Origin of the sequence: Dyadobacter sp. OTU695 (genome assembly GCF_038440355.1) — a bacterium.
Classification (GTDB): Bacteria; Bacteroidota; Bacteroidia; order Cytophagales; family Spirosomataceae; genus Dyadobacter.
Genome location: NZ_JASATN010000005.1, coordinates 115,343 through 346,028, shown reverse-complemented (window position 1 = coordinate 346,028; position 230,686 = coordinate 115,343). Strand labels below are relative to the sequence as shown.

General features: G+C 51.5%; 165 protein-coding genes and 1 pseudogene (2 of these 166 cut by a window edge). 91 read left to right on the top strand and 75 right to left on the bottom strand.

Features of this window, described 5'->3' with window-relative positions; genetic code table 11:
• From AAHB90_RS12935 to AAHB90_RS12910, 6 genes are all read left to right on the top strand, one after another.
• Window positions 1–54, top strand: the end of a protein-coding gene (locus AAHB90_RS12935; RefSeq protein WP_342085577.1) for an RNA polymerase sigma factor. It extends 522 nt beyond the left edge of the window; only the last 54 of its 576 coding nucleotides appear in the window; its start codon lies beyond the left edge, outside the window; its stop codon occupies window positions 52–54.
• Window positions 55–168: 114 nt separating this feature from the next.
• Entirely contained in the window at window positions 169–1,179 is a 1,011-nt protein-coding gene (locus tag AAHB90_RS12930) for a FecR domain-containing protein (RefSeq protein ID WP_342085576.1), read from the top strand.
• Between the two features lie 237 nt (window positions 1,180–1,416).
• On the top strand, window positions 1,417–4,815 hold the full coding sequence (locus AAHB90_RS12925) for a TonB-dependent receptor (protein WP_342085574.1): 3,399 nt from the start codon (window positions 1,417–1,419) through the stop codon (window positions 4,813–4,815).
• Between the two features lie 11 nt (window positions 4,816–4,826).
• On the top strand, window positions 4,827–6,293 hold the full coding sequence (locus tag AAHB90_RS12920) for a RagB/SusD family nutrient uptake outer membrane protein (protein ID WP_342085572.1): 1,467 nt from the start codon (window positions 4,827–4,829) through the stop codon (window positions 6,291–6,293).
• 12 nt (window positions 6,294–6,305) lie between these two features.
• On the top strand, window positions 6,306–8,192 hold the full coding sequence (locus AAHB90_RS12915) for a glycoside hydrolase family 97 protein (protein ID WP_342085570.1): 1,887 nt from the start codon (window positions 6,306–6,308) through the stop codon (window positions 8,190–8,192).
• Complete coding sequence (locus tag AAHB90_RS12910) at window positions 8,185–10,500, top strand: glycosyl hydrolase family 95 catalytic domain-containing protein (RefSeq protein ID WP_342085568.1); 2,316 nt, start codon at window positions 8,185–8,187, stop codon at window positions 10,498–10,500. Before AAHB90_RS12915 ends, AAHB90_RS12910 begins: the two co-directional genes overlap by 8 nt.
• Before the next feature lie 128 nt (window positions 10,501–10,628).
• Here the strand turns inward: AAHB90_RS12910 and AAHB90_RS12905 are convergent, their stop codons facing one another.
• From AAHB90_RS12905 to AAHB90_RS12890, 4 genes are all read right to left on the bottom strand, one after another.
• A complete protein-coding gene (locus tag AAHB90_RS12905) occupies window positions 10,629–13,076 on the bottom strand; it encodes a TonB-dependent receptor (RefSeq protein WP_342085567.1) in 2,448 nt (815 codons plus the stop codon).
• Window positions 13,077–13,173: 97 nt separating this feature from the next.
• The gene (locus AAHB90_RS12900; protein ID WP_342085566.1) at window positions 13,174–14,859 is read right to left on the bottom strand and encodes a M56 family metallopeptidase; all 1,686 of its coding nucleotides are present in this window, start codon (window positions 14,857–14,859) and stop codon (window positions 13,174–13,176) included.
• A 12-nt stretch (window positions 14,860–14,871) separates the two neighbouring features.
• Window positions 14,872–15,258, bottom strand: coding sequence for a BlaI/MecI/CopY family transcriptional regulator (locus AAHB90_RS12895; RefSeq protein WP_342085564.1), 387 nt, complete (start codon window positions 15,256–15,258; stop codon window positions 14,872–14,874).
• An 80-nt stretch (window positions 15,259–15,338) separates the two neighbouring features.
• Window positions 15,339–16,334 carry a GlxA family transcriptional regulator gene (locus tag AAHB90_RS12890; RefSeq protein ID WP_342085563.1) on the bottom strand — a complete coding sequence of 332 codons (996 nt, stop codon included), beginning with the start codon at window positions 16,332–16,334 and terminating at the stop codon, window positions 15,339–15,341.
• A 133-nt stretch (window positions 16,335–16,467) separates the two neighbouring features.
• Here AAHB90_RS12890 and AAHB90_RS12885 point away from each other — a divergent pair, with 133 nt between their 5' ends.
• Both AAHB90_RS12885 and AAHB90_RS12880 read left to right on the top strand, forming a co-directional pair.
• Window positions 16,468–16,953 (top strand): DUF1569 domain-containing protein, encoded by a 486-nt coding sequence (locus AAHB90_RS12885; RefSeq protein WP_342085562.1) that lies wholly within the window; start codon window positions 16,468–16,470, stop codon window positions 16,951–16,953.
• A gap of 69 nt (window positions 16,954–17,022) precedes the next feature.
• Window positions 17,023–17,562, top strand: coding sequence for a hypothetical protein (locus tag AAHB90_RS12880; RefSeq protein ID WP_342085561.1), 540 nt, complete (start codon window positions 17,023–17,025; stop codon window positions 17,560–17,562).
• A 3-nt stretch (window positions 17,563–17,565) separates the two neighbouring features.
• Here the strand turns inward: AAHB90_RS12880 and AAHB90_RS12875 are convergent, their stop codons facing one another.
• The 4 genes from AAHB90_RS12875 to AAHB90_RS12860 form a co-directional block, all read right to left on the bottom strand.
• Window positions 17,566–18,156, bottom strand: coding sequence for a TetR/AcrR family transcriptional regulator (locus AAHB90_RS12875; RefSeq protein ID WP_342085560.1), 591 nt, complete (start codon window positions 18,154–18,156; stop codon window positions 17,566–17,568).
• A gap of 113 nt (window positions 18,157–18,269) precedes the next feature.
• On the bottom strand, window positions 18,270–19,262 hold the full coding sequence (locus AAHB90_RS12870; RefSeq protein ID WP_342085558.1) for a hypothetical protein: 993 nt from the start codon (window positions 19,260–19,262) through the stop codon (window positions 18,270–18,272).
• Window positions 19,249–19,608: a DUF3817 domain-containing protein gene (locus AAHB90_RS12865; protein ID WP_342085557.1), complete on the bottom strand. Its 360-nt coding sequence runs from the start codon at window positions 19,606–19,608 to the stop codon at window positions 19,249–19,251. The genes AAHB90_RS12870 and AAHB90_RS12865 overlap by 14 nt, the downstream gene beginning before the upstream one ends.
• 11 nt (window positions 19,609–19,619) lie before the next feature.
• Window positions 19,620–20,084 (bottom strand): hypothetical protein, encoded by a 465-nt coding sequence (locus tag AAHB90_RS12860; RefSeq protein ID WP_342085556.1) that lies wholly within the window; start codon window positions 20,082–20,084, stop codon window positions 19,620–19,622.
• Between the two features lie 225 nt (window positions 20,085–20,309).
• On the opposite strand from AAHB90_RS12860, the gene AAHB90_RS12855 reads away from it, so the two are divergent.
• From AAHB90_RS12855 to AAHB90_RS12785, 15 genes are all read left to right on the top strand, one after another.
• On the top strand, window positions 20,310–20,720 hold the full coding sequence (locus AAHB90_RS12855; protein ID WP_342085555.1) for a hypothetical protein: 411 nt from the start codon (window positions 20,310–20,312) through the stop codon (window positions 20,718–20,720).
• Window positions 20,721–20,977: 257 nt separating this feature from the next.
• Complete coding sequence (locus AAHB90_RS12850; RefSeq protein WP_342085553.1) at window positions 20,978–22,381, top strand: sugar porter family MFS transporter; 1,404 nt, start codon at window positions 20,978–20,980, stop codon at window positions 22,379–22,381.
• 109 nt (window positions 22,382–22,490) lie between these two features.
• A complete protein-coding gene (locus AAHB90_RS12845) occupies window positions 22,491–23,732 on the top strand; it encodes a DUF4185 domain-containing protein (protein WP_342085552.1) in 1,242 nt (413 codons plus the stop codon).
• A gap of 12 nt (window positions 23,733–23,744) precedes the next feature.
• On the top strand, window positions 23,745–24,683 hold the full coding sequence (locus AAHB90_RS12840; RefSeq protein WP_342085550.1) for an ROK family protein: 939 nt from the start codon (window positions 23,745–23,747) through the stop codon (window positions 24,681–24,683).
• Between the two features lie 2 nt (window positions 24,684–24,685).
• Window positions 24,686–26,437, top strand: coding sequence for a class I mannose-6-phosphate isomerase (locus tag AAHB90_RS12835; RefSeq protein ID WP_342085549.1), 1,752 nt, complete (start codon window positions 24,686–24,688; stop codon window positions 26,435–26,437).
• Between the two features lie 61 nt (window positions 26,438–26,498).
• Entirely contained in the window at window positions 26,499–29,129 is a 2,631-nt protein-coding gene (locus AAHB90_RS12830) for a hypothetical protein (protein ID WP_342085548.1), read from the top strand.
• Window positions 29,130–29,229: 100 nt separating this feature from the next.
• Window positions 29,230–29,961, top strand: a complete 732-nt coding sequence (locus tag AAHB90_RS12825) for a GntR family transcriptional regulator (RefSeq protein ID WP_342085547.1) — start codon at window positions 29,230–29,232, stop codon at window positions 29,959–29,961.
• 678 nt (window positions 29,962–30,639) lie between these two features.
• Complete coding sequence (locus AAHB90_RS12820) at window positions 30,640–33,798, top strand: SusC/RagA family TonB-linked outer membrane protein (protein ID WP_342085546.1); 3,159 nt, start codon at window positions 30,640–30,642, stop codon at window positions 33,796–33,798.
• Window positions 33,799–33,809: 11 nt separating this feature from the next.
• Window positions 33,810–35,678, top strand: a complete 1,869-nt coding sequence (locus AAHB90_RS12815) for a RagB/SusD family nutrient uptake outer membrane protein (RefSeq protein WP_342085544.1) — start codon at window positions 33,810–33,812, stop codon at window positions 35,676–35,678.
• A gap of 108 nt (window positions 35,679–35,786) precedes the next feature.
• Window positions 35,787–39,362, top strand: a complete 3,576-nt coding sequence (locus tag AAHB90_RS12810) for a VCBS repeat-containing protein (RefSeq protein WP_342085542.1) — start codon at window positions 35,787–35,789, stop codon at window positions 39,360–39,362.
• A gap of 46 nt (window positions 39,363–39,408) precedes the next feature.
• Entirely contained in the window at window positions 39,409–40,710 is a 1,302-nt protein-coding gene (locus tag AAHB90_RS12805) for a vanadium-dependent haloperoxidase (RefSeq protein ID WP_342085541.1), read from the top strand.
• Window positions 40,711–41,337: 627 nt separating this feature from the next.
• Window positions 41,338–43,659, top strand: a complete 2,322-nt coding sequence (locus AAHB90_RS12800) for a PSD1 and planctomycete cytochrome C domain-containing protein (RefSeq protein WP_446717898.1) — start codon at window positions 41,338–41,340, stop codon at window positions 43,657–43,659.
• A gap of 180 nt (window positions 43,660–43,839) precedes the next feature.
• On the top strand, window positions 43,840–45,300 hold the full coding sequence (locus AAHB90_RS12795; protein ID WP_342085540.1) for a DUF1501 domain-containing protein: 1,461 nt from the start codon (window positions 43,840–43,842) through the stop codon (window positions 45,298–45,300).
• 21 nt (window positions 45,301–45,321) lie between these two features.
• Window positions 45,322–47,484, top strand: a complete 2,163-nt coding sequence (locus tag AAHB90_RS12790; RefSeq protein ID WP_342085539.1) for an FN3 associated domain-containing protein — start codon at window positions 45,322–45,324, stop codon at window positions 47,482–47,484.
• Between the two features lie 130 nt (window positions 47,485–47,614).
• Window positions 47,615–48,676: a TlpA disulfide reductase family protein gene (locus tag AAHB90_RS12785; RefSeq protein ID WP_342085537.1), complete on the top strand. Its 1,062-nt coding sequence runs from the start codon at window positions 47,615–47,617 to the stop codon at window positions 48,674–48,676.
• Between the two features lie 41 nt (window positions 48,677–48,717).
• Here AAHB90_RS12785 and AAHB90_RS12780 read toward each other — a convergent pair whose 3' ends face one another.
• On the bottom strand, window positions 48,718–49,881 hold the full coding sequence (locus AAHB90_RS12780) for an NAD(P)/FAD-dependent oxidoreductase (RefSeq protein WP_342085536.1): 1,164 nt from the start codon (window positions 49,879–49,881) through the stop codon (window positions 48,718–48,720).
• Complete coding sequence (locus AAHB90_RS12775; RefSeq protein WP_342085534.1) at window positions 49,811–51,730, bottom strand: LodA/GoxA family CTQ-dependent oxidase; 1,920 nt, start codon at window positions 51,728–51,730, stop codon at window positions 49,811–49,813. The genes AAHB90_RS12780 and AAHB90_RS12775 overlap by 71 nt, the downstream gene beginning before the upstream one ends.
• Before the next feature lie 268 nt (window positions 51,731–51,998).
• Between AAHB90_RS12775 and AAHB90_RS12770 the strand changes: the two genes are divergently transcribed.
• Window positions 51,999–56,378: a metallophosphoesterase gene (locus tag AAHB90_RS12770; protein WP_342085533.1), complete on the top strand. Its 4,380-nt coding sequence runs from the start codon at window positions 51,999–52,001 to the stop codon at window positions 56,376–56,378.
• Here the strand turns inward: AAHB90_RS12770 and bioA are convergent.
• From bioA to AAHB90_RS12750, 4 genes are read right to left on the bottom strand one after another with little or no spacing between them, the layout of a single operon-like run.
• Window positions 56,368–57,681 carry an adenosylmethionine--8-amino-7-oxononanoate transaminase gene (gene bioA, locus AAHB90_RS12765; protein WP_342085532.1) on the bottom strand — a complete coding sequence of 438 codons (1,314 nt, stop codon included), beginning with the start codon at window positions 57,679–57,681 and terminating at the stop codon, window positions 56,368–56,370. The genes AAHB90_RS12770 and bioA overlap by 11 nt on opposite strands.
• Before the next feature lie 2 nt (window positions 57,682–57,683).
• The gene (gene bioD, locus AAHB90_RS12760) at window positions 57,684–58,301 is read right to left on the bottom strand and encodes a dethiobiotin synthase (protein WP_342085530.1); all 618 of its coding nucleotides are present in this window, start codon (window positions 58,299–58,301) and stop codon (window positions 57,684–57,686) included.
• Window positions 58,285–59,397, bottom strand: coding sequence for an aminotransferase class I/II-fold pyridoxal phosphate-dependent enzyme (locus AAHB90_RS12755; protein WP_342085529.1), 1,113 nt, complete (start codon window positions 59,395–59,397; stop codon window positions 58,285–58,287). The genes bioD and AAHB90_RS12755 overlap by 17 nt, the downstream gene beginning before the upstream one ends.
• Window positions 59,369–60,001, bottom strand: coding sequence for a hypothetical protein (locus AAHB90_RS12750; RefSeq protein WP_342085528.1), 633 nt, complete (start codon window positions 59,999–60,001; stop codon window positions 59,369–59,371). The genes AAHB90_RS12755 and AAHB90_RS12750 overlap by 29 nt, the downstream gene beginning before the upstream one ends.
• 167 nt (window positions 60,002–60,168) lie before the next feature.
• On the opposite strand from AAHB90_RS12750, the gene AAHB90_RS12745 reads away from it, so the two are divergent.
• The 9 genes from AAHB90_RS12745 to qhpG all read left to right on the top strand — a co-directional run bounded on the left by AAHB90_RS12745 (window position 60,169) and on the right by qhpG (window position 74,022).
• Window positions 60,169–62,460 (top strand): TonB-dependent receptor, encoded by a 2,292-nt coding sequence (locus AAHB90_RS12745; protein ID WP_342085527.1) that lies wholly within the window; start codon window positions 60,169–60,171, stop codon window positions 62,458–62,460.
• Between the two features lie 305 nt (window positions 62,461–62,765).
• Window positions 62,766–64,841, top strand: a complete 2,076-nt coding sequence (locus AAHB90_RS12740) for an ATP-binding protein (protein ID WP_342085526.1) — start codon at window positions 62,766–62,768, stop codon at window positions 64,839–64,841.
• Between the two features lie 95 nt (window positions 64,842–64,936).
• Window positions 64,937–65,530: an FMN-dependent NADH-azoreductase gene (locus tag AAHB90_RS12735; RefSeq protein ID WP_342085525.1), complete on the top strand. Its 594-nt coding sequence runs from the start codon at window positions 64,937–64,939 to the stop codon at window positions 65,528–65,530.
• 9 nt (window positions 65,531–65,539) lie between these two features.
• On the top strand, window positions 65,540–65,887 hold the full coding sequence (locus AAHB90_RS12730; RefSeq protein ID WP_342085524.1) for a YciI family protein: 348 nt from the start codon (window positions 65,540–65,542) through the stop codon (window positions 65,885–65,887).
• Window positions 65,884–67,128, top strand: a complete 1,245-nt coding sequence (locus AAHB90_RS12725) for an RNA polymerase sigma factor (RefSeq protein ID WP_342085523.1) — start codon at window positions 65,884–65,886, stop codon at window positions 67,126–67,128. The genes AAHB90_RS12730 and AAHB90_RS12725 overlap by 4 nt, the downstream gene beginning before the upstream one ends.
• A gap of 288 nt (window positions 67,129–67,416) precedes the next feature.
• Window positions 67,417–68,904, top strand: coding sequence for a ferritin-like domain-containing protein (locus AAHB90_RS12720; protein WP_342085522.1), 1,488 nt, complete (start codon window positions 67,417–67,419; stop codon window positions 68,902–68,904).
• Between the two features lie 38 nt (window positions 68,905–68,942).
• Window positions 68,943–71,183 carry a hypothetical protein gene (locus AAHB90_RS12715; RefSeq protein ID WP_342085521.1) on the top strand — a complete coding sequence of 747 codons (2,241 nt, stop codon included), beginning with the start codon at window positions 68,943–68,945 and terminating at the stop codon, window positions 71,181–71,183.
• Window positions 71,167–72,537: a radical SAM/SPASM domain-containing protein gene (locus tag AAHB90_RS12710; RefSeq protein ID WP_342085520.1), complete on the top strand. Its 1,371-nt coding sequence runs from the start codon at window positions 71,167–71,169 to the stop codon at window positions 72,535–72,537. The genes AAHB90_RS12715 and AAHB90_RS12710 overlap by 17 nt, the downstream gene beginning before the upstream one ends.
• Window positions 72,538–72,543: 6 nt before the next feature.
• Entirely contained in the window at window positions 72,544–74,022 is a 1,479-nt protein-coding gene (qhpG, locus tag AAHB90_RS12705; protein WP_342085519.1) for a flavin-dependent monooxygenase QhpG, read from the top strand.
• Window positions 74,023–74,035: 13 nt separating this feature from the next.
• Here the strand turns inward: qhpG and AAHB90_RS12700 are convergent, their stop codons facing one another.
• A complete protein-coding gene (locus AAHB90_RS12700) occupies window positions 74,036–74,461 on the bottom strand; it encodes a hypothetical protein (RefSeq protein WP_342085518.1) in 426 nt (141 codons plus the stop codon).
• Between the two features lie 333 nt (window positions 74,462–74,794).
• Between AAHB90_RS12700 and AAHB90_RS12695 the strand changes: the two genes are divergently transcribed.
• The 8 genes from AAHB90_RS12695 to AAHB90_RS12660 all read left to right on the top strand — a co-directional run bounded on the left by AAHB90_RS12695 (window position 74,795) and on the right by AAHB90_RS12660 (window position 88,493).
• On the top strand, window positions 74,795–76,957 hold the full coding sequence (locus AAHB90_RS12695; protein ID WP_342085517.1) for an alpha-galactosidase: 2,163 nt from the start codon (window positions 74,795–74,797) through the stop codon (window positions 76,955–76,957).
• A 350-nt stretch (window positions 76,958–77,307) separates the two neighbouring features.
• The gene (locus AAHB90_RS12690; protein ID WP_342085516.1) at window positions 77,308–80,364 is read left to right on the top strand and encodes a SusC/RagA family TonB-linked outer membrane protein; all 3,057 of its coding nucleotides are present in this window, start codon (window positions 77,308–77,310) and stop codon (window positions 80,362–80,364) included.
• 17 nt (window positions 80,365–80,381) lie between these two features.
• Window positions 80,382–82,094: a RagB/SusD family nutrient uptake outer membrane protein gene (locus AAHB90_RS12685; RefSeq protein WP_342085515.1), complete on the top strand. Its 1,713-nt coding sequence runs from the start codon at window positions 80,382–80,384 to the stop codon at window positions 82,092–82,094.
• 144 nt (window positions 82,095–82,238) lie between these two features.
• Window positions 82,239–83,687, top strand: a complete 1,449-nt coding sequence (locus AAHB90_RS12680) for a trehalase family glycosidase (RefSeq protein WP_342085513.1) — start codon at window positions 82,239–82,241, stop codon at window positions 83,685–83,687.
• 80 nt (window positions 83,688–83,767) lie between these two features.
• A complete protein-coding gene (locus AAHB90_RS12675; protein WP_342085512.1) occupies window positions 83,768–84,778 on the top strand; it encodes a GntR family transcriptional regulator in 1,011 nt (336 codons plus the stop codon).
• 7 nt (window positions 84,779–84,785) lie between these two features.
• Window positions 84,786–86,369: an SLC5 family protein gene (locus AAHB90_RS12670; RefSeq protein WP_342085510.1), complete on the top strand. Its 1,584-nt coding sequence runs from the start codon at window positions 84,786–84,788 to the stop codon at window positions 86,367–86,369.
• Window positions 86,370–86,380: 11 nt separating this feature from the next.
• A complete protein-coding gene (locus AAHB90_RS12665) occupies window positions 86,381–86,770 on the top strand; it encodes a hypothetical protein (RefSeq protein ID WP_342085508.1) in 390 nt (129 codons plus the stop codon).
• 25 nt (window positions 86,771–86,795) lie between these two features.
• Window positions 86,796–88,493 (top strand): GH39 family glycosyl hydrolase, encoded by a 1,698-nt coding sequence (locus AAHB90_RS12660; RefSeq protein ID WP_342085507.1) that lies wholly within the window; start codon window positions 86,796–86,798, stop codon window positions 88,491–88,493.
• Here the strand turns inward: AAHB90_RS12660 and AAHB90_RS12655 are convergent.
• Window positions 88,483–88,614, bottom strand: a complete 132-nt coding sequence (locus AAHB90_RS12655; protein WP_342085506.1) for a hypothetical protein — start codon at window positions 88,612–88,614, stop codon at window positions 88,483–88,485. The genes AAHB90_RS12660 and AAHB90_RS12655 overlap by 11 nt on opposite strands.
• A 147-nt stretch (window positions 88,615–88,761) precedes the next feature.
• Here AAHB90_RS12655 and AAHB90_RS12650 point away from each other — a divergent pair, with 147 nt between their 5' ends.
• Complete coding sequence (locus AAHB90_RS12650) at window positions 88,762–89,313, top strand: hypothetical protein (protein ID WP_342085504.1); 552 nt, start codon at window positions 88,762–88,764, stop codon at window positions 89,311–89,313.
• 14 nt (window positions 89,314–89,327) lie between these two features.
• Here AAHB90_RS12650 and AAHB90_RS12645 read toward each other — a convergent pair whose 3' ends face one another.
• From AAHB90_RS12645 to AAHB90_RS12635, 3 genes are read right to left on the bottom strand one after another with little or no spacing between them, the layout of a single operon-like run.
• Entirely contained in the window at window positions 89,328–91,442 is a 2,115-nt protein-coding gene (locus AAHB90_RS12645; RefSeq protein WP_342085503.1) for an alpha-glucuronidase family glycosyl hydrolase, read from the bottom strand.
• A 29-nt stretch (window positions 91,443–91,471) separates the two neighbouring features.
• Window positions 91,472–93,460 (bottom strand): sialate O-acetylesterase, encoded by a 1,989-nt coding sequence (locus AAHB90_RS12640; protein ID WP_342085501.1) that lies wholly within the window; start codon window positions 93,458–93,460, stop codon window positions 91,472–91,474.
• A complete protein-coding gene (locus AAHB90_RS12635; protein WP_342085499.1) occupies window positions 93,457–97,686 on the bottom strand; it encodes a hybrid sensor histidine kinase/response regulator transcription factor in 4,230 nt (1,409 codons plus the stop codon). Before AAHB90_RS12635 ends, AAHB90_RS12640 begins: the two co-directional genes overlap by 4 nt.
• Window positions 97,687–97,865: 179 nt before the next feature.
• Here AAHB90_RS12635 and AAHB90_RS12630 point away from each other — a divergent pair, with 179 nt between their 5' ends.
• The 7 genes and pseudogenes from AAHB90_RS12630 to AAHB90_RS32790 form a co-directional block, all read left to right on the top strand.
• On the top strand, window positions 97,866–101,114 hold the full coding sequence (locus tag AAHB90_RS12630; RefSeq protein ID WP_342085497.1) for a SusC/RagA family TonB-linked outer membrane protein: 3,249 nt from the start codon (window positions 97,866–97,868) through the stop codon (window positions 101,112–101,114).
• A gap of 7 nt (window positions 101,115–101,121) precedes the next feature.
• Window positions 101,122–102,936 (top strand): RagB/SusD family nutrient uptake outer membrane protein, encoded by a 1,815-nt coding sequence (locus AAHB90_RS12625; protein WP_342085496.1) that lies wholly within the window; start codon window positions 101,122–101,124, stop codon window positions 102,934–102,936.
• Window positions 102,937–102,998: 62 nt separating this feature from the next.
• Entirely contained in the window at window positions 102,999–104,009 is a 1,011-nt protein-coding gene (locus AAHB90_RS12620; RefSeq protein WP_342085625.1) for a glycoside hydrolase family 43 protein, read from the top strand.
• 113 nt (window positions 104,010–104,122) lie between these two features.
• Window positions 104,123–105,211 carry a Gfo/Idh/MocA family protein gene (locus AAHB90_RS12615; protein ID WP_342085495.1) on the top strand — a complete coding sequence of 363 codons (1,089 nt, stop codon included), beginning with the start codon at window positions 104,123–104,125 and terminating at the stop codon, window positions 105,209–105,211.
• 17 nt (window positions 105,212–105,228) lie between these two features.
• The gene (locus AAHB90_RS12610; protein WP_342085494.1) at window positions 105,229–107,154 is read left to right on the top strand and encodes an alpha/beta hydrolase-fold protein; all 1,926 of its coding nucleotides are present in this window, start codon (window positions 105,229–105,231) and stop codon (window positions 107,152–107,154) included.
• Window positions 107,155–107,179: 25 nt separating this feature from the next.
• Window positions 107,180–108,265, top strand: a complete 1,086-nt coding sequence (locus AAHB90_RS12605; protein WP_342085493.1) for an endo-1,4-beta-xylanase — start codon at window positions 107,180–107,182, stop codon at window positions 108,263–108,265.
• A gap of 565 nt (window positions 108,266–108,830) precedes the next feature.
• Window positions 108,831–109,169, top strand: a pseudogene (locus AAHB90_RS32790) (HNH endonuclease); the annotation flags it as partial.
• An 11-nt stretch (window positions 109,170–109,180) separates the two neighbouring features.
• Here AAHB90_RS32790 and AAHB90_RS12600 read toward each other — a convergent pair.
• Window positions 109,181–109,882 (bottom strand): hypothetical protein, encoded by a 702-nt coding sequence (locus tag AAHB90_RS12600; protein WP_342085492.1) that lies wholly within the window; start codon window positions 109,880–109,882, stop codon window positions 109,181–109,183.
• A 278-nt stretch (window positions 109,883–110,160) separates the two neighbouring features.
• Between AAHB90_RS12600 and AAHB90_RS12595 the strand changes: the two genes are divergently transcribed.
• Window positions 110,161–110,505, top strand: coding sequence for a helix-turn-helix domain-containing protein (locus AAHB90_RS12595; protein WP_342085491.1), 345 nt, complete (start codon window positions 110,161–110,163; stop codon window positions 110,503–110,505).
• A 259-nt stretch (window positions 110,506–110,764) separates the two neighbouring features.
• Here the strand turns inward: AAHB90_RS12595 and AAHB90_RS12590 are convergent, their stop codons facing one another.
• From AAHB90_RS12590 to AAHB90_RS12580, 3 genes are all read right to left on the bottom strand, one after another.
• Window positions 110,765–111,310 carry a hypothetical protein gene (locus AAHB90_RS12590; protein WP_342085489.1) on the bottom strand — a complete coding sequence of 182 codons (546 nt, stop codon included), beginning with the start codon at window positions 111,308–111,310 and terminating at the stop codon, window positions 110,765–110,767.
• A gap of 144 nt (window positions 111,311–111,454) precedes the next feature.
• Complete coding sequence (locus tag AAHB90_RS12585) at window positions 111,455–112,267, bottom strand: hypothetical protein (protein ID WP_342085487.1); 813 nt, start codon at window positions 112,265–112,267, stop codon at window positions 111,455–111,457.
• A 547-nt stretch (window positions 112,268–112,814) separates the two neighbouring features.
• The gene (locus tag AAHB90_RS12580) at window positions 112,815–113,156 is read right to left on the bottom strand and encodes a hypothetical protein (protein WP_342085485.1); all 342 of its coding nucleotides are present in this window, start codon (window positions 113,154–113,156) and stop codon (window positions 112,815–112,817) included.
• A gap of 137 nt (window positions 113,157–113,293) precedes the next feature.
• On the opposite strand from AAHB90_RS12580, the gene AAHB90_RS12575 reads away from it, so the two are divergent.
• A complete protein-coding gene (locus AAHB90_RS12575; RefSeq protein WP_342085483.1) occupies window positions 113,294–113,701 on the top strand; it encodes a Dabb family protein in 408 nt (135 codons plus the stop codon).
• 54 nt (window positions 113,702–113,755) lie between these two features.
• Here AAHB90_RS12575 and AAHB90_RS12570 read toward each other — a convergent pair whose 3' ends face one another.
• Window positions 113,756–115,489, bottom strand: coding sequence for a hypothetical protein (locus AAHB90_RS12570; RefSeq protein WP_342085482.1), 1,734 nt, complete (start codon window positions 115,487–115,489; stop codon window positions 113,756–113,758).
• A 275-nt stretch (window positions 115,490–115,764) separates the two neighbouring features.
• Here AAHB90_RS12570 and AAHB90_RS12565 point away from each other — a divergent pair, with 275 nt between their 5' ends.
• The 3 genes from AAHB90_RS12565 (at window position 115,765) to AAHB90_RS12555 (ending at window position 118,304) form a co-directional block, all read left to right on the top strand.
• Window positions 115,765–116,736, top strand: a complete 972-nt coding sequence (locus AAHB90_RS12565) for an aldo/keto reductase (protein WP_342085481.1) — start codon at window positions 115,765–115,767, stop codon at window positions 116,734–116,736.
• Between the two features lie 41 nt (window positions 116,737–116,777).
• The gene (locus tag AAHB90_RS12560) at window positions 116,778–117,590 is read left to right on the top strand and encodes a helix-turn-helix domain-containing protein (RefSeq protein WP_342085480.1); all 813 of its coding nucleotides are present in this window, start codon (window positions 116,778–116,780) and stop codon (window positions 117,588–117,590) included.
• Window positions 117,591–117,704: 114 nt separating this feature from the next.
• Window positions 117,705–118,304, top strand: coding sequence for a dihydrofolate reductase family protein (locus AAHB90_RS12555; protein ID WP_342085479.1), 600 nt, complete (start codon window positions 117,705–117,707; stop codon window positions 118,302–118,304).
• A gap of 47 nt (window positions 118,305–118,351) precedes the next feature.
• Here AAHB90_RS12555 and AAHB90_RS12550 read toward each other — a convergent pair whose 3' ends face one another.
• Window positions 118,352–118,930 (bottom strand): collagen-like triple helix repeat-containing protein, encoded by a 579-nt coding sequence (locus tag AAHB90_RS12550; protein ID WP_342085478.1) that lies wholly within the window; start codon window positions 118,928–118,930, stop codon window positions 118,352–118,354.
• A 265-nt stretch (window positions 118,931–119,195) separates the two neighbouring features.
• On the opposite strand from AAHB90_RS12550, the gene AAHB90_RS12545 reads away from it, so the two are divergent.
• Window positions 119,196–122,378 carry a metallophosphoesterase gene (locus tag AAHB90_RS12545; protein WP_342085477.1) on the top strand — a complete coding sequence of 1,061 codons (3,183 nt, stop codon included), beginning with the start codon at window positions 119,196–119,198 and terminating at the stop codon, window positions 122,376–122,378.
• Between the two features lie 10 nt (window positions 122,379–122,388).
• Here the strand turns inward: AAHB90_RS12545 and AAHB90_RS12540 are convergent, their stop codons facing one another.
• Both AAHB90_RS12540 and AAHB90_RS12535 read right to left on the bottom strand, forming a co-directional pair.
• Entirely contained in the window at window positions 122,389–123,333 is a 945-nt protein-coding gene (locus AAHB90_RS12540; protein WP_342085476.1) for a hypothetical protein, read from the bottom strand.
• Complete coding sequence (locus AAHB90_RS12535; protein WP_342085475.1) at window positions 123,330–123,947, bottom strand: CGNR zinc finger domain-containing protein; 618 nt, start codon at window positions 123,945–123,947, stop codon at window positions 123,330–123,332. The genes AAHB90_RS12540 and AAHB90_RS12535 overlap by 4 nt, the downstream gene beginning before the upstream one ends.
• A 157-nt stretch (window positions 123,948–124,104) precedes the next feature.
• Here AAHB90_RS12535 and AAHB90_RS12530 point away from each other — a divergent pair, with 157 nt between their 5' ends.
• The gene (locus AAHB90_RS12530; protein WP_342085474.1) at window positions 124,105–125,010 is read left to right on the top strand and encodes a helix-turn-helix domain-containing protein; all 906 of its coding nucleotides are present in this window, start codon (window positions 124,105–124,107) and stop codon (window positions 125,008–125,010) included.
• Window positions 125,011–125,188: 178 nt separating this feature from the next.
• Window positions 125,189–126,307, top strand: a complete 1,119-nt coding sequence (locus AAHB90_RS12525) for an epoxide hydrolase family protein (RefSeq protein ID WP_342085472.1) — start codon at window positions 125,189–125,191, stop codon at window positions 126,305–126,307.
• Window positions 126,308–126,362: 55 nt separating this feature from the next.
• On the opposite strand, the gene AAHB90_RS12520 is transcribed toward AAHB90_RS12525, so the two are convergent.
• The 3 genes from AAHB90_RS12520 to AAHB90_RS12510 all read right to left on the bottom strand — a co-directional run bounded on the left by AAHB90_RS12520 (window position 126,363) and on the right by AAHB90_RS12510 (window position 133,046).
• Window positions 126,363–128,150, bottom strand: a complete 1,788-nt coding sequence (locus AAHB90_RS12520) for an Ig-like domain-containing protein (protein ID WP_342085471.1) — start codon at window positions 128,148–128,150, stop codon at window positions 126,363–126,365.
• A gap of 228 nt (window positions 128,151–128,378) precedes the next feature.
• Window positions 128,379–129,887, bottom strand: coding sequence for a RagB/SusD family nutrient uptake outer membrane protein (locus AAHB90_RS12515; RefSeq protein ID WP_342085470.1), 1,509 nt, complete (start codon window positions 129,885–129,887; stop codon window positions 128,379–128,381).
• 18 nt (window positions 129,888–129,905) lie between these two features.
• Window positions 129,906–133,046 (bottom strand): SusC/RagA family TonB-linked outer membrane protein, encoded by a 3,141-nt coding sequence (locus tag AAHB90_RS12510; protein ID WP_342085469.1) that lies wholly within the window; start codon window positions 133,044–133,046, stop codon window positions 129,906–129,908.
• Between the two features lie 339 nt (window positions 133,047–133,385).
• Between AAHB90_RS12510 and AAHB90_RS12505 the strand changes: the two genes are divergently transcribed.
• Together AAHB90_RS12505 and AAHB90_RS12500 are read left to right on the top strand one after the other, a co-directional pair.
• Window positions 133,386–133,967, top strand: a complete 582-nt coding sequence (locus AAHB90_RS12505) for a Crp/Fnr family transcriptional regulator (RefSeq protein ID WP_342085468.1) — start codon at window positions 133,386–133,388, stop codon at window positions 133,965–133,967.
• A 75-nt stretch (window positions 133,968–134,042) separates the two neighbouring features.
• Window positions 134,043–134,492, top strand: a complete 450-nt coding sequence (locus AAHB90_RS12500; protein WP_342085467.1) for a DoxX family protein — start codon at window positions 134,043–134,045, stop codon at window positions 134,490–134,492.
• A gap of 19 nt (window positions 134,493–134,511) precedes the next feature.
• Here AAHB90_RS12500 and AAHB90_RS12495 read toward each other — a convergent pair whose 3' ends face one another.
• Entirely contained in the window at window positions 134,512–135,861 is a 1,350-nt protein-coding gene (locus AAHB90_RS12495) for a Gfo/Idh/MocA family protein (RefSeq protein ID WP_342085466.1), read from the bottom strand.
• A 190-nt stretch (window positions 135,862–136,051) separates the two neighbouring features.
• Window positions 136,052–137,137, bottom strand: a complete 1,086-nt coding sequence (locus AAHB90_RS12490) for a T9SS type A sorting domain-containing protein (RefSeq protein ID WP_342085465.1) — start codon at window positions 137,135–137,137, stop codon at window positions 136,052–136,054.
• A 686-nt stretch (window positions 137,138–137,823) separates the two neighbouring features.
• Between AAHB90_RS12490 and AAHB90_RS12485 the strand changes: the two genes are divergently transcribed.
• Entirely contained in the window at window positions 137,824–138,789 is a 966-nt protein-coding gene (locus AAHB90_RS12485) for a methylenetetrahydrofolate reductase (RefSeq protein WP_342085464.1), read from the top strand.
• On the opposite strand, the gene AAHB90_RS12480 is transcribed toward AAHB90_RS12485, so the two are convergent.
• Together AAHB90_RS12480 and AAHB90_RS12475 are read right to left on the bottom strand one after the other, a co-directional pair.
• Window positions 138,779–140,242, bottom strand: coding sequence for a lipopolysaccharide biosynthesis protein (locus tag AAHB90_RS12480; RefSeq protein WP_342085463.1), 1,464 nt, complete (start codon window positions 140,240–140,242; stop codon window positions 138,779–138,781). The two genes, AAHB90_RS12485 and AAHB90_RS12480, sit on opposite strands and share 11 nt — an antisense overlap.
• Before the next feature lie 49 nt (window positions 140,243–140,291).
• Window positions 140,292–141,008, bottom strand: a complete 717-nt coding sequence (locus AAHB90_RS12475) for a class I SAM-dependent methyltransferase (RefSeq protein ID WP_342085461.1) — start codon at window positions 141,006–141,008, stop codon at window positions 140,292–140,294.
• A gap of 297 nt (window positions 141,009–141,305) precedes the next feature.
• Between AAHB90_RS12475 and AAHB90_RS12470 the strand changes: the two genes are divergently transcribed.
• Window positions 141,306–142,442: a glycosyltransferase gene (locus tag AAHB90_RS12470; protein WP_342085460.1), complete on the top strand. Its 1,137-nt coding sequence runs from the start codon at window positions 141,306–141,308 to the stop codon at window positions 142,440–142,442.
• Between the two features lie 43 nt (window positions 142,443–142,485).
• Here the strand turns inward: AAHB90_RS12470 and AAHB90_RS12465 are convergent, their stop codons facing one another.
• The 10 genes from AAHB90_RS12465 to AAHB90_RS12420 form a co-directional block, all read right to left on the bottom strand.
• The gene (locus tag AAHB90_RS12465) at window positions 142,486–143,232 is read right to left on the bottom strand and encodes a TylF/MycF/NovP-related O-methyltransferase (RefSeq protein WP_342085459.1); all 747 of its coding nucleotides are present in this window, start codon (window positions 143,230–143,232) and stop codon (window positions 142,486–142,488) included.
• 50 nt (window positions 143,233–143,282) lie between these two features.
• The gene (locus AAHB90_RS12460) at window positions 143,283–143,480 is read right to left on the bottom strand and encodes a hypothetical protein (protein ID WP_342085457.1); all 198 of its coding nucleotides are present in this window, start codon (window positions 143,478–143,480) and stop codon (window positions 143,283–143,285) included.
• Window positions 143,481–143,679: 199 nt separating this feature from the next.
• Entirely contained in the window at window positions 143,680–144,969 is a 1,290-nt protein-coding gene (locus tag AAHB90_RS12455; RefSeq protein ID WP_342085456.1) for a sensor histidine kinase, read from the bottom strand.
• A gap of 1 nt (window position 144,970) precedes the next feature.
• A complete protein-coding gene (locus tag AAHB90_RS12450; RefSeq protein ID WP_342085455.1) occupies window positions 144,971–145,297 on the bottom strand; it encodes a circadian clock KaiB family protein in 327 nt (108 codons plus the stop codon).
• A 5-nt stretch (window positions 145,298–145,302) separates the two neighbouring features.
• On the bottom strand, window positions 145,303–145,596 hold the full coding sequence (locus AAHB90_RS12445) for a circadian clock KaiB family protein (protein WP_342085454.1): 294 nt from the start codon (window positions 145,594–145,596) through the stop codon (window positions 145,303–145,305).
• 9 nt (window positions 145,597–145,605) lie between these two features.
• Window positions 145,606–147,285 (bottom strand): circadian clock protein KaiC, encoded by a 1,680-nt coding sequence (kaiC, locus tag AAHB90_RS12440; RefSeq protein WP_342085453.1) that lies wholly within the window; start codon window positions 147,283–147,285, stop codon window positions 145,606–145,608.
• Window positions 147,286–147,447: 162 nt separating this feature from the next.
• Entirely contained in the window at window positions 147,448–148,125 is a 678-nt protein-coding gene (locus AAHB90_RS12435) for a phosphatase PAP2 family protein (protein ID WP_342085451.1), read from the bottom strand.
• 10 nt (window positions 148,126–148,135) lie between these two features.
• Window positions 148,136–150,574: an outer membrane beta-barrel family protein gene (locus AAHB90_RS12430; RefSeq protein ID WP_342085450.1), complete on the bottom strand. Its 2,439-nt coding sequence runs from the start codon at window positions 150,572–150,574 to the stop codon at window positions 148,136–148,138.
• A 63-nt stretch (window positions 150,575–150,637) separates the two neighbouring features.
• The gene (locus tag AAHB90_RS12425; protein ID WP_342085448.1) at window positions 150,638–151,909 is read right to left on the bottom strand and encodes a sensor histidine kinase; all 1,272 of its coding nucleotides are present in this window, start codon (window positions 151,907–151,909) and stop codon (window positions 150,638–150,640) included.
• Window positions 151,906–152,580: a response regulator transcription factor gene (locus tag AAHB90_RS12420; RefSeq protein ID WP_342085446.1), complete on the bottom strand. Its 675-nt coding sequence runs from the start codon at window positions 152,578–152,580 to the stop codon at window positions 151,906–151,908. The genes AAHB90_RS12425 and AAHB90_RS12420 overlap by 4 nt, the downstream gene beginning before the upstream one ends.
• A 22-nt stretch (window positions 152,581–152,602) precedes the next feature.
• On the opposite strand from AAHB90_RS12420, the gene AAHB90_RS12415 reads away from it, so the two are divergent.
• The 6 genes from AAHB90_RS12415 to AAHB90_RS12390 all read left to right on the top strand — a co-directional run bounded on the left by AAHB90_RS12415 (window position 152,603) and on the right by AAHB90_RS12390 (window position 167,695).
• Complete coding sequence (locus AAHB90_RS12415) at window positions 152,603–156,775, top strand: hybrid sensor histidine kinase/response regulator transcription factor (RefSeq protein WP_342085445.1); 4,173 nt, start codon at window positions 152,603–152,605, stop codon at window positions 156,773–156,775.
• Window positions 156,776–157,171: 396 nt separating this feature from the next.
• A complete protein-coding gene (locus AAHB90_RS12410) occupies window positions 157,172–160,297 on the top strand; it encodes a SusC/RagA family TonB-linked outer membrane protein (RefSeq protein ID WP_342085444.1) in 3,126 nt (1,041 codons plus the stop codon).
• A gap of 37 nt (window positions 160,298–160,334) precedes the next feature.
• Window positions 160,335–161,960: a RagB/SusD family nutrient uptake outer membrane protein gene (locus AAHB90_RS12405; protein WP_342085442.1), complete on the top strand. Its 1,626-nt coding sequence runs from the start codon at window positions 160,335–160,337 to the stop codon at window positions 161,958–161,960.
• Window positions 161,961–161,978: 18 nt separating this feature from the next.
• Entirely contained in the window at window positions 161,979–163,145 is a 1,167-nt protein-coding gene (locus AAHB90_RS12400) for a glycan-binding surface protein (RefSeq protein ID WP_342085440.1), read from the top strand.
• A 136-nt stretch (window positions 163,146–163,281) separates the two neighbouring features.
• Complete coding sequence (locus tag AAHB90_RS12395; RefSeq protein WP_342085439.1) at window positions 163,282–165,156, top strand: glycoside hydrolase family 44 protein; 1,875 nt, start codon at window positions 163,282–163,284, stop codon at window positions 165,154–165,156.
• A gap of 28 nt (window positions 165,157–165,184) precedes the next feature.
• Window positions 165,185–167,695: a glycoside hydrolase family 31 protein gene (locus AAHB90_RS12390; RefSeq protein WP_342085437.1), complete on the top strand. Its 2,511-nt coding sequence runs from the start codon at window positions 165,185–165,187 to the stop codon at window positions 167,693–167,695.
• 13 nt (window positions 167,696–167,708) lie between these two features.
• Here AAHB90_RS12390 and AAHB90_RS12385 read toward each other — a convergent pair whose 3' ends face one another.
• From AAHB90_RS12385 to AAHB90_RS12360, 6 genes are all read right to left on the bottom strand, one after another.
• Window positions 167,709–168,185: a hypothetical protein gene (locus tag AAHB90_RS12385; RefSeq protein ID WP_342085435.1), complete on the bottom strand. Its 477-nt coding sequence runs from the start codon at window positions 168,183–168,185 to the stop codon at window positions 167,709–167,711.
• A gap of 231 nt (window positions 168,186–168,416) precedes the next feature.
• On the bottom strand, window positions 168,417–169,652 hold the full coding sequence (locus AAHB90_RS12380; protein ID WP_342085434.1) for a PQQ-dependent sugar dehydrogenase: 1,236 nt from the start codon (window positions 169,650–169,652) through the stop codon (window positions 168,417–168,419).
• A 136-nt stretch (window positions 169,653–169,788) separates the two neighbouring features.
• A complete protein-coding gene (locus AAHB90_RS12375) occupies window positions 169,789–171,552 on the bottom strand; it encodes a RagB/SusD family nutrient uptake outer membrane protein (protein WP_342085432.1) in 1,764 nt (587 codons plus the stop codon).
• A 12-nt stretch (window positions 171,553–171,564) separates the two neighbouring features.
• Window positions 171,565–175,161: a TonB-dependent receptor gene (locus tag AAHB90_RS12370; RefSeq protein WP_342085431.1), complete on the bottom strand. Its 3,597-nt coding sequence runs from the start codon at window positions 175,159–175,161 to the stop codon at window positions 171,565–171,567.
• Window positions 175,162–175,350: 189 nt separating this feature from the next.
• Window positions 175,351–176,547, bottom strand: coding sequence for a FecR family protein (locus AAHB90_RS12365; RefSeq protein ID WP_342085429.1), 1,197 nt, complete (start codon window positions 176,545–176,547; stop codon window positions 175,351–175,353).
• A 131-nt stretch (window positions 176,548–176,678) separates the two neighbouring features.
• Window positions 176,679–177,263, bottom strand: a complete 585-nt coding sequence (locus tag AAHB90_RS12360) for an RNA polymerase sigma factor (RefSeq protein ID WP_342085427.1) — start codon at window positions 177,261–177,263, stop codon at window positions 176,679–176,681.
• 144 nt (window positions 177,264–177,407) lie between these two features.
• Between AAHB90_RS12360 and AAHB90_RS12355 the strand changes: the two genes are divergently transcribed.
• Entirely contained in the window at window positions 177,408–177,980 is a 573-nt protein-coding gene (locus AAHB90_RS12355) for a Crp/Fnr family transcriptional regulator (protein WP_342085425.1), read from the top strand.
• Window positions 177,981–178,047: 67 nt separating this feature from the next.
• Window positions 178,048–178,497, top strand: coding sequence for a carboxymuconolactone decarboxylase family protein (locus tag AAHB90_RS12350; protein ID WP_342085424.1), 450 nt, complete (start codon window positions 178,048–178,050; stop codon window positions 178,495–178,497).
• Window positions 178,498–178,553: 56 nt separating this feature from the next.
• Here the strand turns inward: AAHB90_RS12350 and AAHB90_RS32785 are convergent, their stop codons facing one another.
• Window positions 178,554–178,814, bottom strand: a complete 261-nt coding sequence (locus AAHB90_RS32785; protein ID WP_446717897.1) for an energy transducer TonB — start codon at window positions 178,812–178,814, stop codon at window positions 178,554–178,556.
• A 25-nt stretch (window positions 178,815–178,839) separates the two neighbouring features.
• Here AAHB90_RS32785 and AAHB90_RS12345 point away from each other — a divergent pair, with 25 nt between their 5' ends.
• The 4 genes from AAHB90_RS12345 to AAHB90_RS12330 all read left to right on the top strand — a co-directional run bounded on the left by AAHB90_RS12345 (window position 178,840) and on the right by AAHB90_RS12330 (window position 182,340).
• Window positions 178,840–179,211, top strand: a complete 372-nt coding sequence (locus tag AAHB90_RS12345; protein WP_342085423.1) for a VOC family protein — start codon at window positions 178,840–178,842, stop codon at window positions 179,209–179,211.
• A 32-nt stretch (window positions 179,212–179,243) separates the two neighbouring features.
• Window positions 179,244–179,639, top strand: a complete 396-nt coding sequence (locus AAHB90_RS12340) for a DUF1801 domain-containing protein (RefSeq protein ID WP_342085422.1) — start codon at window positions 179,244–179,246, stop codon at window positions 179,637–179,639.
• 284 nt (window positions 179,640–179,923) lie between these two features.
• Window positions 179,924–181,129 (top strand): hypothetical protein, encoded by a 1,206-nt coding sequence (locus AAHB90_RS12335; protein ID WP_342085421.1) that lies wholly within the window; start codon window positions 179,924–179,926, stop codon window positions 181,127–181,129.
• Between the two features lie 83 nt (window positions 181,130–181,212).
• Window positions 181,213–182,340 carry a hypothetical protein gene (locus AAHB90_RS12330; protein WP_342085420.1) on the top strand — a complete coding sequence of 376 codons (1,128 nt, stop codon included), beginning with the start codon at window positions 181,213–181,215 and terminating at the stop codon, window positions 182,338–182,340.
• On the opposite strand, the gene AAHB90_RS12325 is transcribed toward AAHB90_RS12330, so the two are convergent.
• The 4 genes from AAHB90_RS12325 to AAHB90_RS12310 all read right to left on the bottom strand — a co-directional run bounded on the left by AAHB90_RS12325 (window position 182,300) and on the right by AAHB90_RS12310 (window position 185,618).
• Window positions 182,300–183,403 (bottom strand): fatty acid desaturase, encoded by a 1,104-nt coding sequence (locus AAHB90_RS12325; RefSeq protein ID WP_342085419.1) that lies wholly within the window; start codon window positions 183,401–183,403, stop codon window positions 182,300–182,302. The genes AAHB90_RS12330 and AAHB90_RS12325 overlap by 41 nt on opposite strands.
• Before the next feature lie 87 nt (window positions 183,404–183,490).
• The gene (locus AAHB90_RS12320; protein ID WP_342085418.1) at window positions 183,491–183,682 is read right to left on the bottom strand and encodes a cold-shock protein; all 192 of its coding nucleotides are present in this window, start codon (window positions 183,680–183,682) and stop codon (window positions 183,491–183,493) included.
• 83 nt (window positions 183,683–183,765) lie between these two features.
• Entirely contained in the window at window positions 183,766–185,181 is a 1,416-nt protein-coding gene (locus AAHB90_RS12315; RefSeq protein WP_342085417.1) for an AraC family transcriptional regulator, read from the bottom strand.
• A gap of 80 nt (window positions 185,182–185,261) precedes the next feature.
• Window positions 185,262–185,618 (bottom strand): winged helix-turn-helix transcriptional regulator, encoded by a 357-nt coding sequence (locus tag AAHB90_RS12310; protein ID WP_342085416.1) that lies wholly within the window; start codon window positions 185,616–185,618, stop codon window positions 185,262–185,264.
• 121 nt (window positions 185,619–185,739) lie between these two features.
• Between AAHB90_RS12310 and AAHB90_RS12305 the strand changes: the two genes are divergently transcribed.
• The gene (locus AAHB90_RS12305; RefSeq protein ID WP_342085415.1) at window positions 185,740–186,648 is read left to right on the top strand and encodes a ClpXP adapter SpxH family protein; all 909 of its coding nucleotides are present in this window, start codon (window positions 185,740–185,742) and stop codon (window positions 186,646–186,648) included.
• Here AAHB90_RS12305 and AAHB90_RS12300 read toward each other — a convergent pair whose 3' ends face one another.
• The 5 genes from AAHB90_RS12300 to AAHB90_RS12280 all read right to left on the bottom strand — a co-directional run bounded on the left by AAHB90_RS12300 (window position 186,649) and on the right by AAHB90_RS12280 (window position 190,651).
• Window positions 186,649–187,575: a DUF3078 domain-containing protein gene (locus tag AAHB90_RS12300; RefSeq protein ID WP_342085414.1), complete on the bottom strand. Its 927-nt coding sequence runs from the start codon at window positions 187,573–187,575 to the stop codon at window positions 186,649–186,651.
• A 164-nt stretch (window positions 187,576–187,739) separates the two neighbouring features.
• The gene (locus AAHB90_RS12295) at window positions 187,740–188,003 is read right to left on the bottom strand and encodes a GlsB/YeaQ/YmgE family stress response membrane protein (RefSeq protein WP_342085412.1); all 264 of its coding nucleotides are present in this window, start codon (window positions 188,001–188,003) and stop codon (window positions 187,740–187,742) included.
• A gap of 46 nt (window positions 188,004–188,049) precedes the next feature.
• The gene (lysM, locus tag AAHB90_RS12290; protein WP_342085411.1) at window positions 188,050–188,514 is read right to left on the bottom strand and encodes a peptidoglycan-binding protein LysM; all 465 of its coding nucleotides are present in this window, start codon (window positions 188,512–188,514) and stop codon (window positions 188,050–188,052) included.
• A 270-nt stretch (window positions 188,515–188,784) separates the two neighbouring features.
• On the bottom strand, window positions 188,785–189,354 hold the full coding sequence (locus tag AAHB90_RS12285) for a dihydrofolate reductase family protein (RefSeq protein ID WP_342085410.1): 570 nt from the start codon (window positions 189,352–189,354) through the stop codon (window positions 188,785–188,787).
• Window positions 189,355–189,487: 133 nt separating this feature from the next.
• Window positions 189,488–190,651, bottom strand: coding sequence for a hypothetical protein (locus AAHB90_RS12280; RefSeq protein WP_342085409.1), 1,164 nt, complete (start codon window positions 190,649–190,651; stop codon window positions 189,488–189,490).
• A 148-nt stretch (window positions 190,652–190,799) separates the two neighbouring features.
• On the opposite strand from AAHB90_RS12280, the gene AAHB90_RS12275 reads away from it, so the two are divergent.
• The gene (locus tag AAHB90_RS12275; RefSeq protein ID WP_342085408.1) at window positions 190,800–191,996 is read left to right on the top strand and encodes an MFS transporter; all 1,197 of its coding nucleotides are present in this window, start codon (window positions 190,800–190,802) and stop codon (window positions 191,994–191,996) included.
• 27 nt (window positions 191,997–192,023) lie between these two features.
• Here the strand turns inward: AAHB90_RS12275 and AAHB90_RS12270 are convergent, their stop codons facing one another.
• From AAHB90_RS12270 to AAHB90_RS12245, 6 genes are all read right to left on the bottom strand, one after another.
• Window positions 192,024–192,590 carry an ExbD/TolR family protein gene (locus tag AAHB90_RS12270; RefSeq protein WP_342085407.1) on the bottom strand — a complete coding sequence of 189 codons (567 nt, stop codon included), beginning with the start codon at window positions 192,588–192,590 and terminating at the stop codon, window positions 192,024–192,026.
• Between the two features lie 113 nt (window positions 192,591–192,703).
• Complete coding sequence (locus tag AAHB90_RS12265; protein ID WP_342085406.1) at window positions 192,704–193,411, bottom strand: DoxX family protein; 708 nt, start codon at window positions 193,409–193,411, stop codon at window positions 192,704–192,706.
• Window positions 193,412–193,508: 97 nt separating this feature from the next.
• Window positions 193,509–196,151: an ABC transporter permease gene (locus tag AAHB90_RS12260; protein WP_342085405.1), complete on the bottom strand. Its 2,643-nt coding sequence runs from the start codon at window positions 196,149–196,151 to the stop codon at window positions 193,509–193,511.
• The gene (locus tag AAHB90_RS12255) at window positions 196,148–196,483 is read right to left on the bottom strand and encodes a PadR family transcriptional regulator (protein WP_342085404.1); all 336 of its coding nucleotides are present in this window, start codon (window positions 196,481–196,483) and stop codon (window positions 196,148–196,150) included. The genes AAHB90_RS12260 and AAHB90_RS12255 overlap by 4 nt, the downstream gene beginning before the upstream one ends.
• A gap of 208 nt (window positions 196,484–196,691) precedes the next feature.
• The gene (locus AAHB90_RS12250; RefSeq protein WP_342085403.1) at window positions 196,692–198,464 is read right to left on the bottom strand and encodes a RagB/SusD family nutrient uptake outer membrane protein; all 1,773 of its coding nucleotides are present in this window, start codon (window positions 198,462–198,464) and stop codon (window positions 196,692–196,694) included.
• Window positions 198,465–198,468: 4 nt separating this feature from the next.
• Entirely contained in the window at window positions 198,469–201,783 is a 3,315-nt protein-coding gene (locus tag AAHB90_RS12245) for a SusC/RagA family TonB-linked outer membrane protein (protein WP_342085402.1), read from the bottom strand.
• 355 nt (window positions 201,784–202,138) lie between these two features.
• On the opposite strand from AAHB90_RS12245, the gene AAHB90_RS12240 reads away from it, so the two are divergent.
• The gene (locus AAHB90_RS12240; protein WP_342085401.1) at window positions 202,139–202,585 is read left to right on the top strand and encodes a VOC family protein; all 447 of its coding nucleotides are present in this window, start codon (window positions 202,139–202,141) and stop codon (window positions 202,583–202,585) included.
• On the top strand, window positions 202,582–203,250 hold the full coding sequence (locus AAHB90_RS12235) for a DNA alkylation repair protein (RefSeq protein ID WP_342085399.1): 669 nt from the start codon (window positions 202,582–202,584) through the stop codon (window positions 203,248–203,250). The genes AAHB90_RS12240 and AAHB90_RS12235 overlap by 4 nt, the downstream gene beginning before the upstream one ends.
• A gap of 8 nt (window positions 203,251–203,258) precedes the next feature.
• Here AAHB90_RS12235 and AAHB90_RS12230 read toward each other — a convergent pair whose 3' ends face one another.
• Window positions 203,259–204,041, bottom strand: a complete 783-nt coding sequence (locus AAHB90_RS12230; RefSeq protein WP_342085398.1) for a methyltransferase, TIGR04325 family — start codon at window positions 204,039–204,041, stop codon at window positions 203,259–203,261.
• Between the two features lie 267 nt (window positions 204,042–204,308).
• Between AAHB90_RS12230 and AAHB90_RS12225 the strand changes: the two genes are divergently transcribed.
• The 3 genes from AAHB90_RS12225 to AAHB90_RS12215 are packed head-to-tail and all read left to right on the top strand — an operon-like array spanning window position 204,309 to window position 206,580.
• Window positions 204,309–205,298, top strand: a complete 990-nt coding sequence (locus AAHB90_RS12225; RefSeq protein WP_342085397.1) for a glycosyl transferase — start codon at window positions 204,309–204,311, stop codon at window positions 205,296–205,298.
• A gap of 19 nt (window positions 205,299–205,317) precedes the next feature.
• The gene (locus AAHB90_RS12220) at window positions 205,318–205,692 is read left to right on the top strand and encodes a sugar 3,4-ketoisomerase (RefSeq protein WP_342085396.1); all 375 of its coding nucleotides are present in this window, start codon (window positions 205,318–205,320) and stop codon (window positions 205,690–205,692) included.
• Between the two features lie 30 nt (window positions 205,693–205,722).
• A complete protein-coding gene (locus AAHB90_RS12215; RefSeq protein WP_342085395.1) occupies window positions 205,723–206,580 on the top strand; it encodes a glycosyltransferase family 2 protein in 858 nt (285 codons plus the stop codon).
• Here the strand turns inward: AAHB90_RS12215 and AAHB90_RS12210 are convergent.
• From AAHB90_RS12210 to AAHB90_RS12200, 3 genes are read right to left on the bottom strand one after another with little or no spacing between them, the layout of a single operon-like run.
• The gene (locus AAHB90_RS12210; protein ID WP_342085394.1) at window positions 206,561–207,283 is read right to left on the bottom strand and encodes a glycosyltransferase; all 723 of its coding nucleotides are present in this window, start codon (window positions 207,281–207,283) and stop codon (window positions 206,561–206,563) included. The two genes, AAHB90_RS12215 and AAHB90_RS12210, sit on opposite strands and share 20 nt — an antisense overlap.
• A 3-nt stretch (window positions 207,284–207,286) precedes the next feature.
• Window positions 207,287–208,135: a glycosyltransferase family 2 protein gene (locus AAHB90_RS12205; protein WP_342085393.1), complete on the bottom strand. Its 849-nt coding sequence runs from the start codon at window positions 208,133–208,135 to the stop codon at window positions 207,287–207,289.
• Window positions 208,119–208,916: a glycosyltransferase family 2 protein gene (locus AAHB90_RS12200; protein ID WP_342085392.1), complete on the bottom strand. Its 798-nt coding sequence runs from the start codon at window positions 208,914–208,916 to the stop codon at window positions 208,119–208,121. The genes AAHB90_RS12205 and AAHB90_RS12200 overlap by 17 nt, the downstream gene beginning before the upstream one ends.
• Window positions 208,917–209,935: 1,019 nt before the next feature.
• Here AAHB90_RS12200 and AAHB90_RS12195 point away from each other — a divergent pair.
• The 7 genes from AAHB90_RS12195 (at window position 209,936) to AAHB90_RS12165 (ending at window position 220,110) form a co-directional block, all read left to right on the top strand.
• A complete protein-coding gene (locus tag AAHB90_RS12195; protein WP_342085390.1) occupies window positions 209,936–210,793 on the top strand; it encodes an alpha/beta fold hydrolase in 858 nt (285 codons plus the stop codon).
• 396 nt (window positions 210,794–211,189) lie between these two features.
• Complete coding sequence (locus AAHB90_RS12190) at window positions 211,190–213,604, top strand: ABC transporter permease (RefSeq protein WP_342085389.1); 2,415 nt, start codon at window positions 211,190–211,192, stop codon at window positions 213,602–213,604.
• A gap of 166 nt (window positions 213,605–213,770) precedes the next feature.
• A complete protein-coding gene (locus tag AAHB90_RS12185) occupies window positions 213,771–214,907 on the top strand; it encodes a cytochrome-c peroxidase (RefSeq protein ID WP_342085388.1) in 1,137 nt (378 codons plus the stop codon).
• A gap of 56 nt (window positions 214,908–214,963) precedes the next feature.
• The gene (locus AAHB90_RS12180; protein ID WP_342085387.1) at window positions 214,964–215,944 is read left to right on the top strand and encodes a ThuA domain-containing protein; all 981 of its coding nucleotides are present in this window, start codon (window positions 214,964–214,966) and stop codon (window positions 215,942–215,944) included.
• A 324-nt stretch (window positions 215,945–216,268) separates the two neighbouring features.
• Entirely contained in the window at window positions 216,269–217,417 is a 1,149-nt protein-coding gene (locus tag AAHB90_RS12175; protein ID WP_342085386.1) for a tail fiber domain-containing protein, read from the top strand.
• 37 nt (window positions 217,418–217,454) lie between these two features.
• Window positions 217,455–218,891 carry a T9SS type A sorting domain-containing protein gene (locus AAHB90_RS12170; RefSeq protein WP_342085385.1) on the top strand — a complete coding sequence of 479 codons (1,437 nt, stop codon included), beginning with the start codon at window positions 217,455–217,457 and terminating at the stop codon, window positions 218,889–218,891.
• 31 nt (window positions 218,892–218,922) lie between these two features.
• Window positions 218,923–220,110 (top strand): tail fiber domain-containing protein, encoded by a 1,188-nt coding sequence (locus AAHB90_RS12165; RefSeq protein WP_342085383.1) that lies wholly within the window; start codon window positions 218,923–218,925, stop codon window positions 220,108–220,110.
• Window positions 220,111–220,120: 10 nt separating this feature from the next.
• Here the strand turns inward: AAHB90_RS12165 and AAHB90_RS12160 are convergent, their stop codons facing one another.
• The gene (locus AAHB90_RS12160; RefSeq protein ID WP_342085382.1) at window positions 220,121–221,407 is read right to left on the bottom strand and encodes a glycosyltransferase; all 1,287 of its coding nucleotides are present in this window, start codon (window positions 221,405–221,407) and stop codon (window positions 220,121–220,123) included.
• Between the two features lie 241 nt (window positions 221,408–221,648).
• Here AAHB90_RS12160 and AAHB90_RS12155 point away from each other — a divergent pair, with 241 nt between their 5' ends.
• Window positions 221,649–222,083: a hypothetical protein gene (locus AAHB90_RS12155; RefSeq protein WP_342085381.1), complete on the top strand. Its 435-nt coding sequence runs from the start codon at window positions 221,649–221,651 to the stop codon at window positions 222,081–222,083.
• A gap of 16 nt (window positions 222,084–222,099) precedes the next feature.
• Here AAHB90_RS12155 and AAHB90_RS12150 read toward each other — a convergent pair whose 3' ends face one another.
• A complete protein-coding gene (locus tag AAHB90_RS12150; protein WP_342085380.1) occupies window positions 222,100–223,482 on the bottom strand; it encodes a serine hydrolase domain-containing protein in 1,383 nt (460 codons plus the stop codon).
• A gap of 279 nt (window positions 223,483–223,761) precedes the next feature.
• On the opposite strand from AAHB90_RS12150, the gene AAHB90_RS12145 reads away from it, so the two are divergent.
• Together AAHB90_RS12145 and AAHB90_RS12140 are read left to right on the top strand one after the other, a co-directional pair.
• Window positions 223,762–226,164 carry an ABC transporter permease gene (locus AAHB90_RS12145; RefSeq protein WP_342085379.1) on the top strand — a complete coding sequence of 801 codons (2,403 nt, stop codon included), beginning with the start codon at window positions 223,762–223,764 and terminating at the stop codon, window positions 226,162–226,164.
• 235 nt (window positions 226,165–226,399) lie between these two features.
• Entirely contained in the window at window positions 226,400–226,888 is a 489-nt protein-coding gene (locus AAHB90_RS12140; protein ID WP_342085377.1) for a response regulator, read from the top strand.
• 34 nt (window positions 226,889–226,922) lie between these two features.
• Here AAHB90_RS12140 and AAHB90_RS12135 read toward each other — a convergent pair whose 3' ends face one another.
• From AAHB90_RS12135 to AAHB90_RS12125, 3 genes are all read right to left on the bottom strand, one after another.
• Window positions 226,923–227,789: a phosphoenolpyruvate hydrolase family protein gene (locus AAHB90_RS12135; protein ID WP_342085376.1), complete on the bottom strand. Its 867-nt coding sequence runs from the start codon at window positions 227,787–227,789 to the stop codon at window positions 226,923–226,925.
• A gap of 49 nt (window positions 227,790–227,838) precedes the next feature.
• Entirely contained in the window at window positions 227,839–229,065 is a 1,227-nt protein-coding gene (locus tag AAHB90_RS12130; RefSeq protein ID WP_342085375.1) for a Tm-1-like ATP-binding domain-containing protein, read from the bottom strand.
• 82 nt (window positions 229,066–229,147) lie between these two features.
• The gene (locus AAHB90_RS12125) at window positions 229,148–230,407 is read right to left on the bottom strand and encodes an Hsp70 family protein (RefSeq protein WP_342085374.1); all 1,260 of its coding nucleotides are present in this window, start codon (window positions 230,405–230,407) and stop codon (window positions 229,148–229,150) included.
• Between the two features lie 179 nt (window positions 230,408–230,586).
• Between AAHB90_RS12125 and AAHB90_RS12120 the strand changes: the two genes are divergently transcribed.
• Window positions 230,587–230,686 carry the 5' portion of a tautomerase family protein gene (locus AAHB90_RS12120; RefSeq protein ID WP_342085373.1) on the top strand. The gene runs 122 nt beyond the window's last position, so only the first 100 of its 222 coding nucleotides appear in the window; its start codon is at window positions 230,587–230,589; its stop codon lies off the right edge, out of view.

Genomic DNA, 230,686 nt, shown 5'->3' with positions numbered 1-230,686 from the left:
CGCGAGAGCATTGGAAAGCTTCTCGCTGTAGTCATTCTGTTGCTTCGCCCGTAGTGCTTCCGGTAGGCCGATTGTGGCTGCAATGAAATTTTTTTGGAAAAAAAATGAAGTTCGCTTGGGACTTTTCAGCGAGTTTCTGCACTGGTAGATAAACAGCGTTTTATAAACATGTCAAGCGGAAATAGGAATAAGTTCAGGTCGATCGTGGCAAAGTACCTCCAGGGGCATGCTGACGAGGAGGAAAAGGACATGGTTGAAAAATACTATGAGCTTTTTGCGGGGAAATCCGACGAGCTGTCCAGGCTGTCGGAAGAAGAGCAGGCCGATGTGCATGAAAGAATGAAAGCAAATATAGCCAGGCGTATTGCTGCAAGGCCGGCCAGGTCACGGCCACTCCTGGGAGGGGTTTTCTGGCGTGTGGCGGCAGCTGTTTTGCTGCTGATAGGTGCTGGCTGGATTTTCTTTGTTTTAAGGCAACCGCAGGATACGAAAGCCCAGCTGACAACCGCTGGCACCGTAACGCACCGGTCGGTGAAAGGGCAGACGAAATTCGTGGTACTTCCCGATGGCAGCCGGATCGTTTTGCATGGCGACACGCAGATTGAGTACGACCGGGATTTCAACAACAAAACCAGGGAAGTGTCGCTTACCGGAGAGGCCTATTTTGATGTCGTGCATTTAAATACGGGCGGCCAAAAGCCGGTCCCTTTCGTGATCAGGACTGGGAAAATCAGTACCACGGTTCTGGGAACTGCATTCAGCATTAAATCGCTTCCTTCTGAAAGCGAGGTGGTTGTGACTGTTACCAGAGGTAAAGTGCGGGTGGATGATGGCGGAAAGCATACGAGTTTGCTGACGGCGAACGAGCAGATGACATATAATACACATACGACGGTTGCCGATGAAAAGGTGGTGAAATCGCAGGAGCTTACCGCCTGGGTACGGGCCGATATGGTGTTCCAGGAAATGCCTTTCGGAGAACTGGCGGACATGCTTGCGGAACGCTATGGAGTGAAAATATCTTTTCAAAACCCGCAATTACAAAACTGCCTGATTACCGGCCGGTTTTCAGGGACAGAAACCGTGGAAGAAGTCTTTAAGGTATTGACGCTGACCAGCAATACGAAATACGCTCTGGCAGGCGGCGAACTGGTGTTAAGTGGTGAAGGCTGCCGCTGAATTGACTGATAACTAAATTCTTATGAAACAAATCGCCAACCATCCCGGACGGGCTCCGTAGCTGCCCGGTGACCATATAAAAAGCTCCCCGGCCTTGGACAGCAATAGGGAGCTTTGAATAGAAAATTCGCAATACAAATTTCTAGACAATACAAATATATGAAAAAACCTATATCTGTAGGCGGAAGAACTATGCCCGTGCGGCAAGGTATCTTGTGCCGGTATCTTTGCAATTTAATGAAGATCAGCGTTTATGGTGTCGGCCTTATCATCATGGCAACCCAGCTGCTGCTGGCGGGGGTGAGCGGCGCGCAAGATATAAGGGAAGCCAATGTTACCATTGGTTTGGAAAAGTCTTCTTTGAGGGAAGCGCTTCAAAAGCTTCAACGGGAATCGGGATATAATATCTTCTATCTTTCAAAGGCCGTTTCGCCTTTTGACAATATAACACTTCGGAGAGAGTCGAGGACTGTTCAGAAAACGCTGGAACTGATCCTGGACCGAACGAACCTGGCCTTCCGGCAGGAGGGCAAAAATATTATCCTGACAGAACGCGAGGTACTTGTCCCGGAATCGAAGACGCGAACGCCGGTCAGAGGTAAAGTAACCGACAAAGACGGACAAGGGTTGCCGGGAGTAAGCGTCATTATCAAGGGAACCAGTCACGGCACCATTACCGACCAGAACGGGATTTATAATCTGGATTTTGAGGAAGACAACCCCGTGCTCATATTCAGTTTTGTGGGCTATGTGGCCCAGGAAGTGGAGGTCGGAAAACGGGAAGTGCTCGACGTTGTGCTGGCGACGGACGAAAAAGCGCTGGAAGAGGTCGTGGTGGTAGGTTATGGCACCCAGAAAAAGGTAAACCTGACCGGTGCCGTAAGCAATGTGACAGGTTCCGAGCTGATTACGCGGCAGGCGCCCAATACGACTTCGCTGTTGCAGGGCAGAATGCCCGGTGTGCAGGTGACGCAGAACTCCGGGCAGCCGGGCGCTGAAAATGCCAGTATTCAGATCCGCGGACAGGGCACTTTTAGTGGGGCGGGGAATGATCCGCTCATATTGATCGATGGTGTGGAAGGTAACCTGAACAACGTGAACCCTAACCAGATCGAAAGCATTTCGGTATTAAAGGACGCGGCTTCGGCGGCAATTTACGGCTCGCGGGCGGCGAACGGGGTTATTCTGGTGACGACCAAAACCGGTACCGCCGGAAGATTGAATGTCGATTACAGCTACAACTTCGGCAGCCAGAGAGCCACCTCGGTATACGACAGGATCACGAACTCGGTGCAGTTCATGGAGCTGCTCAACAAGGCTATCGCCCATACGGGGACGAATGCAAATCAGCTTTATACGCCCGCGCAAATCGAGGAATATCGTCAGGGAAGCATCACCAATCCCGCCCAGTATCCGAGCTATGACTGGATGGACGCGATTTTCCGTACTTCTCCGATGCAGCAGCATTACCTGAGTGTCAACGGAGGCAAGGAAAACACGACTTACAATTTCGGGGCCGGTTATCTCAACCAGAACGGGATCCTGATCGCGACAGGCTACAAGCGGTACGATGCCCAGTTCAATTTCAAAACGAGCCTTAACAAAAGAATTACATTCGGTACTAACCTGGCCTTTTCGAAAGGGGACCGGAACGAGACGGCATTGAATACCGTTTTCGACGGGAATTCAACCGAAGACCAGATTCTGAGCGCATTGGCGGCGCATCCGACATTTACGCCGAAGTTGCCCGATGGAAGCGGCCGGTACGCCGCCAAAGCCTACATACAGGAAGGCGGTAACAAAAACCCCGTCGCGCTCGCTGAAAACGGTGGCCGGTATATCAGGAATTACTATGCGCTGGCATCGGCATTTTTGGACGTGAATATTTTCCCGGGGTTAAAAGGGCAGATCAAGGGCGCAGTGAAGTTTAACGACAGGCAAACCAAAGTGCATGTCGTGGGAATTCCCGCATATATGTTTTTGCCGGACGGCAGCGGCCAATACCTGTACAATACACAATGGAACGGGACCGTCGGTGAAAACAACCTGACGGTACGGAAAGAAAATGATGTGCAGTACACCGTGTTCGGGACTTTGAACTACACGAAGAAAATCGGTGAAAATCACGACCTGAATGCATTGCTGGGCGTAAGTCAGGAAACATTCCGGTATGATCGCTTGCAGGGATTTAAACGGAATGCGCCATCGAATGACCTCCTCGAACTGGGCGCCTACTCCCCGGGCGGGCAGCTCGCCGACGGGCTGGCTTATCAGTGGGCCCTGCAATCGGTATTCGGGAGAGTGAGTTACAATTACAAAGAGAAATACCTGCTGGAAGGAAATTTCCGGTACGACGGCTCATCGCGCTTCCCGAAAGGCAACAAATGGGGCTTTTTCCCCTCGGCGTCGGCAGGATGGAGGATTTCGGAAGAACCGTTTTTGAAACAGGTTAGCTGGCTGGAAAGCCTGAAAGCGCGGGCGTCATGGGGACAGGTCGGAAACCAGAATGTGAACCGTAGCCTGGGTGGCGAATCCATGCCATATCCGTATCAACAGGTGCTGAACCCCGTTGTGTACAATATAGGAGGCTCATTGCAACAAGGCGTGACGCAGACAGACCTCATTAACCGCAATATTACCTGGGAGACCACGACAGTAACCGATATCGGTGTCGATTTCGGCCTGTTCAGGGCATCGGTGTTCGGGAGTATCGACTGGTATTCCAAAAAAACCACGAATATCCTGAGGCCTTTGCAGGTACCCGATTTTATCGGCGTGGCCGGGCCGACGGTCAATCTGGGAGAAATGAGCAATATGGGTGTCGAAATTTCGCTGGGTTACCAAAACAGGGTCAAGGATTTCCGCTATAAGGTCCAGGGGAATTTTGAAACCTATAAAAACAAAGTCATAAAGTTTGGTGCCCGTGAGGTCAACAACGGCAACGGTACGGTAACCCAGGAGGGCTTGCCCTACAACTCCTATTTTATGTACGTTTTTGATGGTATTTACCAAAATCAGGGCGAAATCGATAACGGGCCGACGCCGTTGGTAAAACCCAAACCCGGCGATATGAAGTACCGCGACATCAGCGGGCCTAACGGTGTACCGGACGGGAAAATCACGACCGATGACCGCATGGTCGTGAGCGGGGCCTTCCCCAAGTTTAACTATGGGATGACGTTCAGCGCCGATTACAAGAATTTTGACGTCAGTTTTTTCCTCCAGGGCGTAGAAGGACGTAAGATTTACATTAAGGAATGGGGGATTGCCCCTTTCAGGCAGGCAGGTCCGCCTCCGACATTCTGGGAAAAAGCCTGGGATGGAGAAGGGACTTCCAATACCATCCCGCACATTTTTAACGAGAACTACGCACCCAATACCCAGGTGTCCGACTGGTGGCTTCAGGATGCATCCTATTTGAGGTTGAAGAACTTTCAGCTGGGCTACACTTTCCCGGCAAAACTGGTCAACCGCGTGAAGATCCAGATGCTCAGGCTGTACGTGTCCGGAGACAACCTGGTGACATTCACCAAGTTTTTCAAAGGGATAGATCCCGAACGGGCGGCGGCAAGCGGCAGAGCGGCCATTTATCCTCAGGCCAGGATTTATTCATTTGGTGTAAAAGTCACATTTTAACAGGTAATGCTATGACAACCAGATATGCAAAGAACATATTTCTGTTGATATTAACTACGGTGGTGTTCGCCTGTAAGGACACGCTGGATACCAATCCGCTCGGCAGCCCCAACTCTGAAAACTTCTGGAAAACAGAGACAGAGGCGAACAAGGCTTTGATCGCCTGCTATGCGAAGTTGAAAGAGCCCATTATATCAAACGGCCCGGCCCAGAGCGGAAACTCCCTCTTTTGGGAGGCGCTATCCGACAATGCTTCCAACACTTCCAATTACGAATCGTTCGATGTCGTGATGAGAGGGGAACACAATTCGGCTACTACCGGGATCGTCAGCAAATCGTTTACCATCGGTTTCCAGGGCGTTGCCGCGTGCAACTACTTTCTGGCTAATATCGATCGCGTGACCGCCACTACCGATGCGGTACGCAACCGCATGAAAGGCGAAGCATTGTTCCTCAGGGCGTTTTACTACAATGATCTTACCCAGCTGTATGGTGACCTGCCGCTCATTCTGAAACCGGCTGAACTGGACGATGACCTCCGGGCGACGCCGAGAACGCCGAAAACGGAAGTGGTAGCACAGATACTCAAAGATCTGGACCTTGCCATTTCATACCTGCCAGCGATCGCGTATACCGACGGGCGTGCGGTGAAGGGGGCGGCAATTGCCTTGAAAACGAGAGTGTTGCTGAATAACGAACGGTACAGCGAGGCCGCCGATGCGGCATGGAGCTTAATCGGGGATGCTGCCAATCCATTCAGGCTTTCGGACAACTACGCGGGCATATTCTTTGGAAATCAGATAGGCAACCGCGAGATCATGTTTTCTGTTCAGTTCAAAGCCCCGGACGACTACCATTCGCTCGATCAGGTTATTGGGGCCAGGATGTCTGTATTCCCCACACTTGAACTCCGGGATGCCTATGAACCCAACGACCCGCGTCGGAAAATGACCATTTTCGAAGCAGGAGATCCGTGGGCTTATAATCCGGCCGGCTTTAAGCAAACCGGAAGCCTTGCGGAAGGACAAATCCCGTATACTGGCATGGCTTTTAGAAAATGGGTCAACACGGCGATCAACAATGGATCTGGCTCTACGCTGAGCGAGCAGCATATGGTGAAGATCCGTTACGCGGACCTGTTGCTCATGTATGCCGAGGCCATGTTTGAAAGCGGAAAGGGAAGCGACGCACGTGCGCTCAAAGCGCTGAACGACGTCCGGGCGAGGCCGGGAGTGGAAATGCCCGCCAAACCGGCCCTTACGCGTGATGTAATCAGGAACGAGCGGAGGATCGAACTTGCCTTCGAAGGTTTGCGCTATAATGATCTGGTGCGGTGGAAGATAGCCGGGACAGTCATTCCGCAGGTCGCGTACGACGCCAAAGGAACCAAAAGAAAATTCAAAGCCTACCTTTTACCAATCCCGCTGGCTCAAATGGATATTATGAAAGGGGTCTGGACACAAAACGAAAATTATTAAGGACCGGTAATCATGTTTGGAATACAAAGAATAATGGTGCTGATACTTTTAGCATCCAGCCGGCTATTGGCCGCAGAACAACTGACCGTTGCGGGCCCCGACAACAAAATTTCGTTCCATGTTTTTATGAAGAACGATTCCCTGTTCTATCGCATTTCCTACGAAAGCCGGGACGTCGTCGAAGCTTCGCCGATCCGGATGTCGTTGGACGCGAAAGCGATTACCGATAAGGTGAAGATCGGTAAGGCAGAAAACTATCAGCTGAACGAGGCATATCCCTGGTACGGCGCTCACGCTGTTGCCAGGAACCGCTGTAATGGCTCAAAAATCAGCATAAGCCGCGGTGCATTGCATTACACGCTGGATGTGCGGGTGTTTGCCGATGGCGCGGCATTCCGGCTGATCGTTCCTGGCAAACCGGAGGCAAAACGCATTGCGGATGAATCCACAGTTTTCCGGCTACCTGCGGGGACCACCGCCTGGTACCACGATCTGTACATGCATTATGAGGGCGAGTATGCCCGGAAAAACATGGATACCGTGAAGGCAGGACAATGGGCCGCGCCTTCGGTTACATTCAGGTTGCCAGAAAGCGAGGTTTACCTGTCGGTGACGGAGGCGGATCTTAAAAATTATGGCGGAATGGCCCTGCAAACGGATGGTCATCGGGGGATGGTGCTAAGATTACCCCAAAGCCAGCCTACTTCTTACCCGTTCAAGTTGCGATACAGCGCCGAGGATGTGTTCAGGCTTTCTCAGCCTGCCGCCATCGCCGGTACCATCGCCACACCTTGGAGGGTAGTGATGGTCGCCAACGGGCTGAATGCCCTGGTTAACAATGACATCGTGCACAACCTTTGCCCGCCGCCGGACCCGAAACTATTTCCTCAAGGCATCAAAACCGGCTGGATCCGGCCGGGGGCCGCGGTATGGAAGTATCTTGATGGTGGCGGCGAGGGTACACTGGAAACGATGAAGGAATACTCCCGGCAGGCATCCGAACTTGGTTTTAAGCACAATATCCTGGAAGGTTTCTGGAAAAAATGGTCTGATAACGAGTTGAAATCCCTCGTCGATTATTCCCGCGAAAAGGGCGTTCACATCTGGTTGTGGGAGCATTCGAAAAACCTCCGGGACGCGAAAACCCGCCAGGCATTTTTCAGGCATTGCCATGAGCTGGGCATCAGCGGTTTGAAGATCGATTTCTTCGACCATGAGGCGAAGGAAGAAATTGATTTGTACCAATCGATCCTGCGCGAAACGGCGGAACTGAAAATGATGGTCGATTTTCACGGAGCCAACAAACCGACGGGCCAGGAGCGTACCTGGCCTAACGAGCTCACCAGAGAAGCGGTAAAAGGAATGGAAGCCAGTAAATTGAAGGACAGGGCCGGACACAACGTAACATTGCCGTTTACCCGTTTTGCGGCGGGGCACGCCGAGTACACGCCTGTCCATTTCGGTGAACGGAGGAAAAACACGACCTGGGCGCACCAGATCGCCAGTGCCGCTATTTTTTCGGCACCCTTACTTACCTACTCGGCCAGTCCGGAACATTTGCTGGCCAATCCCGCCGTCGAGATGATCAAAAGCATTCCGTCCGTTTGGGATGAGACGGTCGTGCTACCGGGTTCAGCGATCGGCGAGGCAGCCGTGTACGCGCGTCGACGCGGGACCAGCTGGTTTCTGGCTGTGATGAATGGCGCAACGCCGAAAAGTTTTGATATCGCCCTTTCCTTTCTGGGCTCAGGTACTTTCAGCGCTTTGGAAGTAAGGGATCAGGAGGGAAATCCCGCGGCTGTGGTGCTTGGAAAAGGAAGCTACGATAAAAATGGTACCATACGGTTGACCCTCGCCGAAGGCGGAGGGTTTATCGCAAAATTCGATGTCTATGAATGAGGATGTTCGGACAATAACTGTTCAAAGGATTTATCTTCTGATCGGGTTTCTGCTTTGTCTCCCGCAAGAGGGGAATGCGCAGGGAATATATGCGGGCCGCTACAAAGCCGTCTTCACAAGCCCGCCAGGCAAAGTACCGACAGCCAAAACGCCGGATGGGCCACTGGCGGGAAACGGGGATATCGGTCTGACGCTCGGCGGTAAACCCGATCAACTGCTGTTTTATCTCGGGAAAAACGATTTCTGGCGTGCCTATCCTGTTTATCCCGGTGGCGGTATTGCCCTGCCAGGATGGTTGGAAATGCGTATTCCGGCACTTTCGGGTGCCGACTATTATGCGGAGCAATTACAGGACAAAGCTGAGATTACCGGACGGTTCACGAAAGATAGTCTCACGGTTTGGCTTAAAACCTGGGTTTCGGCAACTGCCAATACAGTGGTTGTCGAGCTTGGGGCGAACAAGGCTTGCTCGATGGATTTTGCATTGAAAGCAGCGGAAGGGAATACCTCTGTCAATGCAAAGGGAGTGGACGCGGGCACGCATTGGGTTACACGTTCCTTTGAAAATACGCCTTTGCTTGCATGGCCGTCGCATGTTGCAATGGCTGTAAAAGTGCTGGGAGCCAAGCCGGGAGCCGACGGCAGCATTTCTCTAAAGCCCAATGCCAAGGTGACTTTGGTCATAACCATGTATACCAATTACGATTCGAAAGATTGGAAACAAAGGGCTATCTCCGTGGCGAAGGGGACAACGGAAGCGACTATCCATCAGCTGCAAAAGGATCATTACGCCTGGTGGGAACGGTTTTGGGCGCAATCGGAAGTGCAAATGGGGGACCCGTTTCTTGAAAAATACTACTATGCGTCACAGTATCTTTTCGGGGCGACCTCGCGCGGGGATAAATTCGCTCCCGGCATTTGGGGGCCATTCATCACGAAGGATTCCGCGGCATGGGGTGGCGACTACCATTTGAATTACAACTACCAGGCACCGTATTGGGCGGCCTATTCTTCGAACCACATCGACGAGACCGACAATTTCGACAAGCCCCTGCTCGATTACATGGAAAACGGGAAGCGGCATGCGAGGGAGCTTCTGGGTATCCGTGGTATTTACTATCCTGTCGGAATCGGTCCTATGGGACTCGTTACAACGCGCTGGCCGCTGACGCCCGATGAAATGGAGAAGCGGTATGCTTCCAGGGAGAATACCATCGACGGAGGGTACAAGTTTCTGGGGCAAAAAATCAACGCGGTGTTCAGCGTGGGAAATATGCTCATGCGGTTTTACAGCACATATGATGCTGCCTACGCACGGAAAGTATACCCTTACATGCTGGAATGCGCCAATTTCTGGGAAGATTATCTGAAGTTCGAAAACGGCCGCTACGTCATTCACATGGATCATTATAACGAAGTGATGCCCAACCTGAAAAACAAAGGGCAATGGCGCCAACTTCTAGGTGATTTCAATTCGACATTATCCGTAGGATTGGTGAAAATGCTTTTCAAAGGCATTGTCGACGTCAGCCGGTTTCTGAAAGTCGATGCGGGACGGGTTCAAAAGTGGCAACATATTGTAGAGCATATGAGCCAATTCACCGTCGGGGAAGTAGACGGCAGACTGAGCCTGAAAGGTGTAGAATCGAGCCCGTCTCCCGTTCACAGCCGCATTGAAGGACTGGCCAGGGTATCAATACACGGACTGCTGCTGCCGGCAGGTGTATGCGGGCCTAAAACCGACTCTGCATTCAACCAAATCCTGCTGGGAGATGTCAGCCGCTGGAAAGACAAAATGAAAGCTCCCGGAGATTGGGCAAATACGCTGGGCAATGGAATCGAAACTTGCTTTCCTGCCGCAGTCAGGGTTGGATATGACGCCGATGAAATCATGCGGCAGCTCACAGACCGTATCAAACGCCAGTCGTTACCCAACCTTTGGATTATCGCGGAAGGCGGGGGGATAGAGACGCTGTCGGCAGTTCCGCTGACGATCAACGAAATGATGATGCAGAGTTACGAGGGGGTAGTGAGGATATTCCCGAATTGGAACAAAACCAAAAATGCCAGTTTCAACCAACTCCGGGCATATGGCGCCTTTTTGGTAAGCAGCCGGTTGGAGCAGGGAGAGATCAGGTATGTCAGGCTCGTAAGTGAAGCCGGCAGGCCCTGCTTCCTCGAAAACCCGTGGCCGGGGCATGCGGCGCAGTTGTTGCGGAATGGAAAGAAAGCAGAACAACTGACGGGCAGCACATTCTCTTTTCCTACCGGGCGTGGGGAGCGGTTGGAGATTGTCGGTCAAAATTGAAAACAAGGATCATCCGGTTGATACAGCCAAACTGGCGGCAGAAGTAGATTTGAGCAAGTTGTTGGTGTCAGAACTTACAGAGAAAGCCCACGAACCTCGTTTGTGGGCTTTTTTGCGGGCCATCGTACCTAGTTCTTAACCCGCTGTTCTTCGCTCCCTGAGCCGCCCACATCGCGCTTTCGTTTTCCGGAAGTGCCTTTGGCGAAGTTGTAGGTGAACGATGCCACGAGCACCCGCGTGTCGGCGTCGTTGAAATAGGTCGCCCGGGCATTGGGAATATTGAGAATACGGCCATTCGGTTCCAGTGAGCTGAAAATGTCGCGTAGCGATAGCTTGATAACGACCTTATCTTTCATAACCTTTTTCTGAACGGCCGTATTGACGAGAAACAAGGCATTCTTATCAAATTGTGCGCTCTGGCTTCTCGTGATGTAGAATCCGCTCAGTTCGGCACTCCACCCGTTTTTGAATAGAAATTGGTTGTTCGGACTGATGTAGCCGTAGGTCGAGCCGGTCGTGCGGTCGGGATCGCCGGGCATGCCACGGAAGTTGTTGCGGATCAGTTCGGCGTAAAAGTTGCAGGTCCACCAGTTGCCGGCCCGGAACTTCGCCGACAATGTGATACCGCCCCAGATCAATCTGCTGATGTTGCCCGTCCGGCTGATGAAAATGTTTCCCGCCTGCTCGATTACCTCGCCTTGCATATTCCGCGTGTAATTGTAGAGCAACGACAGGTTGAACCGGCCTTTGTAGTTAAATGAAAGCTGGAACCGATTGCCCAATTCGGGTTTCAGGTAAGGATTGCCGGCGAAATAGGAAAATTTATCCAACAGAAATACGAATGGGTTCAGGTCCTGATAATAGGGCCGGCCGATCCTGCGGCCGTAGGAGAAATTGAGGTGCGTTTGGGTGGTGTCGAGCTTGTAGCTCAGGAAAAGGGTCGGAAAAAGACTGGTGTAATGCAGTGAGAACGACGAATCGGGCTTGACCGCATTGCCCAGCTGGCGTCCATAACCGTTCGTGTTTTCTGCCCGGAGGCCGGTTTGCAACGAGAGCCTTTTGAACCCACGGTTGAAATTCACGTAAGCCGCATTGATATTTTCTGAATATCGAAAGCGGTTGGTCTTGTCAAAATCCACGGACACGTTTTCGCCCTGATGAAGAAAGTAGTTGGCCGCATTGTCGGTTCGGACGAGGCTTGTTTTAAATCCGCTTCCCAGTTTCCCTTTCCGGAGCGGATGTTCATAATCGGTTTTGGCCGAATAAATGGCAATCGACGAAGGGAGGTCGGTGGTGATTTTTTCCTGTTTTTTGAAGTTCTGATCACCATCGAAAAAATCGTTGACGAATGTCTGCCTGGCGCGGATGCGGTAATTGATGTAATCGAGGTCGACCGTCAGCAACCTTCCGGTGCTGTCGTATTGATGGCTGAAATTGAGGTTGATGCCATGCTGCCGGAAGCGGTTTTTTTCGCTGTTGTCGGCCCGTATAAGCGAATCGACAGCACCGATGGTATTCCTGACTGCGCTGCTCACTGGCCGCTGCTCACGTGAGCGCGTGAACGCGCCGGTGTACACGATACCCCAGGTAGTCTTTTCACTGGCATAAAAGTCGACGCCGGTTTTAAGGTTAGCAGTCCTGCTTTTGGGATAGAAAAAGGTAGTTTGGTCAAACGACGAACGTAATGCATCGTTTTCGCCGTAATACCTTCGCTGGATGTCGAGCCGACGCCACTGGTCGGTGCTGTTGAAACTGGCGTTTGTAAAGAAATTAAGGCGGTTACACCGGTAATTGAGGTTGATGTTTTCATTATGCCGCCAGTACCGTGATCTTGCCGGGCTGAGCGTAATGCTGCCATTCAGGCCCTGGACCTTGTTTTTACGCATTTTAATGTGAACGATCCCTGCGCTCCCGGCCGCATCGTAGCGTGCGGGCGGGTTTGTAATCAGCTCGATCTTTTCAACCGAATTGGCAGGTAGCGACCGCAGGTAGGCCGCCAACGCGGACGGAGAGAGGTATGTCGGGCGGTTATCGATCATCACCAACACGCCCGACTGGCCCTGAAGGCTGATACTGCCGCTCTGATCGACCATCACGCCGGGGGCTTTTTCAAGTACTTCCAGCACATTGGCGCCTGCATTCGAAATCAGCGCATCGACGTTGAGTACCGTCCGGTCGATCTGGTATTCCACGAAGTTCTTCTGTCCGGTAACTTTTACCTCGTCCAGCCGGATATCGGCGGAGGTTAATACGATGGTTCCCAGGTTAATATCTGGCTTTCCATCGGTGAATTCAAACTTGCTCCCGGCGAAATTTTTAAAACCCAGCATAACCACAGACGTGAAATAGCTGCCATTTTTCAGGCCGGAGACAGAAAATGTCCCGTCCCGCGCGGTAAGCACTGTTTTTACCAGACTCGAATCGGTGGCGTGGAGCATTGAAACGACCGCACCTTCCAGTGGCTTGTTGTCTTGCGTTATCACTTTCCCGATTATTTGGGCATAGGCATTCCCGAATGCCGCCAGCAAGGCAACGACAATCCCTAGGGTGGTTTTCACCCGGTCAATGGTTCTCATGATGTAATGTTAAGGTTATCTTTTTTCGTGACTAACAGGGCATAGTCAGCCTGCCTTACCGGAAGTAAGTTACTGGTTATGAATGTACCTTTTAAGGTTAGCGGTGGCTTCCGTATGTAAAGTCGATGACATCATCCGGACTCGTAAGCACCGCGTCGAGCACGTGTTTGAGGACTGCTTCGGGCTGCCTGATACCGTTAACGATCAGTTCTTTATTGGTAATCCTGAAATCGATCTCGCTCCCGGAAATCGCGATGCCCTGCTGTTCTAATGCGTCCATGATCTTCTCATTGATCGCCTGACGCTTGATGCGAACCGGATTGGGCTGATATTCGTGCTTATAGGTTTGCAGCGGCTGCATTTTATACTTCTGCTGATAAGGCTGCCACTGGACTGGCGCCAATCGTACGCCGGCGGAAGAATCGGCATAAACCGGAGCCATAGGCTGATAGAGAGGCGCCATGGGTTTTTGTATCGGTTGGAGCGTATCCGCCAACGTTAGATTCCGGTGCGTAGTCTTCTGTGCGGGGTTTCCTACTGATTGATTATTCTCTGAATTTGCATTATTAATGCTTTGGTTCTGAATGCTGTTAAGCTTGCTGGGGCGTGCATCGGGATGGTTTTTGGGAGAACTGATGTTGGCTTTCGTGTTTCCCGAATGCTCTGCCTGACTTGCATGGCTCTTTTGCGGTTGTATCTGGGTATTTCCCAACTGTCGGCCACCGGATTGCCGGCCACCGGACTGTCGGCCACCGGACTGCGCAAAAAGGATTGAAAAAGTGAAGAATGCGAACATGACTACGAACAATATCGTCTTTTCCGCAGTCCCCAGCGTCGAATTCGTGCGCGAGGCAATACGTTTGGCACGCTGCACGAGGCCACCTTTTCCAGAGAACGCTAGCTGGTATACGTTTTCGTTCAACTGATATTCCCGGAATGCCAGAAGGGCGCGGATATAGGCCGTCTGGTTCCCCGAATGCCTCAGGGCTATGTCGTCGCAGCAATTTTCACGCTCTTCGCGAATAAGCCTGGAAATCCAAAGAATGCCCGGGTTAAAGAAAAACAGCAACTCGGTAAGCCGTTGCAGGAAATTGACGAAAAAGTCGAGACGGCGGATATGGGCGAGCTCATGCAGCAACACCATTTCGATCTGATCTGCCGGAATGGACGTGATGACACCGAGCGGGATGAGTATCACCGGTTTGAAATGGCCCAGCACGATTGGAACTTTCACCAGACCGGACTGAAATATCCTCACAGGCTGCGCTATGCCCATGTTTTCGGCAAATTCACTCAGGCGCCGCTCCCATTGGCCGCCTATGCGGTAAATCTGCTGCGTTTTAAGCTGGTGCAAGCGATAAAGGTCGAGGGCGAGGCCGGTGATTTTGGCAATTACAATGGCAAGCCATACCAACGTGATCGCGTAGCTATTTTCGGTTAAAAAATCCGTGGCGATGATAACAATATTCTGTCTGTGCGAGGGTGATGGTCCTGACACCATCGGCTCATTGGCAATGCCGGCTGCCGGGAAGTCACGGGCTGGCGCGCCACCCGTCACTGCGGAGCCCGATTGAACAAATGCAATACCGGTCGCAAAAATAAACAACAAAAACAGTATTGTCAGCAGGTTATAGCGGATCTCCGGCCGGCGGCGGCGGGTGAAGAGCACCACAACTGCCGCCAGAAGTGCGGCAACAGCGCCAATCCACAGCGAATGGGCAAGCGCCACCCCAATCTGCCGGATCAGGGCGTAGATAGGTTCGGAAGTGAGAAGATTTTTCATGGCTGGTTTGATTTAGGAATTTCCTTTTTCCAATTGGTCCAAAACTGCCCGGATTTCATCCAATTCGGCTTTGGAGGCTTTTTTGTTATCCAACAACTGCATGACCAGGTTACTGGCCGATCCGCCGTACAAATGGTCCACGAAGCGGTCGAGTAGGAGGCTTTTCGTTTTTTGTTCCTCTTCGACGGCTTCATAAATGTGCTTCATGCTGCGTTCGTCACGCGAGAGCATACCTTTTTCGGCCATCAGCTGCATTTGTTTGAGGGTTGTCGTGTAGTTCACTTCCTTGAAGGTATTCAGCTGGTCGTGGACAGCACGGACGGTGGACGGACCGTGTTTCCAAAGAATTGTCAGGATATCGAGCTCGGCTCTCGTCGGCTCGGGCTTTTCGGAATTCATCGCTATGAAATTTAAGTACATAGCAAAGGTACGATTTAAATCGTACGATGCAAATGGTAGGTGAAATTAATTTGAACCGGCTACCGCAGCAAGGTTTCTGTGTTGTACCGGTTCCTGTATTCGATGGGAGTCAAGCCTGTAATGCGCTTGAATATCGTCCGGAACGTTTTCAAATCGTTGTAACCAACGTCGTAAGTAACATAGGCGATGTTTGATTCGCCTGCTTCCAGCGATTTCTTGGCGGCTTCGATCTTTATTCGCTGGATGTATTCGATCGGGTTCAGGGAAGTTGCGCTTTTAAAACGGCGTATAAAGTTCCGCTTGCTCATATTGACCCGTCCGGCAATCTGATCAACTGAAATGTCTGCCTTGAACTCGTCTTCAATATAGGTTTGGGCGCGGTGAATATCGTCGTCGTTGTGGCCTCGGTGGCCGGAAAAAATCGTGAAGATGCTCTGGGAAGTCCGTCCGTAATCGAGGGCGTAGTACTTGCTGAGCGTAATGGCCGTTTCTTTCCCGCAGGTTTTTTCGATAAAATACAACACCGCATTCAGCGCGGAAAACCCTCCACCGCCCGTAATGATCGCTTCCGACTGGGTGATGACCTTTTCCGGCCTGAAATTGACGAGCGGGTACCTTTTGCGCATGTCGTCGATAGCACCCCAGTGAGACGTAGCCGGCATACCATTCAGCAAACCGCATTCCGCCACAAAATATGCGCCCGTGCAAAGGCTAATGATTTGCGCTTTCCGGTGGTATTTTTCAGCGAGCCAATGGATCAGCCGACGGTTTTTCGACAGCATTTCATCAATGTCGACGTCTTCGGTGCTCATGGGCGGTATAACGATCACATCCGTGTCAAAATCGTCCGATAACGTTTTCCCGCAATGAAATTGAACAGGCAGTCGTAACTGCACATCACGAAGATCGATGCCGACCAACTCGATCTCGAACGGAGCCGTTTTACCGCTTCGCACCACGGCTTCCTTTGCGCCGGTCAGCAACGCCACCGTACTCGAAAGCGCTGTCAGAAGTACTTCCTCATACACGATTACCGAAATGTGCCTCGTACGCATAGATCAAGTGGTTTGTTTAAAGCAAGCTAATATAAAGATGGCACAAAATGCACCCTTGATTGTTATTTTTACACGCGGGACAAGGCTGCGGGCCCGGGTAATTTTACATCATCAACCAAAACAAAAACAAACTATGAAAACGATCTTTGATGAGGCCACCCGGGAAGAATTGATCAGAAGGATTCAGTCGCTCGAAAAAAGCCATGTAGCGCAATGGGGCAAAATGAATGTGTATCAAATGGCAAAGCACTGCACTATTTGGGACGAATGGGTTTTGGGTGTCCACAAGCCGAAGTATAAACAGGAATTTCTCGGACTGATTTTTGGTAAAATGGCCCTGAAAACTTTCGTCAAAGACGACCGGCCGATCAAGAAGAATGTTCCAACCAGCCGGGAATTTATCATAAAAGAGCAGGATGGAGACCTGGAACTGCAAAAGAAAATCTGGATCGGTTGCATTGCAGCGTACAGGAACTTTTCTAATCCGGGTTTCATCCACGACTTTTTTGGGAAGATGACACGCGATGAAATCGGGATATTTGCCTACAAGCATTCCGACCACCATTTGCGGCAATTCGGTGCGATCGACCGGGTTGAAGAGCCTGCGCTCCCCCGGTGAAGCAGTTAAATGTAACTTTAAGTATAATTAAGAATACGCGTCAACCGTTAAAAGGCAAACCCTTACTACGTGTTGCCGAGATATTTGCTTATCCTGTTCTTTTGTTGCCAGTACGCCGTCGCGCAACCTTATTATACGCGGCTGCGAGGCGCATTTGGCGGCGATTTGTACGGGATCACACCGAAAGGAGGTGTTACGGCGGAAGCGGCATTTGGCTACCTTAAAAGATCATTCTGGAATGTGCAGGCGGGACTTGGCGCTGTGAACAGGGCGGAGTTTCGCAGTCCTACGCTCTCGGCTGCATTGACGCATTGTTTTATTTTAAATCCCTACAAACGAAATTCCTGTGTCCCGCAGCCCGGGAATTACCTGATCGAGAGTTACTTTGAAGCGGGATTAGGCGGTTTTTTAGTGGACCGTTACGATAGCGGCATATATTCCCATACGGACAAACAACGATTACTGACCCCATCCGGCCTGGCCGGTTTTCGTTTCAACGTGGTGACCAGAAAATGGATTTATATCCTGAAAATACGCTATACCCCACCACTATTGGCCAATTACCTCGCTTCGCACGCGGGCGTCGGCGTAGGGGTGGGCTGGCGTTGAGCGTTACCGCAGAGAATCCAGGTAATTCCGGAGTTCCTTCAAAAACGGGAAATATACGTTCTTGCTGTTTTCGAGCTTTCCAAAATTGCGTATTCCCCAGTAGCCCGACAGGACAAACATTGTCGCCTGCAACGGATCTACACTGGCGCGCACATACCCGTTTTTCTTCCCGTTTTCGAGCGAATCAGCCATTGTTTTGATCCATTGGTTGGTCAGGTCGTTTAATGCGCGGTGGAAATCGGCATTCCATGGGGTCATTTCGTGGGTGAGATTGGAGGCGGGGCATCCATATTCTACTTTGAGAAATTTATTCTCTATCAACAGGCTATGGATGAGGTCGTAGATCGCGTTCAAGGGGTCGCTATCGCTCATCAGGGGTTCGATAAAGCTGCTCGTCATCGAAGGTTTTAATAGCTCATTGATAATCGACACGCCCATTTCGTCTTTGTTTTTGAAATGATAGTAAAAGGCGCCTTTGGTCACTTGGGTAGTGGCTATGATATCGTCAATGCTGGTCGTCTGATAACCCTTGACGTAGATCAGTTCAAATGCTTTCTCCAGAATGTTCAGTCGCGTTGCTTCCGCCTTTTTCATGGGTCAATATCGGTGAGGTCGATGAGCTCGGAATTCGAAAGAACGAAAATAGGATCCCGGCCTTCGGAATCAAAACATCTTCCATGTTGTCAGCCAGATTGTGGGAGCGCCGGTTACCGGTTGGGGCTGTCGAGCGAGTTGATGTACTCTTTTACCAGCCGGATCCCTTCATCGTCATTAATGGTGGTCCCGATCTTGGGCATATGGTATTCACCCATGGTGCTCATCCTGATCATGATGTTCTGCTTATTAAAACCGATTCCCGTCTCTTTATAAGGAACCGGGTAGCTAAGGTTCAGCGAGGTACCGGCCGCGATCCCGCCCGGCTGATGGCAGTGGGCGCAGTTCATTTCAAGATACGCCCGGGCCCGAAGCGGTACAGGTATCGAGGTATCCTGATAATCGGGGAAGAAGCTGATGGTGCCGGTTGCCGACTTCGCCAATAGCCCCCGGTCCATCAGGTAGGTCAGCTGGTTGCGGCTTTTTCCCCCGGCGTGCACGGTAATGTTCAGATTCCGGGCCTTCGGGCCGATCGGCATCAGCTCGTCTCCCGACCGGTGACACGAGCTGCAATCGTTCTGCGCCGGGATTTTGTATTCGATAGGACGGATACTCCCTGCTCGGTCCACAAGATAAACAGGTACAACGGCCCCGTCTTTCAACAAATAGGCCTCCGTTTGCTCCGCATTCCACCGGTAAGTGGCTGCACTCCACTTTTTGCGTTCCAGGATCAGCAGACGCGTTTCGATGATTTGCCGTTTCCCGGCTTTGGTATTCGAATAATAGAAGGTTTTCGCAATGATTGCTCCGTCGGGAAACGTGGGTAACCCATTGCCGTTTAAGCTCATCTGTGTACCCTCAGGCAATTTCAAAAGCCGCTGTTTTTCGGCGTAGTCGGTAAACAACGGCGATGCGATCTCGATTGCCTGAACGCCCGTTTGCGGTACCAGGCTTGTCCCCATGGATTTGAAAAGTCTGTATTCCGATAATCTGGCTTTGAATGTGGCCGTATTTTCGATCGGCTTCTGGCTTGGATTGCAGGCAGTTAGAAACAGTCCTGCCGCCACGGGCAACATACTTCGCGAAAGCCGCTTAATGAGCTTCATCGCGGGTACCGGATCGGTCTTCGGAGCTGGCATTATCGAGAGCTTCCTGCGGTTTCAGGATTGTTTTATCAATGTAAAATGTGCCAAAAGGAATGATACAGGCCAGCAGCACTTTCCAGGAGGTTTCCGAAAATTTCCAGCGATAAGTAACACCAGCGCTTAATGTCATCAAGACGAACAGGGTGAAAAGCAGCCCGTGAACAGGCCCGATTAATTTGACGAGCATGGGTTGTCCGCCCAGGTATTTGAACGGCACGGCGATCAATACGAGCAGGATCAGAGAAATACCCTCTAAAAATCCGATGATCCTTAGACGGCCAATAGGCGTTTTGAACAAATTTAGCATGGTGACCAAGTTTAAAATGATCTGAAAAAAGGCCTTTGGACAAGCGGAGAGAAGGGCCAGGGAATGGCAACCAAAATGATCAGCAGGGCGATGGAAAACCACCAAAGCATAGTCCTGTATTTCAATTGATCCGTGTCCATGCGCCTGGCGCTGGCCGATCCGATGGTGATGACAACCACAGCGATGACCATCAGGCTGATGTGCACCAGGCGGAAAAACAAATGCTCACCGATCATGCCGGTAGACGACGCCTCCGCGACATTGAATTTCACAATAGGACTTATCATGTATAGATAGAGTCCAAGCAATAGCTGAATGTGGGCTATCGTCGCTGTAAGGTGCCTTACGGCATTATCCGAGCCTGAAAATACCCGGTTTGTCCGGTATCCGTTCCAGCTGATGATGATCGAGTAAACCAGGCTGGCCAGCACAAGCCATCGGTTGATCGAATGTAAAGTAAGAAGTGTCTGATGCATTGTCGATGATGTTACGGGGCAAAGTAAATCAAAAACATACTAACTAGTATGTTTTTTTAAGAAAATAACTGAGTATGCACCGGCAAGCAGGATGATACCGGGCTGGCCCCGATTGGCGGCGATAGACTATTGCGCCGTATACTAAGAATCGCGGGCCGTTAATTTGTTTATTTAAAGATTAATATGTAATATTTACCGAATACTTACCCTAAACTATGAATTGCTATGGCCGGACGTCTATCTGTTTTCGGGATTGTCTTTTTATCCCTTTTCCTTTTTAGTTACTCCTGCCAGGACCATCAGCTTCCGGGAGTACCACCTTCGCTGGTCACACTTCAGGTGTCACCCGGTGCGGTAAGATGCGAGGTTGCATTTAATTTCAATCTGGTCGATACCGGTAACATCCCCATTACAGAGTTTGGTGTCGTAGTAGCCGGCTTCGGTTTCTCGGGACAGGCTTCCGATACACCCACAGTTGGGACCCACACGAAGGTGATCTTTGATCCGCCTTTTACGACGGGTGTAAAGAACAAGAACTCCAAAGTATGTACCAATAACATATCCTTCCGGGCGTATGCTATTCTCAACAACGGAACGATCGTTTACGGCGATAGGCTGATTTACCAGGACGTCTGAGAACCACCGTTTTGTTTGTCGGAAGCTGATCACGCCATTTCACGTATTATTTACTGAATTGCGTTAAAATATTTTTGCTTTTCCATTATATGTATATACATTTGGACATATTAAATAAAATCTGTCCGAACGTAAGGATATCGCTGTAACCGGTGCTCCGCGAGGCGCCTCGTTTATGGGTTGGCGTTCAGGACATCCGGCCCGGTTTCATTAGACTTGGGGTGGGAATAGTCTTTGTCGTTAAAACAGCTCACGCCTTGCAAACAAAACAGGTAAAACATTTTATCTCCCTCATTACGCTTATCGCTGCACTGGGGGGCTTTTTATTTGGGTTCGATATGGCTGTCGTAAGCGGTATTATCGAGCCGGTGAGGGCACAATATGGCTTATCGGCCGCTGAGGAAGGCTTATTTGTTTCATTCGCATTGCTGGGCTGCATCGTAGGAGTTGCATTCTCCGGCTTCCTGGCCGATAAGATCGGAAGGAAAAAGGTCCTTTTCGTGGCTGCTTCCCTTTTCCTGGTCAGCGCTATCGGGTTTTCTTTGTCGGCCACCTATGCGATTTTGATTGTGTTCAGAATACTCGCCGGAGTGGGGGTGGGAGTGGCTTCCAATGTGTCGCCTCTCTACATATCCGAAATAGCACCGGCGGAAAAGCGGGGTGGGCTGGTGACTTTTTATCAGCTGGCCATCACCATCGGCGTACTGGCCGCATACACGAGTAACATGCTTTTGCAGCGGTATGCAGCAACGCACATTGAGCCCGGCGACGGTTTGTTCCATTGGCTCTTTCAGGAACAGGTCTGGCGCGGGATGTTCTTTGTCAGTGTGATACCCGCATTGCTGTTTTGTGTTTTGCTAACGATCGTACCAGAAAGTCCGCGCTGGCTCGCGGCCAACGGCAGGAGCCCGGAGGCTTTGGATATTCTCCAAAAGATCAGCGGCGAAGAGGAGGGAAGTGCCGAGCTTGAAGCGATAACGCAGGTCGCGGGGCAGAAATCCGGTGGTTTGAAAGAGCTGGCGCATTTCCCTTTCAGAGGTTTGCTCATTATGACAATGGTATTGACCGCATTATCGCAGTTCAGCGGGATCAACGGGGTCATCTTTTACGGCCCCACCATTCTGAAATCCGCGGGCATTGTTACCAGCGACGCATTGCTGTACCAGGTGATCCTGGGAACGGCAAGTATGCTGTTCACGTTGGTCGCGATTTGGAAGGTCGATACCTGGGGCCGCCGGTCGCTTTACCTGGTCGGGTCATTCTGGGCTGCCGTGGCGTTGGCATTGACCGGGCTCTGCTTTATGTACGGGATCAATGGCTGGGGAATGTTGCTGTGCATCATATTGTTCCTGCTTTTCTTTGCATTCTCGCTCGGTCCTTTAAAGTTCGTTATCGCAACGGAGGTCTTTCCCATGCACATAAGGGGAAGGGCCCTGTCGATTTGCATTATGACGATGTGGGTGTCCGACTGGATCGTTAACCTGCTTTTCCCGATCATGCGCGACGACCTGGGGATTGCCAACACATTCTTTGTATTCTCGTTCTTCTGCATCTGCTCTTACCTGTACGCGAGGAAGAATTTGTTTGAAACCAAAGGAAAGAGGTTGGAGGAAATAGAGCAGCTTTTAACGGGCAAAACGCATCAAAATATCGAAAGCTAGCGGTTTAAAGGGGATACGTAACCCGCCCGGTTTTTTTCAAAGAATATCTGTTATAATGTTTATACATATATACATATTGAATATATTTATAAAATAATCGTAAACCCGAATGAAATACTACGCTCTGTTGGTTTTACTCGCCAGTTTGTCATGCGGCACACCATCGTCCGACCACAAGGAAGCGGCGACTGGAACGGATGTGAATGAGCATGAATTTACAGCAGCGCCGGCCCCGGAATGGTCGGATTTGTTCGTGAGAAAATCGGGCTGGTTTGGTGGCGACGGGATTTTTACGATCCCGTTTTCGGGCAACGATTCCGAGGAGCAGGATAGCGTACTTTTTTTGTTCAGCGACACGGTGATTGGCGAAATTGAGGGAAACAAGCTGAAACCGGGCCTCTCGATGGTCAATAACTCGGTGGCGGTACTGAAAGGCAAAAGACCCGATTCAACCAGCCTCACATTCGGGGTTGCGGGAAAGCCGGGCGCTTTCCGGGCTATATTTACTCCTAAGACAGATAAGCCGGACAAGGATACCTACTTCTGGCTCGGCGACGGTTTTGTGAATCCGGATGCGGGCAAAGACCTGTTCATTTTCAGCTATAAGATTACCAATACGCATGGTAACTCAGCGCTTCCGTTCAAAGAAACGGGCAATTCGCTGATACGCATTCCGGCGGGAAGCCATTTTCCTTATCCAGGCCAGCAGCAGTTTGACCTGCCCTTCAATCACTATAAAAACGGAGAAGAAACGATCTCATTCGGCTCCGCCGTGTTCAACAACAGCAGTTCGGTGGTGAAGACAGGCGCCGACGGGTTTGTATATGTGTACGGGACGAAAGGTGCCAGCAAAAAATTGGTGTCGGCCCGGGTAAAGCCGGCCAGCGTGACGTCGTTTGACCAATGGGAGTTCTGGAACGGGACAGGATGGTCAAAAGAAGTGAAATCGGTGGCGGCCCTGGCAGATTCGGTATCCAATGAGTTGAGCGTAAGTTTGCTCTCTGCCGGAAAATACGCATTGGTTTACCAGTTGGGAGGATTGTTTCCGGATATCTGTATGCAGGTCGGCCCTACGCCCGTGGGACCTTTCGGCCCGCGGATCGTTCTTTACAAAACGTCGGCTGACATCAAGGACCCAGATTTGTTTACTTACAATGCCAAAGCGCATCCGGCGTTGTCGGGACCGGGAGAATTGCTGATTTCCTATAATGTAAATACTTTCAAGTTTTTTGAAGTACTGGAAAAGCAACCTAATATGTACCGTCCGCGGTTTGTCCGTGTGAAATTCGAATCGCATTCAGGCAGTTCCCCGGAGATATCGGCGCAACGGACGGGAGCTGACAAGCATTAAAAACATTTTGCAATGAAAGAAGTCTTCGTAGGTATAGATTTTGGCGGCACCAGGATTAAGATCGGACTTGTCGGTGAGAGCAAAATCCTGGAAGATCTCAATTTGGAGGCGTCCGCCGAGCAGCATTTTGAACACAGGCTGAATGAGGTGGCAACGGAGATTCGTCGCTTGCTGGCCCGTGGCGATTACCGGATTACAGGCATGGGCTTTGCGTTTCCGGGCATCGTCAATTTTTATGAGGGCAAGATCCTGTCCCGGTATGTGAAATATCCTGGTGCCGAAAACACCGACCTGCGGGCGTGGGCAAACGAACATTTCGGGGTGCCGGCCGTCGTGGAGAATGATGCTCGGGCGGCCCTGGTCGGGGAGTGGAAGCATGGCGCGGGTGTCGGTAGTACCGACCTCGTGCTGGTAACGCTCGGCACGGGTGTAGGCACAGGTGCGCTCGTGAACGGTGCGCTGCTGCGCGGGAAGAACTTCCTGGGCGGTAACCTGGGAGGGCACATGACGATCAACGTTGATGGGGAAGTCTGCAATTGCGGGAACATCGGCTGTGTAGAAAGCGAAGGCTCGACGTGGGCACTGAAACGGATGGCCGAATTATCACCCGATTTTTCGTCAAGTAAACTGGCCGGACTGGATCTGATTGATTTTAAGGCCCTTTTTGAACTGGCGGAAGCAGGAGATCCGCTTGCAGTAAAGCTGAGAGACCGCTGCCTGAAAGTATGGTCGCTATGTGTGATCAATTTGATTCATGCTTATGACCCCGGCAAGGTCATTGTGGGCGGCGGCATCATGAAAAGCAGCCATATTATTTTACCGTATATCAGGCAAATGATCGGCAGGCATTCCTGGATCACCCCGGCGGACGTGAAACTCGTCGCCGCGGCCCGCCCTGAGCATGCGGGAATATTGGGGGTATATGAATTGTTAAAACAAACTGAAAGCTGATAATGCGTTCCAATTACGACAAGTTTCCATTTGTTGAGGTCAGCAAATCGTCAGAGCTCTGCGTGGCAGGCTGGGAAAATATCTTCGCGGAGGTGAAGCGTCTTGTCGCGTCGAAAAACAAACATAAAACGGTGATTTGCGTGGAAGTGTATCATGGAGTCGATACGGCGGAAATACGTGATGCGATCAGGGCGAACCTTGAAACCGTAACCTTTTTAGATACCGGCGACTTCCTGAAAAATGCCGGAGAAATCAGGGAAATGGTGTACCCGTTCGTGACGGACGATCCTGTTTTCGGGAAAATGAACACGCTGGAAATAAAGGATTTCTTTGAAATGGAATGGGTAAGCCAGGCACAGGCCGAGCTCCGGGCTATCGGGTCAGGGACGGTGGTTGTTTGCGGAGAAGGCGCTGCTCTTTTTGCCGATGCCGACATTCTGATTTACGCAGACCTGGCGCGTTGGGAAATCCAGAAACGTATGAAGCGGAAAGAGGTGGGTAATTTTGGTATGAATAACCTCGATGAAGCTTTCGCGCTGAAATACAAACAAGGCTATTTTGTCGACTGGCGCGTGCTGGACAGGCACAAGGAAAGACTTTTCCGTATGGTGGACTATTTCCTGGATACCCACATTGCGGCCAGCCCCAAAATGGTAGGTTCGGAGGTGTACAAAAAAGGCCTTGACAAGGCCGTAAGCCAGCCTTTTCGGGTAGTACCCTTTTTTGATCCCGGCCCGTGGGGCGGACAATGGCTTAAAGAAGTAGCGGACCTCGACCGCGACGAGGTGAACTATGCCTGGGGTTTTGACTGCGTTCCGGAAGAGAATAGCCTGCTTTTCAAGTTGGGAGAACATATTTTCGAACTTCCCTCGATCAACCTCGTGCTAACACGGCCGAAGCAACTGCTCGGCGACTCGGTTTATCGGCAGTTCGGTGCGGAGTTCCCCATCCGGTTTGATTTTCTGGATACAATGGAGGGTGGGAACCTGAGTTTGCAGGTGCATCCGACCAGGGCTTATATCCGGGAGCAGTTTGGCATGGATTACACCCAGGACGAGAGCTACTACTTCCTGGAAGCAGGAGAGGATGCCTGCGTATACCTTGGTACGTGCAAGGGCGTGAATGCGGCCCAGATGATCACGGACCTGGAAAAGGCGCAGAACGGCTCGGCAGATTTCGAGGCAGAAAAATACGTCAACAAGCTACCGGTCAAAAAGCATGACCATATCCTGATACCGGCCGGAACGGTCCATTGTTCGGGAAAGAATGCGGTGGTACTCGAAATTTCGGCCACACCCTACATTTTTACATTCAAATTGTGGGATTGGGGCAGGCTGGGATTGGACGGGAAGCCGAGGCCAATTAATATCGAGCACGGCAAAAAGGTGATCGACTGGAATCGTGACGAGGATTGGGTAAAAGAAAATCTGTTTAACAATATTACCGAAATCTCGGTCAACGGGCATTCAAGAGAGGAGTCGACCGGCTTGTACAGTACGCAGTTTATTGAAACCAGAAGGCACTGGTTCGACGCCCGGGTGACGCATTACACGCATGGTAACCTGAACGTGGTCAACCTTGTGGAGGGTGGTGAAGCCATTGTGGAGAGTCCCGACGGACTTTTTGATCCCTATGTGATCCACTATGCGGAAACATTCATCGTGCCAGCCAATGTGCCATCCTACACGATCTCGCCATTCGGGAAATCTGCCGGGAAAAAATGTGCCACCCTGAAAGCATATATCAGGAAATAGAAAATCAGTTACTCATTATCGGGAACGCATGAGCATTTTGAGATTGTCTTTATCAGTGTTAATGGCCCTAACCCTCGCGGTGCACGGACAAGCGCAGCCGGAACCCTCTAAAGTTACCGATGTGTGGCTTGTTTTTAAGACGCACTTCGATCTCGGATTTACCGATCTGCCAGCCAATGTATTTACCAGATACCGGGAGGAGATGATGGATAATGCATTGAAAATAATAGACGAGAATGCCAGACTCCCAAAGGAAAGGCGTTTTTCCTGGACCGTTCCCGGGTGGCCGCTCAGTGCGCAGATCCTCGGACCACTGCAAACGCCCGAACGCAGGTTGCGCGTGGAAAAGGCAGTCCGGGAAGGCGCCATTGTTGCCCATGCATTCCCATTCAGTACCCATACCGAGTCGCTGGACTATGAAGATCTTGTAAGAGGGCTGGGGTTCTCTTCGAAAGTTGCCCGCGCCTATGGGCTACCGCTGCCGATCAGCGCTAAAATGACCGACGTCCCGAGCCATTCATGGGTGCTTCCGGTGCTGCTTCATCACGCCGGGGTGAAGTTCCTTCAACTGGGTTGTAACCCCGCCAGCCAGTATCCCCGCGTTCCGCCGTTGTTTTGGTGGGAGGGGGCCGACGGTTCCAGAATACTATGCCAATACACTGCGCTGTACGGATCGGAGATAAAGCCGCCGGCAGACTGGCCATGCCGTAATTACCTGGGAATGATTATGACCAACGACAACGAGGGCCCGCCGACCCAAAAGCAGTTGGACGAAATTTTGGCGAGAACAACCAGGGACCTGCCGGGCGTACGTATACATTTGGGGACATTGGACGATTTCGCCCGGGCGGTGCTGGCCGAGGATCCGAAACTGCCCGTCGTTAAGGGTGATACGCCCGATACCTGGATACAGGGACTGCTGTCGAATCCGGAAGAGGCTAAAATCGGCAGGAGTATCCGGCCGCTGGAGTCGGCATTGGACGGGTTGCATACCGGGATGAAACTATGGAATATCCCTGTGGAACCCATCTCGGGAAAATTGGCGAAAGCCTATGAGCAGAGCCTTTTGTACGCAGAGCATACCTGGGGGATGAATGCGGAATATGGCCCGCGGTACAGCTACGGCGATGATTGGAAGAAATGGATGAGAGAGGCGGACGCTGAGCCCGTTCCGGCCAACGGCGACTATTCAAAATTACCGAATAGCTACGCCGGCAATACGGCGAAAGGAAGCAAAAGAAAATGGCTGAATTCGTATGACGAAAAACGTCGGTACATCCACAATGCCGGTGATATCGTGCAAGAGGAGTTGACAAGCCACCTCAACCTGCTTGCCCGGTCGGTTGGTATAGGAGGTAAACGCCTCGTGGTGTATAATGCCCTGCCGTGGCCGCGTTCGGGACTGGTGGAAATCCCGTGGGAGAAGGGTAGGTATTTCTATGCGAAAGACGTTCCGGCATCCGGATTTGTAGCTTTTGCGGAAAGTCAGGTAAAGGATTATACTCCGACCACCGATACCCAAAGTTCGTTTGATACACCTCATTTCAAGATCGTTTTTGACCTAAATAAAGGAGGTATTTCGTCGCTTATCGAGAAATCGACAGGCCGTGAGTTGGCTGATCAGTCGTCGGAATATGTGCTGGGGCAGTTCCTACATGAGCGTTTCAGCAGTAACGAAGTCGACGCATGGTTCAATAAATACAGCCGGATCAAAGAGGGATGGGGACTCAACGATCTGGGCAAACCCGGAATGCCGAAGGCCGACAAGGTGCCTTACAAGGCCATCACCCCGGGAAACTGGCATATTGAAGTGTCGCATTCGCCCGTTGCCGATATCGCCACGCTCATTTCGGACAATACCGAAGGGCTCGCAAAAAAATATACGATGGTTTTTACATTTCCCCGGCAGGCGGCCTATGTCGACGTGGAATGGTTTGTGGACGCTAAAACTCCCGAAAAACACCCGGAAGGGGGCTGGCTTTGTTTTCCTTTTGCCGTGAAGCACCCCTCATTTACCGTCGGCCGTTTGGGTGGGCCTGTTGACCCTGCGAAAGACATTATCACCGGCACGGGCAGATATCTGATGGCCGTCAATTTGGGGGTGGCCTTAACGCAGGCCGATCAGTCGGGTGTGGCGTTAACGCCTGTGGATTCTCCGCTGATGAGCCTGGGAGAGCCTGGTCTGTGGAAATTTTCGATGGACCATGTCCCGAGCAAACCTGCGGTGTTTGTGAATATTTATAACAACATGTGGAATACCAATTTCCCGTTATGGCAGTCGGGTTCATGGAGCGAAAAAGTACGTATATGGGGCCTCGGCAAGCATTCGAATACCATGCAGAATCTCGCCGACGGGGGCTGGGATGCGCGGCTACCCTTGTTGACCGGATTTGCCGAAGGGCAGGGCGGAACACTTCCATTGCAAAAGTCCGGGCTGTCGACTTCCCGGCGGGGTGCGCTGGTGACGGCATTCGGAGAAAACCCGGATGGGCAAGGTGTAATTTTCAGATTGTGGGAGCAAGCGGGGCAATCGGGTGCCATTACAGTGTCACTTCCGGCAAAATCAGGATTCACATCGGCGACGCCGGTAAACCTTCGCGGCAAGGCCACCGGACCTAAAATTGCCGTTTCGCGCGACAAGTTCAGTTTCTCTTTGGGTGCATATGCGCCTGCAAGCTTCGTTCTGGAATAGCCTGCAGGGCCGGAAGCCTGTTCAGGTCCAATGACCAGACATGGTATTTCGCAAGTACGCTATTTAGCTATTTTTGTAATTGCTTACTTTAACATCGATTATGAAATTTAGCATTGACCATAAAAGCCCGGTTCCGTTACATATCCAGGCCGAAAACCTGCTCCGCACCATAATTAATGATCCCGAGCACCTGAACGGGAAATTCCTGCCCAATGAAGTAGAACTGGCCAGGCAGCTCGCGATATCCCGGTCGACTTTGCGGCAGGCGCTGAACAAGTTGGTCTATGAGGGACTGCTCATCCGGAAAAAAGGAATCGGAACGAAGGTTGCTGAGTCGATAATAAGTTCAAAATCAAAGAACTGGCTAAGTTTTACGCAGGAGATGAATGCGCGGGGGATTGTCGTCAAAAACTTCGAACTGCATGTAACCTGGGTTACGCCCGAGGAGAAAGTGGCCAATTTTTTCGACATTACGCGTGACAAAAAAGTCCTCAAACTGGAACGGCTCAGAGGAAAGACGGAGGGCCCCTTTGTCTATTTCATTTCCTATTTTCATCCGCGGGTAGGGCTTACGGGCGAGGAAGATTTCAAGCGTCCGCTTTATGATATCCTCGAAAAGGACCATCTTGTGATCGCGACCCTATCCAAGGAGGAGGTAGGAGCAATTGCTGCCGATAAATTCATAGCCGCCAAGCTTGAAGTCGAGCCGGGTAGCCCCATTCTTTTCCGGAAGCGTTTTGTGTTCGATCAGGGAGAACGGCCTATCGAGTATAATTTAGGCTATTACCGGGCCGATAGCTTCGTGTATACCGTGGAAAGCGTGAGAGAATAATCGCCGGTGTTACAGCTTGTATTGCACTCCCAGGTGTTTGTGCAAACATAGTATTGGAATATGTTAATACAAAATCAAAATATTGTATTAATACGCGATATATTTGTATTATAATTTAATAAATAGCCTCGGAAGCCATAACTGCTGTTTCTATATAAAGCATCCCGTAGAGGAGGTAAAATGCGGTTACTTACAATATTCATATCCTTTCATTAAATTATTATTTTTTATAAATACTTGTTTGTTCGGTTTTATGTCTATATGTTTGTACATATAAATGATTTTTTAGAATTGATTTTAAATACGCGATTACCCGGGTCTGATAAGGCCGTCAAGCTCAGGACATGCTGAGCGGGGTTTCCGGCTTGTTTAAAATCAAACCAGGGAAAAATTGACTTGCCGGGTTAAAAGGCAATGATAACAAACAGTGGCTTTTTAAACGGCATTTTTGAACACGTCGCTGTTTTATAACAGTGTTCCGGTTGTAACGTATATGTATAACCGGTTGCCTGTGCGCGGGTAACGCGTATCCGGTAGCGGACGGCATTTGCACTTTTGAATATGTTGGTTTCCGGCTTTCGTATTTGCTTTTTGTAAAATATTAGTTGTAAAGGATTTAAGTTCTTAGTTGGGCTGAACGATAGCGCCATTGCCGATTTTACTAACCAATAATTTTTTATGAAACCTAAACTACTTACAGACAATGCGCACAAGTCGTTGGGCGCTTTCTGGGGGATTGCCCTGGTGAGTCTCCTGGCGCCGACGCCGAGGGCCAGCAGCAGCCCGTTAAGCCGCGGAATGAGCGCGGTTGCCCTCCATGAATCCGGAACCCGTACCAAAGCCGAGCAAGCCGTTTCAGGAAAGGTCACCGATGAAAACAATGCAGGCATACCCGGCGTCAATGTCTTGGAGAAAGGTACCAACAACGGTGTGGTTTCAGACCAGGACGGGAATTATACCATTAAGGTGAAGGACGGAAACAGTGTTCTCGTGTTTTCCTATATAGGCTATGTGAGCAAGGAAGTGAAGGTCGGCTCCCAATCCGGCATCAGTGTAAAAATGGACGTGTCCGCCCAGGAGCTGAGTGATGTGGTAGTGGTAGGTTACGGCACGCAGAAACGGTCGGAACTGACCAATGCCGTTGTGCAGACGACCGGTGCCGAGATCAAGAAATCCAGCGCGGCATCCCTGTCCAACTCGCTCGCGGGGCGCATGGCAGGGGTATACGTGACGCAAAGAAGCGCCGCGCCGGGGTTTGACGATGCGCAAATCCTCGTACGGGGCGCAAATACTTACCGCAATACATCAGCCCTGATCGTAATCGATGGGGTGGCCAATGCCGACCCGGATGGCTTGAACCGATTGGATCCCAATGATATAGAGTCTATTTCGGTTTTGAAAGACGCTTCCGCAGCTATTTACGGCGCGCAATCCGCGGGTGGGGTTATTTTGGTTACGACCAAAAGGGGTACAACCGGCAAACCCGCCTTTGATTTCTCCACCACGCAGTCGTGGCAGTCTCCGACTATGAAAGTGAAGTCAGCCGATGCGTTCCAGTACATGAAAGTGCTCAACGACAGAAGGGCGCTCGAAGGTACGCCGCCGGACTTTCCGGATGCATTGGTAGATGCTTTCAGAACGGGAAAAAGAAGACCGGAAAACTGGTGGAATGCGCTGATTGGCCCACCGGTGCACCAAACACGCTACTCGCTCACGATGCGCGGCGGGACCGAGCGGGTAAGATATTTTGTGTCTCTCGGTACTGCCTCACAAGGCGGGATCCTTCGCGGCGACAATAAATCGAAGCTGAGACAATACAACGTGAGAAGCAACATCGATGTAACTGTGACGAAGGATTTTGAGGTAGGTCTCGACCTTTCGATCCGTGAGAAATATACGCAAACTCCCCAGGGTGGTGCCGGCGGCGAGGTAGGTTCGCTGGCGAGCACCAGCCCCCTGCAGGAAGCTTATATCGGTGGCGACTATCGCTATCCGGGAGAAGGATGGTCGCACCTTAATCCTGCTGCCCGCCTTCTTAGTCCGGGTTACCGCAGATACCGGGCTGACGTTGCCAGCGGAACCCTGCGTGCGAAATACAACATTCCTTCTGTGAGCGGATTAGCACTGGACGGCTTCCTGTCGATTGTCAAGACGGTGGATTACAACAAGCAGTTTAACTATGTATGGCCATATTATGAGCGGGCCCCGGACGGAACGATTGTCAAGAAACAGTCAAGATCTGTGGAGGATATTGGTTTGAGAGAAGATTTTAAGCAAAGTTTTCGGACCACAGGGAACGTGAAACTGTCTTACAGTAAGACGTTTGCCACAAATCATAAAGTGAACGCTTTCGTAGCTTATGAGCAGATGTCCTATAATGACAACAACTTCTGGGCCCAAAGGCTGGGTTACGATTCGCCGCTGATCGATCAACTTTTTGCGGGAAATACCAACCGCTTGAACTGGAATAACGATGGAACCGCTACGGAATCGGGCCGCCAGAATTTCTTCGGACGTGTCAGCTATGATTTCAAGGAAAAATACCTCTTCGGTTTCAGTGCCAGATACGACGGCTCGCCGATCTTCCCGAAAGAAACCCGTTTTGGATTTTTCCCGCAAGTTTCGGCTGGCTGGGTCATCAGCAACGAAGCGTTCATTCCGAAAAATGTGATCAGCAATTTGAAGTTGAGGGCTTCGTGGGGACGCCTGGGTAATGACAGGGTCAACCCGTTCCAATACATCGCCGCCTACGGATACGACGCCGGCTGGGTAGTGAACGGGGTAGATGCACGAGGTATCGCAGTGAAGTCGACGCCCAACCCCAATATTACCTGGGAGGTGAGCGAAAAGACCGATCTGGGCTTGGAGGCGGCGTTTTTGGATAATCGGTTGACTTTCGAACTGGACCTTTTCAAAAACAAAACTTCGAATATCCTCGGCAGGAGACAGGCGTCAATTCCAAGCTATACCGGATTGATCCTTCCGGATGAAAACATCGGTAAGATGAATAGCCAGGGTATCGAATTTCAGGCAGGTTATCGTCACAATTTTTCAAATCTGACACTACGGGTTAACGGAAACGTTTCTTATAACAAAAATGAGATTGTCTATTTCGACGAAACGCCTCAGGCCGAGCAATACCAGAAGCTGGAAGGGCAACCGTTCGGATCGAGACTGGTGTACAAGGCAATCGGCATTTACCGTACCCAGCAGGATCTCGACAATAGTGTGAAATATCCGGGAGCGATGCTGGGAGGATTGATCTTCGCGGATTTGAACAACGATGGTAAGATCGACAGCAACGACCGCTATATGTTCAATACCACCAACAATACCGATGCAAGTGGTGTCACGACGATTTTCCCCAGCACCCAGTACGGTTTGAGCGTAGGATTGAACTATAAGGATTTCGATCTGACGATGTTACTGCAAGGACAAAGCGGCGCGAAGTTCCGGTTGAGCACAGGATTCAACTCCGGAGCAGGTGGTAACGGTCTGGAATATGTAGCGCTGAACGCCTACTCCAAGGAGAATGTAAATTCGGAGCTCCCGATGATCGCCCCAACAGGTGTAGCTGCTTCGGATGCCGATTTCTATTACCACACTGCAACCTGGATGCGCATGAAAAACATGCAATTGGGGTATACGCTTCCCAAAAGCCTGGTTTCGAAAGCGAGAATCAGTGCTTTGCGTATCTACGTGTCGGGCGACAATGCATTCATGATATTCAATACCCTTAAAAAATACGGTAATGGTGACCCTGAATTCCTGAGCGGAAACGGCGGTGCGTATCCTAACATGAAGACGCTGAGCTTCGGACTCAATCTTACCTTCTAATCAGAGAACCTATGAAATATACAGTTATAAAAAATCACGTGTTGAAGCGGGCGTTCACGATGTCGGTAGTCGGCATCATTGCCACGGCCACTTCATGTAACGTGCTCGACAAGAAGCCGCTGGATGCGATCTCGGATGATGCGGTGTTTAATGACGCGGTTTTTCTTCAAAACTATGTCTATAATGTCTACAATGGCATCAAGCCCCCCTGGGCGCCAGGAACCGGCGGTTACGATGCATTGACCGACATCGCAGTGAACCAGCCTGAGACCCATGAGCGGTCGGCGGGTATCCGCAACTATCTCGAAGGGAACCTAACCGCCGACAACGTTTCGGATCTGGTTTCGATCGTCAACGGCCTGCCGGCAGCCACGCCGCTTTGGGATTATGAGTACGGCTTTATCAGAAAAGCCAATGTATTTTTCGAGAACGTCGAGAAATCGAGCATCCCGGTCGAGAAACTGAACCCCATGAAAGGTGAAGTGCACTTTTTGCGGGCGTGGATGTATTTCGAGCTGATGCGCACATTTGGTGGTGTTCCCATTATTACCAACAGTTTTCAGCTGAATTCCGAGAGTTTCGACGTGCCCCGGAATACTTTCGACGAATGTGCACAGTTTGTGCTTGGCGAGGCAGACAAGTCGATTGGTTTCCTGGACGGCGTGCCCGTCAATACAGGTAAGATCAGCAAAGCTGCTGCAATGGCATTCAAGGCCAGAGTGTTGCTCTACCTTGCGAGCCCGCTCAACAATCCGTCTAACGACATGGCTAAATGGAAAGCGGCCGAAGCGGCGACCAAGGCGGTGCTCGACCTCGGATTTACGTTGCACCCCAAATACGGCGATCTGTTTAAAAAGCCATTGAAAACCGACGAGACTATTTTCGGCAAGTCGTTCACACCAGCCACCAGGATTCCCGGATGGGGCTATAATTACGACTACTGGCCCAGCGGCTTCGATGCCCAGCAGCGTATTGTACCGACGCAAAACTTCGTCAATATGTTCCAGCTGACCAACGGTGAATATCCTTATCTGGCAGATGGGGTGACTGTGAATGCGGCATCGGGCTACGATCCCCAGAAGCCGGAGAAAAACAGGGACCCAAGATTCTATGATTCGGTGATTTATCCCGGAGCGGGCCCATTGAACATCATCGATGGTTCAAAAAGTACCGAGCGCCTCTATGAATACTGGGAGGATGCGAACCCTAATCCGGACAATGCTCCGCCTTATATCAATCCTAACAAGGTTGACCCTAAGAATGGCCAGAACTTGTTCGATTTCGGCCGCGATTCGAAGACCTACTGGGTAAAAGGGCTTACGCCTTTCCACTGGCGGGTACAAACGGGCTACACTTTCAAGAAGACCGATGACTTCGCCGGCCCGCGCGCAAGCTTTGACAACGACTATAACCAGGTGGTCGTATTCATGAGATTGACCGAGTTTTACCTGAATTATGCCGAAATCCAGATGGCATTGGGCAACGAAGCATTGGCCAGGGAGTATATCAACAAGGTGAGAAAGCGGCCATCGGTGAATATGCCTGATATTAAAAGCACCGGCGCGGCGCTTGTCAGGGATTACCGGAACGAACGCGCAATCGAGCTGCATTTGGAAGATTCCCGCTTCTTCGACCTGATGCGGTGGAAAGCAGCACCGGGAAATGTGGATATTGCGATCAGGGGACTGACGAAAGTGACCATGGACTGGACTGGTGCCAAGCCGGGCGATGCTTTGGGTAAACTAACCTATACCTATGGCGTAATTCCTGAGGCGGAAGTGAGAAAACCGTGGAAGGGAGATCACTATTACCTCTTCCCGATCCCGAATACTGAGATCAGAAAGAGCAACGGTGTTTTGAAGCAGAACCCCGGCTATTGAGATACAATTTTTCAGAATAGGTTAATAATTAGCAGTATTGTAAACCCGTGGCGGGATTCCCCGTCACTGGTTTTTTTTAATAGGTGTTCCATCGTTAAGTAGCCAAATATGAAGTCTGTTTATACTTCTCTTCTAACAGCGGCGGTCGTTTTAATGTCCTTTTCCTGCAAACGGAATACGAAACTGTTTCAACTGGTATCCCCCGGGCATTCGGGTATCGATTTTAATAACAAGATCGTGGAGAATGATTCGGTTAACCCTATCAATCTCATCAATATCTACAACGGAGGGGGAGTCGGGATAGGCGATTTTGACAACGACGGCTTGCAGGATATCTATTTTACCGGCAACATGGTTTCCAATAAATTGTATCTGAATAAAGGTGAAATGCAGTTTGAGGATGTGACCGACCGCGCCGGCGTCGGAGGGGGCGGCAAATGGTGCAGAGGGGTGGCGGTCGTGGATATCAACAACGATGGCTGGCTGGACATGTACGTGTGCGCATCCATTCACACAGATCCGGAGAAGAGGAAGAACCTGCTTTACATAAACCAGGGCAGGGACGGCTCGGGCGGAGTGACCTTCCGCGAGTCGGCAGCCGCGTATGGCCTGGATGATGCCTCGCATACGACCATGGCGAGCTTCTTTGACTATGATAATGATGGCGACCTGGATGTTTACCTCGTGGTGAACGAAATACTTCCCAGGGTAGACCCTTCTACTTTCAAGCCCAAAGTTACCGACGGCTCTTTTCCCAGCACAGGCAGGCTGTATCGCAACGACCCTGATCCGGCATTAAAACACCCGGTATTTACGAATGTAACGAGGGAAGCAGGTGTGACGATCGAAGGTTATGGTCATGGCGTAAATGTGACGGACATTAACCGGGATGGCTGGAAGGATATATTTGTCACGAACGATTTTATCGCAAATGATCTGTTGTATATCAATAACCGGGACGGGACTTTTACCGACAAGGCAGCTTCCTACTTCAAACATACTTCTGCCAACGGAATGGGGCAGGACGTGATAGACATTAACAACGACGGACTGTCGGATATCGTCGAGCTGGATATGAACCCGGAAGATAATTACCGAAAGAAAATGATGATGGGGCCGGGCAGCTATCAGACATTCCAGCTGAACGATTTCTACAAATACCAGTACCAATACGTAAGGAACACCATTCAGCTTAACCAGGGGCCGAGGGTGAATGCCAACGACTCGATCGGCGACCCGGTTTTCAGTGACGTCGGCTACATTGCCGGGGTTTCGGCAACCGATTGGAGCTGGGCTCCGCTCGTGGCTGATTTTGACAATGACGGTTGGAGGGACTTGGTGGTTACGAACGGATTTCCAAAGGACGTGACCGACCGTGATTTTATGACCTATCGCCTCGAAGCATCGCCGGTAACGCCGCAATCCGAAACCTTGCGGCAAATTCCGGAGGTGAAGCTGCATAACTATGCCTATAAAAATAACGGCGACTGTGCTTTCACCGACGTCTCCGCAGACTGGGGCCTGACCGACATATCGTTTTCGAATGGCGCCGCCTATGCCGATCTCGACAATGACGGCGATCTGGATATGGTTGTCAATAATATCAATGATGCCGTTTCCTTATACGAAAACACCAAGGCCGGCTCTTCCGGAGAGCATTACCTGTCTGTGCAATTGCAGGGAGACGCCCTGAACCGCAACGGGCTGGGCGCATGGATCGAGGTTTATCATGCGGGCGCGCACCAGACGTACGAGCAGACACCTTATCGCGGGTATCTCTCTTCGGTACAACTTAATCCGTATTTCGGCCTGGGAGCAGCTTCGGTCGTAGATTCCCTCGTTATCCAATGGCCGGACGGACAACGGCAGCTTCTGTTGAATGTGAAGGCCGATCAGATTGTAAAGGTCAGCAAGGCCGATTCCAGGGGCAAACACCAGCAACCGCTTCCTGTGTTTGCTCAAAACGCGCTGTTTCGGGACGTTACCGGCATCCTCGGCGTGCATTATGTACACACACAGATGGACCAGATTGATTTTAGTATTCAAAAACTGCTCCCTCACAAGCTTTCCGAGTATGGCCCTTCCCTTGCTGCTGGTGATGTAAATGGCGACGGTCTGGACGACGTAGTAGTAGGTGGCAGCGCAACGTCCGGGACGGCGTTGCTGGTCCAGCAAAAGAATGGCTCGTTTGCTCAAAAGACGATCGTGCCGCCATCCGCGATTCCCGACGCGCATTATCAGGATATGGGGATCTTGCTCTTCGATGCCGACGGCGACGCTGACCCGGATCTTTACATTGCCCGGGGTGGTTACACGGCAAAATCTAATTCCGGTGTTTATCAGGACCAGTTTTACTTGAATGACGGTAACGGCAACTTTGCGCCCGACAGCACCGTATTTCCTTACAATTTTACCAGTAAATCGTGTATCAGGGCGGTGGATTACGACCGCGACGGCGACCTTGACCTGTTTGTTGGGGGCAGGGTAGATCCATGGGCCTACCCCAGGCCGGTATCGAGCTTTATTTACAGGAACGATTCGAAAGGCGGGAAAGCCCGGTTTACGGACGTTACCTCACGGGTAGCCGGGGGACTAGCCGGCATCGGGCTCGTCTGCGATGCCGTTTTCAGCGATTTTGACAACGACGGCTGGCCCGACCTGATACTGGCTGGTGAATGGATGCCGGTAACCTTTTTCAAAAATGATAAAGGGACTTTTAAAAACGTGACGGGCGGTACAGGCATTTCAGGCGGGAAAGGGTGGTGGAACAGCATTGTGCCCGGTGATTTTGATAACGACGGCGATATGGACTATGTCGTCGGAAACCTGGGGCGGAACTCGTTTTTTCAGGCTAGCGAGCAATATCCTGTCTCGGTTTACGCCAAAGATTTCGATAACAATGGCAGTTACGATGCCTTCACGTCGTTGTACCTGCCTACAAGCCAGGCCGACCCTACCCGGAAAGAATATCCTGCGCACATGCGGGATGATGCCGTGAAACAGATGATCGGGATGCGTGCGAAATTTCAAAACTATAAATCCTACGCCAATGCCGGCATGGACCAGCTATTGACGAGCGAGCAATTGGAAGGTGCATTGATATTGAAGGCGGGGAACCTCAGTTCGAGCTACTGCCGGAACGACGGCGGAGGCAAATTTACGTTGACATCCCTTCCATTTATGGCTCAATTGTCTGCGCTGAATGGCATGATAGCCGACGACTTCGATGGTGACGGCAATCTCGATCTGGCTATGAACACCAACGACTACGGAACCGATGTGACCGTAGGCCGCTACGACGCGCTGAACGGCCTGGTGTTGAGAGGGAATGGTAAAGGGGATTTTGTGCCGATGTCGATCCTTCAAAGCGGTATTTTTATTCCCGGCAATGGAAAGTCCATGGTAAAGCTGCGCGGGGAAAATGGGAAATACCTCGTAGCCGCAGGCCAGAACAGGGGGCCATTGAAAATATTCGAACTCAAACAGACTGTCAATAATATTCCACTGAAGCAGGGAGACATCAGTGCCGGAATCACATTTGCCGACGGCAGAAAACAGAAGACGGAAATGTATTACGGATCGTCGTTTCTTTCGCAATCCGCGTGTTTTCTCAGTGCCGGAAAAGGTGTGAAATCGGTATCTGTTACTGAAATAACAGGCAAGACAAGAAGACTCGATTTTTGATACACGGCTGTTCCTAAACCCGCCCATCAAACACATGAAAATAACAATGAAAACGATCTGTGCATCGGTCGCCATTTTAGGCCTGATCGCTGGCTGCACAGGGAAAAAGGAGCGCCTCGATGATGCGGAGATACTGCACCAAAATCAGGATATCCTCACGCAAGTCATTATTTACGACGTATTCTCGCCGCCTGTTGCAAGCCGCATTTATGCATATTCTTCCCTGGCAGCCTATGAGGCCGTGCGGTTTGCGAAAGAGGGAAGCCCGTCCATTACGGAGAAATTGAACGGTTTCGGGGAAATGCCGCAGCCGGAAAGGGGCAAGGAATACAACTACACACTGGCCTCGACCAAGGCATTCTTTACGGTGGCACGGATGGTAAAGGTGTTTTCGGTGGATTCGTTGAATGTGTATGAAAATTCCGTTTACAATAATTTCAAAGAGGCGCTGGACGATCCGACCTATCAGCGGTCGGTGGCTTTTGGTGATACCATTGCGAAAACGATTCTGGCAAGAGCAAAAGCGGACGGCTACGCGAAATCAAGAGGCAAGTCTAAATACCTGGGCACCGGCGAGCCGGGAAAATGGAGGCCCACGCCACCGGACTACCTGGATGGCGTCGAATGGTGCTGGAATACGATGATGCCCATGGCGCTGGACTCCGCGGCGCAGTTTATGCCACCCAGGCCACCCCAATACAGCAAAGATTCCCTTAGCGCTTTCTACAAAGGTGCCAGGGAGGTTTTTGAAACGGGTATCCATTTAACCGATGAGCAAAAAGAGATCGCGCGTTTCTGGGACGACAATCCTTTTACGATCGAACATTCGGGGCACCTGGTGATGGGTAAAAAGAAAATTACGCCGGGCGGTCACTGGATGGGCATTGCCGCGATCGCCGCGAAGCAAACCCATGCCGATCCGGTGAAAACAGCGCGGGGGTATGCGCTCACCGCCGTTGCATTGTATGATGCGTTTATCGCCTGCTGGGATGAAAAGTACCGCAGCAGCGTGGTGAGGCCGGTAACGGTTATTAATGAGCTGATCGACCGGGGCTTTATCCCCTTTTTACAAACTCCCCCTTTCCCGGAATATCCCAGCGGGCACAGCAGCATCACGGCCTCGGCGTCGACTGTCCTGACCCATTTGTATGGGGATAATTTTGCATTTCAGGACACGAGCGATCTTCGGTATATCGGAATGCAGCGCCATTTTAACTCATTTGCCGAGGCTGCGGCGGAGGCGTCGGTGAGCCGTTTGTATGGCGGCATCCATTACCGGCTGAGTGTCGACGAAGGCGCCAGGCAAGGGAAGAAAGTAGGGGCGCACATCATCCAAAGGCTTCGTTAGTCACTAGCGCTCAGTCGCAGATCCCACAGCAGTCGGAACTTATCGGTGCCGAAAGGTCTATTCATGGTTTGAATTAATATGTATATACATTATGTACATTTCGATAATTTGACAAAAAGGGAGAACATAGCATGCTGTGGCTGTCCAGGATCTGCAAAATTATCAATTTGCTATATAAATAATTAATAATCAAAGCATTAAAGTATTTTCGACTAGCTGGTGAATGGATTTTTAGCATTCTTTTTTGTCGGTTATCAATATGTTGGTATATTTGAACATGTATAGACATGACGGAACATAGGCAGTCGTGATGTTCTCAGCGGCCGACCAGAATAGCAGCGGGTAGGATGAGTAGTTCGGACCTTAGCAAGAAAAAAAGCAAATGCAAATATGGTATCGGAAGCTGTTAATATGAAACTGACTTTTTGGACTAAATTGCTATATTTTTGCAATTGTCGATGTGTGTTGAAGGGGTGATAACGTTATTTTGCTTTTGCCCAGAGGAGAAATGACAGAGGCGGGCGGTGTATATCACTGATAGTATATTAACATGTGCCTGGAATGCGACGTACGCACCATTTTCAGCGGATAATCAGATGAGTTTTTTCCAGTTTTAGTGATCGATAAATGAAGAAGCAGTCTTTATTTTTAGTGTTGTCAATTGGCGCATTTGCCTTGATGGTGGTTTCCTGCTTTCAAAAGAATGGGACCCTTCAAAAGAAATCGGGTAACGGGTCTGTCAGTTATAATTTTGATATCCGGCCAATCCTCTCTGACAAATGTTTTGCCTGCCACGGTCCCGATGCCAAGAAACGGGAAGCGGGCCTGCGGCTTGATGTAGCCGAAAGCGCTTATGCCAAACTAAAAGATGGTAAGGGTTTCGCGATTTTTCCCGGTAAACCCGAGCAATCCGAGGTGTACAAGCGGATTACATCTGTGGATCCGTCTTATCAAATGCCGACACCGGAGTCGCACCTGGGTTTGCTGAACGAATCGGAAATAGGCCTCGTGCGCGAGTGGATCAAACAGGGCGCCAAATATGAAAAGCACTGGGCGTTCGCCGCACCGGTGTTGCCTGCTGTGCCCGAAGTGTCGGATGAAGCATGGCCGAAAAATGAAATCGATCATTTTGTCCTTCAAAAAATGGAGGGCGCCGGGCTTACCCCTAACGAGGAGGCCGGAAAAAGTCATTTGCTGAAAAGGGTTGCGCTGGATCTGACGGGCTTGCCGCCTGCTTTGGATATGCAGCAAAAATTTGCCGCCGATAAAAGCGACAAGGCCTACGAGAAGATCGTCGATGAGCTGCTTGCCCAAAAGACGTTCGGGGAGAAAATGGCAGTGTACTGGCTCGATGTGGCCCGCTATGCCGACTCCTATGGCTACCAGGACGACGAGTACCGGACACAGTGGCCCTGGCGCGATTGGGTGATCAATGCATTCAACAAGAACATGCCCTATGACCAGTTCCTCTCCTGGCAGATCGCCGGTGATATGCTGCCCAATGCAAATAAGGAGCAGATCCTGGCCACCGCTTTTTTCCGGAACCATAAATACACCGAAGAAGGCGGGGTGATCCCGGAGGAATACCGGATCGAATACAATATCGATAAAACCAAGACTTTCAGTACGGGGGTATTGGGTCTTACCGTGGAATGTGCGCAGTGCCACGATCACAAGTACGATCCTATTTCTCAGGAAGATTACTACCGGCTCTTTGCGTTTTTCAATAATTCGAAGGAGGCAGGTTTTGAAGGCGATATTTCGCGGACCAGACCGGCTAAAAATCCAATTATGACGATTAATGACGAGGAGGCCAGGACGCTGCTGTCGTTCATCAACAGACCGGACACCAGCAAGCTGATGGTTTCGGTACTGGGTGACCTGGACACGCTCCGGCCCACACATATTCTCAACCGTGGCGTGTACGACGCCCCCGGGCGCGTGGTTACCGCCGTCGCATTGCCGGCCGTCATGAAATTTGATACCACCAGAATGCCTCAAAACAGGCTGGGGCTCGCGAAATGGACGACTAGTAAAAGCAATCCGCTCACAGCCAGGGTATTTGTAAACCAGGTCTGGCAGGAATTCTTCGGACGGGGAATTGTGAAAAGTACCGGCGACTTCGGAATGCAGGGCGATTTGCCGACGAACCCGGCGTTGCTGGATTGGCTTGCCGTTGATTTTATGAACCACGGCTGGAATATTAAAAGACTCGTGAAACAGATCGTCACTTCGGCAACTTACCGTCAGTCCGCCAAAATCACCGAGGAAAAATTGAAAGCCGACCCCGACAACATCTACCTGTCCCACGGCCCGCGTTACAGGCTGCCGGCAGAACTGGTGAGGGACATGGTGTTATCGACAAGCGGACTTCTTAACCCGAAAATAGGAGGGCCAAGTGTGAAGCCCTACCAGCCGAAAGGACTTTGGGAGGCGGCTACTTCGGGCCGTGGTACGCTGCGGACTTATCAGCAGGACAAGGGCGATGCCTTATACCGGAGAGGGATGTATACCTTCATCAAGCTGACTGTACCGCCGCCATCGATGATCATTTTCGATGCCAGTAACCGCGACCATTGCGAAGTCAAACGCTCTAAAACGAACACGCCATTGCAGGCGCTGGTGATGCTCAACGATCCCACGGTCCTGGAAGCATCACGGGTACTCGCCGAACGGACAGTGGTGAAGTCGACAGACGTAGATAAAAATATCAGGACGCTGTTTCAGCGGATCGTCTGCCGCCAGCCGACAGACAAGGAAGTGAAGCTGTTGACAGACTATTACAACGGCGAAGCTTCGATGTTTTCGAAAGACAAGAAGCATGCTTTCAAAGTGCTCAATGTGGGTGAATATCCGCACGAACCCAAAGCCGACGAAGTACGGGCCGCCGCACTCATGCGGGTGATCAACGCGCTGTACAATATGGAAGAGACGATTACGAAGAGCTAGGAGCTGTAAGCTATATGCTGTAGGCTATAAGCTGTATGATGTAAGCTCGTTTGGATTGTGGGGGTGGAGACGGATTGGCGTCGGATGACAGAATAGATTGGAAAGAAAACATAAAATTAAAGCAATACCCTAAGGCTTAAAGCTTACAGCCTATCGCCTAAAGCCTAAATCATTAAAACTATGGAAAAGCCAGTATTTGATTTCGGGATGAATACTACCCGCAGGCACTTTTTATCTAAACTGAGTCTGGGAATTGGCAGCGCGGCCCTGGGCTCGCTCCTCATTCCGGATCTCTTCAAAGGAGGCGGCGGCGAAGGCGATGTAGAGGGAATTATGGCCGGCCTGCCCCACTTCGCGCCCAAAGCGAAACGGGTGATTTACCTTTTTCAGAATGGTGCCCCGTCGCAGCTCGATTTATTCGATTACAAGCCCATGCTGAACAAAATGCATGGACAGGACCTGCCCGAGTCGATCCGCGGTACTCAGCGGCTCACCGGCATGACGGCCAATCAGGCAAAATTCCCGCTGGCCGGCTCGGTATTTAACTTTAAACAGCATGGCAAAAGCGGCGCGTGGATGAGCGAACTGCTGCCGCATATGGCAAGTATTGCCGACGATCTTTGTATTATTAAAACCCTGAACACCGAGGCGATCAATCATGATCCCGCCCTGACTTTTTTCCAGACGGGCGCCCAGGTAGGCAACCGGCCCAGTTTCGGGTCTTGGCTGAGCTATGGTTTGGGAAGTGAAAACCAGAATCTTCCCGGCTTTTGTGTGCTGTTGTCGCGCGGGAAAGGAAACGGGCAGGGTGTTTATTCCAAACTATGGACCAATGGCTTCCTGGATTCGGTACACCAGGGCGTACAGTTCAGTAGCGGAGAGAACCCGGTTTTATACCTCAACGACCCCGAGGGAATGGATAGGGCACAGCGCCGTAAAATGCTTGATAACCTGACTGAGCTGAACCAGGGAACGTATAATGAGTTTGGCGACCCGGAGATTACCGCCAAGGTGCAACAATACGAAATGGCTTTTCGTATGCAGACCGCCGTTCCGGAAATCACCGACATGACCAAAGAACCGGAATCTATTGTGAAAATGTATGGGCCGGAGTGCCTTGTACCCGGTACCTACGCGGCGAACTGCCTTCTGGCGCGAAAACTCTCCGAACAGGGCGTCCGGTTCGTTCAGTTGTACCATCAGGGCTGGGACAGCCACGGCGGGCTCCCTAGCGAGATCAAAGGACAGTGTATGGATGTCGACCAGGCATCGGCTGCATTGATCACGGACCTCAAACAGCGCGGATTGCTGGATGAAACACTGGTGATTTGGGGCGGCGAATTCGGTCGTACCAACTACTGCCAGGGAACGCTTACCAAAGACAATTACGGCCGCGATCATCACCCGAGAGCATTCACCGTGTGGATGGCAGGCGGTGGCGTGAAGCCCGGCATTGTTTACGGAGAGACGGACGAGTTTGGATACAACATCGTGAAGGATCCCGTACACGTGCATGATTTTCATGCGACCATACTCAATCAGTTGGGCCTGGATCACGAAAAACTGGTTTTCAAGCACCAGGGGCGCCGTTACCGGCTCACCGACGTAGCCGGCAAGCTGGTGAAAGGGATTATTGCTTAATCAAACACAAACCTCGAAACAGTGCGCAAATATTTGTCGGATTGGAAAGGGCTGGTCTATAACCTGGCCTTCTTCCTGAATGGTTTACTCGTATTCCTTTTGCTTTTCGAAGGTCGCTTTGTCGTTCCGTTCTGGATGCAGGCGATCGGAAGGATGCACCCCTTGGTCTTACACTTTCCCCTGGTGGTGCTGATATTGTATAGTTTGTGGGTAATTATGGTCGAAAAGGCCGGGTCTACCCGGTGGAATGCCGGGTTGGCAGATAGCTTGCTCATTATCGGGACCCTGACGGCCGCCGTGGCTGCATTTTCAGGCTTTGTGCTCTCGAAAGAAGAAGGATACGAATCCGGGACATTGTTGTGGCACAAGTGGTTGGGCATCGCGATTTCGCTGGCGAGCATTACCTGGTATGGGTTTCGCAAGCCCCTGGTTCCCTGGAAATGGCCTTCTAAACTGGTGGCGGCTTCGTTTCTGGTGCTGCTTTTTGTAGGCGGGCACCTGGGTGGAAATCTCACCCACGGCGAGGATTTCCTCATCTCTCCCCTCGGGCCATCGGAAGAAGAGCGTCCCAAAGTAGCCTTTGAAGAGGCCAAAGTTTATGACGACCTTGTAAAACCGGTGCTGGAACAGAAATGTCTATCGTGCCATAATGCGGAGAAATCGAAGGGCGATTTGCAGATGCAGACGCAGGCGTTGCTGACAAAGGGAGGGAAGAACGGCATTTTGTGGGATACTACCAAGGCGGACCTGGGCCTGCTCATCGGCCGGCTGCATTTGCCGCTCGACGACAAGAAACACATGCCTCCTCGCGGCAAGGTACAGCTCACAGACGACGAAATAATGCTGCTGGCCGCGTGGGTGAAGGGCGGCTCCCGGTTCGATCAGCTGGTGAGTTCCTTGGCGCCGCAGAACCCGGTTTATGCCTACGGGCAGAATGTACTAGGCGGGGGCCGGACAGAGGAATCGTATGATTTTAGCGCGGCGGACCCGGACGAAGTGAAGAAGCTCAATACCAGCTACCGGTTGATCAAACCCCTTTCTGCGGAATCCCCGGCATTGTTCGTTAATTTTTACAGTCGTGCCAATTTCAAAGCAACGGAGATCGAAGAATTGCAGCCGTTGAAGGGGCAGATCGTCTCGATGGATTTGAGTAAGATGCCTTTGAGCGATCAGGATCTTAAAGTATTAGCAGGTTTTCCCGAATTGCGCAAGTTGATCCTGAATTTCACGGACATTACGGGGGCTACACTCGGAGAACTGAAAAAACTCGGAAAGCTTCGTGAACTCTCGCTGAGCGGTACTGCGGTTAAAATGGAGCAGGTGAAAACACTGGCAGCCATGCCATCCCTGAAAAAGGTCTATTTGTGGAGTACCGGATTGAAGAAAGACGAGCTGGCTAGTCTGAAAAAAGGTTCTAAAATCGCATTCGAGACGGGTTTCAGTGGCGACACCGTCGTTCTTGCGCTCAACCCGCCGATTATTGTTACTGAAAATCAACTGGTAGGTGCGGACGGTACCTTATCGTTGAAACATCAGATAGCCGGCACGGTCATCCGGTATACCCTCGACGGCACGGAACCAGATAGTATCAAATCGCTGATTTACGAAAAACCCATTTCCATTTCCAAAAACTCAACCCTGAAAGCCCGGGCATTCCGCAATGGATGGTACGGTAGCAAGCAGGTAGCGAAGGTGTTTTTCAAAGCCGGATACCTCGTCGACAGTGCGCAGCTGCTCACGCCTGCCGACCAGGGGTACAAAGGAAAAGGAGCATCGTCGCTGTACGACGGAAAGGTAGGGGATACGGAACGGGTCAGCGGGACCTGGCTGGGTTATAATCAGACTGATTTTCAAGGGTATTTGTATTTTAAAAAACCTGTAAAAGCAGCTAATGTGACCATCAGTATGCTCAGGAACCTCGGAAGCTATATTTTCCCACCCACCCGGATCGAAGTGTGGGGCGGAGCAAACGATAAAACCCTCAAACTGCTGAAAGTGATCACGCCGGAGGTACCTGCGAAAGATATCCCGGGAGCAGACAACCTGGTGTACGAAGCAGGGTTTGAGCCGCAGGAGCTCAGTTGTGTTAAAGTCGTCGCGAAACCACTGGCAAAATTACCGGCCTGGCATGCGGGAAAGGGTGGCAAGGCCTGGATATTTCTTGACGAGATCATTGTGAATTAGAATAGAATGCCCATTAGATAGGTTAATCGGTGGTACTAAAGAGACTGGCTTTTTAAGTCAGTCTTTCTTTATAAGCAGTGAAAATTCGGTTACATTGTGATGTCCAATCACGTCCATGATATTAACCAGCATGAAACCGAACATTATTCTACAGTCTGTTTTTCTATTATTGACGATGGGAGTTTTTACTTCCTATGCGCAAAAACCGACGGTTAGCGGCTCAATCGCGGGAATCGGAAAGACGCCGATCCAATTCAGGTATGTAAAAGACGGTGAGCGCCGGATAGATACGGTTTTTGCGGTAAATGATCATTTTAAATATAGTCCCAAAGGCTCCGACGATAGCACATTGACGATCCTCTTTAATCCCTCCGGATATTTCCCGCTATGGCTCGAACCGGGCGAAGTAACTGTATCGGGCGCTGTTGATCGGCCATTCAGACTCCGCATAAAGGGGGGTAAAGAGAATTCGCTTTCGGATCAATACAATACAGAAATTGACTGGAAATACGACGACCTCGCCAATGACAAGCCCGATTCGGTCAAGGCTCAATTGGAAAAAGAAAAGGAAGCAAAAACATGGGCATTTATTAAATCACACCCATCCAGTCGCATGGCCGCTAAACTTCTCTATTGGTCATCGATGACCCACGAGGCCGACCTTGCCACACATGAGTCTCTATGGCAAGCAATGACGCCGGGCGTCCGTGGATCCAAACAAGGTATTGCGCTTTCGGAAAGGCTGAATGCAGTACGAAATCAGCCCGCTCCCGGCAAGCCGGCCCCCGGCTTCACCATTCCCGATATGGCGGGCAATCCTGTTTCATTAAAAGACTTCAAAGGGAAATATGTGCTTCTCGACTTCTGGGGGCACTGGTGTGGCCCGTGCGTCCGAGCATTTCCCGCATTGAAAGCGCTTAATGATCGCCTTGCAAACAAATTGGCCATCGTCGGAATTGCGGCGGAGTCTAAGAACGACCGGGATGAATGGCTGCATATGGTTAAGGAAAAGAGCCTCAATTGGGTTCAACTTTCCGAGCTCGAAGCGGACAACGGAAAAGTGAACCAGACTTATAATATCGTCGCTTTCCCAACCTATTTTCTGGTCGACAAAACGGGGATGGTGATCCATAAATCCAATGCAATCAAGGATATTGAATCGGCTATTGAATCCATTCCGGAGCTAAAATGAAGTGATTGAGGAGTGGAGGCTTAACAGTTTACTCCAAATCCTCAACGGATTCTCCTGCGCCCCCAAAAAGGCATTGCTTCCCACCGCCGCTCGGCTGCGTACTGCTCGCTGTGCATTTTGAGATAGATAGCGAATGCCTGGCTGATGATCACGTCGTAGGCTGTCAGGGCTTCCGTCGATCCCGCGAGCGTATCCGCGATCGCGTGGCCTGCGTAATAACCACCCTCCAATGCCGACATGATTCCATATGATGAGATGGGGTCGAAGGCGTAGGCAGCGTCGCCGACAGCAAGCCAACGGTCGCCGGTCTGCTCGTCGAGTGCGGTAGTGGAAGCTGGCCTAAGCGTTGTTTCTTCGGCATTAGCGGAGAGATTTCTCTTTATTATATCAGAAATGAGCGAAGTTTCCCTGGCGCACCGCAGGAAATGGCTGGTACTCGTTAATTCTTTGTCAATAAGGTCGTTGTCGGTCATATAAACGACCGATAGCCGTTTGTTGGCCAGCGGAGCGGCATACCACCAGCCATTGGCAACGGCTTCTATGTAGGTGTAATGAGGCACCGCGGTGCCATCGGTTGTCAATTGAGTGGAGATACCTATCAATGCGTCGAGCCGCCTTCGTTTTCGGCCGAGCATCCGGGCAATCCGGGCTTGCCGCCCGGTGGCATCCACGAGGAAACTGCAAGAGACCTTGCCGGCAATATTTCCTCCTCCGTCCAGTGAAATGTGCCAGCCGTCCAGGTGTTGGTCGATGTGCGTGATGCGATGGCCGGGCAGCCATTCGATGCCGCGGGAAACGCAGTGGGTACGCAACTGTTTTTCGAAAAAAGGCCTGTCGAGATGCCACCCGTGCGGATTGATTTGCGAAAAAAAGCTTTTTTCGTAGGGTTTACTGCTGCCCCATACAAATTGGTTGCCATAACAAGGCAGGTGTGCGGGATCGATCAGCAGATGATCGATCCCGCACCTTGCCAACAGGGAAGTAGCGCTGGGGGGAATAGTTTCGCCGATCCTGGCATTCAATGTAATTTCAGGCTCGATAATCAGGCAGGCGATCCCGCGATTGATGAGACTTAATGCAACAGCCATGCCGGCAATCCCTCCTCCTGCGATTACGACGGGTATGTGCGCCATTTTAACGTTCGTCGCGCCGGAATGCACGTCGCTCGCGCCGTGGCCGTGCAGAGCTTTCCTCGCCTCCCGCAATGGTTTGCAAAAGTACAGTTGCCTCCCTAACGATCTGTGTCGTCGCGTGTTCCGCTTCCAATACCTGCTTGTAGGTTGGGTCTTCCGCGGTAAACCTGGTACGGTCCGACTCTACCCAGAGCTGTTCCGGGAGCCATTTGGTTTCGCCGGTCTTCGGCAGCGGATGTTGTACAATAATGCCCAATTCATGCCAGCGGGCCACCATGTTGTTAATTTTAGATTGATATTGTGTGCCAAGATCGCGCAGCCAGTCCTGGCGGTAATCCAGATGCTTCAATCGTTGGGCGTCATTCATGCCGCTATCGGATAATCTTGTAAAACTGTCGCTGGAAAGCACCTGATTGGGAACGCGCGCTGCCCAAAAAGAAGGAAGCGCCAGGTATAGCGAAGCCACATATCCGGAAAGGCAGCTGGCCTCGTCGGTTTGCCAGGGCACGCCGAGCCAGCGCGTGAGCGACCCGGGTCCGCTGCCATCGAGCGGCCCGCCCGGTTGAAGGGCGGTCGCCGGGGACAGCAAGGGGCCGTAATCGTCTTTGGGCGAAACTCCTTCCGGAAGTATTTTAATGCGGAATGGCATTTGTTCCTGCCAGAAAATCAGGTTACGGAAAGGCCAGGTAATTTCAATGCCAGGGTGAAATGGGCCGCCGAGGCATTCTTCCAGAGGTGCCTTGGTGAGGGCTGTAACCTGGTCTTTCAGGTCCATATTTTCAAAAGCCGGTGGTATTTGTAAAGAACCCGTGGAAAAGTGTCCATTTGCCCAACGCTCCATGCATTCGTACTGGGTTGCCGTGAGCGGCAAGTCCACACTCGGCAGGTCTTGGTAATCGCCGAAAGTGTCCCCATAAAAAGGCGGGATTTTTTCGGGCTCATACAACTCGCCATTTGGCTTGCGGTACCAGTTGAACACCTGTTCCCTGTCTTTCCGGCTGCTTTCGGACGGGTCGGAGAGTTTTGCCAGAATGTCTTTTTCTGTAAAATCGCTGGGCGAGTTCTGACCAAACAGCATGTAAAAACCGTGGTTTACCCACTGGGTGTCTACTGTGCGTTTCAGTATCGGGTAGATGTGCTCATAGAAATCGATCTTTCCGGGTTTTTCCAGCCAGCCATTGCGCACATACAGATCGTAGACGACATCGTACATCGTTACCACTGCAAACAACCCTTGTCCGAAGTTGGGCGGTGTTACGGCTACCATAGCCGGTACGGCCTCAAAAGTCTTTCCATCCAGCACGACCGTCGCGCGGACCGTGCCGTCGGAAACGTCGTCGTGCCAGCCGTCGTTGTTGGCAAAAGTGATGGCCGGAGCATTGGTATGCGAAGCTGATTTTCCTTCACCACCCAGCACGATCAGCCGTCCCTCATCATCGGTCCGGACTTCTCCAAGCGGCACCTCGGTATCATAAAACTTGCCGCCGTCGAACCGGTAAGCCGGGCCGCTCACATTCCGGCCGCTGATCGCCCTTGGTCCGGGGTCGATGATCAGTTGGGAACGGTCGTCCTCCTTGACACCCGCGTTGCGAAAAGCTGCCGGTATTCCATCCCCGGGAATATCCAGCGCATTCATAAATTGGTACCAGCCCGCTTTTCGGTTAGCAACATGCACCCGCCAGCTAATGCTCACATTGTCGCCGGCCGTTAGCTCCTTAATCACCTCGCCGTTTTCGCCTATTCCGTATATCCGAAAGCGAACGGCCTGTTTCTTCACGCGACCCAGGGCATCCTTATACCCGTTTTCAGGCACAGGGGGCTGACCGGGTATCTCCGAGGCCAGGAAAAATTCATCTGAGTTCCCGACGCGGGCAATGCCGAGCGGTGGATAAATCGCAACTGATTGGATGGTAGAGGGCATCTGTTTTCAGTTTAAGTGGTTGATGTATATGAATGGATGGACAAGGGGATGCCAAGTTCATTTTACTTTGAATTGCCTGTTTTTCTCACGAAATATTGAGTTATCGGTAGAATTAGTTTGCAATGGCCGGATTAACCTGAGATGAAATCCACGTTTCGGAGCCCATGGCGCAGCTAGTCCGCTGTGAATTTTGCTTCTTATTTTATTTATAGTTTTTCTACAAATAAATCTGTAAATTAAAGCGAAGATCACCCTCAATATCAGTGTTATGGAAACGAAACCCGCTTATCAGGGAACCCCGGGCCATGCTGGCGTCGGCATGCTCCTGGTTTGCCTATTACTGTTCGGCACCACCCGGACCATGGCACAGACTATCGTGCCCTATCAATCGAATTGGAAATACCTGCAAGACGGAGTTGTGCAATCGGGAAATACCTGGGCCACTGCTGGTTTTAACGACGCTGGCTGGCTAAGCGGAAACGCGCCCTTCGGGTTCGGAAGCAATTCAGGCTATTCCTATAATACCACACTTCAGCGCGGACCCAACAACACGACGCCGAACCATCCGGTATTTTATTTTCGAAAGAGCTTTCAGGTCAGTAGTACATCGACGTATGCCGGTTTACGGTTACGCGCTACGCTCGACGACGGCATTGTGATTTATATCGGCGGTGTGGAGGTGGCCCGCAAGAACATGACGCCTTCCCAGGGTGGCTATGCCGGTACGCCCGTAGGTACTCCGTTGCTTGAGATCGATACCGTGTTTTCGGTAAACCGGATTCAGAACGGTACCAATGTCATAGCCGTCGAACTGCACCAAACGGGGCAAACCAGCTCCGATATTTATTTCGATTTGCAGCTGGAAGGCCAGCCGGTAGCGCCGCCGGTATCGTTGTTCCGCTATCCCTACCTGCAACTCGCTTCGCACAACCAAATGACGGTTTTCTGGTATACCAATGTAAAGAGTAATGCGGCTGTCCGGTACAGCACCAATCCCGATCTGGAAATATACCAGGAGGTCAGGTCGTCGGTGAACGACACATTGCACAGTATTACGCTTAAAAACCTCGCTCCGGATACCCAATACTATTATAGTGTAGGCTATTACAGCGTTAATGACTATCAGCAACTGCAATACAATCCATCCGTAAATTATTTCCGTACCCTGCACGACCCGGCCGATACGACCAAATCGCTGCGATTCTGGCTGCTGGGCGATTCCGGGGCGGGGCTGAGCATCAATCCGCGGCCCTACAAAGTGCGTGACGCCTACCTGGCCTATCTTGCCTCCAAAAACAATCCGAAGGTCGACGGCATACTCTTCCTGGGCGATAATTCCAACACATTCCCTTACGAGGGACTTCAGAAGGCATTGGATACGACGCTGTTCAAATTTTACAATAGGCCGGCCGACAAGCAGCTGCTCTCGCGCATACCCTCCTGGACAGTCCTCGGCAACCATGATTACGATCCGGATTTGGCCTACAAGAACAAAAACGGAAAGACGATCAAGCTGAAAAAAGGGTATCAAAACCAGACAGCCGGGAGCTTTTCGGCTTTCGCGTACCCGGATAGTGCGCAGATCGGCGGGGAGCCGACGTATAATAAAAAGGGGTATTATTCTTTTAATCAGGGGAATGTCCATTTTGTCGTTTTAAACCCGCCATTGGTTGAATCCCAAAATGTGAGCGAAAACTGGGAGCGGGAATCTACCACCTCGGGTTATTATGACCTGTTCAGTAAAAACTCCATCGCCATGGACGATTCCACCAATTCGCCCATTGATTCCCTGCCGCAGGTTAAATGGCTGGTCAAAGATCTTACAAAGAATAAGCAAAAGTGGACCGTGGTAAGCTTTCACCTGCCTCCATTTACTACGATAGGCCATTTCCTGACTGAAAATGATTTGAAGCGGGTGCAGGAGAAACTGCTGCCGATTTTGGAAAAGCCGGAATACCACGTCGATGCGCTGGTGGTGTCGCACTCGCACGCCTACGAGCGGGCAGGCATGATCCGCAAGAAAGGCACGGAGGCGCGGACCGTGGATTATACGCAAACGGGCGGACAGGCGGGGAACGGCAACCTGGGGAGGTATCCCGCGACGCGTCCTTATGCCAAGGTCAACAGTGAAACAGCTTATACTTATATTCTTTCCGGTTCGGCGGGGCGCGGCTGGTATAATGTCAACAACGTTGCCGAATTTGATGGAGGGTATCCTCCTCCAAACAGTACAAAGGTACTGCACCCGAGTACGTCGGTTCCTCCGCTTGATAACCTGATGGGCGATAATACCACCGACTTTTACCATAAGGAAGGCGGATCGGTGGAGCTGCTGTTTCAGGAGAACCGGCTTGATGTGAAATTTATCAAGGAGTCGGATTTATCGTCAAAGTTTGCAGTGGCGGATTCTTTCGTGGTGATGAAGGATGTAAGCAAGAAAAAGACCTTCACGATTCAGAATGGCGGCGACGCGGTCAAGTTGACTGCTTCCTGGATCGGGAAATACAACTGGTACACCGCTCAGCAACCTGGTGTGCTGCTGGCATCCGGTGTCCGCGACCTTAGCATTGGCCCGGGCAGTTCGAGCACATTCTACGTTAGGGACGATAACGGTTACCTGGCCGATACCTTCATTGTGAACGTAACGAACCCCAAACCGATCAGCACCGGAGATACGCTGATCAAGTACCGCTCACAATGGCTCCTCCCGCTCATGGCCGGGATTATGAGTAAGGATATTAAACTTGAAAAGCAGTGCACTGCACCATGGACTTTCACGGGTCCTCCTTTCGAGCAGCCTGTCGAGGGCATCATCGGGCTGGGGCATACCGACGAAAAATACAAGCTCCCTAACAGTTTGATTGAAAGGGTGATAGTTCCTGCGGAAAGACTATGGTTCCGGAGAAGTTTTGTGCTGAACGGATCGTCGCAAACCTATGCCGGTTTCAAACTCACGCTGCTGCGAGACAAGAACCTTACGACCCGGAAATCCTATTCTACCAACCTGCATCTCCTGCTCGTTAACGGACAGGCAGCCGAGGTAACCGCCAGCACCACGGCGGATGCCGGTAATGGTCGGGAGACGGTTACCTACACATTGAGCAACCGCGGTTTTGTCTACGGGATCAACTACATACTGGTAAGCTATTACCTCACACCGCTTCAAGGGATGGTATATCCCATCGTTGCGGCAAACGACCCATTTACGTTCGACGCGCAGCTGATCAGCATGCCGCAGGCGCTGGCGCCGCCGCCGTCTACCACACAATTCAAACTGGGAGGAGTGGCTTTGAGCGGGCAGGTTTGTGCAGGCGATACTGTCAGCGTGGCGTTCGAAGCGTTTGGCAATGAATCGGGGTTTCCCGTTGTTTACGAAGCCAGGCTGGTGACTGCCACCGGCGACGTTCCTTTCGGAGAAGGGACGCAATCACCCATTCTGGCAAGGCTGCCCAGGGGACTGGCGGAGGGGAAATACAGGGTGAAAATTGCTACCAAAAATGCATTTATGGACGATCTGGAAGGTCCGGAAACGCTTGTCAAGGCATTGCCGACGGCTAGCATCCAGCCTGCCCCGGCAGTCACGGTCTGGAAAGGTGAGTTAGTCGCATTACCCGTCCGGTTTGCCGGTCCCGGGCCCTGGCATTATGTGGCGCCCGATGGGACTGAGGGTACGTCTGCAACGGCCGACACGTCCATTCAGGTGAAGGCGGGCATTGCCGGGCCTTACACACTCCGCTCGGTCAGCAACGGTTGTGGGGCAGGGGACGTGACCGGCGCTGTCGAGGTGGCGGTTAAAGAGCCTTTCCTGACCGTAGCAGATGTTTCACAATTGACATTTGCCCCATTGAAAACGGCACTGTGCGATGGCGATTCTCTTGCGGTAAGTTTTACCGTGATCGGCCCCGACCGCGCCAGGACCTACACAGGACAGCTTTCCGATGCCAATGGCAGCTTCGGCACCCCGGTAATGCTAGGCAACGGTGCGACCAGCCCGCTGCGCCTGCGCTTACCCGCCACGCTCGCCGAGGGAGACCATTACCGGATCCGGGTCGTGGCGGTGAATCCGGATGTCGATTTTACCTCCGGCCAATCCGATGCGCAGCCGGTCCGCAGCCGTGCGGAAGGGAACTTTACGCTGAGTAAGGTCGCCATTTTTGAAGGAGACGAGGTGCAGGTGAACCTGCTTTTGAAGGGTACTTTGCCCGCCTATTACTACCTGCGTTACGGGACCGATGCGTTGTTTGGAACGACGAGTCAACCCACCGTCGGCAAAGCGCTGAATTTGGGGCAAACCACGGTCTTTTCACTCGATTCGGTGCGGAATGTGTGCGGTTATGGCCTGGTCTCCGGGAATCGTACCGTCACGGTGAGCTTGCTCGTCGGCATTGATCCGCTCTCGGGCAATGGAATCTCGGCATATCCCAATCCGACAGCGGATCGGCTCATACTTCGTGGGAAGTCCTATTGGCGGGATCCTTTTCAGTGGCAAATTTATGGTGTAGATGGAAAGCTCTTTCAAAAAGGTATTGGCATCCCGTCGCCCGGTGCTTCCTATGAAATCGATACCCGGATGTTGCCGTCGGGACTTTACATTTTGAAACTGAATCGCGGCAAACAGGAGAACACGTGGAAAATCATCAAGAAATAGCTGTTTGACTTTGTTTTTTAATCCAGGTCTCCTCCATCACAGCAAGTGCATCAAAAACACGGGCATACAGGTAGTTTAAATCCTCTTCCGAGATACAATAGGGTGGTACGAAATAAAGGACATTCCCCAGGGGCCGCACCAATATGTGATGGTCGAGGAAAAAACGATGAAGGAATGTCTGAATGGAATTAAAATAGGAGGTAGCCTCTGCTGTTTTCCATTCGATAGCGAGTATAGTGCCGCATTGTCTTACTGTTAAACGGTTGGCATGGACTTCTGTTTGCCGGACAAATGCTTCGTGCTGCCTGCAAATTCGTTGAATGTTGCTTTGAGTGGAGTCGCTGAGCAGCAGGTCGAGACTAGCGAGTGCGGCACTGCACGCTACCGGATTGGCAGTAAACGAATGGCCGTGAAACAGGGCTTTCGATTTGTCGTCGGAATAAAAGGCATCATATATTTCCTGGGAGCAGGTCGTTAAACCGAGTGGCATGGTGCCACCGGTCAGCCCTTTGGAGAAACACATTACGTCGGCGGCGACGGTCAGATGGTTAGCTGCGAAAAGCTTGCCCGTGCGTCCAAAGCCTACAAAAATCTCATCCTGTACCAGTAAAACTTCCTTTGCCCGGCAGTATTCAAGCAATTCCGACAGTTCTTCTGCGCCGTGCATCAGCATGCCTGCCGCACCTTGTACCAGCGGCTCGTATACAAAGCAGGCTAATTCGTCCGCATGCCGGTCGATAATCTGTTTTAGTTCAAAAAGATTGTCGTTTGTCGGTACATCAACAAATATTACTTCGAACATGAAGTCCATAAAAGGCGCCGTCCATGCGCTCCTGCCGCTAACCGACATTGCCCCGAAAGTATCGCCGTGGTATCCGTTATGAAACGCGAGAATTTTGGTTTTTTGAATGCCCAGGTTTTGATGGTATTGAATACACATTTTCAGGGCAACCTCTACGGCCGTCGAGCCATTATCGGTATAAAAAACCTTCTGCTGGTTCCCGGGTAGCAGTGCCAATAGCCTCTCGGACAGATCGATAGCAGGCGGGTGGGTAAATCCTGCGAAGATTACCTGTTCCAGCGTCAATAGTTGCTCAGCTACTTTCTGCGCAATGTGCGGGTGCGCGTGACCGTGCAATGTAACCCACCAGGAAGAGGTAGCATCGATATACCGCGTGCCGTCGGCATCGAACAGGTAGGTTCCTTCACCTCTCACGATCGGTAGCATTGTCCCCGACTTCATCTGCGTGTAGGGATGCCAGTTAACCTGCCGGTCGCGCCTGATCAAATCTTGTTGGCTCATATTCAGAATGTTAATGCAGTGACTGCTTTGAAAATTTCACTTCTGTTTAAATGCTCAAATTCAGGTAATTCGACGACCGTCGCCCCAGCCGGGCAGTGTCTCAGGATAATATCCCTGGTAGCCGGGTTGAATGTGCCATTGAACACCAGATAGGCCAGGGAAATGTGGGCCGCCTTTAATGCTTGTATTGATAGCAAAGTGTGATTGATACAACCCAGGTAGTCACGCACGACCAAAACTGCCGGGAGTTGCAGCCGCTGTATCAGTTCGATTACAAAATTCTCGTCATTGATCGGCACGAACAGGCCACCAGCTCCTTCCACAATAAGCGGCCCTCCGGTTTTGGGTAATTCGAAATCAGACAGTTCCATACGCAAATTTTCCGCCTCCGCCGCCTGGTGCGGCGAGACGGCAAGCTGCAAACGATAACGTTCCGGATAAATCTTCAGGTGGCTGTCGATCAGCCCGGCAACTTCGATACTGTCGGATTGCGCAAGGCTTCCCGACTGAACGGGTTTCCAGTAACCGGCCTGAAAATGTTGCGCGAATACGGCCGAAACCACTGTTTTTCCAACACCGGTTCCGATGCCCGTTATAAAAAACCTATTTCCTGTATGCATAGTTTTCGATGATGCCACACAACGTATCTATTTCGTCAGGTGAGTTGAAAGCGTGAATGCTCACCCGCAGACGTTCGTCCCTGACTGTGGGCGGAAAGAGCGCATATGCGCGGATGCCGGCATTCGCCAGTGCCTGTGTCACTGCCCGCAACCCGCCCTCCTGCTGAAATTGAACCGATTGGATGGGGCTCGAATCCTGAGAGCGGCTGGATAGTCGATATTTCCTGAAATGGCGGATCCGTTCCTGTAATGTAACCGCCAACTGCTGATGGCGTTCCAGGTAGTCGTATGCCGCCGTAATGCTCACAAGCTGCACGCCAGGCATTCCGGTGGAGTAAATGAATGGGGCCGCAAAGTTGACCAGATATTTTTTCAGCAAATGGGTTCCGAGAACGGCGGCTCCCTGCACACCCATCGCCTTTCCGTAAGTCACCACCGTTGCGAGAATGTCCTGTTGCAACCCGGCGCGGTGTACCAAACCCTTGCCGAAGACACCGATTGCGTGGGCCTCGTCGACTATAACGCCCGCCTGGTACTTTTGGCCAAGCTCTGCAATGGCCGCCAGAGGGGCAAAATCACCGTCCATCGAATAGAGGCTTTCCACTGAGATAATGGCATTACCCCTGACTTTTTTCAGCAGGTCTTCGAGGTGGTTCAGGTCGTTGTGCCGGAACTTCCATTTCTGCGCCGTCGACATTTTGCAGCCATCGTGGATCGAACGATGAATGAGTTCGTCTACAATAATGGTGTCGTGCCTGCCGGCAATGCACGAGAACAGCGCAAGATTCGCCTTGTACCCCGATGGGAACAGCAACGCGTCCTCAACCTGATGTGCGCTGGCGATCAATTTCTCGGCCTCGGTTGCCACATCGGAATTGCCGCTGATCAGCCGCGAACCGGTCGAGCCGGTTAACAGCCTGGTATCACGCCCGATCGCTTCATAAATCGTTTGCTGAAACCCGATATCCCCAGCCAGGCCCAGGTAATCGTTGGAATAAAAGTCCAAACCCTCATTCGATAGCCTCAACTGCCGTAAATGTCCGGTTTCCCTCCGGATGGAAAGGGCATTATGCCAGCTCAGCTCTAAGCGGTTCACTTCTCTGAACGTTTTCCGTTATTTGTTTAAACCAATTGTTAAATAGCGCTTCTTCCGTTGCTTGCAAGCGGGAGGCGTGCGTCTGCCAGTCCGGATGAAGTATTTCCAGCATGGATATCATCTCTTTCAGGTGGCCTTCCTCTTCCAGTATGATGGATTTCACGGTTACTTTCGATTGCTGCTCGGTCAGTACGTCCTGGTAGGCCGGGTATAGCTCATCCGCACGCACTTCGATCAGGTAAGTGACATACAGATAGGCCGCGTACTTTAACTTGCGCCCCTCTAAACCGAACTGTTCTTTGAGATAGCGGGCGCATTGAATGTCCAGTTTGTGGAGGTACTGCCGGGTATGGACCGGCGCCAGTAGTTCGGAAAGGCTGTAATGCAATGGGGCATGCCCGTCGAGCTTCTGGATCTGCTTTTTAAGGTAGTAGGCGTGACGATGCTCTTCGGCGGCGTGTTTAAGTTGTGTAATATCAACCAGTTCCGGCTCCTCGCAGGCTGAGATTTTTCGGGCGCCCGCATTCTCTAAAAAAGAAAGCGTGTTAAGCCATTTTTTATGCAGCTCGTTTTGTTGAACTATCCTGGTCAGTATGTCTTTCATGATCTTTTCTAAATTCAGATCAAAGAAACGGCGTTCTGATCCGTGGAAAGGTACCAGCTTGTAAGATCGGGTGTAGTCCGGCCTATTTTTATCCCATTTCCAAAACGAACCGGATGTTTCTCTATATTTGCTATTATTTATAATGAGTCCAATTAAAATATAAACAAATGTTAAGATTTCTATTGCTATTAGTCCTTGTTTCCATCCGGGCGCTTGCCCAAACGGGGACGATCCGGGGCACGGTGACCACTTCGGACGGTAAGCCTGCCGAATTTGTAAATATTGTTCTGGAAAAAACGGCCAGGGCCGCCGTTGTGAACGAGGCTGGTCAGTACACGATCCACAAAGTTGCTCCCGGAACTTACACGGTCATAGCGAGTTTTACAGGGCTGATCGCACAGAAGAGCACGGTAACGGTAGCGGCCGGGGAGACCAGTTCAGTTGATTTTACGCTTGTTGAAGACAACCGGCAGTTGCAGGAGGTCGTGGTACGGGATGATAGCCGGTTGACGAACAAGGAAACCGAATATGTGGCGCGGATGCCCTTGAAAAACCTGGAAAACCCGCAGGTTTACAACGTGGTAGGCAAGGACCTGATAAAGGAGCAACAGATGACCGACATTAAGGATGTGTTCCGGGCCGCGGCAGGAGTTGCCCCAACGGAATACGTGACGGGCAGTTTTGCCGTCGTGTTCCGGGGGTTCACAAACTTCGATTATGCCAGGAACGGAATGGCGACCTCGGTTTACAGGACGGGTACCGAAATCGCGAATCTGGAACGGGTGGAGTTGATCAAAGGTCCGTCCGGCACGCTTTTCGGTTCGCAGGTATCCACTTTCGGCGGAGCTATGAATTTGGTCACCAAGAAACCATATGCCGGGTTTGGCGGCGAGGTATCTTACAGTATGGGCAGTTTTAACCTGAGCAGAGCGACGGTCGACATTAATACGCCGCTAAACAAGGATAGGACGGTGCTGTTGCGGTTCAACGCCGTGAATCATCAGCAAAACAGCTCCAACGAATACGGTAAAAACAGAAGGTATGTCATTACTCCGAGCCTTTTTTACCAGGCGAGCGAACGGCTTTCGTTCCTTTTTGATTTTGAATATTTTAAAAGCAATGCCACCAGGCTGGCCTACACGCTTCTTTTCGCCGATGTGGTACCATTCAAATCCGCCAAAGATATCCGGCTGGGTTTTAAAAAGTCGTTTTTCGAAAACGATTTGCTCAGCGATGCGGAAGCGACAAAGTATTTTGGACAGGCCAAATATCAGATCAGCAAAACCTGGACTTCCACCACAGGCGTATCCTACGTGAATGAATTTTTGAATAACAGCTACCAGCCTTACGTGCAGTGGATCAGCGCGGATACTGCTATGACCAGCATCAGGCTTTTCGGGCCAAGGGAAAGAACTTACGCCAACATTCAACAGAATTTCAACGGGAGTTTCAACACAGGACGGTTTCATCATAACCTGTTGATCGGGGCGAGCTACGAATACAATGACGAAACGCTGACTTACCGTGCATTGGCCCTCGATAAAATCAATGTCAACACGCCTTTTAAGAAAGTGAGCCTGAGCAGGGTGAACAGCATTCTGGCAAATCCTTCAACGACCGCTTCGCATGATGCGTACGGCGGAAATGCTTTCGGGGTATATGTTTCCGACGTCATCAACTGGACCGATCGTTTATCGACCATGCTGAGCCTGCGTTATGACCGTTTCGAGCAGACTTACGAGGGCGGTTTTGTTCAACCGTCGCTTTCTCCAAAGCTGGGCGTGGTTTATCAGGTCGTAAAAGACCAGGTGTCGTTGTTCGGGAATTTTATGAATGGTTTCCGGAATCAGGGGCCGGTTGAGCAGCCGAACGGGAGTCTGTTCAAACCCAAGCCGGTATTTGCCAATCAATTGGAAGGAGGAGTAAAGGCTGAACTCCCGGGGAATAAACTGGGCGGCAGCGTGAGCTATTATTACATTGGTATTGACAATGCGTTGCGTACCGATGACGCCCAATATAGTTTTCAGGACGGACAGCAGGTAAGCAAAGGCGTAGAAGTCGAGCTGACAGCGAACCCGGTGCCCGGCCTGAATATCGTAGCCGGGTATGGCTTCAATGAAAACAAATTCATTAAGGCGGACGCATATGAAGGCAAGTTCCAAACACAGGCCCCGCAGCATATCGCCAATTACTGGATGAGCTATCGCTTGCCTTTTCCGACGCTCAGGGGAGTTGGATTGGGTTTCGGAGGAAATTATGTAAGTGAGTCGTATTTGAATTCCAGCAATACTTACACCATCCCGGCTTATCATACGATGAATGCTACCGCTTTCTATCAAAAGGAAAAATGGAAGCTAGGCCTGAAACTTAATAATATAACTGACGTGGAATATTGGGACTCGGTGGGAAACCCACAATTTACCAGAAACTTTGTGGCTAGTTTTTCTTTCAAATTCTAAATCTGTTTAAATCTATAGTCCTGGTTATAATTAAAAGCCGGCAGTTTCCCTGGCAGCGGGAATCACTGCCGGCTTTTAATTGTGGTTTTCGGCCCGCACACCGTTTATGTAACCTTTCGGCTCGCTACGGCCGCTTTGGCTAATGAATTCTTTCTACAATTTTTCCCTACGAATTGTGTAGATTTTTGCTGACTTTCGGTTGTGATATATCCATGAGGCATTGGATCATTTGGATGAATTGTACAAAACGCATGATGCTTTTGTATTCCCCGGTATCATTGTCAAGATAAATCGATCTTAAAGCGATGAACAACCCATCCCACCAGCTTTTCCCCTCTTTTTCATGTAGGATTATTCTGATTTACCTGGTGCTCACAGGGGGCTTGACGGGATGCCGGAAATCGGAAAAAAGCGAGCGTCATGTGCAATTGAAAGTATGGATCGATAGCCTCGACCGGCATTCGCGCGAAATGGGTATCCCCAGGGCCATCGCCAGGCTCGACTCGTTCATGGCTGTGCAGGACGAAAAAAACGTCCATGACAGCATCCTCTACTACAAGTTCATGAAGGTGCTAAGCCATCGCGATTCCACCCTGGAACACAATGCGCTTATGTATACCGATAGCCTGCTCGGGCTATTCGAGCCCGCACATGTCCGCCTGGAAAACCCAATTGATTATTCGAAGGCATTGCTTTTAAAAGGAGATGATTTACTTAAACAAAAAGAATATTATCTGGCTTATCGCAACTATTATAAGGGCAAATCTTTTTTGACATCGATTGGTGAAATTTGTGAATGCGCACGATACAGCAGCCGGATCGCTACTATTTCTTTTAAGGAAGAAAACTATTACCAGGCTATTGAATATTGGAAGCAGGAATTGAAAGAACTGGCGGAATGTCGTGACCCGGAGAACTTTCAACTGGAATTTATTGAGAAACAGGGAAGTTTTCGGAATATTGGCATTGCCTACCTGCATTTGAACGAACCGGAAAAGGCACTTGATTATTTTAATCAGGCGAGCCGGTTCATCCGGCAGAATGCGCTCCGGTTTCCACGCGAGCAAAATTTTATCCGTTTTGCACGGATTGTTATTTTAAGAAATCAGGCGGAAGCTTATGCCTTGAAAGGAGACAACTTGACCGCCGAAAAACTGATCAAGAAATGCCTTGAACACGATCCTAATATCGATTGGTCTGTGGATGTGGAGCGGGAATCCCGTCAGATATTGACGCAGATTTATATCGATACCCACCGGTACGACCAGGCCCAGGCCGAGCTGGACACCCTGAGGCGATTGCCCGGTACGGCAAACACCGCGGCGGCCAAATACAATTCCTTTCAGCGAATGCAGGCTTCTATTCTCTACGGACAGGGGAAATATCAGGAGGCCGGGAAATTGCTGCTGGCCGAACTTGAAACGGAGCGCATGGCGAAACTGCAAAGGAATATCGCGACCAATAGTAATGTCGGGCGGCTTTTGCAACAGGTGCAGCGGGAGCATGAAATAGAATTGGCCGCAGGGAAGGACGCACAGCAAGACCTGATCCTCCGATTTTCGATACTGATTTCTCTGGCTATGGTCGTGATTGTTTACCTGATCTGGCGAAACGCCCGGAAAAAAGCGCTGAACCTGCGTGCCGTAACAAAATTGAATGGGGAGATCACGCAGCGCAATATTGCTCTTCAGGATACCGTCAATGCCTTGGAGCAATCCGAAATCGAGAAGGAAAAGATGTTGCGAATCGTGGCGCATGATTTGCGGAACCCGATCGCCGCGATGATCTCCGGCTCCGATGTCCTCTTCTGGGACCAGCCCCCGTCCGAAGAGCAGGCCATGATCATCGAGGCTATTCAGCAATCGGGACAGCTCGCATTCGGACTGATCGGCCAGATATTACAGTCGGATACCGATCGGAAAAAGATCAGCAAGAACGAGGAGGACCTGGCCGAAATCGTGCAGTCGTGCATTGATATGCTAAGTTACAAGGGCAAGGAAAAGAGGCAGACGATTTACTACGATTACGAGAAAGCGATGGTGGCCGTCGACCGGGAAAAGATCTGGCGTGTTTTTTGCAATTTGCTGAGCAATGCCGTGAAATTTTCCCCACAGGAAAGTGCGATCAACGTGAATCTGAAAAAACGCTCGAACCAGACCCTGCTGAGCGTCCAGGACCATGGAATTGGTATTCCCGAAGATCTCAAAGGGCAGATTTTTCATCCTACCAACGATGCAAGGAGAACAGGGACCGCCGGGGAACAATCCTACGGGATCGGACTTTCCATTTGCAAACAAATTGTTGAAGCGCACGGAGGCAAGATCTGGTTTGAGTCCGCGAGCGGCGCCGGAACGACGTTTTTTGTGGAATTGCCTGACTGATTGAAAAATCTTCACCGCCAACCGAAATTTTTTCGGCCTGGCTGTCCCCATTGACGAATGCCGGTCGTCATCTGCCCAAAATCATAATCAACCATATGAAAAGGGCATTGCATATTACTTCAAGCGCGCGGGGAGGCCAGTCGTACAGCCGGGGCCTCAGCACGGCCATTGTTAACAAGCTGGTCACCCGGAATGAGGTCGGCGTCGTGGTGGAACGGGACCTGACAAAATCGCCGCCGCCGTTTCTGGACAAAACACTGATCGGGGAATTCTACAAACATGCCGGGACAAACGACGAGAAGGGCAGTCAGCTGCTGGCCTATTCCAACGCCGTTTTCAATGAGATGAACGAGGCAGATATCATCGTCATCAGCACACCGATGTACAACCTGGGCATGTCCGCCCTGTTGAAAGGCTGGCTCGATCAGCTGGTGCGCGTGGGGCTCACCTATAAATTCAACGAAGACGGTTCCAGATCGGGGTGCCTTACGGGGAAGAAAGTATATTTGGCCATCGCATCAGGCGGGAAACTGGCATTCTGGCCGGAAGGTTACGAGTTTATCGAATCCCATATAAAGGCGGTTTTCAGTACTTATGCAGGCATTACCGATATTTCGACATACAGGGTTGAAGGGACGGCCATGCCGGGAGTTAATGTTAATTACGAAGAAATTATACAAAGCCTTTAATGACAGAATATGAAAGAGTTCATGCTGATTTTCAGGATAAAGGATATCGAAGACTTTAAGCCGACGCCCGAGCAAATACAGGAACGCCTGAACTGGCTTGCCGGCATTGCCGCGCAAAACAAGCTGGTCGACCAGGGTAACTCGCTCTCGCCATTTACCGGAAGCGCGAAAACCGTCCGGTCCGGCAACGACGTAACTGACGGGCCATATACGGAGATCAAGGAGTTCATTGTCGGTTATATCATTGTAAGGGCCGAAACCATCGATGAAGCTGTGGAAATGGCTAAGGAAAACACGATTTTCAAGCTTGGCGGAAATGTGGAGGTCAGGGAAGTTATAAAGCATAAACTGCATTGAACGGACAACAATTCAGGAATAACAGCCTGCTGGCTGAGCTTTTCAGGCAGGAATACCCGAAGATGACGGCCGTACTGTGCCGTCGGTTCGGGTTAGAGCATATGGAAATCGCGGAAGACATGATAAGCGACGCGTTTCTCAAGGCATCCGAACATTGGGCCGTCAACGGCGTGCCGGAGAACCCGGCCGCCTGGCTCTATACCGTTGCCAAAAACAAGGCCAGGGACCATCTCAAACACGTTTCGCTTTTTGAAACCCGGGTCGCCGGCAATATCAAACCCGAGGAAGGGGAGAACGAGCCGGATTTTGGATTCGGGAGCGGCTACATGGAGGACAGTCAACTGGCGATGATCTTTGCTGTGTGCGATCCCGATAATTCGGCCGAGGGCCAGATTTGCCTTGCACTCCAGATTCTTTGCGGTTTCAGCGTCGAAGAGATTGCCAATGCATTTCTGACAGGCCTGGAAACGATCAGAAAGCGCTTGTACCGCGCCAAAACCCGGCTTCGCGACAGTGGTTTTCAGATCAGGACATTAAGTGCGGCCAGCATGCAGGCACGGCTGGATACCGTGTTGAAAACAATTTATCTGCTGTTCAATGAAGGGTATTTTTCCAAAACCAATGACCAGCTGATCCGGAATGAGCTTTGTGCCGAAGCGATGAAACTCGCCGTGATCCTGACAGACAACCCCTTGACGGATACCGCGCAAACCAAAGCCCTGTTGGCCCTGATGTGCTATCAGGCTTCGCGCCTCGACGCACGCACCGCAGGCACAGGCGAAATGATCCTTTTTGAGGAGCAGGACCAAAATCTTTGGAACCAGGAGCTTATCGAAAAGGGTAATTACTACCTTGTAAATGCCTGCCAGGATAAGCAGGTATCCAGGTATCACCTCGAAGCGGCGATTGCCTACTGGCACGCGCACCCGGCCGCCCCTGATCGATGGCAGCATATATTGAAACTATATAATCAGCTCATTCTCATTGAATACTCGCCCATAGCGGCCTTGAACAGGGCTTTCGCTTTGGCGAAAGTATACGGTCATGAGAAAGCGATACTGGAAACCGAAAAGCTGAAACTGGTCGATAATGATCAGTATCACAAGCTATTAGGGTATCTCTATGAATATGTCGATGCGGGCAAAGCGATTGATCATTATCGCCGTGCCTTACAACTCACCGGGGCCAGCCCGGCAAGGCTGGTTCTGGAAAGAAAAATAGAGCGGCTAACTGGCATTTAACAAATATCAACCGGCGCCCCGGGCGGTTTAAGCAAGCCAGCCGGGACAGATGGTCGTCCGCCCAAGATCGGATGCATTACCGTTTAATAATGCTTTCCTCCCTTCTTAAAAAAATAATATTCCTTCAAGGGTAGGTTATGAAGCTATTTGCTTTTCATATAGAATTACTTCGAAGTAGCTTTTTTTAAGCACCCCACTAAATTCCTTCCGGATTGCTTTTTCAGTTAACCCATGCATTTGCATTGGCTTGGAAATGTATTGCCTACCTGTTTCACAAAAATTATCATCATGGACGAAAAACAGTTAAGAAAATCTTTCATTGATCCTGTTCTGGAATGGGCCAGGGCGAATCAGAAGCACAAAGAGGTCCGCTTGAAAGGGCTCGTCAACGCAGTGACGGACGGCGGCCCGGCGGCCGGCGCTCCGGCGGAAATGCCGTTTGTGGTTCCCATGCAGTTTACCGGCAAGGACTACATTACCATGCTGCTGCACGTGGACGCCGAAATAGAACACGGGTTAATGCTGCAATACCTGTATGCGGCATACAGCATTGGCGGGCCTCGTATTCAGGAAAAGTATAAGGAACGGGTGCATAACTGGAAAAATATCATCCTCGGGATTGCCAAGGAGGAAATGGGTCACTTTATTTCCGTGCAGAATGTGTTGAAGATCATCGGTGCGCCGCTCAATTTCGGGCGTGAAAGCTATCCCTGGGACGTACCGTTTTACCCGTTTCCTTTTACACTGGAGAAGTTTACCCTCCGGTCGCTGGCAAAGTACGTATATGCCGAAGCGCCAGCGGAGTGGCTCAGCAGCGACAATCCTACCGCCATAGAAATCAATAAAACCGTGCACGCACAGGCATCGGACCCGCATACGGTGGGCGCCTTGTTCAAGGTGCTGCTGCAACTGATCCAGGATCCGGATGTGATCTCAGACGACGCATTTCAGCCGGGAACTTATCCTTACCAGGCCAAATTCGATGAATGGGGACGCGGCTATACCGGTGGAGACAGGGGAAGCGCCAGTGGCGGCAAGTTTACCAAAAGCCCCGATGTGCTGGTTGCCCCGCTGCTGTCCCGCGATGATGCCTACAATGCCCTTGAACAGATCTCAGAGCAGGGTGAAGGCGACACGCTCGATTCGGATACCCCATCGCATTTCGAGCATTTTCTGTTTATATATGAGGAGTTTAAGGCGATATTGGAAGAATCGGGCGGCGATTTTGATCCCTCCTACAATGTCGCTACCAATCCCTATGCGGGCGATCCCGATGATGCTGGTACGGCATCCAACGAGCCGGCAGATGAAATGGAACAAAACGAGATTACCAGCGAAGAAGGTATTTTGTGGGCCGACCTCTTCGATACCCGTTACAGATTGCTGCTCAACTTCCTCAATCACAGTTTTCTGCTGGACAATGGGAACAATAACGTCGGCTCATTCACGCCGCGCGGCTTGATCATCAACTCTACTTTCGGCGAGATGTATAATCTCAGGAGCCTGGCTACCATTCTTGTGCAAACACCGCTCGGAAAGGGAAGCACGCTGATGGCCGGTCCGCCATTCACATCGCCTTACAGCTTCGATCTTCCTTTCGGCGAGCACAACCGCTGGCGCCTGCACCGCGACCTGCTCGATGCCTCGGGTAAACTGATAGTCAGCCTGAAAGCACTGAAATCGCAACCGCACAGCCAGTACCTGAATGCTTTGCAGGAAATAGACCGCAAGCTACTGGATGCCATTGCCCAGCTTATGCAGGCCGAGCTGGCCTGATTCCTTCAATACATCAAAGCCAAAAACCATTGCCGGATATGAAAATTCTAGCATTAAGAATACTTCCGCCCATCGCGATCGGGCGCCTGGGCGAGTCGGACAAGCCGATGGCCGCGTACGGTCTCGAATTATCCAAAGAAAAGCCCCTTGATTTCCGGAAAATCGTACCGGAGCAAAGTTTTGAAGTGCATCCGTCGACGGGAGAAATTACGGCCTATCGTCCGGAACGAATAGCGTTCAAAGACGCCGAAAACCTGGAAGACAAAGCCGGAAAGGCGCATCCCGTCGCACCGTTTCTCGAAGTGTTCGCCATTACCGACGAGACGCCCGACAAGCTGGTCCCGCTTACGGTCGACCTGCTCAAAAAGGCTGGCCACGACCTGGAAGATATCAGTTGGGACGTGCGGTTGGGTAATATCAAGATATTCAGAAGGACCAATGACGAAGGGGACAAGATGTACGCCAACCTGGACGACATCCGATCCCACGAGCTGAAACCGCTGCTTGGGGAATGCCGTAATTTCATCGACGGTAAAACACTCCCGCTTGGCTACGTTCAGTTCATCAGGCCGACTCCCGAATTTCCCGAGATACGGTTCAGGTTCACGCCGGCCGCCGGGAAGGTATACGGTTCCAGCCTTACGAGATTCAATAACGGGAAGGAGGAAATAGATCCGGTATTTGCCAGCAGGCGCGAGGACCCTATTTTATATGATGTGAAGAAAGGGAAATGGCATGGCTATTCCGAAACGAGTACGCCCAACCCGCTTTATACCAATCCGGCGCAGATATTTGCCGGGTACGCGGATAAAAATGGTAATCAGGTAAGCTGGGGCTACCTCGATGATGAATGCGACGGGTTCGTGACGGTGAAGCTCTCCGGGCCGGTGGGTACGATATTGTCGGCCAATGCGCATATCAGCGCAGGCCCGCCCGCTTACGCGCCCGACACCCTGCCCATCCGCGTCGTATCCGACGAACTGGAACAAATTCTGCTCGGTACCGACATTGAAGGCGAAGTTACGATTGACGAAGCCGAGGAAATCATTCGCCGGGCGTTCGAAACGATCCGTCTGATGAATACCGCCATTATGAACGGAAATGCTTACGAAGGCAAACTGAACGTAGCCAGCACGATGGTCAGGCAGAACACGAACGACTTCGGGCGCCTCTATGAGCCGATCATGGCGACGTCCCTGGTGGACAATATGGCCTTGCAGGTATTGCACGAACGCGTTTTTACAGGCCTTAGTACCGGAGCCTCGCCCTGGTTCGGAGATCTGCTCCGTAAGCCCGAGGAGATCGGCGACCTTTCGGCCAAGGCCCTTCGGAAAATGCCTGCATTGATGCGCGGGGCAGATGGCCGGTCGCTTACATTCACCTCCCGGCAGATCAATATGGTGATCAAAGCCGCGGCCAGATCGCTGATGCCCGGGGTGGACCCGGCCCATGTTTCGGAGGATGCGCCACTGGCTCCTTCCAACCTCACCGCACAGCTGCATTATCGTGGAAAGGGGAACCCGGTGAGCGTTTTGCCGCGTACAGCAATATCCAACTGTTTTCCCGGCCTTGAATTCGATTTCAGGAATCTGTGGCGGAGGGCGTTCCAGGGGATTGTACTGATCGAGAACAACAATTACGTGATAGATGCAGAGGATGCCTTTAAGCATTTGATCCATCACCGCCTGGTGGCTATCGATGGCAAACCTACGATGGTAGCAACGTCCGGGCCGGTGTTTCCCGATGGCGACAGCGTACCCCTGCGCACGGAAGCAAATCCGAATGGCGTGTCGTTTATGGAGTGGTCCAATTCGATGGTGAATGTCCTGCAAAAGCAGGGACAGCAGGTCGCATGCTATTTTACGGCCGAACCCAGCAAGCTGGAAGTGGTCGTCGATCTGAAAAAACTCGATGATCCTGCGCTATATACCAAAGTAATGCTGACGGTCAATAAAGTTTTCGAAGGCGACAGCGCCGCACTTTCGGACGAGATCATTAAACCGGGCGAACTCACGCAGGGACTTTGCGCTCCCTGGCAGAACGACTACCGCGAATGCGCCTGCTACTACTGGGCAGCCAGCCGGCCCGACTACGTCAATGTGGTTGCGGACGAAAAGGGCCTGAGCACCGGCGATAGCTGGATGGCCAAAAAACGGAGCGGCAAATATATTCCCGACGACCGGGTGAATACCAGGCTGCTATCCTATGACGATCTGTTCATCAACTGGCAGGGCGAGCTCAACTTTATCGTAGAAGGGAAAGATGCACTTAACAGCTGAAATGGAGCCGGCTGTGATGGTTTCACGGCTGGCCGGAACGATCGCCGGGCAATCTCGTCCGCATTCGCCGTCTGCCCACCTGGTCAGAGGGGGCGGGCAGACGCAGCTGTTCATTCCAAACGGAAGCCGCCTTTACGCGGTGACAGGGGAGGTCGAACAACGCATAGCGAAGGCAATGGAAGACGGTGATGAAGCCGGATTGCAAAATTTGCTCGTAAAATACGGCCTTTCGGCCCCCGACTACGTGGATGCCGCGCCGCTGGAAAGCCCCAGGTTGTATGCGCTCTCGTTGGCTATCGCTCAAAAATGCAATATGGGCTGCACCTATTGCTATGCCGATCAGGGAAGTTTTGGAGGGCAGGCCAAAAGCATGTCGCTGGAAACAGCGTTGAAGGCCATAGATTTACTGATGGATGAATGCCCGGAGGGAGAAAAAGTACAGCTGACGTTTCTGGGCGGGGAACCGCTCGCAAACCGGAAAGCGCTTACGGAGGCAACGGCATATGCCGTTTCGAAAGCTGGAAAAAAGAAAATCAATGTCGGCTTTTCGATCACCACCAACGGCACGATGGTTACCGCGGCCGATGCCCGGTTTTTTGAGGAATATGGCTTCGCTGTGACAATTAGTCTCGATGGTATCGGAAAAAGCCACGACCTGCAACGCCCTATGAAAGGAGGGAAGGGAAGTTTTGATTTAATTATGAAAAACCTGGGGCCGCTGCTGGCTATGCAGGAAAAAATGCAGGTTTCGGCCCGTGTTACCGTCACCCCGCGTAATCTCGATTTGCCCGTTATGCTCGATGAATTCATTGAAATGGGCTTTCACAGCGTGGGATTTTCGCCTCTACTGAGGTCGATGAACGGCCGGGATGAAATGGGAAAGGAAGAGCTTTCTGTTTTGTTGGAAAATATGATTGCCTGCGGGCTGAATTTTGAAAAGAACGTCCTGGCTGGCAAGCGATACCCCTTTCTGAATATGGTAAATGCCCTGAAGGAGATTTCCAAAGGCACGCACAGGCCGTATCCCTGCGGGGCCGGCGCGGGCTACATGGGCGTTTCAGCCGACGAGGAGCTATTTGCCTGCCATCGGTTCGTGAATGAGGAAGAGGGGAAAATGGGCGATCTGACCAACGGCGTCGATGCGACTTTGCAGGATAACTGGCTGTCGTCGCGCCATGTGGCCAATCAAAACCCGTGCACGCAATGCTGGGCCCGTTACCTCTGCGGAGGCGGGTGCCATCACGAGGTGATCGCCAAAGGAAGACTCGCGTGCGACTACATTCGCTCGTGGCTGCATTACACGATACAGGCCCATGAAAGGCTGGCACGTCTGAAACCCGGTTGGCATTCCTAAATTTTTATGGTTCAGAATTTTGAGATCGTCATCATGGGTGCCGGCCCCGCCGGGCTGACAGCCGCCATTCGTCTTTTGGAAATGGGACATGCTGTGGCGCTTATCGAGCAGGAACAGTTTCCGCGCCCGCAGATCGGAGAATCACTTTCCCCGGGAGTACGGCACATTTTTGATTATCTGGGAGCGGGTGAGCTATTGCAAGACGCCCGCTACCTGCATGATATACCGGCACGGATCGCGTGGAGCGAGGGGGAGCCTGTGCTGCTGGAAGCCGGGCAACGAGGCGCCGGGTGGATGGTCGACAGGGCGCATCTGGATGCGCAAATGCTGGCGCTGGCAGTCAGGATGGGGCTGCATACTTTCCAGCCCGCCAGAATGGTAGCCTCGTCGTTCCACGATGATCGATATGAATTGAAAATACAGTCGGCTGCCGGTAATCTGATAATTACCAGCAATGTGGTTTTGGACGGCCGGGGACGAAATGGCGCGCATTCCCGCGAGCGTGTTGAACTGGCCCCGGCGTCGGTCGGGATCTGGACGCACGTAGCTTCCCATACAATGCCGCCCGCGGCCCGACCCCACGAAGCCCGTATCGAAACGGTGCAGGAGGGGTGGATCTGGGGCGCTCCTGTCCCGGGGAACCGGTATCGGGTCATGGCCTTCACGGACGCGGATTTGATCAAAGAAAAAGGACCGGCAAAATCCCTGCAACTGATGCTCTCCCAGGCGCGGCTGTTCGGCGCTCCGCAGACCGGCCGGGAGTCGGACATAAAAAGTTGCGTGGTCAACGCTTATGTGCATACGACCCCGTGGCATCAGCAGTTCATAAAGATCGGTGAGGCCGCGTTTACACTCGATCCGCTATCCTCAACGGGAGTGGAAGCCGCGATGCGCTTTTCTTTGCAAACTGCTATTGCCGTCCATACGATGCTTTCTGATGGGGACCCGGCTGTGGCCAGGGCATTCTATGAAAGTAAGCTTGCCGACGCGGTAGCCACCCATTGCCGCTGGACTTCCGATTATTATGAACGATCAGCCCAATCGGAGGCACAATCCTCATTTTGGAAAAAAAGAAAAAACTTTGGAATGGATGAAATAGCCGTTCCAAATGCATTTATCGGGATGGTGAAGCAACGGGCAAGCCGGGAGGCTCCCGTGCATCGGGCAGCAGAAGCTCCCGCCGTGCCCATCGAGCCGCTTATCGGGTTTCTTTGGAATAAACCTGTTCGCCTGTCGTCCCGGCTTACGTACAGTACCGAGTTCGCCGTCACCGGCGATCGCGTTGAAATAAGGCAAGCCCTCGTACACCCGAACCTTGCCAGGCCGACGGTTTATGTGAACCATATCGAGCTTCCGCCGCTCCTCAATACATTACCTGAAGGCGTAACCTATGGCGCCGCCATTGAAAACTGGTGCCGTCATTTCGCATACGCCGATATTAAAAAGATATTCGGTTTTCTGTGGGCCGCGGAAGTGTTTGAATAGTGCCTCAAATCTCTCATTTGTTCTGGAAACCGTGCACGGCAAGCTTCTGCTTTGCAGAACCGTGGCGAATGAACAGGGTACCCTTGTACTCCGTCATTCCCTCGTCGACCCGTCTGGCTTCTTTCACAGCGAGCGTGACGTTATAATCCGTCGCGGAAAAATACATATCGAATCCTTTGGTGCTTCTGACGGTCATCGTGTGGCTCAGGAAGATACTTTTATCCCCGTCTACCAAAACAGCTTTCTTCAGAGGGTCTGCCGAAAAAATGTAATGCTTTTCCGAAAGCGGTACCTGCCTCAGCGAAAAGAAATAACCGGCATCTCCATGATTGGGGCGATTAGCGACGGACGAGACCAGACGGCCCCCGTTGGTTTGCCAGACGTCGGTGGCCGGCGTCAGGAAGCTCGCAATGGCAAGCCAGAATGGTAGTGTGCCCATAAGTAGCTGATGGAAAAGTGTTTAAACTAAAAGTGGAGAATTGGTAAGACTATTTTTGTTACAAAAATCGTACCGCGGGACAGAAGTGGGGTCGTTTCCGCAATTCGAGAGATTTTTTTGTATTTAATGATTTTTATCTTTCACTTTACCGCCGAGAAATATCCAGGATGGGTGGCGAATCCCCACAAGGTGGGCTGGGTTGAGTCTCGGCAGAAGATATGCAAGACTTTTCAGGTATCCCGGGCAGGTAATGCATCCGGGATACTTTATTTTTTAGAAACTTTGCTCAGAATTACCTTTTAAAAACAGCCCTTAATCAATTAAATACCTTTTATGAAATACCTCTTTTTAGCAGTTAGCCTTCTCAGTTTCACCACCCAGGCACAAACAAACCCCGATCCCGTAGCCGGCAGCGACTGGCTTATCAAAGCCGAACCCGCAAAAGCACGCATCGAACAATCACCCGACGGTAGCGATATCGTCATTTCTAACGGCCTGGTTAAAAGGGCTTTCCGGCTCAAACCCGATCTGGCTTGCATTGAATACAAGAACCTGACCAACGGGCAGCAGTTGCTCCGTGCTGTGAAACCCGAGGCGAGAATAATACTGAACGGCGTCGGCTACAATGTGGGAGGTTTGTACGGGCAGAAAGAGAATGCGTACCTGTTGCCACAATGGATAGACCAACTGAAAGTGTCCGACAGCGCCTTTCATTATATTGATCACAAAATCTCGAAAATTGAACCTTACCTGCAATGGAAGACCACCATGTGGGCAGGAAGCAGGAAAAACGCGACCGGAAGTGAAGTAACGTTCCGTTTCGCCTCTTCGCTTCCCGCGCTCAAGGGCGTGGATGTATATGTGCATTACGCGATCTTTGACGGCATCCCGTTGGTATCCAAATGGGTAACCGTTGAAAATAAAAGCGGGAATGACGTTACGATCGATCAGGTCGTGAACGAGATACTGGCCGTGACCGAGGAGGAGAGCGCGGTAGTGGGCAAGCCGGAGGAAATGGCAAAGCCTAATGGTTTGTATATTGAAAATAACTTCGCTTTCAACAATGCGATGCGTTATCCGCTCAGCGATCAGGCGACGCACTGGAAGGTGGATAAAAGCTACACTTCCCAGGTAAACTATGATTACCAAACGCCCTGCCTGCTCGAAGTACACCCGAAAGTAGCCATGGGGACCCGTCTCAAAGCGGGCGAAAAACTGGAATCGATCCGTACCTATGAGCTGCTGATGGACAGCTACGACCGCGAACGAAAAGGGATGGCGGTCCGTAAAATGTACCGGACTATCGCCCCCTGGACGACGGTCAACCCGATTTTTATGCACCTGGTCAGCAAAAACGACGAACAGGTACGGACCGCCATCGATCAATGCGCGGCGACAGGTTATGAGGCATTGATCCTCAGCTTCGGAAGCCATTGCAACATGGAGGATGTTTCGCCCGAAAACCTCAAAAAATGGAAAGACCTGGCCGACTATGCCCACAGCAAAAAGGTGCTGATCGGCAGCTATTCGCTTTTCAGCTCGCGGAAGATCAGCGAGGAGGACGATGTCATTAACCCTAAAACAGGTAAAACCGGCGGTGCATTCTTTGGCAATGCGCCCTGCCTGGGCAGTAAATGGGGACTGGCCTACGTGGAAAAGCTTAAAAAATTCATGAGCTACACGGGGTTCAACATTTTTGAAAATGACGGGCCTTATCCGGGCGATGTCTGCGCCTCTACCTCGCACCCGGGGCATGACGGGCTGGCCGACTCGCAATGGAAGCAAATGGCGATGCAAAAAAGCCTTTATCACTGGTGCAGCGAAAACGGCATTTATGTCAATGCCCCCGACTGGTATTTCCTCGACGGGACCAATAAAGTAGCGCTCGGTTACCGGGAGGTGAATTTCTCCCTCTCGCGCGATCAGCAGAAGATACTGAACCGGCAAAATATCTACGATGCGAGCTGGAACGAAACGCCGTCGATGGTATGGGGCTTTGTGCCGCTTACCAAATACCAGGGCGGGGGGCCAGAGGCGGTACTCGAACCGCTGTCGGAGCACCTGGATGCCTACGAGCAGCTCATGATGCAATATTATGGCGCCGGGGTACAGGCATGCTACCGCGGCCCGCGCCTGTACGATACCGACGAGACGAAAAAAACGGTGAGTAACGTGATCAGCTGGTATAAAAAGTATCGCGACATTCTCAATTCGGACATTGTCCACCTCCGCCGTGCCGACGGCCGCGATTGGGACGGTATTATGCACGTCAACCCCGAATTGCCAGTGAAAGGATTGGTGATGCTGTACAATCCGACAGGGCAGAAAATGGTCAGGAATATCAAGCTGCCATTGTATTACACGGGTAAAGACCAGTCGGTAAAGATCCGGGTAAAAGAAGGGACGGCGCAATCCTACAAAATCGGCCGGAACTACGAGGTCGACTACAAAGTGGAAATACCTGCGGATAGTTACACCTGGCTGGTAGTGGAGTAGGAGTCGCCAGCCGCTGGCAGCAACAAAACAAAAGAGACAGGTCCGCCGGTGTGTGGACTTGTCTCTTTTGTTTTTTAAAAGTATAGTATAGTACAGGTATGCCATTCTTTAAAGAGTACTTCCCTAAAAGTGTCTAAATGATACTTATTAATAACCAATTGGTCTAAATACACCTCGCCGCTCCGGTCTGGTCTGCCCGAAAAAATATTTTTATTCAAAATAGTATAGAATAGTATAGGTTAGTGAAAAATTGTGTTCTTTTGATAAAAAATTAGACGTTAGGTTGTGTCGGGCGGCATCCGGAGGCTGGCCTGAGCAGCTTGCGTTTCACTTTCTAACTCTCTTTAAACATGATTTTTTCTACCCGCTTTTCTCCACTGCTTCTGGCCGTGCTGCTGCTGCTGACCGGTCCCGTGGCGGTCAGGGCCCAGGTTCCCGTTTCGGGCCGGGTAACGGACGCATCCGGCCCGCTTGTCGGCGTAAGTGTGATCATCAAGGGCGCCAATGGCGGCACATCCACCAATACCGACGGAAATTTTACGATCAACGTCCCCTCTGCCGATGCAATCCTCGTGTTTTCCTACATAGGTTATATTCCCCGCGAAATTCAGGTTGGCAAACAAACCAAGCTGGACGTGCTGCTCGAAGCGGACACCAAAGCCCTGGATGAGGTAGTGGTAGTAGGCTACGGGACCAAAACCCGCGCCGACCTTACCGGCTCTGTTTCGACGATCAAAGGCGCCGACCTGGAAAAATCGCCCGCGAGCAACCTTACCAACTCCATAGCCGGCCGCGTGCCCGGGCTGATCGCCAATACAAGGAGTGGTGAGCCGGGTAACGACAATGCGGAAATTTTCGTCCGCGGGAAGGCGACGCTGGGTAGTACCGGCGCGCTGGTCGTGATCGACGGCATTCCCGATCGCTCGGGAGGCTTTGCGCGGCTCAATCCTGCCGATATCGAGTCGTTTACCGTCATTAAAGATGCTACTGCGGCAATTTACGGGGCGAGGTCGGCCAATGGCGTGATCCTGATTACCACCAAGCGTGGCCAGGCAGGCAAACCGGTGCTGTCCATCGGTACCAACTGGTCGCTCACGCAGGCGACGCGCGTCCCTCAAATGCTGAATTCCTACGAGTATGCGCTGGCAACCAATGAATACGATCAGATGATCGGCCAGAAGCCCACCTGGCCCGATGCCACATTACAGAAGTTCCGCGACGGATCGGACCCGCTCTCGTTCCCCAGCACCGACTGGTGGGATGCGACGATGAAAAAGCAGGCGTTGCAGCACAATCAGGTAATTTCCCTGCGTGGCGGCACCGATAAGGTAACCTATTTCCTTTCCGGCCAGTACCAGAAGCAGGACGGCATTTACAAACGTGACGCAGCCTATTACAAGCAAGCGCAGGCACGCGCCAACGTGGATATCGCCGTTACCGACAACCTGAAAATCGGGGTGGACGTGCTGTACCGCAATGAATTCCGTAATTCGGCTGTGGGGAATTACAATGCCGGGGCGATATTCCGGGAGCTGTGGCTTGCCTATCCGTACCTCGTTCCGATTTACCCGAATGGCCTCGTCGGACCGGGCATCGGCGGTGGGCCTAACAACAGCATGGTGTACATCACCGGCGGGGAAGCGGGCTACAACCGTGCTACCAACGACTTTTTACAGACCAAAACCTATTTCAAATGGGACTTGTCCAAATTGGCCGACGGCGTGTTTGTGGATGGTTACTATGCCTATGACGTCACTTTTTCGAAAACAAAGGCATTTACGAAAACCCCGCCACCCGCTTTCCGTTATGACGGCGCAACCGGTAAGTATGTGCAGATCAATTCGGCGATCAAACCCAGCTTGTCGGAGCTGCGTGGTACGCTGAAACAAAACCTGATGAACATCCGGCTGGGCTATAACAACCGCTTCGGCGACCATTCTGTCGAGGGATTTGCGGCGTATGAGCGTTTTGAGGGCAATGCCGACGAGATCAGCGCATTCAGATCGAACTTTCTCAGCAACTCGCTCGACCAGCTTTCGGCAGGGAGCCTGATCGGCCAGCAGAATAATGCAACAGCCGCCCAGACGGGACGCAACAACTTCATCGCCCGCGCTTCGTATGGTTTCAAGAACAAATACCTTTTTGACTACAACATGCGCTACGACGGCTCACAGAACTTCCCCGAGGGCAAGCGTTATGGCTTTTTTCCAGCCGTTTCGGCCGCATGGCGCATTTCGCAGGAGGATTTTTTCAATTCAAAAAGCATCACCGAGCTGAAATTACGCGGCTCGTGGGGTAAAACGGGTAATGACGCCGTTTCGGCATTCAACTACATCCAGACCTACCTCCTGGGAACAGGTTTCGGCTATTCGCTCGGCCCGAATGCCTCGCAGGTAAGCTCACTGGTGCCCGGCCCGACCCCGAACAGGGACATTACCTGGGAGGTAGCTACGACGACCGACATAGCGCTCGACGCACAGTTCCTCAAAGGCAAACTGGGCCTTACGATCGACTATTTCCGCTCCATGCGTTCGGGCATCCTCATTACACGCAGCGAGTCCGTACCCGCATACACGGGACTAACCTTGCCGAACCAGAACCTTGGAAAAGTGCTCAACAGGGGTATCGAAGTAGAAGCCTACTATAATGGAACAATCGGGACGAGCTTCGGGTACAACATCAGGGGCAACCTGACCTTCGCCCGCAACAAGGTTATTTTCATGGACGAGGCTGCGAGCGTGCCATCCTATCAGCGAAAAACCGACATTCCCATCGATTCGTGGCTCGTGTACGAATCCGATGGCATTTACCAGAACCAGGCGGACATCGACGGCAGTCCGCATCCGGCCAACACGGCCCCCGGCGATATCCGCTATAAGGACATCAACGGAGACGGGGCTATCAGCGGCCTGGATCAGGTAAGAAAATCATCCGTCCGGACGCCGGAACTGATCTATGGTACCTCGCTGGGTTTATCATGGCGTAACCTGGACCTCTCTTTGTTCGTACAGGGGCAGGCGCGGGCGCAATCGTACCTGGCCCCCGCCGGGTTGAATATGGCGAGGGAGTTTTTCGACGGCCGCTGGCAAAAAGAAGGCGACAATCAGTTTCCGCGTAATTTCAATGGTCCTACCGGCGCGTCGAGAGGGGTTAATACCCTTACTTCGGACTTCTGGCTTCGCAATGCGGCATTCGTGCGATTGAAAAATGTGGAGCTGGGCTTTACAGTGCCTTCGGGATTGCTGAAAAAGGCGAAAATGCACAGTGCTCGCATCTATATTAATGGGAGCAACCTGTTCTCTATCGATCAATTCGGACCGTCTTTTGATCCCGAAATCCCTAACAGCTCGGGCTACTACTATCCGCAGCAGCGCGTCGTGAACCTGGGCGCAAACATCAGCTTCTAATCCTTACTATTCAACCGATGAAACCACAAACTAACCATAAAACCCCATCCAGTATCCAGGCTGCTAAAAACGCGGCTAGCTGGTCCGGGAAGGTGCTCGCCGGTATTTCCATTGTGACCGGAATACTGGTAATGGGCTCCTGCAAGGACGTGCTCGACTTGAAACCGCGCAATGCCTATTCTGAGTCCGACGTATGGACAGATCCGAACCTGGTCCGGGTATATGTAAACGGCATTTACGACCAGACGGTGATGGCCTACAAAGACGGCGGCTTTGGATGGGGCGCGCAGACCGACGAGTTGTACGGCAACTTCAACTGGACGAACGAAAACAGTTATGTCCAGGGCGAAGCCACCGCCGACAACCAGACTTCCTCTTCGCTGAACCGCTGGGGCGACCTTTACGGTTCGGTACGGAAATGCAATGTATTCCTGAATAATGCAGGTCAGCTTGACACCGTCGCCAACGGGCAGGCTGTGCGCATCATGCGCGGGGAGGTTCATTTTCTAAGAGCATTGGCCTATTTCGAACTGCTGAAACGATTTGGCGGCGTGCCGCTGATTACGAAAGTGTACGACGTCAACGACAAGGTTTTTAACGAAAAGCGCGCGACCTGGACGGAAACACAGAACTTCATTCTGGCTGATATTGCGGAGGCTGTCCGGCTGTTGCCCGCCGCTTATCCTGCCGATCTTGACAAAGGCCGGGCTACAATAGGAGCCGCGCTGGCGCTGAAATCACGGTTGCTGCTGTATGCGGCAAGTCCTTATTTCAATACTTCTGGGGACAAAAAACTTTGGCAGCAGGCTAAGGAGGCTGCCAAAGCGGTGATTGATTTCAAAGGCGCGCCATATGCCTTGTACGGTAATGCGGGTAATGGAACCTACAACAAGACCTACCTCGATTTTTTCAACCCGGAAGTGATTTTTGCGAGGGTTTACAGTGGCCTGGCAAGGGCCGACCGGTACAATACCGTAAGTCGCGACCTTAGTCCAAACGGCTATGAAGGGTATAGCGCCTACAATGTGATCCAGCAAATGGTCGACGCATTCGAAATGGCAGACGGAACGCCATTCAGCTGGGCGAACCCGGTTCATGCGAAAAATCCTTATGCCAACCGGGATCCCAGGTTTTATGCGACGATCCTGGCTAATAATCAGCTCTTCAAGGGCCGGACGACCCAGTTTTTCGAAGGCGGGGACGATTCGCCTCAAAGCCCGTATTCGCCATGGAATGCATCGAAGACACGCTATGTGATCCGCAAAATGGTGGATGAATCGGTGGATTGGCAAAAGCAGGACTACGCGGCTTCGCAATGGGTCGGTTTCAGATTATCAGAAATTTACCTGAACTATATCGAAGCCTGCGCTGCATTGGGCGAAGACGGCGAAGCGCTCGCTTACCTGAACAAATTGCGGTCGCAGAAAGCGGGAATGCCTCCCGTGAATGCATCCGGAGCGGCATTGATGGACAAGATCAGGCAGGAACGCCGCATTGAACTTTGCTTTGAAGGCCACCGGTACTTCGACATCCGTCGTTGGGGCATCGCCGAAATTGGATCGAAAGACGCCCTGGGGGTAATCATCACCAAACAGCCCGATGGTACCTTTACTTATCAATCGGCGACGGTTCAGAAACGGGTATGGATTCCAGCCCTTTACTTTTACCCGATACCACGGACAGAGATACAGAGAAACCCGGCCCTGATTCAGAATCCGAATTATAATTAATGTCCGGCATGGAATGTCCCGCATGGAATGTCCGGCATGGAATGTTCCGCATGGAATGTCGCGCATCGAATGTCCGGCGTGGAATGCGGGACATTTTAAAGGAGAAATTATCAGAATATTGTATTTTAATTCAAAAACAAAGGGATGATCAGATTCATCGCAGCCGCTTTTATCGGCCTTGCTTTTCAGTCGTGCTTCCAGCAGGAGTGTTTGGCGCAAAATGAAGTGTTAAAATTCCGGTCGACGGACGCCGTACTGCAAACGGCATTCGATCGGGCCCGGGACATGGCCCTGAGCCATCGGGGCAACCCTGCCGACCCGGTGGGGGACTGGTACGAAGCCGCATTGCCTTCGCGCTTTGCATTCTGTATGCGCGACGTCGCGCACCAGAGTATGGCGGCCGAAATGCTTGGCCTCGGCAAAGCTAACAGCAATATGTTTTCCCAGTTTGCCAAAAACATTTCCGATAGCAAGGATTGGTGCTCGTATTGGGAAATTAACAAGGAAGGAAAGCCCGCGCCGGAAGACTACCGGAACGACGACGAATTCTGGTACAATCTCAATGCGAATTTCGATGTGCTGAACGCCGCCTGGAAGCTCTATTTGTGGACGGGCGACAAGCGGTACATTAATGGTCCGGAATTTGCCGATTTTTACCGGAAGTCCGTCGGAGAATATGTGGAGCGCTGGGTATTGCAGCCCGATTCGCTGCTGTCCAGGCCGCTTCACCCGAATGCACACGCAGCCTATAATGACCGTGATTCCTTTCACCGCTGCCGCGGGCTTGCGTCGTATTCCGAGGGTGTACACGACCTGAAAATGGGCGTTGACCTCGTGGCAGCCCTGTCGCGAGGTATGCAAACCTATGCGGATATGCTTCGGGCGGACGGGAAAACCGCAGAGGCTGCCGGTTTCGACAAAAAAGCGGAGCAATACCGCCAGCATATCGAAACCAAGTGGTGGAGCAACAAGGAAGACAAGTATTTTACATACTATTCTTCCAAAGGCACATTTGGCTATACGGAGGGCGAGACGTTCCTGCTCTGGTTTGATGTGTTGAAGGACACAACCCGGGCCCGCAAGACGATCGACCAGATCCTCGCGCGTGACTGGAACGTGGAAAACCAGTCGTATTTCCCTTATGTACTGGGTCAATACGGCTATCCCGAACAGATCCGTAGCCAGATACTCCACCTGACCGACCCGGCAACGAAGCGCCGTGAATATCCCGAGGTGTCTTATGGAGCGGTACAGGGTGTGATTCAAGGCATTATGGGGATCGAAGCGGATGCGCGCGTGAACAGGATCACGACGCTGTTCAACGGGCGGACGGATGATACCCATACCATCGAAAACCTGCCTGTGTTGCAAGGGAGCATATCTGTAACCGAAACTGCCAGGACCGCGTCGCTGCGCGTTACCGGTCGCGGCCCGGTGCAATGGCGGGCGATGTTTGCAGGAAAGCATCCGTTCATCGTCGTGAACGGGGCCAGACGAAAAGCAAGCCATACGATCATGAAAGGATCGCGGACAGTTTCGTTCGTCGATGTTCCCGTGGCGGCTGATCAGCAGATCACGGCTCGTGTCGATTAATCTTTACAGCCCCAACCCCTGCGACGGCGCGTTGCAGGGGCGGGTTTAAGTTTTTAGCTTTACGAAGTAATTATCACCGAATGGAGAGCATATTTGATAAAATAAGGGAATTGCGGGAAGTGACATCGTATTCCAAACACGACCAGATCGTCGTAGGGATCATTAATGCAATCGACCAGAAGATTGTTTCACCAAACGACCTGCTGCCGTCGGTGAACCAGATGATCCAGGAACTGAGTTTCTCCCGCGAGACCATACGCAAGGGGTACGGAGAACTGGTCGACAGGGGAGTGGTTGAATCTAAAAACAGGATCGGCTATTACGTTACCAATGCGCAGACGAGCCAGTTTATGAAAGTGGCGCTGATCATGTATAATCTCGATACATTCGAAGAACTTTTTTACCGGAATTTCAGGAAAGAACTCGGCAGTAAAGTGCATTTGGACGTGTTCTTCCACCACGGCAGCGTCGATGTGCTCGAAAGCACATTGTTTCAGATCAAGGGAAAATACGGCATGTATGTCATCGCCCCGATCCCGCACCGCAGAACGAAGGAAATCCTCGAAACCGTTCCCAGGAGCAACCTGCTGATATTCGACCGGTTCGAACAGCTGGACGGTGAAGTGAGCTATATTGCGCAGGAATTCGAGCGCTCGACCTATGCGGTGCTGGAAGCCCTGGCGAACAAGATCCGGGAGTTCGATGAGATCATTTTCTATCATTCCCCCAAGTCCCTCGATCCGAAAGAGATTGTATTCTCATTTAAACGTTTTTTGCAAGATTTCTCTATTAAAGGACAGATCATCAGTGAGTTCGTTCCTGGCTCGGTCGAGAAGGGAAAGGCATATTTCACCCTCGATAACTACACCATGTGGGCGATCCTGAAAGAATGCAAGGGTAAAAAGCTCACAATGGGGGTCGATGTAGGTCTTCTGTCGGTCAACGACGAGCCTGCGAAAGAATTTGTCGATATCACCACATACTCTACCGATTTTGCCCTGATGGGTAAGCTCGCGGGGCAGGCGATCATGCAAAAGCAGAAGATCCAGGTGATCCTGCCCAATGTACTGATCCGGCGGAAAACATTGTGATGGTGCGATGCGGGAAAAAGTGGCTCTTAGCGGTGTCGATGCCGGCATTATCGTGCTTTACCTGGTCGTTCTGGCGGGGGTAGGGCTGTACTTTTCCCGAAAACGCCGGATCAAAACGGCCAGCGACCTTTTCCTGGGCGGCAAGTCGTTGAAATGGTATAATGTAGGCCTGTCCATTTTCAGCAGTAATGTAAGTCCCGTGATGCTCGTGGGTTACGGCGGAATGGCGTACACCACTGGTATGGTTGCCGCCAACTTCGACTGGCTGGCCTGGTGGTTCCTGCTGCTGTTGGCAATGGTGTTTATCCCCCATTACTTTGCGACGAAAATCAGCACAATGCCCGAATTCCTGCTTCGGCGCTATGGGCAGCGATCGTTTACTTTCCTGACCTATTATTCTATGATTTCGACGCTCATCGTATCGGTGAGCTTTGTGCTGCTCACGGGCGGGCTCGTGATCGCGCAAATCCTCGACGTGCCCTTCTGGGTAGCGGCAGTAGGAGCTACCGTGCTCGCGACGAGCTTTACCGCTACGGGCGGCCTGGGGGCGATCGCCAAAACCGGTGTGCTGCAATCCGTCGTCGTTACGCTCGCGGCATGCATCGTAGGCGTGATCGCCATTGACCACATCGGCGGCATCGGGGAGGTGATCCGCCGGTCGCCGAAAGAATTCTGGACGATCTTCCGCCCGTCCGACGACCCCGTTTACCCCTGGCATGCTGTGTTGCTTGGCTATCCGGTCGTTGGGATATGGTACTGGTGCACCGACCAGACGATCGTGCAGCAAACCCTCGCTGCCAAAAACATTCAGCACGGCCAGTACGGAACCATGCTCATGGCTACCCTCAAAGCCCTGGTGCCTTTCATTTTCCTGTTACCCGGCATTTATTGCTTCATTCTGTTTCCAAACCTCAGTAATCCCGACCACGCCTACATGGTCATGACGGCCAATCTGCTTCCCGTCGGGCTGGTAGGCATTACGCTAGGCGCGCTCATCGCGGCGCTTATCTATGATGTTGCCGTCGGCATCAATGCATTCAGCATGGTCTTTTCTTTAAATGTTTATTCCAAAATCATCGATCCCAATGCTTCGCAAAGGAAACTTCGGGCCGTCGGACGGATTGTGATCATCGGCTCGTCGTTTATCGCCATGATGATGTCGATCCTGCTATCGACGGTCGACAAAGGGCTGTTCGACCTCTCGCAGGCCGTAGGTACTTACCTGGCCCCTCCGCTTACGACCGTATTTATCATGGGGGTGATCTGGAAAAAAGCCACGAGCCGCGCCGCCAACCTCACATTATACCTCGGTTCGCCCCTCTGCCTGGCGGTAGGCATCATGCAGCTGAACGACTTTCCGCACAAAGCATTCTGGCCGCATTTTATGCTGCTCACATTCCTGCTGACCGCCTTCCTGATGATGCTCATGGCCGCCATTTCCCTATTATTTCCCGAACAGCGTTCCAGCTCAGCGCTGCCCACTTTGGCCGAGACTTACGCTTCACAGCCGCCATACGACCGTGGGAAAATATGGTTGGGCTGGGCCTGCATCGGGGTTGTTATGGGGTGTCTCTACTTTTTATTCAGGTAAAGAATCACGATTTGAATCAAGCTTGGCTACCTGTTCGGCCCGCCCGCGCAAACGATCAATGGGTGAATGTCCAGTTCCACGCCCTCAAAGATCTGGTCATTTTCCAGGCGCGGAAATCATTCTTTTCCGAAACTCCGGACACTTATCGGAAATGGCCGTCGGTGCGCCAAAAGATGCCTTACTATTGTAAAAACGACATTAATGAACTCGTCAGGGCCACTGTCACCATGTACGCGCCATTTTTGACCAAGTTTCATTGGATAGATTTCGCGACCGGCTACCTTAAAGAAGGCGTAAACTATCCGCTGATCCGCTATGCCGACAAGCATAACCTTTTCCCGATACCGACCCGGCAGATCAGCCGGAACAGTCAGATCAAACAGAATAATTCCGGATACTAATTTTATATCTCTTAACATCTGTCCCATGTTTTTTAGAAAGACCAAGCTTGCCCTGCTCCATGCAGCCACCCTGGGTGCGGCATTGTCCACTCCTGTTTTCAGCCAGCAGCAGCCGGTTACCATCGACGTCAATCTGGCCAAGGCGAAAGCCCCTATGCAGCCGATCTGGGCTTTTTTTGGCTACGACGAGCCTAACTATACCTATATGAAGGATGGTAAAAAGCTGCTGACGGAGATCTCGCAACTGAGCAAAGTACCTGTGTACGTACGGGCGCACAGCCTGCTCGTAACGGGCGACGGCGAAGCAGCGCTCAAATGGGGTTCCACCAATGCCTATACCGAGGATGCACAGGGCAAACCGGTGTACGACTGGAAGATCGTCGACAAAATATTCGATACCTACATCGAGAGAGGCATGAAACCCATTGCCCAGATCGGGTTTATGCCGCAGGCGCTTTCCTCGAAACCTGAGCCTTACCGCCATCACTGGAAGCCGGGCGACAACTATAACGACATTTACCTCGGCTGGGCCTATCCTCCCAACGACTACAACAAATGGGCTGAGCTTGTGTACCAATGGGTGAAGCATTCGGTGGCCCGTTACGGCAAGAAAGAGGTGGAAAGCTGGTACTGGGAGCTTTGGAATGAACCGAATATCAGCTATTGGAAAGGTACGGTCGACGAATACATCAAACTATACGATTACACGGCCGACGCTGTGAAACGCGCATTGCCCACCGCCAAAATCGGCGGACCGGAAGTGACCGGCCCGGCCTGGGACAAGTCCGAAGTATTCATGCGGAAATTCCTCGACCATGTAACCAGTGGCAAAAATTACGTCACGGGTAAAACAGGCACACCAATCGATTTTGTCACTTACCATGCCAAGGGCGCGCCCAAGATCGTGGACGGGCATGTACAGATGAACATGGGCACGCAGCTGCGCGACCTGGACAAAGGTTTCGAGATTGTGGCTTCGTACCCTGCGCTCAAAAAGCTGCCGATCATCATCGGCGAATCCGATCCGGAGGGGTGCGCTGCATGTTCGGAAGATGTGAGCCCGCAGAATGCCTACCGCAATGGTACCATGTATTCGAGCTACACGGCGGCGTCGTTTGCGCGGAAATACGATCTGGCCGAGGCGCGGGGCGTGAATTTGCTGGGAGCGGTGAGCTGGTCGTTCGAGTTTGAAGATCAGGCCTGGTTCCGCGGGTTCCGCGATCTGGCTACAAATGGCGTCGACAAGCCGGTGCTGAACGTGTTCAGGATGTTTGGATTGATGGAAGGAAACAGGGTAGAGGTGAAACAAAACCTGTCCTACGATTTCAAAAGGGTTAGGGACGAAAGTGTTCGCAAAGAGGCGGATATCAATGGTATTGCCTCCAAAAGTGCCAATTCGGCGGCGGTAATGGTGTGGAACTACCACGACGACAATGTGCCCTCACAGGATGCCACCGTGAAAGTTCTGGTGCAAGGGCTGCCGTCGCAGAAAGTGATGCTGTACCACTACCGAATCGATAAGGAAAACAGCAACTCGTACGAAGCCTGGAAGGCCATGGGCTCGCCCAAGCAGCCGACCGCGGAGCAGATCAGGCTGCTCGAAAAGGCCGGACAACTGGCATTGCTTACTTCGCCTCAATGGATCGAACCTAAGAATGGCCAGACAACCGTGGAAATGCAACTGCCGCGCCAAGCCGTGTCACTGCTGCATTTCAAGTGGTAGGGATGGCGACCACTTCGGATTGGAAAATGATTCCCCGGGCCCGGAAAGTGGCGGTGACGATAGCGAGCCTCATCATGATATTGCCATTGCTGGCCGGGCTGCTGATTATGCTTTTCCTCATGGGGCCGTTGGTACCTGACCAAAGCCTGTTGCGGCATGGAGAAAGGAGCTGAATGTTATTTTTGTTTAAATAACATACTGGAAATGAGTAGCGGGATTGAGAGTTGATACTTTTGTCACTGATATTAACATTCAAATCTACATCCGTATGAAGTTGGCAATCGTCCTCATTTTGACCCTGTTCGTCAGCCATTTGCCGCTGTTTGGCCAAACTACTGACAACGCGGAGATTTCGCGCATGTACGAGGCTGACCAGTCGGCCAGGAAAGTCGCCAATATCGATTGGAACCAGCTCAATAAGGACGACGCGCTCCGGCGGAAAAGGGTGGACGAGCTCCTGGATTCCGGGAAAGTGGCAACCGGCAAGGACTATTACCACAGCGCGATGATCTTCCAACACGGTATGGATACCGTTGCGTCCGCCAAGGCCATTAAATTGATGAAAAAGGCCATCGAATTCGACCCCGCTACCAATAAATGGCTACTCGCCGCTGCCATAGACCGGCACCTTATGCGGAAGGGCGAGCCACAGATTTACGGAACGCAATATGTCAGAATGGGCTCCAACGCTAAGTTTGAGCGTTACCGGATCGACAGCACGAAGGTCACGGACGCCGAACGCAAGGCCTACAACGTGGAAACACTTGCCGAGCAGCGGATTAAAGAACGGCAAATGAACGAGCCTCGCGCAGGAAACTGAATATCCCGCAGTTACTACCGCATCAGGTAAATGTTAACAGTATTCTTCACCTCCTCCAATGTCCTTTCCGGCTTTGGATAAATGGCGGGGATCGGCTGTTTGGAGAATGTCTGCAGATAAAGTAGCCACGCGTCCCGCCACCATATTGCCTCTTTGTGCTGCTTTATAAGCCGGCCGGTAATGTCCGCATGTATATCGGGATCGATCGAAGTTTTCACTGCCGCCCATTGCTTTTGCATCCATAGCACCGAGTCGGCGCCGGTGTAGAACCGGTGGCAAAGTTCATCCCAGAGGTTTCTGCCGGAGCTGAGTTTTTTAGACCAGGGAATGTGATGAAACCAGAACAGGTAGGGCAGTGGGCAGGTTTCTGCGTTGTCCCAGGTGCGGCGCACTTCCGGCCGGTATTGCGCCAGGGCATTGCTGCCATCAGCCGTGCGGTCGAAGCCCAGGCCGAGGCTGTCGGCCCGGTGATAATAAATAGCCGTCCAGTCGGGACGGGAGCTGCGGTTTTGCCAGGGTTCGGGGGCGTAGTGGCTGCCTGTCCACGGGCGCGATAAGCCCAGCGGCGTATTGTAATCGACATAAATATCCCTTGAACGCAGCATCATGTTGCTGATTGTGGCAACCGATTTTGTCTCGGTGGTTAATGAAAGCTGAGTCCATTCCTGCGCGATGGCTTCCGCGGTCAGTGTGTGGTCCCAGGCGAACCGGCCGAAGGCATACCAGTTGGCCTGGGCCATCGGGTTCCCGGTCCAGTTGCGGTCGGAACCGGTATTGGCTACGCCGGCCATGCAGGTCAATGGATAATCGTGGAGAGAGCCGTCGACAATGCGGGCTACGGTGGAGCCTTTGCCCTTCACGTAAGTATCGGCATCAAGGCATTCTTTGAAAATGGGGGCTTCATAAACCCAGTGCGTAGCAAAACCAAGGTATTCCTGTGTGAGCTGAAATTCTATGCCGAGCGGCGTTTGGGGCATATTACCGAATAGCGGAGAAAATGGCTCACGCGGTTGGAAATCAATGGGACCGTTCTTAACCTGCACGATCACGTTTTTCGCAAACTTTCCATCCAACGGCACGAACTCCTCGTACGCTGCCTTGAAGCGGTCGGCCTTAGGATCGGCCTTGTAAACAAACGCCCGCCAGATCACTACGCCTTTGAACGGAGCAAGGGCTTCGGCGAGCATATTGGCGCCGTCGGCGTGGGTACGGCCATAATCCTGCGGGCCTGGTTCGCCCTCTGAATTGGCTTTAACGAGAAATCCTCCGAAATCGGGGATAATACTGTAAATCTCCTTCGTTTTTTCGGTCCACCATTTTCTCACTTCCGGATCGAGCGGATCGGAAGTCTTCAACCCGCCCAGCGTTTTAGGGGCGGCAAAATGAATGGACAAGTAGGTTTTAATACCATATTTCCTGAAAACACCGGCCAGTGCAGCCACTTTGTGCAGGTACTCCGCCGTCAGAAAACGTGCGCTGGCATTCACATTGTTTACGACCGTACCATTGATCCCTATTGACGCATTGGCTCTCGCATAGTCGGTATAGCGCGGATCGACGGTTTCCGGCAGCTCGTACCATTTCCACAGCGAGCCTCCCGCGTACCCACGTTCGATGGTCCCTTCCGGATTATCCCAGTGGTTGAGCATCCGCAGCTGGATCTTCGGGCTGCTTTGTCCTGCGGCTTTTTCGACAGGCAGGTGCTGCTGTAAGTGCCGGAGCAGGGCAAAACTGCCGTATAGCACCCCGGCATCTTTGGCGGCGGAAATGACGGTATTTGCACCCTGCATTTGGATGGAATAGCCATCGCCGGACGCGTCATCTCCTGCCGAAATAGTGAGAATAATGCCGTTCTGGTTCTTTACCGGGGCCTTAACGACCGGGATTTCCTTACCCGTCATGGCGGTCAGGCCGGTTTGCAGTTCTTTGGCCGCGTTGTTCAGGATATCGCTGCTGCCCGAGATGGCTATGTAGCGAAAAGAATTGCTGTAAGCCGTTCGGGTCGCCTCATTCCGGATCCTGTCATATTTAAGCCAAAGCCGGTAACCGTCGTCGGCGGAGGCATTGAGGTGAGCAATCGTTGCAGCTATAAGGAGAAGCAGGTTACGAAGCCAGGTAAAAAATTTCATGATTCGGTTTAGAAATGGGTTAAAAACGTTCAGTGATTTTGAGCATGGTTCACGTCTTGACCATCCGTGCGGAATGGCGAAGCGGGAAGCCCCGCCGAATTGTAAAAATTGACACCCTCGGGGTTGTCCTGCCAGGCATAGCGGACATATTTGGGAGATTTGACCTGCTCGCTTTGCAAAGCAATCCGGTCTTTGCCGAGTATTTCGACCGTCGCCCAGAAGAATTTCCGGTCATCGCCTGCGATGGCAAACCAGCGCAACGCCTCACCGTCGGATGAAACAATACCCTCCCCGACGTGGTCAAAGGTCAGTATGAGTTTCCCGTTTTCGACGCTGTGCGATTTCAGCACCGGGCCGGAGTAAACGATGTCCTTTTCGTCATATGCCAGGTTCCGGGCGGCGAGCGCCAGGCGTTTGCCGATGTCCTTCTTATTGAGCGGGTGAATATCATTCCACTCGCCCAGGTCGATCGTGACGGCCACTGCGGTATTGGGCAATGCGAGCGCCTTATTCTGCGCCTCCCGCAGCAGAGCGATGTTGCTTTCTGCCGGAGTGTAGTCGATATCCTGAAAATTGGGCAGTTGCGCCACGAGAAATGGCAAGTGATTGTCGTTCCAACGCGCCCGCCAGTCCCTGATCAGCGCCGGGAGCAACGCGTTGTAAGGTTCCGGGTTGCCCGTGTTGGATTCGCCTTGGTACCATAGGCATCCCTTGATTTTCAAAGGTAAAACCGGCGCGATCATTGCATTATATAAAGCCGTGGGCTGATTCTGGTGCACCAGCCGCGCGGTAGGCGGGGCCTGACCGGGGGGAAATACGGCACCGACTTTGTATTGCCAGGTGCCTTTCAGGTCGATGGTATCCTTGCCGGTCGTCATGAAATAGGGTTTATCGGGCACGAAGCCGCCTTTGCCGGACGAATTGGTTACCCTTACCACAAAGGTATTCGGGCCGGCTTTGAGCAGGTCGCCGGGGATTTCGTACCGCCGGGGTGGGTATTGGTAAGTGATATTGCCTATTTTTTTGCCATTGACATACATTTCATCCGCATCCACAATGCGCCCCATGTACAGCTTGACGGCCTTCCCGGTCCAGTGCTGCGGGACCACTATCGTTCTCCGGAACCACACCACGCCATCGAGCGACTTCAATCCCTGATCTTCCCAGTAACCGGGGATATTGAAATTCCGCCATCCCCTCGGCTGATAGGCATTGCTTTCCCAATGCTCCATGGTGCCCGCATCCGCCACGCGATCCTGTGGATTGGCATTCGGTTGACGTGCGAACGCATTCACATAGCTCGTGTCCTTATTTTGCGTGATGGTTTTCTGAGTATTTCCAAAATCCTTGAAACCAGGTTCGCTGATCCACGCCTCGATCGGTGTTCCTCCGACAGAACTGTTGATAATGCCGATCGGTACTTTGTGCTTTTCATAGATTTCGCGGGCAAAGAAGTAGGCGACGGCCCCGAAGCTAAGGATGTTTTCAGGGATGGCGGTTTTCCATTCGCCTTTCGGGAAATCGTCCACCGGGCCGTTCAGATTGGTGAGTGTCGGCACGAAAAAATTGCGGATTTCAGGGTAATTGGCCGACGCAATATCGTTCGGAAACCGTTCCTTCACACGCTCCATGTTGATCACCATATTGCTCTGCCCGCTGCATAGCCACACATCCCCGAAAGCAATATCCGTAATCCGGACTTCATTCTTCCCCTTCAAAACCATTGAATAGCCCGTTCCCGCGGAATGTGCAGGAAGCCCGATTTCCCACTTTCCAGCAGCGGTTGCCGCAGTTTTATAGGTTTTGTCGTCGAATTGAAGGGTAATCTTCTCCTTTGGCGACGCCCAGCCCCAGACTTTGAGCGGCTGGTCGCGCTGTAAAACCATATGGTCGGAAATCAGTTTGGGCAGACGGATCTGGGCGTACAGCGGCATGGCCGCGAAGAGAAGCAACAGGGTCAGGGGTTTTGAAATGTTCATCCGGATCGATCCGATGGTGTTTAAAATAATGTAATTCAATGTGATACGTCTAAAAATGGCTTCCGTTTCATCGCCTTGTATTCCGATGGCAGCATGTTGAACTTGGCCTTGAATGACTTTGTGAAATAGTTGGGTGTGGCAAAACCGGCCGTGTAGGAGATTTGCGAAACGTTCATATCGCTTTTTTCGAGCAATAGCGCGGCTTTTTCCAGCTTGATCGACCGGATGAACTCAATTGGGGTTTGCCCGCTGATTTCCAGTACTTTGGTGTAAAGTGTTCCCCGGCTCATGCCTACGTGCCTGGCCAGGTTCTCCACGCTGAGTTGTGTAGAATTCAGGTTGTCTTCGATATAGGAAAGCATATCCCTGAGTAGTTTAACATCGCCGGATTCGATCGCCACATCACGGCCCGACATTTGTATCTGCCTCGAATACACGTCTTTAAGTAGCCTGTTGAGCAGCAGTAGGTTATTGATTTTTACATTCAGTATTTCAAAATTGAAAGGCTTCGTCAGGTAATCGTTTGCCCCCGAGCTGAGCCCTTTCAACTGCTGTTCTTCTCCACTTGACGCCGTGAGGAGTATGATCGGAATATGACTGGTGCGCTTGTCGGACTTGATCTTCCCGCTCAGGGCAAGGCCGTCCATTTCAGGCATTGCGATATCGCTTACGATCAGTTCGGGGTGGCAGCTGAGCGCTTTTTGCCAGCCTTCCTTACCATCGGCCGCTTCCAGCACACGGTAATGCGTTTCCAGGTTTTCTTTGAGATAATGCCTGAACTCCGCATTATCCTCCACGATCAGTATGCGGGGCAAAGCGTTGCCCGGCATTGCGTCGAACTCGCCTTGCGAGATTTTGCCTGCGGGATCGGAGCTTTTTTCCTGAATAGGAGCATCCCCGAAAGGAACGGCGGGCGCAATTTCGACGGGATTGAACACCCACGTTTCACAAGGAAGGCCGACGGTGAAAACACTGCCCTTTTCCCCATTGCTTCCAACGGTAATGAAACCGCCATGCATTTGTACAAATTCCCTGACGATCGACAGGCCGATTCCGCTGCCCTGGTTGAGCACCGAGGCGTTGGCATCGTCCTGAAAGAACCGGTCGAAGATTTTTTCGCGATGTTCTGGTGAAATGCCGATTCCGGTATCGGATACCTTGATATACAGCCAGTTTTGTTGTGCATCGTCGGTGCCGCAGGTCAGCTGCAACCGCACCTCGCCGCCCTCGGGCGTAAATTTGAATGCATTCGAAAGGAGGTTGAACAGAATGCGCTCCATTTTGTCGGCATCGAAATCGATCAGCAAATGCGACACTGCGCTGTCGAATGTGAAACGGATCCGTTTCCGCTGCGAAAGGTCGCTGAACGAGTCGCAGGCGTCGCGTATAAATGGTACAATGTCGTTGCGGCGCAGGTCGGCCTTTAATTCCTGTTCCTGCAAGTTTTTAAAATCCAGCAGCTGATCCACGAGGTTGAGCAGCCGTTTTGCATTACGCCGGATGGCCGCGATCTGCGGCTGGTGCGGTTGCTCCGGGCCAAGCAGGTTTTCGACTGGCGCAAGAATGAGCGATATAGGTGTGCGGAACTCGTGGCTGAGATTGGTCAGGAACTTGATTTTCAGCTGGTCGAGCTCTTGCTTCCGCTCTGTTTCGCGACGGGCCTGCTCCTCCCTGAATTTGCGGTGCAACCTGCGGATACCGCGCCGCCGCATCAGGTATACTGCCGCAATGGGTGCCAGCACATAGAAAATGTAGGCGTAAATGGTGAGATAGAACGGCGGCTTCACGGTTACGGCTACCGCTGCGGGTGGGGAAGTCCAGTCGCTGCCGTCGCTGCTGGCCTGCACTTCGAACCGGTAATCGCCGGGGCTGAGGTTGGTATAGCTGGCTGTGGTGGCCTGGCCTGCCTGCTGCCATTCATTTTGCAACCCCACGAGGCGGTATCGGTAGGTGGTCTGTTCGGGATTCGTGTAGTTGAGCGCGCCGTAACCGATAGAGAAATTCTGCTTGTAGTCCAGGCGTATTGATTGAGCGACGGAAATATCGGCGTCGATCATACCCGCATCGGCGGAGGTGATGGCGCGGTTTCCTATTTTCAGATCTCTCAGCATTACGGGGGTTTGTCCCTGGTTCCTTTTCAGGCTGCGGGTATCGATGTAATTGAAGCCCGCAATGCCGCCGAAAAAGAGCACATTATCGGAGGTACGCAAGCCCGCACCCATTGCGAATGTGTTGTTTTGCAGCCCATTGTGCGTGGTATAGTTGGTGAATTTCTTTTTATGCAGGTCAAAAAAACTGATACCCTCATTGGTGCTCACCCAGATACGCCCCTGCGCGTCTTCCAGGACCTTGTTGATCATGCCGCTCGAAAGCCCCTCATTGACGCCGAATGTCGTGAATTTGCGCGTTTTCGGGTCAAACAATGCGAGGCCTTCGCCACTGGTACCGGCCCAAATGCTTCCCCGGCTATCTTCCAGGAGAGAGAGTACATTGTTGCTCGGAAGCGCGGCAGTTTCTCTGTCGAGCAGTACGGAAACACGCTTTTCAGGATCGAAAACGGCAATGCCGGTGCCATGGGACGCGATCCACATTTTCCCGTGCCGGTCCTCCACAATGTCGCGGATATAGGCGTTTAGCGGAATGGCGCGGTTGAGGAGGGAAACGTTGGGGTGAAAAAGCCTTTCGAACCGGCCCGTTTCAGGGTGGAACACATTGACGCCCCCGCCATTTGTCCCAATCCACAGCTTCCCGTTTTTGTCCAGGGTAAGGGCAAAAATGTTGTTGTTACCCAGCGAGCCCGCTTCCGGGCCCTGGGTAAATTGTTCATATCTGCCGGTCACGGGGTTCAGCCGGAAAAGCCCGTCCTGAAATGTGCCGATCCAGAGTGCGTCCGGCGCGGCAAGTCTCAGCGACAGCACGGCAAGCCCGGACGATGCCGCCTTGTTCTTCGGATGAATAGCGTACCTGCGGATCAGGTTGGTTTTGCGGTCGTAGAGGTTGACGCCGCCATCGTCGGTACCGACGAAAATACGGCCGTCGGGATACTCGGCAAAGGAAGTTACGAACGGCGCGCTGAGGCCGTACGGGTCATATGGGTCACAGCGTTTCAGTCCGAACAAGGTAAGGTTACGGTCGTATTTGTTGACGCCTCCCTTGTAAGTACCCATCCAGATAATGCCCGCCGGGTCGTTGAGTAGGCTGCGTATAGACTTGTTCGTTATGCTGAACGGCATGCGCGGGTCGGGCGCGTGACGCGTAATGCGTCCTGAGCGCGTGTCGATGATATTCAGCCCGCCGTCGGTACCGACCCATACCTCATCCCGGCTTTGTGCGGCGATCGCGAAGATCATATTGTTGCTGATCGAATGACTGTTTCCCGGTTGGTATCTGAAATGTCGGATCTGCTTGCCCGCCGCGGAAAGGACGAACAAACCATGCTGTGTCCCGATCCACATGCTGCCGGAACTATCTTCTGTAATGGCCGTCACAAATTCCGAACCTTCCGGATAGCTTTCGGAACCGCGGTAATCTATGGGGACAAAGCGGTTCTGTTTATCCTGAAACCTGAACAAACCGTCGCTGGTGCCGACCCACATTTGCTGGTGACGGTCGCGGAACACCCTGTGTACATGCTTGCCCGCGACCTGCGCCGGCGTGCCGGGAATGGAAGTGAATGTCTTTATAGCAAGGGTAAGCGGGTCGATGATCATGAGGCCCTGGGTGGTACCGGACCATATTTTGCCCTGGCTGTCCTCGCAAATCGAGTTGATACTGTGAAAGGTTTTGACCCTTACGAACGAATCTTTCCGGCGGTCGTACAAATGCAGCCCGCCGATAATGGTACCGACCCATATCCGGCCGGCACGGTCTTCGAAAATCGCTGAAACGTCATTGGATTTAAGAGAGCTCGAATCCTTTTTCTCATGTCTGTAAACGGTGAAACCCGTCCCATCGAATTTGTTGAGGCCATCGTCGGTAGCGAACCAGAGCAGCCCGTGGCGGTCTTTCAGGATGGCGGTTACGGTGTTGGAAGAGAGCCCGTCCATCGAAGTAACAGCGGTAAAACGGGGTGGCTCGGTTTGGGCCACGACGATCCTTCCTGCGCCGGCGAAAAGCAGCAGCAGGTAAATCAGTAAGCGTAGTAACGGCCGGGATTGTTTCAATTTGAATGCTTTAAATAATGGTTTGTTGTAAAGACGACAGAAAAGGCTGCCGTTCCGCCGCTGTGCATCGGTTAAATGCAACTTTCTCTCTAAATCTGCCATTTTTGGCCCGGTTTTAAACATTTGTTCCCATAGTTTGAACAAATGTGCTCACGGGCGGTCTTAGGCCTATGCTACTTTTGTCCATTGTAAGGTTACCATAAATTATTGGAATCATTATGTTCTAAAAATATATTGTCAAAATGACAAATAAAAATTTTCAACAAAAACCCTGCAAGCGTATGCGCTACTTTCTACGGAAAAGAGAAAACCGCCTCGGTGCGTCTCCGGCTATCGGATGGCCGCTCATGGTGATGATGGCCCTGGGCCAGGCCGACTTTGCCCTCGCGTCGGACAATGATTTGAACAGGCTATCGGCAAAGCATGCCGGACACGTGGTCGCCGATTTTGAAGTAACCGGGAAGGTCACCGGAGAGACGGGCGACGCACTGCCCGGTGCGAGTATCCTCATTAAAGGTACGACACGCGGCACGAGTGCCGACGAAAACGGGAATTTCAGGATTTCAATTCCTGATAACGGGAACACGGTGCTCGTGTTTTCGCTGGTGGGATATGCCTCCAAAGAAGTGACGGTAGGAAATCAGAAGATCGTCAACGTATCGCTGGCGCCCGATCATAAAGTGCTGGAAGAGGTGGTTGTGGTAGGTTACGGAACGCAACGCAAGCGCGATGTGACGGGCTCGGTGGTTTCGGTGAGCGAGTCGACGCTCAAAGAGGTGCCGGCACCGAACCTGATCAACCAGCTCAAAGGCCGCGCGGCGGGAGTCTCCATCATCAGTAACGGCAGCACGCCCGGTTCTCAGGGCCAGATCAGGATCCGGGGCAACCGGACGCTCACGACCAGTTCCGGATCAAGCGATGGCCTTGACGGTCCATTGGTGGTGGTCGACGGAATACCTTTCGGCGGATTGAACGACATCAACCCGGACGATATCCTAAACCTGGAAGTATTGAAAGATGCCTCCGCAACGGCTATTTACGGCTCTCGCGGCGCTGGCGGGGTGATTCTGGTGACCACTAAAAGGGGGAAAGTAGGTAAGCCCGTATTCAGTTACGACGGTTACCACGGGGAGACGCGCATTATGGGTAAATTCAATGTCATGAACGGTCCGGAATATGCTCAGTTCAAGACGGATGCAGCCAAATACAACCGTACCAGCCCCGGTACGTCGGGTTATCTGCTCACACCGAAGGAGCAGGAAGCCCTGGCTAACGGCGTGTCTACCGATTGGCAGGACCTGATTTACAAGCCCGGGTTCATGTCTAATCATCAGTTGGGCATGCAGGGCGGTGTAGAAAACACGCAATACTCGCTTGGTTTGGGTTATTTCAATGAGACGGGCATTATCCCGAACCAGAATTTCCAGCGCTTCAACCTCCGCGCGACGATCGATCAGCGGATCGGGAAGAATATCCGCGTCGGGCTGAACACTTTAAATACCCTCACCTATCAGAACACGCCCGGCGGCGGAGGTGTACCGGGCGGATTGGTCCGCCTGACGCCGCTCGCGTCACCCTACAATGCCGATGGCAGTGTGAATATGTTTCCATCCGAAGGCTCTATCGATGCGGCCGGTGTAAGCCCGCTCACGATCCTGACGAAAAAGGACTCGTACCTTGGGCGCACGCGCTCGGTCCGGACGTTCAACAGCCTTTACGCGGAGGTAACCATTCTGCCGGGTTTGAAATACCGGTTCAATGCAGGTCTGAATTTCAGCCAGTCGAATTACAATGGTTACAACGGCCCGCTGACGTATTTCAATTCTGCGACGGTACAATCCTCGTCCACAGCCGAGATCAGCAATACCGAGTACTGGGACGTGAACCTGCAACATTTGCTTTATTACGACAAAACATTTGCAGACAAGCATAAGCTGGGCTTCACCGCACTTTATGAATACACTAAAAACCACTCACTAGGCAGCCGCTTCACGGTGACCGGCGTTCCGGCGGATTACATTAAAACGTCGAACTTCTCGCTGGCATCCGGCCAGCCCGTAGCCAACTCCGATTTCGGCAACTCCTTTTCGGAAACCGGCCTGCTGTCTTACATGGGAAGGCTCAATTATAGTTACGCAGACCGCTATTTGCTGACGCTGACGCTGCGCAGGGACGGTTCATCCACCTTGTCGCCCGGTAACCAGTATTTCAATTATCCGGCTGTGGGCGTTGGCTGGAATGTGATCGACGAGGATTTTATGAAAAGCATCGCCTTCGTTTCCAATCTGAAACTGCGGGGCGGCTGGGGTATATCTGGTAACCGGAATGTGGGTGCATATGCGACGCTGGGAGCATTATCGGCCGGGTATTACAATTTTGGTACGGGCACGGCAGGACAGCAACTGGCCTACACGGTCACAAGTCTTCCCGCAAGTAACCTGAGCTGGCAATCGACATCGCAAGTAGACATCGGTATCGATTTCGGCTTTCTGAACAACCGCATTACCGGCTCGGTAGACTGGTACCATCAGAAAACCAAGGACATTCTCCTTTCGGTGCCGCTTCCGCCAAGCAATGGGGCTGGTTCGACATTGAAAAACCTTGGCAGGACCGAAGGAAAAGGCCTGGAAGTGGCCGTCACTTTTGAAATTGCCCGCAAACCGAAAGGCTTTAACTGGAGCGTGGATGCGACCTATTTCTTCAACCGCGAGAAAATCACGCAGCTGACCACTCCACAGGAAAAAGCGAACCTTGGCGCGGGATGGTTCGTAGGACAGCCACTTTCGGTCATTTATGATTACAAAAAAATAGGCATCTGGCAACTCAGCGACGCGGAGAACGGGACTTTGGCCAAACAGGTTTCACCCGTGCAATATCCGGGACAAATCAGGGTCGAGGATTTGAATGCCGACGGGAAAATCGACGCAAGCGACCGCCAGATCCTGGGTAATTTCCAACCGAAATGGGAGGGAGGCCTTACCAATCGTTTCAGCTTCAAAAACTTTGACGCGTCGATCGTTACCTATGCGCGGATGGGCATGAAAGTGCTTGTGCCTTATCTTACCGGCAACTCTACGGGTTCCGGCGGGTTTGCATTCTTCAACCAGAGCCGTGTCAACCAGGTGAAAGTCGATTACTGGACCGATACTAACCCAACTAACGCATTTCCCGCGCCTGACGCCAGCAGCGCAGTCGCTAACTTTGGTTCGACGCTCGGCTATTATGATGGCTCGTTCATCAAATGCCGGAGCATTAACTTCGGCTACACGTTCGCGAGCGACATTGTCAAAAAGATCGGCGCTACCTCGGCCCGCATTTACGTGAACCTGACAAATCCGTTCATTATCTATTCGCCGCTCGTGAAAGACAACCTGGCCGTTGACCCGGAAGGGAACAGCTATGCCAGCGGACAGTCGACACTCAACCCACAGGGAGCGAGCGAACGTGGCGCACCGGAGCGACAGATCGCCGTAAACCTCAACAACCCGCCGGTAAGGCAATTCACCGTAGGCGTAAACCTTAAATTCTGATCTAACCATGAAATCCATCAAAATATACATGACTGCCGGGCTGGTCGCTTTGCTGAGTTCCGGTTGTGAAAAAGTACTTGAAGAACATCCGCAATCCCAGATCGTCCCTTCGTATTTCAATAGCCAGTCGGGCGTACTCGGAGGGATAGCCGGGGTGTACAACGACATCCGCAGCCAGTGGGGAACGGAAGGTTTCACCGTGGAAATGCAGGCTGGTACCGACGAGTTTATCCAGGGGCTCAGTGCAGGTACACCTATTCCATATACCTACAATGGGTTGAATGGCAGTAACTTCGGTTCGGCCTGGGGCGTTGCGTTCCAGGATATCAACACCCTGAACGGCGTATTGCAATACGGGCAGACGATCGACCTCCCCGATGCGACCCGGAAGCAGTACCTGGCGCAAGCCAAGTTCCTGAGGGCATTCTGGTATTTCTATCTCGTTCAAACCTGGGGTGATGTGCCCTTGCATACCGAGTTCATTACCGTGCCCTCGCAGGCAGCGTCGCGGCAGCCGGCAGCCCAGGTTTATGAGCTGATCATCAAAGATCTCACCGAAGCTGCGGCCGATCTTCCCAATCAGCCGTCGGCGCCTTTCCTCGGCAAGGCGGCTACCAAGCCTGTTGCACAGTTCCTGCTTGCGAAAGCCTATCTTACACGCGGCTGGCTGAACAACACGGCAGCAGATTTTACCAAAGCGGCGGCATTGTGTGATGAGATCATCGCGAACAAATCGGCTTACGGGCTGGACCTTTGGCAGGATTATGGCGATGCATTCGTGCCCGCCAATGATTATGGTAAGGAAACCATGTTTGTCAGCGACCACGTACTCGACCCCAAATACGGCTATTACAGCGTGGGGGGTGCAGCCGGCGGCGGCGCGGCGCAAAATTTGACACCCTGGTTTACCAACTGGAACTATCCGAACAACAGCGGGATCAACTCATTCAAAAATGCATCGGGAGGGTTTGTCAACAGCGGCACTTCTGGCATGATCCGAGACGCATATTACGGTCGCCCATACGTCCGCATGCGCCCAAACTCCGACAAATTGTCCACGGGCCCGCATGCAGGCAAAAACTATTTCCTCGACCAGGCCTTTACGAAACGCGACGTGGATTCCCGGTTCGCCAACTCGTTTTACACGGTCTACATTTCAAACACCTCCGTTACCAATGCAGCCAATGCAACCAACAATAACCGCGGGATCGGTTACACGACCGTCGTCGGGTCGGATACTGCCGTGTGGTTGCCCGATTACGAGGTGCCCGGTGCCCCGCAGTTTGTTGGTAACAGGCCATTCAAGGGAATTGTGGTACCGCCGAGCCTTTGGAATAACGGCATTTTCCCTGCATTGAAAAAATTCATGGATCCCAGCCGCGGCGCCAATTTCAACGACCCGTCGACCCGTCCCTGCTTTCTGTACCGCTTTTCGGATGTATATATGACTGGTGCGGAGGCACATTTCAAAGCCGGTGACGCCGCGAAAGCTGCCGGTCTGATCAATGTGGTGCGCCAGCGCGCGGCATTCAGGAAGAGCAATACCACGGCACAGAATGCAGCTGCGGCGGCGGCCATGACCATTACGGCGGCCGACGTAACCCTGGATTTCATCCTCGACGAGCGCAGCCGCGAGTTCTTCGGCGAATGGCAGCGCTGGCACGACCTCGTACGCACCCGCTCGCTTGTGCGCCGCGTGCAGGAGTGGAACCAGGAAGCAGCACCTTATGTGAAGGATTTTAATATGCTGCGGCCAATTCCGCAGTCGCAGATCGATAGAGTGGTGGATGGTCCTGCTTTTCCACAAAATTCCGGATATTGAACCGAACTAACCAGCACAATTATATGACCCGCAGCTTTTTATCAGCAGGATTAATGGCCCTAATGCTTACCGGCCCCGGCCTGGGAACGGGCTTTGGCCAGCAAACCAAAGTGAAGCCGTTGATCAGCGACCTGTTCACCGCCGATCCGTCCGCGCATGTCTTCAATGGCAAAATTTACATTTATCCTTCTCACGACATCGAGGCCAATGTGCCGCAGGATGATGAGGGCGGGCATTTCAACATGCGGGATTATCACGTGTATTCGATGAACGACATCGGAGGCAAGGTGACCGACCATGGCGTGGCGCTGGATTTGAAAGACATTCCCTGGGCCGGGCGGCAGCTGTGGGCACCGGATGCGGCATTCAAAAACGGTACGTATTATTTGTATTTTCCTGTAAAAGACAAGGAAGACGTGTTCCGGATCGGGGTAGCCACTTCCAAATCGCCTGCCGGGCCGTTCAAGGCGGGTCCTGCGCCGATTCAGGGCAGTTACAGCATCGATCCGGCCGTTTTTACCGACACTGACGGGCAGACTTATATGTATTTTGGCGGGATATGGGGCGGACAATTGCAACGCTGGCATTCCGGGAAGTATGACAAATCGCTTTCCACCGACCTGGGCAAGGGGCATGATCAGGAGCCCGCATTGAGTGCCAAAGTGGTAAAAATGAGCGGCGATATGTTATCCTTTGCCGAAACGCCCCGCGATGTGCAGATCCTGGATGAACATGGCAAGCCATTGCTTGGCGGTGATCATGACCGCCGGTTTTTCGAGGGAGCCTGGATGCACAAGTACAATGGGAAATACTACTTTTCGTACTCGACCGGTGACACGCATTTCCTCTGTTATGCCGAGAGCAGTACGCCTTACGGGCCGTTCACCTACAAAGGCGTGATCATGAAGCCGGTTGAAGGCTGGACGACACACCATTCCATTGTGGAGTTTAAAGGGAAATGGTACATTTTTTACCACGATACGGAAATTTCAGGCAAAACACACCTGCGTAACGTGAAGGTACGGGAGCTCGTACGTGGCAAGGATGGCGCGATCGAGACGATCGAGCCCTGAAAACGGAAATAATACAAGTTATTTTGGTAAAACGGGTGCCGGTACCTGCTTTTAAAGCTGTACCGGCGCATTCATGCCGGTGATCTCATCCAAAGCATTCAATCAGACAAGCTATGCAAATCGAAAGACGCGATTTTTTATCGACATTAACTTTGGCCGGAGCCGCTACATTGTTCTCCGGTAACCCGCTGCTCGCTGCAACTTCGCCCAAAAAGGACAAGCTCGGCATTGCACTCGTCGGCCTCGGCTATTACAGCACCGACCTGCTGGCACCCGCCCTGCAACTTACCGAAAAGTGCTACCTGGCGGGGATCGTGACGGGCACGCCCGCGAAGGCCGAAGCATGGAAAACCAAATACAACATTCCTGAAAAGAATATTTACAACTATCAGAACTTCGACGAGATTGCTAAAAACCCGGATATCGACATCGTTTATGTGGTTCTACCGCCATCGATGCACCGTGAATATGTGGTAAGGGCCGCGAAAGCAGGCAAGCATGTGTTTTGTGAGAAACCGATGGCTCCGTCCGTGGCCGACTGCGAAGCGATGATCGCAGCCTGCAAAAGCAATAAGGTGAAATTGGCGATCGGTTACCGCTGCCAGCATGACCCGAACATCCAGGCCTATATGAAGGTGGCGAAGGAGCAGAAGTTCGGGAAGGTGAAAATGGTCAACAGCGCCGCGGGGTATTTTGACGCCCGTACCGATCACTGGAAGCAGAAAAAGGCGCTCGGAGGCGGCTGCATGGGCGATATGGGTGTGTACGCATTGCAGGGCGCACGCCTGGCGACAGGCGAGGAGCCCATCAGCGTGATCGCGCAGGCATCGACCACACGGCCCGACATTTACAAAGAAGTGGAAGAAACGATGATGTTCATGCTCGACTTTCCGAGCGGGGCAAAAGCGGCCTGTCAGACGAGTTTTGGAATTAATATGAACTACCTGCAGGTAAACTACGAAAAAGGCTGGTTGAAAATGGAACCGCAGTCGGGTTACAATGGGAACAAGGGCAGCATGTCGGACGGAACGATCATCAATTTCCCGATTAAAAGCCAGCAGGCGAAGCAAATGGATGAAGACTGCCTGGCGATCATGAGCAACACCGACCTGATCGCCCCGGGCGAGGAAGGGCTGCGTGATATTCGTGTGGTGGAAGCCATTTACAAGTCGGTGGCCTCGGGTAAGAGTGTCAGGATTTAAATTTTACATCAATAGCTATGCTCAAAATACTTCTTCTCTTACTCCCGTTGCTGGCGGGCCAGGGGGCTTTTGCCCAAAAAGAAATCGCAAAGGAAATGCCGAAAGGCTTTGACACGCCCCGGCAGAGCATTGTGGCCGGAAAGATCGATACGGTCAGCTACCCATCGAAGACGGTCGGAACCGTGCGGAAAGCGCTGGTTTACACACCGCCCGGCTATTCCAAAAAGGTCAAATACCCCGTCTTGTACCTTTTGCACGGTATTGGCGGAGATGAAAAGGAATGGCTGAAAGGCGGTAACCCGCAGCTGATCCTGGACAACCTTTATGCCGACGGGAAAATCGAGCCGATGATCGTCGTCATGCCGAATGGCCGGGCGATGAAAGACGACCGGGCTACGGGCAATATCATGGCTCCCGACAAAGTGGCCGCATTTGCCACTTTCGAGCAGGATTTGCTCAATGACCTGATCCCGTTCGTGGAAAAGAAATACGCTGTCCTTGGCGACCGTGAACACCGCGCCATTGCCGGGTTGTCTATGGGTGGCGGGCAGTCGCTGAACTTCGGGCTAGGTAATCTGGACAAATTTGCCTGGGTAGGAGGCTTTTCCTCTGCGCCCAACACGAAAAAGCCCGAAGAACTCATTCCCGATCCGGCGGCAGCGAGGCAGAAACTCAAATTGCTATGGCTATCCTGTGGGGACGACGACCGGCTGATCACGTTCAGCAAGCGCACGCACGACTATCTGTTTGTGAACGACGTTCCGCATGTGTATTATGTAGAACCCGGCGTGCACGATTTCAAGGTTTGGAAAAACGGGCTGTTTATGTTCTCACAGTTTCTTTTCAAACCTGTGGATGTAAAAAGTTTGAACCAGTACACGCTTCTAGGATCGCCGGCGGAAACCAATATCCGCTCGGCGAAGTATCCGCAAATCCTGCCCGATAACAGAGTCGTTTTCCGTACCAAGGCACCGGGCGCGCAGAAGGTGCAGGTGGATTTGGGCAAAAAATACGATATGCAGAAGGATACCGCCGGTTTCTGGTCCGTCACGACGGATTCCATCGGTGAGGGCTTCCATTATTATTCGCTGCTGATCGACGGCGTGGCATTGGCTGACCCGGCCAGTGAGACATTCTACGGAATGGGCCGTATGGCGAGCGGGATTGAAATACCTTTTAAAAAAGGCGGATATTATGCGCTGCGTGATGTGCCGCATGGGGATATCCGGGTGAAGAAGTATTTATCGAAAGCCTCCAACTCCTGGCGCGAGATGTGCGTATATACGCCGCCGGGTTATGAGCAGATGACCGAAAATTTGCCCGTGCTGTACCTCCTACACGGTGGGGGTGAAGATCAGCGAGGATGGGCAACCCAGGGCAAAACGGGCCTCATTCTGGATAACCTCATTGCCGAAGGAAAGGCGGAACCGATGCTGGTGGTGATGATGGACGGTAACATGGGTGGCAGCGGTGGTATTGCCGGTTTCACGGAGAATACATTGAAAATGTTTGAAAATGAACTCAAACAGGGCGCTATGCCATTTGTTGAGGGGAATTTCAAGGTGCGAACGGATGCGCAGGGAAGGGCGCTGGCGGGCCTGTCGATGGGTGGTTTGCAGACGCTGTACGCGGGTATCAAAAACACCGACCAATTTGCCTATCTGGGAGTATTCAGCTCGGGATGGTTTGGCAATAATGCGGAGCTTTCCAAATCCCATTATGCGTTGATTGACAGCAATGCGACTGCGATCAATACCAGCCTGAAACATTTCCGCATTTCCATGGGCGGTCAGGAGGACATTGCCTATCAGAACTGCAAGATTATGCTGGCGAAGTACGACAAGGCGGGTATCCGTTACCAGTACAGCGAATATCCCGGCGGGCACACCTGGCCCGTATGGCGGCACGATCTGTTCGAATTTGCACAGGTGCTCTTCAAGTGATTTTGGTCAAAAGTAAACCGTGGTTATGAAAAAATATAGTTTACGCGCGGGGCTGTCTGCCATTTTGTGCTGCGGGTTTTCAGTTCTGGTCACAGAACTGGCATCTGCCCAAAAAACTTTGAAGGATGCCTACAAGGACTATTTTCCGGTCGGCGTGGCGGTAGCTCCCAGGAATTTGTCAGGCCCGGAAGCGGAGCTGATCGTGAGGCAGTTCAGCAGCATTACCCCTGAGAACGCAATGAAAATGGGCCCGATCCATCCCGAGCCGGACTGTTACGAGTGGGAAACAGCCGACGCGATCGTCGCATTTGCACAGAAGAACGGCATGAAAGTGAGGGGGCACACACTCTGCTGGCATAACCAGACGCCCAAATGGTTTTTCACCGACGCCGCGGGCAAGCAGGTAACGCGGGAAGTACTCCTCGAACGCCTCAAACAGCATATAACCGACGTCGTGGGCCGGTATAAAGGCCGTATCTACGCCTGGGATGTGGTGAACGAAGCGGTGCCGGATACGGGGACCGCCATTTACCGGCAATCGAAGTTTTATGAGATAATAGGGGAGGATTATATTGAAAAAGCATTCGAGTATGCCCATGCGGCCGACCCGTCCGCGAAGCTCTTTTACAATGATTACAATACCGAGAGCAGCAGCAAACGGGCGAAGATCTTTGAGCTGCTTAAAAAGCTGAAAGAGAAAAATGTGCCTGTGCATGGCGTGGGGTTACAGGGGCATTGGTCGGTGTACGAACCTTCCGAGGCCGAACTGCAAGAGTCGATCAGCCGGTTCGCGAGCCTGGGCCTGGCGGTTCAGATTACGGAACTGGACGTGTCTATTCATGCAAAAGAACATGGCCGCCGCGAAATGACCCCGGCCGATAAGACCGTGCTCACGCCTGAACTGCTTTCAAAGCAGGCAGCACAATACGAAATGCTTTTCAAAACATTCCGGAAAAACCGTGGTGTACTGACCGGCATTACATTCTGGAATATATCGGACAAATCTACCTGGCTCGACAATTTCCCCGTGCGGGGCAGGAAAGACTATCCGCTCCTATTCGACGAAAATCTTCAACCAAAGGCATACTTCAATAAAATTGTGGACTTCTGACTTCGTCAACAGGCGGGGAAACCTGAACCTGGGAGGACACTTGTGTTGGAAGCACGGCGTTCGACGCCGACACCGGCCAGGTGCTCCGTAGATGTGATAGTGAACCTTGGCCGAAGGCATTGCGCTTTCGGCTAATTTGATTTTTTGGGGGAGGCTGTCTATTAATCGTTGTCGGACGGTGTGAGTGAGAGATTTCGCTTGAAACACCTTAAATTGTATCCATTAAAGCAATTTTCCGTTTTTCATTACATTCGAGCCTGTTCAATGAACAACACTCGTCGTAAATTTATCTATTGTTGAAAAATGTGCGTTTATGGCGAATAGACGCACATTTTTAAAGTTCTGGGCAGGTGTTCACAATCAGATTCATAATAATAATGCGAGTTATAAAAATCTACAACAAAAAGGCCCTACACCGGGCCGGGCTTCTGGGAGCATATCGTTTCTGTGCCAGGGAAAGGCGAAGGAATGGAGCTTTACAGGGTATTGATGAAAAAAAAACAGAATCTAAAGTATAAAAGGATGCTATTTTGCTTATCAATGAAGCACCAGATAACTTTGGGTTATGATCGATCACCACACGAGGTACCAGAAAAGGTTATGTCTGCACGATTTATTCCCTGCCAAGGAAGGGGTGTGCGCCTGCGGATGCGGATTAGCAATCGGCGGCCGAAAGAGAAAATGGTTTTCTGAGGCGTGTAGAACTCAGGCGTACATTCACTTTGCAATAGTCAAAGGAGATTCCCAGGTAATAAGATGGCAATTGTACAACATTGATTTTGGCGCTTGTAGATCATGCGGAGCTATCACGGAAGAATGGGAGGCAGATCACATTCTTCCGGTATCTCAAGGAGGGGGGGGGTGTGATCTTTCCAATTTTCAAACTTTATGCAAAGAGTGCCATTCTAACAAAACCTATACCCGTCCCCACCACAGCGCGATTTCTTCGCATGCATATTCGATCGCTCGCATTCGCTGGGCATCAGACGCAGGGGCTTCTGTGAAGGATTTTTTGAAAGCGTCGAGAGAAAAGCACATCTTGCCGTTGACTACCTCGTCTTTACCCGCGTTGGCCTGTAAATAGCGCTTTGTCATCAATGCGACAATTTTTTGTTGGTCCGACGATAAACCCGATTTCGTCAAACTGAGCTTTATTGCCCCAATATTTTTGATGCCTTTCATGGTTTGGGAGAGATAAAGATCAGGATTAACGCTTATCTCAACTCCTTTTATTTCCAGAATTGCATCCTTACCTGGGGCAATTTTAATTTCCATTCCGTTAAATCGTGATACGTCTGTATTAAGCAAGGAATTGAGTAATGCAATTGAATTTTTAATGTCGTTTTTTTGAAAATCTGTCGTCCCTTCCTTTTTCTCCAAGACCTCTATCGCTGCGTTTAGAATGTCGGGACTGTTTTGCTCGAAATACGATTTTACCGCAGTGCGGGCCTCACTATACCTAGTGACAATAAACGCGACGGGAGTCTTACAGTCGGATACGATTTTGTTTCTCCTAGGCGGTCCTGCGGATATGTATTCTGCAAGCTTGTTGACTGAAATCCTAGGTTTTTTAGGACGCTCCTTTGCCGGATTTTTGGTGTCTGTAAAATTTAACATAGACAAATAAGTTTAAGTTGGTATAGAGGTTAATACGTGTTTCTTGCGAACCTTATCGCTGCAGACCTTAAATTCACATAGAATTTTTCCACTGGAGTTCTGCTCTACCCGAGCAGCTTTTTTTCTGTATCTGAATTCTTCGTCTGTTAAAAATCCCTCTTCTTTTAGGTCAGCCAGTTTTCGAATTTCGTCGGCGAGGGAGTAGGCGGGTACGGCCTCCGTTTTGGGTCCTGCATAGTGAAGAGTTGGATTTAAGTTATTTTTAAATGTATGAAATTATGGCAGAATCTTTTCAGTTAATTGAGCGAGAGGCATGGGATGCCTTGGTCAGAGAACTCCATGCCATGCATTTGAAGCTCGATCAGGTATTTGCCGGGTGGCTGCCGGCAACTGAGAATTCAGAAGTAGAGCATTATTGGACAAAAAAGGTGCTTACCGTGAAAGAGGTGGCATTGTACACTGGTCTTTCGGCCGGCCATATCAGAAACCTTGCGAGCAAAGGGAAGATACCTTATTCGAAGCCGATGGGAAAGATTTTGTACTTCGAACGGGAAAAGCTTGAAAAGTGGCTTTTAGGTAATCCGGTAACAAACGACTGCCGAGATCGAGCAGCAGGCCTATAACCATCTTAATTCAAATTCTAAACGCAAGCGAAAATGAGTCTGATCGTAATCGAAGAATCAAAGTGGGATGAACTCACCGCGTTGGTTGGGTCATTGGTAAAGGAAGTCCGCGCCATGGTAGCCAGCAATGCTCGTGAAGATATGCTTTCTTATAAAGAAGCCGCTGCACTGGCGAGACATTGGCTGGATATGGGGCCGACTGGTCTGCGGCCTCAAAAGATGGCATGCACTTCCAGTGCGAGGGCTTTTAACCCTCCACTCATAAAGATGACACCCGATCTAGAACCTGCTGATAATACTGGATCGTTATTCGACCTATTTCAAATGCGTCATTTGCTATTCTATTTCCACGATGATAACCAGGAACAGTGAAGGTAACGTTTCTATTAGTAAATGGTAAAAGTTCGACAATAGTCCAGTATCCAGGTTCCTCTCCAACAACCTTGGAATTTCCGTTCGCATCGGTCATCAGTAATTTTCCCATTCCAGCAAAATCGCCTTTACCCTTTTTCGCGAGGGGCTGTATTGTGTGCTGATTAGCATGTCGTGCATTGGTCATATATTTTAGCAAGGGGTCAGTTTTTCGCAAATTTTCCACCTCGCTTTTCACCTTTTGAAAACCCTTCGCTTCTTTCGCTGCCTGAACGGTTTTATTCCAAGACTTCTCGATATGATCTAGCAGATTCGCCCAGTGAACTTCCAAAATATCCAATTCAAAAATGTTGCGCATTAAATCAAATTCCTTTTTTGCTTGATCCAATTCAATCCGTGCCGCAGTAAGATCGATATTTTGTTCTTTTTCCATTGCAAAATTATTTCAAGTTCGATTATATTATTGTGGTAAATCAGCACCCGACGCATGAGGGGTTCGAACTCTATTCTTCCCTAGCATGGCTGGTGTGCTGAGGTCATCTCACTGTACCATCACGTAATGCAATTAGTCAATTGTTTAGTTACAATTCCATTTTATATTGGAAAATCCATAGAATCGGCTTTTTGCATTTCCGTGCTCATCATACTCCAGGTCGATTTTCCGTTCGTATGGGCCGCTGCCAGCATGGGCAGCGTACGACCTGATCCAGTTATTCGCTGAAAATAGAGCGATAACTGAGTCATCGTCTTGATAATAATAACTGAAACGTAGTAGGTTTAAAAATTCGCCTGTCGCCGGTTTGTCATCATAATAAACGTCGGAGGTGCCTTTCGATCCTGTGGCTCCGCCGCCGACATAAATCTCATATCCAAACTGGCTTACATTTCCGCGATCGTTATAGACATAATTAAAGGTAGTTATTGGGAGCAATTTTCTACTGTGTCTTTCGTCGTAGGAAAATACGGTGGAAGAGGTAGGTTTATCTAGTGACGAATACGCAAATTCGAACCTACGCATTTCTACCGTGTCGGTTTTTGACGTTTTTGGATCCTTCACGCCGCCAAACCAATGTACTGAAACAAGCCGATTAAGATCGTAGGTGAATTTGACTTTCTGGTTAACCCTGTTGTCATCTAAACGTATTGTCTCGATTAGTTGATCTTTCTGGTACCTAAATATATAAGTGGTGTTCAGGTACTGGTGCTGTATAGCAACCCTCCCAGGGTAGCCTTCTTTATTGTAGTCGACGACATAGTTTAAGCCATGTAGTGCAAAGCTCTGTATCCTGCAATCATCCCAATACCACATCCGCTCCGGCTCGGGATGGGTTTTATCTTTTTTACAGGCAATTAATAAGGTGAAAAGTATCAGATGCGCAATGATTTTCATGAATTGTTAAAATAGAAGTAAGCAAATATTCAATAATAGCACAAATTGTTATTTTAAGAAAATAGGTCCCACTGCGCCTCCGCGACATATCGGATAGTCAGGTAGGAGAACCCCCAGCAAGTGAAGTAGTTGGGGATACGGCCCGCATGAATCTGGCTTTCTTGTTTCTGGAGATTATGCGTACGCGTTGCATACGGGGCATTCAATGTCAATGTTAAGGAGATGAACCTGGTTAGGTTACCGATGGAGGTTAGTCCGGTCGACAAATATTTGGAAGGAATTACAGAATTCCTTACTTCGTACTTTCAATAGAAAATCGCTCGATGAAACCAATTGCTCTGAAAATTGTCAGATTTTTCCTAAAATTCATGATTATCATGTGCGGATTACATGCAATTGTTGGGTTGATATTCGTGATTTTTATCTCAGAAGTACCGGTATCGAAACAATGGCCCTTTTTCCTCGGCTCAATTGCCATTTATGGCGTTTGTTTCGGTTTTCTCCGATTTATGCTTTACATTTTCAGCGAATCGAAATAATTCATTATCTACAGGGTACTTTTCGTATTTTTTAGAAAATCCTTGGTTATGAGGCCAAACGGCACCTTAGGTTGGGTTTTGTTAGTTATTCCTACCTCAGTCACGAATTGTTCAAGACTATTCGCTGCTGATCTGTAAATCGCTGCTTTCGTGAAGTTTTCGTCGTTAATTAGAGATGCTAATTCGTTCCGCAAGGCGACTATCAGATCATTAATGAATGCGATTTCGACCGGTTGTTTAGAAAATAACATCGCTAGAAACTCAATCTTGGAAATGACCTTCTGGGCTTTCAGTAGCCAGCTTTCCTTCCTATCTTCGCTCGCATCGTCAATATGTTCACGGCCATACATCCTGTTCCACAGATTTCGAAGGTCTTCGTCGCGAACCTTGCCAGCATTACAACTAATGTTAGGTTTTATGTATGGAAAGTCTTCAAAATGAATAAAGTACGATAGTTTTTATTCTTCATTATATCTCAACATCCATTATGACAAACACCCGTCGTAAATTTATCGCAAGCTCAGTGACTTTGGCGGCAGGAGCTGCTGCATCGGTGGCTGCGCCGGTCGCACCGGTGAAAAGCAAAACCCCGCTCGTTCACCATGTGTTTTTCTGGCTTAAAAATCCGGGCTCTACCGCCGATCGTGACAAGATCATTGAAGGTCTGAAAACGCTGCGGAAGATCGAGGCTATTAAGGAACTCCGCATTGGTGTGGTGGCCAGCACAAAAAAACGGGATGTCGTCGACAATAGTTGGGCGGTGTCCGAACTGATGTTCTTCGAAGACCTTGCGGGACAAGCCAGTTATCAGGACCATCCGATTCACCAGAAGTTCATCAAGGACTGCAGCCACTTGTGGGACAAAGTGATCGTATACGACGCGATGGATGTTTAGGTAAACGAAACAACAAAGATGCCGCCTCCGATATGGGGCGGCATCTTTGCCTTACTAATCCACAATGCTGGACGATGCTGCGATTTTGATGTCGGCATGTTGCCAGGCCTTGTCAAAAGCCAATTTTACGGTTTGTGCTTCGGCCGTGTTTTTCTGCTGCGCCAGGGAATTGTAGAGACCCATCAGCGCCCAGCCGTTTTTCTTCCAGGTCAGTAAGTCCTGGCGGTAGACGCGCTCGGCTTCCGCGTTTTTTCCGGCTTTGAGCAGTACCGCCCCGACGTGGTGCCGGACTGAGAAAAACCAGTCGGGCGGCTCGTTGTAGTTGAGATTATCCTCGATAGCAATGGCCTCGCCAAGCAATCCGGCCGCCTTTTCGAGCTGCTTTTGTTGTGTGGCTATGCCGGCCGCTAAAACTTTCCCGGCAATTTGTACCAGATCTAGGGAAGTGTTGATATTCCAGACGGTGAGGTCTTTAAGGGTGGTATCCGCTGCAAGCGAGCTGAGCGATTTCATTTCTTCCTGCGCATGAGGCAGGTCATGTTTTCCTAAAAAGGCCATTCCCCGTGCGTAATGCCAGATTGCTCGGGGGTAAATCAGATCTTTGGACGGGCTTGGGTCTGCAAGAATGGTATCCCACATCGAAAACTTGACGGCAATGTAATAGGGTATTGTATAATAATGTTGAAGCGTTCCCCACCCAGGCTGGCGCATCACCTCGCGCGCCGTGTATTGCTGTACTTTTTGCGCGGCCTGCCAGGCCAGCTCCGAGTTTCCTTCCAGTGTAGCTGTGGCTGCAAGAAAATGGTAATTGTGAGGGAAATAGGCAAGGGGATAGGCACCCTGCGCGTGGCAGGTGGTAATGTACGCGCTGTCGGCCTCCACTGCTCGGATGTTGGAGAGCGAGCCAAGGTGGTAGTCTCCCGTGTTGATGTAAATGTGCGACGGCATATGAAGCAGGTGACCTGCCCCGGGAACCAGCGAATCGAGCAAGGCGGCCGATTCGAGGGCTTTTTCGGGTGTTGCGGAGGCCTCCTGCGCGTGTATGTAGAGGTGATGCGCGCCCGGATGCCGCGGGTTCTTTTTCAGCAGGCCTTCCAGGGCAGCTACCAGCGCGGGGGTCCAGGGTTTCGGGGTCTTCGTTTTTTTATCGTAGAGGTCCCAGGGGTGTACATCCATTTGCGCCTCGGCGTACAGCGCACCAATATCAGGATCCGACGGGAATAGCATGTACACTTTTTTCATGGCCGTGGCAAAAGCGACATCGAGCGGTGCCCTGTTGGCGGGAGGAACTTTGGCATATCGGGTCGCTAATGCTTCGATGAGGGCCTTCTCTTTGGGCGTGCAATTGGCGGCCAGCTGCCGGGCTTTTTCGCTCGCTGCCCAGGCGCGTTGGAAGTTGTCTTCCTCCATACCTGCATTATAGTTGGGCCCCAATACGTAAGCGTAACCCCAGTAAGCCATGGCGCAAGTCGAATCCAGCCGGGTTGCTTCATAAAACGACCGGGCGGCTTCCGCGTGGTTGAAACCGTACGCCAGCATCAAACCCTGGTTGAAATAGGCCTGTGCTTCCGGCTTGGTAGTCGAAATTTTAAAATCGACACCTTGTAACCCGTTGAGCAAGGGCGCCTTTTTGCCTGAACTATACCATTCGGCGTCGGTGGTTTTAGGATTGTAACAAACCGTGATCCGCGCAGTGCTATCGGATACGGGCTTTTCCTTTTCCTCCTTCTTTTTGAAGCAGGCGGAAAGGATGACAATCAATGCGAGGTAACAATGGCCGTGCTTCATAAGCGTAGAGGTTTGAGTCACAGATCATGTATGGAAAGAAGTCCGCGAGCGCGGTGTACACAAATATGGTAAATATCTTACTGGAAATGAGGGTATTCTCCATAAAGGTTTCTACCCACAATGCTGCCGTCTGGCCCGATCAGGAACATGCACGGATAACCCTGGCTGTTATACGCTTCGACCAATGCACCGTACAAGCAAGTAATTTGAGCCGTAGACGAAATCGGCCGGGGAAGGAAACAGGTCATCTTTGTATTGTTAATCAACAAATAAAGATGACTGCGATAACAAAAATAAACCTTGGCCAGAACGGGCCGCTCGTTTCCAAGCTCGGATTGGGCTGTATGCGCATGTCGCCTGTTTGGGGCGGCCCTGGCAATGATGAATCCGAAAGTATTGCGACCATTCACGCCGCGCTGGACAACGGCATTAATTTCCTGAATACCGGGGATTTTTATGGCGCAGGCCATAACGAGCTACTGGTTGGCAAGGCCATCAAAGGCCGCCGCGACGATGCCTTTATCAGCGTTAAGTTCGGGGCGATTTTTTACAATAATCAATGGCTCGGACTGGATCTTCGTCCGGTGGCGATCAAAAATTTTATCAATTATTCGCTCGTTCGTTTGGGAATAGATACCATCGACCTCTATCAGCCCTGCCGGCTGGACGGCAGTGTTCCGGTGGAAGACGTGATCGGTACCGTCGCCGACCTGATCAAAGAAGGGAAAGTCCGTTACCTGGGCGTTTCCGAAATCACCGCCGACCAGCTCCGCGAAGCGCATAGCGTATACCCGGTAACGGCCCTGGAAATAGGATATTCGCTGGCCGACCGGCAAATCGAAAGCGATCTGCTTCCGACCGCGAAAGAGCTTGGCATCGGTGTTGTGGCATTTGCCAATACTGCGGAAGGGTTGCTGACCGGCGAAATGAAAGCTCCGCTTGCGGCTGACAGCTATCAGCACCACTTCCCGCGTTTTCAGGGCGAGAACCTGATCAAAAACCTTACTACCGTGGAGGTACTGAAACAAATGGCAAGTGAAAAAGGGTACACACCCACGCAGCTGGCGATCGCCTGGGTGAATGCGCAGGGCGACCACATCATGCCGCTGGTGAGTATGAGCCGGCGGGTACGGCTGCCCGAAAACATGGAGGCGATGCAAATCAGGTTTACCCCTGAGGAAATAGATACGCTTAATGCCCATTTCGCGCCCGGTGCGATCGTAGGTGGGACGTACCTTCAACGATAGCGGGGCTTCTTTCAAGCCCTGCTTTTTAATATCTTTACTGCGTGACGAATCCAACTGAAATAATTCCGGGTGTTATCTTTTACTCCTATTTATCAAGGGAGAGAAAGGATAAAGTTGCATTTCTTGAACACAATACGTTGATATTGCAGGTTTCCGGCCGTTTTTCGCTGGAAACCGCCACGCAAAAGGTATCGATGGGCGCTGGCGAGATGCTGTTGATACAAAAGAATCAGCTAGGCGAAATTACCAAGACGCCTCTCGATGGTGAAGACTATCAAACCATCGTGATATGTTTGCAGGAGGATTTGCTGCGGACGATCGCGCTTGAAGAGCAGGTCGAAACTGGGCGCAAATATTCCGGGCCGCAAAACGTGCTCGTTCCGCCTAACGACTTCTTGCGCGCTTTCTTCCAATCGGTGGTCCCGTATGTGCGTAACCCGCACGGAGCCATTACGGAACGCCTTGGTATGCTTAAAGTAAAAGAGGCGGTGCATTTGTTGATGCACACCATGCCGGAGCTGGAAGAGATGCTGTTCGACTTTTCGGAACCTTATAAAATGGACCTGGAAAAGTTCATGCTCAGCAATTTTCACTACAATGTTCCCGTCGAAAAATTCGCAAGGCTTACCGGGAGAAGCCTGGCGGGTTTCAAGCGCGATTTCCAGCGGATATTCGGCATGGCCCCGCGGCATTGGCTTCAAGAAAGAAGGCTAACGGAAGCCAGACATCTTATCGAAACGAAGAACAAAAAGCCGTCGTCGATCTATCTCGACCTTGGCTTCGAAAGCCTCTCTCATTTTTCCCATTCGTTCAAGAAAAAATACGGAAAGGCGCCCACAGAATGGACGGTTTGAGGTTGGCCGCGATTGCCCCCTTCTTTTGGCAGGTTTGCACCCGCGCCGATAGTGAATAGCCATGTACTTTTGTTGTGTCACAATTCAACTGAAAACACAAACGAAAGAGAAATTATGGGAAAGATCATTGCCATTACCCAACTTTCAGTCGACGGCGTTATGCAGGCGCCCGGCGGGCCCGAGGAAGATCCTAGCAGCGGCTTCAAGCACGGCGGCTGGTTTATGCATTACGGGGACGACATTTTGCATAAAGAAATCAATGAAATCATCTCCGGCGAATTCGAGATGCTTTTAGGGCGCCGGACCTATGACATTTTTGCCTCATACTGGCCCCTGCACGACGATGATCCGATCGGAAAAGCATTCAACAAAGCAAAGAAATACATTGCTACACGCACGCTCGACCATCTCGATTGGAACAACGCCCAGGTCGTAAGCGATGTCGTCAAGGAAGTAGGCCAGTTGCGGGCAGCGGACGGGCCGGAAATCCATATCTGGGGCAGCAGCGACCTGTTGCAAACGCTCATCTCCGCCGGGCTTGTCGACGAACACCGCCTGTGGATCGCTCCGGTGGTATTGGGTGGAGGGAAGCGACTGTTCGAAAACGGCGTACCCGCCGGTGGCCTCACGCTGACTGACACGAAAACCACTTCGACCGGTATGATCATCAACAGATATAGTCCGGCCGGGCCGCTTCCCGGTGAAGGAAAGTAACTGATTTGAGTTACGTATAGTGACATCCGCACGGCAATACGGCCTGGCTAATCAGTCAGGCCGTATTGCTGTTTAATAAGGGCATAATCTTTAAAATCAGCTACGTTGACGCGTCCCCGGCGGTCCGGAGGAACAATTATCCATCGGAATTCGAGATCGAAGTCGATAGGAGCAGCCCTGGGAGCATAATAGGTTAGGTCGAAATTCATGGTCCCGGTCTGGTTTTGAACCTGCATGAAATAACCCAGCGTCAATTCTTCGTTGGTGGAAGGCAAGGAAAATACCACATTCGTCCTGCCTTCATTGCGGTAGTAGGCCATTACCAGGGCGCTGTCGAGGATAGCCTGGGTGATCGTGTTATCCGTATGTGTCACCAGGAAATAGGTAGAATCCTGGTTGCGCTGCCAGGCTGTATTAGGTACTTTGAGCCAGGGCGATACAATCAGGTTTGCGGCTCCTTTGGGTCCGGCCGGGCCTGCCGCGCCGTTTTGGCCTGCCGGTCCCTGAGGGCCCTGCGGACCAGCGGGCCCGGTGTCGCCATCCGGTCCTTTACAGGCGATGACAGTGCATATTAAAAGCAGTATCCAAAGGCCGTTTTTGCCGGGGACGGGTATTGTTTTCATCATGATTCCGAGGTAGGGGAGAAAGGGCAAACTTTACGAAACGCGTGGGTAAACACCGAAGTTTACCCTCTCGCATTTCCGCGGCAAACGGAAGCACGAGCATCGATAGAGGCAATTCAGCTGACAGTTGTGACTGTGCGACAATAGGGTCTACTAGTAGTAAATATATTGATTTAAATTTTGATATATAAAGAATAAATAGCAATTTTTGTATATAATTTATTGCGCATTATACTCCCTCTTCTTTTCATCTTAATCCTGCTTGCTTATGAGACCGATTCTATCAGTGCTCTCATTTTGCCTCCTGTTGTTTACGGAGTCTGTCGCTCAGCCTCCCCAAATAACACGTGGCCCTTATCTACAAATGGCGTATTCGCAAAAAGTAAATGAGTTTGCTACAAATGCTTCTGTGACGATCCGCTGGCAGACCAACGTCGCGACCATAGGACGGGTGGTGTACTCCGGCGAGCCGGAATATGAATTGCTCGGTCAGGGGTCGCCCTTAATAGAAGAAACCGCGCCGACCACAGAGCATAAGATCACGCTGACAGGCCTCAAACCCGACCAACAGTACCGGTACTACATCGGGGCGATAGTAGTGACGCAACCTGCATCACTTCCGACAATCCTGGAACAATCGCCCGACCACTTTTTCAGGACACCGCCGCTCCCTGGTACAAAAAAGAAGACAAAAGTTTGGATACTTGGTGATTTTGGCTATACCAAGGCATTACCCGAGGCAGCCAGTCGCCAGGACAGCGTCATCGACGCATGGAAGGATTTTATGGCGGTTAACAAAACAGGCCCGATGGACCTTTGGCTTTGGCTGGGCGACAATGCTTACGAGAAGGGTACGGCGGCGGAATACCAGGACCACATTTTCGACAGGACCAGGAAACGGTACGACTTCATGTTCCGGCAAACCCCATTCTACGCCACGCCGGGTAATCACGATTATTTCGATGGAACTGTCGATAGTGCATCGCTTTACCAGGTAAGGGCCAATAAGAATATCCATTATTACAGTGTCGTCGACAACTTTACGAATGGGGAAGGAGGAGGAGAGCCGTCGATGACCGAAGCATATTACTCTTTTGACTATGGCAATATCCATTTTATCAGTCTCGATACCTATGGATTTGAAAAGCTTGGTGATGATCACACGAAGATCCTCGCACCGAACGGGGTTCAGGTCCAATGGCTGAAAAAGGATCTTGCCAAAGCCAATGCCAATCCCGACATCAACTGGGTGATCGTTTTTACGCATATTCCGCCATTCAGCGGCGGTTCACATAATTCGGACACCGAGCGAGACCTCATGCAGATCCGTAACAACCTGGTACCCATTCTGGACGGTTATAAAGTGGACCTGGTAGTGGCTGGGCACAGCCACGGCTACGAGCGCTCACGCCTCATGCGCGACCATTTTACAACTTCCACCAATTTCGTGCTGGCTACCCACAATCCGGCGCTGGGCAGTAACGCACAGAGTAGCGCCCGCTATGACGGAACAGCCAACTCGTGCTTTTATTACAAAAACAGCGCCGCCGCTAAAAATGAAGGTATCGTGTATGTGGTGAATGGGGCGGGAGGACGAAAGGGGGAACCGGAATTGAGCAGTAATATGAAAAACGATGGTCTTGTTAAACGGTTAATGGCCTCCTCTTACTTTACCGGCGGTGGTTCAATGTATCTTGAGGTTGAGAACAAGCGGTTGACTGCCAAGTTCATCAGTGCTAAAAAGCAGGTGCTCGACCAGTTTACGATTTTCAAAGACCTCGATGGATTCGCCGTCCCGGAAACCGACGATTCCACCCGGACGGCCGTCTGCGAATGTACGGATGCCCAGCCAGGAAGCAACAATTTTACGCATTATGTCGACAGTAAAGGTAAACTGCTGCTCTCTATCAATAAGCACGATCTGAACATCGGCAAGGTTGGTGTAGCTCCTTTTGAAGTAAAGCTCGGCGGAAAGCCGGGAAGGACGGAAGTGGGCGCGCTTGGCCCTGGCACGAATTACGTGCGGTCGGACAGGGTCCGGTCTTTCAGTTCCAACTGGCGGGTCATGAACCGGTATTGGTCGGTTAAGCCCAACCCGGAACTGACGCGGAAACAGCAGGTAACGGTGCGCCACTATTATACCGATTCAGACCTGATTTATCTGCGTTACAATGAAGGTGCCTACGAGCATATAGGGCATTATAGCTTGCGGTTCTTTAAAATCAACAGCTTATCGACTGCATACGATCTAAATCCAGTGAATGGCGTTCACAATAAGATCAAGGCAGCTTCTGATGTCAATAAGGATGGGATCTGGCTCTATGACGTTTACCAGGGCAGAATTCCTGATCAGCAGGCGACCTTAACGGAATACAAATGGAGGTATGGGTTCAATCAGCCGGACATTTTCTTTTATCCGACTAAATCGTACCCCTTCTATTCGGGCGAGTTCGTCGTGGGACGCTTGAATGGCGGTGGCGGCATTGGCGGCCAGGTCTATAACCAAAATCCCCGGGGAACCGTTGTGGCAATGAATGCAGGCAGCACCTGGCGCTACTACGCCAGAGGGGCGGCTCCTCCCGACAATGGAAAGTATAACTGGAAAGGCGCACAGGATACCGATGAAATCACCGGACCAGATGAAGACAGCTATGATAACGAGGCGCGTTGGCCGTCCGGTTCGGCCCCGTTTGGGTATTCTCCCAACCGTGAGGACGGAGAAAGAACACTTATCCCGGCCTGCCAGGCGGAACTGGATTGCTACGAATCCCGCGGAAGCGCATCGTACCTGCGTGAAGGCTGTCTCACCGCGCCGTGTGCGACCCGCTGGACTACTTCGTATTACCGGAGCTCTGTTTTTATGAGTCAGCAGTATATGGCCTACCATAAGTCGATCATTATCAATTATAAGAGAGATGATGGTGTAGTGATTTATATCAATGGGAAAGAACTAACGCCGCGGGATTCTAATGTAGCCGCGGGCACGGTTACCTTTCCGATCCTGGCTAGTAACGCAAGTCCGGAGTACACCTGGAACACGGTAGTGGTTCCGAATGACGGAAGCTTTTTCAGATTGGGCAGGAACACCGTTGCCGTCGAGTTGCACCAGACGAGTCTGACAAGCTCGGATGTCTATTTTGATATGGATATTACATTTAGTCCTGATATAACGACTGTACCGACGCGTGTCGCAGTGATGGCGGAAGCCCGGAATGCAGTCCCGGAACTGGTGATTTATCCTAATCCCGTCGATCAGGACAAGATCACATTCGACAAGCCGCTTGAATATGAAACGATGCGGATCACGGACTCGAAAGGGGTGGTCAGGCGTTACCTCTCCACGCCGGGGACCTTAAAGGAGCTGGATATTTCGGGGCTACCGGCGGGTATTTTTATCCTTTCGAGCCAGCTTAACGGCAATGTGCGTCATTACAAGGTGATTAAGAAATAATACGCAGGCTTCATCGGCCCCACGGGAGGTATTTTGTACGGATCCATTTCACATCATAATCGGAACTGTAGAAAAGGTATCGTCCGTCCGGGGTAAGGTAGGAGCAGTATTCATAACTGTCGGTATTGAATCGGGCACCCATGTTCCTGGCGGGTGCCCAAGTGCCGTCCGCATTACGGAGGGCATAATAGAGATCGCCATTGCCGTACGAATCTTTCCGGTCTACCGAGGTGAAGATCAAATACCGCTCATCGGGCGCGATCATCGGATCATGTTCCATATTGCCGGAGTTGATGGCCGGACCGAGGTTTTCAGGCTTTGTGTAATGGCCGTTGACATACCGGCTCACATAGATGTCGTGCGATCCCAACGTGCCTTGCCGGTTGGAGGCAAAGTACAGGTTGCCATTGGCCGCCAGCGACACGTAGTATTCGGTACTGTCGGAGTTGATGGCCTCCACATTTTCGGGTTTAGTCCACGTGCGACCTGGCGAGGGGCCACCCGGCGAGGGGCCACCCGGCGAGGGGCCGTCGGGTCTGGGGCGGATTCGCCATATGTCGTAGTCGGGAATCGTATCTCCGGTCGCTTTCGGCCGGTTCGAAATGTAGTATAATGTACCATCGCCGGTGATGAATGGATCTGCCTGCGAATAGCGGGGCTCGTTAAAAGGAGCCAGCCGGGGTTTGCTCCATGAACCCGCCTGCAATTCGGTCACATAGATCATCCATTTGCCTTGGTAGGATCTTGAAAAATAGAACGATTTTCCATCCTGGGAAAAGGCCGAGTTGAAATCCAGCGAATCGCCGCAGACAATGCCGGGCAGGAAAGGCATTGCGATGGAGTCGGGCCCTGGCGTGGGGTAGTCGATCGCCGTTTGTTGCCGACCGTCGCGGGTACATTGCACGGCCGCCAGTGCGATTAGGAGGAGCTGACAGATGAGTTTGCCTGGGATCATGCGTTGTGACGGCTTTTTGTTTTCCTGTAATAATATTCAAGCGATTTTTTCCGGCTTCCGCACACATTCATGTCGCACCATTTGCGCTTCCCGTTTTTGGAAGAGTCCAGAAAAAGCCATCCGCAGCGCGGGCATTCCTTTATTTTTTCAAAATCCCCGCCGGTGAGGATATCAAATGCGGATTTCAGGACGGGATACATCGGCTCGTTCCAAGCAACTTCTTCATTGCAGAAAAGCACCTCGGTACCGCCAGGGCCAAACTTTACATAAATCTTTTGAAAGGCATCCGAAAGCCGTCTATTGAATTCACCGGTCACGGCAGCACCTGGCGAGTCGCCTGCGGCAATGGCCGAAAAAAGCGCATAAAGCATTTCGCGGGCTTTTGTTACATCCCGAAGCGCTGCGGACGCTACTTCGGGTTGCTGCTCCGCATATTTCCTGAGTGCTTGCAGCCGCACAACGTCGAGCGATCCCGCCTTTTCCGACCACGCTATGAGGTTCTCGAATGTTTCCAGGTATTCGAATTCGGGCTCCGGCTTTCGGGTGTTGACGGTGTTAATGAAGTCGAATGCCAGGCATCCTCCAACCATTTGCAGGTTTTCCAATGTCCTCATAAAGTCTGACCGACTGGTTATTGATTTTAATCTCAACCAAAAATATGTATTTTACCATTAAAACGATTTTTACTGGTAAAATAAAATTTTCACTATTTTGGCGGCCGGGTGGCATTGCCCCGACGGCAACAAACAGAAACATTGAAACCAGCGCGTTATGCAGAAAAAATTCAATCTGACGTCCTTCAATCTGTACGAGTTTCTTAAACACCAGAATTCCCACGGTTTCAACGTTCCGTTCTTCCTCGCCGACAGGCATACCTATCGAAGCGCTCACGTAAACTTCCCATTCCGGACATTCACTTTTGGCCTAGGCATTACGTATTCAGGCGAGGGCGATGTGTTCAAGATCGGCAGTACCGATTATCTGGTGACGGCCGGGTGCCTTACGACAGTCGGCCCGGGCATGGTTTGCCAATGGATGGGTAACTATACGGCCGAACACGATACGGTTTATTTCACCGAGGAACTATTGGAGGGCTTGCAAAACAATTCTTTCCTGCATTCGCTTCCTTTCTTTTTCCACGGGGGCAGGCATGTCATTAAGCTGACGGATGACCAGACTAAGAAGATGGCTTCGTTATTTGGTTTGCTGAAAGAATTAAAAGATGACAAAAGCGCTGTTCCGGGTATCGTGCATTCGCTCCTGATGCTAGCCGAATCATTTCATATCGGTCTGAGTGGTCAAACTCAAAACGCCGACAGCCCTAACGGTACTTCCAACCGGGTTTCCAACAATATTTCCAACAAAGAAAAAATAGCGCAGGCATTCCGAAAGCTGGTCGCGGAGCATTTTCCGGAACATAAGGAGGTCGCTTTTTATGCGACGGCATTGCACATTACACCCAAGTACCTGAGCGAAGTTTTGCAGGCGGAATTAGGGAAACCCGCCAAGGCATTTATCGACGAATATGTGGTGATGGAAGCTAAAAGTCTCCTGAAACAGACCTCCCTTTCGATCCAGGAAATTTGCTACTGGCTGGGGTTCGAGGATGCGTCGCATTTCAACAAATCGTTTAAAAAGCAGACGAATACGACTCCTACCGAATACCGGAAAAGCTGATTTGCCCAGCGGAGTTTTTTACTATCTTTCCCGAAATCCTTCCTAACCGCGCCCGGCCCGATAGCGATACCTTTGTTTAAGTCAAATAACAGGGCGCCACAAAAAAACTTCGCTTTTTATTGACGAGGCTCATCATGAGCCAGATGATCACTTTTTCGCAAACCAAAAAATCTCAACTATGAAAAACATGGAGGTATTTAAAGTATCAGTTCCGCAGCAGGTAATAGATGATTTAAAAAGTCGTTTGCAGAATACCCGCTGGCCGGGAGAAGCGGAAGGCTCGGACTGGCACTTCGGTACCAGCGAGGTTTATTTGAAGGAACTGGTGCATTACTGGCTTACAGGCTACGACTGGCGCAAGCAGGAGGCCGAGCTCAACAAATACCCGCAATACATTGCCGACGTGAGCGGTGTGAAGGTCCATTTTCAGTATATCAAAGGAAAAGGCAAAAATCCTAAACCGCTCATCCTGACACACGGCTGGCCCGACAGCTATTACCGGTTCCACAAGATCATTCCGCTGCTCACCGAGGGGGAGCAGAGCTTTGACCTCGTCATCCCGTCTACGCCAGGCTTCGGTTTTTCGGGTAAAGTTGCACTCAGCACGGAAGCGGTTGCCGACCTGTGGAAAGAGCTGATGACGGGAAACCTGGGTTATGAGAAATTTTACGCTGCCGGCGGCGATATGGGAATGGGCGTAACCAAGGCATTGGCGTCCAAGTATCCGGATGTGGTGGCCGGCGTGCATTTTACCGATGTGGGTTATCCAATGGGTCAGGAAGGCCCCGCTACGATGTCGGAAGCTGAACGGCAATTCGCACAGTTTGTGCAACAATGGTGGTACAGCGAGGGCGCCTATTCGATGGTTCAAGCCACAAAGCCGCAGTCGCTCGCTTATGGTTTGAACGATTCACCTGTCGGATTGGCCGCCTGGATAATAAGCTTCGGCAATGCAGGAGCTTCTCCGGAAATCCTGGAAGCGGCATTTGGCGGCAGGGACGAATTGCTGACCAACATTATGATCTACTGGACGACGCAAACCATCGCCACGTCGGTAAGGATGTACAAGGCCGAGGCGATCGCGCAATGGAGCGGAGCCCAGCCGTTACAAAAATCGAACGTGCCGGCCGGCGTGGCTTTATTCCCGAGGGAGGCACAGTTTCCGAGAGAGTGGGCCGAACGTTTCGTGAATGTCGTGAGCTTCCGCAAAATGGACGAAGGCGGGCATTTTGCAGCGTTGGAAGTGCCGGATGTTTTCGCGGCGGAATTGCGAAGCTTCTTTTACAGCATCGGTTGATGCTAAGGGAGAAAACCAGCGGAGCATGTTATTTCCTAACGCTCCGCTGGTTTCTTTATCGCTTGATAATCTTCTTTGACACCGTGTACCCGCTATCGGTCGTAACCCGAATCACATAAAGTCCCGCTGGGAGGCGTTTTGAATCGAGGTAGCGCTGGTTTCGAACTTTTTGCACTACAATCCCGCCCGCATTGATCACCTCAATATCCCAGTTTTGAGATACCCCGCTGATGGTAATGTTGTTATCCGCCGGGTTAGGACTGATCACCACCTTCTGTGTTTCGGACATTCTCACGGGCACTATTTTGGAATAGGCATAACTGCCGTCTGTGTCAACCTGTTTCAGGCGGTAGTAAATGATATCGGCGGGTTGCTCCGGAATGTCTGTGAATTGGTACTCCGAAATCCCGGAAGTAACCCGGTAAGGTGTCAGAACTTGTCCTGCATTCCGGAAAGTTTTTGCGTCGTGGGCCGATTGTACCTCGAAATGGTCGTGTAATATCTCGAAAGAAGTGGCCCAGCTTAGCAGAACCCGGTTTTGTTCCAGCAGCTTGGCACCGAATCTGACCAGCGTCACCGGCAGCGCACCCACGGTCACCACGGCCGGTACGCGCACATCGCTCGGGCAGTCCGACCGCAAGCAGGAAGCGTAATAGATCGTCGATTCATTCAGGATGGGCGTGGTAAAGGTGTTCCCGCTTCCGAGCTGGCTGCCTGCCGAGGGTGCGTTGTACCAATTTATCAGCCCGTTACAGCCTGTCGCCGTAAGCGTTGCCGTGGTACCTATCGGAATGTTCTGTGGTGCCACCGTCGGATCCAGCCCTTTGCTGTTGATCAGCCCCGATCGCAGCGATTCAAGGGCACTTCGCATCCGGGTGCGCTGGTCGTTGGTAAACTGCGACTGGCATTCGAAACTATTGTAGCCCATGTAATTTTTGAGGACGTTACCGTACGGGCTGTTGTTGTTACACGGATTGAGGGGGTTGGGATTCCCCAGGCAGAGATAGTTGGAGCTTTGATTGACCGGTTCGGTATCGCAAATATTGTCGCCCTGTGCGCTGCAATTGTCGTTCAGGGGGCATTCAACCGTGCCAAGATCACCCTCGCCGATCCCTCTCGAGAAGGTGTGCCCCAGGAACAGGGCATGTCCCAGCTCATGCGCGAGTAATTTGGTATTGAAGTAAGCCGACATCGTCATCATGCCGTCGTTTGGCGAGTAGGCCCCCGTCGGATATGCTGCAAATGCGCCTGACTGGTCCATGTAATTGACCACCCATATATTGTAGTATTCCAAATTACTCCAATAACTCATCGGATAAACCTGATCATAAGGCAAGCCGTTACCGCCGAAACCTGTTACGCCAAATTGTGTGTATGCTGCATTGTTGGTGTAAATCCTGTTAATTCCATTCGTTTGCGAGCATTGTGGCGATCTGACGGCCAGCTGAAACTGAATTTGAGTATCCGCCCCGTCAGACTCGGGGAGCTGGTTTCTGAACATCTTATTCACCTCGGCAATTCCGTCGATCACCTGCTGGTCGGTCAGCAAAGAGTAGCCGATGGGTTCAATGATATGTACAACGACCGGGATCGTATAAACCTGGTCGACGGCATCTGTTCGGCTGGCTTTTTTGGAGGCAATGTACGCTTTCAAACTTTGCTGGGCGTGGTCAAAAATTTGTTTCTGAGGTTTAGAAAGCAGTAATTTTTGATGTTGTAACGTAGAAGAGCAGATAGGGCCGGATTGCGGTTGGGCATGCAAAATGGCGGTAGGAAGCCATAGAACTGCAACGATAGCAACACAGCAAGCCCCGATGGACGAAAGCCCGGTAATATTTTTCATGGTCATGGATGCTTAGGGTTCACACACGCAAGTCATTCTGTAATAAATATAATTATATTTTAACGAAATATAATTATTCTCCGTAAAGCGATTCCGGGACGGATGTCCAGGAAAGGTTTGTCTATCACTATTCAGACACCTCCCGATAACAGCGCGTTGCGCAGGTGGTCCAACAAAAACAGCCGACTCAATGAGCCGGCTGTTTCCATTCTAACCATAATTTTTACATTAAAACCCGGGGTTATTAGGCAGCAGATTAGGGTTTACGTCCGACTCTTGCCGCGGTACGGGGAACAACAGCTGCTTTTCGCTGAATGTAGCGCCGAAAACGGTTTTGTGACCTACGAAATCATCCCAGTTTCCGGTGATATCATTGCGTACTTTCCGCGTTCTGAGCATATCGAACCACATTTTGTTTTCAAAGCAAAGCTCGAAATACCGCTGTGCCCACACCTCGTGCTCGAATGCAGTCTGGTTCAACCCTGAAACAGGAGAGAGGTCTGCACGCGCACGGATTGCATTCACATATTCGACCGCCTTGGCATTAGGAGAGCCCTCGGCGCGGTTGGACGCCTCCGCGTACATCAGGTATACATCCGCGAGGCGGTACAAGGTAAAGTTCAGGTCGGATTTGATCGTGTTTGTGATCGCATTCGCATCGAACCACTTGTAGATGTAGGTATTCTTGAATTTCACAGGCTGGCCGGTTTTAATGCTGGGCGCCGTGGTGTAAAAGAACTGCTTTTCCTCTACGCGCTTATCGCCCTTTGGAAACGATTTAATAAACTCGGGCGTGGGGTAAACCGAACCGTACTCATCCGCGTATTTCGAAATACCCGAATAGTTCGGGATGGTAAGCGGTGTGAGTGGGTTGGTCAGCGGTACGCTGGCGGCATATTGCACCTGGAAAATGAATTCACCCAGGTTCTTGTTCGCCGGGTTGATCATGTCGGTGTAGTTCTTGAAAAGCGAGAAACCGCCTTTCTGGATTACATTCAAAGACCGCTTTGCCGATTCGGCATAATATTGTTGCCCCCCGTTGATAGCCGCCCCCGCGTAAGTCAGGTACACATCCGCAAGGATTGATTCCACTGCCGACATGGATACATTTCCCGTCACATTCGACCAGGGTAATGTAGACGCTTCCGCTGCCAGCAGGTCGGGGATGATGATCTTGTCGTAAATGTCTTTCGCCGGGGTACGCGCGACATTCAGGTCGAGATTGGTGGGGACTTCCGTTACCGCAGGCACCGCACCGTACATCCGCGTGAGGTAGAAGTAATACAATGCACGCAGCGTGTGCACCTCCGCCAGCATATTGTTCTTCTGCTCGTCCGTCAATCCAGCCGCATTGATGCCGGGAATGCTTTGAAGGGCGAGGTTGCAGGCACCTACACCGAGGTACATCTGCTGCCACCAGGTATCGAAGTAAAAGGAGGTGTTGGTGTAACCCAGGTTCTGATAATTCACAAATCCCGTCTGGCCGAGGTCGCTGTTTGCCTTGCCGGTCATGAATTCAAGTAAATTATAGGTATTCCCACCATAGGAAGCCGGTTGGCCCGCCAGAAGTCCCTGCAAATTGACGTAGGCAGAATTTGCATAAGCCCGGGCCACTTTGCTGCTGGACACCTCCGATTCGGGCGTCAGGAAGCCCGTCGGGTTCTCTTCGAGAAAATCCGAGCAGGAGCCCATGGTCAGCAAGGATGCTGCCAGCAATATATTTTTCAGCACTTTCATATCTTTCGTGGTTGCAGTTTAAAAAGTAAGTGTCAGGCCCAGGTTCCAAACCCGCGGACGGGGATTGGAGAAGAAGTCCAGGTTTTGCGAGAAGGCGGTGTTGGCCCCATAACCGGCGTTGAATGTATCCACCTCAGGGTCGTAGCCCGTGTATTTCGTGATCACAAACAGGTTTTGAACACTCGCGTACAGGCGAAGCCGGTCGATTCTCAGTTTTTCAAGAACAGGATCGTTGAATGAATAACCGAGCATAAAGTTCTGACCGCGGATGAACGAGCCGTTTTCTACCCACCAGGTATCAAAATGCGAATCCTGGGCAAATTTGTAGTTACGCACCTGGGAGATCATGGTATTCTGGTTCTCAGGCGTCCACGCATTCAGCACGGTAGCAAGGCTGTTCGCGATCGTCTGCCTGTCTTCCACCGAATGCTTGAACGTCGCTGCGGTGTTCAGGCCTTCCACGAACCGGATATTGAATGAGAAATCCCAGCCTTTGTACTTCATCGTGCTGTTGAAGCTGCCTGTCCATTTCGGCGTCGTACGGCCGATAATGCTGTAATAGTTGCTTCCGTCGGCGTTGTAAATGTATTTTCTGTCGCCCGGTTTCAGGTTATGTTCGGCCGCCAATGCTGCCTCGTCGGTGCTGTAAGTGCCGAGCCTTGTCATACCATACAGCGAACCGATCGGCTCGCCTACGCGCAGGATGTTGGTCTGCCCGAGAAAGTTGGGGCCGGGAAAGATGTCGGCATTACCGCGGTTCAGTTTCAGGATCTTGTTCGCATTGGAGGCAAATATGAAGTTGGTGGTCCAGGAGAAATTGCGTGTTTCGATGTTCGTCGTGTTCAAACTTACTTCAAATCCCGAGTTCCGCACCGAACCGACGTTTTGGTACACATTCGCATTCACTTCACCTGCCGACCATGGAATAGGTGCTTGCAGCAGCAGATCTTTCGTCACGCGGTTATAATAGTCAACCGTCAGGTCGATATTCTCTCGGATACCCAGTTCAACGCCCGCATCGAACTGCAAGGATTTCTCCCATTTCAAATTAGGGTTTCCCAAATAGCTGGGCAATAAAGTCGATTGCAATGCACCATTCAGCACGGTGCCGGTCGCATTGGTCGTACCCGGCTGTATCTGCGCAATGGATTGGTACTGACCGATTTCCTGGTTGCCCGAAAGCCCGTAGCTCGCGCGGACTTTCAGGTTGGTGATCGTCTTGTTACCTTTCAAAAAGCCTTCTTCCGAAACACGCCACGCAGCACCTACCGAAGGGAAGAATGCGTATTTGTTGTTAGCCCCGAATTTGGAAGAACCATCGTAGCGGCCGGTCGCCGTGAACAGGTATTTTTCGTCGAGGTTATAGGTCGCACGGGCGAAATAGGAGTTCATGGCCCATTTATAATCGGCTGACGTAGAGGAGCTTCTTACCGAGCCCGAGCCGAGCGTGTGCCATTGAAAAATGTCGTCGATAAAGTTCTGTGTTTCAACAAAATCGGTTTCCTGATTGTATTGTTGCCACGATGCTCCGAGCAATGCGGTGATCCGGTGGTGCTGGTTGATCGTCTTATTCCACGTCAGGTAGTTTTCCGACTGCCAGTAGGTGTTCAGATAGCCCCGGATGTTGGCAACCCCGCCCTGGTCGGCCGACATGTGCGCCAGGTTTTGGGAGGAGAAATAGTTGTTTTTCTGTGATTGCAGGTTAAAGCCGAGATCGGTTTTAAAGTCCAGATCCTTGGCAATGTGGAAAAGCAAATAGGTATTGCCGAGGGATTGGAGCGTGTTATTGATGGTATACCGGTTGTTGGCGATATTCACCGGGTTGGGCCCGCCTTCCAGTCCTGCAATGTCGTTATTGCCCGCCCAGGTACCATCGGGATATTTTACAGGCAGGATCGGCACCTCTTCCGACACCATGCGGGGCACGTTCAACGAGCCGTTACCATCCGATACGAGGCGCTGGCGGCTGTTGATCAGCGAAAGGCTTCCGCCCACTTTCAGCCATTTGTTGATATCGCTGTCCACCGTGAACCTGAGGTTGTAACGCTTGAATGCGGAAGTTGCCATCAGACCGTTCTGGTTCAGATAACCGAGCGAGAGGCTGAACAAGGTTTTATCATTACCGCCCTGAAAATTGAGCGCATGATTGGTCGAAATGGCAGGCTTGTATACTTCTTTTTCCCAGTTGGTATTGTACAATGGCTTGTCGTTGGCGTCGAACAGCAGCGGGAAATTGGCATGGTTGAGGAGTGCGGGGGGCGTCCAGGTACCACCTGCCGGGTCGAACTTGGTACCATTGGCATAGGCCTCGTTATAAACCTTGACAAACTGATCCGAATTCAATGTTTTGACATGGCGGTAGAGATCGCTCACATTGACATTACCATCATAAGAAACCTTCATGCCGCCCGCGCGGCCGCGTTTGGTCGTGATCATGATTACCCCGTTTGCGCCCCTGGCACCATAAATGGCCGTAGAGGAAGCATCTTTCAGCACTTCCAGGGAGGCAATATCATTCGGGTTGATCGAGTTGCCGTCCACACCAATTACCCCGTCCACGACATAGAGCGGATCGATATTGGAGTTGATGGAACCGATACCGCGGACACGCACCTTGGCGGCCGCACCCGGCGCATTGCTGTTGACGCTCACCTCGACCCCGGCAATTTTGCCTTGCAGTGCCTGGGAAACGTTGGGTACCGGCTTGTCGACCAGTTGTTCGCCTTTAATGGTGGCCACAGCACCGGTAAGGTCCGATTTGCGGACGGTACCGTACCCGATCACGACCACTTCGGTCAGCGCTTTGGCGTCAGTAGCCAGGTTTACGTCCACCACAGACTGGCTGCCAACGGTAAGCTCCTGGCTTGTAAAGCCTACAAAGCTGAATACCAGTACGCTGGATTCGTTAGGAACATTGATTTCGTAATTTCCGGACGCATCTGTGGAAGTACCGATGCCGGTGCCTTTGATGAGCACATTCACACCGGGAAGCGGAGAGGAGTCTTTGGAGTCCAGTACTTTACCGGTAATTTTCTTGTCGGCGGAAAAAGTGTTTCTACCGGCGCTAGCGCATAGCGAGATCAGGAGTAAAAGGTTTAGCAGGACTATTTGTATAATCCCTCCCGACCGGACTACGGGCGGTTGTACATAACTTTTCATGCAGAAATTAGTTAGTGTTTTATCAAGCGTTTTGTTTCAGAAAATACGTGGAGGGGTGTCCGTACGGGCGTGACGGGGAGCGGATATTGGTCATGATTTTAAAAAGGTTTAGTAATGATTTTCGGTTTTAGTAATTTCCGAACATGGCAATGCCATTGCCTTTTGCCGTTAGGCAGGCGTAATTCGGTTCAATGCTAGGGGGAGGGGGATATTAATATTTTAAAAAAATATAATCCAAAAGAGGCCAGGGCAGATTTAAATGCCGTTAAAATGACCTTAAATTAGGATTAAAATGCACCCCTCGTTGGGGTGCGGGAAGCAGCAAACGAATGCCCGGGAATGAATACCAGCCTGTTACTTCAAAATATCGAACGCCACGTACAACTCGACGCCGGGGAGGCTGACCTGGCACTCTCCCTCTTTCAGCCGAAGCTGTTGAAGCGAAAAGCATTTTTGCTGAGGCAGGGCGAGGTGTGCCGGTCGGAGAATTTCATTGTGAAAGGGTGTGTCAAAGTGTATTCACTCGATGAAAACGGGTTCGAGCATATTCTCATGTTCGGGATGGAAGGCTGGTGGGTGGGGGATTTGCTCAGCTTTCTTACGGGAAGGGAAAGCCGCTATCACATCGAAGCATTGGAAGATACCGAACTGCTGCAAATCACCAAGCCCGATCTCGACAGGCTTTACGGGAATGTGCCGAAAATGGAGCGGTTTTTCCGGATACTCTTCCAAAACGCATTCATCGCTCACATGGAGCGGATCGATCAGTCGCTCTCGCTGGATGCTGCCGGGCGCTACGGACATTTTATTGGTAAGTACCCTGCATTTGAGCGGCGCATTCCGCAGAAACAAATCGCGGCTTATCTTGGCATTACCCCCGTATTTCTCAGTATGCTCCGCAAAAAGTTAAAAAATGGCTAAATTCTTCAACTACTTTAATTTTTTTGGCCCCCGCTTTCCGGTCCTTTGCTGCCTCAAATAACAATCAGCAAAGTAATGAAAGCAATTATTTTCAAAACGAACAACGACTGGACCGGCCTTATTCTCCGACTTACCCTGGGCCTCATTCTCTTTCCCCACGGCGCACAAAAAGTGCTAGGGTGGTTCGGAGGGCCGGGTTTCAATGCTGAAATGCAGTTTTTCACCCAAACCCTCTACATTCCCTGGCTGATTGGCTTCCTGGTAATCGTCATCGAATTCGCCGGGGCGATCGCATTGATCGCCGGCTTTGCCTCCCGGCTGTGTGCCGCGGCCATCATCGGGCTTTTTACCGGGATCATTTTCGTGGGACAGCACGCGCAAAACGGCTTCTTTATGAATTGGTTCGGCAATCAGCAGGGCGAGGGCTACGAGTATCATTTGCTGATAATCGGCCTGGCACTGGCGGTTATCGTGCAGGGCAGCGGCAAGTTTTCGGTAGACAGGAAAATGCAGCACGCCTGCTAATTTGCCCGGGCTGAATGCATTATACCACCGGGTCCCAGCCTTTCGCGTACTCGCGTGACCATAGCTTCTCGGCTTCTTTATCGCCGATAATGTGCCCGTTCTTCGGGTCGATTTTCAGATCGCGGCCAACGCGCCAGGCAATATTGCCGAGCTGCATCGCTACGACGCTCTTGTAACCCAGCTCTACGTCACAGTTCGGCTTGCGGTTGTTGCGGATTGCGTCCAGGAAATCGGCTACGTGGAGGTTGTCCATGCCGAGGCTTGGGCTGGCGAGGTTACGGCCCTGCATTCCTGCTTCCTCGGTAGGGGAGTTCACCTCTTTGATGAGCTTGCCGTCGAGATCGTAGACCTTGTAGCTGTCGCCACCGGTATCGAGGCTGCCATTTTCACCGTAAAAAATAATCCCGCGGTCCTGGCCCTCGATCTTGCGTCCATTCGAGCTTCTCGATTCCCAGATCAGCGAAATGCGGCCGGGGTAATCCATCGCGATTACCTGGGTATCCGGCGTTTCCCAGTCATCCTTGAACTCGTACCGTCCTCCCACGGAGGTGACGCGTGTAGGGAAGTCGACGCCCAGGCCCCAGCGGGCGACATCCACCTCATGTGTGCCGTTGTTAAGGGCTTCTCCCGTACCCCAATGCCAGAACCAGTGCCAATCGTAGTGGATCAGGCCTTCTTTATAAGGCATTCGGGGTGCGGGCCCTTGCCACAATTCATAATCGAGCCAGGAGGGGACGGTACCTGGTTTGAGGTAAGTGGCCTTTCTTTTATTGGTATACCATGTTTTAGCTAAATACACGCGGCCTATAATGCCCTGGTGGAGCTGCTTGATGCCTTCCGTGAGCACAGGCGCGGACCTGCGCTGTGCGCCCATTTGCACTACGCGCTTGTATTTGCGCGCCGCCTCGACCGCCAGTTCGCCTTCGCGCGGGTTGTGGCTCAATGGCTTTTCCACGTACACATGCTTGCCCGCCTGGCAGCCCATGATCGTCAGCGGGGCGTGCCAATGGTCCGGTGTGGCGATGTATATCGCGTCTATCGATTTATCTTCCAGTACCTTGCGGCAATCCTTCTCAGATTTGGGTTTCGCTGTTTGTTTCGCCTCCATCACGGCCTCGACAGCCTTCGGGATGGCCCGTTCGTCGACATCGCAAACGGTACCTACTTCCGCATTTTTCTGGCCTGCGAAGGTCCCGCTCATACTCTTGCCCCGGCTGTTGACCCCGATCGTCGCCACGCGGATGAGGTCGTTGGCACCGATGATGCGGTTATAGCTCTTCGCACTGAAACCCATGGCCGTGCCGCCGCCGATAGCGATCCCCAGCGATCCTGCTGCCGTTGTCTTCAAAAATTCACGTCTGTTAGCCATGACTTGTAATGTATTGATCCGGATTACTAAGTATCGAAGCGCCGGGATATACCTTTCCACCGGGCGCAAATCCGGAGATTTTCGCACCAATTTAAGGCTTTGAAAAAAAGCAGTAGCAGTCTTCCGTCTGCTACTGCTAAAAAATCCCCTTCGCCTCCTCTATTGGCCTCAGGGGGTGCCGGTCATGTAATTATGGAACGAGGACTTTCCTGGTAAAGGCGCGGGTATTAGCGCTTTGGAGGGAAAGCAGATAAAGTCCTGACGACAGGTTGTCCGCTGGTTTCAGAACGAACTCATTTCCTGACCTGGCCAGTGAAAACCGGATAGCTCTTCCAGATAAATCATAAAGATTGACGTAGGAGGCGTCGTCATTTTTCAGCAGGAATCTGATCTCCCTGCTGGATGCCGGGTTGCCCATTAATACGAATGCAATACTGTTGGCTCCGTTGTCGATCGCGATCAGCCGGGAAATTTGAAAGCTGCCATCGAAGTCGGCGATCCGTAACCGGTAATAATTCGCTCCCGACAGCGGCCTGGTATCCACGAACCCGTATTGCTGGGTTACTCGCGAATTCCCGGCCATTTCAACACGACCGATCCGCGTAAATTCCCTGGTATCCGAGCTCCGTTCAATGTCGAAATAGCGGCTGCCCGATTCTTCTGTCGTCGTCCAGGAGAGGCTGATGGCATTGTCGAGCAAGGTTCCGTTAAACCGGGCCAGGGCCACCGGCAGGGAGACGTTGCCGCCCAGCAGCAGGCATTGCAGGGGAGGCGTTTCGCTGTCGTTGGATTCGGTGGCCCAGGCATCGGCCATAATATCCGGAAGTTCGGAGCAGGCGCCCGGTACCACCAGCGGAATGTTATCGATCGTGATCCTGAAAAAGCCGCCACCCAGGTCGGTTTCGCTCACGGTGAGGCCGGCGAATAGTGGCGTGACGGTGTTGTCGGGCGAATAATCGGATAGTAATGTTACCGGGCTATCGGTGCTCAGTGCGATCGTAGCCAGTACATTTCCGAGTTCATCTTTGGTCGGACCTAATTTGTATTCAGGTGCGGAGTAGTCGGCTGATAACCAGAAGTGTACGTAAGCAAATTTGTTGCCATTGTTCTTGTTGAGTGTGAAGGAGTATTTAATGTTAACGATGCAATTTTCACCGGATGCCGAAACACTGTTTAATTCAATCAGATCGTCGACCAGCGTACAGGCGCCAGCCAATGCGGCGGAGGCTGGCAGACTTGCCATCATAATGAATGCTAATGCGTGAAGTGTTTTCATAATACAGGACGTTTAGTGATGTGTTTGTCTTACATTAATATACATTCTATATCTTGAAATAATTAAATAAATGTTGCTAATCTCGCCTTATTTTTCTAAAATTGACGGTAGTATAATTTGTTGTAAAAATACATTTGCTGGTCTATAAAATTCTGCTGGGTCGTGTAGAATTATATTGAAACGTATACATTCCAAAACATATATTGCATTGATAATAAGTAGTTTGTGTTTATCCGTGAAATACTTTCAACCCAACGGGCGTCACTACCTAAATAATTTTGTTCCCAGCTTCGGATTGATTTTAGGTAGGGTGTTTGTCAAATATACTACATTCAAAAAATACAATTTATCAAAAGGTGCTTATCTTGAAGCAGTACTATTTTGATCTCGCCGGAAGCGGAGAAAGCCCTGTCCGGGAAAAGTGTATACGCGGGAGGTTTGTTACCGGAGGTTTTCGGTCCGTTGGTGTTGATCGGGCGGCGCGGCAAGCATAGGAAGCGCCTGGTGCGGCAACGTTCACAAATAATAAAAAAACACGACGCAGGGGTATTAGGTAGTAATAAATTCAGAAAATGATGTTTAGTTTGAAGAATGGACGCAGGAGGCACATGTTGGCCTGGCAGATGGTCCATAATGAGGTATCCTTTTAATGAGAAGCGGCAGGAAGCCGTATTTCAAGTAACGTCATGTTTCTAAACAAGATCAAATCCCAAGAATCAGGAGTGGTGCTTTACGGTATCACGCCACCCAAGGCCGACACCACTGCTGAACGTGTTGCCGAGATTGCCCAAAAGACCATTGAGCGATTGTCTTCCCTGGATATTGACGCGCTGGTAGTATATGACGTGCAGGACGAATCGGCCCGTACAAAAGAAGAAAGGCCTTTTCCGTTCCTGAACTCGCTGGACCCGCTGCTTTTTGCTTCCGAATACCTGGGTACGCTGGACGTCCCGAAAATAATATACCGTCCCGCCGGCAAGTTTTCCGGCGAAGAGCTGTCCGAATGGCTGGATGAGCTACACAAGCAGCGTTTTTACCCCGTTTTCGTGGGCGTGCCCGCGCCCGATTTTCCTGTGAAGACCAGTTTGCCCGAAGCTTATAAAATCTGGCGTAAGAATGAAGAAACGTCCGTGATAGGCGCCGTTACCATTCCCGAGCGGCATAAGGTGCTGCAAGATGAGGATGTGCGGATACTCGACAAGATGGAATGCGGGGTGTCGTACTTCATTTCACAATGTGTTTTCAACCTCGAATATGCGAAGCAGGTGATCGAGGACCTGGCCCTGCGGTGCGACCGCCAGCAGATCGCTTCCCCCACCATTATCTTCACGATCACGGCGTGCGGTTCGGAAAAAACGTTGCATTTTATGGATTGGCTCGGGATTAACGTTCCTGAGGAATTGAAAGAAGATCTCAGGAAGTCCGATGACATTCTTGAAAGATCGGTGAACATATGCCTCGACATTGCCTCCGAACTCACGACATTCTGCATGCAGCGGTCCATTCCATTCGGTTTCAATATCGAGAGCGTGGCGATCCGTAAAGCGGAAATCGAAGCTTCGATTTACATGGCAAGCCAGATTAGTCAGATGCTGAAAGACAAGGGTGTGCGGAAGCCGGCGGGAACACAAGTTCTCCGGACTACGACTTAAACCTGCCCGATACGTTTGCCAGGACTTTTTTGGCCACCCCCATTACCATTTGGAAATAGAATGCGACGAAGGTGATGCCTGTGATGGTGCCTTTAATGAGAAACAGGTAAATCAGGCTCGCATTGTCCTGTTTGAAATTGCTGAAAACCTGCGTCAGGTACAGGAGTAGCACCAGTACTGCAGCCAGTTTGGCGTGTTTGGCGATGATTTTCAGGAACCGGGCAAAACTTCCTTTTAGAATCCTGTTGATCAATACGTAATACACGATCAAGAAATTCGAGGCAATGGCGATCGAAATACAAAGGGCTGTGAGTGTCAGCGACTCAAAATACAAGATACCGATCAGCGTCGCGGAGATGGTTGTAATGGTACTCAGGATTCCCATCTTAAACAGCATGTCGGTACGGCCCATGGACTGAAAAATGGCCCCGCCGCTGGAATTCACCATTTGAAGCCAGATAGAGGCGCCAAATATTTGCAGGACAGGGGCGACCTCCATCCATTTGGACCCCAATACGAGGTAAACGATTTCGTTCGATGAAAAGAAAACGAAAATCGAAATGGGGACGCCAAGCATCGCCAATATGTTTACAACCTTGAGATATTCTTCGAAAATCGTTTTGGGCTGGTCTACATACCTCGCGAGCACAGGGTGGAGCACCGGCGTGATCACGTGTGTGAGGTTAGCGACCGGGTACATCATGAGCTGGTAGGATTGGCTGTAAATCCCCAGGTTTTGATTGCCCATGAATTTGCCGATCAGGATGTTATCCAGGTTTCGGGAAAAATAGTTGATAAAATTGAATGCAAACTGAAACCCCGAATAGCGGGCAATTTTCCTGAAACCGCCGAAACCGAAACCTTCCGCCAGTTTGAGTCTGGAGAAGTAAAAGCACATCAGGCAGATCATCAGATTCGAAAGGATCGATCTCCATATGATCGAATAGTAGCTGTAACCTTTTACGGCGAGGTAGACAACCAGGATGCCCGTGGTGATGCTTGCGATGATTTCAATCGCTCCCAGTAATTTGAAGGATTTCTCCCTCATCAACAGACTCCTCGGCACACCGGATAGTGAACTGAAAAATACGCTGATAGCCAGAAGCTGACCAATGCGGATATAGACGTCACTTTCGTAGAACCAGGCGATGCCGTAGGATAGCAGGTAGAATGATAATCCGAGGCAGATGCTTAGCAGGATCGTTATTTTGAAAATATCGGAAATGTCTTTGCCCGTCAGGTCGCGGTTTTGGACGATGGCCGTGCCGACACCAATGTCGCCCAAAATGCTGAAAAAGGTGATGAATACCGTGACTACGCCGACGATCCCATACTCGTTGGGGGACAGGAACCGGGCCAGTATCGAATTGATAACCAGCCCGATCAGTATGTTGCTGTATTTTGAAATAAAAACAAAAAAAGTCCCCCTCTTGATTTCCTGATCAACCCGCATTTTTCTGTAAATTTTATTACATGCCCGCCCCGGACCGAGAAATAAACTGCTACACTTTCTGAGCGTTCTTTTTCGCTACAAGAATATAAGTACAGGCATCTTTGTCTTTACCGCCCTGAGAGGGAATCTGGTCAAACAGGTAAATGAGGGGCTGAAAAATGAGGGCCAGAACGGGTCGTAAGAACGGCGGAAGGGCAAATGTAAAACCGTCCTGAAAAAGTTGAAGGCCCATAGCGGAACGGCCTATAATTCCCCTGAAATGTACGACTTCGAAGCCTGCGTCGGTTACCACCTTTTTCAGGCCGGTGGAGGTCCAGCGCCAGAAATCTGTCGGGTCGGGGTGGAACATCCAGTAGCCATGGGTGCTGAGGATGAGCTGTCCATCGGTTTTGAGCACCCTCAGTGCTTCTTTCAGGTATTCTGTCGGATTAACGACGTGTTCGAGCGCCTGGGTCGATAACACGACGTCGAGGCTTTCGTCCGGGAGTTCGATCCGTCCCTCGGGCGAGATGAAAATATCGGCAACCTTGTTCCCCGGTAGGTCAATGCCAATGTACTTGTGAACGTAGGGTGCCACCAATGACTCATAGGGCCGGTTTCCACAACCATAATCTGCCAATGTTAAATTTCTCGAATCGCGCGCCACAAAATTCTGGATAACATCCTCAATAGCCTGACGAAGCTGGCGAAGGTAATAGTACCGGGTTGCCATTCTTCCGAATATCGATGGATACAAGCGCTCGACTCCTGGTTCTCTTTCTGTCATGTTTAAATGAAATATAGTGTTTGTCGTAAAATGGACCAGCTGCTAAATGTCCGCATTATCCGGTGGTTAGCCCCTGAGGCTGCAATTTATAACTCTTTTTGGGCGAATTGCAGATCGGCCATTGTATATTTGACCGTTTTACGTTTGCCGGTAATCCCCGGTGAGTTAACGGATCGGCAGTGGGGACCGGAAGTTTTTTTGTTAGCCGCTCATTATTAGTAACTTGTCTGGAAGCCTTTTTGGCATATTGTATTTGCACACTATTCAAACCGGCGCTTTGCCGAAGTTTTTTAGAATATGAACATTCTGGTATTTAATCAATCATTTTTCCCGCTTAGTGAAACATTTGTACATCGTCAGGTAGTGGGATTGTCCAGGTATCATGACGTAACGATGCTGACCTATCGCTATGAAAATGAAGATAAGTTTCCTATCGATGTCAAAAAAGAGCTCCTGGCCCCGTACCAGGGGTTGCCCGACAAGCTGATCACGAAGGTATTTCGCATGGTGATGGGACGAGGCTACCAGCTGAGTTTTCAAAATCGTTCGCGGGTGTCGGCGCTGCTGCAAAAAAACAGGATCGATGTGATCCACGCGCATTTCGGGCCCTCAGGGATTGAGATGCTGCCCGTCGCCAAAAAGCTGGGTATTCCGATGGTCGTCAGTTTTCACGGAATCGACGCCGCCCCGGCGATGCTGGACAATAAAGATTATGCGGATAAAATTCAGGAAGTAATCGAATATGCGAAGGCGGTCATCATCGTGAGCCCGCATTTCATCGATACGCTCAACCTCAACCGGTTCAGCAGCAAGGTACATCTGATTCCCTACGGCACCGAAGAGCAAAAGTTTGTCCCGGTCGAAAGGCCGGCGCGTGAGCAGATAGTTATACAGCATGTAGGCCGCCTGGTGGCCAAAAAAGGTGTTCCCGATTTAATTACGGCATTTGGAGCGCTTTGCGGCCGGTATGCTAACATAGAACTCAGGATCATCGGCGACGGCCCGGAAATGCCAATTTGCAGGAACCTGGTCGATCAGCTCCACCTTGGCGACAGAATATCGTTGCTGGGCTCCAAGTCCCACGAAATCGTCAATGAGCATATGAAGGACGCCGATATTTATGTTCTCAACAGCCGGACAGATGATAAAGGGGACATGGAAGGGCTGCCGAACTCTATTCTGGAAGCAATGAGCATGGAGAAGCCCGTTATTTCAACCTATCACGCGGGAATCCCCCAGGCGATTCAGGATGGGGTAAATGGTTTGTTGGTTAAAGAAAGAGATAACGAGGCGCTGACCGCCGCGCTTGAAAAGCTAATCCAGGACAAGGAGCTGAGGCGCCGGTTAGGTGTAGCGGCACGAAAAACCATTGTAGCCGGTTTCAGCGCAAATTTAATGGAAGCAAAAATCCAGTCAGTCTTCGCGGGACTATAGTCCAACGCTTGGCACTGACCGGATTTATTTATGTGATAGTAGCTTATCCCTGCTGGGATTTTACGGCGATTCGCCCCGTATAGTCAATTCTGTTCAGCAACAGTGGCCTGTTTTCGAAATACTCGTCCACTGCTTTTTTGCAGCCATCCCAATGTCCGTAATCGTCTATGACCAACACGCCGGAAACGGCCAGGATGGGGTACAAATGCTTTAACTCGTGTGCAGTGGACTCATACCAGTCCGTATCCAGGCGCAGCAGCGCAATGCCATTGGCCGGCAGGGTAGAGGGAATAGTATCTTCTACCTTTCCTTTTACATAATGAATATTCGCCGTGGGATATTTTGTAAGGCCCATGTTTTGCTTGACATCATTGATATCGGCAAGGCACCACACCGAGGTCTCCTTATTGTCAATGTTCTTTTCCAGCAGTTTATCGGCATCTTCACCGCGAAAGGTCTTATCATGCTCGGTAGGTTCCGACATTCCTTCGAAAGTATCGTACAGGAACAGCTGTCTGTCCGTGCTACGCAGGTGCAGCAGGGTGAGGGCGGTCATCATCGAGCTTCCTCCACGCCACACGCCGCATTCCACAAAGTCGCCGGGGATGTTATTTTTTACCACATATTTCACCGCATTGAACAGGGCGTACATGCGCTCAATCGAAGTCATAGTGTACGGCCTGCATTGCTCGTAAAGGGCTAAGAAAGTTTCGTCGTCTGTAAATTTTTCTTCTTTTTTAATCCGGGATACCTGTAGTCCGAAAGGTTTCAATAGAAGCGAATTGATCATAAAAATGCAGATATAGTGTTAAATGAAATTAAAGCTTCCAATGCAGGCGCTCATACACCCCAAACGATACTTAAATACAAACCGGTACCAACCAGCAACATACCCGCAAGGACGGTGACAATAACAACTGCGAGCACCAACGTCTGTTCCTGCGCCTCGCCATCTACCAGTCCATTTAATATCAGCCCAAGCTCTTCGCCTTCGATTTCCTGCCCATGGGCGGGATTTTCAAGTACTAAATGTTTCATAACCGGGTTGATAGTCAGTCTGTAATGTCGCCATTTTCCATCAACGATAGAAAAGAATTTCAGCAATTCCAAACTAAGTGTCAATTTCTTAGCCCTTGTTGAAACTTGCTAAGTACCAGCTCTTTGATCGAAGTGTTACTATAAGCTATCTAAAGGTTTGCGAAGCTGATTATTTAAAATTTCTCAAACGGCTGTCAAATCAGGGAAAGATGTTCGGCTGTTTTACAGGCAAACTGATTGTGAAGCGGGCGCCTTCGCCCGGGGTACTTTCCGCGGAGATTCTTCCGTGATGTCTCTCGATGATCTTCCTGGTAATAGAAAGCCCGATCCCCGAACCTTCGTACTTATCTTTGTTATTGAGCCTTTCGAATAGGGAGAATATCCTTTCCCGGTGCTCTTTTTCAAAGCCGATGCCGTTGTCCGTCACTACAATGTGACATATCGCCGCCTCTTCCGTTTTAGGCGGGGCAGGCTCCGGCGGGGTGCAGAAGATCCTGATAACCGGTGGCTGGCCCGGTCTGGAAAATTTAATGGAGTTGCTGATCAGGTTCTGGAATACCTGCTTGATCTGCGCCCGGTTTCCTTCTACCACCGGCAACGCTTCCACCAGGACTTCGACGTTCCGTTCCTGTAAGAGCAGTTCGTAGTCGTCCAGGATTTCCGTAACCACCGCTTCCAGACTTACCTCGTCGAAGGTGTGCGAATTCGTCGACAAGCTGGAATAGTTCAGAATATCCGATGCCATCGAACGCATTCTCTGCGAGGACGAGATGATTTTATCAAGGTATTTGAGGCTATCTGCCGGGAGGTCTTTCGCGTGCCTGTCCCTGAGCATATTCGCGAAAATCAATATTTTCCTGAGAGGCTCCTGAAGGTCGTGGGAGGCTATCGACGCAAATTGCTGCAAGTCGTGATTGCTTGCTGCCAGTTCCTCGTTGGCGGCGGTCAGGCGCTCATTATTCTCTTTTAACAAGCCCTGGATTTTTTTCTGAAAAGTAAGGTCGGTGACGATAACACTCAGCGAAAGCCCTTCGTCCAGTTCCAGGACCGTCAGGGATAGCTGGCAGGGAACGGCATCGCTGTCGCGGCAAATCTTTACTTCAATCTGCATATCCTTATGCCAGGCCATACCAAATGCATCTTTGAACTCCGCCTGGCAATCGTCGGAAACAAATGATTCGAAGACCTTTCCGACGATGTCCGACAAAGTGGAATCCAGCATCGTCGCGAACCTCGAATTGGCATAGAGAATAATGCCGTCCTCGTTCAATGTTACGGCCCCCTCATTCATTTTCTCGATGAAGAGGCGATAGGAGTGGTCGGCAGTTTTGAGTGTGTACAGCTGATGCCCGGCCTTTGCGTCGTTAACCACCAGGGCATCGACCTGGCCGGTACGTATGGCGTCGATCGTGTCGGTGGCTTCCTCCAATCGTCGGCTTAGCTCGGCGTTGTCCCGAAGCAGCTGCTCGTAAGTTTTCGGATCGCTCATATCATTCACCGGAAATACCAAGACCTTTTAAAACTTTTTGAGTGTCGGACATATCGCCGATTAGCCTTCGCTCAGGGTGGGGCCTTGATTTGATGAGCATCGGCAGGGCCACGAGCTGTTCCTGCGAGGCAAGCGACTTCTCCTGATGCACATCGATCACCCGGAGTGTATACCTTTCTTTGAGGTATTTTTCACAGATTTCCCTGAGATTCGCAATCGCCCGGATCGAATTGGAGGAAGCACCGGCTATATACAGGTTCAACTCGAAATGGTTGTTCATTTCGTCGCCATCATTCCAATCCTGATTCTCGTGTGTTCCTTGAAGCATTTTATCTATTTTGCCGGGCGAATATTGAGTCCCACGAGTACTTTTTCTTCGTTGGAGAGGTCTCCAATGATCTTGCGAATGGGTTCGGGTACCTTTTTAACAAGCGTTGGAATGGCCAGGATCTGATCGCCTTCGGCCAGCTGTGGCTGAACCAGCAAATCGATCACCTCGATTACATATTTGTCTTTCAGGTGCTCTTCGCAGTACTTTTTAAGGTTAGCGAGCGCAGCTACCGACCGGGCGGTTTTTCCGGCGATGTACAGCCTGAGCTCCCATACTTCTTCATTTACTTCCTCCATAATGTGGTGTTAATGCAAATCGTCACGCTTGCGGGTGAGCTCCCTGCGATTGTTATCCATAATGCTCTTTTTAAGCTCGTCTTCGATATAGCTTTTATTCAGTTCTTCCTGCAACGACTCGAATTCTTCTTTCAGGGTCGCGATTTTAGATTCCAGTACCAGCCTTTTACGCTCGATCTCGCGGTCTTTTCTCGACACGGCATGGTCGCGAATGGCTTCGGAAGTTTTTTCCATTAACTGCTGCGTTACCCTCGCCGAGCCTGTCAGCACGCCTTCGGGCCCGAGGAACACTTCCACGAGTTTGAGGCCTTGGTCGGTAATGACAAACTCCCTTACCTGATTGGAATGCTTCATCCCGCGTGACTTCATCACATACAATCCGCGGTTCCGCTCTCCATTGGATTCGATGTCCCTTACCAGGATCCACACATCCACCAGCGACGACACGCCTTCGTCGGTTTGTTCGGTTTTGTTATCGTTGAGCGCCAGCGCCGTGAACATCACGGTGATCTGCTGTTCTTGCAGGTAGTCGATCAGGCGTGTAAGCAGGCTCTTGACCTCGCTGTTGGAGCCGACTGTAATGAGATTACTGATCGGATCCAGGACGATTACCTGGGGTTTAAACTTTTCGACCAGCTTCATAATGTTCAGCAAATGCATTTCCAGCCCATTGAGCGTAGGCCTGGCCGCGCTGAATAGCAACATGCCGCTGTCAAGATGGCTTTGCAGGTCGATATTGATGGAGCGCATGTTGCGGACGATCTGATGGGGTGATTCCTCGAATGCGAAATAAATCGCGCGAAGCCCATCGCTACACGCTTTGTTGACAAAACTCCCCGCTATGGAGGTTTTCCCCGTACCTGCCGTGCCGGAAACCAATATGCTGCTGGCTCTGTAAAAACCTCCGCCGCCGAGCATTTTATCCAATGCAGGAATACCGGAGGATAGTCTTTCCAACGATACAGGATGGTTCAGTCGTAGCGAAGTGACGGGCAGGACAGATATACCTTCTTCATCGATCAGAAAGGGATACTCGTTCGTCCCATGGACCGAGCCCCGGTATTTCACGATTCGCAGAATGCGGGTAGATATTTTGTTTTCGACTCGATGATCGAGCAGGATTACGCAATCCGATACATATTCTTCCAGGCCCTGGCGCGTAAGCGATCCCTCACCTTGTTCGCCGGTGATAATGGTTGTCACTTTCTTCTCTTTGAGCCACTCAAACAGCCTGCGGAGCTCGGCCCGCAATACTGCCTGGTTGGTCAAACCGGAAAAAAGGCTTTCGATGGTATCCAGTACGACACGTTTGGCACCAATGCTGTCGATCGCGTATCCTAGGCGAATAAAGAGGCCGTCCAGGTTGTATTCGCCGGTTTCCTCGATCTCGCTCCGTTCGATACGAACGTGATCGATCCGGATCTGTCCGTCCTGCTGCATCTGGTTCAGGTCGTACCCCAGGGACGCCATATTAATGGCGAGCTCTTCGGCTTTTTCTTCAAAAGCTACAAAAACGCCGGGTTCGTTATACTGCATGGCGCCGTGCACGAGAAATTCCAGCGAGAACAACGTTTTTCCGGATCCCGCCGCGCCGCAAATCAATGTTGGCCTGCCGGAGGGTAATCCACCCGTGGTTATTTCGTCGAGACCGCGGATGCCGGTATTCGATTTAGGAAGTGTGCGGTGCATTCTATTTGATTCCGAGGGTTCCAAACTCATTGTCAACGCTTGAATGGTTTATTAATGAAATATTCGTCTGATTTCATTAAAACCATGCCTGGCCAAAAACACACAGCTAAGTAAAGTCGAAAAGCCCGCAGGTCGGGGTAGTGACCGGCGGAGCCTTCAAAATCAATAAACCACCTGCATTTTAGCACGGGATTTTCCCCATTTGTACCGGTGCGTCCAGTAGGCCATTTTCATCGATAAATACCCGATCCCGGCGCCTACCAGCACATCGCTGATGTAATGCCGGTTGTTGGCCACGCGTAGCAGGCCCACGGACGACGCGACCGTGTACGAAGCGTAGGGCATCCAGGGGTAACGGTCTTTGTATTCTTCGTTCAGAAACGTGGCCGCGGCGAATGCCTGGGTAGTGTGGCCGGACGGAAACGAATTGTAGGTACTGCCGTCTGGTCGCAGTGTGTGCGTAGCCGATTTCAGGATGGTGGCGGTGGTAAGGGCCATGGCTTCGCCTTTGATGAGGATGACCGTGCGGTTGAGCACATCGGTTTTCGATCGAACGCCGAACGCATCCAGGCCATAAGCAACAACCAGGGGCGAAAATTGCAGGTAATCGTCGATATGCGTCCGGAAACGGGGAATGTGCCGGTTCCGGCTTTCGGCGAGCTCGTTTTTAATCGATTCTTCCGAATGCCCGTTGGCCATGAGGCCGCCGATGATCAGCGATGCGGGTGGGTAAAACTGCTGCAATGTCAACGGCTTGCGTACAAGCAGGCTGTCTGCAGGTGTAAGCAGGCTTGCGAAGGAAGAGCTGGAAACGAGGAGGAGGATGATGAGGAGGCGCATGGCTGTAAGTTTAAAATTTAAAGCTATATCCGGCCCGTATAAGCTGGGTTTCGTAATAATCGCGGCTCGTGTAATGGAAGCCGTCGCCATAGACGGTTTTCCGGATTACCAGCGTTCCGAAAAGGTCCGTGGCGTTGATGAAAATTTCACCTTTGGGCAGCTGGCGTTTGGCGCCGGCGTCTACCGAGAAACGGTAACCCGTTCGGCCTTGCGGGACGATATCCGGGGCCTGGTAAACGGCCACCACTTGCAGCTCGGTCTTTTTGCCTTTCAGTATGGCGCTCATTTTGGCACTGCCCGAGGTGAGTGTTTGCCTGGCGGCACTGTATACGGATCTTACAGGATACAGGTTTTCTACCGAGAATGCGTTGACCGTATTTTTATAAATATTACCATTCACATTCACCGAGAACCATGGGGCAAAGTCCTGCTGCCAAACCAGCTCGCCACCTGCATTGTAACTTTTGCCTGCGTTTTGGAAGATGTTGTATATCAAAGTGCTCCCGGGTTCGATGGTGCCGATCCTGGTAATGGTGCCATTGGTCTGCTTGCGGTATAATGCGGCATACAGCGAGCCTTTGTTCCAGCTGGTTTTGTAGCCGGCCTCCCAAGAACTGGTAAACTGCGGTTTAAGGGCAGGATTTCCGATTTTGATGATCTCCGCGTCGTCATACTTGGGAAAAATGCGGATATCTACCTCATTGGGCCGGTCGACGCGCCGGTTGTAAAACAGCGATACCTTGTTGCGGTCGTCGATTTTATATGCCAAACGGGCATTCGGAAAGGGCTTCGCATAGGTGTAACCGTCGCTGTGGTAGGTAGGGTGGGTAGGATTGACCTCGTAACGGAGGTTGACATACTCAACCCGCAAGCCGGCTTCCACCTCGAAATTTCTGTTTTCGAAAACATAATTTCCATAAACCGCCGGAATGGTCTCCTTGTAATCGGCCCAGCCGCCTGCGAGGCTGTCGATGGGGGAGTTCAGACCGGGCGTCGCTACGCCGGGCGCCGCCGCGCCAGGGAAGAATTGCATATTGGTCGGGATGAAGCGCCTGCGCAGTTTCACCCCGCCTTCGAGTCGCCCATAGCGCAGCGGGCGGATGTAGTCGGCATTGAAGTCAAATACATGCTCGTCCGAAAGCAATTTGAAAGCGTCCTTGCCAGTGAAATCGGGCATGACATTGGTGAAAAAATACTGCTCGTTTTCGCGGTGGAAAGTGTAGTTGAAGCCGATATGGAGCAGGCGCCCGGGCTGGGCATACTTATGCTGGTAGGAGGCGCTGGCGGTCACGGTCGTTTTCAGCTCGTCTTCCAGAAACTGCCACAGCCTGTTGCGCCGGGTGAGATTTGCATTGAAAAACGGCTCGTCGCCGCGGTCCAGGATTTTTTCGCTGCTGAAAAGCCCGGAAACCGACAATGCGTCGCGGTCGTTGAAAGTCCAGTCGGCGCCGGTTTTGGCGGTAACCACATTGGTGCTGCGGTTACGTTTAGTTTGCTGGCGCACGGTATCGCCGCTGTCGTAGTACCGGTTTACAAACTCGTTTTTGTTGAGCGTAGGCGTATGCAGGTAGTCGCCCTGAAAAAACACGTTGGCTTTGTTCTTTTTATAGTTAAGCGCTATGGAAGGATTCAGTTTAAGTGTATTGCGGTATTGCGGGCGGATACCGGGCAGGTTTTCTTTCCTCACCCATAATGCGCCCAGTCCCGTCGCCATTCCGATCTTTCCGTTAAAGCCTTCCTGTTTTTCTTTTTTATAAATAATATTGATGATCCCCGCATTGCCGTTTGCGTCGTAACGCGCCGACGGGTTATTGATGATCTCGATGCGCTCGATCGCTGATGCCGGGATATTGTCCAGGCTCGTCTGGCTTCCGAAACCGGTGAGCGCCGTCTGCCGGCCGTCGACCAGGATAGCTACTTTATCGCTTCCCCGCAGAAGCACTTTGCCGTCTTCTCCGGCGGTAACACCCGGCAGGTTTTTTAACGCCTGCAATACTGATCCGCCGCTCTGGCTTATATTACGGCCAATGTTGAAGGTTTTCCGGTCGAGCTTGTCGCCGACACCCTCTGCCTGCTGGCCGGTGACGGTCACTTCCTGCAAATTTTGAGGATCATCGGCCATCCGGAACTCGCCCAGGTCGAGGAAGGGGCTTAATGTGCCCACGGTAATGTGGCTTTGCAATGCCTTGTAGCCTAGCGAAACGCATTCGATGCGGTAGTGACCGCTTTTAACGTCCGGCAGACTGAACCGTCCCGCCTCGTTGGTGATTGTACCTGTTACAAAAGTGCTGTCTTTTTCAGTTTTGAGAACGATATTGACAAACGGAAGCGATTGTCCGCTTGCTGCGGAAGTAACCTGCCCGGAGAGCGTTACTTTACTTACCTGCGCCCTGAGCTGGCCGAAGGCAAAGAAGTAGCATAGCAAGGTCAGGATTCGTTTGAAGGCCATTCAGATGATATTTTCGATGATCTGATGGCAAAAATGATTACTGATTTGGAAGAAATTTGGAATTCAGAAACGGACGGAAAAATGGTGCATACCCCGAGCAAACTCATAACCGATCTGCCAGCCATAACGGTCGCATATCTCGCGTGCGATCGCAAGCCCGAGCCCGCTGCCCGCATGGTCGCCCGAAGCCTGCGCGAACCGTCTGAAAAGATTTTCGGCCTGCAATGCCGCCACGCCGGTGTTGGAAACGGTAAGCATTCCGCTATCTAACTGTACAAGCACTTTCCCGCCCAAGGGGGTGTAGCGCACGGCATTTACAAGCAGGTTGGTCAGCAGGATTTCGGTCAGCACCGGATTCGCGTCGACAACCGACGGCGTGATATTTTCGGTGTAATGCAATGCATTGTTTTCAAAACGATCGCTGAACTGCGCTGCGATGGCGGCAAGCATTCCGTCCAGCGCTATCCGTTCTTTTTCTTCAAATTGCGAATGCTCGATGCGTGCGAGCAGGAGCAGGTTCTTATTGATGCGTGAAACGCGGTTAATGGCCTGGTAAACCTGCTCGACGATCCGCATTTGCTCGGCGTCAAGCGATTGGCTCTGCAAAAGCATATCCAGCCTGGATTTGACGATTGCCAGGGGCGTTTGCAATTCGTGTGAGGCGTTTTCGGTAAATTCCTTTTGCTGGCGATAGGAAGCCAGGCTGCCCTGCATGAGGGTTTCTAGGCTCGCATTCAGGTCCGTAAACTCGGTCACATCGGAGGCAGGTAACGGCACAGTCTTGCCCGTTTCAAGACGGAAAGTATGCAGGCTGGCGAGCGTATCATAAAATGGCTGCCAGATGCGCAGGGCAGTTTTACGGTTGAGATAGATAAACCCCGTGAGCAGTAGCATAATGAAGAAAACCGTCACCGCGGCGATGGCCAGGATCGTCTCGTCGATCTCTTCCATATTCGTTTCAATCAGCACGCGGTACAGCCTGCCGTTGACGCGAATGTCGGTCGTCAGGCAGCGGAACTGCTCCCGGTCGTTCATAAAACTGTCGAACCGGATGAGGGTGTAAAGGCTGTCGGGCCGGGGTGCGGCAGTCTCATTGAACGAGAACCCGGGCTGCACTTTATCGAGCGCGGTAATCATATTGGCTACCGCGGTGTCGGGCAGGTCCAGGCGGGTAAGACGCTTTTCCAGTTTCTCTCGGATGGCGTAATGGTGCTTGTCCAGTTCGTTTTCCCAGATCCAGTCGATGATCAGGAAGTAAACGGGAATGCTGATCACCAGCACCGTGAATGCATAAATCACCAGCGGGCGCAGGCTCTGGTCGAGCAGTTTTTTCATCCTTCCCATTTGTAGCCCGTTCCGTAAATTGTTTTCAGATAATTGCCGTAACCAGCCTCGCTGAGCTTCTTTTTCAGGTTTTTGACATGCGCATACACGAAGTCGTGGTTGTCGAACATATCGGCAATATCGCCCGACAAATGCTCGGCCAATGCACTTTTGGCGATCACCCGGTTTTTGTTACCGATAAAAAACAGCAAAAGATCAAGCTCCTTTTTTGTCAAAACCACCAATGTACCATGCACGGTAACGGTTTTACTGAGCAGATCGACCCTCAGTTCGTTTTGAACGACGTTATTATGGTTACCAAAGCTCCTTCTGCGGATCACGGAGTAAATGCGGGCCGCCAGTTCGGGTAAATGAAAGGGTTTGGCCAGGTAATCATCGGCGCCTGCGTGCAGGCCTTTTATTTTATGCTCGTAATCGCCCTTAGCCGAGATGATGATCACACCGTCCTGCTGCCCCCGCTTTTTGAGCGTTTCGAGTATATCCATGCCATCGCCTCCCGGAAGCATCAGGTCGAGCAGAATGCAGTCGTACAGATACAATTCCACTTTCTCCCGCGCTTGCGCCCACGTGCCGGCATATTCGCACAGGTAGTCCTGCGCGGTCAGGTAGGCGCCGATGCTTTCGGCCAGGCCAGGCTCGTCTTCAATGATCAGGATCTTCATTCAGGCAATTTAACTGAACAATTTGGAATTCTTTTTGAAGGAAAACGATGTTACCTTCACAGGAATGAAGCGGTGGTTGATCAAATTTTGGCTGGTCCTGACGGGACTTGTTGGATGGATGGAGGGAAGTACAGCCCAGCCAGCAGACTATCAGTTTGTCCGCTACAATACCGAAAAAGGCCTTTCCCATAATCAGGTCAATTGCTTTCTAAAAGACAGCCGCGGTTTTGTGTGGATCGGAACCGCCAATGGCGTGAATCGTTTCGACGGTTATTCTTTCCGCGTATTCAAGCACGACCCGGCCGATTCGACAAGCATTTCGGCTCACCAGGTCAATGCCCTTTTTGAAGATCCGCAGGGTTATATCTGGATCAACACCCCACTCGGATTCGATATTTACGATCCCGTTACCGAAACGATCGATCACAACGTCAACCGGGCGGCTCGGCGCTTCGGGCTTGGGGATGCTAATTTTAACCGCATTATCAAAACCCGTTCGGGCGATTACTGGATCAGTCACAACAAACTGGGTTTGCTGAAATACCGTGCCGCATCCAGGGAGCTTGTCAAAATCAGGTTTACGCCCTCCCAGAATGCGTCGGGGACACGTGCGATTTCGGATTTTGACGAGGATGCCGACGGAAACCTCTGGGTGGTTTGCGACGACGGCTTCCTCGCCCGGGTGAATGCCCGCACACACGCGATCGACATCCAGAGCGCGCTCTTGCAACGTCGTAACCTGGGTAAATTGTCCAATCACAAGGTTTTTGTCGACGGGCAGGGCGAACCCTGGGTGTATATCGTCAAAGCCGCGGTCGGTGCATTTAATTTTGATTTCAAAAAAAACAGGCTTCGCATTGCGGGCACCGCCGGGCCAGATTTCAGGCTGAGCAACAATGCGGTGAGCGCGATGATCTCCGGGCCCGACGGCCGGATCTGGATCGGGACGGATCATGGCGGGATCAATATCCTGGATAAACAGACCGGCAGTGTCTCTACACTACGCTCTAACCCCGGAGATCCCAGAACGCTCAGCCAGAACAGCATTCAGGCTTTGTACAAGGATGCCACGGGCATGATCTGGGCCGGTACCTACAAGCAGGGCTTTTGTAATTATCATCAGAATATTTTCAGGTTTGGGCTCGTCCGCCATTTGCCCGGCGATGCTGCCAGCCTGCCGTTCGACGATGTAAATGTGTTCGCCGAAGACCGGAAGGGCAACTTGTGGGTGGGTACCAATGGCGGGGGACTGATTTACTACGACCGGAAAAACAACAGCTTCCGGCAGTTCAAAAACAAGCCGGGAGATGTCAATAGCCTGAGCAACGACGTGATCGTCAGCCTTTTCCTCGACCGGCAGGACGTGCTTTGGATAGGAACCTACTTCGGTGGGTTGAACAGCTTCGACGGCCGGAAATTTACCCGCTACCTGCACGATCCGGCCGATTCAACGAGCCTGATCGACGACCGGGTTTGGGAGCTATTCGAGGATTCGCGGCGCAGGTTGTGGGTGGGCACGATGGCCGACGGCCTGGACCTGCTCGACCGGTCGACGAAGACATTCCGGCACTATCGTAACCTCGCGCCCAATTCTGTCAGTTCCGACTACATTTCCGCCATGATCGAAGACAGGCAGGGCAACCTGTGGTTCGGAACGGCTAACGGCATTGACGTACTCATGCGCCAGACGGGCCGTTTTGTACATTATGGACACCGGGCCGGTGACCGCAACACCCTTAGCAGTGATGCCGTGATGTCGTTGGCCGAGGACAGTTCCGGTACGATCTGGATAGGTACCTCCGAAGGTCTAAACCGCTACGATGCCGCGCGGAGCGCATTTGTCACTTACGACACCCGCCACGGCCTGCCCGATAATTCCATACTGACGCTGGTCGTCGATGCACGGCAGAACCTGTGGCTTGGCACTCCGAAAGGCATGGTGAATTTGCAGATCACCCAAAGGGCACCGGTTAAATTCCACGTGCGGGCTTACAACGAGGTCGACGGCTTGCAGGGGAGGGGTTTCAATGAGAATGCGGCACTCAGGCTTCGTTCCGGCGAACTGGTTTTCGGGGGAGCCAATGGCTTTTCCATTTTCGATCCCGCGCGCGTTACCGATGAGCGAGTCGCCGCGAAAGTGGTGCTGACCGATTTTCAGATCTTCAATAAAAGTATCCGTCCGGGTGTCGCCGCAGACGGTAACATGGTGCTCGAAAAATCCGTTTCGATAACGGACCGCATCGTGCTGGAATACAGCCAGAATGTCTTTACGATCGAATTCGCGGCTTTGAATTTCCTGCACCCCGAGAAAAACCATTACCTGTACACTTTGGAAGGCTTCAATGACCGGTGGTTCGAGGCGGATAACACCCGGCGGGTTACCTACACCAACCTCGACCCGGGCGGTTATGTATTTAAGGTTAAAACCAGGGAAGGCGGCGTAACGACCGAGCGGCGTTTGGAAATCAGGATATTGCCCCCATTCTGGCGTACGCCTTGGGCCTATCTCCTGTACTTTTTATTGGTAGCGGGCGCCTTGATGATTGCCCGCTGGGTGCTGATCGAACGCGAGCGGATGAATTTCAAACTGGAACAGGAGCGGCATTACGCCCAGCAAATGCATGAGCTGGACTTGATGAAGATCAGGTTCTTTACCAATGTGAGCCATGAGTTCCGCACGCCGCTCACGCTCATGCTTACGCCGCTGGAAAACTTGCTGAGGGGCATCCGTTCCGATCATACTGTGCACCGGCAGCTCTCTCTCGTCTACCGGAACGCGCAGCGGTTGCTCAATCTGGTGACGCAGATGCTCGATTTTAAAAAGCTGGAAGTGGAGGAAACCCGTTTTATGCCGGAGCGTGGCGACATTGTCCAGTTCGTCAGGCAAATCGCCCAGACTTTCTCCGATTTGTCGGAACACAAGCACATCCGGTACCGGTTCGAAAGTGCCGTGGAATCGCACTATGCAGATTTTGACCAGGATAAATTGTCGAAAGTGATGTACAACCTGTTGTCGAATGCATTCAAATTCACGCGTGAGAACGGCCAGGTGACGGTAAGGTTGCGGAAGTTGGAGCAAGAGGGCGGGGAGGCGCTGGAAATCAGGGTGGAGGACTCCGGAATAGGCATTCCGACCGAGGCGCAGCAGCGGGTTTTTGAACGTTTTTACCAGCACCCCATGCCCGGGCACATTATGAACCAGGGCAGCGGTATCGGCCTTTCCATTGCCGGGGAGTTTGTCAAAATGCACGGAGGGACGATTGATCTGGAAAGCGAGGTGGGCAAGGGCAGCACATTCACCGTCACGTTACCGCTGCGCGAGAGCCTTGCGCGCGTAGCACCCGTGCCCGCATCGAACATGCCGGCCGCAGATGCCGCACCGATTGACATCGACCTTTCCGGGGAAAAAGTCGGCAAGGAAAAGCCCCTGATCCTGATTGTAGAGGACAACGACGAATTCAGGCAGTATCTCAAAGAAGTATTTCAGCATGAATACCGCATACTCGAAGCCGCTAATGGCCGTATCGGCCTCGATATGACTCTCGAACACATTCCCGACCTGATCGTGAGTGACGTGATGATGCCTGAAATGGACGGGACAGAGCTTTGCAGGACGATCAAGACGGACCTGCGCATTTCGCATATCCCGGTGGTACTGCTCACCGCGCGGGCGGAGGATGAGCAGCGGTTGCAGGGCTACCAAACCGGCGCAGACGCTTACGTAACCAAGCCGTTCAGGCTGGACATTTTAAGGGTAAGGATCACGAACCTGATCTCGCAGCGCGAGCGGTTGCAGAAGCAGTTCCAGCAGCACGTCGAGATACGGCCGAGCGAGGTGGCGGTACGGTCCATGGATGAGCAGTTTGTTAACAACGCCGTGAAAGTGGTGGAGGAGAACATGGCTAATGCCGAATATACAGTCGAGCAACTGAGCGAAGCCATGTCGATGAGCCGGGTTTATTTGTATAAAAAAATACTTTCGCTGACAGGGAAAACGCCAATCGAATTCATTCGCATTATCCGCATCCGCAGGGCTGCCAACCTGCTCGAAAAGAGTCAACTCACGGTCTCCGAGATTGCCTACCAGGTCGGCTTCAACAATCCCAAGTACTTTACCAAGCTCTTCAAGGAGGAATATCAGGTGCTGCCAACCGCCTACCGCAAGAAGCAGACAGGGTCTCAAATATTAGAATAATACAAGAAGCAAGTCGGATACTCTAATAACCGTTTGCAATCACCTGCTCATCACTTGCTCATCCGTTCCTGCACTTAATCCTTTCTCAAACTGGAATAAAGGGCGAAAAAATAGCCTGATTTTCTGTCGGAGTTTACAAATGATCCCCCAATTGTAAACATTTGGATCCCTTTCAGCATGTTTTTAGGTGACACATTTGTCCAACTATTCATTCGATTTGTCCCATTGTCCGGTACGAAACCCCGGGATATCGGAAATGTATAAATCGGGATGAACAAATAGTCACTTTTAAAACAAAACAACATGCAACAAAATTTGTACGAAACGAGGCGGGTAAAGCGGCGTTCACGCTTTCTGGCCGGGTTGCTACGACCTCTCCTTCTATCATTGGGGATCATGGGTACTGCAGTCGGCGCATTTGCGCAGGCGGAAGTTAAAAAGGTTATTACCGGCACGGTCGTTGGCCTGGAACAAGGCGATGGCATCCCCGGCGTGAGCGTGGTGGTGAAGGGTACGTCCAATGGAACGACGACCAATACCAACGGGGTGTTTTCGATCGAGGCTACCTCGGGCAGTAGGCTCGTGTTCTCCTTCATCGGATATGAAACGCAGGAAGTGGCGGTGGGAAACAAAACCAAAATCGACATTAAACTGAAAGAAAGCATTTCCTCTCTGGATGAGGTCGTGGTAGTAGGGTACGGGGAAATGAAAAAGACCGACGTTTCCAGTTCGCAGGTGACGGTTTCGGGTAAGGATTTGAGTAAGACGATCAACACCTCCCTTGAACAAGGCTTGCAGGGCCGTGCGGCGAACGTGCTGGTGCAGCAGAACTCCGGCCAGCCGGGAGCCGCGCCGTCGGTACTGATCCGCGGTCTGAGCTCACTGACCGGTACGACGCAGCCACTGTATGTGATCGACGGGGTCCAGATCAAGCCGGACAATATGAAGGATGATCCCAACAACCGTCCGACGGGCTTTTCGAACATTCTTTCGAGCATTAACCCCGACGATATCGAGACGATCAACGTGTTGCAGGGGCCTTCTGCCACTGCTATTTACGGTGCCGTAGGCGCTAACGGGGTGGTCATGATCACCACCAAACGCGGTAAGGCAGGTGAGGCGAAGATTACCTTCAATTCACTCATTACCTTGCAGGCCGAGCCCAAACATATCGATGTAATGAACCTGCGGGAATATGCGCAGTTCAGGAATGAAGCGGCCGCGGTGGGTAGTACAGCCAGCGAACCGCAATTCGCCGATCCGTCGGTGCTGGGCAATGGTACCGACTGGCAGAGCGCATTGTTCCGTCCGACTACCCTGCAAAAGTACTCGCTGGGACTAAGCGGTGGCACCGAGAAATCGACCTACTATTTGTCGGGAGAGTATTTCAATCAAAAAGGGATCGTGGAAGGATCGGGTTTCAAACGCTACAATGCCCGTTTGAACCTTGAAAACCAGACGCGCAGCTGGCTGAAAATCGGGGCCAACATGAGCGTGGGTATTACCGAAGAAAAGGTGAATACCAACAATGGCGGCATTATCCAGCTCGCCCTCGACCAGAACCCGAGCGTACCGGTAACCAACCCCGACGGCAGCTGGGGCGGCCCGGTGTCGACGCAGTTCCAGTTCACGAACCCGGTGATGATCTCGAAGATCTATAACGATTACAACCGTCGTACTTCGATCCTGGGAAGCCTTTTTGCTGATGTGAAACTGGCTAAAAACCTTGTTTGGCATACAGAGGCCAACGGTAGCGCCGAGTTTTTGAAATACTACTCCTTTCACCCGTCGTATACGATAGGTGGTTACGTGGTGTCGCAGGACGCGGCTACCTCGACCCGGTCGGTGAATACCAACAACTGGTGGAGCTTGCACAGCCGGTTAACCTACGATTTGAAACTGGGACGCCATGGCATTAATGTAATGGCTGGTCATGAGGCGCAGGCATCCACCTATGAATCGCTCACGGGTACACGCAAGAAGTTCATTACCAACACGATAGAGGAGCTTTCCGGTGGGGATGCGTCCGTGATTTCAAATGTGAGCAACAACAGCGGAAAAGGTGCCGGCTCGCGTGAATCGTATTTTGCCCGGGTGAATTACAGCTTCAACGAGCGCTATTTCGTGCAGGGAACTTACCGCATGGACGGTTCCTCGGCATTCCGCGAAGGCCGTCGCTGGGGTAACTTCCCCGCGGTTTCGGTGGCTTGGCGCGTTTCGGAAGAGCCTTTCCTGAAAAACGTGAAAGAGATCAACGACCTGAAACTGCGCTTTGAGGTAGGTCGTTCCGGTAACCAGGGCAGCGGCGGCAATGCGATCTATTCGACTCTGCAAACCGTACCTACGGGCTGGGGAACAGGATTTCTGGCATCCAATTTCGCCAATGAGTTCCTGACCTGGGAAAAGGACGACGTGATCAACGGTGGTCTTGACCTGCATATGTTCGGCAACCGCGTGGAGCTGATCGTGGATGCGTATATCAAGAACATTACCAGCCTCATCACCGTCAATTCTTATCCATTTACTTACGGTGGCGACATCGCTTACTCGCCAGGTTACCTGAGCTGGCCGGCAGTGAATGCGGGCTCGATGAAAAACCGGGGTATTGGTTTTACGTTGAATACCGTGAATATCGACAAAGGCGGTTTTTACTGGAAAATGGGGGTTAACCTTTCATTCGACCGGAATAAAGTGACATCGCTGCTGAACCCGATCACACCGACCTGGAATGCGACTTCCGTAGGTTTCAAAACAGAAGTAGGCCAGCCTGCCAGCATGATCACCGGCTACATCGCCGACGGGCTCTTCCAGGATGCCAACGACATTAAAAACCATGCGGTACAGACCTCAAACGGTCAGTTGACGATTAATCCCGCTACCGGCAGCTGGGTAGGGGACACCAAGTTCCGTGACCTGAACGGCGACGGCGTGATCGATGCCGAAGACCGTACAGTGATTGGCAACCCGTGGCCGAAATTTACCCTCGGTTTCAACAACAATGTAACCTACAAGAATTTTGAGCTGAATGCATTCCTCACAGGCAGCTTCAAGAACGATATTCTTAACTACCCGCGTTACCGTGCCGAAATCCCCGGTAATGGCGGCGTGTTCGGCAACCAGTGGAAATCCGTGGCCAACTACGCGAAGCCAAGCAGCTACAATGCGGCAGATGCGGAGACTGTAACACTCACTAATCCAGGCTATACGATCCCGCGCATTGCGCCGGGCGATCCGAACGGTAACAACCGGATGAACACCAACTTCATCGAAGACGGAAGCTACGTGCGCCTGAAAAACATCACGATCAGCTACAACTTCCCGAAAACGATGCTGAAAGACTTCTTCATCAGAGGGTTACGGGCTTCGGTAGGGGCGCAGAACCTGTTCACGATCACGAAGTACAAAGGTTATGATCCGGAGATCGGGATGGTCAACTATGGCGGTACGGTCATGGCCGGGATCGACACGGGCCGTTACCCATCCGTACGCATGTATTCTTTCGGCCTGCTGGCTGATTTCTAAGCGGGCTGGTTCAACATCAATTTCAAAAATATTCCATATGCAATTCAAATTCAGATTTATAGCGGCTATCGGAGCGCTGATGCTCATGCAGGGATGCAGCGAGGATTTCCTCGACCGCCCGCCGCTGGACGCGATCACCTCGGGTAATTTTTACAAAACCGATGACGAGATCATGGCCGGAACCGCGCCGCTTTACAATATCGTCTGGTTCGATTTCAACGACAAGGCCAATATGGCTTTCCAGGAGGCGCGCGCCGGCAACCTCAATTCCAATGACCGTACGGCCTACATCAAGCATGCGGTACCGTCAACCGACGTGGGTACGTTGCTGCCTGGTTATAAATCGTTTTACAAGATCATCGCCCAGAGCAACAATGCTTACAAAGCGATCAAAGAGGCCCAGGGTAGCACCGCTTCGGCTGCCGTGAAAGCGCAGGGGCTGGGCGAATGCCGCTTCATGCGTGCTACGGCTTACTATTACCTGGTGACCAACTGGGGCGCTGTTCCCATTGTTTACGACAACGTGGCGCAACTGAATACACCGCCCGTCCGCAACCACATCGAGGATGTCTGGAAGCTTGTTATCCAGGACTACCGCTTTGCCGCCGAAAACCTGCCGGCAACGGCCGTTCAGGGACGTTTGACGAAGTACTCGGCCCAGGGAATGCTCGCCCGTATGTACCTGATGCGCTCGGGCCTGAACCAGAAGGGGACCCGTAACCAGTCGGACCTGGACAGTGCGAAATACTATGCAAGCAATGTGATTACCCAAAGCGGCCTCACGCTAGCACCTACGTATGCGGAGCTGTTCGAGAGCGCGAACAACAATGCTTCGAAGAACAATCCTGAGAGCCTCTTCTCTCTCCAATGGATGCCGGTGAGCAGTCCGTGGGGCGTGAACAACTCGTTCCAGGCATATTTCGCCTACGACGCCAACATTACCGGCACCGGCGATGGCTGGGGGGCGGCACAGGGGCTGTCGGCAGATCTCGTGAAGTATTTCACCGAAAATCCGGCTGATTCACTGCGCAGAAAAGCGATCGCGATGTTCGATACCGATGTTTATCCTAATATCCAGAAAGCGACAGGCGGGTTGAAATACAACCGTCCGGCTGCATTGTCGGCCGTTAAGAAGTATATCATCGGTTCACCGGCGGATAATGGCGGCCTCGGCGGTTTTATGGCTGCGAATATCAATTCCTATATGCTTCGCCTCGCGGAAGTGTACCTGATCTACGCCGACGCTGTTTTGGGGAACAGTGCCACTACGGCCGACGCCAAGGCATTGGAGTACTTCAATGCGGTGCGTAAAAGAGCCGGTATGCCTGCAAAAACTTCACTGACTTTCGAGGACATTTTCAGGGAACGAAGGATAGAGACTGTGTTCGAGGGTAACTCCTGGAACGAGGTCGTGCGCTGGTACTATTTCAACCCAGCCAAAGCGATCGCCTACACGGCTGCGCAGCATAAGGAAAACTATACAATGTCCTACGCGGCGGGCTCTATCAATCCCAAAAAATACAATGTGACCTACTCGCCGGCCGAATCCTACCCACTGACCGAGGCCACGCTGTACCTGCCATTCCCTGAAAGTGAGATCGTAAATGCGCCTTCGTTGAAGAACGAGCCGGTCGCATTTGATTTCAGCAAAATAGTCGATTAACCCAAATCTGTGATCAAAATGAATTTTAAAAATATAGGTAAAACAGTGCTGGGAGTGCTTCTGGCGGCAGGGATGCTGTTGGTATTCCAGGCCTGTAACGACGACGACGTCGACGGCGCGCCCGCCATCAGCAATGTGCGCCTGCTCGACCCTACGAAGGCCGACAGCTCGCTGACAGCCGCCGAGCCGGGCAGCCTGATCGTGATCCAGGGACAGAACCTGGGCAGTGTTATGAAGGTGTATTTCAATGATTTCGAAGCGAGTTTCAATGCCGCACTGGGCAGTAACTCGAACATTATCGTGACTATCCCTGCCGATGCGCCTACCAAAGCGGTGGATGCCGGTGTGCCGAATAAGATCAAGGTGGTTACCAAAGGCGGCGAGGCTACTTACGATTTCGTGCTGACAGCACCGGTACCGGTTATTTCGGGATTGTATTCTGAGTTCGTGAAGGCCAATGGCAACGTCGTGATCAACGGGGATTACTTTTACAATATCAAATCGGTGAAGCTGGGTAACGCCAGTTTACAGGTTGTAAGCTCCACGGTAAAACAGATCACGGCCAAAATGCCTGCTACCGCTGCGGTGGACATCATTACAGTGGAAGGCGAGTTTGGTACTGCCAAAACCACCTTCAAAATGAACGACCTCACGGGTAATTTGGTCAATTTCGATGTTCCGGCTACTACCTGGGGATCGGAAGTATGCTGGGGAGGCGCCCCGATCGTTGCTGCCACGGACCCGCAAGCCATTTCGGGCAAGTTTTCGAGGATCAAGCAAACCAAACTCCCTGCTGCTGGTTATAGCGACGGCTGGGTATTCTCGACCTGCTATTTCGAGTTTAAACTATCGGCCGGAGATGCAGCAAGCAGGCAATTCAAATTCGAGCATAATATCGCAGAACCCTGGAAAGCAGGGAAATATGAGATTACCATCGGTGCGGGCGGCACGGAATACGTTTACGCATTCCAGCCCTGGAACTCTACCGAATACGTTTCGACGGGCTACCAGACCAACGGATGGAAAACGGCCGTCATCGAGCTTTCCGAATTCAAGAGCGCTTCGGGCTCGACGATCGCCGATGTATCCAAAATCACCGACCTGAAAGTTTCATTCGGTACACCGGATGTCGCCATTGCGTCCTTCAACGGCAGCGTGGATAATTTCCGGATTGTGAAAAAATAGTTGATCGTCACGCTGAGCGCACATTTGGTCATACTGAGCGAACCGGGCCGCCGGGCGGCCGAAGGGCATCACGCATGATGCTTCGACTTCGCTCAGCATGACAAATGTGCGCTCAGGGCGGCAAACATCATCTTGCATGTATAAAGTTGTATTGTTTCTTGTTGCCCTGCTTTCTCAAAATGTCTCCGGACAAATACAGGTGACAGTCGATGCGGAAGCGGATGTGAAGCCTATTTCGCCGTATCTCTACGGCCGGAATAATTCATTTTCTGCCACCGATCCCAACTGGACTTTACCGGAACAGGACCTCGTACGCCTGCGCGACGCGGGTGTGACGTTTTTCAGGGAAAGCGGCGGGAACAATTCCTCCAAATACAACTGGCGCCGGAAGCTCAGCAGCCATCCCGACTGGTACAACAACGTATATATCAACAACTGGGACCAGGCCGCACAAGCCCTGCAAAAGCATTTCCCGGCCGCGCAGGGCATGTGGGCCTTTCAGTTGCTGGGGTATGCGGCCAAAACCGGCACCGCCAATTTTGCCGACTGGGATTACAACCGCTCCCAATGGTGGGAGGGCGTGAATCAGAACCTGGCCGGAGGCGGTGTGCCCAATGCAACCGGTACCAAAGCAAAGACGGAGGGAAATATTAACCTGTACCTGGAAAAATGGAATGCGGATTCGTCGGTGGCGATACTCGACCACTGGTTCGGGGCGAATGGAATAGGCCTGAAAAAGGACGGTATCCGCTACTGGAACCTGGATAACGAGCCGGAAATCTGGTCAGGGACGCACGACGACGTCATGCCTGTGCAACTCAGCCCGCAGGAGTTCATGCAGCGTTACATCGAGTTGGCCAAAAAGGCGAGGGCCAGGTTTCCGGAAATCAAACTTGTGGGGCCGGTGACAGCCAATGAGTGGCAGTGGTACAACTGGGATGGCAAGCCCATCACCGAAAACGGCAAGAGCTATCCGTGGCTGGAATATTTCATCAAAACCATTGCCGAAGAACAGCAAAAAAGTGGCGTAAGGCTGCTGGACGTGCTCGATATCCATTTTTACCCATCTACCAAAAAAACAGAGGAAGTCGTACAGCTTCACCGTGTCTTTTTCGACCGAAATTACAACTTCCCCGAGGCTAACGGGGTAAAAACGATCAACGGCGGTTACGACAACAGCATTACCCGTGAATACATTTTCGGCCGCTGCAACGACTGGCTTAACCAATATCTCGGTACTGATCACGGTGTTACGCTCGGGCTGACCGAAACCGGCATCGACAACAGCGTGGCGCCATCGGTTACCGCGGTATGGTATGCGTCCACTTTGGGAGAGTTTATGAAAAATAATGTGGAGATGTTCACGCCGTGGAGCTGGAAGACGGGCATGTGGGAAACCCTGCATTTGCTGGGCCGCTACAATCAGTCGCATTCCGTGAGCGGCGTTTCGGGTAATGAGACATTGGTATCGGCCTATCCGAGCGTCAATGCCGCGGGTGATTCCATGACGGTGGTATTGGTTAACCGATCCGAGGCGGCGCAGGCGGTGAGCGTGCGGTTCAATCACTTTTTTCCTTTGCAGGAAAAAGCAGCGACGTACACGTTGTCACAACTACCAGCGGAGGAAACTTTTGTTTCTCATACCCAAAATGCATTGAATAAATCCGAGGCGGATGTTGCAGGTAACGTGCTTAACGTGTCGTTACCGCCGATGTCAGTTACCGCTATCCAGCTTCGCAATGGCGGAACGGTACTTGGCGAAGCACCTGCAGCAGCGCCATTTCACATATTTCCTAATCCAACCTGCGACAACATCACTGTTCGATGGAGCGACCAGGGTTTTGATAAAATCACTATCACCGAAAGCACCGGTCGGCTGATTTACGGTCAAACGCTGCAAACATCGCAACGGGAAGCCCTGATCGACCGGAAGTTCGCAGCAGGCATTTACCTGGTCAGGCTTACGGGGCCGACGGGCCAATCGGCTGTCAGAAAAATTATTGTCCGCTAATCCGGGCATCACATTTGAAATGCACTCCATGAATAATTTAAAGCGCCCGGTTCACAACAGAGTTTACGGCTCAAAGTTTAGAGTTTATAGCTTAAAGTTTACAAATTATAGCTTAAAGTTTAGAATTTATAGATCAGAGTTTAAAACGAGTAGCTTTAAACTTGATGCTTACGGCTTAAAGCTTAAAACCTACTGCCTGTTATTATTACTCCTAACGTTCACCGGTTTCGGCGCCAATGCTCAGCATAGCAAGCTGGTCAACGAACCAGTCGACATCAGCGGCGATTTCCAGGATTTTTCCAACACCATTTTCGTTGCCGACAGCCTGGCCGCATTCGATCCGGCTACCGGCTCCGGCAAGATCCGATGGAAAAGAAATGAGCCATTTTCAGCCCATAACTTCAACAACTCGATGCTGAGCTACAAACGCTCGTTCAGCAACGAGTTCCCGGCTATTGAATATGCCCAGGATCCTGTTCTGCCGTTTTCCGTTGAATTTACTTCCCCACGTACGCTACGCATCCGTGCAAACACAGGCGCGCAGGGGCCCGCATCGGGCGTATCACTCATGCTCGTGGGCGAGCCTGAGAAGGATGCTTCATGGAAATACAGCAAGATCAGCGGCGGACATCAGTATACCGGGCCCTATGGTTCGGTGACCATTTACGAAAACCCGTGGAAGATCCTGATTCGCGATGCTAGTGGGAAGATTTTAACCCAAACCCGCAACCAGACGGACGGCAAGGCTTCCTATACACCTACACTGCCCTTCTCATTTGTCCGGAGAGCCTCGGACTATTCGCGCAGCGTGGCGGCGGTGTTTTCTATTTCACCGGACGAAAAGATATTCGGCTGCGGCGAGTCATTTACAAGACTGGATAAAAACGGGCAGAAACTCGTGCTCTGGACGCACGACCCTAATGGCGTCGAAACCCAGACCATGTACAAACCCATTCCATTTTACATGAGCTCGCGGGGGTACGGGATGTTCATGCACACGACATCACCCATTACCTGTGATTTCGGGGCTACTTACGGGGAGTCAAATGCCATGCAGATTGGCGATGAAAACCTGGATTTGTTCGTATTTCTCGGTCAGCCGAAGGACATCCTCGACGCCTACACCGATCTTACGGGCAAGGCCTCTATGCCGCCATTGTGGTCGTTCGGGCTCTGGATGAGCCGCATTACCTACTTCTCGGAGCAGGACGGCCGGAATGTGGCTGCCAAACTCCGCCAGAACCGCATTCCTTCCGACGTGATCCATTTCGACACCGGCTGGTTCGAAACCGACTGGCGTTGCGACTACCGTTTCGCTCCAAGCCGCTTCAAAGACCCGGAAGGCATGATCGCCGACCTGAAAAAGCGGGGATTTCGTACCTCGCTCTGGCAGTTGCCTTATTTTGTTCCAAAAAATGACCTGTACCCCGAAATCGTCGCGAAGGGCCTGGCTGTCAAAAACGGCAATGGTACACTTCCCTACGAGGATGCCATACTCGATTTTTCGAATCCGAATACTGTGAAATGGTATGAAGATAAAATTGCCGGGCTGCTGAAACTGGGTGTTTCGGCTATAAAGGTCGATTTTGGGGAAGCGGCCCCACTGTCGGGCGTATATGCGTCGGGTCGAACCGGCTTTTACGAGCATAATCTCTACCCGCTGCGTTACAATAAGATCGTCTCCGAGCTGACCCGTAAAATGACGGGCGACAACATCATCTGGGCGCGTAGCACCTGGGCCGGCAGCCAGCGGTACCCGATCCACTGGGGCGGCGACGCTGAAACGACCAACAAGGGCATGGAAGCGCAGCTGCGGGGCGGTTTGTCACTCGGCTTGTCGGGTTTCACGTTTTGGAGCCACGATATCGGTGGATTTACCATGAAAACACCGGAAGACCTGTACCGTCGCTGGTTACCGATGGGACTGCTTGCCTCTCATACCCGCACACACGGGCAGGCGCCCAAGGAGCCGTGGGAATATGGTGAAGCTTTTCAAAACTATTTCAGAAAGGCGGTGGAGATGAAGTACAAGCTCATGCCCTACGTTTATACGCAATCTAAAATCGCTTCGGAAAAAGGATTGCCCATGGTACGAGCATTGCTTGTGGAGTTCCCTGATGACCCTGGTGCGTGGATGGTCGACAATGAATACATGTTCGGCCAGGAGTTCCTCGTCGCGCCGCTTTTCGAAAACGGGAAATCCCGAAATGTGTATTTGCCGAAAGGAAAGTGGATTGATTACCAGACCGGAAAAACTTACGAGGGCGGCTGGCACGAAATCGCGACCGGCGATCTGGACGTGATACTGATGGTTCGCGAAGGTGCCGTGATTCCACATGTAAAAGTTGCTCAGTCCACGGGTGAAATCGACTGGTCGCGGATCGAGCTGCGGAGCTTCGGAACCGCTCCATCCGCTAAAATGGCGCTGTTTTTACCGGGTACAGAAACTGTAAAAGAGGTGGCGCTGACAAGGAGGGGTAACAAATATGTAGTGGCTGTCGATCCATTCGACGGGAAAGTCAAATGGGAGATCCGGTAGCCACCAGCTGTTGCTAATGAGCCATTGAAATACGCGTAAGGCGCTGATCTTCCGGCGACGGTCCATTGGATCGGGCCGAAAGGTCAGCCGTCATTTTCGCCATTTGTTTCCGGTGCTGTCGTAGCATTTGAAGATCGAGGTTCGAGCCTTCGACTAATTTGAACAAAGTCTCATATTCTTTGACGATCTGACGGTGTACATGGACGATTTCGCCCAAAGCAAGATCCACGTTGCCTCTCACATCCATGACTATCGACGACCTCGTATCCGACCGCGTAATGCAGGCATCCTGCATGCAGCATTTGAGGGCGTCGTACAGGTTCGCCATTTCTTTCTTCAAAACAGAACAAACCATATAATCACGGCTCAACACTTTTCGCAGCCGAAACGGGATTTCGTGGCGCATGGCACCCATTAACGCGCCCTGCATCGTCTTATAAAGTCGCCAGATCTTGATTACCTGCTTCACAATGGGTTTCACGTTTTCCATAACAGTCATAGTTTGTGACCTATCAGCAATAAGTATGCCAAATATCTCAAATACAATCTGTTAATGTCTGGTTACATGAGCTGGGTTAGGTGACGACTGGTTCCGCTGCCGCGGTGAGCGATGCGAGGTGCAGCACGATCTCCAAGCACCCGTCGCACGACAATGCCGGTCCGGTTGTCGATCCGACGGGTGATGGTGTCAATTGAATTTGTGGGGTAATGGGCGGGGAGCCTACTTCTTACCAATTTTATAGAGTCTTCCCTGATCGGTAACGGCGTAGAGCGCTCCGTCATGCCCCTCGGTAATGTCGCGGAAACGCTGGTTTTCGCCCGCAAGAAGTCTTTCTTCGCCGACTACCTTATTGTCTTTGAGTACAATACGGCAAACATGCATACCGCTTAGTGACGAAATGAACAGGTTGTTTTTCCACTCGGGGATTTGCTTGCCGTCGTAGAAGGTAATACCACTTGGAGAAATAACCGGGTCATAATAATACACAGGTTGTTCCATACCTTCTTTTTGCTGAATGACGTCACCGATCTGTTTTCCGCTGTATTCGATGCCGTAAGTAATTGTAGGCCAGCCGTAATTTTTGCCAGGCAATACGCGGTTGATCTCATCGCCGCCTCTTGGGCCGAACTCGGTTTCCCACAAATCGCCCGTAACCGGGTTGATCGCCAGGCCTTGCACGTTGCGGTGTCCGTATGAATACAGTTCAGGACGCGCGCCAGCCTTTCCTATGAATGGGTTTCCTTTCGCAGGTTTTCCGTCTGTTGTAATGCGGATCACCTTGCCCAGGCCGGAGTTGAGGTCCTGTGCCTGCGGGCGCGTAACGAGGTCGGAGCGCTCGCCGGTCGATACGAAGAGATTTCCATCTTTCGCAAACTTCACACGGCCGCCGTAATGCAGCGTGCCTTTATAGGCGGGTGTGGCCTCATAAATAACTTTAACATTTTCGAGCTTCGTTCCGTCTGCCGAAAGTTTGCCTTTGGCCACGGCAGTGAGGTTTCCATCGGAGAGCGGCTCCGAAAATGCCCAGTACACCATTCTGTTTTGAGCAAAAGCCGGGTCGAGTGTGATGCCCAGCAGGCCTCCCTGGCCATCGCTATTCACTTTGGGGACGCCGTCGATCGGTTTTCCAACTTCTCCGGTAGCAGATACGATCCGCATTGTTCCCCCTTTTTCAGTTACGATAAACTTGCCGTCGGGCAGCACTGCAATTCCCCACGGTCTTTCGAGGGACGAGGTCAGCACTTTTCCTTCGTACGGGGTCTTCGTTACAACCGACCCGATCCGGGTTTGGCCCGGGAAAGCCGATTTGTACTCAGAATTAGGTTTCTTGGTCTCGACAGGAGCGCCGGGCGCCGGAGCGCCGGCCGCCGGAGCGCCAGCTTGCTGGGCGATCAAAAGGGATGGCGCGAGAGCCAATGCTGCGCCTGCGACGAACGCGTGGATTGCAAATTTCATTTTATCAGGAAGTTTAGTCTTAAAGCCCGGAGTGGGATACCGGGCCGTTGCGAATTTACTTATTTCAATTCACAAGGAAACGCCAAAGCCGGAAGAAAACGCTCCGGCTTTGATAAAAGTGAGTGGATTGGGGTTGTTAGGGCAAAGTAGGGTCAAATGTGCCTCCCCAGTCCTTGTTCTGTTCCAGGGCCTTGTTGCGGTCGAGAATGTCGCGCTGGATGGGGAAGAAATAGTATTTGTCGGGGACGACATTCACTTTCACGCCCGAGCGTGGCACTTGGAGCAGGCTATATTTGAAATTGGTTTCGACCAGTTCGTATTTGTTAGCCTTCTCGCGGGCCTCGCCGATGGGCATTTCCTGGCCGTTGGGTAGTACCGCGATCGCTTCCACACCATGCTTGGTCGTGCCGTCGAGGCGGTCGAGCATACGGAGCCTTCGGAGATCATAGAACCGATGGCCCTCGAAGGCGAATTCGACATTGCGTTCTGCCAGGATCGCTTCCCGCATCGTTGCGGCGGAGTTTGCCGAAATGCCGTAGTTCCCGTCCGTGCCCGGCTCGATACCGGCCCGTTTACGGATTTGTTTGAGGATATCCAGCGCTTCTGCAATCTTGCCGGTTTCGTTGGCCGCCTCGGCATAGTTGAGCATTACCTCGGCAAAACGCATGACGACGAAATCCAGGTCATATTGCTGTACTTCCGCCTGTGCCAGTTTCAAAAGGCTGTTTTTAAGTACGAAAAAGCCGGTATAGCGGTCGAGGTTGGTGGAGTTGACGCCGGCTCTCGGATTAACACCGAAATCATCCAGTTCGTGGGCGACGCCCAGTGCGGTGTACTGCCGTTTTCCTGCTTTTCCCGAAACCTCGTACAATTTGCCATTCCAGACGATCGACTTGTCGAAGCGGGGATCCCGGTCTTTCCAGTAGCTTTGGAGCAATGCTTCCTCGGTTTTGTAATACTTTCCGCTCGGGTCGTTGAACATTTTTCCATCCTTCATGGGATACTCCTTGATAAACTCCCAGGTAGGTACCGCCGACGCCGGGCCGCGGCTCTCGGAACCTGGGCGCACGCCGTTGTCCCACGAAGCGACTTTATTCGGGTATGAGTTGATGACCGTGAAAATCGATTCCTTGCCCCGCTCCACCAATGCAATGTCCGAATAGTTCTCGACCAGCGCGTAACCCTGTGCTTTCAGGTCTTCGTAAGCCCTTTTATTGACCTCGTAAGCCGCCGCCCAATACGAATTGCTGAATGGCTTCGCCGGATTGAACTGCGGGGATGCTTTCCATAACAGTACTTTTGCTTTGAATGCCAGCGCAAAATTGCCGTCGATCTTGCCGAAGTCGCCGGAAGTAGGGGCAATCTTTTTCGGCAGGGCTGCAATGGCCTGATCGAGGTCCTTCACGATCAGGTCGAAACATTCGGCTGTGGAATTCCGCGGAACAGTAAGCTCGTCTTCATAGCGGTCCTGCGGGACGGTAATGTAAGGAACGCCGCCGTGGAATTTAACCATTTCAAAATACGTATAAGCGCGCATGAAAAGCGCCTGAGCGGTAATGCTGGCCTTAACTGCATCGGAGAGCCTGCCTTTGTTTACATCGACGATCGCCTGGTTGATCAGCCGGATGCGGCCGTAGTTCCACAGCTTGAATTCCCCATTGGTGATGGTGATCCGGTCGGAGTAGAAGTTAATGCCGGCCAGTTGCTGGCTAAAAGCGTCTGCGCCGGTATTCCAGTTGCCGAACATCGGGTAGAGGTTGGCCATATAGGCATTGGCGAGGTTGGCGTCGTTCCACACCAGTTCCGGGTTGTAGTTGCTGATATCCTCCACGTCGAGCACATCGTTGCAGGATGCACAGGAGAGCGAGATACCGATGATCAGGGATAGTATTTTCTTCATGTCTTTTTCAGCTTAGAATTTAAGGTCGAGACCAACGGTATAGGTTTTCATGATCGGGAATGAGTCGTAGTTTTTCTGCTCGGGATCATGGAATTCCTTCACTTTTGAAATAGCGAACAGGTTGGTACCGTTCGCGTATACCTGGAGACTGCCCAGTTTGAGCATGGATGCCCATTTTTTCGGGATATTGTAGGCAATGTTGAGGTTTTTAAGCCTCAGGTATGCGCCATTACGGATCCAGAAAGAAGTAGCACCCGTTCCCGACTCGTACCAGTTCTGTCCGATGGGCCGGGGGTATTTGGCATTGGGGTTTTCGGGTGTCCAGACGTCGTCGGCCCAGATCGGGTAGTACGGCCTCACGGTACCGCCGTGCTGCCGCATTCCTTCTCCTTCCTGGTTGCTGATAATGCGGTCGTAGGCACCCACACCCTGGAAGTGCGAGTTGATGGCCAGGCCTTTGTACGACACATTTAATCCAAAACCGAAGTTGATACGGGGTGTTGCATTGGTGGACAGCACCTGAATGTCGTTCCCGTCGATTTTGCCGTCAGGCCCCGGCGCATAGCCGTCGCCTCTGAAATCTTCGAAATAGAGCCCGCCCAGGTAAGGGTTCCGGCCATATTGTTTCAATCCCGAGGCAAGCAATGCATCGAGCTGGTCCTGGGTACGGACCATGCCGATGGTTTTCAGACCGATAATGCGATTGGCCGGCTGACCTACCTGACTCTGGAAATGGCGGTTGCCGCCGGGCTGGAACGCCGCCGATTCGTCGAGGATATCCCAGCGGTCTTTGGAATACCCAATATTTGCATTGATAGAATAATTCACCTGATTATCGAACGCCTTGTCGCGCCATTCCATAAACAGCTCGCCGCCACGCCATGACCGGGCCGCATAGTTCTCGGGCGCCAGGCTCTGTCCGTAGTTGTCCGGGAGCGTCACGACGCGCGAACCGAGGATGTTTGTTTCTTTTTTCAAAAACAGATCCAGCGTTCCGTAAAGGCGGTTTTTAAGAAAACCAAAATCCAGACCGACGTTATAGGTGGTCGACGTCGCCCAGGTCAGGTTGGGGTTAGGCGTAGCGCCCGGCGCAATGCTTTGGTAAAGTTTGTCCCCGAAAATGTAACTGCCGGCATTCTGATAGCGATAGCTGTACGAGAATGCGTTGATTTTATCATTGTTCACATTCAGGTCGTTGCCCGTCGTTCCGTAGGACAGGCGCAGTTTGAGGTCGTCGAGGAATGAAGTGCTGTTTTTCATAAACTGCTCCTCCGAAATACGCCACGCCGCCGATACCGATGGGAAAAAGCCCCAGCGCTTGCCTTTCGGGAAGAGCGTGTTGCCGTCGTAGCGGAACGAGAATTCTGCAATGTACCGGCTGTCAAAATTGTAGTTCAGTCGACCGATCCAAGACCTTCTCGCTCCGATTTCCTCATAGGCGCTCCCGTTGCGGCGCTGGGTGTCGGTAGAATATACGAAAGACTGGTCGTAAGGCGTCAATGGCTCCTCTAACTGCGCGCTGGCGGAATAAAGGGCATTTTGCGCCTGTTCGAATACTACCAGACCGTCAATACCGTGTTTTCCAAAAGTGCGGCTGTAATTCAGAAACCAGTCGAACTGGTAGCTCCAACCAGTCGAAATGTTGTAATTCAGAGATTGCTGGTTCTGGCTGAATGTGAAAATGTTGATCTTGTTCTCGTCGGGGGCCGCAGGTATAAAGCGGTTTCCGTTCGGATCGGCCTGGTTGAAAACATAGTTCTTCTGAAAGGTCATGTACTTCTTCCGCATGTAATCCTCGCCAATGTAGTTCCCCATGATCTTGGTCGAAAGCCCCGGAATGAGCTTGTCGAGCTTGATGTCCAGGGTTAAAATGGAATTCATGTTGCGGGTACGGGTCTTAATATAGCGGTCGCCGATCACCTGGTCGATCACGCTCCAGGCCTGCCAACTTCCCATCGGGGTTTGTACAGGGTAAGCGGTCGGGTAGTCGGCGGGTGTGCCGTCGGCCGTTGTATAGAAAGGGTACAGCTTGGGCCAGTTGAATGTCACGCGGTATAAATCTGACACGTCAAAATCATCGTCGCCGGTGAATGGCCAGTAAAAGCGGTCGAGGTTCTGCTGGTATGCGGCAATATTGAGGCCTACCTTGACGGCATCGTTGATCTGCGCCGTTACATTGGTCCGCAGGTTGAACTTGCCGTTTTCGAGACTTTTATAAGATCCTTCTTCTGTACGGTAGCTTAGCAACGAATAGTAAGTGATCTTCTTATCACCGCCCGTTACGCTCAGCGAATGCCGGTGGCTATAAGGATTTTGCCAGATGAAATCGTGTACATTGTAGCGCTTGTCTTTGAAATAATCAAACTCCCGCTGCCCGTTGGGGATCGGCGTACCATTGAACTCCGCTACCCGGTTTTGGTAAATAAGCTCGTCCTCCGCGGTCGTCAGGTCGGAAAGGAGCGTTTGGGTCGGCCGGTTGGTGGAGTAGTTTGACTGAAAATTAAACGTCGGCTTCTGCTGAACGCCGGATTTGGTCGTTACCATCACCACACCATTGCCCGCTCGCGACCCGTAAATGGAGGCAGTAGCGGCATCTTTCAGGAAGTTCATCTGGTCGATCTCGTTGGCTTCCAGTACGTCGAATGCCTCCTTGTCGCGCACAATCCCGTCGATCACATAAAGCGGATCGCCGAAACTTCCCCGCATACGTATGGACGAGGATGCGCCCGAGAGCCCGGATGTGTTAGTCACGTTCACGCCCGGCGCACGGCCGGCGAGCGTGTTCGAGAGGTTGGAGGCCGACTGGTTATTTAAATCCACGGAATTGACGGAAGTAATGGCGCCGGTCAGGTTAACCTTCTTCTGGGCACCGTAACCTACTACCACCAGCTCTTCCAGTCCGCGAATGTCGGGGGCCATTGTAATATTAATGGTTGACTGGCTGCCGACTGCAACTTCCTGGGTCGTGAAGCCTACGAAGCTGAATACCAGGGTCGCTCCCTTGTCGGGTACCGACAGTTCCCAGTTGCCGTTGATATCGGAGGAGGTTCCCTGGCTCGATCCTTTGAGCAGTACGCTTACACCTGGCAGTGCATCACCTTTATCGTCCAGTACCTTGCCGGTTACCCTGATCTCCGCCTGAATATCCCGGGCCAGCGATACCGGCTGCGGTTCGGCGGCTTTTTTGACAGGACTTTCCAGCTTTCGCACCACCACGGTCTTGTCGACGATCTTGTATGCCAGCGGCAATCCCTGAAAACATTGCCGCAATGTCTCCTGAAGAGACGCGTTCCTCATATTGAGGCTTACTTTCAGGCCGCGCACATCCTCGCTGTCGTAGAAAAATACATGTCCGCTTTGTGCTTCGATCACCCCGAAAACACGTTCGATGGGCGCATTTTTCTCTGAGAGCGTAATATGTTGGGCGAAACTCCCTGCCTGGACACGGACCAGCAGGATAATCAGCATCATCGTGATCAGATTGAGGCGCATAATGATCTGGTGCTTAGACAACGTTACGATGCGCAATGGTTCCGCGGGCCCTTTTGGAAGGCACAGGAATACCGGCTGTGCATCGGGCACAGTCTTCCCTTGTGAATGAAAATTCATTACTTTTACAAAGTTTGGGTTAATAAAAGATGTGAGATTCTTGCACGGCAATGCCGTAGCGGTTAGCCTGAACGTCGCCGTAGATGTGGTTCGAGCACGTCTGCGGTTTTTTTCTGTAACCGGGGAGCGGGCTAGGGGCTTCGTAAATGTGCTGTCATTAAATGGTGGGTTTGGTGAAAAAACAGACTATTATAGGTTCTTTGCTGCCGGCAGCACGACGATCCTGCCGTTGTACCCCGCTGATTCGCTTGCTTCGATCCGGAAGTTCACGCCGGCAAACTTCAAAATTTCAAGTATTTCGGACGCCTTCGAATTGCGGTGCAGTTTGCCGGAAAACCGTTTTTGCGGAATGCCTTCGGGATAGGTCACTTCTACATTATACCATCGCCCGATGTCCCGCATAATCGTAGCGAGGGAGGTTTCGCGAAATTGAAATAGCCCGTTTTTCCAGGCAATCGCCTCAGTCACATCGACTGTCGCCTTGCGAAAATGTCCGTCAGAACGAAAACTGGCCTGCTCACCGGGTAGCAGCCGAAGCTGCCCGTTATCTGTTTTCCCGGCTGCCACACTCACGGCACCTTCCAGTAATGTAGTGCGTATTTCCGGCTCGTCGGCGTAGGCGCTCACGTTGAAATGTGTTCCGGTAACGATTACCTGCTGCCTTCCATCCACATCCACCACGAAAGGCCGTCCCTTATCTTTTTTGATCTCAAAATACACTTCCCCCTGCACTTTCACGTGGCGTTCCTGATCGAAAAAAGCAGTCGGGAAGGTGATGGAGGACTTCGCATTCAGCCACACCTGGCTGCCATCGGGCAGTGTGATGCTATATTGCCCACCAGCAGGGGTGGTGATGGTGTTCATACCGGCTATCGTCTTGTCTTTTTTACTGACCTGGTAGGTTAGCTCGCCTTCGCCATTTTTCGTAATGGTCGCACTTCCCTGGTTAGCAATGTGCCCCGGACTGGCGCTGTCGAGCAAGATGGTTGAGCCGTCGGCTAATGTGAGCACAGCACGTTCGCCTCCCGGCGCGAAGTCTGTCGGTTTCGCGACAGTTTGCCGGGCGACTGATTTGGGTTGCTGCCGGAGGTAAAACCCCCCGCCGAGTGCCACTAGTACAATGGCAGCGGCGGCGGCGAACCTTGGCCAGGCAAATGACAAAAGTTTCCTTCCCCGATTAGCCGAAATGCCGTGCAGGATATTCTCCTCCATTTCCCGACCGAGCATCGCCCTTTCCTGGTCGGTGTAGCCATCGAGCACATTTTGCCTACTGTCGTGGCTTTCGTAAAACTTTTCCAGAAACGCCCGTTCCTTTTTACCGGCGCTGCCGTTCAGGTATTTTCGGACTATTTTGAGGAAATCCTCCTTGCCTTCAAATGCTTTCATGATAGAAACGGACGGCAGTTTCGGTGCCGTTCTTTGACACATGTACCGAAACGCGGCCCTTACTCCCAAAGCGGATCAGGATTTTTTTTCTATTTTTTTCAAAAAGGCCGAATAAAAACCCTCAGCTGGCATTACTGGAAGAAAATTGCGAATGCGATCAGGTCGAGACACAAAATTTTATCAAACTTGGTGCGGAGCTCGATCGTGGCGGTATTGAGCTGGTTCTGGACAGTTTTCTGGGTGATGTTGAGCCGCGTCGCGATTTCCGCGGTGGATAGACCCTCGAAGTAGTGTTGCAGGAAAATTTCGCGGCGTTTGAAAGGCAGTGCTTCGATCCATAAGCTGAGGAGTGTGCGGATTTCCTCTTCGAGTACCGCGTCGTCGGCATGGCCCGCGGCAGCCAGGCTTGCTTCGAAGCTGTTGAGCAATTGTGCATTGTGTGGCTGCCGGGCAGTGTATTTGAATACCTGAAAACGCACGGCTGTATGAAGGTAGGCCTCTACGTTGCCCACGTTCACGGAATTCCTCCTTTCCCAGAAATCAATGAATATGTTCTGGACGATGTCCTGCGACTGGTCTTTGCATTGCAGCCGCTTGTAAGCCCCATTGAACAGGTTCTGCCAATGACGGCGGTACAGCATCGTAAAGGCGTTTTCATCACCTGACTTTGCGAGGCTGTACAATTCCAGATCATAGAGATGGTCGTCGTCGCGCATAAAAATATCTTGAGAAAAACGAATTTAGTAATTTCTCCCAGGATGATTTATGGTGCGTGCACGAAAACGCATATTTTTTGTCGGCCGATTCATGCAAAGCTCAAATGCCGTAATTTTACTCCCGCACAAATCGCAAGCACACCTATGCAGCAACTCATTACCCATATTGCCCGATTTTCTTCAATCAGCCCTGAGAAACTGGATTCGATCGGCGATTTTTTTGAGGCGAGGGCCTTTAAAAAAAAGGAGCTGCTGCTAGAAGAGGGGCAGCACTGCCCTGATAAGTTTTTTATCGTGAAAGGATGTGTGCATTTGTTTTACCTGCGGCAGAACGGCGTGGAACAGACTATCGACTTCGCATTGGAGAACTGGTGGGCAAGTGATTTTATGGCCTTCCAGGATGGCGGTACCGCGCAGTTTTCGATCCGCGCCATAGAGGCGACGGAAGTGCTTGCAATTTCTGCCGGGCAACAGCGAAAAATGCTATCGGCATTACCGGAACTGAACGAATACTTTCACGCCGTGTTCCAACGCGCGTACGCAGCTTCGCAAATGCGGATTCGGAAGACGTACGAAATGTCGAAAGAGGACCTGTACCAGGATTTTAGTAGAAAATATCCTGCCTTTCTGCAAAGGGTACCGCAGTACCTGATGGCCTCTTTCCTGGGTTTTACACCCGAATATTTGAGTGAAATCCGGAAGAAATTCCTTTCTTAAACCAGTTTAAGAACTTCCTCCGTATGCCTGGCGAATTTTGTAATACCAAAACAAAATCATGTCAATCATGCAAAAAGTTGTTAAACATCGCCTGGACGTCTGGAAAGAAGAACCACAATACTGGACGCACATGTCCGCTATCGAAAAGCGGGTATACGCTTCGTCAATTCCCCGGAGCCTGATCGAGCTTATCAAGATCCGCGCTTCACAGATCAACAAATGTGCCTATTGTATCGACTACCACACCGCCGAGGCCCTTCAAAACGGGGAATCTGCCCGCCGGATTTTTGCGCTTTCGGCATGGAAAGAGAGCCCGCTTTTCTCCGAACGCGAAAAGGTTGCCCTGCAACTGACAGAAGAGATCACGCACATTTCCATCGATGGGGTTGCCGACGAAACCTATGAAAGTGCGAAGGCCAATTTTATGGTAAGCGAAATCGCCGATCTGATCGTCTGTATCAGTCACATCAATTTTCTGAACCGGGTCGGGATTTCAACCAGGACGGTTGCATTATAAGAACAGGATCTCGGTCATACAGCCGGAGGCAACGCGGGATGCGGGCCTTCGGCTGTTTATTTTATGCCAAATGAAATCGGTAGGTTATATCTGGTTCTGACGGGCATGCCGCTCTCCTTGCCGGCTTTCCATCTGGGCATCGAGTTCACTAAACGTACTGCTTCGCGGTCGCAGCCGTATCCAAGTCCTTTCAAAACGGTGACGTTAATGACCCCTCCGGTCGCCTGTACATAGAAACTGACAAAAACCCTTCCTGATACACCTGCCTTTTTTGCCTGTTTGGGTATTTTTAAGTTACTTTCTATAAATCGGTACATTGGAACACAAAACCAGCTGATTGATATGATCGTCCCCCTGTTCAAAATCACCAATATGCCCGACGCTATCCGGCACTATACCGAGGTGCTGGATTTCCGGATGACCGACCCCAACGACCATGCCGGTTCACCCGTAGTGGATCTTGGCAGAGAAGGTTGGAATCTGCAAATAACCACGGCAGAGAGCGAGGCCCTTTTCGGGTCGGTTGTTTACTTTTGGGTAGACGATGTGGATGCATTGTTCGCGAAATACAAAGAGCGGGGGCTGGATACCTCGGGTAAGGCCGGATCGCCGGTACATCAGGGCCCGGTAGATCAGACGTGGGGCAGGAGGGAGTTTTATGTTACCGACGCCGACGGCAACACGATACGATTTTGTCAGCCTATTTTAAAATAAGGCTTTTTAATCACTACTAATCTCCCGGACCAATGCCGCTGAACCAAGATGTTACCCGATTTCTGGACGAACTACATCATCCCCTCCGGTCGGAGATAGAAGCATTGCGCCTGATTATTTTGGGGGCGAGTCCATTGCTCGAAGAAAATATCAAATGGAATGGCCCTAACTATTCGGCTGGTACCGAAGACAGGATCACGATGCGGATTCAGCCTCCCAAGCAAATCCAGCTCGTTTTTCACCGCGGGCCAAAAGTGAAGGAACAGCCACAAGAAAGACTTGTGCAGGACGGATCGGGGCTGCTGGTTTGGCGGGAAAACGACCGGGCCATTGCTTCCTTTAAAAATATGGAAGCTGTGGAAGCAAGCCGGCAGGTGCTGTCGGGCATTGTCCGTGAATGGCTTGCGGCCACTGTTGCAAATATTTGATTTCGAAGTAGTTCTATACTTAATTCTGGCACTCCGCCAGACCATTTACCCCTTATTTTCTTAACAGGTCCCTGTTTTTTCCTTGAAGCAGGTGTAAACACGTGTTTTTTAAAACAGGTGTTTGTAGTCGTTTTTGAAGAATTATTTCTACGAAACTTTGTCAAACAAAAGCTTTTGTACGGTGGAGCTCAGCAACCACTTGAAAAAACGGGCTTACCTGTAAGAGGATTGATTACAGGGACGGATCCTGCCGTCTTACAACAGGGGATTATTCATACGTCACAATGAGCAACTTTCTAGATTTACAAGACGGCTGGTACAATGGTTTGATCCAGGGATTGGGACAAAGCCAGGACTCTTTTCAGATCATTCAGCCAGCGCCACCGATTGCGAGTGGTACTGCCGCAAACCCGACTTTCTGGGCTTACTATAACAACATCCCTCCGAAAACACTGACCGCTCAGTTTGTTGCCAGCGGTGGGAATCAGTTCTATAACAATTACAGAGGCTTGCTTTCGGCGCTCGTTCCTTCGCGCAACATCGATGTGAAGGCGGACATTGGGGCAGAAAATTTCGCCGCATGGCAGGCTTACGTGCAGACGCAACCTGCACCGAGTATGAACCAGATCCCGACGATGTTCAGGAACTGGGCGATGTTCAACGCGCCAAGCGTGGCCAATATCGGCTCTTCCGATTATGCGGCCATTCTGCTCGACCCGATCGCAACCGCCCAGAACGAGCTGACATTGGTGTACACAACGCCTCAGGGACTGCCGATCAACTTCGACTGGCAACTGAACTACGCCGATCTGGTAAACCAGCTGGCCAGCGCCCCTTCCCGCTCGTTCTCGTTCGACAGCAACACGATGAACACCAATGTTAGCAGCTCCTGGGCAGGCAGCTCCAAGTCGGGATTCTTCGGTTTGTGGGGTGGCAGCAGCTCTACGTCGACGCTCAGCGAACAATTCGCTTCCAGCCGCATTCAGGTAGATGCCAGCTTTGAGCACATCCTCGTTCTGTCCAACACGCCGGGCGCATGGTATTATTCATCCGCGATGGGCCTCGCATTTGCCAACCAAACCGGTAACCCTTGGAGCGGCCAGTCGTCGATCAACTGGAACAATACCTTTGGCAAAGACGGTAACATGCAGTACTTCGCCGCGAACGTGATCGTAGCGTCGGGTATGTCCATTACCATTACTTCGAACGCCAAATATTCGTCTCTTGACCAGCAGACAATCACATCCAGTGGCTCATCCGGTTTCTGGCCGTTCTACTCGGGCGACAGCGGCAGCACGTCGACCAACCGCGTTACATTCAACGAAGAGGGCAATATGACGATCACCACCAGCAGCATTCCGGGAGTGCCTGTCGTGCTGGGTGTGAACGTATTGTCAGCAGGTGAATTCGTGGGCCACTCTTCGAGCCTGGGCATTTCGCTCTTTGAATCGGCCAGGGCTTTCGCTGCCGACAGCCTTGCTACCGTCTAGTGTTTTCTTTGGAAGGCTGGGTAACGCCAGCCTTCTGTTTTGATTTTACCTCTGCGTGCGGAAACCATCTTTCACGAAGTAACATGATCACTACCTACGATACTCCTACCGAAGCGATGACCGCCGTCACAGACGGGTGGTACAACCAGTTGGCTGGCAGTCTGAACCTATCGGTCCGGCATTTCCAGCTGTTGCAGCCCCCGGCGGTGCCTGTAAGCGACCAGGGCCTTTGGGATTGTTTCGACATCGTTCCGCCGGTGACGCTCAAATACAACCGGTGGCTTTTTCAGCAACCGAGATTTTTCAGTCAGTATGCGGCGGTGGTAAATGGGCTTTCGTTCCCTGAAAGTGCTTTCGTGAAAGACATTGGTGCGGATACTTATGTAGCATGGCAGGCTTATCTCAATACGCTGTCGCCCCCGCCGCCTGCCAATACATTACCGACTGTGTGGTTTCAATGGGCGATGTTGCATGCGCCGTCGGTAGCCAACATCGGTCGCTCGGACCTTTCTACGCAGCTGCTGATCAACGGTGCGCAGGCTGCTTTGCAGCCTTATGAAGGGGCAGATGCCAAACCTGCTGATTTTTCGCCTACTTTTTCAGATTTGAAAACCATATTAAGGGCCTCTCCCGGGACGGGATTCTCCTTTGACTCGACCAACGACGACCCGGATGTTTCCAACTCATGGGTACCCGGCGATGATCCTAATTATTTCGGAATATGGACGGGCAGTTCGGCCGCATTTTATGTGAGCAGGAAATTTGCTTTGAGTAAGATCACCGTTTCCGTCCAGTTCGACCATTTTGCGTCTGTTACCGTTACACCCGGTTCGTGGTACAATTCCTCCTTGTTGCACCAGGCCTGGGCATCGCAAGCCGCGCCTCCGTGGATCGACAGTGCCGACTGGCAGACTTATTTTGGGGCCAACGGAAGCCTTACCCATGCAGTGGGCTCCTTGCTCGCTGTCGATGGCATTACCCTTACCCTCACTTCGGATGCAGACTTTTCCGCCGCCGAGCAGGCGATCATCAAAGGGCTGGCTGCGATGGGCAATTGGCCGGTTTACTGTCCCATATCATCTGCGGTGCTTTCCAACAGCATTTCCACCGGCCCGGGCTCCCTGTCTATACGGTTTAAATCCGCTCCTGGGAATCCCGTTATACTGGGATTCAATGTGTTTGATATCCGGAGTTATCTTGGGGCTGGCTAAGGAGTTCCCCGGCTTCGGCACGCTTCGCGGTATTTCGCATTGTCTCGCGATAGGGAGATTCGTATTGTTGGTAAAACTGTTTTTTCGAATCATGGTAGCTGGATATGGCACCCAGTGTGCTCATCAATTTGATATAGTACCATGCCAAATCTACCTGGTGGGGTTTAAAACCGCTGCGGGCGCTTTTGGGAAAAAGGTGGTGATTGTTGTGCCATTCGCCGGCGACAATCCCCGGCCAAAGCTGGTTGATAGACTTGTCGTTCTGATTGAAATCGGTTCCCGGGCGTTGCTTGTCCTCACCCTTTGCATGTCCTTCGTAATTAAAGGTGCGCACGCCAACGGCCCAAAAGCCGGCAGCGCCGAACAGGGTGCAGGCCAGCGCGTGCCCGCCTAGCAGGAAGAATGCGGCATACCAGAACGACCAGTTGAGCAGCCAGTACAGGACGGCCCTTCCCGGATGCTGGTAGGAGCCCCAGGACAGGTATTGCTGGTAGGAATTTGCGATAACGCCCGTGTGCTTCATCAGCGATTTCACGCGGTTATATTGCGCCTCACTAAGATCTGATGCGATGGGCTGATGATTGACGTCGGCGAGGAAGCAATAAAGAAACCCTGCTTCCGCATTGTAGGGGTCGCCCGGACGGTCGGATTTGGCGTGGTGTACGTGATGCGAAACCACATATATCTCTTCCGGGATCATGCAAATCGTGAGATTTTGGGTGAAAGCCCGCCAGAACCGGTTCCTGAACTTGTATGCGCCGTGTGTGCAATAGCGGTGGTGCCAGATGGTGCCGTGCGTGCCCATGATGAACATGCTGTACACGAATGCCGCCAGCAGCAACCAGATATTGAAGAATTTGAAAATAAAAAGCGCCAGAAACGGCACCATACAGAGCACTTTCACCCAGCTCATCAGCGACAGCCAGTTCCTTTTGTCCTGCACTACGTTTAACCGTTTGAAGAATTCGGCGAAAATCTGGCCCGGCCGCGGTTTGATCAGATTTCCGTGTTCATCTTGCCATCCGTACGAAGGCCGGCGAAGAACTATGTCGATAAATGCCATAAAGGATGGGTGTTAATGCTGCGTTTCAAAATAAAAAATCCTCCCAGAAAAAAGGAGGATTATCCGTTTATCGTATAATGTGATCGCTCAGACTAACGTAACGTTGACAGCATTCAGTCCTTTCCGGCCGTTCTCAACTTCGTAAGTCACAACGTCGTTTTCACGAACATTGTCTTTCAGACCTGATGTGTGTACAAAAATGTCATCTCCTCCATCTTCAGGAGAAATGAAACCGAAACCTTTCGTTTCATTAAAAAATTTGACCCTACCCTTGTTCATACTTTTACTATTTTGTTAAGCTTCAAAGGTAGAATAAAATTCTGATGTTGTAACGCAAATAAAATATTTAAAAAATCTAAGGCTTATTTCGTTACCTGGCCAACCAGTTTTTCATAGCGTTCATCATACAAATCGCCCGAGAGCCAGTCCCTGACGATGTATTTGAAAAATAACATCGGCGGTTCATGTTTATCGATGGCGGCCTGGAAACAGGCAACGGCCGTCGCGGTTTCACCGATCGAGGCATTTACGATACCCAAATCATAATTGGTTACGACGCTTGTTTTACCAAGCGAATCCATTTGCTTGAGAATGTCCCTGGCACTGTCAGTTTCGCCCGATAATCCGAAAAGAACGCCGCAGGCACTCAGCGTTATGCCGTTATAGTTGATCTCCAGGGCGGTTTCAATGGCATCCTGGGCCGCGGGGTAATCTCGCAGCGTGATCAGGTTCAAACCGGTGACCATATGGCCGCCCCAGAAAGTAGAATCCAGCGCTATGAGCTTGCGCCCTTGCCCGACGGCCAGGTCGAATTTGGCTGAAATCCAGTACACATAGGCAGCGTAGAAATTATTGATGAGCGAAAACGGTTCAAGCGCAAGCGCTTGTGCCACTTCTTCTTCGGCTTCTGCCGGACGGTCCGTAAGCGCCAGGTAGAGGGCGTATTGTCCGTGCAGATCGGCCGTGTTCCAATTAAGTTTCAGTGCTTTCCCGAAAGAATCTTCGGCAGCCGCAAAATCCCATTCGTAAAGCATTTGCATACGTGCGAGCGCGAGGTAACTTTCGGCAATGCCGTTGTCCAGCGCCAGCGCGTGATCGGTAGCTTCCTTCATCAGCGGCAATGCTTTCGCGGCCGGGAGAAGTCTGTAAAACCACATATTGAGATAGCAGGATGCAATGCCAGAGTAGGCGATCGCGTAAGAGGGATCGATTTCAAGGGCTGCCCGGAAATAGCCGATTGCCTTGTGGTAGTCGTCGCTTCCGCCAAACTTGTTATGGTAAAACCGCGCCCGCAGATAAAGCTGGTAAGCCTCTTTGTTGTTGGTATACCGTTTGAAAGCGATTCCCGGTTCCTCGCCCAGCAGCTCGATTTTGACAGCGCCCAGAATGGCCTGCGCGATTTCTTCCTGTACATCGAATATATCTTCCAGTGCCCGGTCATAATTTTCGGACCAGATCTGGGCTCCATCGTCGGCCTTCACAAGTCTCGCTGCGATCACCAACTTGTTTCCCGAGGTCTGCAAACTGCCTTCCAGCAGATATTCCGCATGGAGCTGTCTGCCGATCCATTGCGGCTCGTGATGCTGGCCTTTGAAAGTAAAAGACGAAGTCCGGCCGGCAACCTGCAAACCCGGCACGCGGCTCAATGCATTGATGATTTCCTCGGTCACGCCATCGCTGAAATATTCCTCTTCGGGGTCCTGGCTCAGGTTCACAAATGGCAGGACAGCAATGGATATTTGCGCGGAAGGACGGTCTGGCTGTTTTTTTTCGGTCATATTGGAAGCGGATTCGGTCGGCTAATGTAAAGGTTAGGCTTCACAAATGCTGAAATTTCTTTCACAGGGCCGGTTTCGCATTATGCTACGATGCCCTTGCGGTACACCATACCCCAGCTGGCAATTTCATTAATGATCGGTTCTACTGACCTGCCGTATTCAGTGAGCTCGTATTCGACGGTCACGGGCTTCGTGTCGAGCACGCGGCGGGTGATCAACTGGTTCATTTCCATATCATGTAATTCCTTGGAAAGCATTTTCGCGGCAATGCCGTCTACTTCCCGCAGCAGGTCCATGAAACGCATTTTATCGTTGAGGAGCAGGGTTCCCAGGATGTGAAATTTCCACTTTCCGGAAAGGATCTCCATCGTGTCCTTAATGGCAAGGATCCTTTTTCTGCACTGTGGGGAGGTGTTGCAAGAGGCCTGTTTTTTCATCTAATCTTCGTGTAATAGTCGTCCGCAAACTTACTGGGCGGATCCATAGTTTCCAACAGGTAACTGGTTACCAAAGGGAAATCGATAACAATAGTAAACTGCCTGGCGGCTACTTTCGGGTATGAAAAACAATCCACTGCTTTGCGATACGGAAAGCGGCGTTTGCGAAATGCCGTCTGCTTCTGACGAAAATGTCCATGCTCCTGTTGAAGCGGGAAGCAAGCCGTTAAAAATTATCTACTTCACCGACCCGATCTGTTCTACCTGCTGGGGTATTGAGCCGCAGTTGCGAAAACTGAAACTGGAATACGGCCGGTTGGTGGAAGTCGAATACCGGATGGGCGGCCTCTTGCCCGACTGGTCCTACAACAGCGGGGGAATCAGCAAGCCGACGGACGTCGCGCCGCATTGGGACGAGGTAAGCCGGCATTATCAGATGCCCATTATCGGCGATGTATGGCTGGAAGATCCGCTGCATTCGTCCTACCCGCCGTCGGTGGCGTTCAAAGCGGCTCAAATGCAGGACGAAAGCAAGGCGGTTTCCTTTCTGCGGCGGATCCGGGAAATGGTGTTTTTAGAAAAGAAAAACATCACAAAATGGGAGCACCTGGCCGATGCTGCCCATGATGCGGGCCTCGATGTCGGCCTGCTCGAACAGCACTACCAGACCGACGCTGTCCCCATCTTCCAGGCGGATTTGCAGCTGGCGGCTCAATGGGGCGTGCGGGGCTTCCCGACGTTCCTGATCTTCAACCGGGAGGGCCGGTATGAGAAGGTTTATGGTTTTAAACCTTACGAAGTATTTGAAGCGGCAATCGACAAAATCTATCCCGGTGCCCCGAAGAGTTGGTACAGTAAGAGCTGGCAGGACTTGTTTGGCAAATACCCGACCCTTACCACCAAAGAATTTGCCGACCTGACAGGACAAAGTTTCGAAAGCAGCGAACACCAGCTCGGCTCGCTGCACAACGAGGGCATTTTACAAGCCTACCATACGGTAAACGGCACACTCTGGAAGCAGACCTGCTGATCAGAGTGCGAACAGGAAGCCGATGCTCAATGCCTGGGCAAACTGGATTTTGCTGCTCTGGTCCTTGTCGTACACGATGATAGCGCCAAGGTTCACATTCACATATTTGTTGATCTTGGCCGTTAGCTGGCCGTCCAGGCGGTTGTCGATTTCCAAAGGATGCTGGAAGCTTGAAAACAGCAGGTACCTGAATTTCAGGTTGACGCCCTTAGCCACGTCCTTATCAAAGTTGGCTACGAGCTGAATGATCGCGGCTTCCGTGCGCACACGCTTGCCGATGGGTACGCCATAGTTTTTCTGATCCGGCGTATTAACGTACAAATCCCGGTCGGCTACGATCGTCTGCCGCAATGCGCCGGGCGCCAGATCGACGAAGAAATAGGGGGCAGGACGGTATTCAATACCGATCGCCTCCGTGAGATAGGCGGGCGAAAACAGGCCGGAGACCTTCCTCTTGAAAGCGACCGAATCGGTACTTGCGCTATACTCATAACCCGCCGCGAACTGCGAAAGAAAGTTGAAATTCGCGAAGAAACTCCATTTAGGGGAGAGCTCGCGGTTGTATTTGGTATCGAAGAAAATGCGGTCGGCATTCTTGCGGCTTTCCTGGCCCTTGTTGCGCACGATACCATATTGCGATTGGAAATCGTTGCGCCACGAATCCTTACCTCTCTTGGTTTCGTTCAATGCGTTGAAGAATACGCCGAGGGCTACCGAATTCACGCCACCGCCGGTCCAGTTGGAACTAAACGACCCCTGGTTGAGATTCGCGCCGAATTCGATCTTATGCCAGGCGGTATCCTTCTCCGCTTTCAGGCGGGCCGCATTGATTGGATTGGAGAGGTCGACTTTGTTTTGTGCAAATGTTGTTGATAATGAGAGAATAATAGAAAAAACTAGACCCGGAATGATCTTCCTTGTACGCATACCCCGAAAAAAGACTGATTAACAATGGGGCGAAGATATTCGTGTTGCCGCTTTTTTAGCAAATTTTGACCCGTAAAATTTGGCAGGAAACACCTTTTTCCGCCGGAGAGCCAGGCTTTCCGGCGGTTTATTATACCCTTTTAAAACAAATATTCAACTGTTATTCAGGCCGGTTTCTTTCCTTTAATTAATGCAGTTATTCCAAGTACAATAATTGCTCCTATAAAGGATGTCAGGATTCGCGAAACGATTGACGGAAGGCCGAGTACAGCTTCCAGGTCGTTTCCCAATACCCACCCTCCAACAAAGCCACCTATAATACCCAGGAGTATTTGCAACCACAACGACAATGAGAAGCGGCTAAATACCTTGTCGGCCAGCCAGCCTGCCAGCGCACCGATCAGAATCGATATCAGAAGATTTGTCATGGTAATTAGTTTAGGTAAGAGTTATTCCAAAGTTTCTTAACAATCCTTATAATGCAGGAATCCGCAATACCTGACCTGGATAGATCAGATCGGGATCTTTCAGCATAGGTTTGTTGGCTTCGAAAATAACTGGGTATTTCATCATGTCACCGTAAACAGTCTGTGCGATTTTCGAGAGCGTATCGCCCTTCACAACGGTATGGTAAGTGGCTTCTGGCGCCGGTGCGACCACTTTAATGCGGTTGTCGACAATTTCCACGCCCTCCACATTCCCTACGGCAAGGGTGATTTTTTCGGCATCTTCCTGCCGGGCCACCTCACCTTCCAGAACTACCGTATCATTGGAAGTTTTAACAGTGAGGCTATTGTAGGCAAGGCCCAGCGATTTCACATGCGCCAGCAGTGCACTTGCCCGCAGCGGTTCCGCTGCTTCGAGAGTAGGTGCGGCCGCGATTTCTTCTTTCTTGAAAATTTTCTCGCCCACGCCCTTGATAAAAGATAATAAACCCATAGTTTTTAATTATTTGATGTGATTAATGGGTTGCAATAATGGGATTTTTTATTGGAATGCAACAACTCATTTCCGATAATTTAACGGAAATATTCTCTGATATTTTTGTTAAATATTTTTTAATAAATAGAATGGTAACTAGTATGACAATTTGTTTCGGGAGTGGTTAAAATTGAAAATGAATTTTTGTTTAATAACTTCTACAAAATGCGCTTTATGCCTTATTTTAATAGATATAGTTCTATTTGATTATAAACGATAGTTCCTCTTTCATTGATTAGCTGAATAATGCAGTGTTACCACCCCGGATCCAAGCGTTTTGGTTTCGAGCAGTTTCAGGGAACTGATAGTTGTGTTGTTATCAAACAGGCTAATGCCATTTCCTAATATTACGGGATGCAAGGTGAGCTTGTATTCATCTATCAGCCCCAGGTTCATAAAGCTTTTGGCAAGGCCCGGACTACCGAATATAACCAGGTCTTTGCCTGGTTCCTGTTTGAGCTTGCCGACCTCTTCGACGATATTCTCTTTGATCAGCGTAGTATTGTTCCAGTCCACACCGTCCAACGTTGTTGAAAACACTACTTTGGGAATTTGATGGACCCATTGAGCATGTTCCAGCGCATGTTTATCGGCATTGGGGTTGTTCAGTACGGTGGGCCAATAACCTTCCATCAATTGATAGGTGGTCTTGCCATACAAGGGAGCGCCTACTGTTTTTACCAGTTCCGCCGCATATTCCTGTAATTCTCCATCATATGACAGGAAACCCAGCCCGCCATTGATATCTCCTGCAAAACCATCCAGCGACATGTGCGCAAATAGAACTACCTTTCTCATACGTGATTACGTTTTGTTTGTTTTGAAGTATGGTCCCTTGTGGGTGAAATCTCAAAGAAAAAGGATCACATTTCGGTTTCTACCCAAACAGGCCGAAACTCCTTTTGTGACCCTGCAATGGGTTCTATCATGCTTAAAGCCGCCCGGCGGGTAATTTGCCTTCTCGCATCGCCTCGATTTGTTCTGGTGTAAAGGCAGCGTTATGCAGCACGGTCTCAATGTGGTAACAGCGGAACAACTCTGCGATGAAATGGATGCGCTCCCGGAGGTCGGCCCAGTCGATCGCACCGCTCTGGGTTACGCTGTCGGGTGTAGGATCTATTTCAGAAAGCAGGGCCAGCAGGCCCGTGCACGAAATGTGTGTCAATATTTCGGGGTAGGGTTTGTCCAGATCCCTGCCCAACGAAAGACGAAGGTCGGGTGGGAGGGTCAACGTCATGAGGTGGGCGGTGAGGAGTTCTCTTACAATGCCCTGTAACCGCTTCATCAACTGATCGATGGCTTTGTCCAGGCGCGATGTTTGCCCGGTGATTTTAAGGTAAGCGAGCCGGATACGGGCCAGCCAGCTGTCGGGAGGGAAAAAGCTGTCGACTATTTTCCTGCGGATCACTTCGATGTCCAGGTCCATCGTGGCATTCAGCGAGGCCGCTATCTCGGGCTGCAGGCGAGTCTGTTCATGAAATCCGATTTCGAGATTAGCCAGCAGTTGCAATTCGGTCCGCAGCTGCGGGTCCTTTTCAAAAAAGGCCTGGTAGTAATTGGTAAAAGCCTGTTTAAGATATTGCTGTCCGTCGGGAGGGTTGCCCGTCCTGAACCCTGCGCAGAATGCATTCAGCCGTTGCTGATCGAATGCCTCGTCGCGAAAGCATAGCGAAATAAACCGCGCAAATTCCCAACCGATTTCCTCGAAAACCTTCCGGTTTCCACGGGCAACGGCGTCGCTGATTTGATCAATAATGACCGCCAGCCAGGTATTGCGGATGATACCGAATAGCTTTTGTTGCAATGCATTTTCGATTCCCAGCTCGCCTGCGATGCGCCACAATACCTTCAGCTCCTCCATTTGGCTGAGGTTCAGCCTGGCCTCTACGCTGCGCAGCAAGTCTTCGCGCCGGATACTCTGGCCCGCCTGCCTGGAAGCCCAGGTAGCAAACGTGCACCAATTCGCGACAGGGCCTGTGCGGCTGGTGAATACAGTCGAAAGTTCGTGGTAGCATTGCGTAATGCGCAAGTTGCGGATCGCCGGGTCGGTAATCGCCGCGATGGTCCTGACTTCGCCGGGAGAGGGTATATGCATTGCCAAATGTTTTCCGTGTGATGCTAAAAATAACAAAACGGAGCAGGCGAGGCGAAATAACCTACTAAAAGGCTCGGATGTAGCTGAACATTGCCGTAGATTCAGGCGGTTTATCCGTTTGGATGCGGATCAGATAGCTGACATCTCTATGAATGCAAAAGGTCGGTTTCTCACAAATGTCTTTCCGCTGGTGGCCGGTCAGGCTTTTTTTCAGACGGCAGGGATATTGGTGGCAGCGCTGTCGGGCCTTGTAGGGTATAACCTCGCCGCCGACAAAGCCCTGGCAACGGTGCCGGTCGCCGTCATCAGTATCGGAACAGCCGCCGCTTTGATTCCCGCTTCCTTGTTCATGAAAAAATACGGACGGAAAAGAGGCTTTATGTTGGGCATCGGATTGGGGTTTGTGGCAGGGGCATTAACCTCGCTGGGGATTTATCTGGTGGATTTCTGGCTTTTCGTCGTCGGTAATATGTTCATCGGAGCTTACCAGGGCTTTTCGCAGTATTACCGGTTCGCTGCAGCAGAGTCGGTAGAGGAGGCCGAAAGGAGTAAGGCTATCTCGTGGGTTGTTTCGGGAGGTGTTTTTGCCGCGATCGCCGGACCATCCATCGCGCGGTTTACCAAGGATATCGGCGACATTCCTTTTTTGTATTCCTATGTATCGATTATGGCCCTGTCGCTCCTGGCGATGGTGGTCGTTTCCCGCATTAGGTACGATACCCGCCAATCGGCGGTTGGGGATACGGATCAACGCGAACGTCGGCTTTCGGAGATATTGAAGCGACCGGCCTTCATTGGGGCCATCGCTTCTTCTGCGGTAGGGTCTGCCGTGATGGTCATGGTGATGACCGCTACGCCCATTACCATGAAAATATGCGGCTACAATGCTGATGACTCTTCCATTGTCATACAGTGGCACGTGTTGGGCATGTTTGTGCCCTCCTTCTTTACCGGAGACCTCATTCAACGTTTCGGTGCGGTGCGGGTCATTTGCTGCGGGATTTTGATATTCCTGCTGCATTTGTCTCTGGCGCTGTCGGGCACGGACTTAATTCATTTCACCACTGGATTGATCTTTCTCGGCGTCGGCTGGAACTTCATGTTTATCGGAGGGACCGCGCTGCTCACGAAGTCATATGCTGCCGGCGACCGGGCCAAAAGTCAGGCCTTTCACGACTTCATGGTGTATGCCGTCGCAACATTGTCGTCCTTTACAGCCGGTGCAGCCCTCGACCGCTGGGGATGGAATGTTGTGAACCTGATCGCCGCACCGCTGCTCATCGCCGCTTTTGCCATTCTTCTGTGGTATTCGTTTTCCGGGCGGAAGTCGGAAGCATTACCGTAGGATGGCAACCAGGTCCTGATGGACGCATTATTTCTTATCCAAAATCCGGTCGCCGAGCAGTTTTGTTTCCGCTTCGGTGAGTTGGTCGACCAGCGCATATCTCCTTGATTTTGTAATAGCCATTTCGTCCATCGCGTCCACCATATTTTTATAGCTCGAAACAGCGGTCGGTTTGATCACCACGATCAACGAGCGGTCGCCGGTTCCTGTGCGCGGCAATGCGGCGACGCGTTTCTGTGCGGTGAAAATCACGTTCCTCAACTCGAAGCCAGGTTGGGTGGTTTTGAGCGCGGAAGATGCACGATCATCGGTCGCCGCGATGCCATCGAGATAATAGACCTGATTGTGACCGCCAAGGAAAAGTGTCAGAACACCGGAAGCACGGATCGGTTCTGTATCGGTGATGACGGTTTTGTCGGGGAAAAATACAGACATGGACGTGGGCTTGCTCATGGTGGTCGCAAGCATGAAGAATGTGATCAGTAAAAAGCCGAGGTCCACCATAGGCGTCATGTCTACGCGTGTGGAAATCCTGCTTCTTACTCTGCCTGGGCCAGTGCCGTGGGCGTTGCCGGGTACTTCTATTGCTGCCATTTGTCAGGTTTGGTTAGTTGTGAATGAGCGTTTAACCTTGCTGATCAAATATATAATTTAATTTTATATAAAAACAAATGTATATTACTAAATAAATCAGTTTTGGTCCCAATCTAGCGCCCGGAAGCCTTTTCATACTCCTCCACACAAACATTCAGCGGCTTCCCCTGGTTGTAAATGCAGTCGCAGAAATGGTTGCATGCCTCGGGGTTGGCATTACCGGCGCAGCCATTCGTACATTCAAGCGCGGAGTTGCCCGGGCGGATGTCGTACAGGAAATGGTTGCCGACTATGACAACCGCGATAATGGCGATCACAATGCCGAAGAACGCGAAGGGAAATCGGCTATTGACCGGTTTGTACTCCGGTATACCGAGGTCGGCATGTTTGAAGGGTAAAATATACTTGATCCTGTCGAAGTACCAGCAAAGCAGATAGACGTTCGCGAACAGCAGGAGCGTGGTAATGCGAGTGCCTTCGAAACGGGTCGCGTAAACCAGTACGCAGATGTTGAGAATAATGGGAAATGCCATAAGCGCACCCAGCACCGCCGTGCGCGGAATGAGCAACAGAGCCGCGGTGACCAGCTGCCCGGCGCCGATAAACGGATAATAGAAGCCGGTCAAATGCAAGGCATCGAAATAATGGCCCAGCGGATGGTTCGATGGCAATGCCGTGAACCTTTCGCCCATTACTTTTACTACACCCGAGGGAATAAAGGCCAATGCCAGACCGATACGGCAGAAGACAGCAAAGTAGCGGAACCATTTGTTCCCTTTTGCTTCGGGGTAAAATGTGGCCAGACGGTTCAAAAGATTCATAAGCGATCAAAATTTTTCTCAATATTTAAAAAGTACTTTGTATTTCAAAGTATATGATCAAATAAAATTGCCGCCAGGTTGAATTGGCGGCAATTCGCTAGTCGCTTTTCAAGACCTTTGCCGGGTTGCTCCTGGCGGCTTTGGCGGTTTGCGAGCCGATCATTAACAGCGCGAGCAGCATGACGACCAATGTGCCGCCCAGCAGCTCGGCGAGGCCAATGGGCTGGTGGTAGGCGAAACGGGTAAGCAATATTTTGTCGAACAGGAGATAGGTTGCCGGGAGGGCGATCAGGGCGGCAATGCCCAGCAGCGAGATGAATCCGCGGCAAAGGAGATACACAAGCCCAGGCTCGCTGGCACCCAGCACTTTGCGGATGCTGATTTCCTTCAATTTGGTTTCGGTGGTGAACACGACCATGCCAAAAAGCCCCAGGGAAGCGATGCAGATAGCCAGAAATGCAAGGAAACCGATGGTTTTGACCATCATGGAGAAATCGGCATATGCCGCTTCGATCTGCTGATCATAGAACCTGGCATTCATGGGATGCACGTGATCGAAGCGTTTCCAGGCCGTTTCGATCTTTGCCATGGTGTTTTCAAGGTCCGTGGAGGCAATCTGGAGGTTCAGGTAACCACGAGGCTCGCTTTTGGAATACCGAAACATCACCGGTTCGATCTTGTTTTCCATCGTCCCGTAATGGAAATCTTTCAATACGCCTACAATCGTGAGCTTTTGGCCATCTACCTCTATGATATGGCCCAGCGCTTTGTGCGGATCCCGGATCCCGATGTTAAATCGTTTCAGTACCTGCTGGTTTACAATGAGTTCGCTTTCGTTTCCTTTTTCGGGTCGGAGCGTAAAGTTGGTGCCGGCCAGTAGCTTGTGTTTGTGGATAGGCAGGTAGTTTTCATCCACCGTATTGACCCACACTAAGCCGGAGTCTGCTGGCAGCGCACCGCCGGTCGGGTAGTATTTTACGTCGAAACCGTACATGCTGCCCACGCTGGTCACCATGCTCGATTGAGATATTTGTTTTACTTCCGGTATTTCCGCCAGTTCCTTCTTCAACGCTGTGGCATCCGCGCCGTGCAGTTTGATATTCAGGATATTTTCGGTGTTGAAGCCCAGGTCGAAATTCAGGAAGCCTTTGTATTGACTGTAACCGACCAGGGTAGTGGCGATGAATGTCAGCGAAAGCGCATATTGTGCCACGATAAGTACCCGGCGCAGTCCGATATGCTTGAAAATCCTGATTCCCGACGCGTCCTTTATCACGGAAAGAGCGTTGATCTTGGCGAAAAACACAGCCGGAAGAAAGCCCGCGGCCAGCCCGGTGAATGCCGCCAGGGCGATAAAGCAAAGCACCGAACGCAACGACAGACCGAGCATGAAAATCCTGGAAATTTCCGGCGAGAGCGCAAAGAATTCCCTTCGCAAAAACAGGAAAAGCCCGAAAGAAAACAGTAAGGCAAGAAAGGCGATCATGACCGATTCGGCCATGAACTGGCCCAGGACATGGCTCCTGCGGGCACCTATGATTTTGCGCACGCCCACCTCGCGTGAGCGCCTGAGCGAGCGTGCAACGGACAGGTTTGTGTAGTTGAAGCAAGCCGAAAGAATGATCACAAATGCGAGCCCGCCCAATAGCCAAAGCGTGGAGGGCTCGGTGCGAGGCCCCATGTCGTTCGAAAGTTTCCTGCCCAATGCAATGTCCTTGAACGGTTGGAGCGACAACGTTATTTTTCTGTGAAGCAGGGCTTTGTTTTCTTCTTTGCTGATCTGCTCCAGCGCGCGTTGCACGCTTGCAATGTTGCCACCTTTCGGAATGGTTACATAGATGTAGTTGGACCACATATTGTCCCAATTGTAAAACCCATCGCCCTTTTTCCCGAACGTTGCGTCCGCCGTGGCGTACGAAATCAGGGCGTCGAAATGGATATGGGAAAGATGCGGAACGTCCCTGGCCACGCCTGTAACCTGGTAATCGAGAGTGTCGAAGCGAACGGTTTTTCCTACGATGTTGGTGTTTCCGAAGAGTTTCAATGCTGTTTTTTCGGTCAAAACCAGCGAATAAGGTTCTTTGAGCGCCGTGGCCGGGTCTCCGGCTACAAGGGGGAATGTGAGGATCTGAAAGAACGACTCATCTGCCCAGGTAGCTTCAAGCGGGAAAATGTTCCGGCCCACCTGGGCATCTCCCGAAAAGCCGTTGCGGATAATGGTAAAATGCTCAATACCCGGAACATCGCTGCGGAGCCGTTGCGCGACCCTGGCGGAAGAGGAGGCGAAGTCCATCGGTGACTGTCCCTCTGGTTGATTCCGGGTAATGATGCGGTAAATGTGGTCCTTGTTTTTGTGAAAGTCGTCGTACGATAGCAGATCGTTCACGATGGCGATCACCAGCAGTCCTACCGACATGCTTACAGCCAGGCCGACGATATTGATGAATGAAAACAGTTTGTTACGGACCAGGTTCCGTCGCGACGTTTTGAAATAGCTGCCGATCATCATGAAATGGGTTAGGAAATGGAGAAGTTCTATTTTTCGGATGGTATAAGGCCTCATGAACTTGATCACATCGAGGCAATAGATCAGCCGGGCGTAGCGCACGCCCTTATCGCGCGCATTGCGCAGGAAATATTCATAAAGATCCCCTTCCAGGTCTTCGAGCAACCTCGGGCGACAATACCATTTCAGGAACCGGGTGGCCCACCCGGGTGGCTGCGGATCATGCTTTTTCATATGGAGCCTTCGAGGTTAAAGCCCGGGATGTCCCGCCAGATCGTTTCGCGTAATTCCTTCGCCCGCATGAGCGCCACTTTGCCCGCGTGAGATACTTCATAAAAGCGCTTGCGTTTCCCGCCGCGGGTGGCGCTGGCATCACCCAGGTGGCTTTTGGCGAGTCCCTTATCTTCGAGCCTGTTAAGGACGGCATGTACCACGCCCAGCTTGGACGCACGGCCGGTATACCGTTCCAGTTCATCACAAATCGCTACGCTGTACGCCTCCATTCCGAGTGCGGCGATCGTGAGTAAAACCAGTTCTTCAAATTCGCCAAGGTTGGTTCCTTTCATCTGGTAGTCAATCTTTTAGTCTATTTAGTCATTAAATGTATGTATTATTGAAATATAAAATCATGTTTTGTATGTAAAATATTTTTTGAGGTATAAAAAAAGCGAGGCCGCCGGCATCGGCAACCTCGCTAACAGTTTTGCAGCCCGTCAGTGACCATACCTGACCACACCTGACTACATTCTGACTACATCCTGACTATTTCCAGCCTCACCACCCAGGATTCTGCCCCAGCGCCGGGTTTCTGATACGGTCCGGTTCCGGAATAGGCCAGAGGTACTTTTTATCCGCCCATTCGCGTGCTCCCGGGTTCCAGATCAGTTCGCCGGAAGTGCCTTTGGAAAGCTGGATACGTCCTACGGCAGTCGACGGGCTTACATCCACGAATGCAATGCCCGGCGTTGTCGACGTCGGTTTGGTTCCCTGATAGAAATACACGTCGTTCTTGCCGTCGCCGTTCAGGTCGTATTCGCCCAGTGCCGGTACGTACATTCCGTTCATGGGGGCGTCCTGAAACAGATTACCCAGTTTCCATCTTCTCAGATCGTCCGGACGAAGGCCTTCAAAAACCATTTCGGTGCCTCTTTCACGCAATACTTCGAGCAATACGGGATTGTTGAACTTCCCTCCGAAGAACGAGACCATATAAGGATCGGCCGTGGTAGGAACCGTGGTAAGGGTAGCGCCTGTAATACCTGCTCTCTTGCGCAGCGCGCCAATCGTGTTGGTCCATTCGGTGGCGTCCATTTTGTCGAGCTCGGCCAATGCTTCCGCTTTGTTCAGGAGGACTTCCGCCCAGCGCATGATGACGTGCGCATTGTCGTTGCGGCTTTCGTCGTCGAATGGGAAACGCTCGTCGTAGCACCATTTAATGGGCTGGTAACCGGTGTAGGTCTGGCTGAAATTCGGCGGGGCAACCACGGGTATGCCGTTTTCCGTGCGGGTATAGTCGCCCGTGCGGATGGTTTGTTTCAAGCGCAGGTCCCGGTTTTTCACTTCCTCTACAAATGGGGTGGTTTCGTAACCCTTCTTGCTGGTAAATGGTGTGCCGTCCAGGTTCAGGTAGGTATTTACAAAACGCCGTGTCAGGCTGGGACGGTTACCATAAGTAGGGCTGATAAACCGGCGGTTGGCCGAGCTGTACACCTGCAAGCTGGCGCTCAGTGCTACCGAAAGAATAGTTTCGTCGGCGAAGGCGCTTTTCGCGAGGAACAAATCGCGGTAAGCCTTGTCGGCGACGCCTGCGTGCAGCGTATAGCCGGTAATCGCATTGGCTTCCTTCACGACCTCTTCGTACCAGGTATTGGCAGTCGCCTGCTTGTTGTCTTCGGTATGGTATTTCCGCCACGAGGCCTCGAACAACGCAATACGCGTTTTGTATGCGCGGGCCACGTTTTTGGTGATACGTGTTACCGACGGGTCGGACGTCAATGTAATATTCTCAATCGCAAAGTTCAGGTCCGCGAGCACTTTGTCCATGACTTCGTAGCGGTTCATGCGCGGGCCGTACAGTGTAGCGTCGTCTTTCACGTCGATAGTCTTGTCGATCCACGGTACATCACCGAATCTTTTCACCTTTTCAAAATAAAAAAGGGCCCGGAAAAAGCGCGCTACACCCAGGTAATGATTCTTGGTTGGTACACTGCTTTTTTCTGTGTTTTCGATAAAGTAATTGATGTTACGAACGTCAGACCAGCTCCATCCGCCGCTGGTGATGGGGCTTAGGGCATTTACGGCCAGGTAGTTGTCCACGCCATTACGTGCGACGAGGTCGGAGTTGTCGTCGATCTGGAATACACCTACGTCCGGATCAGGAAGCAGGTTGTAGAAAGAGTTGGCATACAATTCAAGACCACTTTCCGATCCGAAAACGGCTGCGTTGGTAGCGGTATCCACCGGCACCTCATTAAGGTCGCAGGAGCTTGCCGTAGCGATCAGCATGACGGCCAGCGTATAGTTTAGTATTTTTTTAGTCTTCATCATTTCATTAAAAATTGAGTGACAAGCCAACAGAAACGGCTTTCAACATCGGGTAGTTATATCCGTCGCCGGCGCCTCCGTTGCCGAGGTCACGGTCGGATCCGTAAATACTGGTTACGTCGGTGTCGCGGGTCCATTTGTAAAGCGGCGACCAGGTCCAGAGGTTTTCACCGGACACGTATACTTGCAGCGAGCGGGCGTGGATTTTCGAGGTAATGCGCTCCGGAATGGTGTAACCTATTTGAAGGTTTCTCAGGCGGATATAACCTACATTCTGCATGTAGCGGTCGTTGGCTACCTGCAACGCGCGGCCGGAACCTTGCGCTACGTAACCCACAAGGCGCGGGAGGTAGGCGTCGAAGTTACCCAGTTCTTCGCGGTACATATTGTCCTGTTGCCAGCGGGGGTAGGAGTTGTAAGGACGGTTATATTGTCCCCAGAAACGGGCTTCCGACGATGGGTACCAGTTCTGCTTCAAGACACCCTGGAAGAACGCGCCCACGAAAAAGCCACCCCAGTCTCCCGACAGGTTGACGCCGTAGGTATAGCGAGGCTCCGAATTGCCGATAATGGTTTTGTCACCCGAATTGCCTACACGGTTCAAGCCCTGGTAAATTACATTGTCGCCATCCAGGTTCTGGAACTTGATATCACCCACGTAGTTTTTCCGGGTATTGGTATTCGGAATGTTGCTCTGCGAAGGAGATTCGGCGATTTCGGCATCCGACCTGAACAGACCGGCCACCTTGTAACCCCAGATCTCACCCACGCGCTGGCCTTCGTAATAGTCGGTCAGGTTTTTGTCGGGATTGTTGTATTTGGTAATGGTCGCTTTGGAGTCCGCCAGGGTGAAGCGCACATTATAGTGGAAAGGCTTCGATGCCATATTGAACTGGTCGTCCCAGTTGATGGTAAGCTCCCATCCGTTGGTTTTCAGGTCGGCGTAGTTTCCAAATGGAACGGATGTACCATAAATCGCAGGAACCGTAGGCCCCACGGTGAACATGTCCGTCGTTTTCCGCTGGTAAATGTCTCCCGAGAATTGCAGACGGCTGTTCAGGGCATAAAAGTCCAGACCAAGGTTGGCGGTGGTAGCAGTTTCCCAGGTCAGTCCGTTTGGTACGACTGCCGGCATGCTGGTGGCTGGCGGACGTATGCCATTGATCACGCGTCCTAACTGGGAAATGTTGAACTTCTCATTGAAGGTGTAAGGAGGAATGTTACCATTACCCAATGAACCGTAAGAAGCGCGGACTTTTACGTTCGAGAGTATTTTCGGGCTGACTTTCCAGAAGGGCTCTTCGGACACGCGCCATCCGGCTGATACCGACGGGAAGAATGCCCATTGCTGGTCGGTGGGGAATTTGGATGAACCGTCGTAGCGGCCGTTCACTTCGAGCAGATAGCGCTCGCGGAAATTGTAGTTCAACCTGAAGAAGCCACCAGCGATCGCCCATTTCTGGTATCCGCCTCTTGTGGTAATGCTTTGTCCCAATGCCAGGTTGATGTCGTCGGCGTCGCCGTACACGATACCGTTACGCGAGGCACTCAGGCCGGTGGTAAGCGATTTTTCGTAGTTGAAACCGCCCAGCAAAGTGAAGTTGTGGGCGTTGTTGAACGACTTTACGTAATCCGCGTAGAAGTTGGTAGCCAGGTAGTTGGTGGTACTTCTGCTCTCCGAGATATCGTTGGTGTTAGTACCCGTGTAACCAATTACCCCTTTGGTACGGCTGTACGGAACCTGAACGCGGTTCTGCTGAACGGCATTATCGGTGCTCTGGAAAGTCATATTGGCTTTGATCGTCAGCGCCTTGTCGAAGAACTGGGCTTTCAGTGCGGTCTGGTTTTTCAGGAAACGCCGGGTCTGATCACTGGCGTTTTTGCCGTAATAGTAATCGCCCACGGTATAAGCTGCTGAAAACGATAGCGTTCCGTCGGGGTTGGTCAATGGGGCCAGTGGGTGGCCTTCGTCGGCGATGTTTCGGTAAATACCACTTCCTTCGCCCACGTTTAGCGGCTGGTGGTATTTCATCGACGAGAACTCGGTATTGTTGTCGACACGCAACCAAGGGGCCAGCTGAACACCGCCTTTACCGCGGAAGTTGTACATGCTGTACTTGTCCGGATTGTAGCGGAACAGGCCGTCCTGGTTATTGAACCGGCCGCTCAGCAGGTACGTGGCCTTGTCGGTACCACCTGCAATGGAAAGTGCGTGATCCTGGGCGCTGAGCCGTTTTTTATACAATTCCTTGTACCAATCGGTGCTGTAATAGTACTGATATTCACCGGTCGTAGGGTTCACTTCCACGCGTGGCAGCGATGGGTCTTCGTATCTTCTCTTGATTTCCGCCAGGTAGGTGGGGGAGAATGCGATGGTTTTGTTGATCGCCGTCGGCGTGCTGCCGTTGTCGTTCCAGCGCGACCAGGCATCGCTGAAACCTTGCGCCCACGGGTATGAATCGGTGATATTGTCGGGCACCTCGGTCGGCGATTTGATCGAGTAGTTGGCGGAGTAGGAAACCCTGATCCTGCCTTCCGGAGCCGGTTTTGTTGTGATCAATACCACGCCAAACACTGCACGGGCGCCGTAAATGGAGGCCGAAGCGGCATCTTTTAGCACGGAAATGCTTTCGATGTCCTGTGGATTGAGCATGCGCGGGTCGCCTTCAACACCGTCAATGAGTACGAGAGCGCTTCCGTTCTGACCGATCGACGTAGTACCGCGGACGTTGAATGCGGGCGATTGCGTAGGCTTGCCGTCGAACATCCGGATGTTCAGGTTGGGTACCGCCCCTACAAGGCCTTGTGCAAGGTTAGGGAGCGGACGGTTTTGCAACACTTCCTGTCCCACCTGGTCGACGGCGCCGGTCAGGTTTACTTTCTTTTGAGTACCGTACCCGACAACGACCACCTCATTAAGCGACTTGCTGTCGGCCTTCAATGCGATGTCGATTGTGGAGCGTGTACCCGTTTCCACTTCCTGGCTCACATAACCTACGTAGGAAAATACGAGAATGGCGCCGCCTTCCGGAATTTCCAGGGAATAGTTGCCACTGGCATCGGTAACGCTACCGGTTTGGGAGCCTTTAATAACTACGTTCACGCCCGGAATACCATCGGGGGTATCGCCGTCGGTTACACGGCCTTTGATCTGACGGTCTGCCTTGATGAAATTCCGGTGCACATTCCCGGTTTTGACTCCGGTTTCAAGGGTCGGGGATGCCCAGCTCGCGCCGCCGATCAGGGCGATCAGCGCGGCCTGGGCAATCGATTTGTGTAAGGTGCCTGCGCGCAGCGGCCGCCTTTCTTTACATCGATACATATGGGTGTAGATTTTGGGTATGGTGAATAGATTAAGTTAGTTCCGGTTTTGAGGCGACAAAATTGGGCAATCGTTTGTATTTACGCTTTTAGGAAAAAGCGATTTAACAATATCATAATCCGGCGGAACAGCCGGCGAGGCAGCAAGTGTAGAGGAGGAGTAACTTGGGCTAATAAGTCAAGCGGGGTTAAACAAATACTGTTATTTTTAATTATTTGTTGAATAAATATTAAAAAACACTGTCGGGGTAATGACTGGACGAAGCACCGGTGCACGATGAGCCAATTGGAATTTCAGGAGGTTTTCTATTGGAAAAACCTTATAATTGGAGGTATTAATCCAAACAACCACCACAATGGCTACCGTAAATATTTACCTCACTTTTGATGGCAACTGCGAAGAAGCCTTCGGTTTTTACAAGTCCGTCTTTGGCGGAGATTTTCCCTATGTAGGCCGTTTCGGGGAGATGCCCCAGGAAGATGGCAAAAGTATGAGCGGGGACGACGCGAACAGGATCATGCACATCAGCTTGCCGATCAGCAAGGAAACGATGCTGATGGGAAGCGATACGGGCGGTGAATGGGCTTCCGGTTACCAGCCTGGAAACAACTTTTCGATTTCGGTCAGTGCGGAAAACCGCGGGGAAGCCGATCGGCTTTTTGCCGGACTTTCGGCAGGCGGCCGGGTGACAATGCCGCTGGCCGATATGTTCTGGGGTGCGTATTTTGGAATGCTGACCGATCAATTTGGTATCAACTGGATGGTCAACTACGATGATCCGGAAAAAATGCAGGGAAAATGACCGTAGAACAAGCATTAACACAACTTGGATCGCTCGGACATGAAAAAGTGCGCGCCATGAACACTAAAAATGGCGCACACGAAAATCAGTTCGGAGTGAAAATGGGCGACATCCGGGCCATCGCGAATAAAATCAAGGTCGACCACGAGCTGGGCCTTGCATTGTGGGATACCGGCAACATCGAGGCGCAGCTCCTGGCTGTGCTGATCATGAAGCCTAAATTATTATCCGTCGGCGAACTCGACCGGCTGGTGCATGGCGTCAACTATTTCTGGGTTGCCGACTGGCTTTCTTCCTACATTATCAAGGAGCATCCTCAAAAGGAGGAACTTCGCGAAGTCTGGATGAACTCGGATTACCCGTGGGCCGCCCGCGCAGGTTGGAGCCTCACGGCCGGGCGCGTGACGCGCAGTCCCGAGGGGATCGACATAGCAGGTTTGCTCGACCGGATCGAATCCGAAATGCCGACAGCTCCTTCCGAGGCACAATGGACCATGAACACGACCCTGGCGCAGATAGGGATCAATTTCCCGGAACACCGCGCACGTGCATTGGCGATTGGTGAGAAGCTGGGCATTTACCGCGATTATCCTGTTTCCAAGGGCTGTACATCACCTTTCGCGCCGATCTGGATCAATGAAATGGTGAGCAGGCAAAGCAAGTAATGCGCTGTTCAGCTTTTGATGAGGAAGAAGCCTTTGTCGTAGCCCGCTTTCACATGGTCGATCTCCATTTCCTGTTCACCGGCGACGAATGATTCGAATTCCATTTTGATGTCGTATCCTTCAAAATGCTCCAAAAACCGTTTCTCGTTGAAAAACCAGGCGGGATAATGTGCCTCGTAAATATCCGGCGGAACTACTTGCAGCGTCAACCGGTCGGGGCGGTCGGCTTTGATAAATGCCGTGCGGTCGATGAGGATGTATTTGAAATGGTACTGCCTGATCTCTTCCAGGAAATCGTGCGGCTTTTCCAGGTATTGCACCACGCTCGACAGCAGCAGGACGTCGGCCTTCCTGGCGGCCAAACTTTCTTCGATCGTGAAATGGAATTTCAGGATATTATCTTCAAAAAACTGTTGGCCGCAACGGACATAATTCTCCTGCTCGACTACGCTCCAATGCAACTGCACCGCGGGCGGGACGATATCCTTTACCTGATAATAAGTACTGCCTAACGACCCGCCGAAATCAAGGACATTCAGTTTGTTGCCGCATTCGATAGCGGCATATAGAAGCGCCGAGATGACGGAATAGGGATAAATTTTTTTGTCAAACAATACCGAATCACGCTCGTATACTGCCTGGCCATTCTTTACTTTCAGGAGTGCATTCTTTGTTTTATCCAAAATCGCTTCCGCTTCGTAGCCGCCGGAAAGCGCCGTCAGTGATTCCCACTTTTTATAGTCACCAAACCAGCCGTACGGATTTTTTTTCTTGGGTTTAAAGAAGGCCATATTCGTCTTTTAGTATCCGCGCAATTTAGGATTTTATTTAGTAACTGCATTATAATACGATCTTGGCATCGCCAACTTCGTGATAATGAGAGGGATTGTGTATTATATAACTGATAGTCAATTAATTCTGTACAGATTTTACAACCTTGTCTGCGGGAAAATAGTCTGCGATATATTATTTTAACAACCACGAAGAGGCTTGCATTCGCAATTTATCATGGATATTTGTGGCAGAAGATCGCCCTCTTCGACCCCTAACATACTTTAATGCAGAATTTTTGTACCCTTTTCAATTCATGCTACCTCTCGCGGGGATTGGCGATGTACAATTCGCTGGTCCGGCAAGGGGCTGATTTTCATTTGTATATTTTTGCGTTCAACGATGCTTGCGACGCGCTGCTCCGGCGCATGAACCTCTTGAATGCGACCGTCATTTCCCTGCATGAATTTGAAACGCCGGAGCTGCTCGCCGTAAAAGACAGCCGGACACCCGGAGAATACTGTTGGACCTGCACGTCCTTCACGATCTGGCATTGTATCCATACATATTCACTCGATCATTGTACATACCTCGATGCCGACCTGCTGTTTTTCGCGGACCCGAAGGTACTGACGGATGAAATCGGCGAAAAATCGGTGCTGATCACGGCGCACCGGTACAGCCCGCAGTACGACCAGTCGGAAAACAGCGGCATCTATTGTGTTCAGTTTGTTACTTTCAAAAACACCGGCGACGGGCTGAGGGTACTGGCGTGGTGGATGAATGCTTGCCTGGAATGGTGTTACGCCCGTTTCGAAGACGGTAAATTCGGCGACCAGAAATACCTCGACGACTGGACGGAACGATTCACGGGCGTACATGTGCTCGAACACCCGGGTGGCGGCATAGCGCCCTGGAATGCAGTGGATTACGTCTGCGAAAGTCAGAATGGGCAGGTGTTTTTGCAAAATCCCCGTACCGGGAAAGTACCGCTTGTCTTTTACCACTTCCACGATTTCCGGTACTGCACCGACGGAAGTTTTCGCCTCACCGCCGAACAATATTACCTCCCGGATGATATGATCCGGCTCGTGTACAGTACTTATATCAAAGCGCTTGCCTCTGCGGAATCCCAGATCCTGCTGGTTGATCCAACGGCCGTTTTTCATGAAGACCCGATGGTCTTGAGATGGATAAAGGTTAGTTTGTCGCGACGTATACAGTTCGGGTTGCGGGGGCGCTATAAGAATTATACCAAAAAGAATGCATTAACCTAACTTAAATCGTAAACACTCCTTGGCTCGTTTAATTAATCTGAAAACCTTTACGGACACACGCGGAAGCCTGACTGTGATCGAGCGCGTCATCCCGTTTGAAATCAAGCGTATCTTTTACGTCAATGACCCCGATCAATTCAAAAATGGCCGCAAACGCATGAAGCAGGCGGTCATTTGTCTGAAAGGGAGTTGCCTTATTGTCAATCATGCCGGAGCGGAACCCCAGCATTTTGTTCTGAATACGGCAGACCAATGTCTTCTGCTGGCGCCGGAAGACCGGTACGAACTGCTTGAAATCACCCATGACGCCATTCTGATGGTGCTGGCCTCCGAACTGTTTGAGCTTGAAGAGCGGGTGCACGAACCTTATCAATACGAATTATCGCTTTCGTAACAGGGTACCTACCAGTTTTATACATTTAATATGTCCCTGCCGAAAATCACCATTGTGACCCCCTCGTTTAATCAGGGGAAATACCTGGAAGATACCATTTTATCGGTGCTGGGGCAGGGGTATCCTAATCTGGAATATATCATTATCGACGGTGGAAGCACCGACGGATCTTTGGACATTATCCGGAAATACGAGTGGCAGCTTGCGTGGTGGGTCAGCGAGCGCGATAATGGTCTCTATCACGCCTTGCAGAAAGGCTTCGAACGGTCTTCGGGCGAGATTATGGCCTGGCTCAATGCCGACGATATGTACCATCCGAAGTCGCTCTTTACCGTCGCGGACATATTCGGGCGGTTTGGACAAGTGAAATGGATTATGGGTGCCAACACTTTCTTCGACGAAGGCGGGCGGGCTTTTCTGTATGACGACCTTCCTTACGGGCAGCGCTGGTCGCGGCGGCGGCTTGAATTGTTTGATGGCAGGTTTATACAGCAGGAATCGGTTTTCTGGCGGCGGGAGCTGTGGGACCGGGCGGGCGGCGTGATCGATCAAAACCACCCCCTGGCTGCGGATTTTGAACTTTGGCTTCGGTTTTCCAGACACGAGCGGTTGTATTCGACCTCGTTCATGCTGGGAGGCTTTCGTTTCCGGACGGAAAATCAAAAGAGCTATAACCAGCGCGACCAGTATTTGAAGGAGGTAAAACAGCTGCTCACGAAGGAAAAAAGTAATGCATTGCAGCTAACGCTTTGTCGTTTGACGATGCTTTTAATCAGCATTATCCCGAAAAGAAAATGGCGGGAGCGCCTGCTTGGGAAACTGCTCGGCCTGCCGCCCAAGATCGTATTCGACAGACATAAAGGGATGGTTATGCAGGAAGGTTTTTAGTGGTTGAAATCCGTTCTTTCAACCTTTTAAATAAAAACCTCAGATAAATGACCGTTCCGAAATGCTTCCAGATCAGTCCGGCCTTTTCTTTTTCAAACACAGGGTCCTTTTGAATGGATGATATGCCCGTATCATTGAAAACTGCAATGTCAAAATCCCTGAAAGCGAAGTGGTAACGCTTGTCACTATGGGATTGCATGTTGAACACGTGATCTGCGGAAATGCGGTAGCGTGTGTTGAAATTGCGCCCTGCGAAAATTCCAGCTGGGTAAATGATTGCCTGGTGATTGATCCCCGTCTTGGCTTGTTGGTAGGGCGCCATTTTTCCCAGGTACTTTTTGCCGGCTTTTAGTACGCTGCCGTAGTAAATAGCGTGCGGGTCTTCCAGCGCTTCGGCCATTTGCGAGAATGCCGGGGTAAGTACATCGTCGGCACCGAGGAAGTAAACCCATTGCCCACGGACATGGTCCAGCGCTTTGTTCATCGCTTCATAAATGCCGCCGTCTTTTTCGCTTTTCCAGAAAGCTAGCTTTTCGCTATTGTCGCTAAGGATAGCGGCTGTTCCGTCGGTGCTGCCACCATCCATGACGATGATTTCGATGTGGGGATAATGCTGGCTGTAAATGCTGTCGAGGCATCGCTGCAAAAAACCTTCTGCATTATACGTGACCAGGATGACGGAGATTAATTGGCTGTTACCCATTCATTAAAGCGCAAATTCCCTCTCGGCCAGCTGAACCGGTTCAATATTTTCAAGATATTGATGAATGCCCTGACTGCAGTACACGGTTTTGTTCAGTAACGCATCGGTGAGATAAGTTTCGTTTTGAGGACAGCCGCGCCTGTCAACCTCCGGATGGTAAATGTGAAAAACAACCCCGGCGAACTTGGCGGCCCGTTTTTTCAGGCCCAAGTTGAGCAGCCTCACGGCAATTTCATTGTCCTCGCGCCCCCAGGCATGAAACACTTCGTTATAGCCATTTACGCGGAGCAGGTCTTCCCGCCAAAAGGCCATATTGCAACCGCGTAATGCAAATATATCGCGCGTTTTGTAGCGATCGGCCATATATCTGCTCAGCCAGGTGATGCTGAACCGATTAGTGAAATTTCCCAGGCCGGGCTGGAAAGGCGCGATCCTTGCCTCTTGCCGGCCCAGCATGCTTTCGGATAACTCCTTGTTCATCAGGACCCTGCTCCCCGCTACGAACGTGCCGCGCTTGCTCAGTGCGAGGTGGTCTTTGATAAAATGCCTGTGCAGGATAAGATCGCCGTCGACCTGGATAATATAGTCGGACGAACTGCTTGCAATGGCTTTGTTACGGATTTTCGAAAGCTGGAAACCTTCATCTTCCTGCCATATATGGATGAGTTTAACCGGGAACGATGGCCGCATGGCTTCGATCACCTCCGCTGTCTGGCAGGTAGACCCGTCGTCGGCGATAATCACTTCGTCGGGCAAAACCGACTGCTCCCGAACGCTGAGCAGGCAAAGCCGTAATGCTTCCGGCCAGTTGTAGGTTGAAATAATCAGCGCGCTCTTAGAGAAGGTTTTCATATCCATTAAGGCATCTTTTGACTTTTGTTAGCAGGGTATGTTGAATGACCTGGCGATGAGCCGGTTCGTTCGCCCGGGGCAGTTCTTCATGATGCAGATGGTACTGTACGGCACCCAGCTTCACAATCTTTTTGACGATGTTGTTATTGATGAAGCGGGCTGCCAGTTCCTCGTCCTCGTGGCCCCACCCGCTGAGTTCGTTATTGTAGCCATTCACGCGCACGAAATCCTCTTTCCAATAGGCGAGGTTACTGCCACGGACGCTCCGGCTTTTCATTTCCTTGCGTTGCCCGAGCGATTGCAATACGGGCAGCCGCAACGCATTGAGCCTGTTATAAACTCCTTTTGAAAAAAAACTGACGTCCGTGCCTGCAGTGCGGAGTAATTCATCGGTTTTGGCCGGTGTAAGCCGTGCGCGCGTCCCGCGTATGAACGTCCCGCGTTCGGCTGCTGCGAGGTGGTCTTGTATAAAAGAGGTATGCAGAAGCACATCACCATCGACCTGGATCACGTAGGAGCCCGAACACCGCCCGATCGCTTTGTTGAGTATCTGGCTTTTACGAAATCCATTGTCTTCGTGCCATGCATGGATAATGGGCACGGGAAATGTTTCCTGCATTTCGCGGACCAGTTCCTGCGTCCGTTTGTCGGACCCGTCGTCGGCGATGACCACCTCCGTCGGTAGAATTTTCTGCTTTATAACACTCAAAAGGCTGCAATGCAGCGCTTCCACCCAGTTATAAGTTGCAATAATGAGCGATGTTGCCGGAGCGGAATCCATCAATAATCTGAGTTATTATTCCTGATACTCTTGGTGTCGGGTATTTCAAACATTCCTGAACCTGATTGCCGACTGCGCGTCCCTGTTTGGAGGGATATAGCAAACACGTGACACACACGGATAACCCATGGTTGTAACCGATTGGTGTTAATCGGTCAAAAAATAGTTGCTATTCCAAAAAAAGGAAAGGGCAGTCAGAGCCGGGAAATGAGATTATTTTGGAAACCGCCAGTTACTTGTATTCGTATACGTTTGCCCGCGGTTTGGCCGTGCGAGCGTTAACAGGCTAGGAAGTAAATTGTTGATAGGGGACATGCTTTACGTTTGTTAGGGATTGAGCGTCTTCTTCATTTGAGACGTCATAAAGATCAAAAAAATATAAGAATTACAGCAAAGCAGTTTCCTGTTTTTTCTAATTTATTTTTAATCTTTTGATCAGTAGTAAAATGAAGCGGGTTTGGAAAGTGGCACAAAAGAGCTCTGTGAAGGAAGCCTTATTTCAAAGCGTTCCGCGTGCGCTTGTTGGAGCTGTAAGTCTGGTGGTTTTTTCGGTCCTAATCGACTACCAGGTATTGCCGGGGCCTCTTTCGCGGTGAATCACATTCAGGAGGCACCCTCCCGATCTTGCATGTTCGGAGGTCCTTCCCGACCATTCCCGCCACCTTCGGCCGGACCGTAGCAGGATCGCATGGCCCTTCAAATGACGGATCCCGATAACTACTTAAATCGGTTCGCTGAACTGTAAATGGAGTCGCTTTGCGCCTGCATAGTTGGCAAATATCGTATAATAGTGAATGGCCACTGAGGATCGATTATCTTCCTGTCATTCAGATCGACTTTTTCCAGACGATCCTAGCTGGTGCCCTGAAATAGCCCCTCATTCGTATCGGTACAGGTTGGTGTGGCGACTGTGTTTACAGCAGCGGGAGTTTTGGCTGCTGTGCTAATATTCTTCAAATGGTTACGTGCCGCAGATACAAGCCGGTTGGCGTATTACTCATATAAAAACCCGGTTTGATATGAAACAAATTTTCTGCTACCTGTTTATCGGCATTACACTCATATGCTGCCAAAAACGCAAAGACAAGGAAGTTCCGGTTAAATACGGTTCAAATAATGGTAAATATCTGACCATTAAAGGCACCAAGATCTATTATGAAGAATATGGGACTGGTGCGCCTCTGTTGCTTTTGCATCAGGGTTTAGGATCAATTGAAAACCTGGGCGATATTATACCGCAGTTATCAAAACATTTCCGAATCATAGCGCCCGATGCACCCGGCCACGGTCGTTCGGAGCAAGCCGATAGTTTGAGTGGCGCGTTACTGGCCGATTATGGCTCTGCCCTGATCGACCGATTGAAACTGGATAGTGTTTATGTGTTGGGATGGAGTATGGGAGGCAACACCGCGCTCCTGCTTGCCGCAAACAGGCCTGATAAGGTAAAGAAGGTAATAAGTGGAGCTTCCAATACGAAATCGAGCGGGCTGACGCAGGAAGGGAGTAATTTATTGAAAGAATATACGGTCGAAGCGGTAGAAGAGGATAAAGATTGGCTTGCGAATTATCAGAAAATGAATCCTCAACCCGATAAATGGATCAAGTTTTGGGAGGATAACCAAAAAATGTGGTCGAGGGAACTTAAAGTCCCCGATGAAAAGCTTGCAAGTATTATTATTCCGGTGCTGGTAATCCGGGGAGACCGGGACATGATCCGGTTGGAACACAGCATCGAAATGTACCGGTCGCTTAAAAGAGGCCAGTTGTGTGTTTATCCCGATGTGGGACACGCAATGCCAGAGGCGAAAAGCGAAATGCTTTGCCGAATTGCAATTGACTTTTTTAATGAAAATGCGGGCAAAGAAGCAAATAACTGACGACGGTTTGGGATTGCCGATTCCCTGCTTCCTTGTTCGGTCTACTCCACAATTAAAGCAACATCCTGCTCCTTTACTTGCTTTTTGCCGCGCGCCCCAGCCATTTGGTGCGAATGACGAGCGTTAGTACGGCGAAAATAAGTACCGTATAGCCGAATATAAAACCGGATGCCGAGTGGAGTAAAATCACTTAGAGCGTCAGCGTGTAGAGGTTGTGATACTGTAATGTCAGCAGAATTAGGCCGCCCGTGCCGGTCACATCTGTACGATAACGGACATTAGGATTCAATGGATTTTATTTTAAGTTATTGAAAATGAATAACTTGATTTTCTGGCACTTGTTTTTAGCCTCTTCGACGCAGGACATTATTCTTTCTGTTAAAACATCCGCCCGATATGTTCAGAAACTACCTCAAAATTGCCTGGCGCAATCTCTGGAAAAGCAAGACTTTTTCGCTTGTCAATATTACAGGCCTCGCCGTCGGTATCGCCGGCGTGCTGCTCATTACGTTTCACATCCGTCATGAACTGAGTTACGAGGAAGGTTTTGAAAAGGCCGACCGCATTTACCGGGTAACCTACGAGAGTACCGGAGAGGATAGCCGGCATTGGGCGGCCACGCCGCCGCCACTGGTCCCCGCGTTGCAACAGGCCTTCACGCAGATAGAGGCGGGCGTGAGGATGCACCGGTTATTCCCATACCAGCTTTTCAGCTACACAAGCCCGGCAGGCGAGGTGAAGCGGTTTGAAGAGAAAGGCGGCTTTTTTGCTAATGAGGAAGTGATCGGGACGTTCGATCTGCCATTTGTGGCGGGGGATCCCAAGTCGGCGCTCAAAGGCGCCAATAGCATTGTACTGAGCGAGGCAATGGCAAAGAAGTATTTCGGAAATGCTGATCCGATGGGCAAAACGATCCTCGACGACCGGGCCAGGCTGCCCCTCCTTGTTACGGGCGTTGTGAAGTCATTCGGATTTCCCAGCCATTTTCAATTCGATTACCTGGTTTCAATGCCGACGATCGAGCGGTATCTGGACAAACAATCGCTGGATAACACGGGATGGTCTGGATTTTACAACTACGTATTGCTGCGTAAAGACGCCTCGGCCGCACAGGTAGAGGCTGGGTTACCTGCATTTGCAGTCAAATTTTACGGGCCGTCCGGCGATTCTAAGGAAAAGATACTCGCAACACGCCACTTGCATTTGCAGCCGATCCGCGACATTCACCTGCATTCGAAGCTGGAAAAAGAAATGTATCCTAACAGCGACATTACTTATATCTACATTTTTGCCGTTGCGGCCATCTTCATATTGCTCGTAGCGACTGTCAATTTTGTGAACATCTCTACTGCGCTGGCATTCAACCGTATGAAAGAGATTGGTCTGCGCAAAGTCGTGGGGGGCACCCGCAGCCAGTTGTTACGTCAGTTCCTGGGCGAATCGCTGCTCGTTACCTTGCTGTCGACCGCAGTGGCGGTGCTGCTGTTCAAGCTCATTATTCCCTATTATACCAATGTGGCTTCGGGTGGTTTTGTGTTCGACAGCATGCTTACTATCCCGAATATGGCCATTGTCGCATTGCTCGTTGCCGGTATTGCATTGCTTGCCGGCCTGTACCCGGCCTGGTTTGTGGCGCGTTTCAATCCGGTGGTATCACTGAAAGGCAAGCGGCTTTCCGGGACGGGGGTAAATGTTGTCAGGAAAGGATTAATCGTATTCCAGTTTACAGTTTCGGTATTCATGATATTCGGTACGATGATCGTCTACCGGCAAATGCAGCTATTCCATCATCAGGATCTGGGTTTCGACAAAGACCAGGTGGTGGCGGTAACCATGTACGACCAGATGCGTGAAAAATACAGCGTATTGATGGACGAAATGTCCAAAAACAGCAACATCGCCAGCTTTTCGATCACTTCCACGCTGCCGGGCGAACGTTTCGGAAACTATACCGCTTCGCCGCTACACCGGCCGGAGCAGGACCCGCTGCCTGAAAACTCGAGAATGCTCTGGTCGGACGACAAGCTGCTAACCACGCTGGGTATTCAACTCAAAGAGGGAAGGGCTTTCCGCAGCCAGTTTCCTGAAATCAAAAACTATGAATTTATATTGAATGAGGCCGCTGTAAAGGCATACCGGCTCCAAAATCCCGTCGGCGAGGCATTCGTAGCCGAAGGTGATACGGGAATAGTGGTAGGGGTGGTCAGAGACTTCAATTTTGCCTCCCTTCATGCGGGCGTGGAGCCGTTGGTGATCCAGTACAACCCTTATCGCACCAACTATCTGCTGGTGAAAGTGAAAGGCGGCTCGCTGCCTGCCACCATCGGATTCCTCGAAAGCCGTATACATACGCTCGCGCCGGCCAGCAAGTTTACCTACGCCTTTCTGGACGAAAACCTGGATAAACTTTATGTTACCGAGAACCGCATGAGCAAGGTTTTCAACGGTTTCGCGGCACTTTCTATTTTTATTTCCTGCCTCGGCCTTTTCGGTTTATCGGCATATTCGGCAAAGCTGCGCGTGAAAGAAGTGGGCGTACGCAAGGTACTTGGGGCATCGGTAACGAGTGTGGCATTCCTGCTCTCGCGTGACTTCCTGTTGCTCGTTCTCATAGCCATAGCAGTATCCCTGCCGTTGGCCTGGTGGGCGATGGAGCGTTGGTTGGGGGCATTTGCCTATCGCATTTCTATTGGCTGGGAAGTACCGGCAATGGCGGCGCTTGCCGCTTTGCTGCTGGCTGTTGTCACCATTAGCTTTCAGGCCATCAAAACGGCGCTGCTGAATCCGGTGAAGAATCTTCGGGCAGATTAGTACGCGGGTATGACCTTCGTCATGGTTATTCATATCGGACCAATGGTAAATTTCGGACCCTGCTTGCCTTATATAAGGGAGTTCGAGTTCGAATATGGAGATTGGAATGACAGGAATATCGATTGAAGTATTAAGGAACTGTATTTTGAGCCTGTGTGGCGCCACTATGCTTTTTTCATGTGGCAGGGAGCGTAATGCAGCCTTGGAAAAGGAAGCAGAGCGCGTGGAAACGATCGCGGACCTTGGCGCATTACCGCGGACGCCCACTGATCCCGCCGATAACCCTTCGACGCCCGAAAAAGTAGCATTGGGCAGGTTGCTGTTCTTTGATCCGGTACTTTCGGGGAACAAGGATGTGGCATGCGCTACCTGCCATCAGCCCGAATTCAACTATGCGGAATTTCTCGAAACATCCATCGGTGTAAACGGCGTCGGGCGGGGACAAAACCGCCGTTTCGTGGATCCCAATGATATTCCTTTTGTAAAGAGAAATTCTCAGAGTGTACTGAATACTGCCTTTAATGGGCTTAGAAATAATGAGGAGTACGACCCGGCATCAGCCCCGATGTTCTGGGATAATCGGGCCAAAGGATTGGAACAGCAGGCTTTGGAACCCATCAAAACTTTGGAAGAAATGCGGGGAAATGGCTATCACGAAAATGGTATCCTCGACGAAATAGTAACAAGGTTATCACAGATACCCGAGTACCGCAGGCTGTTTTCCGTGGCGTTTCCCAAAGAGCAATCGCCTGTCAGCCGGATCAATCTGGCCCGCTCCCTCGCAGCGTACGAACGCACGCTGGTGGCCACCAACACGCGTTTCGACCAGTACATGCGCGGCGACAGTAATGCATTATCGACTGGCGAAAAAGAAGGAATGAATGCATTTCTGGCCACCGGTTGTGCCAAATGCCACTCAGGTCCGATGTTCTCCGATTTTAAATTACATACGCTGGGCGTGCCCGATACCGATAATAGAAAGGAGAGCGATTCGGGCGCCGGTAAAAAGTATGCATTCAGGACACCTTCGCTTCGGAACCTGCGGTTTACCGGTCCCTACATGCATAGTGGCAAATTTGTTACCCTCGACCAGGTGCTGATGTTCTATGAAGATATCGCAGGGGGCAAAGTGTTGAATCCCCATGTTAAAGAAGGGCAGGTTGACCCGCTAGCGACGCATATGGACGTTAATTTCAAAGACATTTCCCGGATCGTCGAGTTTTTAAACACGCTCAACGACGATTCGTTTGATAAATCGGTCCCCGAAAGTGTTCCCAGCGGGCTGCCGGTAATGGGTAAATAGCGACCTTTGGATACTCTTGATTGGGAACGCACATTTTCTCCATAACCTGTCGATTTATGACATTGAACAACAAAATCCTGATTTTCCTGCTCGCATTGCTTGGAGCGGGCGCAGTTTCCAGTTCATCTTTTGCGCAGAAGTCGCCGGTGAAAGTCCTCATCGTCGATGGTCAGAACAACCACGAGCAGTGGCCGAAGATCACAGCCATGATGAAATATTATCTGGAAGACACGAAAAAATTCACAGTCGATATTCAGCGAACGCGGTACACCTGGCAGGGCGACAAGCTTGTGCAGGAATATCCGGTGAAGAACGGCCCGGAAACACAGGCGTTGAAGCAGCCTAAAATGGACTCGGCTTTTCATCCCAAATTTTCAAATTACGATGTAGTGATCTGTAATTTCGGCTGGAATGCGGCGCCGTGGTCGGCTGATACTCAAAAGGATTTTGAAAAATTCATGAAGAACGGGGGTGGGCTTGTGGTTATTCACGCGGCCAACAACTCCTTTCCGCAGTGGCCGGCCTATAATCAGATGATCGGCCTGGGCGGCTGGGGTGACCGGACGGAAAAGGATGGTCCCTACGTATATTTCGATCAGAACGGCAAAGAGGTACGCGATACGCAACCGGGCAAAGCAGGTTCTCACGGTGCGCAAATGGAATTTAAAATCACCGTTCGCGAACCGAACCATCCCATTACGAAAGGCATGCCGGCCAACTGGCTGCACAGCCGCGACGAACTCTACGACCGCCTCCGTGGGCCCGCAGAAAACATGCAGATCCTGGCCACAGCGTTTTCTCCCAAAACAAATAACGGTACCGACCGCAACGAACCCATGCTAATCGCGCTTCGTTACGGCAAAGGCCGCATTTTTCACATGGCATTAGGTCACGCCGATTACTCGGTGGAATGCGTAGGCTTCATTACCTGTCTGCAACGCGGGAGTCAGTGGGCAGCAACGGGTAAAGTGGACATTCCCATTCCATCCGATTTCCCGACCGAGACGGAAACCAGGCAGCGCAAGTTCGTGCAGTGAGGTGAGAGCGTTGCGAATGCCCAGGCGTCGAAAAACGGAGTTTCGCGACACCTGGGCATTAAAAATTATTAAACGGTTATGAAATGATCATATAGCCGTGTTGTTGCCGCTAAATCAACAAGTTACGTTTCTCTTCGACGACCAGTTCATCCCTTGTACGCGTGCTTTGGAAGCGATCTTCACTGGTTGATAAGTTTTTCTACGAAGGGTATTTTCGTGACGTAAAAGTATTTCACATTCATAGTTGTATTTTTGGAATTAGTTGTACTTTTTACAACTATACCTAATCCTACTTCAGTTATGAATGCAAATTTTACTTCAATTTTGTCTGAAAGAAAATCGCCGAATTTATCCCTGGGGCGACCTGTGTTACATGCTTTGATCTGCTCCTTGCTAGTGCCCGTCGGCGCATACGCGCAACGGACCGATACGCTGGTGGCAGCGCGGGACGTCGATCAGAGCACACGAATGGTTGTTTTCAGAAACGGAGCCTTCATGTTAGGAGGCCAGTACACCGGAACCAGTACCGGAGCACCTGCCGTAGGCGCTGGTACACGCCTCGTATGGCATCCCGAGAAAGGGGCATTCCGCGCCGGGACCGTGTCGGGAAACCAATGGGACGACGTCCTTATAGGAGACAACTCCGTGGCAATGGGCGATGGGGCGCGGGCAACTGCCTATGCTGCGACCGCTTTTGGTCTGAGGACGGGTGCAGCGCAACAATCGTCATTTGCGGTGGGTGAAGATAGCTATGCCAGCGGAGCTGCCTCTGTGGCCATGGGGTATCACGCACATACGAATGCCCGGCAGGGGAGTTTTGTGTTCTCCGACAGATCTTCGGTCGATACGATACGCGCAGGGGTAAACCACTCGGCCAACTGGCGCGTCAGCGGCGGGTTCCGGATATTTACTTCGTCCAACCTCAGTACCGGCCTTACAATTCAGAGTGGTGCCTCAGTAAGTAACTGGGGACAATCCAATGCTGTCATTTCTACGTCTACGGGCGCTTACCTGTCGACCAGCGGTGTCTGGACGAACGTGTCCGATGTGAACAAAAAACATCGGTTTGAAAAGGTCTCGTATGAGGAGGTACTGCAAAAACTCCGAAACTTGCCGGTAACCCGATGGAGTTATAAGACCGACTCGGAAAATACCACACATTTGGGGCCGACAGCGCAGGACTTTCATGCCGCGTTCGGATTGGGCAACGATAACCGCACAATAGGAACAGTCGACGCCGACGGCGTGGCATTGGCGGGTATCAAAGCATTGGAAGAGCGTACTCGTAACCTTGCGGCAGAATTAGAAAGCCTGAAAGCGGACAATGCGGCGCTTCGCCAGCAGATGAAGGACAACAATAGCGGCAATTCCTGGATGGGTTTTGCGGGTCTGGGGTTACTTGCCCTCGCCGTGGCGGGCGTGTTGGTAATAGCTAGGCGGCGTATAGTCCCTGGCGGAGGCCGTTTACTTTGAGCCCCGTATATTTTGTCCTCTTTTACTAATCAATAATATGAAAACTATATATTTTCTGGCGGTCCTTGCCGGACTCGGCGGGAATGCCGCTGCGCAGGGCTTGTCCAGTGCCGGCGGCGCGGTTATCGTCAAAGGCGGCATTTTGCAGGTGAAAGGTGATCTGCAACTGGACGGAGGATCTTTTACAAATAATGGCAACCTTTTTGTTTCGGGGAACCTCGTCAATAACCAGGCGATGGCAGAGACGGATACCGGAGCGTTGACATTAGACGGCGTCGTGCCGCAGACGGTGAGCGGCACCCAGACTTTTTTCACCCGCTATCTGACGATCAATAATCCAGCGGGTATTGTTTTAGACAATAGCATCAGGGTTGGAGGAATGGTTACTTTCTCCAACGGAATCGTGGATGCGACCAACGATATTGCCGCGCTGGTGATCGGGGATACGGCATCCGTGGCGGGCGTATCCGATGCGAGGCATGTGAATGGCTATGTAGTCAAGACCGGGATGGGTAGTTTTGTATACCCGGTAGGTGACGGCATCAGGTACCAGCCCATTACAGTGGACCTGACCGACAACAGCGCCGGAATGAGCGTACGCTACTTCGCCGGAGATGCGGGTACCGGCACATTTGCCACGAGCGGCGCTTCTCCTATTGCGCTGGAAGCCTACAACAACGAAGAATACTGGGATCTTGCACCGAAAGGCACTGCTACCGGCAAGGTAATTATCACATACGATGATTATAAAAATCCATCCATCACGGTTTCCGAAAATCCGAATGTTTTCAGCATAGCCCATCTCACGGGAGGCAACTGGCTCAACGAGGGCCATAACGTGACGGGTACGCTGACGGCCGGTTCCGTGACCAGCGAGGTGATATCGGCATGGAGCCCATTCACACTTGGGGCTATTCCGGAAGCGGCACTGCCCGTAACCCTGATCAGTTTCAATGCAAGGGCTGTTGAAAACAATGCATTGATCGAATGGCAGACGACGAGCGAGGACAATGCCTCCCACTTCGAAATAGAGCGAAGCCTCGATGCGAGGGTCTTTCAAAAAATCGGGACCGTGGATGCCGCCGGTAACAGCAATGCGCTGCAGAAGTACAATTTCACAGACCGGGCTTTCGACAACCAGGGGCAGACGGTCTACTACCGTCTACGTTCCGTGGACCTGGACGGTACTTTCAGTCTGACCAGGGCTATTTCCCTACAACCACGTGGCGCTGGCCGCTTCGCAGGCGTATACCCGAACCCCGCCCGCAGGACAAGTACTGTGACCGTTTCATCCGGCATTCCGGCAGGCGAAGTGAGCTTGTGGGATATGCTTGGCCGGAAGATGCCTGTCCGTACTTCCTCACTGTCCGACGGCTCCGTACAGGTAAGCCTGGACGGCATTACTTCGGGCTTATATCTTCTTAAACTTACTACCAACCAGGGCGTTGTCAATCATAAACTGGTTGTTGAATAATTGTATTGTTCCTCAAAAATCCATCCATCCTATGAATCGGATTGTTATTACTTTCCTTTTTGTTATTGCATCCGTTTATACCCATGCCCAGGTGGGTATCGGTACACTTACGCCCCGTGCCGGATTGCACGTGGCCGATAGCAGCGTCGTTTTCGCCGCTCCCGGGGATGTCGCCGGAGGCAAACCGGTACCCATTGCTGGCGAAGGCCGCCGTATGATGTGGTATGTGGACAAGGCCGCATTCCGCGTAGGATATGTCGGGGGATTTTCAAGTACCTTCTGGAATGCCGCCAACATAGGTGACTATTCATTCGCGGCGGGCCAGCACGTCCGAGCGCAGGGAGCGAGTTCTTTTTCGGCCGGGCTGGGAACGACCGCATCCGGCGAGGCATCGGTTGCGCTGGGAAATTTTGGTACAGCGTCGGCGGATCGGGCGCTGGCATTCAACGGTACTGCCTCGGCGGTGGGGGCCATTGCATTGGGCAGCGGCGCGCAAGCTACCAATGACGACGCACTGGCATTGGGGCCATCATCCATCGCGGGTGGACTCGCTTCGATTGTAATTGGTCCCTCTATTGCTCAGGGTGCATTTGCTATTGCCATTGGCTTGCAAAACAGTGCAAGAGGAAACTTCTCCGTCGCACTCGGCAAAAATGCACGGGTAAGGCACCAGGGGTCTATTGTCATCAGCGATGCGAGCGCATCGTTCAGCAGCGATAGCGCTTACAGTACGACCAACAATCAGCTGACCATGCGTTTTGCAGGCGGAGCACGGGTCTTCACCAATCAGGGACTTACGAGCGGCGTTGAAATTTCCGCTGGCGGAGGATCGTGGAGCGTCGTCAGCGACCGGCGGAAAAAAGAGAATTTCGAAGTATTAAATACTGAAAACATCCTTCAAAAAGTAGCACGGTTGCCACTTACCAGTTGGAACTACAAAAGTCAGCCTGCTACCACCCGGCACATGGGCCCGATGGCGCAGGATTTTTATGCCGCATTCGGCCTGGACGGCATCGGGAACGATACGACGATCAATTCCTCAGACATCGACGGCGTGAACATGGCCGCCATCCAGGCGCTTGAAAAACGTACACGACAGTTACAGGAAGAAAATGATCAGCTGAAAGCCAAATTGGAAGCCATGGACGCAAAAATAGCTTCCATTGAAAAGATGATGATGGGTACGCCCCGGAAAGAGGAAATATCAGCTTCCAGATAATCAGGGGCTTTCAGGCCAGTTCGCCGATGTAGCCGGTAGCCATTTCATTGGCGGGATATTTTCGGAATTCTTCGCTGAGCCGTTGTGCGTGCTGCCGGTATTTATTGTCGGATAGTACGGTCGCAACGGCCCGGCGGATCTGGCTTGCCTTGGGTGTCTCGGTTTTCAGGTCGATGCCGACGCCGTTGAATCCAACGCGCGCAGCAATATCCACCTTCCCTTCATAAACACCCGCTACCACAATCGGCAGCTTGTGTTGCAGGGCCAACATCACGCCTCCGTAGCCCCCGTTCGTCACGTATACGCTCACGTAGGGCATAACGGCGTCGTAGTCGATGAAATCTTCTATGAGAAAATGGCGCTGTGGATAGCGCTGGCGCAGTGCCGCAGTACCGGAACCACCGGTGGTGACGATCACCATAGTGTCAGGGTCATTTTCATAAGCTTCCAATGTAGGGACAATGATTTTCTCGACATCCCGCTCAAATGTGCCCTGCGTGGCTAGAATGACCCTTTTGTACTTCATAGTCTGCCCAGCTTGCTCAAATGATGCCTTACCCTTCGATTTGTTGGGCAAAAGCGGTCCGACAAACCGGACATTAGGGCTCAGTTTTCTGTGCGGGTAATCAAAGCCTGGCACTCCGCTCTGAAGGTACAGATTTGCATTCCGGAATACCGCGTCGAACATAAAGCCAGACTCCTGTGGCAGGCCGTATTTGGCACGAAGTTCGTTGAACAATACACTGCAAGGCTTCATAATGATATTGAACTGAAAATGAATCTTGGCCCGTTTCGCCCAACGCGTCACCGACCTTGTAATGGCATTCCGGCCGGGATCGTCTGACGGCAGGTTCGACTCGCTTTCGAACAATGGGAGCACGCCCACTGCCACGCCTTTTATCGCCAGCAACTCCTGCACGAACAATGCACCCAGACAGGCCAGATCATAGACGATTAGGTCAAACGGCCACTCATCGTGGACTTTCAACAGGTCGTCGACATACCCAGGAATAGGGCTGAGGAAGGTATGCTTCACGTCGAACCGGGCGCGGGCAATAGGGTTTTTGATTTTTTTCCGTTCGGGGAATAGCTCGTCCATATTCTCCTGGTTGATCACAGGCGCGTTTACACACGGGTAATGAACAAGCCCCAGTTTGGTAACGCGTGCGCCGTAATGGCCGCCCACGTACCAGCGTACGTCATGCCCGAGCTGTTTGAGGTGAGCGGCCAGGCCGGTAAGCGGGCTGAAATGCCCGTCGAAGGGAACGGTTGCAAATAGTATACGTTGAATTTTCATGGCTAATAGTATTCGTTTTGATGGGACAAAAGTAGCCGTGGCTGCTCCCCATGCCTACCTTCAATCAGATGAACTGTAAAATGAAGGGCATGAAACGACTTTTATGCATAAGTAAGCGCAGAAAATCCTTTTGAAATGGATTAGAAAAAAAATCAAACCCTTTGATTCTGTCAAAATATTTATAATATTTCTGAGAACGTTCATGCGTTTGAAAAACTCCCCTCTAACAGCACCCGTAAATATGAATTTGAATGAAGTCCGGGCCGAACTGGTCACGAAAACCGAGCGTAAAATCCAGGAAATGAAGGCGAGAAGCATTGTTCTGCCCGAGCGGCGGGCGGATATGTGCGAGCTTTGCGACCAGCTTTCACAGGAAATTTATGATTTTGCAGTAAATACCACCCTCCAGATCGCCGACCGCCACCATTTCCGGGGCCAGGCTGCCAACCTTCTGGATGAGCTTCACGAAGACATTCACGCCCTTACCAATGGCGTACTGGACATCGTCGTTGCGGCGTCTCCATCGCAGGGCCCGGGCGCCGGCCATTCCCAAAGTGTTCAACCCACAGCGCGGAAGCACCGCACGGTCCATACGACGCCCAAATTTTTCCAGGTCGTTTATAGCTGGTTTAAAAGCTTGCGGGGATATAAACAACCCGAGGCTACCTGCTGCTAGTTTTTCGGGAATGTCCTTAACGTGCGACCTGGTCGAGCATGGAGCGAACAATTTTGTTATCCGGATCCTTCCGGATCGCTTGCTGCGCATATAAAACTGCGAGATCGGTTTTACCCTGCTGCTTATACGCTTCGGCAATGAACTGACAGGCGATGGCGTAATCCTTGTCCTGCAAATCCAGGAGAAGGCCAAGCGTAAATACCTTGATGGCATCGTCAATGCGGTTTCGGCGCAAGAGGAACTTGCCGGTATTGACCAGGTCGCCAATCTCGAACGACAAGTCGTAGACCTCTTTTTTCTGCTCACGGGCAGTGCGGTAAAATGCGACGCCCGCGTCAAAATCGGCTAGCATTTCCTCGCGCAATTCGAGGTATAACGAACGTTTCGGGACGGTGTAAGGCTTATTGTCCAGAATAGAGAGAATCGCGGATGTAAGCTGCCGGACTTTGAAATTCTGGTTGTTGGTCATCAGAATCACGAACCGGTCGTTTTTCAGATCATGCGTGGTCAGTGCTTCGTAGTTAAAATTGGAGCCGTGGTGCTGGTGCCAGACCAGTTCGCCGTTTTCGAATTTCGCTTCGCCTAGGCTGCTTTCGCCTTCTCCGAAATGCTGCGAAAGTTGCTGCACGGAAGCTTTGCCGACGAGCTTGTAACTGTCGACAGCGGACATAAAACGGAGAAGGTCCTCCGTCGTCAGACGGGGCCATCCCCTGGTGGTTTCACGGGGCTTTTCGTTGACAAATTTGTTGTTAAAAGCGATCGCCATCGTAGTATCGTCCACGGGAAGGTCCATCACGGTACGCTTCATTTCCAGCGGTTTCAGGATATTTTTCTCGACAAATGCATTGTATTTCAAACCGGAAACCTTCTCTACGATCCGCTGTTGCAGATATACATTGGAGTAGCTGTATATGTACGACTTCCCGGGTGCATTAGTAAGGCGTTTCAGCGCCAGAAGTTCATTCCGGACATCCTCGTCGGTGTTGGCAGGACTTGCGGGCAGCCCGCTGGTGTAATTGAGCAGGTGGGCGATCTGAATGCTGTCGGCCCAGGCAGGAAGTTCGGGCAGGTATTTGTGTACAGGGTCGGTTACGGACAGCTTTCCTTTTTCGGCAAGAAGCATGATCGATATGCCGTTGAATTCCTTGGCAATAGAGCCGATATCGAATCGCTTTTGCGGGGTAAGCGGGTTTTGCTTGCTGCCATCTGCGAACCCGACAGCGGCTTTGTAAATGGTTTGGCCTTTGCTGACAACCATAACATTTCCATTGAAAACACCGATACGGTATGCAGCCTGCATCAGGGAGTCGATTCGTTTGGGAAGCGGGTCGGTTTGAGCTTGGAGCGTGTTGGTTAGGAGGTTAGAGAAAAGAATGATCGCAAGGAGTTTGTTTTTCATAGAATATGGCTGATTAGATACAGGAAATCAGTCAAGTATCATGCCAATTTTATAAGTCTCTGATATTGAGATTGTTTGTTAGTAGCTTCGATGTCCGGAAGCGAACGGATCTGTTCGTTTTCAACTCGTGGACGTCGTGCAGCGACGGACGGCGGCGTCCGATTTCGGACAGGTTATTTTAGGTAAGTTTTTGATTATCAATACACTATTAAGATGGCATGCATTTGTTGCTGCTTCTTGGACCAACATTGCCTCACCACGGCTCCAAATGCAAATACCATGTTCAAAAACTATCTGAAAATAGCGTTCCGGAATCTGACTAAGTATAAGGCTTTCAGTTTCATCAACATCTCCGGCGTATCACTCGGGCTGACCTGCTTTTTGCTGCTCGCCTTGTATGTGAAGGATGAACTGGCTTACGACCGGTTTCATGAACATGCTGACCGTATTTACAGGTTGAACCGGACATTTCTGGCCAACGACGGCACGGAATCGCTTCGTCTAGGACATGCGGCGCCACCGTTCGGCCCGCTGGTGAAGCAGGATTTCCCGCAGGTGGAGCAGGTTGTACGATTGCTGGAAACAGGGGCTTTGGTAAAGTATGGTGAAAGCCGCTTTTCAGAGGAGCAGATGTTTGCCGCGGAAGCAAACATCTTCAAGGTTTTTACTTTTAAAATAGATCGTGGAAACCCCGACAAAGCACTCGAAAACCCTTTTTCGATCATGTTTTCCAGACCTATGGCGGAGAAATATTTCGGGAAGGAGGACCCGATCGGGAAAGTGGTGAGGCTGGATAATCAGTTCGACTATACGGTAACCGGTGTTTTTGAGCCGCTTCCGCCACAGTCGCACTTCCACCCTAATTTCCTGGTTTCTTTCTCGACGCTCAACGACAACCGCGTTTATGGGGCCGAGGGGCTTCGTACCAACTGGGCTAACAACTCGTTCTCGACCTTCCTGCTTTTGCCGAAACATTACGACGCTCAGAAACTGGCAGCTTCTTTCCCTGCATTCCAGAATAAGCATATCGGTCCCAATACTTCGAAATATTCGGTGCTCACGCTTACTAAACTTACCGACATTCACCTGCGTTCTCATCTGGATTCAGAAATCGAGGGCAATGGGGACATTCAGTATGTGTACCTGTTTTCGGCGATCGCGATCTTTATTTTACTGATTGCCTGCATTAATTACATGAACCTGGCAACGGCGAAATCCGCTACCCGCGCAAAGGAAGTTGGAATGCGGAAGGTCATAGGCGCGGTACGTTCCCAGCTCATCAACCAGTTCCTGAGCGAATCGGTGGTGCTGGTTGTTATTTCTGTATTAATAGCGTTCGTCGCAGTGGTACTATGCCTGCCACTGTTCAATAATTTTACGCAAAAACAACTTTCTATTTCAGCATTGCTGGACCCGTCGTTTCTTGTGGTCCTGCTGGGTATTACCATTTTTACAGGGCTTGTCGCGGGCAGCTATCCGGCATTTTTCATGACCGGTTTTCAGCCTATCGCAGTTTTAAAGGGCAAAATAGCTTCCGCGCTGAAAAACGGGAAATTGCGTCAAACACTCGTGGTGGCACAATTTGCCATTGCTGTCACGCTGATCATCAGCACGACGGTCGTCTACAACCAAATGCGTTACATCCAGAATTACAAGTTGGGGTATGCGAAGGATCAGGTGATCACATTCGGAATGCCTGACGATTCGACGATAGATGCCGAGGCGATCCGGCAGCGTTTCAAGGAGCATGCGGGTGTACGGGAAGTGGGCCGTTCGTCGCGCATTCCGTCGGGCCGCTTGCTTGATTCCTGGGAGGCCTACGTTATGAAAGGCGATTCGATGGCACCTACGGAAATCAGTATCAAGTCGCTTTCGGTGGATGAGGATTTTATCCCGGCTTATCAGATCCGGATGGCGGCGGGCCGTAACTTTTCCCGTCAGCATCCAACAGACCGCACCAACGGGTTCATACTTAATGCGACGGCCGCGCGTTTGCTCGGCTGGAAAAACGCGGAGGAAGCGATTGGCAACCGTTTTGGTTACGGCGAGGTGCGGGGACAGATCATTGGTGTTACCGAGGACTACCATTTCGAATCGCTCCACCAGAAAGTGGCGCCCATCGTCATGTTTTATCAGCCGGGCCACCTCGGAAACGTGTCGGTACAGGTTGCGGGCAAGAATATCCAGGGCGCGATCGCCCACATCGGTTCGGTATGGCAGGAGCGTTTCCCGGATGTGCCGTTCCAGTATGAGTTTCTCGACCAGCGTTTTGGCAAACTTTACGCGCGTGAACAAACCCAGCAACTATTGTTCGGCATATTCGCAGGTATTGCCATTCTCATTTCATGCATGGGACTGCTAGGCCTCTCGATGTTTATGGCCGAACTCCGGACGAAAGAAATCGGCGTTCGAAAAGTGCTGGGCGCTTCGGTACCGAGTATTGTGGGGCTGCTTTCGAAGGATTTTCTCAAACCTGTCCTTGTTGCCATTCTCATAGCATCGCCCATCGCCTGGTACGGTATGAAAAACTGGTTGCAGGACTTCGCCTACCACACCGACATCAGGTGGTGGGTATTCCTGCTGGCCGGTGCCTTGTCGGTTGCCATTGCATTGGTGACCGTTAGCTTCCAGAGTATCCGGGCCGCGTTTATGAATCCGGTCAGGAGTTTAAGAAGCGAGTAGTAGCTGGGAAATTGCTTCAAGTACTACCGCCTTCCCTGTTGCCGGTATGGCCGTGTACGGCGGTAGTCCACTACTACAACCCGACGCCGCCGTTTCCCCAGCATTGTAGAATAATAGCCCCGGGCCGCCGACCACGAACCGGCGGCCTGAGTTGTGTAAAAGCGGCTTGTTTCATGGCATAGTATTTAGATATACCAGCGAATTATACATTGGAAATTCGTAACGTTTTTCTTCCATGGAGCCTTACCCAAACCCGCAACACAAAGACCCGGCCAGAGAGCAGAGCAATGGACAACTGATTTTTCTGGCAGAGGACGACCCTGACGATATCTACCTGTTTGAACGTGCGATGAAGGAACTCCAAACAAAGCATGCCTTGAGCGTGTTCAGAAACGGCCAGGAACTGTTCGATGCCCTGAGGGTATCCAAACCCTCGGAGCCGGACATTGTCTTTCTCGATATTAACATGCCGGTTCAAAACGGCCTGGAATGTCTGTCCAATATCCGTAAGTATTATTCGAAAGTGCTGCCCGTATTTCTCTTCTCGACCGCCCAGGACCGCCTTACAGTAGAAGACGCCCGCAAGCTTGGGGCAACGGGTTATTTGTCAAAACCAAGTTCCATGGAAGACCTGAGTAGCCTGCTTTCCAGTGTGCTGGCGATCAACTGGTGTACACGCTCCGCCAATGATTTTTACGTGCATTTGCAGCTTGCCGACACCTGATTGTGAAATTTCGGATATCCTTCCCCGACCGACATCACCCATTCCCCAACGTTAGCCTCTTAAAATCCTGCGTGAGCTCGGTGAGCGATTGCTCTATGCCCATGCGCTCCAGGGAAGATGCGCCCACAAAGCCATGGATGTCGCTTTTTGACAGCACTTCGCGGACATCGGAGGGCGTATTGACGGGCCCGCCATGCGCGAGGACGAACACATTCGGGTTAACGTTCCGTGCCGCATCGCCGATGAGCTGAGTGCGTTCAATGGCCTCGTCCATGCTGCATGTGGCGTCCACCACACCGATTGAACCGCCTACCGTTGTGCCGACGTGCGCAATAATGGCGTCCGCGCCCACTTCCGCCATCTGGCGTGCTTCCTCGGGCGTAGCCACATAAACGATCGAGAAGAGGTCCATCATCGTAGCCAGCCGGATCATCTCCACCTCTTTGGCAAAACCCATCCCGGTTTCTTCCAGTACCTGCCTGAAATGCCCGTCCACAATGCTGTGGGTAGGAAAATTATTGACGCCAGAAAAGCCCATTTCCTTTACTTTTAGCAAATGATGCCACATTCTGCGCCGGGGGTCGGAGCCGTGTACACCGCATATCACGGGTATTTCTTCCACCACAGGCAGTACCTCGAACTCGCCTATTTCCATAGCTACCGCGTTGGCGTCACCATAGGCCATCAGGCCGGCCGTAGAGCCGTGCCCCGCCATGCGGAAGCGCCCCGAGTTATAGATGATGATGAGGTCGGCACCGCCTTTTTCGATGAATTTGGCACTGATACCGGTACCGGCGCCGGCTGCAATGATGGCTTTGCCCTGATCTATAGTCGCTTGCAGGCGGTCTCTTACTTCCTGTTTCGTATAGGGATTTCCCTTACCTGTCCATGGGTTAGGCATAGTGTTTCGGTTTGGTTATGATAATGATATACTGATTAAAATTTCTCTACTATTTCTTAGGCATGAAACCCAGCAGTGTTTCTACCAGTAAATGGGCGAATGCGGGGTCATTGATAGGCATATCGGCCTCGATTACGGGCACATTAGGGGATGCATTCGCGCGGATGGCGGCAAATAATGCTTCGTCGGCATCCGGATTATGGAAGATACCACCTTCGGAAGCAATCTGCGAAATGCCTTTTAAAGGAAGCACAATGGCCGCTGGCATTGGTGAGCGGCTAACCTTGCCCGCGAGGCGTTCACCCAGGATCGCGTTCTCGTACTCGTCCGTACGCATGAGCGTCACGTCGGGCGCCCAGCTGTACAGGTGCCTGCCCGCGAATGCGTGCGGGACGGTATCGGGGTGGCCAAAGTTGACCATATCCAGACAGCCCGGTACCACCACTTGAGGAATCCCCATTTCCGCGGCGGCGGTGAGCCTTTCCGGGCCAGCGCTGCAAATGCCGCCACACAAATCGTCGGCGAGCTCGGTGGTGGTAATGTCGAGTACGGCGTCAAAGCAGCCCTCCCGGATGAGCGATTCCATGGTTTTTCCGCCCGCGCCAGTTGCATGAAAGGCAAGCACTTCATAACCGGCAGCGGTAAGGAGCTCGGTGCATTTGTCGACGCATGGTGTGGTGTTCCCAAACATGCTGATCGCAATGGTTCTCGTTTTGTCGTCGTGATCTGTGGTCTCGACGTTGGCCATCGCACACACGGCAGAGGCTGCGTGCGCTACCAGCTGTTTTAAGATGTGGTTCATCCCCGCCACGTCTACCACCGAGGGGATCAGCATAATGTCCTTGTCGCCAATCTGCCGTGAGAGGTCTTTTGTGGCTAATGTGGTGAGGCAAACCTTTGGAACGCCGAGTGGGATGCTTTGCATGGCGGAAAGAGCGATGTAAGTGCCGCCCCCGCCGCCCATTCCGACTACCGCCTTGATTTTCCCTTCACCATACAACTGTGAAACCAGCCGGAATGCGCCCTGGCCCATGACATCGATGGCCTTCCCCCGGTCGCGGTCGCGGCGGAGGTCGGTCAAATCGTGCCCGGCTGCCGCTGCGACGGCCCCGGCTTCAAAATCGACCGGGAATGCGCTGGTGGTGCCGAAAACGCCCGTGTTAATGGTGATCGCGGTTTCCCCAAGTGCCACAATGCAATCCCGCAGGTAGGAAAACACATCGCCCTTGGTATCAAAACAGCCGAGTATTAAAATGCTTTTATCCGAAATAGACATAATGCAAGTATAACCAGATATCGGTATCCAATGCAAACGCGGAGTCATATTCCAAAGTCAAACCAACTCGCCCGCCTGTTGGTTAGGAGAACCGGCTGCGGGCGTCGTAAGCCAAGCCCAGTCCGACGCTCGACAGTTTATTCTCTTCCGACCATTCGGCCGCCGGGAACAGCTCACGAAAGCGTTCCTGGATCAGCGGGATTTCGGTGGAACCTCCGGTCATGATCACCAGGCTGATGGCTTCGGGCCCGATGCCCGCGCTTTGAAGGCATTGTTTGGCCGCGTCGATGATACGCTGCGTCTTGGTGCCGATGGCCTCATTGAACACTTCGCGTTCGACGTTGATCTGCAAATTTTCGTCAATAAATGGCAGGGAAGCCACGTAGGCGTCGTTTTGCGTAAGGCCGATCTTGATATTTTCAGTTTCGGCAAGCACGGCGTGACCGCTTTCCTGTTCGAGGACGTTGATCAGCCGACCGTATTTTTCGGGCGAATGCGTTTCGCGTAGGAGCTGCTTGGCCTGGAATATCGTTCTGTTGGTATACAAAAAATTAACCTTGCTCCATTCCGACAGGTCGAAATAATGGTAGGAGGGGACTTCCAGGTTCTTGGCCCCGTAAGTTGTGCGGAAACCCAGCTCGGGCATCATGCGTGCTAGGCTGAGGTCCTTGTCGAAGTCGTTGCCACCGAGGCGCACGCCGGTATTGGCCAGGATATCGCTGCTGCGGTCGTGTTTGCGGGCATTGTCCTTGGAAAGGCGGATGATCGTAAAATCGGAAGTTCCGCCGCCCAGATCTACGACAAGAGCGAGCTTTTCGCCGGTTACCCGCGCCTCGTGGGCAAATGCAGCCGCAATGGGCTCAAACTGGAAGCCAACGTGCTCGAATCCAAGGCTTTTAGCGATCGCTTTCAATTCATTTTCCGCGCGCTCGTCGGCAGCAGTATCGTTATCGATAAAATGCACCGGCCGGCCCATTACCACATGTTTCAGCCCGGTACCGCAGTCGGCTTCCGCCTTGCGCTTCATCTGGTCCAGGAAAGCGGCTACGATCTGATCGAATTTCATCAGTTCGCCGTTCACCATCGTGCCCTGGCGCATGGCGGGCGTGCCCAGTACGCGTTTTAAGCTTCGCATTAATCTGCCCGGATGGCGGCTCAGGAAGCGTTCCATGGCTGCGCGGCCGAAGAATGCCTCGTTATCCTTTCGTGCGAAAAACATCGCGCTGGGGATTGTCTTATGCTCGTTTTCAACCGGAATCAGGAAAACGTCGTCTTGGTTTGCTATTGCGAGGCTGGAATTGGAGGTGCCGAAATCGATGCCGCAGAAAACAGGAGTTGTCATGGTATTGGAAAATTGGGCGCGCAATTTCCCACTATTTGCCCGGCAATGCAAATCGCGTTTGCAATACTTGTGATGTAGGTCACGTAATGCCCTGCCCGGAACTGAGTTCCTTTGTAATGTCAAAACAGGATAACGGATTGACATATAACGTATTGATAGCCATTTTAAAGACAGAAATCATGCCATACGTACAAATTGAGGTAACCCATGAAGGGGTTACCCGCCAGCAAAAACAAGAACTCATTGCCGGAGTGACGCAGCTGATCACCGACGTCCTCG

Excerpts from the sequence above, each read along its gene's own strand:
- AAHB90_RS12930 (WP_342085576.1), top strand. The coding sequence starts at position 169 with ATGTCAAGCGGAAATAGGAATAAGTTCAGGTCGATCGTGGCAAAGTAC.
- AAHB90_RS12925 (WP_342085574.1), top strand. The coding sequence starts at position 1,417 with ATGAAGATCAGCGTTTATGGTGTCGGCCTTATCATCATGGCAACCCAG.
- AAHB90_RS12920 (WP_342085572.1), top strand. The coding sequence starts at position 4,827 with ATGACAACCAGATATGCAAAGAACATATTTCTGTTGATATTAACTACG.
- AAHB90_RS12915 (WP_342085570.1), top strand. The coding sequence starts at position 6,306 with ATGTTTGGAATACAAAGAATAATGGTGCTGATACTTTTAGCATCCAGC.
- AAHB90_RS12910 (WP_342085568.1), top strand. The coding sequence starts at position 8,185 with ATGAATGAGGATGTTCGGACAATAACTGTTCAAAGGATTTATCTTCTG.
- AAHB90_RS12905 (WP_342085567.1), bottom strand. The coding sequence starts at position 13,076 with ATGAGAACCATTGACCGGGTGAAAACCACCCTAGGGATTGTCGTTGCC.
- AAHB90_RS12900 (WP_342085566.1), bottom strand. The coding sequence starts at position 14,859 with ATGAAAAATCTTCTCACTTCCGAACCTATCTACGCCCTGATCCGGCAG.
- AAHB90_RS12895 (WP_342085564.1), bottom strand. The coding sequence starts at position 15,258 with ATGAATTCCGAAAAGCCCGAGCCGACGAGAGCCGAGCTCGATATCCTG.
- AAHB90_RS12890 (WP_342085563.1), bottom strand. The coding sequence starts at position 16,334 with ATGCGTACGAGGCACATTTCGGTAATCGTGTATGAGGAAGTACTTCTG.
- AAHB90_RS12885 (WP_342085562.1), top strand. The coding sequence starts at position 16,468 with ATGAAAACGATCTTTGATGAGGCCACCCGGGAAGAATTGATCAGAAGG.
- AAHB90_RS12875 (WP_342085560.1), bottom strand. The coding sequence starts at position 18,156 with ATGAAAAAGGCGGAAGCAACGCGACTGAACATTCTGGAGAAAGCATTT.
- AAHB90_RS12870 (WP_342085558.1), bottom strand. The coding sequence starts at position 19,262 with ATGAAGCTCATTAAGCGGCTTTCGCGAAGTATGTTGCCCGTGGCGGCA.
- AAHB90_RS12865 (WP_342085557.1), bottom strand. The coding sequence starts at position 19,608 with ATGCTAAATTTGTTCAAAACGCCTATTGGCCGTCTAAGGATCATCGGA.
- AAHB90_RS12860 (WP_342085556.1), bottom strand. The coding sequence starts at position 20,084 with ATGCATCAGACACTTCTTACTTTACATTCGATCAACCGATGGCTTGTG.
- AAHB90_RS12855 (WP_342085555.1), top strand. The coding sequence starts at position 20,310 with ATGGCCGGACGTCTATCTGTTTTCGGGATTGTCTTTTTATCCCTTTTC.
- AAHB90_RS12845 (WP_342085552.1), top strand. The coding sequence starts at position 22,491 with ATGAAATACTACGCTCTGTTGGTTTTACTCGCCAGTTTGTCATGCGGC.
- AAHB90_RS12840 (WP_342085550.1), top strand. The coding sequence starts at position 23,745 with ATGAAAGAAGTCTTCGTAGGTATAGATTTTGGCGGCACCAGGATTAAG.
- AAHB90_RS12835 (WP_342085549.1), top strand. The coding sequence starts at position 24,686 with ATGCGTTCCAATTACGACAAGTTTCCATTTGTTGAGGTCAGCAAATCG.
- AAHB90_RS12830 (WP_342085548.1), top strand. The coding sequence starts at position 26,499 with ATGGCCCTAACCCTCGCGGTGCACGGACAAGCGCAGCCGGAACCCTCT.
- AAHB90_RS12825 (WP_342085547.1), top strand. The coding sequence starts at position 29,230 with ATGAAATTTAGCATTGACCATAAAAGCCCGGTTCCGTTACATATCCAG.
- AAHB90_RS12820 (WP_342085546.1), top strand. The coding sequence starts at position 30,640 with ATGAAACCTAAACTACTTACAGACAATGCGCACAAGTCGTTGGGCGCT.
- AAHB90_RS12815 (WP_342085544.1), top strand. The coding sequence starts at position 33,810 with ATGAAATATACAGTTATAAAAAATCACGTGTTGAAGCGGGCGTTCACG.
- AAHB90_RS12810 (WP_342085542.1), top strand. The coding sequence starts at position 35,787 with ATGAAGTCTGTTTATACTTCTCTTCTAACAGCGGCGGTCGTTTTAATG.
- AAHB90_RS12805 (WP_342085541.1), top strand. The coding sequence starts at position 39,409 with ATGAAAACGATCTGTGCATCGGTCGCCATTTTAGGCCTGATCGCTGGC.
- AAHB90_RS12800 (WP_446717898.1), top strand. The coding sequence starts at position 41,338 with ATGAAGAAGCAGTCTTTATTTTTAGTGTTGTCAATTGGCGCATTTGCC.
- AAHB90_RS12795 (WP_342085540.1), top strand. The coding sequence starts at position 43,840 with ATGGAAAAGCCAGTATTTGATTTCGGGATGAATACTACCCGCAGGCAC.
- AAHB90_RS12785 (WP_342085537.1), top strand. The coding sequence starts at position 47,615 with ATGAAACCGAACATTATTCTACAGTCTGTTTTTCTATTATTGACGATG.
- AAHB90_RS12775 (WP_342085534.1), bottom strand. The coding sequence starts at position 51,730 with ATGCCCTCTACCATCCAATCAGTTGCGATTTATCCACCGCTCGGCATT.
- AAHB90_RS12770 (WP_342085533.1), top strand. The coding sequence starts at position 51,999 with ATGGAAACGAAACCCGCTTATCAGGGAACCCCGGGCCATGCTGGCGTC.
- bioA (WP_342085532.1), bottom strand. The coding sequence starts at position 57,681 with ATGAGCCAACAAGATTTGATCAGGCGCGACCGGCAGGTTAACTGGCAT.
- bioD (WP_342085530.1), bottom strand. The coding sequence starts at position 58,301 with ATGCATACAGGAAATAGGTTTTTTATAACGGGCATCGGAACCGGTGTT.
- AAHB90_RS12750 (WP_342085528.1), bottom strand. The coding sequence starts at position 60,001 with ATGAAAGACATACTGACCAGGATAGTTCAACAAAACGAGCTGCATAAA.
- AAHB90_RS12745 (WP_342085527.1), top strand. The coding sequence starts at position 60,169 with ATGTTAAGATTTCTATTGCTATTAGTCCTTGTTTCCATCCGGGCGCTT.
- AAHB90_RS12740 (WP_342085526.1), top strand. The coding sequence starts at position 62,766 with ATGAACAACCCATCCCACCAGCTTTTCCCCTCTTTTTCATGTAGGATT.
- AAHB90_RS12735 (WP_342085525.1), top strand. The coding sequence starts at position 64,937 with ATGAAAAGGGCATTGCATATTACTTCAAGCGCGCGGGGAGGCCAGTCG.
- AAHB90_RS12730 (WP_342085524.1), top strand. The coding sequence starts at position 65,540 with ATGAAAGAGTTCATGCTGATTTTCAGGATAAAGGATATCGAAGACTTT.
- AAHB90_RS12720 (WP_342085522.1), top strand. The coding sequence starts at position 67,417 with ATGGACGAAAAACAGTTAAGAAAATCTTTCATTGATCCTGTTCTGGAA.
- AAHB90_RS12715 (WP_342085521.1), top strand. The coding sequence starts at position 68,943 with ATGAAAATTCTAGCATTAAGAATACTTCCGCCCATCGCGATCGGGCGC.
- AAHB90_RS12710 (WP_342085520.1), top strand. The coding sequence starts at position 71,167 with ATGCACTTAACAGCTGAAATGGAGCCGGCTGTGATGGTTTCACGGCTG.
- qhpG (WP_342085519.1), top strand. The coding sequence starts at position 72,544 with ATGGTTCAGAATTTTGAGATCGTCATCATGGGTGCCGGCCCCGCCGGG.
- AAHB90_RS12700 (WP_342085518.1), bottom strand. The coding sequence starts at position 74,461 with ATGGGCACACTACCATTCTGGCTTGCCATTGCGAGCTTCCTGACGCCG.
- AAHB90_RS12695 (WP_342085517.1), top strand. The coding sequence starts at position 74,795 with ATGAAATACCTCTTTTTAGCAGTTAGCCTTCTCAGTTTCACCACCCAG.
- AAHB90_RS12690 (WP_342085516.1), top strand. The coding sequence starts at position 77,308 with ATGATTTTTTCTACCCGCTTTTCTCCACTGCTTCTGGCCGTGCTGCTG.
- AAHB90_RS12685 (WP_342085515.1), top strand. The coding sequence starts at position 80,382 with ATGAAACCACAAACTAACCATAAAACCCCATCCAGTATCCAGGCTGCT.
- AAHB90_RS12680 (WP_342085513.1), top strand. The coding sequence starts at position 82,239 with ATGATCAGATTCATCGCAGCCGCTTTTATCGGCCTTGCTTTTCAGTCG.
- AAHB90_RS12675 (WP_342085512.1), top strand. The coding sequence starts at position 83,768 with ATGGAGAGCATATTTGATAAAATAAGGGAATTGCGGGAAGTGACATCG.
- AAHB90_RS12670 (WP_342085510.1), top strand. The coding sequence starts at position 84,786 with ATGCGGGAAAAAGTGGCTCTTAGCGGTGTCGATGCCGGCATTATCGTG.
- AAHB90_RS12660 (WP_342085507.1), top strand. The coding sequence starts at position 86,796 with ATGTTTTTTAGAAAGACCAAGCTTGCCCTGCTCCATGCAGCCACCCTG.
- AAHB90_RS12655 (WP_342085506.1), bottom strand. The coding sequence starts at position 88,614 with ATGAGGAAAAGCATAATCAGCAGCCCGGCCAGCAATGGCAATATCATG.
- AAHB90_RS12650 (WP_342085504.1), top strand. The coding sequence starts at position 88,762 with ATGAAGTTGGCAATCGTCCTCATTTTGACCCTGTTCGTCAGCCATTTG.
- AAHB90_RS12645 (WP_342085503.1), bottom strand. The coding sequence starts at position 91,442 with ATGAAATTTTTTACCTGGCTTCGTAACCTGCTTCTCCTTATAGCTGCA.
- AAHB90_RS12635 (WP_342085499.1), bottom strand. The coding sequence starts at position 97,686 with ATGGCAGATTTAGAGAGAAAGTTGCATTTAACCGATGCACAGCGGCGG.
- AAHB90_RS12630 (WP_342085497.1), top strand. The coding sequence starts at position 97,866 with ATGCGCTACTTTCTACGGAAAAGAGAAAACCGCCTCGGTGCGTCTCCG.
- AAHB90_RS12625 (WP_342085496.1), top strand. The coding sequence starts at position 101,122 with ATGAAATCCATCAAAATATACATGACTGCCGGGCTGGTCGCTTTGCTG.
- AAHB90_RS12620 (WP_342085625.1), top strand. The coding sequence starts at position 102,999 with ATGCTTACCGGCCCCGGCCTGGGAACGGGCTTTGGCCAGCAAACCAAA.
- AAHB90_RS12615 (WP_342085495.1), top strand. The coding sequence starts at position 104,123 with ATGCAAATCGAAAGACGCGATTTTTTATCGACATTAACTTTGGCCGGA.
- AAHB90_RS12610 (WP_342085494.1), top strand. The coding sequence starts at position 105,229 with ATGCTCAAAATACTTCTTCTCTTACTCCCGTTGCTGGCGGGCCAGGGG.
- AAHB90_RS12605 (WP_342085493.1), top strand. The coding sequence starts at position 107,180 with ATGAAAAAATATAGTTTACGCGCGGGGCTGTCTGCCATTTTGTGCTGC.
- AAHB90_RS12600 (WP_342085492.1), bottom strand. The coding sequence starts at position 109,882 with ATGTTAAATTTTACAGACACCAAAAATCCGGCAAAGGAGCGTCCTAAA.
- AAHB90_RS12595 (WP_342085491.1), top strand. The coding sequence starts at position 110,161 with ATGGCAGAATCTTTTCAGTTAATTGAGCGAGAGGCATGGGATGCCTTG.
- AAHB90_RS12590 (WP_342085489.1), bottom strand. The coding sequence starts at position 111,310 with ATGGAAAAAGAACAAAATATCGATCTTACTGCGGCACGGATTGAATTG.
- AAHB90_RS12585 (WP_342085487.1), bottom strand. The coding sequence starts at position 112,267 with ATGAAAATCATTGCGCATCTGATACTTTTCACCTTATTAATTGCCTGT.
- AAHB90_RS12580 (WP_342085485.1), bottom strand. The coding sequence starts at position 113,156 with ATGTATGGCCGTGAACATATTGACGATGCGAGCGAAGATAGGAAGGAA.
- AAHB90_RS12575 (WP_342085483.1), top strand. The coding sequence starts at position 113,294 with ATGACAAACACCCGTCGTAAATTTATCGCAAGCTCAGTGACTTTGGCG.
- AAHB90_RS12570 (WP_342085482.1), bottom strand. The coding sequence starts at position 115,489 with ATGAAGCACGGCCATTGTTACCTCGCATTGATTGTCATCCTTTCCGCC.
- AAHB90_RS12565 (WP_342085481.1), top strand. The coding sequence starts at position 115,765 with ATGACTGCGATAACAAAAATAAACCTTGGCCAGAACGGGCCGCTCGTT.
- AAHB90_RS12555 (WP_342085479.1), top strand. The coding sequence starts at position 117,705 with ATGGGAAAGATCATTGCCATTACCCAACTTTCAGTCGACGGCGTTATG.
- AAHB90_RS12550 (WP_342085478.1), bottom strand. The coding sequence starts at position 118,930 with ATGATGAAAACAATACCCGTCCCCGGCAAAAACGGCCTTTGGATACTG.
- AAHB90_RS12545 (WP_342085477.1), top strand. The coding sequence starts at position 119,196 with ATGAGACCGATTCTATCAGTGCTCTCATTTTGCCTCCTGTTGTTTACG.
- AAHB90_RS12540 (WP_342085476.1), bottom strand. The coding sequence starts at position 123,333 with ATGATCCCAGGCAAACTCATCTGTCAGCTCCTCCTAATCGCACTGGCG.
- AAHB90_RS12535 (WP_342085475.1), bottom strand. The coding sequence starts at position 123,947 with ATGAGGACATTGGAAAACCTGCAAATGGTTGGAGGATGCCTGGCATTC.
- AAHB90_RS12530 (WP_342085474.1), top strand. The coding sequence starts at position 124,105 with ATGCAGAAAAAATTCAATCTGACGTCCTTCAATCTGTACGAGTTTCTT.
- AAHB90_RS12525 (WP_342085472.1), top strand. The coding sequence starts at position 125,189 with ATGAAAAACATGGAGGTATTTAAAGTATCAGTTCCGCAGCAGGTAATA.
- AAHB90_RS12520 (WP_342085471.1), bottom strand. The coding sequence starts at position 128,150 with ATGAAAAATATTACCGGGCTTTCGTCCATCGGGGCTTGCTGTGTTGCT.
- AAHB90_RS12515 (WP_342085470.1), bottom strand. The coding sequence starts at position 129,887 with ATGAAAGTGCTGAAAAATATATTGCTGGCAGCATCCTTGCTGACCATG.
- AAHB90_RS12510 (WP_342085469.1), bottom strand. The coding sequence starts at position 133,046 with ATGAAAAGTTATGTACAACCGCCCGTAGTCCGGTCGGGAGGGATTATA.
- AAHB90_RS12505 (WP_342085468.1), top strand. The coding sequence starts at position 133,386 with ATGAATACCAGCCTGTTACTTCAAAATATCGAACGCCACGTACAACTC.
- AAHB90_RS12500 (WP_342085467.1), top strand. The coding sequence starts at position 134,043 with ATGAAAGCAATTATTTTCAAAACGAACAACGACTGGACCGGCCTTATT.
- AAHB90_RS12495 (WP_342085466.1), bottom strand. The coding sequence starts at position 135,861 with ATGGCTAACAGACGTGAATTTTTGAAGACAACGGCAGCAGGATCGCTG.
- AAHB90_RS12490 (WP_342085465.1), bottom strand. The coding sequence starts at position 137,137 with ATGAAAACACTTCACGCATTAGCATTCATTATGATGGCAAGTCTGCCA.
- AAHB90_RS12485 (WP_342085464.1), top strand. The coding sequence starts at position 137,824 with ATGTTTCTAAACAAGATCAAATCCCAAGAATCAGGAGTGGTGCTTTAC.
- AAHB90_RS12480 (WP_342085463.1), bottom strand. The coding sequence starts at position 140,242 with ATGCGGGTTGATCAGGAAATCAAGAGGGGGACTTTTTTTGTTTTTATT.
- AAHB90_RS12475 (WP_342085461.1), bottom strand. The coding sequence starts at position 141,008 with ATGACAGAAAGAGAACCAGGAGTCGAGCGCTTGTATCCATCGATATTC.
- AAHB90_RS12470 (WP_342085460.1), top strand. The coding sequence starts at position 141,306 with ATGAACATTCTGGTATTTAATCAATCATTTTTCCCGCTTAGTGAAACA.
- AAHB90_RS12465 (WP_342085459.1), bottom strand. The coding sequence starts at position 143,232 with ATGATCAATTCGCTTCTATTGAAACCTTTCGGACTACAGGTATCCCGG.
- AAHB90_RS12460 (WP_342085457.1), bottom strand. The coding sequence starts at position 143,480 with ATGAAACATTTAGTACTTGAAAATCCCGCCCATGGGCAGGAAATCGAA.
- AAHB90_RS12455 (WP_342085456.1), bottom strand. The coding sequence starts at position 144,969 with ATGAGCGATCCGAAAACTTACGAGCAGCTGCTTCGGGACAACGCCGAG.
- AAHB90_RS12450 (WP_342085455.1), bottom strand. The coding sequence starts at position 145,297 with ATGCTTCAAGGAACACACGAGAATCAGGATTGGAATGATGGCGACGAA.
- AAHB90_RS12445 (WP_342085454.1), bottom strand. The coding sequence starts at position 145,596 with ATGGAGGAAGTAAATGAAGAAGTATGGGAGCTCAGGCTGTACATCGCC.
- kaiC (WP_342085453.1), bottom strand. The coding sequence starts at position 147,285 with ATGCACCGCACACTTCCTAAATCGAATACCGGCATCCGCGGTCTCGAC.
- AAHB90_RS12435 (WP_342085451.1), bottom strand. The coding sequence starts at position 148,125 with ATGCGCCTCCTCATCATCCTCCTCCTCGTTTCCAGCTCTTCCTTCGCA.
- AAHB90_RS12430 (WP_342085450.1), bottom strand. The coding sequence starts at position 150,574 with ATGGCCTTCAAACGAATCCTGACCTTGCTATGCTACTTCTTTGCCTTC.
- AAHB90_RS12425 (WP_342085448.1), bottom strand. The coding sequence starts at position 151,909 with ATGAAAAAACTGCTCGACCAGAGCCTGCGCCCGCTGGTGATTTATGCA.
- AAHB90_RS12420 (WP_342085446.1), bottom strand. The coding sequence starts at position 152,580 with ATGAAGATCCTGATCATTGAAGACGAGCCTGGCCTGGCCGAAAGCATC.
- AAHB90_RS12410 (WP_342085444.1), top strand. The coding sequence starts at position 157,172 with ATGGGTACTGCAGTCGGCGCATTTGCGCAGGCGGAAGTTAAAAAGGTT.
- AAHB90_RS12405 (WP_342085442.1), top strand. The coding sequence starts at position 160,335 with ATGCAATTCAAATTCAGATTTATAGCGGCTATCGGAGCGCTGATGCTC.
- AAHB90_RS12400 (WP_342085440.1), top strand. The coding sequence starts at position 161,979 with ATGAATTTTAAAAATATAGGTAAAACAGTGCTGGGAGTGCTTCTGGCG.
- AAHB90_RS12395 (WP_342085439.1), top strand. The coding sequence starts at position 163,282 with ATGTATAAAGTTGTATTGTTTCTTGTTGCCCTGCTTTCTCAAAATGTC.
- AAHB90_RS12390 (WP_342085437.1), top strand. The coding sequence starts at position 165,185 with ATGAATAATTTAAAGCGCCCGGTTCACAACAGAGTTTACGGCTCAAAG.
- AAHB90_RS12385 (WP_342085435.1), bottom strand. The coding sequence starts at position 168,185 with ATGGAAAACGTGAAACCCATTGTGAAGCAGGTAATCAAGATCTGGCGA.
- AAHB90_RS12380 (WP_342085434.1), bottom strand. The coding sequence starts at position 169,652 with ATGAAATTTGCAATCCACGCGTTCGTCGCAGGCGCAGCATTGGCTCTC.
- AAHB90_RS12375 (WP_342085432.1), bottom strand. The coding sequence starts at position 171,552 with ATGAAGAAAATACTATCCCTGATCATCGGTATCTCGCTCTCCTGTGCA.
- AAHB90_RS12370 (WP_342085431.1), bottom strand. The coding sequence starts at position 175,161 with ATGAATTTTCATTCACAAGGGAAGACTGTGCCCGATGCACAGCCGGTA.
- AAHB90_RS12365 (WP_342085429.1), bottom strand. The coding sequence starts at position 176,547 with ATGAAAGCATTTGAAGGCAAGGAGGATTTCCTCAAAATAGTCCGAAAA.
- AAHB90_RS12360 (WP_342085427.1), bottom strand. The coding sequence starts at position 177,263 with ATGCGCGACGACGACCATCTCTATGATCTGGAATTGTACAGCCTCGCA.
- AAHB90_RS12355 (WP_342085425.1), top strand. The coding sequence starts at position 177,408 with ATGCAGCAACTCATTACCCATATTGCCCGATTTTCTTCAATCAGCCCT.
- AAHB90_RS12350 (WP_342085424.1), top strand. The coding sequence starts at position 178,048 with ATGCAAAAAGTTGTTAAACATCGCCTGGACGTCTGGAAAGAAGAACCA.
- AAHB90_RS32785 (WP_446717897.1), bottom strand. The coding sequence starts at position 178,814 with ATGTACCGATTTATAGAAAGTAACTTAAAAATACCCAAACAGGCAAAA.
- AAHB90_RS12345 (WP_342085423.1), top strand. The coding sequence starts at position 178,840 with ATGATCGTCCCCCTGTTCAAAATCACCAATATGCCCGACGCTATCCGG.
- AAHB90_RS12340 (WP_342085422.1), top strand. The coding sequence starts at position 179,244 with ATGCCGCTGAACCAAGATGTTACCCGATTTCTGGACGAACTACATCAT.
- AAHB90_RS12335 (WP_342085421.1), top strand. The coding sequence starts at position 179,924 with ATGAGCAACTTTCTAGATTTACAAGACGGCTGGTACAATGGTTTGATC.
- AAHB90_RS12330 (WP_342085420.1), top strand. The coding sequence starts at position 181,213 with ATGATCACTACCTACGATACTCCTACCGAAGCGATGACCGCCGTCACA.
- AAHB90_RS12325 (WP_342085419.1), bottom strand. The coding sequence starts at position 183,403 with ATGGCATTTATCGACATAGTTCTTCGCCGGCCTTCGTACGGATGGCAA.
- AAHB90_RS12320 (WP_342085418.1), bottom strand. The coding sequence starts at position 183,682 with ATGAACAAGGGTAGGGTCAAATTTTTTAATGAAACGAAAGGTTTCGGT.
- AAHB90_RS12315 (WP_342085417.1), bottom strand. The coding sequence starts at position 185,181 with ATGACCGAAAAAAAACAGCCAGACCGTCCTTCCGCGCAAATATCCATT.
- AAHB90_RS12310 (WP_342085416.1), bottom strand. The coding sequence starts at position 185,618 with ATGAAAAAACAGGCCTCTTGCAACACCTCCCCACAGTGCAGAAAAAGG.
- AAHB90_RS12305 (WP_342085415.1), top strand. The coding sequence starts at position 185,740 with ATGAAAAACAATCCACTGCTTTGCGATACGGAAAGCGGCGTTTGCGAA.
- AAHB90_RS12300 (WP_342085414.1), bottom strand. The coding sequence starts at position 187,575 with ATGCGTACAAGGAAGATCATTCCGGGTCTAGTTTTTTCTATTATTCTC.
- AAHB90_RS12295 (WP_342085412.1), bottom strand. The coding sequence starts at position 188,003 with ATGACAAATCTTCTGATATCGATTCTGATCGGTGCGCTGGCAGGCTGG.
- lysM (WP_342085411.1), bottom strand. The coding sequence starts at position 188,514 with ATGGGTTTATTATCTTTTATCAAGGGCGTGGGCGAGAAAATTTTCAAG.
- AAHB90_RS12285 (WP_342085410.1), bottom strand. The coding sequence starts at position 189,354 with ATGAGAAAGGTAGTTCTATTTGCGCACATGTCGCTGGATGGTTTTGCA.
- AAHB90_RS12280 (WP_342085409.1), bottom strand. The coding sequence starts at position 190,651 with ATGCATATACCCTCTCCCGGCGAAGTCAGGACCATCGCGGCGATTACC.
- AAHB90_RS12275 (WP_342085408.1), top strand. The coding sequence starts at position 190,800 with ATGAATGCAAAAGGTCGGTTTCTCACAAATGTCTTTCCGCTGGTGGCC.
- AAHB90_RS12270 (WP_342085407.1), bottom strand. The coding sequence starts at position 192,590 with ATGGCAGCAATAGAAGTACCCGGCAACGCCCACGGCACTGGCCCAGGC.
- AAHB90_RS12265 (WP_342085406.1), bottom strand. The coding sequence starts at position 193,411 with ATGAATCTTTTGAACCGTCTGGCCACATTTTACCCCGAAGCAAAAGGG.
- AAHB90_RS12260 (WP_342085405.1), bottom strand. The coding sequence starts at position 196,151 with ATGAAAAAGCATGATCCGCAGCCACCCGGGTGGGCCACCCGGTTCCTG.
- AAHB90_RS12255 (WP_342085404.1), bottom strand. The coding sequence starts at position 196,483 with ATGAAAGGAACCAACCTTGGCGAATTTGAAGAACTGGTTTTACTCACG.
- AAHB90_RS12250 (WP_342085403.1), bottom strand. The coding sequence starts at position 198,464 with ATGATGAAGACTAAAAAAATACTAAACTATACGCTGGCCGTCATGCTG.
- AAHB90_RS12245 (WP_342085402.1), bottom strand. The coding sequence starts at position 201,783 with ATGTATCGATGTAAAGAAAGGCGGCCGCTGCGCGCAGGCACCTTACAC.
- AAHB90_RS12240 (WP_342085401.1), top strand. The coding sequence starts at position 202,139 with ATGGCTACCGTAAATATTTACCTCACTTTTGATGGCAACTGCGAAGAA.
- AAHB90_RS12235 (WP_342085399.1), top strand. The coding sequence starts at position 202,582 with ATGACCGTAGAACAAGCATTAACACAACTTGGATCGCTCGGACATGAA.
- AAHB90_RS12230 (WP_342085398.1), bottom strand. The coding sequence starts at position 204,041 with ATGGCCTTCTTTAAACCCAAGAAAAAAAATCCGTACGGCTGGTTTGGT.
- AAHB90_RS12225 (WP_342085397.1), top strand. The coding sequence starts at position 204,309 with ATGCAGAATTTTTGTACCCTTTTCAATTCATGCTACCTCTCGCGGGGA.
- AAHB90_RS12215 (WP_342085395.1), top strand. The coding sequence starts at position 205,723 with ATGTCCCTGCCGAAAATCACCATTGTGACCCCCTCGTTTAATCAGGGG.
- AAHB90_RS12210 (WP_342085394.1), bottom strand. The coding sequence starts at position 207,283 with ATGGGTAACAGCCAATTAATCTCCGTCATCCTGGTCACGTATAATGCA.
- AAHB90_RS12205 (WP_342085393.1), bottom strand. The coding sequence starts at position 208,135 with ATGAAAACCTTCTCTAAGAGCGCGCTGATTATTTCAACCTACAACTGG.
- AAHB90_RS12200 (WP_342085392.1), bottom strand. The coding sequence starts at position 208,916 with ATGGATTCCGCTCCGGCAACATCGCTCATTATTGCAACTTATAACTGG.
- AAHB90_RS12195 (WP_342085390.1), top strand. The coding sequence starts at position 209,936 with ATGAAACAAATTTTCTGCTACCTGTTTATCGGCATTACACTCATATGC.
- AAHB90_RS12190 (WP_342085389.1), top strand. The coding sequence starts at position 211,190 with ATGTTCAGAAACTACCTCAAAATTGCCTGGCGCAATCTCTGGAAAAGC.
- AAHB90_RS12185 (WP_342085388.1), top strand. The coding sequence starts at position 213,771 with ATGCTTTTTTCATGTGGCAGGGAGCGTAATGCAGCCTTGGAAAAGGAA.
- AAHB90_RS12180 (WP_342085387.1), top strand. The coding sequence starts at position 214,964 with ATGACATTGAACAACAAAATCCTGATTTTCCTGCTCGCATTGCTTGGA.
- AAHB90_RS12170 (WP_342085385.1), top strand. The coding sequence starts at position 217,455 with ATGAAAACTATATATTTTCTGGCGGTCCTTGCCGGACTCGGCGGGAAT.
- AAHB90_RS12165 (WP_342085383.1), top strand. The coding sequence starts at position 218,923 with ATGAATCGGATTGTTATTACTTTCCTTTTTGTTATTGCATCCGTTTAT.
- AAHB90_RS12160 (WP_342085382.1), bottom strand. The coding sequence starts at position 221,407 with ATGAAAATTCAACGTATACTATTTGCAACCGTTCCCTTCGACGGGCAT.
- AAHB90_RS12155 (WP_342085381.1), top strand. The coding sequence starts at position 221,649 with ATGAATTTGAATGAAGTCCGGGCCGAACTGGTCACGAAAACCGAGCGT.
- AAHB90_RS12150 (WP_342085380.1), bottom strand. The coding sequence starts at position 223,482 with ATGAAAAACAAACTCCTTGCGATCATTCTTTTCTCTAACCTCCTAACC.
- AAHB90_RS12145 (WP_342085379.1), top strand. The coding sequence starts at position 223,762 with ATGTTCAAAAACTATCTGAAAATAGCGTTCCGGAATCTGACTAAGTAT.
- AAHB90_RS12140 (WP_342085377.1), top strand. The coding sequence starts at position 226,400 with ATGGAGCCTTACCCAAACCCGCAACACAAAGACCCGGCCAGAGAGCAG.
- AAHB90_RS12135 (WP_342085376.1), bottom strand. The coding sequence starts at position 227,789 with ATGCCTAACCCATGGACAGGTAAGGGAAATCCCTATACGAAACAGGAA.
- AAHB90_RS12130 (WP_342085375.1), bottom strand. The coding sequence starts at position 229,065 with ATGTCTATTTCGGATAAAAGCATTTTAATACTCGGCTGTTTTGATACC.
- AAHB90_RS12125 (WP_342085374.1), bottom strand. The coding sequence starts at position 230,407 with ATGACAACTCCTGTTTTCTGCGGCATCGATTTCGGCACCTCCAATTCC.